This is a genomic window from Microcystis ichthyoblabe FBCC-A1114, from assembly GCF_050500245.1.
Taxonomy (GTDB): domain Bacteria; phylum Cyanobacteriota; class Cyanobacteriia; order Cyanobacteriales; family Microcystaceae; genus Microcystis; species Microcystis ichthyoblabe_A.
Genome location: NZ_CP191408.1, coordinates 744,654 through 973,321 on the forward strand (window position 1 = coordinate 744,654; position 228,668 = coordinate 973,321).

At 42.5% G+C, this 228,668-nt stretch carries 209 protein-coding genes, 4 tRNA genes, 27 pseudogenes and 1 riboswitch (2 of these 241 cut by a window edge); of the genes and pseudogenes, 132 read left to right on the forward strand and 108 right to left on the reverse strand.

Annotation, left to right across the window (positions count from 1 at the left end):
• Positions 1–411, forward strand: the 3' portion of a protein-coding gene (ispD, locus tag ACQY1Y_RS03460; RefSeq protein WP_002792529.1) for a 2-C-methyl-D-erythritol 4-phosphate cytidylyltransferase. It extends 270 nt beyond the left edge of the window; the window shows 411 of its 681 coding nt (coding positions 271–681); the start codon falls outside the window, past its left edge; it ends in the stop codon at positions 409–411.
• Here ispD and ACQY1Y_RS03465 read toward each other — a convergent pair.
• Positions 406–618: pseudogene (locus ACQY1Y_RS03465) on the reverse strand (serine O-acetyltransferase); the annotation flags it as partial. The gene ispD and the pseudogene ACQY1Y_RS03465 overlap by 6 nt on opposite strands.
• Positions 619–720: 102 nt before the next feature.
• Positions 721–1,764, reverse strand: coding sequence for an IS630 family transposase (locus ACQY1Y_RS03470; protein WP_430013985.1), 1,044 nt, complete (start codon positions 1,762–1,764; stop codon positions 721–723).
• Between the two features lie 148 nt (positions 1,765–1,912).
• On the opposite strand from ACQY1Y_RS03470, the gene ACQY1Y_RS03475 reads away from it, so the two are divergent.
• The 10 genes and pseudogenes from ACQY1Y_RS03475 to ACQY1Y_RS03520 all read left to right on the forward strand — a co-directional run bounded on the left by ACQY1Y_RS03475 (position 1,913) and on the right by ACQY1Y_RS03520 (position 10,417).
• Positions 1,913–2,899: an IS30 family transposase gene (locus ACQY1Y_RS03475; RefSeq protein WP_430013986.1), complete on the forward strand. Its 987-nt coding sequence runs from the start codon at positions 1,913–1,915 to the stop codon at positions 2,897–2,899.
• 138 nt (positions 2,900–3,037) lie between these two features.
• Positions 3,038–3,316, forward strand: coding sequence for a DUF4164 domain-containing protein (locus tag ACQY1Y_RS03480; RefSeq protein ID WP_430013987.1), 279 nt, complete (start codon positions 3,038–3,040; stop codon positions 3,314–3,316).
• 86 nt (positions 3,317–3,402) lie between these two features.
• The gene (locus tag ACQY1Y_RS03485) at positions 3,403–3,747 is read left to right on the forward strand and encodes a DUF4164 domain-containing protein (RefSeq protein ID WP_193977215.1); all 345 of its coding nucleotides are present in this window, start codon (positions 3,403–3,405) and stop codon (positions 3,745–3,747) included.
• An 86-nt stretch (positions 3,748–3,833) separates the two neighbouring features.
• Positions 3,834–4,220, forward strand: coding sequence for a DUF4164 domain-containing protein (locus ACQY1Y_RS03490; RefSeq protein WP_430013988.1), 387 nt, complete (start codon positions 3,834–3,836; stop codon positions 4,218–4,220).
• An 85-nt stretch (positions 4,221–4,305) separates the two neighbouring features.
• A complete protein-coding gene (locus ACQY1Y_RS03495) occupies positions 4,306–4,704 on the forward strand; it encodes a DUF4164 family protein (RefSeq protein ID WP_084989920.1) in 399 nt (132 codons plus the stop codon).
• Positions 4,705–4,790: 86 nt separating this feature from the next.
• Complete coding sequence (locus ACQY1Y_RS03500) at positions 4,791–5,198, forward strand: DUF4164 family protein (RefSeq protein WP_002737077.1); 408 nt, start codon at positions 4,791–4,793, stop codon at positions 5,196–5,198.
• Between the two features lie 135 nt (positions 5,199–5,333).
• Positions 5,334–5,846, forward strand: coding sequence for a type IV pilin protein (locus ACQY1Y_RS03505; RefSeq protein ID WP_430013989.1), 513 nt, complete (start codon positions 5,334–5,336; stop codon positions 5,844–5,846).
• A gap of 460 nt (positions 5,847–6,306) precedes the next feature.
• Positions 6,307–6,819 carry a type IV pilin protein gene (locus tag ACQY1Y_RS03510; protein ID WP_430013990.1) on the forward strand — a complete coding sequence of 171 codons (513 nt, stop codon included), beginning with the start codon at positions 6,307–6,309 and terminating at the stop codon, positions 6,817–6,819.
• A gap of 723 nt (positions 6,820–7,542) precedes the next feature.
• Positions 7,543–8,634: pseudogene (locus ACQY1Y_RS03515) on the forward strand (ISAs1 family transposase).
• Between the two features lie 343 nt (positions 8,635–8,977).
• The gene (locus ACQY1Y_RS03520) at positions 8,978–10,417 is read left to right on the forward strand and encodes a tetratricopeptide repeat protein (RefSeq protein WP_430013991.1); all 1,440 of its coding nucleotides are present in this window, start codon (positions 8,978–8,980) and stop codon (positions 10,415–10,417) included.
• Positions 10,418–10,573: 156 nt separating this feature from the next.
• Here the strand turns inward: ACQY1Y_RS03520 and ACQY1Y_RS03525 are convergent, their stop codons facing one another.
• From ACQY1Y_RS03525 to ACQY1Y_RS03535, 3 genes are all read right to left on the reverse strand, one after another.
• Complete coding sequence (locus tag ACQY1Y_RS03525) at positions 10,574–11,014, reverse strand: DUF4164 domain-containing protein (protein ID WP_430013992.1); 441 nt, start codon at positions 11,012–11,014, stop codon at positions 10,574–10,576.
• 215 nt (positions 11,015–11,229) lie between these two features.
• Complete coding sequence (locus ACQY1Y_RS03530) at positions 11,230–11,820, reverse strand: PAP/fibrillin family protein (protein ID WP_002736482.1); 591 nt, start codon at positions 11,818–11,820, stop codon at positions 11,230–11,232.
• A 179-nt stretch (positions 11,821–11,999) separates the two neighbouring features.
• Complete coding sequence (locus tag ACQY1Y_RS03535; protein WP_002737222.1) at positions 12,000–12,563, reverse strand: phycobilisome family protein; 564 nt, start codon at positions 12,561–12,563, stop codon at positions 12,000–12,002.
• A gap of 149 nt (positions 12,564–12,712) precedes the next feature.
• On the opposite strand from ACQY1Y_RS03535, the gene rseP reads away from it, so the two are divergent.
• The 3 genes from rseP to ACQY1Y_RS03550 all read left to right on the forward strand — a co-directional run bounded on the left by rseP (position 12,713) and on the right by ACQY1Y_RS03550 (position 15,144).
• Positions 12,713–13,804 (forward strand): RIP metalloprotease RseP, encoded by a 1,092-nt coding sequence (gene rseP, locus ACQY1Y_RS03540; RefSeq protein WP_002736295.1) that lies wholly within the window; start codon positions 12,713–12,715, stop codon positions 13,802–13,804.
• Positions 13,804–14,460, forward strand: a complete 657-nt coding sequence (gene nth, locus ACQY1Y_RS03545; RefSeq protein ID WP_430014640.1) for an endonuclease III — start codon at positions 13,804–13,806, stop codon at positions 14,458–14,460. The genes rseP and nth overlap by 1 nt, the downstream gene beginning before the upstream one ends.
• A gap of 75 nt (positions 14,461–14,535) precedes the next feature.
• Positions 14,536–15,144 (forward strand): rhomboid family intramembrane serine protease, encoded by a 609-nt coding sequence (locus tag ACQY1Y_RS03550; RefSeq protein ID WP_430013993.1) that lies wholly within the window; start codon positions 14,536–14,538, stop codon positions 15,142–15,144.
• Here the strand turns inward: ACQY1Y_RS03550 and ACQY1Y_RS03555 are convergent.
• Complete coding sequence (locus ACQY1Y_RS03555) at positions 15,141–15,467, reverse strand: hypothetical protein (RefSeq protein ID WP_002735315.1); 327 nt, start codon at positions 15,465–15,467, stop codon at positions 15,141–15,143. The genes ACQY1Y_RS03550 and ACQY1Y_RS03555 overlap by 4 nt on opposite strands.
• Before the next feature lie 160 nt (positions 15,468–15,627).
• Between ACQY1Y_RS03555 and ACQY1Y_RS03560 the strand changes: the two genes are divergently transcribed.
• Entirely contained in the window at positions 15,628–16,170 is a 543-nt protein-coding gene (locus tag ACQY1Y_RS03560; RefSeq protein ID WP_002792588.1) for an NADPH-dependent FMN reductase, read from the forward strand.
• Here ACQY1Y_RS03560 and folB read toward each other — a convergent pair.
• Positions 16,157–16,513, reverse strand: coding sequence for a dihydroneopterin aldolase (gene folB / locus ACQY1Y_RS03565; protein WP_002735328.1), 357 nt, complete (start codon positions 16,511–16,513; stop codon positions 16,157–16,159). The genes ACQY1Y_RS03560 and folB overlap by 14 nt on opposite strands.
• A gap of 159 nt (positions 16,514–16,672) precedes the next feature.
• On the opposite strand from folB, the gene ACQY1Y_RS03570 reads away from it, so the two are divergent.
• From ACQY1Y_RS03570 to ACQY1Y_RS03605, 8 genes are all read left to right on the forward strand, one after another.
• On the forward strand, positions 16,673–17,593 hold the full coding sequence (locus ACQY1Y_RS03570) for a glycosyltransferase family 2 protein (protein WP_002735442.1): 921 nt from the start codon (positions 16,673–16,675) through the stop codon (positions 17,591–17,593).
• Positions 17,594–17,607: 14 nt separating this feature from the next.
• The gene (locus tag ACQY1Y_RS03575) at positions 17,608–18,567 is read left to right on the forward strand and encodes a GDP-mannose 4,6-dehydratase (RefSeq protein ID WP_430013994.1); all 960 of its coding nucleotides are present in this window, start codon (positions 17,608–17,610) and stop codon (positions 18,565–18,567) included.
• Between the two features lie 2 nt (positions 18,568–18,569).
• On the forward strand, positions 18,570–19,379 hold the full coding sequence (locus ACQY1Y_RS03580; RefSeq protein WP_430013995.1) for a glycosyltransferase family 4 protein: 810 nt from the start codon (positions 18,570–18,572) through the stop codon (positions 19,377–19,379).
• 29 nt (positions 19,380–19,408) lie between these two features.
• Positions 19,409–20,386 (forward strand): glycosyltransferase family 2 protein, encoded by a 978-nt coding sequence (locus ACQY1Y_RS03585; protein WP_430013996.1) that lies wholly within the window; start codon positions 19,409–19,411, stop codon positions 20,384–20,386.
• 33 nt (positions 20,387–20,419) lie between these two features.
• Complete coding sequence (locus ACQY1Y_RS03590) at positions 20,420–20,974, forward strand: phycobiliprotein lyase (RefSeq protein WP_430013997.1); 555 nt, start codon at positions 20,420–20,422, stop codon at positions 20,972–20,974.
• 86 nt (positions 20,975–21,060) lie between these two features.
• On the forward strand, positions 21,061–21,453 hold the full coding sequence (locus tag ACQY1Y_RS03595; protein ID WP_430013998.1) for a heavy metal-responsive transcriptional regulator: 393 nt from the start codon (positions 21,061–21,063) through the stop codon (positions 21,451–21,453).
• 5 nt (positions 21,454–21,458) lie between these two features.
• The gene (locus ACQY1Y_RS03600) at positions 21,459–22,679 is read left to right on the forward strand and encodes a hypothetical protein (RefSeq protein ID WP_004160032.1); all 1,221 of its coding nucleotides are present in this window, start codon (positions 21,459–21,461) and stop codon (positions 22,677–22,679) included.
• Positions 22,676–23,458 (forward strand): hypothetical protein, encoded by a 783-nt coding sequence (locus ACQY1Y_RS03605; RefSeq protein ID WP_002738026.1) that lies wholly within the window; start codon positions 22,676–22,678, stop codon positions 23,456–23,458. Before ACQY1Y_RS03600 ends, ACQY1Y_RS03605 begins: the two co-directional genes overlap by 4 nt.
• 161 nt (positions 23,459–23,619) lie before the next feature.
• On the opposite strand, the gene metK is transcribed toward ACQY1Y_RS03605, so the two are convergent.
• Positions 23,620–24,870 (reverse strand): methionine adenosyltransferase, encoded by a 1,251-nt coding sequence (metK, locus tag ACQY1Y_RS03610; RefSeq protein WP_002736829.1) that lies wholly within the window; start codon positions 24,868–24,870, stop codon positions 23,620–23,622.
• Positions 24,871–25,195: 325 nt separating this feature from the next.
• Here metK and pcrA point away from each other — a divergent pair, with 325 nt between their 5' ends.
• The 6 genes from pcrA (at position 25,196) to ACQY1Y_RS03640 (ending at position 30,372) form a co-directional block, all read left to right on the forward strand.
• Positions 25,196–27,517: a DNA helicase PcrA gene (gene pcrA, locus ACQY1Y_RS03615; RefSeq protein ID WP_430013999.1), complete on the forward strand. Its 2,322-nt coding sequence runs from the start codon at positions 25,196–25,198 to the stop codon at positions 27,515–27,517.
• A 377-nt stretch (positions 27,518–27,894) separates the two neighbouring features.
• Positions 27,895–28,329, forward strand: a complete 435-nt coding sequence (locus tag ACQY1Y_RS03620) for a CAAD domain-containing protein (RefSeq protein ID WP_024969366.1) — start codon at positions 27,895–27,897, stop codon at positions 28,327–28,329.
• Positions 28,330–29,220: 891 nt separating this feature from the next.
• Complete coding sequence (locus tag ACQY1Y_RS03625; protein WP_002737131.1) at positions 29,221–29,454, forward strand: hypothetical protein; 234 nt, start codon at positions 29,221–29,223, stop codon at positions 29,452–29,454.
• 116 nt (positions 29,455–29,570) lie between these two features.
• On the forward strand, positions 29,571–29,774 hold the full coding sequence (locus tag ACQY1Y_RS03630) for a type II toxin-antitoxin system HicB family antitoxin (protein WP_002737783.1): 204 nt from the start codon (positions 29,571–29,573) through the stop codon (positions 29,772–29,774).
• The gene (locus ACQY1Y_RS03635) at positions 29,771–29,977 is read left to right on the forward strand and encodes a type II toxin-antitoxin system HicA family toxin (protein ID WP_002737289.1); all 207 of its coding nucleotides are present in this window, start codon (positions 29,771–29,773) and stop codon (positions 29,975–29,977) included. Before ACQY1Y_RS03630 ends, ACQY1Y_RS03635 begins: the two co-directional genes overlap by 4 nt.
• Before the next feature lie 107 nt (positions 29,978–30,084).
• Positions 30,085–30,372 carry a shikimate dehydrogenase gene (locus tag ACQY1Y_RS03640; protein ID WP_430014000.1) on the forward strand — a complete coding sequence of 96 codons (288 nt, stop codon included), beginning with the start codon at positions 30,085–30,087 and terminating at the stop codon, positions 30,370–30,372.
• 174 nt (positions 30,373–30,546) lie between these two features.
• Here ACQY1Y_RS03640 and ACQY1Y_RS03645 read toward each other — a convergent pair whose 3' ends face one another.
• From ACQY1Y_RS03645 to ACQY1Y_RS03665, 5 genes and pseudogenes are all read right to left on the reverse strand, one after another.
• Positions 30,547–30,639 (reverse strand): PEP-CTERM sorting domain-containing protein, encoded by a 93-nt coding sequence (locus ACQY1Y_RS03645; protein WP_157404800.1) that lies wholly within the window; start codon positions 30,637–30,639, stop codon positions 30,547–30,549.
• Between the two features lie 27 nt (positions 30,640–30,666).
• A pseudogene (locus ACQY1Y_RS03650) lies at positions 30,667–31,125 on the reverse strand (choice-of-anchor R domain-containing protein); the annotation flags it as partial.
• A 623-nt stretch (positions 31,126–31,748) separates the two neighbouring features.
• Positions 31,749–33,374: a chaperonin GroEL gene (groL, locus tag ACQY1Y_RS03655; protein ID WP_430014001.1), complete on the reverse strand. Its 1,626-nt coding sequence runs from the start codon at positions 33,372–33,374 to the stop codon at positions 31,749–31,751.
• A gap of 46 nt (positions 33,375–33,420) precedes the next feature.
• A complete protein-coding gene (gene groES, locus ACQY1Y_RS03660; protein ID WP_002737272.1) occupies positions 33,421–33,732 on the reverse strand; it encodes a co-chaperone GroES in 312 nt (103 codons plus the stop codon).
• A 684-nt stretch (positions 33,733–34,416) separates the two neighbouring features.
• A complete protein-coding gene (locus ACQY1Y_RS03665) occupies positions 34,417–35,685 on the reverse strand; it encodes a DNA methyltransferase (RefSeq protein ID WP_430014002.1) in 1,269 nt (422 codons plus the stop codon).
• 182 nt (positions 35,686–35,867) lie between these two features.
• Between ACQY1Y_RS03665 and ACQY1Y_RS03670 the strand changes: the two genes are divergently transcribed.
• The 4 genes from ACQY1Y_RS03670 (at position 35,868) to ACQY1Y_RS03685 (ending at position 40,054) form a co-directional block, all read left to right on the forward strand.
• On the forward strand, positions 35,868–37,139 hold the full coding sequence (locus ACQY1Y_RS03670; protein WP_430014003.1) for a dihydroorotase: 1,272 nt from the start codon (positions 35,868–35,870) through the stop codon (positions 37,137–37,139).
• Between the two features lie 84 nt (positions 37,140–37,223).
• Positions 37,224–38,444: a DNA-methyltransferase gene (locus ACQY1Y_RS03675; RefSeq protein WP_430014004.1), complete on the forward strand. Its 1,221-nt coding sequence runs from the start codon at positions 37,224–37,226 to the stop codon at positions 38,442–38,444.
• The gene (locus ACQY1Y_RS03680) at positions 38,428–39,603 is read left to right on the forward strand and encodes a CfrBI family restriction endonuclease (protein ID WP_069474026.1); all 1,176 of its coding nucleotides are present in this window, start codon (positions 38,428–38,430) and stop codon (positions 39,601–39,603) included. Before ACQY1Y_RS03675 ends, ACQY1Y_RS03680 begins: the two co-directional genes overlap by 17 nt.
• Positions 39,604–39,877: 274 nt before the next feature.
• Complete coding sequence (locus ACQY1Y_RS03685; protein ID WP_002735115.1) at positions 39,878–40,054, forward strand: hypothetical protein; 177 nt, start codon at positions 39,878–39,880, stop codon at positions 40,052–40,054.
• Positions 40,055–40,368: 314 nt separating this feature from the next.
• Here ACQY1Y_RS03685 and ACQY1Y_RS03690 read toward each other — a convergent pair whose 3' ends face one another.
• The gene (locus ACQY1Y_RS03690; protein ID WP_002737353.1) at positions 40,369–40,581 is read right to left on the reverse strand and encodes a DUF2839 domain-containing protein; all 213 of its coding nucleotides are present in this window, start codon (positions 40,579–40,581) and stop codon (positions 40,369–40,371) included.
• A gap of 156 nt (positions 40,582–40,737) precedes the next feature.
• Here ACQY1Y_RS03690 and ACQY1Y_RS03695 point away from each other — a divergent pair, with 156 nt between their 5' ends.
• From ACQY1Y_RS03695 to ACQY1Y_RS03715, 5 genes are all read left to right on the forward strand, one after another.
• The gene (locus ACQY1Y_RS03695; protein WP_430014005.1) at positions 40,738–41,973 is read left to right on the forward strand and encodes an LL-diaminopimelate aminotransferase; all 1,236 of its coding nucleotides are present in this window, start codon (positions 40,738–40,740) and stop codon (positions 41,971–41,973) included.
• Positions 41,974–42,068: 95 nt separating this feature from the next.
• A complete protein-coding gene (locus ACQY1Y_RS03700; RefSeq protein ID WP_016514901.1) occupies positions 42,069–42,905 on the forward strand; it encodes a metallophosphoesterase in 837 nt (278 codons plus the stop codon).
• 454 nt (positions 42,906–43,359) lie between these two features.
• A complete protein-coding gene (locus ACQY1Y_RS03705) occupies positions 43,360–45,189 on the forward strand; it encodes a tetratricopeptide repeat protein (protein ID WP_430014006.1) in 1,830 nt (609 codons plus the stop codon).
• Positions 45,189–46,286: a glycosyltransferase family 4 protein gene (locus ACQY1Y_RS03710; RefSeq protein WP_430014007.1), complete on the forward strand. Its 1,098-nt coding sequence runs from the start codon at positions 45,189–45,191 to the stop codon at positions 46,284–46,286. Before ACQY1Y_RS03705 ends, ACQY1Y_RS03710 begins: the two co-directional genes overlap by 1 nt.
• Positions 46,287–46,505: 219 nt before the next feature.
• Positions 46,506–46,592 (forward strand) — tRNA-Ser (locus ACQY1Y_RS03715).
• Positions 46,593–46,720: 128 nt separating this feature from the next.
• Here the strand turns inward: ACQY1Y_RS03715 and mfd are convergent.
• Positions 46,721–50,203 (reverse strand): transcription-repair coupling factor, encoded by a 3,483-nt coding sequence (gene mfd, locus ACQY1Y_RS03720; protein ID WP_430014008.1) that lies wholly within the window; start codon positions 50,201–50,203, stop codon positions 46,721–46,723.
• A 599-nt stretch (positions 50,204–50,802) separates the two neighbouring features.
• On the opposite strand from mfd, the gene ACQY1Y_RS03725 reads away from it, so the two are divergent.
• The 3 genes and pseudogenes from ACQY1Y_RS03725 to ACQY1Y_RS03735 form a co-directional block, all read left to right on the forward strand.
• A complete protein-coding gene (locus tag ACQY1Y_RS03725) occupies positions 50,803–51,726 on the forward strand; it encodes a metal ABC transporter solute-binding protein, Zn/Mn family (protein ID WP_430014009.1) in 924 nt (307 codons plus the stop codon).
• Between the two features lie 10 nt (positions 51,727–51,736).
• A complete protein-coding gene (locus ACQY1Y_RS03730) occupies positions 51,737–52,432 on the forward strand; it encodes a metal ABC transporter ATP-binding protein (RefSeq protein ID WP_409830683.1) in 696 nt (231 codons plus the stop codon).
• 145 nt (positions 52,433–52,577) lie between these two features.
• A pseudogene (locus ACQY1Y_RS03735) lies at positions 52,578–52,676 on the forward strand (DUF29 family protein); the annotation flags it as partial.
• Positions 52,677–53,574: 898 nt separating this feature from the next.
• On the opposite strand, the gene ACQY1Y_RS03740 reads toward ACQY1Y_RS03735, so the two are convergent.
• Positions 53,575–53,991 (reverse strand): type II toxin-antitoxin system VapC family toxin, encoded by a 417-nt coding sequence (locus tag ACQY1Y_RS03740; protein WP_430014010.1) that lies wholly within the window; start codon positions 53,989–53,991, stop codon positions 53,575–53,577.
• Complete coding sequence (locus ACQY1Y_RS03745) at positions 53,981–54,214, reverse strand: hypothetical protein (RefSeq protein WP_002755783.1); 234 nt, start codon at positions 54,212–54,214, stop codon at positions 53,981–53,983. Before ACQY1Y_RS03745 ends, ACQY1Y_RS03740 begins: the two co-directional genes overlap by 11 nt.
• Positions 54,215–54,432: 218 nt before the next feature.
• On the opposite strand from ACQY1Y_RS03745, the gene ACQY1Y_RS03750 reads away from it, so the two are divergent.
• Both ACQY1Y_RS03750 and ACQY1Y_RS03755 read left to right on the forward strand, forming a co-directional pair.
• Complete coding sequence (locus ACQY1Y_RS03750; RefSeq protein WP_002735173.1) at positions 54,433–54,633, forward strand: type II toxin-antitoxin system HicB family antitoxin; 201 nt, start codon at positions 54,433–54,435, stop codon at positions 54,631–54,633.
• A pseudogene (locus tag ACQY1Y_RS03755) lies at positions 54,630–54,839 on the forward strand (type II toxin-antitoxin system HicA family toxin). Before ACQY1Y_RS03750 ends, ACQY1Y_RS03755 begins: the two are co-directional and overlap by 4 nt.
• A gap of 62 nt (positions 54,840–54,901) precedes the next feature.
• Here the strand turns inward: ACQY1Y_RS03755 and ACQY1Y_RS03760 are convergent.
• The gene (locus tag ACQY1Y_RS03760; protein WP_002755782.1) at positions 54,902–55,201 is read right to left on the reverse strand and encodes a hemolysin XhlA family protein; all 300 of its coding nucleotides are present in this window, start codon (positions 55,199–55,201) and stop codon (positions 54,902–54,904) included.
• A 326-nt stretch (positions 55,202–55,527) separates the two neighbouring features.
• Here ACQY1Y_RS03760 and ACQY1Y_RS03765 point away from each other — a divergent pair, with 326 nt between their 5' ends.
• The 3 genes from ACQY1Y_RS03765 (at position 55,528) to ACQY1Y_RS03775 (ending at position 56,544) form a co-directional block, all read left to right on the forward strand.
• Positions 55,528–55,734, forward strand: a complete 207-nt coding sequence (locus tag ACQY1Y_RS03765; RefSeq protein WP_002736760.1) for a hypothetical protein — start codon at positions 55,528–55,530, stop codon at positions 55,732–55,734.
• 253 nt (positions 55,735–55,987) lie between these two features.
• A complete protein-coding gene (locus ACQY1Y_RS03770; protein ID WP_002736094.1) occupies positions 55,988–56,230 on the forward strand; it encodes an AbrB/MazE/SpoVT family DNA-binding domain-containing protein in 243 nt (80 codons plus the stop codon).
• Positions 56,224–56,544 carry a type II toxin-antitoxin system PemK/MazF family toxin gene (locus tag ACQY1Y_RS03775; protein ID WP_002735990.1) on the forward strand — a complete coding sequence of 107 codons (321 nt, stop codon included), beginning with the start codon at positions 56,224–56,226 and terminating at the stop codon, positions 56,542–56,544. The genes ACQY1Y_RS03770 and ACQY1Y_RS03775 overlap by 7 nt, the downstream gene beginning before the upstream one ends.
• Here ACQY1Y_RS03775 and ACQY1Y_RS03780 read toward each other — a convergent pair.
• Positions 56,538–56,726, reverse strand: a complete 189-nt coding sequence (locus ACQY1Y_RS03780; RefSeq protein WP_148045311.1) for a hypothetical protein — start codon at positions 56,724–56,726, stop codon at positions 56,538–56,540. The two genes, ACQY1Y_RS03775 and ACQY1Y_RS03780, sit on opposite strands and share 7 nt — an antisense overlap.
• 640 nt (positions 56,727–57,366) lie before the next feature.
• Between ACQY1Y_RS03780 and ACQY1Y_RS03785 the strand changes: the two genes are divergently transcribed.
• Both ACQY1Y_RS03785 and ACQY1Y_RS03790 read left to right on the forward strand, forming a co-directional pair.
• Positions 57,367–57,633 carry a DUF4258 domain-containing protein gene (locus ACQY1Y_RS03785; protein ID WP_002736548.1) on the forward strand — a complete coding sequence of 89 codons (267 nt, stop codon included), beginning with the start codon at positions 57,367–57,369 and terminating at the stop codon, positions 57,631–57,633.
• On the forward strand, positions 57,623–57,826 hold the full coding sequence (locus ACQY1Y_RS03790) for a DUF2283 domain-containing protein (RefSeq protein WP_002735323.1): 204 nt from the start codon (positions 57,623–57,625) through the stop codon (positions 57,824–57,826). The genes ACQY1Y_RS03785 and ACQY1Y_RS03790 overlap by 11 nt, the downstream gene beginning before the upstream one ends.
• Positions 57,827–58,292: 466 nt before the next feature.
• Here ACQY1Y_RS03790 and ACQY1Y_RS03795 read toward each other — a convergent pair whose 3' ends face one another.
• Positions 58,293–58,478: a hypothetical protein gene (locus tag ACQY1Y_RS03795; protein ID WP_002775709.1), complete on the reverse strand. Its 186-nt coding sequence runs from the start codon at positions 58,476–58,478 to the stop codon at positions 58,293–58,295.
• Positions 58,479–59,038: 560 nt separating this feature from the next.
• Between ACQY1Y_RS03795 and ACQY1Y_RS03800 the strand changes: the two genes are divergently transcribed.
• The 4 genes and pseudogenes from ACQY1Y_RS03800 to ACQY1Y_RS03815 all read left to right on the forward strand — a co-directional run bounded on the left by ACQY1Y_RS03800 (position 59,039) and on the right by ACQY1Y_RS03815 (position 64,376).
• Positions 59,039–59,479 carry a DUF29 domain-containing protein gene (locus ACQY1Y_RS03800; protein ID WP_430014011.1) on the forward strand — a complete coding sequence of 147 codons (441 nt, stop codon included), beginning with the start codon at positions 59,039–59,041 and terminating at the stop codon, positions 59,477–59,479.
• Positions 59,480–59,883: 404 nt separating this feature from the next.
• Positions 59,884–59,997 (forward strand): annotated as a pseudogene (locus ACQY1Y_RS03805) (DUF4277 domain-containing protein); the annotation flags it as partial.
• A gap of 395 nt (positions 59,998–60,392) precedes the next feature.
• Positions 60,393–62,129 (forward strand): IS1634 family transposase, encoded by a 1,737-nt coding sequence (locus ACQY1Y_RS03810; RefSeq protein WP_430014641.1) that lies wholly within the window; start codon positions 60,393–60,395, stop codon positions 62,127–62,129.
• Positions 62,130–62,204: 75 nt separating this feature from the next.
• Positions 62,205–64,376 carry an EF-hand domain-containing protein gene (locus ACQY1Y_RS03815; RefSeq protein ID WP_430014012.1) on the forward strand — a complete coding sequence of 724 codons (2,172 nt, stop codon included), beginning with the start codon at positions 62,205–62,207 and terminating at the stop codon, positions 64,374–64,376.
• 264 nt (positions 64,377–64,640) lie between these two features.
• Here ACQY1Y_RS03815 and ACQY1Y_RS03820 read toward each other — a convergent pair whose 3' ends face one another.
• Complete coding sequence (locus ACQY1Y_RS03820) at positions 64,641–65,576, reverse strand: NAD-dependent epimerase/dehydratase family protein (protein WP_016514465.1); 936 nt, start codon at positions 65,574–65,576, stop codon at positions 64,641–64,643.
• Positions 65,577–65,796: 220 nt separating this feature from the next.
• Here ACQY1Y_RS03820 and ACQY1Y_RS03825 point away from each other — a divergent pair, with 220 nt between their 5' ends.
• Positions 65,797–66,234: a DUF29 domain-containing protein gene (locus ACQY1Y_RS03825; protein ID WP_190537511.1), complete on the forward strand. Its 438-nt coding sequence runs from the start codon at positions 65,797–65,799 to the stop codon at positions 66,232–66,234.
• A gap of 112 nt (positions 66,235–66,346) precedes the next feature.
• Positions 66,347–66,814, forward strand: a complete 468-nt coding sequence (locus ACQY1Y_RS03830; RefSeq protein WP_002736517.1) for a DUF29 domain-containing protein — start codon at positions 66,347–66,349, stop codon at positions 66,812–66,814.
• Here the strand turns inward: ACQY1Y_RS03830 and ACQY1Y_RS03835 are convergent.
• Complete coding sequence (locus ACQY1Y_RS03835) at positions 66,811–67,599, reverse strand: hypothetical protein (protein WP_430014013.1); 789 nt, start codon at positions 67,597–67,599, stop codon at positions 66,811–66,813. The genes ACQY1Y_RS03830 and ACQY1Y_RS03835 overlap by 4 nt on opposite strands.
• 423 nt (positions 67,600–68,022) lie before the next feature.
• Positions 68,023–68,283: pseudogene (locus ACQY1Y_RS03840) on the reverse strand (IS4 family transposase); the annotation flags it as partial.
• A 173-nt stretch (positions 68,284–68,456) separates the two neighbouring features.
• On the opposite strand from ACQY1Y_RS03840, the pseudogene ACQY1Y_RS03845 reads away from it, so the two are divergent.
• The 3 genes and pseudogenes from ACQY1Y_RS03845 to ACQY1Y_RS03855 form a co-directional block, all read left to right on the forward strand.
• A pseudogene (locus tag ACQY1Y_RS03845) lies at positions 68,457–68,753 on the forward strand (transposase family protein); the annotation flags it as partial.
• A 156-nt stretch (positions 68,754–68,909) separates the two neighbouring features.
• The gene (locus ACQY1Y_RS03850) at positions 68,910–70,124 is read left to right on the forward strand and encodes an ISL3 family transposase (RefSeq protein WP_193979949.1); all 1,215 of its coding nucleotides are present in this window, start codon (positions 68,910–68,912) and stop codon (positions 70,122–70,124) included.
• 26 nt (positions 70,125–70,150) lie between these two features.
• Positions 70,151–71,101 (forward strand): annotated as a pseudogene (locus ACQY1Y_RS03855) (ISL3 family transposase); the annotation flags it as partial.
• 29 nt (positions 71,102–71,130) lie between these two features.
• Here ACQY1Y_RS03855 and ACQY1Y_RS03860 read toward each other — a convergent pair.
• The 6 genes and pseudogenes from ACQY1Y_RS03860 to ACQY1Y_RS03885 form a co-directional block, all read right to left on the reverse strand.
• Positions 71,131–72,291: pseudogene (locus ACQY1Y_RS03860) on the reverse strand (IS4-like element ISMae7 family transposase); the annotation flags it as partial.
• Positions 72,292–72,687: 396 nt separating this feature from the next.
• Positions 72,688–73,701: pseudogene (locus ACQY1Y_RS03865) on the reverse strand (ISAs1 family transposase).
• The gene (locus ACQY1Y_RS03870) at positions 73,679–74,440 is read right to left on the reverse strand and encodes an ISKra4 family transposase (protein WP_430014720.1); all 762 of its coding nucleotides are present in this window, start codon (positions 74,438–74,440) and stop codon (positions 73,679–73,681) included. Before ACQY1Y_RS03870 ends, ACQY1Y_RS03865 begins: the two are co-directional and overlap by 23 nt.
• A gap of 80 nt (positions 74,441–74,520) precedes the next feature.
• Positions 74,521–74,730, reverse strand: a complete 210-nt coding sequence (locus tag ACQY1Y_RS03875; protein ID WP_002734616.1) for a hypothetical protein — start codon at positions 74,728–74,730, stop codon at positions 74,521–74,523.
• A gap of 41 nt (positions 74,731–74,771) precedes the next feature.
• A pseudogene (locus ACQY1Y_RS03880) lies at positions 74,772–74,966 on the reverse strand (transposase family protein); the annotation flags it as partial.
• Between the two features lie 144 nt (positions 74,967–75,110).
• A pseudogene (locus tag ACQY1Y_RS03885) lies at positions 75,111–75,743 on the reverse strand (ATP-binding protein); the annotation flags it as partial.
• Here ACQY1Y_RS03885 and ACQY1Y_RS03890 point away from each other — a divergent pair.
• Positions 75,726–75,944, forward strand: coding sequence for a hypothetical protein (locus tag ACQY1Y_RS03890; RefSeq protein ID WP_430014014.1), 219 nt, complete (start codon positions 75,726–75,728; stop codon positions 75,942–75,944). The pseudogene ACQY1Y_RS03885 and the gene ACQY1Y_RS03890 sit on opposite strands and share 18 nt — an antisense overlap.
• Here the strand turns inward: ACQY1Y_RS03890 and ACQY1Y_RS03895 are convergent.
• A pseudogene (locus ACQY1Y_RS03895) lies at positions 75,884–76,177 on the reverse strand (ATP-binding protein); the annotation flags it as partial. The gene ACQY1Y_RS03890 and the pseudogene ACQY1Y_RS03895 overlap by 61 nt on opposite strands.
• Positions 76,178–76,302: 125 nt before the next feature.
• Between ACQY1Y_RS03895 and ACQY1Y_RS03900 the strand changes: the two are divergent.
• Both ACQY1Y_RS03900 and ACQY1Y_RS03905 read left to right on the forward strand, forming a co-directional pair.
• Complete coding sequence (locus tag ACQY1Y_RS03900; protein WP_002732125.1) at positions 76,303–77,160, forward strand: IS5-like element ISMae4 family transposase; 858 nt, start codon at positions 76,303–76,305, stop codon at positions 77,158–77,160.
• Positions 77,161–77,647: 487 nt separating this feature from the next.
• A pseudogene (locus tag ACQY1Y_RS03905) lies at positions 77,648–78,862 on the forward strand (ISL3 family transposase).
• Here ACQY1Y_RS03905 and ACQY1Y_RS03910 read toward each other — a convergent pair.
• The 3 genes from ACQY1Y_RS03910 to ACQY1Y_RS03920 form a co-directional block, all read right to left on the reverse strand.
• Positions 78,796–79,197, reverse strand: coding sequence for a hypothetical protein (locus tag ACQY1Y_RS03910; RefSeq protein ID WP_430014015.1), 402 nt, complete (start codon positions 79,195–79,197; stop codon positions 78,796–78,798). The pseudogene ACQY1Y_RS03905 and the gene ACQY1Y_RS03910 overlap by 67 nt on opposite strands.
• Positions 79,198–79,294: 97 nt before the next feature.
• Entirely contained in the window at positions 79,295–79,546 is a 252-nt protein-coding gene (locus ACQY1Y_RS03915) for a BolA family protein (RefSeq protein WP_002737239.1), read from the reverse strand.
• A gap of 71 nt (positions 79,547–79,617) precedes the next feature.
• Positions 79,618–80,265: a hypothetical protein gene (locus ACQY1Y_RS03920; RefSeq protein WP_042790659.1), complete on the reverse strand. Its 648-nt coding sequence runs from the start codon at positions 80,263–80,265 to the stop codon at positions 79,618–79,620.
• Between the two features lie 231 nt (positions 80,266–80,496).
• On the opposite strand from ACQY1Y_RS03920, the gene ACQY1Y_RS03925 reads away from it, so the two are divergent.
• The gene (locus tag ACQY1Y_RS03925; protein ID WP_069475487.1) at positions 80,497–81,078 is read left to right on the forward strand and encodes a Uma2 family endonuclease; all 582 of its coding nucleotides are present in this window, start codon (positions 80,497–80,499) and stop codon (positions 81,076–81,078) included.
• Positions 81,079–81,381: 303 nt separating this feature from the next.
• On the opposite strand, the pseudogene ACQY1Y_RS03930 reads toward ACQY1Y_RS03925, so the two are convergent.
• Positions 81,382–81,846: pseudogene (locus tag ACQY1Y_RS03930) on the reverse strand (IS4 family transposase); the annotation flags it as partial.
• A gap of 81 nt (positions 81,847–81,927) precedes the next feature.
• Between ACQY1Y_RS03930 and ACQY1Y_RS03935 the strand changes: the two are divergent.
• Complete coding sequence (locus ACQY1Y_RS03935) at positions 81,928–82,926, forward strand: IS630-like element ISMae24 family transposase (protein ID WP_052275630.1); 999 nt, start codon at positions 81,928–81,930, stop codon at positions 82,924–82,926.
• Here ACQY1Y_RS03935 and ACQY1Y_RS03940 read toward each other — a convergent pair.
• A pseudogene (locus tag ACQY1Y_RS03940) lies at positions 82,906–83,877 on the reverse strand (IS4 family transposase); the annotation flags it as partial. The gene ACQY1Y_RS03935 and the pseudogene ACQY1Y_RS03940 overlap by 21 nt on opposite strands.
• 472 nt (positions 83,878–84,349) lie before the next feature.
• Positions 84,350–85,618 (reverse strand): precorrin-6y C5,15-methyltransferase (decarboxylating) subunit CbiE, encoded by a 1,269-nt coding sequence (cbiE, locus tag ACQY1Y_RS03945; protein ID WP_430014016.1) that lies wholly within the window; start codon positions 85,616–85,618, stop codon positions 84,350–84,352.
• 63 nt (positions 85,619–85,681) lie between these two features.
• Between cbiE and ACQY1Y_RS03950 the strand changes: the two are divergent.
• Positions 85,682–85,951, forward strand: a pseudogene (locus ACQY1Y_RS03950) (DUF3782 domain-containing protein); the annotation flags it as partial.
• An 8-nt stretch (positions 85,952–85,959) separates the two neighbouring features.
• Here the strand turns inward: ACQY1Y_RS03950 and ACQY1Y_RS03955 are convergent.
• Positions 85,960–86,946: an IS30-like element ISMae39 family transposase gene (locus tag ACQY1Y_RS03955; RefSeq protein ID WP_430012831.1), complete on the reverse strand. Its 987-nt coding sequence runs from the start codon at positions 86,944–86,946 to the stop codon at positions 85,960–85,962.
• A gap of 90 nt (positions 86,947–87,036) precedes the next feature.
• On the opposite strand from ACQY1Y_RS03955, the pseudogene ACQY1Y_RS03960 reads away from it, so the two are divergent.
• The 6 genes and pseudogenes from ACQY1Y_RS03960 to ACQY1Y_RS03985 all read left to right on the forward strand — a co-directional run.
• A pseudogene (locus ACQY1Y_RS03960) lies at positions 87,037–87,369 on the forward strand (DUF3782 domain-containing protein); the annotation flags it as partial.
• A gap of 57 nt (positions 87,370–87,426) precedes the next feature.
• Positions 87,427–88,062: a DUF3782 domain-containing protein gene (locus ACQY1Y_RS03965; protein ID WP_430014017.1), complete on the forward strand. Its 636-nt coding sequence runs from the start codon at positions 87,427–87,429 to the stop codon at positions 88,060–88,062.
• Positions 88,033–88,191: riboswitch (cobalamin riboswitch) on the forward strand. (Overlaps the previous gene by 30 nt.)
• A 57-nt stretch (positions 88,192–88,248) precedes the next feature.
• Positions 88,249–89,688: a precorrin-3B synthase gene (gene cobG, locus ACQY1Y_RS03970; protein ID WP_430014018.1), complete on the forward strand. Its 1,440-nt coding sequence runs from the start codon at positions 88,249–88,251 to the stop codon at positions 89,686–89,688.
• Positions 89,675–90,301 (forward strand): precorrin-8X methylmutase, encoded by a 627-nt coding sequence (locus ACQY1Y_RS03975; protein ID WP_430014019.1) that lies wholly within the window; start codon positions 89,675–89,677, stop codon positions 90,299–90,301. Before cobG ends, ACQY1Y_RS03975 begins: the two co-directional genes overlap by 14 nt.
• Positions 90,298–91,002 (forward strand): precorrin-2 C(20)-methyltransferase, encoded by a 705-nt coding sequence (gene cobI / locus ACQY1Y_RS03980; RefSeq protein WP_002755704.1) that lies wholly within the window; start codon positions 90,298–90,300, stop codon positions 91,000–91,002. Before ACQY1Y_RS03975 ends, cobI begins: the two co-directional genes overlap by 4 nt.
• 64 nt (positions 91,003–91,066) lie before the next feature.
• A pseudogene (locus ACQY1Y_RS03985) lies at positions 91,067–91,231 on the forward strand (P-loop NTPase fold protein); the annotation flags it as partial.
• 230 nt (positions 91,232–91,461) lie between these two features.
• Here the strand turns inward: ACQY1Y_RS03985 and ACQY1Y_RS03990 are convergent.
• The gene (locus ACQY1Y_RS03990; protein ID WP_016515703.1) at positions 91,462–92,028 is read right to left on the reverse strand and encodes a Uma2 family endonuclease; all 567 of its coding nucleotides are present in this window, start codon (positions 92,026–92,028) and stop codon (positions 91,462–91,464) included.
• Positions 92,029–92,054: 26 nt separating this feature from the next.
• Complete coding sequence (locus ACQY1Y_RS03995; protein ID WP_430014020.1) at positions 92,055–92,645, reverse strand: Uma2 family endonuclease; 591 nt, start codon at positions 92,643–92,645, stop codon at positions 92,055–92,057.
• A gap of 292 nt (positions 92,646–92,937) precedes the next feature.
• Here ACQY1Y_RS03995 and ACQY1Y_RS04000 point away from each other — a divergent pair, with 292 nt between their 5' ends.
• The 5 genes from ACQY1Y_RS04000 (at position 92,938) to ACQY1Y_RS04020 (ending at position 99,523) form a co-directional block, all read left to right on the forward strand.
• Positions 92,938–94,857 (forward strand): long-chain fatty acid--CoA ligase, encoded by a 1,920-nt coding sequence (locus tag ACQY1Y_RS04000; protein ID WP_430014021.1) that lies wholly within the window; start codon positions 92,938–92,940, stop codon positions 94,855–94,857.
• A gap of 61 nt (positions 94,858–94,918) precedes the next feature.
• Positions 94,919–95,368: a YlqD family protein gene (locus ACQY1Y_RS04005; protein ID WP_430014022.1), complete on the forward strand. Its 450-nt coding sequence runs from the start codon at positions 94,919–94,921 to the stop codon at positions 95,366–95,368.
• A gap of 247 nt (positions 95,369–95,615) precedes the next feature.
• Positions 95,616–96,980, forward strand: coding sequence for a DUF3370 domain-containing protein (locus ACQY1Y_RS04010; protein WP_430014023.1), 1,365 nt, complete (start codon positions 95,616–95,618; stop codon positions 96,978–96,980).
• Between the two features lie 191 nt (positions 96,981–97,171).
• On the forward strand, positions 97,172–98,062 hold the full coding sequence (locus tag ACQY1Y_RS04015; protein WP_123230979.1) for a hypothetical protein: 891 nt from the start codon (positions 97,172–97,174) through the stop codon (positions 98,060–98,062).
• A gap of 18 nt (positions 98,063–98,080) precedes the next feature.
• On the forward strand, positions 98,081–99,523 hold the full coding sequence (locus ACQY1Y_RS04020; protein ID WP_430014024.1) for a family 10 glycosylhydrolase: 1,443 nt from the start codon (positions 98,081–98,083) through the stop codon (positions 99,521–99,523).
• Between the two features lie 12 nt (positions 99,524–99,535).
• Here the strand turns inward: ACQY1Y_RS04020 and ACQY1Y_RS04025 are convergent, their stop codons facing one another.
• Entirely contained in the window at positions 99,536–101,737 is a 2,202-nt protein-coding gene (locus tag ACQY1Y_RS04025; protein WP_430014025.1) for a GumC family protein, read from the reverse strand.
• Positions 101,738–101,850: 113 nt separating this feature from the next.
• Positions 101,851–103,068, reverse strand: a complete 1,218-nt coding sequence (locus ACQY1Y_RS04030) for a polysaccharide biosynthesis/export family protein (RefSeq protein ID WP_002773033.1) — start codon at positions 103,066–103,068, stop codon at positions 101,851–101,853.
• 102 nt (positions 103,069–103,170) lie between these two features.
• Between ACQY1Y_RS04030 and ACQY1Y_RS04035 the strand changes: the two genes are divergently transcribed.
• On the forward strand, positions 103,171–104,358 hold the full coding sequence (locus tag ACQY1Y_RS04035; protein WP_430014026.1) for an RNA-guided endonuclease InsQ/TnpB family protein: 1,188 nt from the start codon (positions 103,171–103,173) through the stop codon (positions 104,356–104,358).
• Between the two features lie 162 nt (positions 104,359–104,520).
• Here the strand turns inward: ACQY1Y_RS04035 and ACQY1Y_RS04040 are convergent, their stop codons facing one another.
• Genes ACQY1Y_RS04040 through ACQY1Y_RS04050 form a run of 3 tightly spaced genes read right to left on the reverse strand, consistent with a single transcriptional unit; the run spans position 104,521 to position 107,342 of the window.
• Positions 104,521–105,267, reverse strand: a complete 747-nt coding sequence (locus ACQY1Y_RS04040) for a cyanoexosortase B system-associated protein (RefSeq protein ID WP_002735329.1) — start codon at positions 105,265–105,267, stop codon at positions 104,521–104,523.
• Complete coding sequence (gene crtB, locus ACQY1Y_RS04045; RefSeq protein WP_430014642.1) at positions 105,260–106,165, reverse strand: cyanoexosortase B; 906 nt, start codon at positions 106,163–106,165, stop codon at positions 105,260–105,262. The genes ACQY1Y_RS04040 and crtB (ACQY1Y_RS04045) overlap by 8 nt, the downstream gene beginning before the upstream one ends.
• A 37-nt stretch (positions 106,166–106,202) precedes the next feature.
• Complete coding sequence (locus ACQY1Y_RS04050; RefSeq protein WP_430014027.1) at positions 106,203–107,342, reverse strand: DegT/DnrJ/EryC1/StrS family aminotransferase; 1,140 nt, start codon at positions 107,340–107,342, stop codon at positions 106,203–106,205.
• 149 nt (positions 107,343–107,491) lie between these two features.
• On the opposite strand from ACQY1Y_RS04050, the gene ACQY1Y_RS04055 reads away from it, so the two are divergent.
• Positions 107,492–108,106: a molybdenum cofactor guanylyltransferase gene (locus tag ACQY1Y_RS04055; protein WP_043997123.1), complete on the forward strand. Its 615-nt coding sequence runs from the start codon at positions 107,492–107,494 to the stop codon at positions 108,104–108,106.
• Here the strand turns inward: ACQY1Y_RS04055 and ACQY1Y_RS04060 are convergent.
• Positions 108,059–109,324, reverse strand: a complete 1,266-nt coding sequence (locus tag ACQY1Y_RS04060; protein ID WP_430014028.1) for a J domain-containing protein — start codon at positions 109,322–109,324, stop codon at positions 108,059–108,061. The two genes, ACQY1Y_RS04055 and ACQY1Y_RS04060, sit on opposite strands and share 48 nt — an antisense overlap.
• A gap of 105 nt (positions 109,325–109,429) precedes the next feature.
• Between ACQY1Y_RS04060 and ACQY1Y_RS04065 the strand changes: the two genes are divergently transcribed.
• Positions 109,430–109,981 (forward strand): transcriptional repressor, encoded by a 552-nt coding sequence (locus ACQY1Y_RS04065; RefSeq protein WP_002737956.1) that lies wholly within the window; start codon positions 109,430–109,432, stop codon positions 109,979–109,981.
• A gap of 4 nt (positions 109,982–109,985) precedes the next feature.
• Here the strand turns inward: ACQY1Y_RS04065 and ACQY1Y_RS04070 are convergent, their stop codons facing one another.
• The gene (locus tag ACQY1Y_RS04070; RefSeq protein WP_069475603.1) at positions 109,986–110,408 is read right to left on the reverse strand and encodes a SufE family protein; all 423 of its coding nucleotides are present in this window, start codon (positions 110,406–110,408) and stop codon (positions 109,986–109,988) included.
• Positions 110,409–110,737: 329 nt separating this feature from the next.
• Between ACQY1Y_RS04070 and ACQY1Y_RS04075 the strand changes: the two genes are divergently transcribed.
• Complete coding sequence (locus ACQY1Y_RS04075; RefSeq protein WP_430014029.1) at positions 110,738–111,502, forward strand: DUF3782 domain-containing protein; 765 nt, start codon at positions 110,738–110,740, stop codon at positions 111,500–111,502.
• A gap of 232 nt (positions 111,503–111,734) precedes the next feature.
• Here the strand turns inward: ACQY1Y_RS04075 and ACQY1Y_RS04080 are convergent, their stop codons facing one another.
• Complete coding sequence (locus tag ACQY1Y_RS04080; protein WP_002737694.1) at positions 111,735–111,962, reverse strand: DNA-directed RNA polymerase subunit omega; 228 nt, start codon at positions 111,960–111,962, stop codon at positions 111,735–111,737.
• Between the two features lie 1,058 nt (positions 111,963–113,020).
• Between ACQY1Y_RS04080 and ACQY1Y_RS04085 the strand changes: the two genes are divergently transcribed.
• A complete protein-coding gene (locus ACQY1Y_RS04085; protein WP_002735311.1) occupies positions 113,021–114,466 on the forward strand; it encodes an Ig-like domain-containing protein in 1,446 nt (481 codons plus the stop codon).
• A gap of 208 nt (positions 114,467–114,674) precedes the next feature.
• Positions 114,675–116,912, forward strand: a complete 2,238-nt coding sequence (locus ACQY1Y_RS04090; protein WP_430014030.1) for an FUSC family protein — start codon at positions 114,675–114,677, stop codon at positions 116,910–116,912.
• 29 nt (positions 116,913–116,941) lie between these two features.
• Here the strand turns inward: ACQY1Y_RS04090 and ACQY1Y_RS04095 are convergent, their stop codons facing one another.
• The 9 genes and pseudogenes from ACQY1Y_RS04095 to ACQY1Y_RS04135 form a co-directional block, all read right to left on the reverse strand.
• On the reverse strand, positions 116,942–119,014 hold the full coding sequence (locus ACQY1Y_RS04095; RefSeq protein ID WP_430014031.1) for an AAA family ATPase: 2,073 nt from the start codon (positions 119,012–119,014) through the stop codon (positions 116,942–116,944).
• A 72-nt stretch (positions 119,015–119,086) separates the two neighbouring features.
• Complete coding sequence (locus ACQY1Y_RS04100; protein WP_002740601.1) at positions 119,087–119,263, reverse strand: hypothetical protein; 177 nt, start codon at positions 119,261–119,263, stop codon at positions 119,087–119,089.
• A 101-nt stretch (positions 119,264–119,364) separates the two neighbouring features.
• Entirely contained in the window at positions 119,365–119,955 is a 591-nt protein-coding gene (gene leuD, locus ACQY1Y_RS04105; protein ID WP_002773071.1) for a 3-isopropylmalate dehydratase small subunit, read from the reverse strand.
• 104 nt (positions 119,956–120,059) lie between these two features.
• The gene (locus tag ACQY1Y_RS04110; RefSeq protein WP_002735100.1) at positions 120,060–120,497 is read right to left on the reverse strand and encodes a class I SAM-dependent methyltransferase; all 438 of its coding nucleotides are present in this window, start codon (positions 120,495–120,497) and stop codon (positions 120,060–120,062) included.
• Between the two features lie 5 nt (positions 120,498–120,502).
• Positions 120,503–121,054: a bifunctional adenosylcobinamide kinase/adenosylcobinamide-phosphate guanylyltransferase gene (gene cobU / locus ACQY1Y_RS04115; protein WP_430014032.1), complete on the reverse strand. Its 552-nt coding sequence runs from the start codon at positions 121,052–121,054 to the stop codon at positions 120,503–120,505.
• 48 nt (positions 121,055–121,102) lie between these two features.
• On the reverse strand, positions 121,103–121,480 hold the full coding sequence (locus tag ACQY1Y_RS04120; RefSeq protein ID WP_016514790.1) for a phosphomannose isomerase type II C-terminal cupin domain: 378 nt from the start codon (positions 121,478–121,480) through the stop codon (positions 121,103–121,105).
• 204 nt (positions 121,481–121,684) lie between these two features.
• Positions 121,685–121,930: pseudogene (locus ACQY1Y_RS04125) on the reverse strand (flotillin family protein); the annotation flags it as partial.
• A 71-nt stretch (positions 121,931–122,001) separates the two neighbouring features.
• The gene (locus ACQY1Y_RS04130) at positions 122,002–123,738 is read right to left on the reverse strand and encodes an IS1634 family transposase (protein ID WP_430014637.1); all 1,737 of its coding nucleotides are present in this window, start codon (positions 123,736–123,738) and stop codon (positions 122,002–122,004) included.
• 117 nt (positions 123,739–123,855) lie between these two features.
• Positions 123,856–124,929, reverse strand: a complete 1,074-nt coding sequence (locus tag ACQY1Y_RS04135; protein ID WP_430014033.1) for a flotillin family protein — start codon at positions 124,927–124,929, stop codon at positions 123,856–123,858.
• A 125-nt stretch (positions 124,930–125,054) separates the two neighbouring features.
• Here ACQY1Y_RS04135 and ACQY1Y_RS04140 point away from each other — a divergent pair, with 125 nt between their 5' ends.
• Positions 125,055–126,569 carry a SagB/ThcOx family dehydrogenase gene (locus ACQY1Y_RS04140; protein ID WP_430014034.1) on the forward strand — a complete coding sequence of 505 codons (1,515 nt, stop codon included), beginning with the start codon at positions 125,055–125,057 and terminating at the stop codon, positions 126,567–126,569.
• An 81-nt stretch (positions 126,570–126,650) separates the two neighbouring features.
• On the opposite strand, the gene dndE is transcribed toward ACQY1Y_RS04140, so the two are convergent.
• Both dndE and ACQY1Y_RS04150 read right to left on the reverse strand, forming a co-directional pair.
• On the reverse strand, positions 126,651–127,049 hold the full coding sequence (dndE, locus tag ACQY1Y_RS04145) for a DNA sulfur modification protein DndE (RefSeq protein ID WP_002735106.1): 399 nt from the start codon (positions 127,047–127,049) through the stop codon (positions 126,651–126,653).
• 214 nt (positions 127,050–127,263) lie between these two features.
• The gene (locus ACQY1Y_RS04150; protein WP_430014035.1) at positions 127,264–127,521 is read right to left on the reverse strand and encodes a chlororespiratory reduction protein 7; all 258 of its coding nucleotides are present in this window, start codon (positions 127,519–127,521) and stop codon (positions 127,264–127,266) included.
• A gap of 30 nt (positions 127,522–127,551) precedes the next feature.
• Here ACQY1Y_RS04150 and ACQY1Y_RS04155 point away from each other — a divergent pair, with 30 nt between their 5' ends.
• The 4 genes from ACQY1Y_RS04155 (at position 127,552) to ACQY1Y_RS04170 (ending at position 131,090) form a co-directional block, all read left to right on the forward strand.
• Positions 127,552–129,027: a protein adenylyltransferase SelO gene (locus ACQY1Y_RS04155; protein WP_430014036.1), complete on the forward strand. Its 1,476-nt coding sequence runs from the start codon at positions 127,552–127,554 to the stop codon at positions 129,025–129,027.
• Positions 129,028–129,615: 588 nt separating this feature from the next.
• Positions 129,616–130,239 (forward strand): sulfotransferase family 2 domain-containing protein, encoded by a 624-nt coding sequence (locus ACQY1Y_RS04160; RefSeq protein ID WP_430014037.1) that lies wholly within the window; start codon positions 129,616–129,618, stop codon positions 130,237–130,239.
• Positions 130,240–130,449: 210 nt separating this feature from the next.
• Positions 130,450–130,725, forward strand: coding sequence for a hypothetical protein (locus ACQY1Y_RS04165; RefSeq protein ID WP_002737737.1), 276 nt, complete (start codon positions 130,450–130,452; stop codon positions 130,723–130,725).
• Positions 130,722–131,090: a clan AA aspartic protease gene (locus ACQY1Y_RS04170; RefSeq protein ID WP_430014038.1), complete on the forward strand. Its 369-nt coding sequence runs from the start codon at positions 130,722–130,724 to the stop codon at positions 131,088–131,090. The genes ACQY1Y_RS04165 and ACQY1Y_RS04170 overlap by 4 nt, the downstream gene beginning before the upstream one ends.
• 91 nt (positions 131,091–131,181) lie before the next feature.
• On the opposite strand, the gene ACQY1Y_RS04175 is transcribed toward ACQY1Y_RS04170, so the two are convergent.
• The 4 genes from ACQY1Y_RS04175 to ACQY1Y_RS04190 all read right to left on the reverse strand — a co-directional run bounded on the left by ACQY1Y_RS04175 (position 131,182) and on the right by ACQY1Y_RS04190 (position 135,304).
• Positions 131,182–131,556, reverse strand: a complete 375-nt coding sequence (locus ACQY1Y_RS04175; RefSeq protein WP_430014039.1) for a hypothetical protein — start codon at positions 131,554–131,556, stop codon at positions 131,182–131,184.
• A gap of 47 nt (positions 131,557–131,603) precedes the next feature.
• Complete coding sequence (locus tag ACQY1Y_RS04180; RefSeq protein ID WP_430014040.1) at positions 131,604–133,265, reverse strand: metallophosphoesterase; 1,662 nt, start codon at positions 133,263–133,265, stop codon at positions 131,604–131,606.
• 76 nt (positions 133,266–133,341) lie between these two features.
• Positions 133,342–135,084 carry an ABC transporter ATP-binding protein gene (locus ACQY1Y_RS04185; RefSeq protein WP_430014041.1) on the reverse strand — a complete coding sequence of 581 codons (1,743 nt, stop codon included), beginning with the start codon at positions 135,082–135,084 and terminating at the stop codon, positions 133,342–133,344.
• Between the two features lie 85 nt (positions 135,085–135,169).
• A complete protein-coding gene (locus tag ACQY1Y_RS04190; RefSeq protein WP_259679076.1) occupies positions 135,170–135,304 on the reverse strand; it encodes a hypothetical protein in 135 nt (44 codons plus the stop codon).
• Positions 135,305–136,113: 809 nt separating this feature from the next.
• Here ACQY1Y_RS04190 and ACQY1Y_RS04195 point away from each other — a divergent pair.
• The 4 genes from ACQY1Y_RS04195 (at position 136,114) to ACQY1Y_RS04210 (ending at position 141,600) form a co-directional block, all read left to right on the forward strand.
• Positions 136,114–137,436 carry a CmpA/NrtA family ABC transporter substrate-binding protein gene (locus ACQY1Y_RS04195; protein ID WP_430014042.1) on the forward strand — a complete coding sequence of 441 codons (1,323 nt, stop codon included), beginning with the start codon at positions 136,114–136,116 and terminating at the stop codon, positions 137,434–137,436.
• Between the two features lie 144 nt (positions 137,437–137,580).
• The gene (ntrB, locus tag ACQY1Y_RS04200) at positions 137,581–138,408 is read left to right on the forward strand and encodes a nitrate ABC transporter permease (RefSeq protein WP_430014043.1); all 828 of its coding nucleotides are present in this window, start codon (positions 137,581–137,583) and stop codon (positions 138,406–138,408) included.
• 140 nt (positions 138,409–138,548) lie between these two features.
• Entirely contained in the window at positions 138,549–140,555 is a 2,007-nt protein-coding gene (locus ACQY1Y_RS04205) for a nitrate ABC transporter ATP-binding protein (RefSeq protein WP_430014044.1), read from the forward strand.
• A gap of 46 nt (positions 140,556–140,601) precedes the next feature.
• Complete coding sequence (locus ACQY1Y_RS04210; protein ID WP_430014045.1) at positions 140,602–141,600, forward strand: ABC transporter ATP-binding protein; 999 nt, start codon at positions 140,602–140,604, stop codon at positions 141,598–141,600.
• 284 nt (positions 141,601–141,884) lie between these two features.
• Here the strand turns inward: ACQY1Y_RS04210 and ACQY1Y_RS04215 are convergent, their stop codons facing one another.
• Positions 141,885–142,511: a DUF2301 domain-containing membrane protein gene (locus tag ACQY1Y_RS04215; protein ID WP_002737508.1), complete on the reverse strand. Its 627-nt coding sequence runs from the start codon at positions 142,509–142,511 to the stop codon at positions 141,885–141,887.
• Positions 142,512–142,659: 148 nt separating this feature from the next.
• Here ACQY1Y_RS04215 and thiO point away from each other — a divergent pair, with 148 nt between their 5' ends.
• Positions 142,660–144,636 (forward strand): glycine oxidase ThiO, encoded by a 1,977-nt coding sequence (gene thiO, locus ACQY1Y_RS04220; protein WP_430014046.1) that lies wholly within the window; start codon positions 142,660–142,662, stop codon positions 144,634–144,636.
• A gap of 80 nt (positions 144,637–144,716) precedes the next feature.
• On the opposite strand, the gene ACQY1Y_RS04225 is transcribed toward thiO, so the two are convergent.
• Positions 144,717–146,252 carry a TolC family protein gene (locus ACQY1Y_RS04225; protein ID WP_430014047.1) on the reverse strand — a complete coding sequence of 512 codons (1,536 nt, stop codon included), beginning with the start codon at positions 146,250–146,252 and terminating at the stop codon, positions 144,717–144,719.
• 202 nt (positions 146,253–146,454) lie between these two features.
• On the opposite strand from ACQY1Y_RS04225, the gene ACQY1Y_RS04230 reads away from it, so the two are divergent.
• On the forward strand, positions 146,455–146,679 hold the full coding sequence (locus tag ACQY1Y_RS04230) for an addiction module antidote protein (RefSeq protein WP_430014048.1): 225 nt from the start codon (positions 146,455–146,457) through the stop codon (positions 146,677–146,679).
• Between the two features lie 178 nt (positions 146,680–146,857).
• On the opposite strand, the gene lpxD is transcribed toward ACQY1Y_RS04230, so the two are convergent.
• Together lpxD and ACQY1Y_RS04240 are read right to left on the reverse strand one after the other, a co-directional pair.
• Positions 146,858–147,889 (reverse strand): UDP-3-O-(3-hydroxymyristoyl)glucosamine N-acyltransferase, encoded by a 1,032-nt coding sequence (gene lpxD / locus ACQY1Y_RS04235; protein WP_430014049.1) that lies wholly within the window; start codon positions 147,887–147,889, stop codon positions 146,858–146,860.
• A 191-nt stretch (positions 147,890–148,080) separates the two neighbouring features.
• Positions 148,081–148,965, reverse strand: coding sequence for an all3515 family Zur-repressed PEP-CTERM protein (locus ACQY1Y_RS04240; RefSeq protein ID WP_287232655.1), 885 nt, complete (start codon positions 148,963–148,965; stop codon positions 148,081–148,083).
• A gap of 310 nt (positions 148,966–149,275) precedes the next feature.
• Here ACQY1Y_RS04240 and ACQY1Y_RS04245 point away from each other — a divergent pair, with 310 nt between their 5' ends.
• The 3 genes from ACQY1Y_RS04245 (at position 149,276) to plsY (ending at position 151,831) form a co-directional block, all read left to right on the forward strand.
• Positions 149,276–150,301 (forward strand): ABC transporter ATP-binding protein, encoded by a 1,026-nt coding sequence (locus ACQY1Y_RS04245; protein ID WP_272104228.1) that lies wholly within the window; start codon positions 149,276–149,278, stop codon positions 150,299–150,301.
• A gap of 82 nt (positions 150,302–150,383) precedes the next feature.
• On the forward strand, positions 150,384–151,079 hold the full coding sequence (gene fabG / locus ACQY1Y_RS04250) for a 3-oxoacyl-ACP reductase FabG (protein WP_016516142.1): 696 nt from the start codon (positions 150,384–150,386) through the stop codon (positions 151,077–151,079).
• Between the two features lie 68 nt (positions 151,080–151,147).
• Entirely contained in the window at positions 151,148–151,831 is a 684-nt protein-coding gene (plsY, locus tag ACQY1Y_RS04255) for a glycerol-3-phosphate 1-O-acyltransferase PlsY (RefSeq protein WP_002736324.1), read from the forward strand.
• Between the two features lie 452 nt (positions 151,832–152,283).
• Here the strand turns inward: plsY and ACQY1Y_RS04260 are convergent, their stop codons facing one another.
• Positions 152,284–153,789, reverse strand: a complete 1,506-nt coding sequence (locus ACQY1Y_RS04260) for a hypothetical protein (protein ID WP_430014050.1) — start codon at positions 153,787–153,789, stop codon at positions 152,284–152,286.
• Positions 153,790–153,916: 127 nt separating this feature from the next.
• On the opposite strand from ACQY1Y_RS04260, the gene ACQY1Y_RS04265 reads away from it, so the two are divergent.
• Positions 153,917–153,989, forward strand: a tRNA-Glu gene (locus tag ACQY1Y_RS04265).
• Between the two features lie 18 nt (positions 153,990–154,007).
• Here ACQY1Y_RS04265 and ACQY1Y_RS04270 read toward each other — a convergent pair.
• Positions 154,008–155,357: a sensor histidine kinase gene (locus ACQY1Y_RS04270; RefSeq protein WP_430014051.1), complete on the reverse strand. Its 1,350-nt coding sequence runs from the start codon at positions 155,355–155,357 to the stop codon at positions 154,008–154,010.
• A 320-nt stretch (positions 155,358–155,677) separates the two neighbouring features.
• Between ACQY1Y_RS04270 and ACQY1Y_RS04275 the strand changes: the two genes are divergently transcribed.
• From ACQY1Y_RS04275 to ACQY1Y_RS04290, 4 genes are all read left to right on the forward strand, one after another.
• On the forward strand, positions 155,678–156,151 hold the full coding sequence (locus ACQY1Y_RS04275; RefSeq protein ID WP_430014052.1) for an EVE domain-containing protein: 474 nt from the start codon (positions 155,678–155,680) through the stop codon (positions 156,149–156,151).
• A gap of 3 nt (positions 156,152–156,154) precedes the next feature.
• Positions 156,155–157,009, forward strand: a complete 855-nt coding sequence (locus ACQY1Y_RS04280) for a prohibitin family protein (protein ID WP_002736027.1) — start codon at positions 156,155–156,157, stop codon at positions 157,007–157,009.
• A gap of 174 nt (positions 157,010–157,183) precedes the next feature.
• Positions 157,184–157,375: a transposase gene (locus ACQY1Y_RS04285; RefSeq protein WP_223210997.1), complete on the forward strand. Its 192-nt coding sequence runs from the start codon at positions 157,184–157,186 to the stop codon at positions 157,373–157,375.
• Between the two features lie 229 nt (positions 157,376–157,604).
• Positions 157,605–157,676: transfer RNA gene (locus ACQY1Y_RS04290), tRNA-Gly, on the forward strand.
• A gap of 206 nt (positions 157,677–157,882) precedes the next feature.
• Here ACQY1Y_RS04290 and ACQY1Y_RS04295 read toward each other — a convergent pair.
• Positions 157,883–158,470 (reverse strand): annotated as a pseudogene (locus ACQY1Y_RS04295) (IS200/IS605 family accessory protein TnpB-related protein); the annotation flags it as partial.
• Positions 158,471–158,700: 230 nt separating this feature from the next.
• A pseudogene (locus ACQY1Y_RS04300) lies at positions 158,701–158,868 on the reverse strand (enediyne biosynthesis protein UnbU); the annotation flags it as partial.
• On the opposite strand from ACQY1Y_RS04300, the gene ACQY1Y_RS04305 reads away from it, so the two are divergent.
• Positions 158,867–159,511 carry a Uma2 family endonuclease gene (locus ACQY1Y_RS04305; protein ID WP_430014053.1) on the forward strand — a complete coding sequence of 215 codons (645 nt, stop codon included), beginning with the start codon at positions 158,867–158,869 and terminating at the stop codon, positions 159,509–159,511. The pseudogene ACQY1Y_RS04300 and the gene ACQY1Y_RS04305 sit on opposite strands and share 2 nt — an antisense overlap.
• Before the next feature lie 505 nt (positions 159,512–160,016).
• The gene (locus tag ACQY1Y_RS04310) at positions 160,017–160,709 is read left to right on the forward strand and encodes a pirin family protein (protein ID WP_271937784.1); all 693 of its coding nucleotides are present in this window, start codon (positions 160,017–160,019) and stop codon (positions 160,707–160,709) included.
• 60 nt (positions 160,710–160,769) lie between these two features.
• Here the strand turns inward: ACQY1Y_RS04310 and ACQY1Y_RS04315 are convergent, their stop codons facing one another.
• From ACQY1Y_RS04315 to ACQY1Y_RS04335, 5 genes are all read right to left on the reverse strand, one after another.
• Positions 160,770–161,012 (reverse strand): hypothetical protein, encoded by a 243-nt coding sequence (locus tag ACQY1Y_RS04315; RefSeq protein ID WP_002737723.1) that lies wholly within the window; start codon positions 161,010–161,012, stop codon positions 160,770–160,772.
• 243 nt (positions 161,013–161,255) lie between these two features.
• Complete coding sequence (locus ACQY1Y_RS04320) at positions 161,256–161,816, reverse strand: hypothetical protein (RefSeq protein ID WP_016516133.1); 561 nt, start codon at positions 161,814–161,816, stop codon at positions 161,256–161,258.
• A 38-nt stretch (positions 161,817–161,854) separates the two neighbouring features.
• A complete protein-coding gene (locus ACQY1Y_RS04325; protein WP_430014054.1) occupies positions 161,855–162,646 on the reverse strand; it encodes a peptidoglycan recognition protein family protein in 792 nt (263 codons plus the stop codon).
• Between the two features lie 68 nt (positions 162,647–162,714).
• Positions 162,715–163,137 carry a hypothetical protein gene (locus ACQY1Y_RS04330; protein ID WP_002792669.1) on the reverse strand — a complete coding sequence of 141 codons (423 nt, stop codon included), beginning with the start codon at positions 163,135–163,137 and terminating at the stop codon, positions 162,715–162,717.
• Positions 163,138–163,305: 168 nt separating this feature from the next.
• Positions 163,306–164,010 (reverse strand): phage tail tip lysozyme, encoded by a 705-nt coding sequence (locus tag ACQY1Y_RS04335; RefSeq protein WP_430014055.1) that lies wholly within the window; start codon positions 164,008–164,010, stop codon positions 163,306–163,308.
• 571 nt (positions 164,011–164,581) lie between these two features.
• Between ACQY1Y_RS04335 and ACQY1Y_RS04340 the strand changes: the two genes are divergently transcribed.
• Positions 164,582–165,058, forward strand: coding sequence for a hypothetical protein (locus tag ACQY1Y_RS04340; protein ID WP_002755589.1), 477 nt, complete (start codon positions 164,582–164,584; stop codon positions 165,056–165,058).
• A gap of 63 nt (positions 165,059–165,121) precedes the next feature.
• Here the strand turns inward: ACQY1Y_RS04340 and crtB (ACQY1Y_RS04345) are convergent, their stop codons facing one another.
• Both crtB (ACQY1Y_RS04345) and pds read right to left on the reverse strand, forming a co-directional pair.
• A complete protein-coding gene (gene crtB / locus ACQY1Y_RS04345; RefSeq protein WP_002755588.1) occupies positions 165,122–166,054 on the reverse strand; it encodes a 15-cis-phytoene synthase CrtB in 933 nt (310 codons plus the stop codon).
• Between the two features lie 105 nt (positions 166,055–166,159).
• The gene (gene pds, locus ACQY1Y_RS04350; protein ID WP_430014056.1) at positions 166,160–167,590 is read right to left on the reverse strand and encodes a 15-cis-phytoene desaturase; all 1,431 of its coding nucleotides are present in this window, start codon (positions 167,588–167,590) and stop codon (positions 166,160–166,162) included.
• A gap of 274 nt (positions 167,591–167,864) precedes the next feature.
• Between pds and ACQY1Y_RS04355 the strand changes: the two genes are divergently transcribed.
• Positions 167,865–170,645, forward strand: a complete 2,781-nt coding sequence (locus tag ACQY1Y_RS04355) for a cation-translocating P-type ATPase (RefSeq protein ID WP_430014057.1) — start codon at positions 167,865–167,867, stop codon at positions 170,643–170,645.
• 4 nt (positions 170,646–170,649) lie between these two features.
• Positions 170,650–172,449, forward strand: a complete 1,800-nt coding sequence (locus ACQY1Y_RS04360; RefSeq protein WP_430014058.1) for an SLC13 family permease — start codon at positions 170,650–170,652, stop codon at positions 172,447–172,449.
• Positions 172,450–172,504: 55 nt separating this feature from the next.
• Here the strand turns inward: ACQY1Y_RS04360 and ACQY1Y_RS04365 are convergent, their stop codons facing one another.
• The 3 genes from ACQY1Y_RS04365 to ACQY1Y_RS04375 form a co-directional block, all read right to left on the reverse strand.
• Positions 172,505–173,041, reverse strand: coding sequence for a tetratricopeptide repeat protein (locus ACQY1Y_RS04365; RefSeq protein WP_002735092.1), 537 nt, complete (start codon positions 173,039–173,041; stop codon positions 172,505–172,507).
• 189 nt (positions 173,042–173,230) lie between these two features.
• Positions 173,231–174,013, reverse strand: a complete 783-nt coding sequence (locus ACQY1Y_RS04370) for a transporter substrate-binding domain-containing protein (protein WP_193979102.1) — start codon at positions 174,011–174,013, stop codon at positions 173,231–173,233.
• Positions 174,010–174,090 carry a hypothetical protein gene (locus ACQY1Y_RS04375; RefSeq protein ID WP_223210873.1) on the reverse strand — a complete coding sequence of 27 codons (81 nt, stop codon included), beginning with the start codon at positions 174,088–174,090 and terminating at the stop codon, positions 174,010–174,012. Before ACQY1Y_RS04375 ends, ACQY1Y_RS04370 begins: the two co-directional genes overlap by 4 nt.
• A 345-nt stretch (positions 174,091–174,435) precedes the next feature.
• On the opposite strand from ACQY1Y_RS04375, the gene ACQY1Y_RS04380 reads away from it, so the two are divergent.
• Positions 174,436–177,363: a DEAD/DEAH box helicase gene (locus tag ACQY1Y_RS04380; RefSeq protein WP_002736785.1), complete on the forward strand. Its 2,928-nt coding sequence runs from the start codon at positions 174,436–174,438 to the stop codon at positions 177,361–177,363.
• Between the two features lie 14 nt (positions 177,364–177,377).
• Here ACQY1Y_RS04380 and ACQY1Y_RS04385 read toward each other — a convergent pair whose 3' ends face one another.
• A complete protein-coding gene (locus ACQY1Y_RS04385; protein WP_430014059.1) occupies positions 177,378–178,331 on the reverse strand; it encodes a tetratricopeptide repeat protein in 954 nt (317 codons plus the stop codon).
• 297 nt (positions 178,332–178,628) lie between these two features.
• On the opposite strand from ACQY1Y_RS04385, the gene ACQY1Y_RS04390 reads away from it, so the two are divergent.
• Positions 178,629–179,138 (forward strand): YceD family protein, encoded by a 510-nt coding sequence (locus ACQY1Y_RS04390; protein ID WP_002737400.1) that lies wholly within the window; start codon positions 178,629–178,631, stop codon positions 179,136–179,138.
• A 62-nt stretch (positions 179,139–179,200) separates the two neighbouring features.
• On the opposite strand, the gene ACQY1Y_RS04395 is transcribed toward ACQY1Y_RS04390, so the two are convergent.
• Positions 179,201–180,163, reverse strand: coding sequence for a glycosyltransferase family 9 protein (locus tag ACQY1Y_RS04395; RefSeq protein WP_002755579.1), 963 nt, complete (start codon positions 180,161–180,163; stop codon positions 179,201–179,203).
• Positions 180,164–180,273: 110 nt separating this feature from the next.
• A complete protein-coding gene (locus ACQY1Y_RS04400) occupies positions 180,274–180,876 on the reverse strand; it encodes a M23 family metallopeptidase (protein ID WP_002738195.1) in 603 nt (200 codons plus the stop codon).
• Between the two features lie 180 nt (positions 180,877–181,056).
• Here ACQY1Y_RS04400 and serS point away from each other — a divergent pair, with 180 nt between their 5' ends.
• A complete protein-coding gene (gene serS, locus ACQY1Y_RS04405; protein ID WP_002792682.1) occupies positions 181,057–182,340 on the forward strand; it encodes a serine--tRNA ligase in 1,284 nt (427 codons plus the stop codon).
• A 55-nt stretch (positions 182,341–182,395) separates the two neighbouring features.
• Here serS and ACQY1Y_RS04410 read toward each other — a convergent pair whose 3' ends face one another.
• Complete coding sequence (locus ACQY1Y_RS04410; protein ID WP_430014060.1) at positions 182,396–183,556, reverse strand: 2,3-diketo-5-methylthiopentyl-1-phosphate enolase; 1,161 nt, start codon at positions 183,554–183,556, stop codon at positions 182,396–182,398.
• Positions 183,557–183,835: 279 nt separating this feature from the next.
• On the opposite strand from ACQY1Y_RS04410, the gene ACQY1Y_RS04415 reads away from it, so the two are divergent.
• The 4 genes and pseudogenes from ACQY1Y_RS04415 to ACQY1Y_RS04430 all read left to right on the forward strand — a co-directional run.
• Positions 183,836–184,954 (forward strand): peptidylprolyl isomerase, encoded by a 1,119-nt coding sequence (locus tag ACQY1Y_RS04415; RefSeq protein ID WP_002735469.1) that lies wholly within the window; start codon positions 183,836–183,838, stop codon positions 184,952–184,954.
• Positions 184,955–185,495: 541 nt separating this feature from the next.
• On the forward strand, positions 185,496–187,088 hold the full coding sequence (locus ACQY1Y_RS04420; RefSeq protein ID WP_002792685.1) for an ArnT family glycosyltransferase: 1,593 nt from the start codon (positions 185,496–185,498) through the stop codon (positions 187,086–187,088).
• Between the two features lie 109 nt (positions 187,089–187,197).
• Positions 187,198–187,662 (forward strand): DNA phosphorothioation-associated protein 4, encoded by a 465-nt coding sequence (locus ACQY1Y_RS04425; RefSeq protein WP_002738176.1) that lies wholly within the window; start codon positions 187,198–187,200, stop codon positions 187,660–187,662.
• A gap of 127 nt (positions 187,663–187,789) precedes the next feature.
• A pseudogene (locus tag ACQY1Y_RS04430) lies at positions 187,790–188,213 on the forward strand (transposase); the annotation flags it as partial.
• A gap of 146 nt (positions 188,214–188,359) precedes the next feature.
• Here ACQY1Y_RS04430 and ACQY1Y_RS04435 read toward each other — a convergent pair.
• Both ACQY1Y_RS04435 and ACQY1Y_RS04440 read right to left on the reverse strand, forming a co-directional pair.
• Positions 188,360–189,639 (reverse strand): annotated as a pseudogene (locus tag ACQY1Y_RS04435) (IS1634 family transposase); the annotation flags it as partial.
• A 138-nt stretch (positions 189,640–189,777) separates the two neighbouring features.
• Positions 189,778–190,172 (reverse strand): annotated as a pseudogene (locus tag ACQY1Y_RS04440) (DUF4277 domain-containing protein); the annotation flags it as partial.
• A 640-nt stretch (positions 190,173–190,812) separates the two neighbouring features.
• On the opposite strand from ACQY1Y_RS04440, the gene ACQY1Y_RS04445 reads away from it, so the two are divergent.
• Positions 190,813–191,433 carry a metalloprotease gene (locus tag ACQY1Y_RS04445; RefSeq protein ID WP_104396311.1) on the forward strand — a complete coding sequence of 207 codons (621 nt, stop codon included), beginning with the start codon at positions 190,813–190,815 and terminating at the stop codon, positions 191,431–191,433.
• 51 nt (positions 191,434–191,484) lie between these two features.
• On the opposite strand, the gene ACQY1Y_RS04450 is transcribed toward ACQY1Y_RS04445, so the two are convergent.
• The 9 genes from ACQY1Y_RS04450 to ACQY1Y_RS04490 all read right to left on the reverse strand — a co-directional run bounded on the left by ACQY1Y_RS04450 (position 191,485) and on the right by ACQY1Y_RS04490 (position 197,936).
• Positions 191,485–191,655: a hypothetical protein gene (locus tag ACQY1Y_RS04450; protein WP_002776166.1), complete on the reverse strand. Its 171-nt coding sequence runs from the start codon at positions 191,653–191,655 to the stop codon at positions 191,485–191,487.
• Between the two features lie 88 nt (positions 191,656–191,743).
• Positions 191,744–192,472: a Bax inhibitor-1/YccA family protein gene (locus tag ACQY1Y_RS04455; RefSeq protein ID WP_002776167.1), complete on the reverse strand. Its 729-nt coding sequence runs from the start codon at positions 192,470–192,472 to the stop codon at positions 191,744–191,746.
• 413 nt (positions 192,473–192,885) lie between these two features.
• Positions 192,886–193,866: a chlorophyll synthase ChlG gene (gene chlG / locus ACQY1Y_RS04460; protein WP_430014061.1), complete on the reverse strand. Its 981-nt coding sequence runs from the start codon at positions 193,864–193,866 to the stop codon at positions 192,886–192,888.
• A 6-nt stretch (positions 193,867–193,872) separates the two neighbouring features.
• Positions 193,873–194,949 (reverse strand): Get3/ArsA fold putative tail anchor-mediating ATPase NosAFP, encoded by a 1,077-nt coding sequence (locus ACQY1Y_RS04465; RefSeq protein WP_024970494.1) that lies wholly within the window; start codon positions 194,947–194,949, stop codon positions 193,873–193,875.
• A 22-nt stretch (positions 194,950–194,971) separates the two neighbouring features.
• Positions 194,972–195,163 carry a cytochrome b6f subunit PetP gene (gene petP, locus ACQY1Y_RS04470; RefSeq protein WP_002742483.1) on the reverse strand — a complete coding sequence of 64 codons (192 nt, stop codon included), beginning with the start codon at positions 195,161–195,163 and terminating at the stop codon, positions 194,972–194,974.
• Positions 195,164–195,363: 200 nt separating this feature from the next.
• Positions 195,364–195,696 (reverse strand): hypothetical protein, encoded by a 333-nt coding sequence (locus tag ACQY1Y_RS04475; protein ID WP_002776171.1) that lies wholly within the window; start codon positions 195,694–195,696, stop codon positions 195,364–195,366.
• 94 nt (positions 195,697–195,790) lie between these two features.
• A complete protein-coding gene (locus ACQY1Y_RS04480; RefSeq protein ID WP_002733759.1) occupies positions 195,791–196,687 on the reverse strand; it encodes an ABC transporter permease in 897 nt (298 codons plus the stop codon).
• Positions 196,688–196,913: 226 nt separating this feature from the next.
• Positions 196,914–197,546, reverse strand: a complete 633-nt coding sequence (locus ACQY1Y_RS04485) for a DUF305 domain-containing protein (RefSeq protein WP_149107200.1) — start codon at positions 197,544–197,546, stop codon at positions 196,914–196,916.
• A 222-nt stretch (positions 197,547–197,768) separates the two neighbouring features.
• Entirely contained in the window at positions 197,769–197,936 is a 168-nt protein-coding gene (locus ACQY1Y_RS04490) for a hypothetical protein (protein WP_154663928.1), read from the reverse strand.
• A gap of 102 nt (positions 197,937–198,038) precedes the next feature.
• Here ACQY1Y_RS04490 and ACQY1Y_RS04495 point away from each other — a divergent pair, with 102 nt between their 5' ends.
• The 3 genes from ACQY1Y_RS04495 (at position 198,039) to ACQY1Y_RS04505 (ending at position 200,387) form a co-directional block, all read left to right on the forward strand.
• A complete protein-coding gene (locus tag ACQY1Y_RS04495; protein WP_002802666.1) occupies positions 198,039–198,974 on the forward strand; it encodes a PEP-CTERM sorting domain-containing protein in 936 nt (311 codons plus the stop codon).
• Between the two features lie 147 nt (positions 198,975–199,121).
• Positions 199,122–199,331 (forward strand): hypothetical protein, encoded by a 210-nt coding sequence (locus tag ACQY1Y_RS04500; protein ID WP_430014062.1) that lies wholly within the window; start codon positions 199,122–199,124, stop codon positions 199,329–199,331.
• Positions 199,332–199,520: 189 nt separating this feature from the next.
• On the forward strand, positions 199,521–200,387 hold the full coding sequence (locus ACQY1Y_RS04505; RefSeq protein ID WP_430014063.1) for an Rpn family recombination-promoting nuclease/putative transposase: 867 nt from the start codon (positions 199,521–199,523) through the stop codon (positions 200,385–200,387).
• Positions 200,388–200,515: 128 nt separating this feature from the next.
• Here ACQY1Y_RS04505 and ACQY1Y_RS04510 read toward each other — a convergent pair.
• Together ACQY1Y_RS04510 and ACQY1Y_RS04515 are read right to left on the reverse strand one after the other, a co-directional pair.
• Positions 200,516–200,597: transfer RNA gene (locus ACQY1Y_RS04510), tRNA-Leu, on the reverse strand.
• Between the two features lie 54 nt (positions 200,598–200,651).
• Positions 200,652–201,332 (reverse strand): hypothetical protein, encoded by a 681-nt coding sequence (locus tag ACQY1Y_RS04515; RefSeq protein ID WP_430014064.1) that lies wholly within the window; start codon positions 201,330–201,332, stop codon positions 200,652–200,654.
• Between the two features lie 123 nt (positions 201,333–201,455).
• On the opposite strand from ACQY1Y_RS04515, the gene ACQY1Y_RS04520 reads away from it, so the two are divergent.
• Positions 201,456–202,511 (forward strand): ABC transporter ATP-binding protein, encoded by a 1,056-nt coding sequence (locus tag ACQY1Y_RS04520; RefSeq protein WP_430014065.1) that lies wholly within the window; start codon positions 201,456–201,458, stop codon positions 202,509–202,511.
• 198 nt (positions 202,512–202,709) lie between these two features.
• On the opposite strand, the gene rimK is transcribed toward ACQY1Y_RS04520, so the two are convergent.
• Positions 202,710–203,615 carry a 30S ribosomal protein S6--L-glutamate ligase gene (gene rimK / locus ACQY1Y_RS04525; protein ID WP_002734374.1) on the reverse strand — a complete coding sequence of 302 codons (906 nt, stop codon included), beginning with the start codon at positions 203,613–203,615 and terminating at the stop codon, positions 202,710–202,712.
• Between the two features lie 478 nt (positions 203,616–204,093).
• Between rimK and rlmN the strand changes: the two genes are divergently transcribed.
• The 8 genes and pseudogenes from rlmN (at position 204,094) to ACQY1Y_RS04565 (ending at position 212,184) form a co-directional block, all read left to right on the forward strand.
• On the forward strand, positions 204,094–205,107 hold the full coding sequence (gene rlmN, locus ACQY1Y_RS04530; RefSeq protein ID WP_002733388.1) for a 23S rRNA (adenine(2503)-C(2))-methyltransferase RlmN: 1,014 nt from the start codon (positions 204,094–204,096) through the stop codon (positions 205,105–205,107).
• Between the two features lie 283 nt (positions 205,108–205,390).
• Entirely contained in the window at positions 205,391–205,948 is a 558-nt protein-coding gene (locus tag ACQY1Y_RS04535; protein ID WP_002734482.1) for a hypothetical protein, read from the forward strand.
• Positions 205,949–206,040: 92 nt separating this feature from the next.
• Positions 206,041–206,205 (forward strand): annotated as a pseudogene (locus ACQY1Y_RS04540) (23S rRNA (adenine(2503)-C(2))-methyltransferase RlmN); the annotation flags it as partial.
• Positions 206,206–206,513: 308 nt separating this feature from the next.
• Entirely contained in the window at positions 206,514–206,738 is a 225-nt protein-coding gene (locus ACQY1Y_RS04545; RefSeq protein WP_002732223.1) for a phycobilisome linker polypeptide, read from the forward strand.
• Positions 206,739–207,025: 287 nt separating this feature from the next.
• Positions 207,026–208,225, forward strand: coding sequence for a ferredoxin--NADP reductase (gene petH / locus ACQY1Y_RS04550; RefSeq protein WP_002734368.1), 1,200 nt, complete (start codon positions 207,026–207,028; stop codon positions 208,223–208,225).
• A 216-nt stretch (positions 208,226–208,441) separates the two neighbouring features.
• Positions 208,442–209,284: a ChaN family lipoprotein gene (locus ACQY1Y_RS04555; protein WP_430014066.1), complete on the forward strand. Its 843-nt coding sequence runs from the start codon at positions 208,442–208,444 to the stop codon at positions 209,282–209,284.
• 92 nt (positions 209,285–209,376) lie between these two features.
• On the forward strand, positions 209,377–210,252 hold the full coding sequence (locus ACQY1Y_RS04560; protein ID WP_002733948.1) for a 3'(2'),5'-bisphosphate nucleotidase CysQ family protein: 876 nt from the start codon (positions 209,377–209,379) through the stop codon (positions 210,250–210,252).
• A 60-nt stretch (positions 210,253–210,312) separates the two neighbouring features.
• Positions 210,313–212,184 carry a GTPase family protein gene (locus tag ACQY1Y_RS04565; RefSeq protein ID WP_430014067.1) on the forward strand — a complete coding sequence of 624 codons (1,872 nt, stop codon included), beginning with the start codon at positions 210,313–210,315 and terminating at the stop codon, positions 212,182–212,184.
• A gap of 248 nt (positions 212,185–212,432) precedes the next feature.
• Here the strand turns inward: ACQY1Y_RS04565 and ACQY1Y_RS04570 are convergent, their stop codons facing one another.
• The 7 genes from ACQY1Y_RS04570 to ACQY1Y_RS04600 form a co-directional block, all read right to left on the reverse strand.
• Positions 212,433–213,215 carry a hypothetical protein gene (locus ACQY1Y_RS04570; RefSeq protein WP_002734542.1) on the reverse strand — a complete coding sequence of 261 codons (783 nt, stop codon included), beginning with the start codon at positions 213,213–213,215 and terminating at the stop codon, positions 212,433–212,435.
• Between the two features lie 176 nt (positions 213,216–213,391).
• On the reverse strand, positions 213,392–213,595 hold the full coding sequence (locus ACQY1Y_RS04575; protein ID WP_002732340.1) for a hypothetical protein: 204 nt from the start codon (positions 213,593–213,595) through the stop codon (positions 213,392–213,394).
• Positions 213,596–213,694: 99 nt separating this feature from the next.
• Positions 213,695–214,561 (reverse strand): alpha/beta fold hydrolase, encoded by an 867-nt coding sequence (locus tag ACQY1Y_RS04580; protein WP_430014068.1) that lies wholly within the window; start codon positions 214,559–214,561, stop codon positions 213,695–213,697.
• Between the two features lie 57 nt (positions 214,562–214,618).
• Positions 214,619–215,440: a phosphoadenosine phosphosulfate reductase gene (cysH, locus tag ACQY1Y_RS04585; RefSeq protein WP_430014069.1), complete on the reverse strand. Its 822-nt coding sequence runs from the start codon at positions 215,438–215,440 to the stop codon at positions 214,619–214,621.
• Between the two features lie 242 nt (positions 215,441–215,682).
• The gene (locus ACQY1Y_RS04590; RefSeq protein ID WP_430014070.1) at positions 215,683–216,483 is read right to left on the reverse strand and encodes a tetratricopeptide repeat protein; all 801 of its coding nucleotides are present in this window, start codon (positions 216,481–216,483) and stop codon (positions 215,683–215,685) included.
• A gap of 42 nt (positions 216,484–216,525) precedes the next feature.
• Positions 216,526–217,059: a 5-(carboxyamino)imidazole ribonucleotide mutase gene (gene purE / locus ACQY1Y_RS04595; protein WP_430014071.1), complete on the reverse strand. Its 534-nt coding sequence runs from the start codon at positions 217,057–217,059 to the stop codon at positions 216,526–216,528.
• Between the two features lie 24 nt (positions 217,060–217,083).
• Positions 217,084–217,806 carry a Uma2 family endonuclease gene (locus ACQY1Y_RS04600; protein ID WP_430014072.1) on the reverse strand — a complete coding sequence of 241 codons (723 nt, stop codon included), beginning with the start codon at positions 217,804–217,806 and terminating at the stop codon, positions 217,084–217,086.
• A gap of 332 nt (positions 217,807–218,138) precedes the next feature.
• On the opposite strand from ACQY1Y_RS04600, the gene ACQY1Y_RS04605 reads away from it, so the two are divergent.
• Together ACQY1Y_RS04605 and ACQY1Y_RS04610 are read left to right on the forward strand one after the other, a co-directional pair.
• Positions 218,139–219,932 (forward strand): fatty acyl-AMP ligase, encoded by a 1,794-nt coding sequence (locus tag ACQY1Y_RS04605; protein ID WP_430014073.1) that lies wholly within the window; start codon positions 218,139–218,141, stop codon positions 219,930–219,932.
• A gap of 175 nt (positions 219,933–220,107) precedes the next feature.
• Positions 220,108–220,320 carry a type II toxin-antitoxin system HicB family antitoxin gene (locus ACQY1Y_RS04610; protein WP_002776225.1) on the forward strand — a complete coding sequence of 71 codons (213 nt, stop codon included), beginning with the start codon at positions 220,108–220,110 and terminating at the stop codon, positions 220,318–220,320.
• A gap of 283 nt (positions 220,321–220,603) precedes the next feature.
• Here ACQY1Y_RS04610 and lspA read toward each other — a convergent pair whose 3' ends face one another.
• The 3 genes from lspA to bioB are packed head-to-tail and all read right to left on the reverse strand — an operon-like array spanning position 220,604 to position 222,799.
• On the reverse strand, positions 220,604–221,071 hold the full coding sequence (gene lspA / locus ACQY1Y_RS04615; protein ID WP_002776227.1) for a signal peptidase II: 468 nt from the start codon (positions 221,069–221,071) through the stop codon (positions 220,604–220,606).
• 11 nt (positions 221,072–221,082) lie between these two features.
• Positions 221,083–221,733: a biotin transporter BioY gene (locus ACQY1Y_RS04620; RefSeq protein WP_103111903.1), complete on the reverse strand. Its 651-nt coding sequence runs from the start codon at positions 221,731–221,733 to the stop codon at positions 221,083–221,085.
• A complete protein-coding gene (gene bioB / locus ACQY1Y_RS04625) occupies positions 221,705–222,799 on the reverse strand; it encodes a biotin synthase BioB (protein ID WP_430014074.1) in 1,095 nt (364 codons plus the stop codon). The genes ACQY1Y_RS04620 and bioB overlap by 29 nt, the downstream gene beginning before the upstream one ends.
• Before the next feature lie 133 nt (positions 222,800–222,932).
• Here bioB and rfbC point away from each other — a divergent pair, with 133 nt between their 5' ends.
• From rfbC to uvrC, 6 genes are all read left to right on the forward strand, one after another.
• The gene (rfbC, locus tag ACQY1Y_RS04630; protein ID WP_002732824.1) at positions 222,933–223,478 is read left to right on the forward strand and encodes a dTDP-4-dehydrorhamnose 3,5-epimerase; all 546 of its coding nucleotides are present in this window, start codon (positions 222,933–222,935) and stop codon (positions 223,476–223,478) included.
• A 5-nt stretch (positions 223,479–223,483) separates the two neighbouring features.
• Complete coding sequence (gene rfbD / locus ACQY1Y_RS04635) at positions 223,484–224,359, forward strand: dTDP-4-dehydrorhamnose reductase (protein WP_430014075.1); 876 nt, start codon at positions 223,484–223,486, stop codon at positions 224,357–224,359.
• A 4-nt stretch (positions 224,360–224,363) separates the two neighbouring features.
• Entirely contained in the window at positions 224,364–225,437 is a 1,074-nt protein-coding gene (locus ACQY1Y_RS04640; RefSeq protein WP_024968657.1) for a glucose-1-phosphate thymidylyltransferase, read from the forward strand.
• 247 nt (positions 225,438–225,684) lie between these two features.
• Complete coding sequence (gene leuB, locus ACQY1Y_RS04645) at positions 225,685–226,770, forward strand: 3-isopropylmalate dehydrogenase (RefSeq protein WP_430014076.1); 1,086 nt, start codon at positions 225,685–225,687, stop codon at positions 226,768–226,770.
• Positions 226,771–226,849: 79 nt separating this feature from the next.
• Positions 226,850–227,110, forward strand: a complete 261-nt coding sequence (locus tag ACQY1Y_RS04650) for a hypothetical protein (RefSeq protein ID WP_002734814.1) — start codon at positions 226,850–226,852, stop codon at positions 227,108–227,110.
• 82 nt (positions 227,111–227,192) lie between these two features.
• Positions 227,193–228,668, forward strand: partial view of an excinuclease ABC subunit UvrC gene (gene uvrC / locus ACQY1Y_RS04655; RefSeq protein ID WP_430014077.1) — the 5' portion only. It continues 402 nt past the right edge of the window; only the first 1,476 of its 1,878 coding nucleotides appear in the window; it begins with the start codon at positions 227,193–227,195; the stop codon falls past the right edge of the window.

Sequence of the window (228,668 nt, forward strand, 5' to 3'; positions counted from 1 at the left end):
GCCCTGCCAGAGGGGGCTGAGACGGTTTTAATTCACGATGGGGCGCGATGTTTAGCCACCCCCGAATTATTCGATCGCTGTGCTGTCGCTTTAGCCACTTGTCAGGGTTTCATAGCGGCGGTTCCGGTGAAAGATACGATTAAAATTGTCGATAGCAAGGGTTGGATTAAGGATACACCCGATCGATCTCGGTTGTGGGCGGCCCAAACGCCCCAGGGTTTTCAGGTAAAATTATTAAAAGAATGTCATGAACAGGGCCGAAAATTAGCTTGGGAAGTCACCGACGATGCCGCCTTATTAGAAAAATGTGGTTTTCCCGTCAAAATTGTCGTCGGTGAAGAAACTAACTTAAAAATTACTACCCCCGGAGATCTGGCAATTGCCGAATATATTTTAAGTCAACGTTTATAATTTTTCATCTACTTTAACGCCGTCCGGTTTAACAATACGAGCGGGAATACCCACCACCACGCAATTAGGTGGAATATCCTTGACTAGCACTGAATTTGCGCCCACGGTGACATTATCGCCGATGGTAATATTTCCCAAGACTTTAGCGCCGGCGGTAATCCTGACATTATTGCCAATTTTGGGGCGACCGCTTTTATCTTTATAGCCAAAGACCGATTTTGTCCACAATGTAGGGGCGAACTGCGTTCGCCCAAAAGGTACATTATCAAAGCGCAAGTCCCTTATTTATGACAATGAAGTAACTATACTTTAGACGTTCATAATCTGAGATTTATTAAACTTCTGAAATCGTAGAGTCAGCAAGGAATCCAGTTCTTTTTTATGTTTCAGATGGGCATCATTCAGACATTCATAAATGGCTGAAGAAAAGTCAGAAAAGTTTTCATAATATTTACCATGTAAACATTTCTTTTTGACAAATTTCCACAGCCTTTCAATTAAATTTAGATTAGGCGAATAAGACGGCAGATAGAGTAGCTCTATTGACAAAGAAAGAGCCAATTCTTCAACAATTTTACATTTCTGATAGCGGGCATTATCTAAGACTAGAGTGATGGGAATCATTAGTCCTAAAGCAGCTATTTTTTCAAGAAGTTCACAGACTTGAGTTGCCGTAATATAAGTGTCATTAGTAACTAGAATAACTTCATGAGTTATTGCATTTAATGCTCCTAAAACATTGAAGCGTTTACGCCCGCTCGGTGACTTAATAAAAAGTCTCTCAAAACACCAAACAAAACCGAGAAATGCTCCCATGACGAAGTGAGCGGCATCAACAAAAAAAACAGCCCTTTTTCCTTCTTTAGCCTCATTTAGTCTGGGTTCTAGCTTTTTTTCTTTGTAGTCTTCTTGTTCATCTGGGTCAGCTTTAGAAGGAAGAGAACCTATTTTTAAACATTTCATTCCCAAGGATTTTAAGAATTTCCTCACTTGGGTAGGACTTCGTTTTATCCCTGTCAATTCTTCTATTCTATATACAGCTTCATTTATTGTGGCTGGTGGATTTTTCTCGAAATATTTTTTGAGTGTTTCTCTTTGAGACTCTAATTCACTTTTAGGGCGATAGAAGTTGATTTCTTTTAATTTTTCTATTCCGCCCTCTTGATAATCTCGAAGATAGGTTAATAAGGTATTTGGCGAGATTCCTGCTAACTGACAAATTTTTTTGTGCGGTATCTTTTGGCTTTTTAACCAGAGAACTTCCATCTTCAGTTGAACCCGGGGATGAGGATGATGAAATCTTTCATAATACAGTGAGTTCTTTTCTTCTTCCGTGAATTCTAGGTTAATCATGTTTTTAATGAGTGCTTTGCTTCTAATTATGACTCTTGAACTATATTATTGCGCCAATTCAAAAATGAAACGCATCAACCTCAAGAGTTGACAAAGAAAGGCTCATCAGGTACTGTCTGATCATTAACAAAAACAAATCAGACCCAAAATGAGCCACCAACATCTTAACATAGAACAAAGAAACTTGCTCTACCAACTTAGTCAGGAGGGAAATTTATCTCAACGGCAAATGGCCGTCTGGCTCGGATGTCATCAAAGCACAATATCACGGGAATTAAAAAGGAATCAAAGTTCCCTTGGCTGCTATCTACCTGACACAGCACAAGCTCAAAGCGAGACAAGGCGAAAAAATGCCAAACAACCCTTTAAAAATGTCAGCGAGTCAGCCTTAGAGTTGGTCAAAGAAGGATTGAAAGATTATCATAGTCCCGAACAAATAGCAGGTCGTCTGAAAAAAGCTGGTCAAGAATCGCTCAGTCATGAAACCATCTATCAAATGATCTATCAGAACTATCACGGATGTGGAGAGTACCAGAAATATTTACGCCTGGGGCTTTGTCAAAGAAAGAGTCGAGGCGGAGCAAAAAGTAAGCGTGGAGGGATTCCAGGGCGTGTAGATATCAGCGAGCGACCAGTAATTGCTGACCAGAAAACTGAAATCGGTCATTGGGAAAGTGACACAATGATTGGAGGCAATCATCTAGGAGTTCTCGTTACTCATGTAGATAAAGCCTCGAAATTTTTAGTAGCAGGATTAGCCAAAAACAAAACCGCATCGGAAATCAATAGAGTCACAGAAAAACTTTTTCAAGAGATTCACCCTGACAAAAGAAAAACCTTTACTTGTGACAAGGTTAAAGAATTTTGTGGACATCAAGAGTTGAGTCAGAAACTAGGAGCAGATTTTTATTTTGCTACTCCTTATCATTCGTGGGAGAGGGGATTAAACGAGCATACCAATGGACTGTTAAGACAATTTTTCCCTAAGGGAACGAATTTTAAAATCGTTAAGCCAGAGGAGGTGGAAAGAGCCGTAAACTTGATTAACAATCGTCCTCGAAAATGTCTTGACTATCGTACCCCGAATGAGGTATTCTATAAAGGTAGATCAGACAGTGATGCAATTCAGACTTGAATTGGCCTTGTCTTTGAGTAAAAAATGCAAGTTATAACCGTGCAAAGTATAGAAGTGGCTACTAGGCAAGGCTACGAGCTTTATGATCATAATAAATAGCTGCTCAAAAAACCCGAAAACCCCATAGGAGTTTAGCAAATGCCTAACGAAACTGTAACTTATTCCCTAGAAGCTATCCTGACAAGGATTGAGAGTAAAATCGATAAAATCGATGAACGTCTCACAAAATTAGAAATCGGACAGGCCGAACTCAAAGCCGAGTTAAAGGGCGATATTAAAGTATTAGACGAGAAAATCGAGGGGTTAACGGCACGGGTTGGTTATCAGGAATTTACCAACCGGGGGATTCTCATCGCTTTGGTGGTGGCCGTCTTGGGAGGTGCTGCTAAACTTTTTGGTTTTTTCCCCAATCCCTAGAACTGGCTCCTAGGCAAGGCTACGAGCTTTATAATCATAATAAATGGCCGCTCAAAAAACCCGAAAACGCCATAGGAGTTTAGCAAATGTCTAACGAAACTGTAACTTATTCCCTAGAAGCTGTCCTAACTAGGATTGAGAGTAAAATCGACTCCCTGGAAAAACGGATGGATGAGAAAATCGACTCCCTAGAAAAACGGATGGATGAGAGATTTGACAAGGTAGAGGACCGGCTAACCAAAGTAGAAATCGGACAGGCCGAACTCAAAGCCGAGTTAAAAGGAGATATTAAAGTATTAGACGAGAAAATCGAGGGATTAACTACACGGGTTGGTTATCAGGAATTTACCAACCGGGGGATTCTGATAGCTTTGGTGGTGGCCGTCCTGGGAGGTGCTGCTAAACTTTTTGGTTTTTTCCCCAATCCCTAGAACTGGCTCCTAGGCAAGGCTACGAGCTTTATAATCATAATAAATGGCCGCTCAAAAAACCCGAAAACGCCATAGGAGTTTAGCAAATGTCTAACGAAACTGTAACTTATTCCCTAGAAGCTGTCCTAACTAGGATTGAGAGTAAAATCGACTCCCTGGAAAAACGGATGGATGAGAAAATCGACTCCCTGGAAAAACGGATGGATGGGAGATTTGACAAAGTAGATGAGAGATTTGACAAAGTAGATGAGAGATTTGACAAGGTAGAGGACCGGCTAACCAAAGTAGAAATCGGACAGGCCGAACTCAAAGCAGAGTTAAAAGGCGATATTAAAGTATTAGACGAGAAAATCGAGGGATTAACTACACGGGTTGGTTATCAGGAATTTACCAACCGGGGGATTCTCATCGCTTTGGTGGTGGCCGTCCTGGGAGGTGCTGCTAAACTTTTTGGTTTTTTCCCCAATCCCTAGAACTGGCTCCTAGGCAAGGCTAGAGGCCTTATGATCATAATAAATGGCCGCTCAAAAACCCGAAAACGCCATAGGAGTATAGCAAATGTCTAACGAAACTGTAACTTATTCCCTAGAAGCTGTCCTAACTAGGATTGAGAGTAAAATCGACTCCCTGGAAAAACGGATGGATGAGAAAATCGACTCCCTGGAAAAACGGATGGATGAGAAAATCGACTCCCTGGAAAAACGGATGGATGGGAGATTTGACAAAGTAGATGAGAGATTTGACAAGGTAGAGGACCGGCTAACCAAAGTAGAAATCGGACAGGCCGAACTCAAAGCAGAGTTAAAAGGCGATATTAAAGTATTAGACGAGAAAATCGAGGGATTAACTACACGGGTTGGTTATCAGGAATTTACCAACCGGGGGATTCTCATCGCTTTGGTGGTGGCCGTCCTGGGAGGTGCTGCTAAACTTTTTGGTTTTTTCCCCAATCCCTAGAACTGGCTCCTAGGCAAGGCTAGAGGCCTTATGATCATAATAAATGGCCACTCAAAAACCCGAAAACGCCATAGGAGTATAGCAAAATGTCTAACGAAACTGTAACTTATTCCCTAGAAGCTGTCCTAACTAGGATTGAGAGTAAAATCGACTCCCTGGAAAAACGGATGGATGGGAGATTTGACAAAGTAGATGAGAGATTTGACAAAGTAGATGAGAGATTTGACAAGGTAGAGGACCGGCTAACCAAAGTAGAAATCGGACAGGCCGAACTCAAAGCAGAGTTAAAAGGCGATATTAAGGTATTAGACGAGAAAATCGAGGGGTTAAAGGGAGAGTTAAAAGGCGATATTAAGGTATTAGACGAGAAAATCGAGGGATTAACTACACGGGTTGGTTATCAGGAATTTACCAACCGGGGGATTCTCATCGCTTTGGTGGTGGCCGTCCTGGGAGGTGCCGCTAAACTTTTTGGTTTTTTCCCCAATCCCTAGAACTGGCTCCCAGAAACGACAGCAACCCACTTCCCCAAATTCCCAAAAAAATTTTTTCCGACAGTGATAGGTTTTCTCAAACAAGTGGGTAAGTTGTTTATAGAGAACAAAAAACACCCACTCGAGGAGATAGCCATGAACTCTACCTTTAAATTCAAACTCATCGAAGCTCTCAACAAAAAGAACGCTAACAAAGGTTTCACCCTCATCGAACTCCTAGTTGTTGTTATCATGATCGGTGTACTCGCCGCCATCTCTTTCCCCATCCTCACCCGTCAGGTAGGCAGAGCCAGACAAGTTGAAGCTCGCAACAATCTCGGTATCGTTAACCGCGCTCAACAAGCCTTCCGCCTGGAAAGCCCCACCTTTGCCCCCGTAGCTAACCTGCCTATCAACAACGCCCCTGGTAGTTACTATGATGCCGTTGCAGATGGCACTACTGCCAGTGCTACATTCGCCGCTCACACTATTGCTGCCGGAGGTAACTATACCAACGATATTCCCGACTACTCTTCTGCGGTAGCTCAAACTACCGCAGGTGTGTTCAGTGCAATCATTTGTGAAATGAATACCCCCGCTGATTCAGTTACAGTCCCTAATAATACCGCCACTCTATGTGGGGCCAACAGCCGACGAGTCGGACTATAGATATTTTTTCCAGATTGCCTAAAAGCTGTCTGGCATAATAACCAAAATTTGATACTTAGCGCAAGGTGGCGGGGAAATGTTTTCTTGAAACCTTGCGCTTTTGGTTATTTTGGGGAGAGGATTTTTCAGTAATCAGTTTTTTTTAGCCATTTGGTTTTTTCCCCAATCCCTAGAACTGGCTCCCAGAAACGACAGCAACCCACTTCCCCAAATTCCCCAAAAAATTTGGCTCTCTTATTCTTTGTGTGATAAGTTTAGATTATCTAGAAGCGATCAATCTTTGTGTCCTTTGTGTCTTTGTGGTTCGTTCCAGTTGATTGCCAGCAGGAATGTATCCTATAATACATTTTACCCACCAAACCCAAGAGAGCCAAAATTTTTTCCGACAGTGATAGGTTTTCTCAAACAAGTGGGTAAGTTGTTTATAGAGAACAAAAAACACCCACTCGAGGAGATAGCCATGAACTCTACCTTTAAATTCAAACTCATCGAAGCTCTCAACAAAAAGAACGCTAACAAAGGTTTCACCCTCATCGAACTCCTAGTTGTTGTTATCATGATCGGTGTACTCGCCGCCATCTCTTTCCCCATCCTCACCCGTCAGGTAGGCAGAGCCAGACAAGTTGAAGCTCGCAACAATCTCGGTATCGTTAACCGCGCTCAACAAGCCTTCCGCCTGGAAAGCCCCACCTTTGCCCCCGTAGCTAACCTGCCTATCAACAACGCCCCTGGTAGTTACTATGATGCCGTTGCAGATGGCACTACTGCCAGTGCTACATTCGCCGCTCACACTATTGCTGCCGGAGGTAACTATACCAACGATATTCCCGACTACTCTTCTGCGGTAGCTCAAACTACCGCAGGTGTGTTCAGTGCAATCATTTGTGAAATGAATACCCCCGCTGATTCAGTTACAGTCCCTAATAATACCGCCACTCTATGTGGGACCAACAGCCGACAAGTCGGACAATAGATATTTTTTCCAGATTGCCTAAAAGCTGTCTGGCATAATAACCAAAATTTGATACTTAGCGCAAAGTGGCGGGGAAATCTTCTCTTGAAACCTTTCGCTTTTGATTATTTTGGGGAGAGGATTTTTGGGTCTTCTGGACATTGGGTGAAAAATGTTTCTGTCACCTTTGGACGAACCCAGTTTGTGCCTACATTGTGGAAAAAATCCGTTACTGTAGGGACGCAAGGAACCTGCGCCCTCCGATAGATAAAATTTGCTTATCATCGAAAGTACGGGATACCCTGATTATTGACCTTTATTTCAAGCTAAGTAGGTAGGCGTTAAAAATTATCAGATGCCCCCCTTATCAAGGCTGTCCTTTAGTCACATCTTTCTTAACATTTCAAACCTTTGTAGCACAAGGCTTTCAAGACTCGGTTAACAATTTGTAATATTCCTTGTTGACACCCTTACAAAACAAAGAAAAAACTGAAATCAAGTCAGGATAAGGGTTGGAGTGCTTACTGCAAAAATTGTTAAGAAAGATCCCTATAAGGGATAGCTTATCAAGGGGGGACTAAGGGGGGATCCGCACCCCCCTTATCAAGGGGGTATTAAGGGGGGACTAAGGGGGGATCAAGGGGGGACTAAGGGTAGGGCTGTTTCATTCTCCCATCAGAATATCAAAAGTAAAAGCGATCACTATCAGGTAAAATGAGGAGTGACCGCCAACCTTTCAAATATATGTTGAGCTTAATAGAAAAACTAAAACAAGTCAAGGACTTTCGGAAAGATAAAGGAAAAAGACACCCTTTATGGATAGTATTAGTAGTAATAATACTGGGAACAATGCTAGGATACTCAGGTTATAGAGAGCTAGGAGAGTTTGCTAAAAATAATCGGCACAGGCTGAGTAAAGAATTTAACATAATTCCAGAAAGAGTCCCATCCTATTCAACAATTATAAGGGTAATGATGGGAGTTGAGTGGCAGAGTTTGTTAAAAATATTTAATGAATAGGCATTACAAGAATATGGACAAAGAGATGATATAAATTGGCTAGATATAGATGGAAAAAGTCTCAAAAACACCCTAAAGAATCCTAACAATGAACAACAAAATTTTATTATGTTTGTCTCATTGTTTAGTCAAGAAAGTGGATTAGTATTACACTTAAAAAGAATTGAAAACAAAAAAGGGTCTGAAATCGACGAAGGTCAAGCTATAATTGAGAATTGCTCTCTCCAAAATAAAGTTTTTACTGGCGATGCTTTACACTGTCAGAAAAAAACAATCAGCTTAATAGCCAAGAGTAAAAATGATTATGTTATCACCGTTAAAGGAAATCAGAAAAATCTTTATCAGCGAATACAAGACCTGAGTAATTCCTCAAAGCCAGAAAGTTGCTTTCTTGAACAAGATAATAGTCATGGACGAAAAATATCAAGAAAAATAGAAGTTTTTAAAGTTAGAAAAAATGAAAGACAAGGGTTTGAAAATCTGCGAAGAGTTATTAAAGTAGAAAGAAAGGGTAGTCGCGGGGATAAAACCTATGAAGAAACAGCTTACTATATCAGTAGCCTAACCGAATCCGCTCAAGTATTTGCTAAAATTATTCGAGGACACTGGAAAATAGAAAATCAGTTACATTGGGTAAAAGATGTAATTTTTGAGGAAGATAAAAGCGAGATAAGTGATTTTCAAGCGGCAAGCAATTGGTCAATTCTCACAACCATAGGATTGAATCTTTTCAGAGGTTTGGGTTTTCTCTCAATAACAGAGGGACAGAGGTGGTTAGCTGAACGTTGGGAAAAACTGATAGTTTTATCGACGTAAGAAGCAGAAAAATTAGCTAAATTAACAGGATGTACTCTCAGACAATTTCAAGAGAGATAGGCTTTTAGTGGCTTGGGAACAGGCTTTATCAATCTATTCATAATAAATATTGGCAGAAGATTAAAGATTAGTTATTATGACTAACTCTTCTGATTAGAAAAAGATAAACTTGAGAATCCTCGATCAAATTTATTGACTCAAAATCAGCTATACTTAATTTAAATGAATCAACCCTACCCTTGATAAGGGGGGTGCGGATCACTCCTTGATCCGTAGGGTTGATTCATGAATCAACCCTACCTAATGGGGGTATCTGACAGTTTTTAACAGCTATCCACTTATTATGAATAATGAAACATCTTCAATTACCGACCAAAATGAAAGAGAATACGAAGGTTTAATCGTGTCTCTAGAGGCAAATCAAGAGAGATTAAATATATTAATTTGTGTGTGTGATCAGGAAAAATTGCGAGAAGAAATCATTGATCGCTATAGCAAAGAATTAGAACCAGTAATCCCTTGTTATCGGATTGATTTAGATCAAAAAGAACCGAATTTAAGAGCAGCAATTGCTAGTTTAGTCTCCAGAAAACCAGAGTTATTACAAAGCAAAAATGCCGTGATCACAACCACAGGAGTGGAAAAATTACACTCGATCGAATGGCAACGGGAAAAATCGGAACTAGATAAATTTTTTGGTTATCTGCAATGGACAAGGGAAGGACTGCGAGAATTTCCCTATTCTATCGTTCTTTGGGTAACAAGCACAGTGGAGGTAAATTTACGCAAAAAGTCCCCCGATTTTTGGAGTTGGAGAAAAGGAGTTTTTCGCTTTATTTCTCCTCCAAGTAACTTTTTACCTTGTCAGGAATTTTTACCAATTTTACAATCTTTTGACGAAATTACTATAGATAAAGATATTCCTTTAATCTCTAAGGAAGACTTGTTAGAACTAATCGAGCAAATCGAGGTAAATAAAGGCAAAAAAGAGCCAAGACTAGCGAGTTTATATGCCAGTTTAGCTAAGATTTATAACCTTCGTTTATTAAATCTGCCATTGTCAGATTATCGTCAGGAACAACAGCTTGCGATCGAGTATTATCAAAAGGCGATCGATTTACAAAAAGAGTTAAATCTAGAACTTGATTTAGTTGCGAGTCTCGACTCATTAGCAGGTATTTACTATTTTCTAGGAGAATACCAAAAAGCGATCGAGTTTTATCAACAGTCCTTAGCAATCTTTCAGAAAAGCGGAGATCGCTGGAGAGAAGCAGATTCTTACAATAATTTAGGCAATGCTTATCATTCCCTAGGAGAATACCAAAAAGCGATCGAGTTTTATCAACATTCCTTAGCAATCTTTCAGGAAATTGATGATATAAGGGGAGTAGCGTATTGTTACAATAATTTGGGCAATATTTACAATTACCTAGGAGAATACCAAAAAGCGATCGAGTTTCATCAACAGTCTTTAGCGATCAAACGGGAAATCTCTGATATAACAGGAGAAGCTTATTCCTATCTAGGTTTGGGGAATGTTTACGATTCCCTAGGAGAATACCAAAAAGCGATCGAGTTTTATCAAAAGTCCTTAGAAATCTTTCAGGAAATGGAGTATATCATAGGAGAACCAAAGACTCTGTTGAATCTGGGACTTACCTACTATAAACTCAAACGTATATCGGAAGCGAAAGAAGCAATTCTTCAAGCGCGGAAATTATTTCAAGCATTGGGGTTAGCAGGATATGTTCAATATTGTGATCAGGCAATTCGGCAATTATAAACCCGAAAATATCCCTTAATCGTTGCTTTCTTTCTGGGGGTGGTTAAGTTTCCTTTAGTTGTAAATGGGTTAGACATCCCTTATTTTTAACCTGAGTTTTACATCTGCTAATTTCCCCTCATAACTACCCTAAAGTGAGAAATTATAGTAATATTTCTAAGGATTACCAGAAAAGAAAGAGCGCCACGCTGCCGTTCCGATCGCTCCTCCTAAAAGAATAATTAACGTCCAAACTTGATTTTTTTGGGTTCCTTCCACCTTTTCTAGTCTTCTATCCATCCCATCGACTTTCTCAGTTAGTTTTACTTGTCCTAACTCTAGCTTAGTTAGCCGTTCGTCGATCTTATCAAATTTCTGGTTAAAATCCTTCTGTAGGCTGTCAAATTTCTGGTTAACATCTTGTTGCAAGGTGTCGATTTTTTGGTTAAAATCCTTCTGTAGGCTGTCAAATTTCTGGTTAACTTCCTGTTGCAAGGTGTCGATTTTTTGGGTGACATCTCTTTGTAGGGTATCGATTTTTTGGTTAACCTCCTTGATGCTGTCTTTGATTTCCTTGAGTACAGATTCAAGACTATAAGTAACGGTTTCGTTAGACATTTTGGTAACATACTTGGGAGTAATGATAGTACAATAATTTGATTTTAATCCTAAATCTGGTTATTAAAAACTGATTACCTATTGCCTAGTATTTAGTCTTATGGTAATAAGTAGCTGGTTATAATTAAATTAAAAATGGATTTTAGGTTCGATCCCCCCTTAATCCCCCCTTGATAAGGGGGGAGCTGACAACTTTTAACGCCTACCTACTTAAGTTAGGTTTTTTCCTTAGCCAGAATAAAGACGCTGCCCTCGCTGCCGCGGCCGATGCGGAGATCTTCATCGAGATAGGTGATATCGAGCCAACCTTTTTGTTCGCGATTATTGAAGGAAAAATCGAGGGGAGGAAATTTTTTGCCACTTTCGATCGCTTCGATAAATTCTTGGGGAGAATGATAATTGAGAAAACGTTGCAGACCGAGGATCGAGCGCTCAAATTTGACCATAACCCGACGCTCGGAGGTGGGTTCAAAGGTAGCGGCGACGATCACTGCTCCTTCTAACCAAGGTACGCCCGTAATTTCAGCAATATTGTAGAGTTTGGCCTTGTTCAGGTCAAGATATTGATAAATTTGACCCAATTGAAAAAAAGGTAGGCGATCTAGTCCCAGAATGTCGCGGCTGCTGGTGAATAGTAAACGCCAATTGCCCCCTAATAGTTGTTTAACTTCGAGGGGATGAGGATGGGGATTGTGGTCCTCCAATTGTTCGATCGCCGCTAAAATCCGCACGCGGTCGCTTTCCGTGGCCAGGAGTCCGCGATTTCTACCAGCTATCAATTCTAGTAATTTCGCTTTGGCATCCATAGAATCTCCCTCATTTTATAAAGTACCTCGACCCGCCAGGCACTCGATCGAGGTTTTTGGTGGCCCGAAGAGGCCTACCCGCGCCGATGATTTCATGGGTTCAACGGAGTTTTAACCTCGGTGAGCGGCATTTTTAACTGTTGGCCTCACTATTTTAACACGGATTAAATGCCTCGGTTTTAAAACTTTTTCATAACCGCAATTAAGTGATCAAAATAGGGAGTAATTGCGGTTTTTTCTGAGTCGCTAAAATAATCTAAACTGTATTGTTTTAAGGCTTCTAACCCCGAAATCATCGCCCCTAATGGTACTTGTAATTCTTGGTAAAGAAGACGCATATTTTCCAATCCCTCGGCGCTGGTGTAGGGAATCTGCTGTCCGGCGACACCGTAGGTAATACAACGTAAAAAGTTCCAGAAATCACGCCAACAAGCTTCGGCACGGTGGGGTGGATGAAGATCGCCTCCGGGTTGAAAAATGGTGGGAAATTGGTTTAATACAGTCTGACGAGCGTTATCGACGATGCTATTAGCATTATCCCGCAGTTTTCGAGCTTGCTGACTAGAAACCAGTAAATCAGGCTCTAAATTGACGATAGTATCTAAATCACTATCATCGAGATAGCGAGTTTGATCATCCGCTTGTTGCCAAACAGCGATCGCTGCTTGCTGATAGGGCCAATTAGCGAAACTGATGATTTTCGCTTTTGGGATTAATTGCTGGGCGCGCTCACTCAAAGGCATCGATCGCTCTCCGTTGGGTCAGATTAGGCGGTTAAGATCACTTTTAGCATAAATGATCGAAAAATTAGCGATAACTAAAGATTTTTTGCAATCTGCTTGGGAGGATCGCTTACAATAAACAAAAGCTAAGTCATTATATTTTGATCATCATGTCAGTTTTAATAGCGATCGGTGTACTTGCCCTATTAATTGTCGTTCACGAATTAGGTCATTTTGCCGCTGCTCGTTGGCAATCTATCCATGTTAGTCGCTTTTCCATCGGTTTTGGTCCAGCTTTAGCTAAATATCAAGGTAAAGAAACAGAATACGCCCTCCGCGCCATTCCTTTAGGGGGTTACGTTGGTTTTCCCGATGACGATCCCGATAGTCAAATTCCCAATAACGATCCTGATTTATTACGCAATCGTCCTGTTTTCGATCGAGCTATCGTCATTAGTGCCGGGGTAATTGCTAATTTAATTTTTGCCTATTTTTTGCTTGTTACCCAAGTCGCTACGGTGGGTTTTCCCCAAATTAACTATCAAGAAGGGGTAATTATTCCAGAGGTTTTCACCTCGGAAAATTCCGTCGCTAAACAAGCGGGAATACAAGCAGGGGATATCGTACTTGCTATCAATGATCAGCCCCTTGGTGCTTCTCAGAATGCCATTATTGACTTCCGTGACATTATTCAATCTTCCCCCGATCAACCCCTAAAATTAACCATCAAACGCCCCACAGAAACTCTCGATTTAATTGTTACTCCGGAATTGGGAAGTGATGGTCAGGGTAAAATTGGGGTGAGATTGGCTCCTAACGGTGAAGAAACTCGCCTGAAAGCCGATAGTTTTGGTCAAGCTTTTAGCTTGGGTGCGGGTGAATTTCAACGATTAACCCTATTAACCGTGCAAGGTTTTGGGCAGTTAGTTAGTAACTTTAAAGACAGTGTTCAACAGGTAGCAGGACCGGTTAAAATTGTCGAATATGGAGCAGCAATCGCTCGTAATGATGCGGGTAATCTTTTTCAATTTGCCGCCCTAATTAGTATTAACTTAGCGGTGATTAATATTCTGCCTTTACCTGCTCTTGATGGTGGTCAGTTGGTATTTTTATTAATCGAGGCTTTAGTAGGTAAACCTCTCCCAACTAAACTGCAAGATAACATCATGCAAACAGGTCTAGTTTTACTCTTAGGATTAGGAGTTTTCTTAATCGTGCGCGACACGGCTAACCTAGCAGTTTTTCAGGATTTATTCCAGTGATGGACTCTCGAAAAAAAACTGAACCTCAACTGCGCGCCCTAGAAATTTTAAGCAACTTAAAGCGATTATATCCAGAGGCAACCTGTAGCTTAAATTATCAAACTCCCGTGCAGTTATTGGTGGCAGTTATTCTCTCGGCACAATGCACTGATGAGCGTGTAAATAAGGTAACTCCTGCTTTATTCGCCCGTTTTCCCGATGCTAAATCCTTAGCTTTTGCCGAGCGAGAGGAGTTAGAAACCCTGATTCGTTCCACGGGATTCTATCGCAATAAAGCTAAAAATATTCAGGGTGCTTGTCAAAAAATCCTCAAGGATTTTCAGGGGGAAGTACCCAAGACAATGGCGGAATTATTAACTTTACCCGGGGTAGCTAGAAAAACCGCTAATGTGGTACTTGCTCACGCTTACGCGATTATTGAGGGGGTGACAGTAGATACCCACGTTAAGCGCTTAAGTAATCGTTTGGGTTTAACTACTAATAACGATCCGGTGAAAATTGAACGGGATTTAATGGCTTTACTACCTCAACCGGATTGGGAAACTTTTTCTATTAGTATTATTTACCACGGCCGGGCAGTTTGTAAAGCGAGAAATCCCGCTTGTTTTTCCTGTCAATTAGCCTCTCTTTGTCCCACAGCAAACAGTAAACAGTAAACAGTAAACTCACACCTGATAACTGGTAACTGAATCACTGATAACTGATAACTGATAACTGATCTGGGGGCTATAATGGGAAAAAATAGCTCATCCATCAATCTTATGAGTCAAGGATCACGGCAAGAAATAAAAACCCAAGCAATAATCCTCGCTACCTTTGTGGCGATTTTTTGGCTGTTAGAGATTTTAGATCAATTTGTTTTTCGGGGCAGTTTAGACAATTTCGGGATTATGCCCCATCAAGTCATCGGATTGCGGGGTATTCTCTTTGCACCTTTCCTACACGGTAACTTTCCCCATCTTATTGCTAATACGGTTCCTTTTCTGATTCTCGGTTGGTTGGTGATGTTACAGGAAACCAGTGACTTTTTTATTGTGACTGGGTTAACTATGCTGGTGGGGGGGTTAGGAGTCTGGTTATTTGCTGCTCCGGGATCCATCCATATCGGGGCAAGTATCTTGATTTTTGGCTATTTAGGTTTTTTATTACTGCGGGGCTATTTCCAGAGAAATATTCCTTCTATACTCTTGTCAATTCTAGTCTTTTTACTCTACGGTGGCACAATTTGGGGCGTTTTGCCTTCCCGTCCGGGGATTTCTTGGCAAGGACATTTATTTGGCTTTCTAGGCGGGGTTTTAGCCGCCAAATTAATCGCCACCGAAAAGAAACATTATTCCTAAATGGGGGAACCTTCTATCTCGCTACATACTTCGTAAAAATCGGTGACAGGCGGTTTTGCAAATAGAGGAGCCATGGATTTCAGCAATAATTCATGGTCTTCGCTTTTATTTGCCTCCATATCATCGATTTTATCCCAGATGATTACGGCAATTCCTTCATCGGTTCCGGGTTTTTGCAACAGAAAAGCCCCCTGGAATCCCGTAGAATAGGTGGAAACGGCTTTTTCGTAGAGTTTTTGGGCCTCGGAAAAACACCCCGGTTTAAATTCACCAATAGCCACATAGGCATATTTATGTTTGAGAAAATCGAGAAATTCTGGCATGGCAATGAGGGGAAATGGAATAAATCTTTCTTTCTATTCTCATTAAAACTTAGATCGATCGCTCTCCCCGCCCCATCGACATATTTTTTTAACTAAGCTTCCCCAATTGTCTCTTTTTTTGTTAGCTTATATGTAGTCGTTATGAGTTTGTATAAGTTCTATGATCAAAATCGTTGGTATTAATGGCAGTTTACGCAGCGGATCCTATAGTGCGATGGCGTTAGAAGTTGCTATCAGTCGAGTACAGGGGTTAGGGGTAGAAACGGAGATAATTGACCTGAGAAAACTCTCTTTACCCTTCTGTAACGGGGGAGATGACTATTCTGACTATCCCGATGTGGCCAAAATGCAGCAAACGGTTAAATCGGCAGCGGGATTAATTTTGGCGACACCGGAATATCATGGCAGTGTCAGTGGTGTGATGAAGAATGCCTTAGATTTAATGAGTTTTGAGGAGTTATCGGGAAAGGTTGCCGGGTTAATCAGTGTTTTAGGCGGCCAATCCAATAGTAACGCCCTCAATGATTTAAGAATCATTCTCCGTTGGGTTCATGCTTGGGTAATTCCCGAACAAATTAGCTTAGGACAAGCGTGGAAAGTCTTCAACGAAGAAGGAAAAATCCTTGACGAGAAGCTTTCCCAACGTTTTGACGCTTTTGCTGAAAGTTTAGTCGATAATACGCGTAAACTCAAAGGGATCTAGTAATATCGATGGTGATTTTACCGGTGAAATGGGGAATTGGGGCGGCGGGTTTCGATAATTGTACTCTTACCTGTCGCACTCGATCGAGTTGTAGAATATCCTCAGCGATGACTGTGGCCAATTTTTCCACTAGGGCAAATTTGCCGGTTTCAATCTGGTGTTTGACAATTTCGATCGCCTGTCGATAATCTAGGGTATCTTCAATTGCGTCACTTTTGCCAGCAATGCTGATATCAACTTCGAGGGATAAATCTACCTCAAACCATTGACCTAAAACCTGTTCTTCAGCCAGATATCCTGTGTAACCGTAGGCACGAATTCCTGTAACGTGAATAGTATCCATAGATAGTTAAATTAAAAAACTGGTAGCGTTGGTCACAAATTGACGAGAAACTCTATAAGTAAAAAGCAATCTCGGAGTCTCGGAGTCTCCTCAAGCATTTTTACATTTTTGCAAAGGAATGTTAAGTTTTAGGGTATTGAATGAGTAACCTTGATAGCCATGGCTCCTAAAATAGCAGGGATTATCTGTACCCACAACCGCGATCACTACCTAGAAGGAGCGATCGATAGTCTTTTGGCGCAAACCTGCCCAGATTGTGAGATTTTAGTGGTTGATAACGCATCTACCGATAAAACCCGTCAAGTGGCCGAGTCGCGTCTGGGAGATGGGCGGCTAAAATATGTTTACGAACCTATTTTAGGGCTATCTACCGCCAGAAATCGCGGAGCGAAGGAAACTAGAGCGCCGATTTTAGCTTATTTGGATGACGATGCGATCGCTAGTCCTCAATGGTTGCAAATTCTGTTAAATGCCTACGAAAATAACGAAAAACTGGCAGTAGCAGGGGGAAAAGTCACTCTTATTTGGCCGCAAGGCTACAGTCAACCCAATTGGTTATCCGATCAGTTAGCAGGGGGTTTAGGGGCTTTCGATTTGGGCGACAATGTGGTATATATCAGCCAAGCGAATTTAACTCCGCGAGGGGTTAATTACTCAATTCGGCGAGATTTCTTGGGTAAGATTGGCGGTTTTGACCCTAATTTGGGAAGAATTGGCAAAAAACTTCTCTCTAACGAAGAATTATACACTACAGAACTGGCACTGGCCCAGGGATGGCAAGTGGGCTATTTTCCCGCAGCATTGGTGGAACACAATGTGGCCCCAGAAAGAATCAATCGTCAATGGTTTATGAGTCGCAGTTGGTGGCAAGGCATCAGCGAACACTACCGGGAAGAAGTGGCAGGAAGGACGGGATTGGCTCAATTTGGGCGAGGAGGTGAGCGTTTGGTGAGAGGATTGGTTAAATCTGTCAAATTTATCAATGATCCTGCTAAAAGCTTTGATAATCTGCTCTATGCCTATGGACAAATCGGTTATTTAAGCGAAGCCACCAAGGCCATGTTAACCCCTCAAAAGTAAATTATTGTAAATAAATGGGTAAAAAAGCCTTAATTTGTGGTATATCAGGGCAGGATGGAGCCTACCTAGCCGAATTACTGTTAAAAGCAGGCTATACGGTTTCTGGCACCTCCCGGGATGCTCAGATGTCCTCTTTTAGTAACCTGAAACGTTTGGGAATCAAGGAACAGGTAAAACTAGAATCAATGTCACTGAATGACTTTCGCAGTGTCCTACAGGTGTTAATTAAAATTCAGCCGGATGAGGTCTATAATTTGGCTGGACAAAGTTCTGTGGGTTTATCTTTTGAGCAGCCAGTGGAAACCTTAGAAAGTATTGCCACTGGAACCTTAAATCTCTTAGAAGCAATTCGATTTACCAGAGCAAAAATTAAATTATATAATGCCGGATCGAGTGAATGTTTCGGGGATATCGGCGATAATTCTGCCGACGAAAATACCCCTTTTCGTCCTCGCAGTCCCTACGCTGTGGCCAAATCGGCGGCTTTTTGGGAAGTGGCTAATTATCGAGAAGCCTACGGAATTTTTGCCTGTTCAGGCATACTTTTTAATCATGAATCTCCCCTGCGTCCCGAGCGCTTTGTTACCCAAAAAATTATCGCTGCCGTGGCTAGAATTGCTTGGGGAAGTACCGAGACTTTACACTTAGGAAATATGGATATTCAAAGGGATTGGGGTTGGGCGCCAGAGTACGTTGAAGCGATGTATTTAATGCTGCAACAGGAGCAACCCGATGATTACGTCATTGCCACGGGAGAAAGTTCAAAACTGGAGGATTTTGTCGCCACAGCTTTTGCTACTGTTGGTTTAAATTGGCAAGATCATGTAATTTCCGATCGAAGTTTATTAAGACCAACAGATTTAGCCATTAGTCGCGGTAATCCCCGCAAAGCTAAGGAGAAATTAGGTTGGCAAGCACGATACAAAATGACCGATATTGTCCGCATGATGGTAGAAAATCGTTTAGAGAAATAGCTATGAATATCTTAATGATTAGTTCCACCTTTCTCTATCCACCTAGCAAAGGAGGAACTCAGGGCAGAACTTTTAATTTACTCAAGTATCTCAGCAAAAATCATGATATTACTGTCATCGTTCAGTCTAATGCTGATGTTAGGGATGAGGAGGTAGATAAGTTAGGTAAATTTGTTAGTGAATTGGTAGTTTTTACCCGTCCTCGATATGCCAAAACTGGAATAATTGCTAAACTCCAAAGATTAGCTCAATTGCTGCAACAAGAGATGCAAAACTGGATAGATAGGGCAGTTAAGAGTCAAAAATTCTCAGTAATTACCAGTGAACATAGTGTTAATGAAATTTATATTCGTCCCCAAGGACAAATTACTTACCCCGATACTACTTTAACTCTAGTCGGTGGTAATCCATCCCTAGAAGTGCAAGAATTAACTAAGTTAAAAGGAGTAATTGTAACGAGACAAGTACCATTAATGACCACCTATCTTTATCAGGCAACTGTGGTGGTTATTCCCCTAAGAACAGGTTTTGGAATGAATTTCAAAACCCTAGAGTTCATGGCTTCTGGGGTGCCAGTGGTAGCCAGCGATCGAGGTTTAGAAGGATTAACAGTGGCAGTAAATAATGTTCCTTTAGCAGCCTTAATGGCTAATAGTATTGAGCAATATTGTACGGCGATTAGCAGTCTTTTTAAATCGGCAGAGTTGCGAGAAAAATTATCTAGAAATGCTCGCAAATTAATCGAATATAACTATACTTGGCAGCAAGCAGCAGGTAAGTACGAACAAGTTTTGACTGCTGACATTTGTTAGGTAATTTCTCTAGTTTTTTGTCAATTAATATGCTATCAAATCAAATACCAGTGAGAATATCTGTTGTTGTCCCTCTGTATAACGAACAAGAAAATATCGACGCTCTCTTTCGGCGACTTTTAGCGGTTTTAGAGGCACTAAATACCAGTTATGAGGTCATTTGCGTTAATGATGGTAGTCGTGACAATACTCTCAAAAATCTCGTGGAATATCATCAACTTTACCCACAAATTAAAGTGGTTAATTTATCGCGTAATTTTGGTAAAGATACCGCCATGTCAGCAGGAATTGATTATAGTCAAGGAATGGCAGTTATTCCTATTGATGCTGATTTACAAGATCCGCCAGAATTAATTGCCGAAATGATCGAAAAATGGCACGAGGGTTATGATGTGGTTTATGCGTCCCGTCGGGTTAGAATTGGCGAAAGTTGGTTGAAACGTTTCACCGCAGAAGGTTTCTATCAAGTCATAAATAAATTAAGTCGGGTTTCTATTCCTCCTAATACTGGAGATTTCCGTTTAATTGATCGCCGAGTGGTAGAATCAATTAAAAAGATGCCCGAACGTCAAAGATTTATGAAAGGAATATTTGCTTGGGTGGGATATAAACAGACATCAATTTTATTTGATCGAGAACCCCGGTATCAAGGACAAACTAAATGGAATTACTGGAAATTATGGAATTTTGCCATTGATGGTATTACTTCTTTTAGTTTTTTACCTCTGAAAGTCTGGACTTATGTAGGATTGATCATTGCACTTGTTAGTCTTGTTTATGCTAGTTTTTTAATCCTCAGAACTATTATCTTCGGAATCGATGTACCCGGATACGCTTCTCTGATGGTTGCTGTCTTATTTTTAGGAGGAATTCAATTACTCACCCTTGGTATTATTGGCGAATATATTGGCAGGGTTTATGAGGAAGTAAAGGGTAGGCCACTTTATCTGGTTCGAGATTGTTATGGTTTTGAAAATAGGGAACAAATTAGTGATAAAATAACTTAAAATTAAGATACTGACAAGAGGAGAATTAAATCTATGAATACCGAAGTTTTTCAGCAATTTTTTGCCTATTGTGTCGGTAGTTGGCAAACTGAAAGAACCTATCATTATCTAGCTGCTCAAGAAGTGGAACGTTCCCGCACTGAATTTCTCATCCAACCCCTCACCAGGGAGATTAAACAGAAAGTTCTGACAGATAATCACTATGCTGATATTGCTGATTTAGAAACTATCCCCGGGTTTAATTTAGGTTTCTATACCATCTCGGAAAAAGGGGAAGAAGTACGACAAAATCTTAATCTTTTATTTGTGGTTAAAGCAGAAAATAATGGTTATTTAGAAGGGGATTATCTTCGTGATCGCGCCTACGAAGAAGCAAGACCAATTATCTCCGCTTTTCGCTTTGATTCCACCACCAGAGAGTTATTAATGACCACCAATTATACTCGCAGTGTTTCCGTGGATTCAATTACTTTAATCAATCCAGACCTGCGAATTCGCAAAATTATTAACTATCAATGTCCCCAGGAGGGGGAACCCTTGGAAAAAGTTCTCTTGGTCGGTTTTGGAGTTGAGTGTAAAGTCAGTTAAAAAAATATTTCTTCTCCCCCCCCTTGATTCTCCAGTCAAGGGGAGATTTTATCATGGAGAAACGATAGGATTAAGGAGCAAAAATAATGCTCAAAATCGGTCAACTTTCCCTAGAAAGTGGTGTTTCGGTTAAAACAATCCGTTATTACGAGGAATTAGGACTAATTCAGTCCCCTGAGAGGACAGAGGGACAATTTCGCCTATTTACTTCCGATACTGTCCATCGCTTGCTATTTGTCAAGAGATTGCAATCCTTGGGTTTAAGTCTGCAAGAGATCCGCGAATGTTTAGTAATTCATGACCAGGGCGAGTTACCCTGTGGAGATATTCAGGAAAAATTAATTAAACATATTGCTGAGATCGATAAACAAGTGGAACAATTGCTTTTATTGCGTCAACAATTAACCGAAACCCTGCAAGGATGGACGGATACACCAGCAAAAGACGATCAATTTATTTGCCCTAATCTCAAGGTTTAACTATCATGAAAAAGTTAATTTTATTGGTAACTGTAGCACTGATTTCTACTCCTGTCATTGCTCAACATTTACATCTTGATTCACCTCAAACTCAGAATTTACAAGCAATTTCTGACAATATACCAGCTTGGATGTATAACAAGCAACGTAATCATATTTATCCCCAAAGAGGGGTTTATAATAATGCAATTTATAATGTCAGAGATTTAGCTTTAGACTTAAATGCGATCGCTGTTGGTCATGCCTTTGCTTACGAAGATATCGTAACGGGAAAAGCGAAAGATTTAGAAACTAAGACATACCAAAAAATTAATTGGGTTTTAAAAAATCCGCCTAAATTTATGCCCGACGAGGGTAATATTTCCCCAACTTTTGGCAGAAAATACGGTGTTTTAGAACAGGTTTTCGAGTGGGCGCATATTTTCCATGCTCAAACCGTTGATGTTTTAGCCAGCAGCAAATTAACCAACGAGGAAAAAGAAGCAGAAATTGAAAAATTATATCAATTTTACTTGACAAAAGTTCCCTATGCTATTACTGGATTACCGATGAATATGGGTTATCTGGATTCCCAACCCTATTCTAAAGCTTTTCGCCAGAAATATCCGAAAGTTAATGGCTTATTTTGGGGCTACCATTGGCTACAAGGAACCATGTATGACTTGCTTTATGAGAAAACTTTAGAGGAACAAAAACAGGCTTATAAACAGGTGGGTAAACAATACCATAGTCAGGAATTGTATCGCACTGATCGAGCTTTTATGCCCATGTTTGCCGAACTTAGTCCCAAGTTTGCCCGACGTTTTCCCGCAATATCTAACACCTTCGATAACCTGCATATGTTACACGATATGGTTAATGATATTCTGGCATCAGATTGGCTAACTCCCCAACAAAAAGACGAACAAATTACCCGCGCTATTTGGTTAGTAATGGCTGCTAATCATCGGGAAATGGAAGCAGGAAAAAATTATGGTGGTGAAGGACTACATGATCATCGTTTTGAGTCAGGAATTCCGGGTATGGGATTAATGCCAGCAGATATTTCTCACGAAGGTCATAATCACGAAAATCCTGATAATTCTGAGAAAAAACCTGATGATTCTCAAGTAGATGAGGGAGGAGATCACCAACACCATAACCACGAAAATCACTCCCCAGAAAACCCTCCTAATACGGAGAAAAAACCTGACCACAGCAATGCTCAAGAGGAACCGACAAAATGAGAAGATTTTTATTGATTGCCGTGGGTTTAGTTGCCAGTTTTACTAATCCAGTTTTTGCCAACGATCATAATAATCTGGATTCTGGTCGTCCCCTTTCTTTTGATGATGCTGAAAGTATGGGTTTTGGGGAACAATCGATAGAATTTGGTACTGGGTTAGTCTTTCCTGAAAACAGCAATGTCGGTGGTGAATTTGATCTTGAATACCTCAATGGTATTATTCGTAATGGTCATATTATTATCGGTATTGATCCACAAGTGGGAGGACGAGTTAATAGTGATGACACGGATTTTGATGTGGGGAATTTATCCGTAGGTTTTTTCTATAATTTCAATCGCGAATACGATAATGTTCCTGCTTTTGCTATTCGTACCGATGTGGGATTACCGACGGGAAATAATGCTAGTGGATTAGATTTTCGTCTGCGGGGAATTGCCAGTAAAACTCTCGGTCAATTCGATCGCTTGCATCTTAATCTCGATTTAAACATAAAAACTGACCCCGATAATGGCGATCGATCTTTTTTACCCGCTGCAATTCTCGGTTATTCGCGACCGATTGGTTATCCGAAACGCTTCGATCAAACTTTTCTAGCAGAATTGGGCGTAATTACCAGCGATAATAGTAATGGTGGAGTTTTAATTCGCACTGGAATGGGAATTCGTCAGCAAATTAATCGTCAAGGTGTGATCGATTTCGGTATCGAGGGAGATATTGCCACTAATAGCCATGATCAAAGTCAATTAAAGCTAAAAATTGGTTATTCTTTCAGATTTTAGCCTAGCAAACTGAAGATTAATCTTCAGGTTAGAAAATCTGATTATTTATTCCCGCTTTTGCCTCTTCTCATAAGTAGCCTATACTCAACGAATTTAGTATAAAAAAGGAATAGAGCCTTAAACTCTACTCCTCAATCAAAAATTGCAGTTAATTTCTAACCCTATACTACCACAGAAGTCAAAGCTTCTTTGAGGATAGCGGCTTTATCGGTCTTTTCCCAGGGTAAATCGAGATCATTGCGACCAAAATGACCATAAGCGGCCACATCTTGGTAAAAACGCTCGCCTCTTTCACTGGGTAAACCGCGCAGGTTAAAGGTTTGGATAATACCGGCCGGACGGAGTTCAAAGTATTTATTGATTAAGTCCAGAATCACATCATCAGCGACTTTGCCAGTGCCAAAGGTTTCCACGAAGAGACTCACCGGACGAGCTACCCCAATCGCATAACCCACTTGAATCTCGCACTTATCGGCCAAACCAGCAGCGACGATATTTTTGGCCACATAACGGCAAGCATAGGCCGCAGAGCGATCGACTTTGGTAGGATCCTTACCGGAGAAAGCGCCGCCACCGTGACGAGAATAGCCACCGTAGGTATCGACGATAATTTTCCGTCCCGTTAATCCCGCGTCGCCTTGGGGTCCACCAATGACGAATTTTCCGGTGGGATTAACCAGATAACGGGTGTTGGCATCGGGTTTAATCTCTAAATCGCTGAAAACTGGCTCTACTACCGCTTTCCAGAGATCACTTTTAATCTTTTGTTGGACGAGATCATTATCAGTGATATCGCCGATAGTAGCATCGTGTTGGGTAGAAACAAGGATAGTATCGATACCCACGGGACGACCATTTTCATAAATGACCGATACTTGCGTTTTACCGTCGGGACGCAGATAGGACAGTTCACCGGTTTTTCTGACTGCCGCTAGACGGCGAGCGATGCGGTGGGCTAAACTAATCGGTAAGGGCATAAATTCGGGGGTTTCATTGCAAGCGAAACCGAAGACAATACCCTGGTCTCCCGCACCAATTTTATCGAGTTCATCATTGCTGAGAAGTTCGCGATTTTCCTGAGCAGCCGTGACCCCCTGGGAAATATCGGGAGATTGTTCGTCTAGAGCGACTAAAACGGTGCAACTATTCGAGGAAAATCCGTTATCGGCGTTGATATAGCCAATTTCAGCGATTTTCTTGCGAACTAAATCGACGAAATGAACCTGTGCTTTCGAGGTGATTTCACCAGTAATCAAGACTAACCCTGTATTGACAACCACTTCAGCCGCTACACGGCTGTGGTCATCTTGGGATAACAGAGCATCGAGAATGGTATCAGAAATCTGGTCACAAATTTTATCGGGATGTCCCTCTGTAACCGATTCGGAGGTGAACAAATAACGTTTAGACAAGTGATGTCCCTCACATGGTAGTACATTTGAACGCAAAAAGATTCCAAGAAATCTTTGATAATACAGTGTAACAGGGAATTTGTAGAGATCAAGTATTTTCAATAAGAAACCGCCCGAACATTGTCCGGACGGAGTGTGGTGTGAGGAGTGAACGGAAACTTTCGTCTCCGCTAATTCCATTGTAGAGGACAACTTAGAATCTTGAACGACTTGAAACAAACTGGCCCAAAAAATTTTTATCTCTCGAAGGGGTTGACTAATGAGCGATACCTGTCTCGATGATGTAGCCTGAGTAATAGAGGTCGCAGAGCTATATGCCAAGATTATGACAGTCACAGCCGATTATTTAGAACAACTCAATCCTTCTCAGCGCATTGCTGTGGAGCATTTTTGCGGCCCCTTGTTGGTGGTTGCTGGAGCAGGATCGGGAAAAACTAGCACTTTAACCTATCGTATCGCCCATTTGATCCGTCATCACGGGGTCGATCCGGAAAATATTCTCGCGGTCACTTTTACCAATAAGGCGGCCCGGGAAATGAAAACGAGAATTGAAAAAACTTTTGCTCAACAAAAAGCACAGGAAAAATACGGTCAAAGATTAGAACTTTTGGAAGAATACGAACAGAAAAAACTCTTTTCTCAAGTTTATCGGAATTATACTAAAAAACTCTGGATTGGAACTTTTCACAGTCTTTGCGGTCGAATTTTGCGCTATGACATTAATAAATATCAGGATGAATATGGTCATAGTTGGCAAAGGAATTTCTCAATTATGGACGAATCTGATGCCCAAAGTTTGGTAAAAAATATCGTCACTAAACAAATGAATTTAGACGATAAAAAATTTGACGCTCGCAATCTACGTTATGCGATTAGTAATGCCAAAAATTTAGGTTTAACACCCACAGATTACGCCAGAGAAAACCCTCATTTTCGGGGAAAGGTCATTTCTGAGGTTTATCAGGCTTATCAGATGCAATTGGCACAAAATAACGCCCTAGATTTTGATGATTTGATACTGGTTCCAGTTCGTCTTTTTCAGCAAAATGAATCTATTCTCGGTTATTGGCACACGCAATTTAAGCATATTTTAGTCGATGAATACCAGGATACTAACCGGATTCAGTACGAGTTAATTAGGCTTTTGTCCACCAATGGTGAAACGAAAAAAAGTGAGTGGAATTGGACGGATCGATCAATTTTTGTGGTGGGTGATGCCGACCAATCTATCTATAGTTTTCGGATGGCGGATTTTACTATTCTGCTCAATTTTCAAGCGGACTTTGGCGATGGTTTACCCGATGATGATACTCGCACGATGGTGAAATTACAGGAAAACTATCGTTCACGGGAGAATATTCTACAAGCGGCTAATAAATTAATTGAAAAGAATAGTCAAAGAATCGATAAAGTCCTTGTTCCCACTAGAGAAGGGGGCGAGATTATCTATGTTTTTAAAGCCAGGGATGAACAGGAAGAAGCGGCTTTTGTTATCGATAAAATTCGAGAATTTACCCAAGAAAATCCCGAATTAAATTGGGGTAGTTTTGCCATTCTCTACCGAATTAATGCCCAATCTCGTCCCTTTGAAGATGGGTTAATTCGCAATAATATTCCCTATAATATTGTCGGGGGATTTAAATTTTATGATCGACAGGAGATTAAAGATGCGATCGCTTATTTACGAGTGATTGCCAATCCTGCTGATACCGTTAGTTTACTGAGAATTATTAACACTCCCCGACGCGGTATCGGTAAAACCACAATCGATAATTTGCTCAAAGCTGCCCAAGAATTAGGAGTACCTTTATGGGAAATTATCAGCGATGAAACTTCCGTTAATACTCTCGCCGGTCGTGGGACTAAAAGCATCAATAAATTAGCTAAAATTATCCAAAACCTGCAAGAAAAAATCACCGATTTATCTGCTAGTGAAATCCTAGATAAAATCATGGAAGATTCGGGATATATTGATGAATTAAAACAGCAGGGAACCGAGGAAGCTGATACCCGGATCGAGAATATTCAAGAATTGTATAGCGCTGTGGTACAATTCCAAGAGGAAAACGAAGAAACCAATCTCCAGGAATTTCTCGCTAGTGCTAGTTTAGCCTCGGATTTAGATAATCTTCAGGAAGGTCAAGAAAAAGTCTCGTTAATGACCCTTCATTCGGCCAAAGGTTTAGAGTTTCCTGTCGTCTTTTTAGTCGGTTTAGAACAGGGCATTTTTCCCCATAATCGTAGTTTAAACGATCCCATTGCCCTTGAGGAAGAACGCCGTTTGTGTTATGTGGGGGTGACTCGGGCCAAGGAACAATTATTTTTAACCTACGCAAAAGAAAGATACGTCTGGGGGAATAAAGAGATGAAGGTAGCTTCCCAATTTTTGCAGGAATTGCCCCCAGAATTGCTCACAAGCAACCTGAAACCGAAAAAGACCCCAAAAGTGGTTCCTATGGAAAAAACTGTCTCTGATCAAAGAAAATGGCAGGTAGGCGATCGAGTGTTACACTCTACTTTTGGAGAAGGAGAAGTGACCCATATCCTCGGTACGGGCAAAAAAATGAGTCTAGCGGTCAAATTTTCGGGTTTAGGTCAGAAAATCATCGATCCTCGCACCGCACCCATGCAACTTATCCAGGAATAGGTAATCATCTGTAGGGTGGGTTAGGCGAAAAATAAGTTATAATCTCACTAAAAATTGAGTATTCGCCGTAACCCACCGGCTTTTTACTACCTATTTCCTCACTGATAACTGATTACTGTTCACTGATAACTGACATCCCCCCGATTCCTCAACTCCGATCGCTACCTGCTGTTAGAATAGAGAATTGCGGTCAGACTGACGATAAAATTGAGAAGCTAAATCCTTGATTCTTAATAGTTGTTGAGAAACTTTCCGCCTACTATCGCAATTATCCGATAATATGGGCAACAGCGAGTTAGTCTATTCAGTCTGTTAAAATTGACCCCCGTTGGTCGTATTCGCGCACTGTCTAACCTTTATGATGAGGATCAGTTAATATGGAATCAATGCAACCCACCGAAACACAAAATCCGATTAGAACAGATTTACCCGGGTCTCTGAGCAAACCCAGCAGCAGCAGCACCGAACAGATTTGGTCTGAATATGTAGAACCAGTGTGGGATTCGGTAATGTCCTATCTGGCTAATGTCCCCGATTATATCGGTAGTTTCTTCTCTGGATACAAAAAACCTTTAATCGTTCTGGGGGCAATTTTAGCGAGTTTTGTCACCGTGAAAGTTACCCTAGCGGTTTTAGATGCGATCGATGATATTCCCCTCCTTGCTCCTATCCTACAATTAGTTGGGATCGTTTACACTGGTTGGTTTGTCTGGCGCTATCTGCTCAAAGATGAAAATCGTCGCGAGTTATTAGCCGAAATTGATGCACTAAAAGCGCAGGTTTTTGGCAGTCACAATAACACTTTATCTTAAATGTCGGGGTGAAGACCCTCGGTTTTACCGACGGGATGAAACCCCGACCAGTATAGAAACAGCGAAGCACAACTAAAACTCTGCTGTTTTAAGATAATTTGTGCTAAAGTGAAAGCAAGCGGAAAGTCAGATGTGTAGTCGTGGCACGCGAACTGACCGTTGTAAAAAGGCTAGTGTCACCAACTCAAAAAGGTTGACCCAATACCTCACTGCCCTCTAACAAAAAATATGGCATAGGTGGGAGATAAAAATAATCAAATAGGGTAGGGCATACCCGAATTTAAGCTTGGGGAGTAGTCCACAAGAGTGCTTGCCTTATAGGTGTAGTCGGACTAGACATGAAAATGTAAGACCAAAATTAGCATTGCTAGTAGAGGCAAGATTCAGCCCAAGAATCCCTCGGTTTTACCGATGGGAGTGTCAAAGAATCAAGCATAGATAACCAAGGAGTTGAGCGGAAACACTCAACTCTTTTGTTTTTGCACAAGAGCTTATACTATAGCGTTTTTCAGTCTAGTGAGGTACAAAAGTTATGGGTTTTAGGCAAAAGGCAAGAGGCAAAAAGCAATAGGGAGAATAAATAATCAGTTTTTAATAGCCCGATTTAGTATTAGCCACTTTCTCAGGAAATTCAGTTACTTTTGCTTTGATCTATTGATTATTAGTCGAAATATCCACCAACGCTGGGGGCAGTGGGTTTTTCTTTGTTATAAGAGAGAGGAAACGGCAACGATTATCAGCCTACAATAGTACTAGGCGATCGAATGTTCCCCAAAATTCAGATGAGTCAATTAAAATCAATTTCTGGGAAAAGGTTTGCCAAAATTTGAGAACCTCATTGAAAATTCAAGGTAGCCATCACATTTACTGTATTACTCGTTAAGACTGTCTATGAACCATCGTCAACAATTAATTCAAGAACTCGAACAAGCACCTGATGATCTAATAGAAACCGTGTTAGATTTTTTACATCGAGTTCAGGCAACAGGCAACAATCATCCTCTGGCAAAGTTTTCAGGCATTTTAAGCGATTCAGAGGCACAAGAACTACAACAAGCCATTAAAACAGAATGTCGTCAGTTGGTAAGGATTGCATCACCTACAAAAACAGCCTACAATATTTAGACTAAATCCAGTTATTGAAGACTGATTATTTACACAACCCCGTAGAAATGTTAGATTTTAGGAGTGGTAATAATTATCTATCCATCCCTCCCATTGATCGATCTAGGAGATAAGCAATGAAAATGAAAGTTATCGTTCACGAGGCGGAGGAAGGTGGCTTCTGGGGGGAAGTCCCGGCGCTCCCCGGCTGTGCCACCCAAGCAGAAACTTTCGAGGAACTACTAGAGAATTTACACGAGGCGATCGAAGGTTGTCTATCCATAGATGTGGAATCCTTGCCGACCGATCCGAAAACTCGGATTCTAGAGATAGCGATATGAAATCGATTTCTGGGAAAAAGTTCGCCAAAATTTTAGAGCGTCACGGATGGGAATTATTGAGAATTCAAGGTAGCCATCACATTTACTGTCAGCCAGATAATCCCACCCGTATCTCTGTGCCGATTCACGGAAATCAGGATTTAAAAATCGGATTACTCAAGCATTTTTTGAAACAAGCGGGACTTTCTGAAGAAGATATTTGATCAATGCGATCGCTGTAATTCCGTCACTCCCGAAAGATCGCAGAATTACCAATAACGATTATCAGCCTACAATACCACTAGGCGATCGAATATTCCCCGAAATTCAGATGAGTCAATCCCCCGTCACCAATTCCCTAGAAATTATCCTGACAAATATCACGGAAAAATTAGACTCTTTACAGAAAGATTTCACCGATCTAAAAGTAGATATGGCCGAGGTGAAAACCGAACTCAAAAGTATTGATAGGCGATTGGAAAAAGTAGAGGGAACACAGGACGCTTTAATTCAGGATGTATCGGACCTTAAGGGAGCAAAATCGTTGATTATTCCCGTGGTAGTGGCAGTATTAACCAGTATTCTGACTTTACTGGTGCGATCGATCCCTAATCCTTAAAAGTTTCCCCGTTTGTATAGTAAATTCGTAGGTCGGGTTGAGGCAACGAAACCCGACATAAATCCTCGGTGGTTGGGTTTCACTCTGTTCAACCTAACCTACAGCTTAAAAGCTTCCCCCCTGCCCCCCCCGACATCGGGGGGGTTAGGGTAGGTTGATTCATGAATCAACCTACTATCCTTCGTTCCGACGACCTTTAACCCCCAGTAAACCCAATCCGAACAGGGACAACGCCGCGATCGCACTAGGTTCGGGCGTGCTGGCCACTGGGCCGGTTATCTCGGTTGCGTTGATCTGGAAACTGTTGAGAACGGAACTGTTACTGAAACTCCCTCCACTGTTCTCACTAAACCGGTTTCCCGATAGCGTCGCGATGCCCGTCGGGGTTATACCCGGATTAGAAGCGCGCCAGCTGAAACTTCCACTGGTGCTGGTAACGTATAACCAGTATTTAGTACCGGCGGTAAACGTGAGGGGGCCAGTGGGAGTGAAGGTGTAGTTAAAGGTTCCCAATCCTTGAGGGGTGGGATTGGTGAAAGTGGCGAGGACGGTACTGCCCGGATCGCTACCCCCGACATCATTGCGGATCTGGACGAGGGGAGCCTCTCCACTCTCGTAGTTCTGGAGTCGCAGGATGGCGTTGTCGAGGCTGTAATTGTTACCCGCAGGCAGGGTGAAGGCGAGCGCTTTTAAGATGCCGGTGTCAATCCGAGTCTGATTATTATCATTCGTTTGTGGGAGATTCCCGATCAGAACCGCCGCGCGGACAGGGTTTACCCCCCCCCCATTAGTACAAGTGAACTACTAATTCCCGCTAACACCAAAGACATAGGTAAGGTTTTCATGATCTCTAAAAAAGTTCAGAAAGATTGCCTTAATTATATGGCAGCCGTCTCTTCTGTACGACCATTGATTATTTATAGTTATCATTTATCGTCTGGTATGATATTTAATCCTATAGGGTGTTGACAAAATGGCTAGAAAGTGGTAAGCAACATCGGGCAGTTTCTGGTCGTGCCAAGTGCGATTCCTTTAGGGAAAGGGTAATAGATCCTCGGTGGTTGGGTTTCACTCCGTATTAACCCGAAGTGATGTTTTTTTATCAAAAAAAACTCGATCGCAATTAAGCGATCGAGTCGAGAAAAAACAGACTAATTAGGGCTTGCTGAATAAAGGTGAAATGTAGGCAAGGTAAGGGTTTTGTGGCTTTTCTCGCGAAACAGGTGCAAGATTTTGAGAGAATCGTGCTTCAAAACCTTGCGTCTTCATCGGCCCGCGTCCTGTAGGGGCGAAGCATTCGGATAAAAAATCTACGGTTTCACCGATAGGTTATTGCCCGAATGCTTCGCCCGTACTTTTTCAGCAAACCCTAATTATTAATAGTCGAAGTCACCACCGCCGGCGGGAGGAGCGGATTTTTCTTTTTCCGGTTTATCCACAACAATACACTCGGTAGTTAAAACCATACCGGCGATAGAAGCGGCATTTTGTAGGGCAGAACGAGTCACTTTCGCGGGGTCAACGATACCCGCCTCAAACATATCGGAGAACTCACCGGTAGCGGCATTATAACCGACATTAAAGGGCTTCTCTTTCACCCGTTCGGCAATAACTGCACCGTTTTGGCCGGCATTTTCAGCGATCCGTTTTAAGGGGGCAGCAATGGCGCGAGAAACGATTAAAGCACCGGTTAATTCTTCATGCTGGAGGGTTTCTTTGGCCCAGGTTTCCAATTGGGGAGCCAAGTGAGCTAAAGTAGTACCACCCCCGGGGACGATACCTTCTTCTACGGCTGCTTTAGTGGCGTTAATTGCGTCTTCTAGGCGCAATTTGCGGTCTTTCATTTCCGTTTCCGTAGCGGCACCGACTTTAATCACTGCCACACCCCCGGCTAATTTAGCCAGACGTTCTTGCAGTTTTTCTTTATCGTAGGAAGAATCAGTTTCCTCGATTTGACGGCGAATTTGCTCACAACGGGTTTTCACTGCCACGTCGTTGCCTTCGGCGACGATGGTGGTGGTATCTTTGTTCATGGTGATACGACGGGCCGTACCTAAGCTGTCAATTTTGGTGGTTTCCAGTTTTAAACCCGCATCTTCGCTGATTACTTGACCACCGGTTAAGACGGCGATATCTTCTAACATCGCTTTTCTGCGATCGCCAAATCCAGGAGCTTTCACCGCAGTGACGTTAAGAACACCGCGCAGACGGTTAACCACTAGGGTTGCCAAAGCTTCTTTTTCGATGTCTTCGGCGATAATTACTAGGGGTTTGCCTTGACGGGCCACTTGTTCGAGAATAGGAACCAAATCCTGTACTAAACCGATTTTTTTGTCGGTAATCAGAATAGCGGGATCCTCAAAAACGCATTCCATGCGCTCGGTGTCGGTGACAAAGTAGGGAGAGATATAACCTTTGTCAAAACGCATCCCTTCGGTGATTTCTAGTTCGGTGGTCATCGATTTCCCTTCTTCTAGGGAAATTACGCCTTCTTTGCCGACTTTATCCATGGCCGAGGCGATCATTTGACCGACTTCATCATCGTTACCGGCAGAGATAGCGCCCACTTGTGCGATCGCTTTGGAATCTTCTACGGGTTTCGCGTGTTTGGCGATTTGACTGACGAGGAAATCGGCAGCTTTATCGATCCCTTTTTTCAGAGAAATCGGGTTAGCACCGGCGGCGACGTTGCGTAAACCTTCTTTAACGATAGCGTGAGCGAGAACGGTGGCGGTAGTAGTACCATCACCCGCTACATCGTTGGTTTTTGAGGCGGCTTGGCGAATTAAAGCCACACCGGTGTTCTCGATATGGTCTTCCAGTTCGATTTCTTTAGCGATGGTGATGCCATCATTGACGATTTGGGGTGCGCCAAATTTCTTTTCGAGGACGACGTTACGACCTTTGGGACCAAGGGTGACGGCTACCGCTTCGGCCAGATGATCCATGCCTTTTTCTAAGGCGCGACGAGCATCTTCGTTGTAGATAATAGATTTAGCCATAATGTATCGTTATTCGTGCAAAATAGGGGTTTTCAAGGGTAAATGATTAGGAAACGGCGGCGAGAATGTCTTTTTCGGAGAGGAGAACGAATTCTTCGCCACCAAGTTTGATATCGGTTCCGGCATATTTGGAGTAGAGAACTTTGTCACCCACACCTACTTCTACAGGGGTACGGCTACCGTCATCGTTGCGTTTGCCGGGGCCGACGGCCACGACTTCCCCGATTTGGGGTTTTTCTTTAGCGGCGTCGGGAAGGAAAATACCACCGGCGGTTTTTTCTTCGCTGGGACTAACTTTGACGAAAACTCGATCGCCTAGGGGTTTAACAGTAGTTACGTTGATGCTGACTGCAGCCATGGAATATCCTCCGTTTCTTTTGTATTTGGGTAAGTGTCTTTTCCAGATTAGCACTCTTACCTTCCGAGTGCTAATTTACCGAAATACGAGGCCCCCTGACAACTGCTCGATCGGTACGGGTTTCCGAACTATGGTGTTAAGCTAGGGTTTGCGGCAAAAAGTTTGTTGGTGGGTTTAGGAGTCGGTGGTCGGGAGAATTAAGAATAAGCATTAATCGATTAAATGCTTCATTTAGGCATTTTATGCAGTTTTATGTCTATTTTTGTCATTTTTGAACTCTCAAGAATTAATTATGCAAGAACTCTATTATCAAAGCGCAAGTCCCTAAATGTTTACCCAAGCTGCAATCGCCGAACCTCAAGGGCGATCGCTATCTCAACGATCGAAGCCTGTTGTTTACATAAGTAGTCGTGCAAAATTAATTTCCTAGTCGAGACAGGAGACGGGAGACGGGATAAAGCTATTAGGGATCGGATTTGAGTTTTCAGTTCTCTGTTTGCTCACCACCACAGAAGTCTGACGGAGTAGTGGCTTAGATGTGTAATTAATTGTGCTTAGATACATAGTTTTTTACACATAATATAGGGGTTCTCGTACCTGTACGGCACACTTAAAGTTTTGCTGATTAAGCTTTTCAAGATCGAGAATGTACCTTTTGTGAATGGGAAACGCTATAAACTAGACCTACCTTTTCTCTAAGATTAGTAAATATTCGGATTTCATGCCATCAGGATTTTTATTCTTGCGAGATTTGAATAACTGTCTGGTTTTAATTCTATCCTCAAAGACGGTATTAAAAATAAAGCCATTTTCCTGAAAATATTCCCCTAATATTCGCCAAGTTTCTACTTCCACTCCATCCACTTTCGGATTACCCACAAAAATGCAAGCTTTCCCAGCTTGTTTTAATTTTCTGGTGGCATTTTCTAAAGCGTTGATGGTGTGACAAAAATAGGAATCGAGTATTTTATGTAAATTCTCTTTCTCTAAACTTGATCTCACTCGATTTAAGGTTTCAGTTTCGATTAATCTGGTAGCCTGTCGGTAGGGAATTTCTAGCTTAGAGATTTTTTGCACTTCTTTTTCTGTATATCCTAACCAATATAAATCTAGTTTTGCTGTTCTGATATATTCCTGTGCTTGCAGATAGGGGGGGGAACTAATTAAACAATCTAACTCTAGATTTTGCTCGATCTCAAAAGTGGCACTATCTACTCCTCCATAAAAAAGCACCTGATTATAATTGCGCCAAGTTACGGTAATATATTGATTGACGCTAGTTAAAGTTTCAAAACTCATCTCTTTAATCGTTCGTTTTAATTCCTCTTGCCAATCTCTTTGTAATAGTTCTTGTATATCTGATTTTTTGTATTTCGATTGAAATAATTTTGGTTTCGTATGTTCTGCATAGGAAAACTGTTTACTAACTTTCACTAAAACCGCTTGAATGATCTGGGAATACAAATCAGTTTCTAGATTTTTTTGACCTGCCCAAAGTTTCTGTAAAACTACTAAAATATCCTCTGGATACCAATAGTTTAAATTTGACCACTGAGGGATAAATTTATCCTTGCTGGCAAAAACTTCTAAGATTTTTTTATCTAACTCTGAGTAACTCAATGGTTCTTGGTGTTCTGTGATCTTAATCGGGATAATATGGTTTAAAAGATAATTCAGGTCAGTTAAAACTGCATTTCTTTGACAAAGTTTAGCCTCTAAACCCACCGTACCTGAACCCGCAAAAGGATCGATAATCCAATCATCCTTTTTACTGTAATTATCAAGGCAAAATCTCACCACTTGGGGAATAAATTTGGCAGGATAATAATAGATGCTGTGGGTTAGATAACTGGTGCTGGTGATTTCTGGCACTAAATCTCGAAAAGAAACTAATCGCGGGGTTCCCTGATTAATTTCTTCTAAATTATTAGAATCGAAAAGTTCTAGTTGCATGATTCGGCTATCAATTCTCCCTAGGGTAGGCCAGCCAATTAAAATAAAGATTAAAACCGTAGTCGATCAATATTCTAACTTATCGTCCCCCAACCTAACCGACAACTCAGCTTTTTTGCTTTTTACTTTTTACTTAACGTGATATACTGCCAAAGGAAAAAATGACGTTTTAATTAGTCTGCGTGAATAGCCAATCCTCGACAATTATAGAACAGGTTAGAGTCCTTGACCCCCTGACACAAACCGATCGCATTGCCGATGTCTGGATTGAGGAGGGGGTAATTAAAGCGATCGAATCCCAGCTTCCCCCAAGAGAAAATAGTAACTATATTTCTGGTCAAAACTGTATTTTTGCTCCCGGATTAGTCGATCTCTACAGTCATTCCGGGGAACCCGGCCACGAGGACAGAGAAACCCTCGCATCTTTGCTCAAAGCGGCCACGGCCGGAGGCTGCACCCGGGTGGCAATTCTCCCCAATACTCTCCCCCCTCTCGATCACCCCGCACTTATTAGCACATTACAGGAAAAAAGTCAAGGGTTTTTTGACTCAAAATCGACTCGTCTGCATTTTTGGGCAAGTCTCACCCTAGGAAGACAAGGGCAAAAAATGACCGAATTAGCCGATTTAATGCCTGTAGCGGTGGGTTTTACCGATAATCGCAGTCTAGAAGATTTGGGACTGTTGCGGCACTTATTGGAATACCTAAAACCCTTCGGTCAAAATATCGCCCTTTCCCCCGTAAATCAGCAATTAAAGGGTAATGGAGTCATGCGCGAGGGAGAAACCTCGATTCGCTTCGGTTTACCCGGAGATCCTGCTATTTCTGAAACCACTGCTTTAGCCACAATTTTAGAAATCGTCGGCGAAATTAATACACCTGTTCACATCATGCGAATTTCTACCCGTCGAGGAGTGGAATTAATTCGCGAGGCAAAAATGCGGGGATTGCCGATAACCGCTAGTGTGACGTGGTTGCATCTCCTCTTAAATACAGGATTGATCGCCAGCTACCATCCCAGTTTACACCTCGCTCCACCCTTGGGCAACGAAAGCGATCGCAAGGCGTTAATTGCGGCAATTAAAGAGGGAATTATCGACGCAATCGCGATCGATCATCGTCCCTATACCTACGAAGAAAAAACCGTCTCTTTTGCAGAAGCACCCCCCGGCGCGATCGGGTTAGAATTAGCTTTACCGCTACTCTGGGAAAAATTAGTAATAACCGGGCAATTATCAGCTTTACAATTATGGCAAGCGCTTAGTCTCAATCCCTGTCATTGTTTACAACAAAAACCGGCATCTCTCAACCCGGGTAATCCCGCGGAAGCAATTCTTTTTCATCCCCAAGCAAGCTGGAAAGTAACGGCAAATAATCTTCACTCCCTCAGTCATAATACTTTCTGGTTAAATCAAACAATTACGGGAAAAGTCTTAGAAATGTGGAATTTTTAAAGGGTGGCCAATTTCTATCTTGAGACTCTCCTAGTTTTTTGGATAATGATCAGCTAGAATTCTAGAGAGAACTAGAGTAATGACATGGAAAAAGAACTGGTATCGGACAAGCGCGGTTATCTGCTTCGCACGGTGGCAGAAGCTAAAGAAATTGTCCTTAATTGGTTGCGAGAAATAAATTTAGTTAATGCGATTAAATTAGGTTTACCAGAAGTGGATGACAGATATCATATTTGGCGAGTTCCTTTATGTAATGAACAGAAAAAAACCGTTGGGGAAGTGGTGATCGATGCCTACACCACCGAAATTTTAGCCGATAGGACAACCCGGACTGAAATTATTATCGCTCGTCTGTTAAAACAGGATGAATCTAAATTAGAAACCCGCAAGAAAACCAAAAAAGAATATAAGCTTTCCTCTCTGAGAAATACCATCGGATTTGGTGATTGTAGCGAACTTTTGGAGGAAATGCCCGCAGAAAGTGTTGATTTAATCTTTACCTCACCACCCTATTTTAATGCTCGTCCAGAATATTCGGAATTTGAAGAATACGAAAGCTATCTATTGAAGCTGCGACAGGTGATCAGAAAATGTCATCGAGTTTTGAGTGAAGGACGTTTTTTTGTCATTAATATTTCTCCCGTGCTATTGCGTCGTGCTTCGCGTAATCAAGCTTCTAAACGTATTGCTGTTCCCTTTGATTTGCATCGAATTTTTATTGAAGAAGGTTACGATTTTATTGATGATATTATTTGGCTAAAACCAGAGGGAGCAGGGTGGGCAACTGGTAGAGGGCGCAGATTTGCCGCCGATCGAAACCCTCTCCAATACAAAACCGTGCCGGTGACTGAATACGTTTTAGTCTATCGTAAACACACAGATTTACTAATCGATTGGCATATTCGCAATCATCCCGATCAAGAAGTAGTAAAAGCCTCAAAAATTGCCGATGGTTATGAACGCACTAATGTTTGGAAGATTAACCCAGTCACTAACTCAAAACATCCCGCCGCTTTTCCCGTAGAATTGGCAGAAAAAGTGATTAATTATTACTCTTTTAAAGGTGATGTGGTTTTAGATCCCTTTGCTGGTTCAGGAACCGTGGGACTAGCGGCCGCTTCTTTAGATAGACGTTTTGTTTTATTCGAGAGTAATTTTAATTATATTGAACTGATACAACAAACAATTCCTAGATGGAAAAATATTAAGTTTTCATCTATTCTATGGCTAAACTGCAAGCCGTCTAAACTACCACCAGAACAAATTGAGATTCAATGGGAGGCTATCGATGACAACAATAGATGATCTATTTCCTGAAAAGGGCAAATTAATCCTAAGTGGTAGCGGTAGGGATTTTATTGAAAAATTGGGTGTGGAAACTGTAAGACAGCTAACCCTAGATATTCTATGTGGGGAGAACATACGCACTCAAACTGAGCAGTTAACAAGTAGACGAGTGGCGATCGCCTCTGGTGCAATGGTTGCCTTATTCGTAAAAGGTTGGCAAGGGGTGGAGAATTTTACTGACCAACTGTCTGATATGGCATTATCTCAACTTAAATCTTCCCGTCGTTCTGATAAAGAATTGATCTGGCCTGCTAATTGGTTAATTGGTTTGACAGGCAAAGGTGTTCAAAATGTATTGCGAGATAATCCAGCGGCACAAGAAAAATATATTCAAGATTTTGAAGCTGCATTGGAAGAAGCATCGCAAAAATGTGAAGAGGATTTTGGATCAATTCCTATGTTTTTAGGACTGATTGAGGATGAAAGTGGGAAGGTTTACAGGAATCTAGAATGGCGAGATATAATAAGGCTAACAACTGCTATTGGCTGTGCAACTCTCACTATCAGAGGTTCTGATAAATCCACATATGGGAAGCTTTTTGAGAGACTCGTACTCGGCTCGGTTTTACATATTCTTGGTTTTCAGTATATTGAGAATCCATCAAGTCCAATTATTGAAAGAGTATTTTGGCTATCTGACAATTCCAATCTTCGTGAATGTGATGGAACTTTAAGATTACGGGCTGGTAAACTAGCTCGCTTCGATATAGGTTTCATTGGTAGAGGAAATTCAGAGATCACAAAAGATAAACTATCTCGCTTTGCTAATGTTGAGCTATATGGAGAAACTACATCTCGGACTTTTATTATTATTGATCGACTGCCTGCTAAGTCAAAAAAGACAGTGGAAGCTGCTAAGAGGGCTGGAAGTGAAATTATACAAATGAGTATGCAATTCTGGCCACAAGAACTGGCTAGAAGTTTAGAATCAAGATTGGATTACAGAGCAGAGATTCTTGATATTGATGAAGAATCTTTATATGATTATCTTTCTCAGAAAATTAGTTCTGCTCCTCTTTTGAGTTTTTTGAATTTTGGTGATACGTTAGAAGAAAATGTTGATGGTTTTCAAGAAACTGAACTAAGCGATAAAGATGAGGATACTTTAGATGGCTAGTATATTTATCTCTCTTTTATTAAACTGGGAAAAAACTTTGATTTCTTCTTGGCTAAAACGACATAATTTTGTAGAAATTTCCTCAACTGACAAGAGACAGATAACTTTATTTATGCACAAGTATATTTTACTATAACTTACACGAAATAATTAGGTTTTTTGACTGTAGTATAATTGAGTTTTTGGCTGATACTGAACTGATGCTAATATGTTTTTTTGACGTTATAATTACGCTTTATTTTTATTTGATCGGTCAACAAGCAAGATAAACCCCATGACAGCCAGTAAAAGTCACGCTTATTTTACTCCCAAAGACTATCTAGAAATAGAGAAAATTAGCCCCATTAAACCAGAATATATGCGAGGGCAAATCTTGGCAATGGCTGGGACAAGTAAAGCCCATGTTATCATCACAGGTAATCTTTCAGCCCAATTAATTAGGGCTTGCTGAAAAAGTTTTTCGTGGGGGTAGGGTGTGGGGTGTGGGGTGTGGGGTTTTACCTATTTTCAGGGCGTTCGGCGAAGCTCAGTCGAGCCGTGGTCAATTACCTAATTTTCAGGAAAAAAGTACCTGAATTTTCCCCCCAATCACTCCAAAGGTCGGCACTTTTTGAGGGAAAAAAAGTCTAAAAGCGTTATCCAACAAGGTTTTTAGATTTATTCAGCAAACCCTAATTAACCGTAACCTTTCAGGGGGGAACAGAAGCGCTGTATTGGCTAAAAAAAGAAAAAGCTACCACCATCAAAGCGCAAGTCCCTAACCAGTTATTGGACATTCCACCAACCGAAAGCTGGCCCGACAAAGCGAATAACCACCCAAACCCCGGCTAAAACTCCTATACCAATCCAGGCACCCCTAGTGGTTAACTTGTAAGCTTGGGCTGCTTGACTTTTGGTAATTGGTAGCCAAGGCAGGATATTTTCTTCCTGTCCATACTTATCACCCAGGGCCGATTGACGACGTTTTGATTCACCCATACTAATGTCAGTTATTAAGAGGTTTTTCTCTGATTGTATATCGAAAGACAACAGGCCACACCCAATCCTAGTCCATCAAGGAGGGCGATCGAAACTAACGGCCGATGACCGACTATTATAGAATTAAAGGTTGCGACTGAAACGAGAATAATAATTATGGCAACCATTAACAGTAATTACTTAAAACTAAAAGCGGGTTATCTTTTCCCGGAAATTGCCCGACGAGTCCAAGCTTTTGCGGCAGCCAATCCCGATGCTAATATTATCCGTCTGGGGATTGGGGATGTCACCGAACCTTTGCCCCTAGCTTGTCGCGAGGCCATGATCAAAGCAGTGGAGGAAATGGGCGATCGCTCTAGCTTTAAGGGTTACGGGCCCGAACAGGGTTATGCTTGGTTAAGGGAGAAAATCGCCGTCCATGATTTTCAGGCTCGCGGTTGTGAGATAAATGCCGATGAAATCTTTATTTCCGACGGTTCTAAGTGCGATACGGGCAATATTCTCGATATTTTTGGGGATAATAACTCGATCGCCGTGACCGACCCAGTATATCCCGTTTACGTCGATACTAACGTTATGGCCGGACACACGGGAGAGGTCAACGAACGCGGCGAATACGAGGGCTTGATTTATCTGCCAATTACCGCCGAAAATAACTTTACTGCCCAGATTCCGGCGGAAAAAGTCGATTTAATCTATCTCTGTTTTCCCAACAATCCCACCGGGGCCACGGCTACCAAAGAACACTTGACAGCTTGGGTTAATTATGCTAGGGCCAACGGATCGATTATCTTTTTTGATGCAGCCTACGAGGCCTTTATCACCGATGCCAGTTTACCCCATTCCATCTATGAAATCGAGGGAGCGCGGCAATGTGCGATCGAATTTCGCTCTTTTTCTAAAAATGCCGGTTTTACCGGGACCCGTTGCGCTTTAACCGTGGTTCCCCAAAGTCTTATGGCCAAAGCGGCCGACGGCAGCGATGTGCAACTCTGGAAACTGTGGAATCGTCGGCAATCGACCAAATTTAACGGCGTTTCCTACATTGTCCAACGGGGGGCCGAGGCGGTTTATTCCCCAAAAGGACAGGCACAAGTAGAAGAACTTGTCAAGTTTTATTTACAAAATGCAACAATTATCCGAGAAAAATTAACTGCTGCCGGTTTAGAAGTCCATGGTGGCGTAAATGCGCCCTACGTTTGGGTAAAAACGCCCCAGGGTCTATCAAGTTGGGATTTCTTCGATAAACTGCTACATACCTGTAATGTGGTGGGGACTCCTGGATCTGGCTTTGGGGCTGCCGGAGAGGGTTATTTCCGGCTATCGGCTTTTAATAGTCGTGCCAATGTCGAGGCCGCTATGGAGAGAATTATCAGTAAATTTCCAGGCTAATCCTCAAGAGAGGGATGTTTGCGGAAGCGTCCCCCAGCAACCCCATCGGCAAATAATTGATAGACTGGTAACTACTCACCGACAACGGCTCACCGATGCGACCCTTTTGGTTAGAATCCTTACAGGTAGAAAGATTAACGATCGCAATTGCTGGCCTACCGGCACATCTGCAAGGGATCAAGTTGGTGCAGTGGTCAGATCTGCACTGCGATGAAGAGCATTTGCCTGAAGCTGTCCTGCAAGAAGCGATCGCCATTACTAATCAGGAAAAACCCGATCTCATCTTCCTGACGGGGGACTTTATTACCGATAGTCCCCAGCCAATTTTTGCCCTAGCAGATAGCATAAAAGCTCTCAAAAGTCAAGGGGGTATTTATGCTTGTTTAGGAAATCATGACAGTTATCTTCCGCAAGCAAGGGAAACGGTCAGATCAGCCTTAACTAGCGTGGGAATTCGGGTACTCTGGAATGAAATCGTCACACCCTACGGCGAAAATTTTCCCATCGTCGGATTGGCCGATTATTGGTCTGGGGAATTTTTACCGCAAATCCTCGAGCAAATTTCCCCCGATATACCCAGACTCGTCCTTTCCCACAATCCCGATACAGCCATGATTTTAAAGGATTGGCGCGTGGATTTGCAGTTATCCGGTCATACCCACGGAGGTCAAGTGACTATACCGGGTATCGGTTCCCTACCGATAATTTTAGAGGAACTTAGGCGATCACTACCCGAACCCTATCGTCCATGGGTTCCCCTTTATCGGGAGTTTAGCAAAGTAGTCCGATACTGGCAATGGTCCGAGGGATTTCATCGAGTCGGGGACAATCAATTATATGTGAATCGAGGCTTAGGAACCTATTTCCCCGGTCGTCTTTTTTGTCCCCCCGAAGTGACAGTAATCACTTTGGTCAACAGGAGTCAGTCTTGAATCAGTTATCAGTTATCAGTTATCAGATTTAAGTTTTAAGTTTTAAGTTTTAAGTGTGCAGCATTAAATCAGCTGTTGACTATCTAAATTACTCGTTAAGACTATCGGTTAATTTTTTTTCCAAAAAGCTTGACAAAACCTCACGACTTGACAGATAATTTCTTATATAATGGGAATCCGTGCCAGCCTGCGACCCCCTCTTTTCAAGTCAAATAAAGCCCAAAAAAATTAACCCCAAAAAGTAGTCGGTGAACTGAAAACTCACATCTGATAACTGATAAGCTGCTGACTATATAAATTACTCGTTAAGACTGTACTGGAGTGCCGGAGTAGGGAGAGGAAGTTTGAGCATTTGTACTAAAATTTCCCCTACGCAGTTTAAATTCAGTACAGCTTAGAAGCTTACTACTGTCTTTTCACTGATTACTGTTTACTGATAACTGAAAAAACACTTATGACAGAAAATAGAGATAACTTCAACGAAACTTATAATGCACTAATTGAGCGCATTGTCAATCTAACTTTAGAAGGAAAAATTAGAGCTAAATCACAGGTTTATAACCTTTTGTCCGAGGGAGTAAAAAATGGCACAGGAGAAATTTTTGAGCGTTGTTTAACTGAAAAAATTATCATTACTCGCTCACAGTTAGAAACAAAAATTAAAGCGACTAGGGTTTTGCGGGCCCTGGAAACGATCGAAAGTGAATGGGAAAAATATCAAAAAACCAATCAGCAAAATTCTCTCACTGCAGCGGCGATCGATAATCTGGTAAAAATCGATCGAGAGGATCGTTTACTAACTTTAGTGAATTTAATTGATCCCAATCAAAGTAATGCTTTAACCCTAGAACAATTACAACAGTTAGCCAAGCATTTACAGGCAGTTTCTCACCAGCGGGGAGAAGCGGATTTATGGCAAATTGCCACGGGGATTAATCTGGGGTTAAATACTTGGTCAAATTTATCGAATGATCTCACCAGTTGGCTCTACGAACAAAATCGCCATCTTGGTTTTACTAATGATAATGAGCGAGTGACTCCCTGGCAAATTTGGGCAAGTAAAGTTAATCCCTCTTGGTTAAAACGAGTCTTAGAAAGTTTAGCTAATCAACAAGCTTTTGATTCTCTCACCCAGGATTTAACTTTAACCGATTGGGTAGAAACTGCCATTGTTTTTCAATATATCCAAAGGGGACTAATTAACTTTTTTGATCAGCGTATCTATAGCGAAAAACTGGGAGCAAAATTATCTATTTCTACCTTTCTCACCTTTGCTTTAATTTGGTCGCTGTTAACCAATAGTTTCGAGCAAGTTAGTAAAAATTCTCTCTATAGTCGCGGCTGTTTTCAGATGGCTTTACAAATTCTGAGAACCTTTGCTCAACGGGATTATTTTCCTTTATACGGAGGAATTTTCGCATCCTTTTCTGGCAGTTATCTCAAGGAGGCCTTAGATTATTTATCAATTCCTCTGCGTTATGTGGAAGGTACGGGAGAAAAGGCGAGAATTTTAACTTTAATTGCCTATTCTAATCGCATTCGCGGCGACTATCTACAGGCTAGAGAATGTCATCAACAAGCTTTAGAAATTGCTCGTAAACAACAGGATTATGCTTGTGAAATAGCTAATTTAAACCATTTATCCCGTCTCAATGCTATCCAAAAAAACTATACAGAAGCGATTAATTTAAGTCAGAGAGCCTTAATTTTAAGTCGTCAACAGGGTAATAGTTTAGGACAGGCTAACGCTTTAGCTAATTTGGGTTATAGTCAGGTACAGGAAGCGCAACAGTTAGAGAGATATGATCCCGAAATTTATCAAACTTCGATCGAGTATTTACAGCAGGGATTAAAGTTAGCGGAAAGTCTCCAAGATTGGCAGAGTAAATCCCTTTGTTGTAGCAGTTTAGGTTTAGCATATCTTGTCCTCGAAAGAACCCAAGATGCGATTAATATTCTCCTACAAGGATTAGAATCTGCCAAATACTACGGAGATGTATATCTGCAAGGTTTATTACTAACTTATTTAGGGGAAGCTTACTATCAAGACAAGAATTTTCAACAGGCAATTTATATGGGTTCTCTAGGAATGTATTGGCTACACGAAATCGGTGCAGTGGAATGGCGACAAGCTGCTAGTCTATTAACGGTTATTCGTGGCAAAAATATCGCAGCTTTTGAGCAGACTTTCAGTCAGGAACGTTCCTCCCTGATTAAATCTATTGGACTGGAAGGCTACCAATATATCTCAGAAATCCTCAGCAAATATCAACAGGGTAATTAGTGAATACAAAGCATAACCTATTAATTAATCTCTCGGTACTTTTTCCCCAACCCACGGGAATCAGTACCTACATTCTTAACCTCTTACCCTACCTGAAAAATTTAGAACCAACCCTACTAACAGCTAATAGTTATCCCGACTTTAACTGTTATTCTATCCCCAAAGGTCTCGGCCCTGATCGAGGAGCGAAAGGTCATTTAAAACGCTTACTCTGGACTCAGTGGCAGTTACCGTCAATTTACCGACAATTAAAGGCCAATTTACTCTTTTCTCCCCTCCCAGAAGCGCCGATAAATTCTCCCTGTCGCTTTGTCGTCATGGTCCACGATTTAATTCCCCTACGGTTTCCCAGTTTTACTTCCCCCTTAACCCAATATTTCCGTTATTATGTGCCGCAGGTATTACAACAGGCAAAACATATTATCTGTAACTCTCAGGCAACGGCCAAAGATATCACTGAATATTATCAAATTCCCGCCGATAAAATTACTTCAATTCCCCTAGCCTATGATCATCATCACTTTCGTCCTATGGAAGATAATAAGCCAGAACATCCCTATTTTCTCTATCTGGGTCGTCCCAATCCCTATAAAAATTTACCGCGTTTAATCGCCGCTTTTGCCCAACTGCCCCCAGATTTAAGCGATTATCATCTTTGGATTGCCGGCAGCTTCGATCGCCGTTATACCCCGAATTTACAACAACAAGCGCGGGAATTAGCAGTCAGCGATCGCATTAAATTTCTCGACTATATCCCCTACGATCACCTACCCAAAGTTATCAGTCAAGCCACTGCTTTAGTCTTCCCCAGTCTCTGGGAAGGCTTTGGATTGCCCGTTTTAGAGGCTATGGCCTGCGGTACACCCGTCATTACCTCAAATTTGTCATCTTTGCCCGAAGTCACGGCAACAGCGGCAATTTTAATCGATCCCTATCGAGTCGAGTCCATAGCCGATGCCCTAAAAATTATCGCTCAAGATCGACAATTACAGTCAAAATTAAGTCATCTAGGCAAAAAACGGGCCGATGAGTTTAGTTGGCAAAAAACTGGTCTAGCTACAGCCGCAATCTTAAATCAATATCTAGGGTATGCTTAGGGACTTGCGTGGGAATAATATCCCAATTGATCGGAGGGCGCAAGCTTTGCGCCCCTACAGTAACGGATTTTGTCCACAATGTAGGGGCGAACTGCGTTCGCCCAAAAGGTACATTATCAAAGCGCAAGTCCCTAACCTGATCGGTCATCGTCGGAAAAAGAAAAATAATTTGACAGATCGGCAGCATTTGCTGTAGGATGGATGATCGTGACCTAAATTGGAGAGATGGCCGAGCGGTTGAAGGCGCAGCACTGGAAATGCTGTTTAGGGGTAACTTTAACGAGGGTTCGAATCCCTCTCTCTCCGTCCCCAAAGCACCTCCTAGATATGAGGTGCTTTTTATAGCAGTTAGAGTATAGGAGTCAGGAGATTACTCTTATTGATTATCTTTTCCCCATCACCCACTCTCCTATACTTTTTAAACAGGATTTAGTCTAATTCCCCCTCGGTAAACCATCTTTACACTTAGCTAACCACTCCAATAAACTATCTAACTGCTGTGGTGGTTTTACCGCTCCTAAACCCCTGACTGTCACCTGTTTGGGACTATAAACAAAGCGTGATTGTATATGTTGGGGTAGGTGTTCTTGTAATAATTTCCACGCTGGTTCCTCCATGGGAGTTTCTAGGATAATATGCTGTTTTCCATCGGGTTTAATGCGCGAAAAACCGAGGGATTTAGCCAGATGTTTTAACTCGATTACCTTAAATAATTGTGCCACTGGGGAAGGAATTGCCCCGTATCTATCCACTAAATCCGCAGCAATTTGTCCTAAAGTTTTCTGAGAATTAGCAGTAGCGATCGCCCGATAGACATCCATTTTCTGTTCTGGATCGGATATATAATCATTAGGAATAAATGCCGTCAATTTCAGATCGATTTGGGTATCCTCCACTTGAGGAATTTCTTGACCTTGAATTTCCCGCAAAGCTTCCTGTAACATTTCCATATATAGATCAAAACCAATCGCTTCCATTTGTCCCGATTGTTCCGCACCCAATAAGTTACCAGCGCCGCGAATTTCCAGATCCCTAGTCGCTAATTGATACCCCGATCCTAACTGGGTAAATTCTTGAATTGCCTTTAATCTTTCCCGAGCGGTTTCTGTTAGTTCTCCCTTAGCTGGATAAAGTAACCAAGCGTGCGCTTGTACTCCCGATCGCCCCACCCGTCCCCGCAGTTGATAGAGTTGCGCTAAACCGAATTTTTGGGCATCTTCAATGATAATCGTGTTAACTCTGGGAATATCTAACCCCGACTCCACAATAGTCGTACAGACTAAGATATCCGCTTCCCCATTATTAAATGCTAACATGGTGGTCTCTAATTCGGACTCATCCATACGACCGTGACCAATGGAAATTCTAGCACCCGGAATCATCCCTTGAATTGCTGCCGCTTTTTCTTCAATTCCCTCGATTCTGGGTACTACATAAAAAATCTGTCCCCCCCGATCCAATTCATTGCGAATTGCCGTTCTAATCACATCAGAATTATAACTAGAAAGGTGGGTTTGGATGGGACGACGAGAGGGGGGAGGTGTGGTAATTAAACTCATTTCTCGCACCCCAGAAAGGGACATATAAAGAGTCCGGGGAATCGGTGTTGCCGTCAAGGTTAACACATCAATATTACTTTTAAAAGCCTTAATTTTTTCCTTTTGATTGACACCAAAACGCTGTTCTTCATCGATCACCAATAATCCTAAATCTTTAAACTCCACCGCTTTACTTAATAACAACTGCGTCCCCACCACTATATCCAATTCCCCCGTTTTCAAGCGCTGGACGATATCTTTTTTCTCGGAATTGGTGCGAAAACGATTTAATAAACCCACATTAATAGGATAGGGAGCAAAACGTTCTTTCAGGGTGTGATAATGTTGTTGGGTTAAAATCGTTGTTGGTGCTAATAAAGCCACCTGTTTATGACCCGTGGTGACAGCTTTAAAAATAGCACGAATCGCCACTTCTGTCTTACCAAAACCCACATCCCCACAGACTAAGCGATCCATCGGGCGATCGCTTTCTAAATCCCGTTTCACATCCTGTATCGCTTTCAGTTGATCAGCAGTGGGTTGGTAGGGAAAAGAATCCTCTAACTCCCGCTGCCAGGGATTATCCATCGGATAGGCAAAACCCGATTTTTGGGCGCGTTGGGCGTAAATATTGATTAAATCAACCGCTAACTTCTTAACCGACTTCCTGACGCGAGCTTTCGTCGCTTCCCACGCTTTGCCAGAGATTTTATGTAATTCAGGCTCTTGATTACCTGTATGACGATAACGGGAGAGATTATCAAGAGAATCGGCAGGAACCCGCAATAATCCATCAGCATACTTAATAACTAGATAATCTCGACCTTGCACTACTCCGCTAATTGTGCTTTCCTGCTTTTCTAGTTTGATAAACTGTCCGATGCCATGGTGTTTATGTACTACAAAATCGAGGGGACGGAGTTTATTCACATCCACCTGTACCGAGGCTGCTTGCCGACGTTTGCGGACGTAACCGGCAGTATTTAAAAGATGTTGCCCGAAGAACTCTCGATCAGTAACGACGACTATGCGATAGGTGGGGAGGATAAAACCTTCTAATTCAGCTAATCCTGAGTATTTTAGGGCTGTAGCGGTGTTTTGAATTATTAACCGCTCGATCGCCCCAAAATCAAGGGGATTGGGGATAAATTGGGCCGGACAGTCGTGTTCCTGTAATAACGAGACTGTACGGGAGGGTTGGGCAGATATTAACCATGTAGCGTACTTATTTACTTTAATACCGCTATAAATCTCTCTTTTTCCCCGTAAAATTTCCGCTAGTTTGGCGAATTGCCCCGGATTGGTGGGAATCGGACGACTGGAGAGATTAAGGCTATTTTCGGAGAGGTGATCGTCTATTTCTGAGAGGTAGAGATGGGGAAATTTAACCGATATTTGCAGAGATTCGCCAAAAGAACGGTGAATTTGCGGTAAAGCTGGTTCTATCTCTTGCCAGCGTTCCCCAATATATTCTATCCAGCGATCGCTTCTAGCTTGACAGCTTTCCAGTTCATCAAAGGCAATAAGAGTATTTTCGGGGAGATAATCCAATAAAGAGGCAGGTTGACGGAAGGACAAGCCTAAAAATCGCTCAATTCCCTCTGGATAAATGCCATTAGCCAATTTTTCTCGCTCTTCAGCCTCCAAATAATCGGCCACTGTGGGGGGAAGAGAAGGGGCAATGATCGCCGCGAAGCTAGTGGGAGTAAGAAGCAGATTGGGGATAGAATCGAGGGATCTTTGGGTGGCAGGGTCAAATTCTCGCAATTTTTCCAATTCATCGCCGAAAAATTCTAACCTGACCGGTAATTCGGCCGAAACCGGGAAAATATCAACGATATCGCCGCGACGACTCCATTGTCCTTCGGTTTCTACCAGTGAAACCCGTTCATATCCTAATCTAGCTAGGGTTAGATCGAGGTTTTTGGCTTCTATAACCCTTCCTACCGCAAAATTATCGCTATACTGCTCGAAAACCTCTCTAGGGGGTAAATGGGGCTGCAGGGCCTTTTCGGTGGTAACGATCGCAATTCCGGCCTCTTGATGACTGATTGCCGATAATACCTGCATCTGTCCCCAAATCATCTCGGATTCCCGATTAAATCTCTCGTAGGGGCAAGCTTCCGAGGTGGGATAAAAGAAAACACCTTTCCACGTCATCGCTTCTAATTGTGCCGCCCAACGTGCCGCTTCCTCCAGATTGGCACAAATAATTAAAAGATTTTTTCCTTGACAACGGGCGAAAGCTGTGCTGATTAATCCTTTCGGTAAGCGGGCAAGGCCGGTTAGGGTTAAATTGCCGTTTTTCTCCAGTTTTTGGATAAGTTCGGCAGTTAATGGCGATTTTTCAATGTTGCGAATAACGGAGGCAAAAGTCATTTTTTAGTGATCGGCGCTCGGTTTTTGGTTAGGGTTTGCGGCAAAAAGTTTTTTGTGGGGACAGGGTGTGGGGTGTAGGGTTTTACCGATTTTGAGGGGGTCAATTACCTAATTTTCAGGGAAAAAGTCCCTGAATTTTCCCCCCGATCACTCCCATGTCCGGTACTTTTTGATTTCCCAAAAAGTCTAAAAGTCTTACCCAACAAGGTTTTTAGATTTATTCAGCAAGCTCTAGTTAAGCTCTCCTGAATTTATACTGCCTATTGGGAGTTCTAGTACAAATGCTCAGGCTTCCTCTCCCAACTCCGGCACTCCGGTGCAGTCTTAACGAGTATCAGTTTCCAGTTTATCCACTACTTTTTGGGGTTAATTTTTTTGGGCTTTATTTGACTTGACCAGAGGGGGGTTGCAGGCGCACGGATTTTCCATTATCTATATAATATCATGTCAAGCGTTAGTTAGCAAGAGAAAATTTTTAATTGGGAGCGAAAGATCGAAGGACAAAAAACCAGTACATCTATACCGAAATATTTTCAGAATGATAACGATTCTCACCGACTGTGATAAGATCAGAATCATAATCAGACTCAGTTAATCCGATGGGTAAAAAATTCCAGTTAACAGCGATCGCTTTAACCCTGACTATAGCCAGCTTAACAGCTTGTAGTGGTCCCTCGGTCAAGGAAGAGGAAGCAAAGACACCCTTACAGGTGACAGTGAGTATCGTACCGCAGGAATATTTTGTCAAACGTATCGGCGGTGATAGAGTCAGTGTTAATGCCATGATTCAACCCGGGACAGATCCCCACACCTATGAACCAAAACCCGAACAATTAAAAACCACAGCCCGATCGCAAGCCTATTTTAAAATTGGTGTATCCTTAGAAGATGCCTGGAAAGATCGCTTAAAGAGTGTTAACCAACAGATGTTAATCGTCGATACCAGTCAAGGGGTAGATAAAATCCCTTTGACAGCAGAACATGATCACGATCACGATCACGCTAAGGAAAAAAAACATCAAGCTGGAAAAAACACCCTAGATCCCCATATTTGGTTATCACCAAAACGAGTCAAAGCACAAGCAAAGACTATTTATCAAACCCTAGCACAACTCGATCCGGGTCAGGAAGCTATCTATCGAGCTAACTTGGAAAAATTCAGTCAGGAATTAGACGCATTAGATCAAGAAATTCGGCAAAACTTGGCAGGGATTAAAAACAAAAAATTTATGGTATTTCATCCCGAATGGGGCTATTTTGCCCAAGATTACGGTTTAGAGATGATTGCGATCGAAATCGACGGTAATGAACCCAGTGCTGCCCAGTTAAGTCAACTAATCAAACAGGCCAAAAAAGAGAATATTAAAGTTATTTTTACTCAACCAGAATTTAGTCAGAAAAGTGCCGAAACTATTGCTAGGGAAATTGGGGGACAGGTAATCCCTATCAGTGCCTTTGCTCAAAATTGGAGTGAAAACCTGCGACAAGTTTCCCAAAAAATGGCCACAGTTTTAAATCAGTAATTGTTTGTATATGTCAACGATCATTACCATTAGTAATCTCTGGGCCGGCTACGAACAGGAACCCATCCTCGAAGATATTAATTTAACCATTGAAGAATTGGATTTCCTGGGAATTATCGGCCCGAATGGAGGAGGAAAAACTACCCTCCTTAAGGTTTTACTGGGATTAATTAAACCTTGGCGGGGAGAAGTCAGTATTTTGGGGCAAAATGTCGAAAAAGGTCGGGAATTAGTCGGTTATGTGCCGCAGTTTGTTGAATGCGATCGCTCATTTCCCATCACTGTGGGTGAGGTGGTGAAAATGGGGAGATTGAGCAGCAAAAAACTCTGGCAAGGCTATAGTAAAAAAGATGAGTTAAGGGTAGATAAAGCTTTAGATAGTGTGGGAATGTTAGCGTTGAAAAAAAGGTCGATTGCTGAACTTTCGGGGGGACAGCGCCAACGGGTTTATATCGCTCGCGCTTTAGCGGTAGAACCCCGTCTCTTGATTTTAGATGAACCCACTGCCAGTGTCGATCCCCAAATGCGTGCTAGTATTTTTTCCCTGTTGCAAGAATTGAATGAGTGGATGACTATTTTAATTATTTCCCATGATCTGGGAACCCTATCTACCTATGTTAAATCGATCGGTTGTCTCAATCGTCGTCTCTATTATCACGGCCAAAAATCTCTCACTACCGCTATGTTAGAACAAGTGTATTGTTAAAAGGTTTCTCCCTTTCTACTGTCAAAACCCTTGACAAATCCTCGCACTTGACATATGCTTATATATATATAATGGGAATCCGTGCCTGCCTGCGAACCCTCTTTTTTTAGGTTAGATAAGCGTCAAGAAAATAAAAACCTAATACCTGACTAGGGCTAAAGACTTATACGAACAGGACTATCTTGCTTGGTTAGAAGAAACGGCCAAACAACTGCGACAAAGACAGACAGATGTATTGGATTGGGGAACCAACAGAGACAAAAATTATTATTATTAGTTGTAAATTTCATTATGACTAGGCTCAATGTAATCGCTGTTATTTTGTTGATTAAACTTTAAAATTGTCATTGCTGGAACGCCAAGGGCGATCGCACTGCAAGGTCAGAGATCCGTCTATGTTGTAAAATTGATCTGTAAAAGGATGTAAAATCTGATGAACTTAAAACCCAAAATCAAATCAAAATTACTACTACAAACAAGTTATTTGTCTAAGTTATCCGTTCTGATGGTCATAGGTTTTTGTTACGCTATAATTGCCGTCAAAATCTTAGTGTATGATAAAGCTAGTGTCTACGCATTGCCAATCACGATAGATTTAAAGGAAAATAACAAGAAATAAAACACATCAGAAAGACCTCGGTTAGTCTTAACAAGGAATAATAGGGTTGCAGAATATGAAGGTGTCTTAATTGCACCAGGCAACGGACAACAAAATTATGATGTTGTTGATATAGATACTAGAGATTTCACAGAAGGAGGAACTTTAAGAATAGATGTTCAAGTTGGTTCTGGTAAAAGTAATGCGTCTTTTGACATTTTTCCCCAAGATGCGGTTGTCCCTATTGCTGGAAGGCCAACAGAAAGTATTGCCGGTTCTTATGATGTTTCGAGAAATTCAGGTACATCACTAACTTATCAATTTGATAGAGGTGAAATTTTCCAATTTGGGGCGACTGGTAATTGGTTTAGTGAAAAAGGCAGTCGTAATAGTTATAGGATGAAAGCTTATGTTATTCCTAAACAACGTTATTAAGATATTAACGTAGTGCGATCGCTGATCTTGTAGCGCGATCGCTTTTTGGGGAGGAGAAGGGGCGATCGTTTTTTTTGGGGAGGAGAAGGGGCGATCGCCTGCCCTGAGATTAATCTCTCAACAAAGCTCGAAAACCAGCTTGCTGAAAATGAATATCCGTTGTTAATGCTTCCGTTATTCTACCCTCTTCCATTACAATAAAAGAAATACAGTCAACAATTCCCCAATTTTTATCGTTTCTTTGACAATATAGTTGAAAAGCTTTTTGATAAAGAATTTCCGATAAGGGAATAACTGTCACTGTTCTGTCCTTTTCTAATGAGGACAATAATTTAATTGACTTAGAGCGATATTTTTGTTTAGATAAAGCATTGCCAATCTCTAAAATAATGGCTCTGGTTGTAACTAAAGGTGTTTTTGAAGTTTTTAATTGTTGGGCAATGGCAAGTGCTTTATGATGATAATCGTCCGTAGATGAAGATAAAGCGATCGCATAACTTGTATCGAGAAATTTCTCAGGGTTCATGCTCTTTTTCTTCGCCATATAAATATTTATCTAGATTTTCTGACCAATCAGAGGGGCCGTCTAGTTGTAATGATTCTGCTGTCTCTAAAAAAGAAGTGAGTTCATTATTTTCATCCGATAAGTTATCAACAATAATGCGGACACGAGTATTAGCCTTCAATGTAACGGGTTGCTCTGGATGAAAGACCTTTCCGTCAAATAATGCGTTAATAGAATTAAGCATGATCTGTTGGTGAAATGATTTTTACTTGAAATATCTATATTATAAATGTAACACACCAAATTGATTGTTATTCGCTGTCATCTTGTTGGTTAAACTTTAAAGCTGCCGCTTGGGATAGGAAGGCAAAGGGCGATCGCTTTTTGATGAGGAGGAGGGGCGATCACATATCGTATTTTTCTATTATCATAGTAAAATTAGGCAAATATTTTGAAAATAACATGAAAATTAAAGCTCTAATCTGGCAAGAAGATGGTATTTGGTGCGGTTCCGTACCGGCATTGCCAGGCTGTCATACCTGGGGAGAAAGCTACGAACAATTATTAGAAATGTTGCAAGATGCAGTTCAAGGATGGCTTGAAGTTGCAAGTCAAGAAACAGAAATTGAAGCAGAAAAAGAGCTAGTCGAATTATCATTATGAAATCTATTTCTGGCCAAGCCCTTTGTAAAATTATCGAACGTTATGGTTAGCAGTTAAAACGCATTAGTAGTAGTCATCATATTTATACAAAACAGGGAATGAAAGTTATTTTATCCGTTCCTGTTCATGGCAATAAAGATTTACCAATTGGTACTCTTAAGAGTATTTTGAAAGATGCTGATCTGACCGAAGATGACTTGAGATAACGGTGATCGCTGTTTTCTTGTTGATTAAATCTTAAAAACGCGATCAGGTTTTCTTTTGAAATCTAGGGTAAAGCTGTTAAAACAAAACGGATAGACGTTGCCACTACCGCCGTAAACAAAATCCCAATCAAAGCCCAAACCTGATTGCCCTGATTGCTTTCTACCTTTTCTATCTGTAATTCCATTTTATCGAATCGCTTATCCATTGAATCCAATCGTTTCTCTACATTATCAACTTTGGTTTCTACAGTAGCCAATCGAATCTGTACTTGATTCACATCTTTAGAAATTGTATCTAGCTTCTGATTCATTTCTGCTAGAACTTCGCGCAAATCTGTTTCGATGATAGTCGGTGTTGGCATAACTCATCTTGTTAATCAGGCTGACACACTCATTTTAATCTATTTTTTTGCTGAGAGAACGGCCTCTTCTCAAAATATAGCAATTCTCATTTTAAGGTTTCATGACATTAAAACCCTTGCACCTAGAGGGGTTAATAATTCTTAACGAATCTCTAGATCGCTGAAACAACGCAAAATCGTTTCAAAATGAGAATAGCTGGTACGAATTGCGGTGCAGACAATACCTTACTCAAAAAACCCTGCGCTACTATTAGAACTAGAGGCGATCATTTTAAGGGCAACTGAGCCACCGTATAATGTTCAAATTCATACTGGAGTCCTAACCCATGCAAGTGAAACTTTCGGAGCAAATCTCGTCTGCGGATGCGGAAAATATTTTAAAGTGCTTACCAGACTGGATTCAGGATGCCCTGATTGCTCGCGCTACTGAAATTGATTATCCCGTTGAAGCAATCCTTGAGATGGCGATCGCCAGTTTTCTAGACACAGAGGCATTAAGTTTTGCCGACTGTAAGCCAGGGCGAGGTCAATAAGTGCGATCGCTCTTGTAGTAACGCACTAAATTGATTGTTATTCACCGTAATTATCTGATTTTTTGGATTTTTATTAATGCGATCGCCGAGCTTGTAGCTGATCTTGTAGTGCGATCATTTTTTGATGATGGGGAGGGGCGATGGTTTTTGGGAGGAGCAATTTTTGGGGAATGGCGATTTTGAGGAGGAGGGGCGATCGCTCTCTAATCAGTATAAGTTGATATAATTATCGTATGTTTATCTGGTCGTCAAAATGTTGCTAAAAATCGTACAAATCGGTAATTCTCAAGCAATTACAATTCCTCAAGCAATCATGGAACAGTGTGAACTTCTGGACGAAGTTGAGGCGATAGTTGATGGAAAAAGAATTATTCTGAGTGCTAAAAAGAAGGTGAGGGAAGGCTGGGCTGAGTTATTTGATGATGCTCCTATTGAAGCCGAGTTACAGGATTGGTTAGGGGTGGAAAACGAGTTTGAGCGGCAAAATCAATGGTAGAAAGATTTAGCATCCTGTTGGTGGCACTCGATCCAACTAGGGGGTCTGAACTGCAAAAAACTCGACCTTGTGTTGTTGTTTCTCCTAGTGAAATTAATGCTCGATTAAGAACAGTCGTTATTGCACCAATCACCAGTACTGTCAAAAATTACCCAACAAGAATCCCCATTGATCAAGAAAATGTGCGCGGCAGTATTGCTTTAGACCAAATTAGGGCGATTGACAAAACCCGAATTGTTGCCACAATTGGCAGTCTTGACGAACGGGTAGCAATGGTAGTGGCTGATCGATTGGTTGAATTTTTTCACTACTGATTGTCACCGAATTTGTTCGGTTTTAGTATCGCTTTTTTATAAAACAGGGAGAGGTGATCGCTTTTTAGAGTAAGGGTGAAGGGGCGATCGCTTTTGGGAGGAGCAATTTTTTGGGAATGGCTATCGCTGTTGGATGATGAGGAGAGGCGATCGTTTTTGGGTGATGTGGGAATGGCGATCACTTTTGGGTGATGGGGGAATGGCGATCGCCTGCCCTGAGATTAATCTCTCAACAAAGCTCGAAAACCAGCTTGCTGAAAATGAATATCCGTTGTTAATGCTTCCGTTATGGCTCTTCTCGACTTTGTGTGATAATTTTTGCTTATGAAATTGTGAAATGTTTACTGGGAAAGACTTTTAGGACTATTTTGTTAAATAAACTATCAGTATAGACCTCGTTTCCACACAGAAACCAGAAGAGCCCCGTTATTCTACGCTCTTCCATTACAATAAAAGAAATACAGTCAACAATTCCCCAATTTTTATCGTTTCTTTGACAATATAGATGATAATCGTCCGTAGATGAAGATAAAGCGATCGCATAACTTGTATCGAGAAATTTCTCAGGGTTCATGCTCTTTTTCTTCGCCATATAAAATATGGCTCTTCGGGACTTGGTATCGTTCGATAGGGGGGCATAAATCGACTCAATCCTTATCTGGCAAGAGATTTAATTGATTAGTTCGCTCCAGATCGCCAACAATTGACAAAAATTGCGGCAATGTCTGTCTCTATAAAGGTTTCATTCCTTATAACCCCGTCCATTGCATAAGACAAACCGAAGAACCCTAATCCCTTACAAAAAAATACTCCGAAATCCTCGTGAACTTTATTTTAAGTCACCATGCCGAAGAAAAAATTATTCAACGCCAAATCTCTTTAAAAATATTGCAGGACATCCTCAATAATCCTGAGCAAATTTTAGAAGAAGATGGACTCAAAGTTTATCAAGGTACGTTTGTCACCATTAACAATAAAACTTATCTTCTGAGAATTTACATTAATGACTTAGTTGAGCCTCAAAAAATTGTTACACTATATGTAACCAGTAAACTTAGAAAATATAGGCAGCTATCAAATGAAAGCTAAATATGATGCTGAAGTTGACGTTTTAACAATTACCTGGCATGACACACCCGTAGAAGAAAGTGAGGCAATCAGTCCGGGGGTTATTCTTGACTATGATCAAGCAGGTAATGTAATCGGGATTGAAATTCTTAATGCTTCTCAAAAAATCGAGAATTTTTCTCCGAATGTGCAGGTAGCTATTTCTTCTCGATAAAGGTGATCGCTGATCCTGTAGTGTGATCGCTGATCTGTAGGTTGGGTTGAGGTGACGAAACCCAACATTGCCTTTATTTCTTACCTTAATTTTTTGGGTTTCACTTCGTTCAAACCAACCTACATTTTATTCCATATCGATATTAGTGACGAAACCCAACATTGCCTTTATTTCTTACCTTAATTTTTTGGGTTTCACTTCTACATTTTATTCCATACCAATATCACTATCAAAGATCAGCTTTTCTGAAGCTCCCCACATCTGATCATAAATTCCTTCTTCAACCTAACGGTGAAAACTGGAATATTGCCAATCTTTCGGAGCGTTTACTAATCCATGATGCACAGGATTATAATGGATGTATTCGAGATGATTAACAAAATCTCGATCGCCGTAGGCGCGCCCTTGGCGACCATCTCGAACTTGATGCTCCCAAAAGGGACGTTGCCAAATAGCCTTTTCTCCTTTATGTATGTTGTCGAGATGTTGAAATTTTACCGTGATATTGAAAATGACATTGACGGCTAAAATAACTTTTAATTAATCGCCAACCAGTTGAAAAATCTGCATCCGTTTCAGGCAATGTCCAAAGAGCATGAATGGGAGCTGGTAAAATGACAATAGCATCAATCTTAAAATGATGTTGTCGCATAACATATTTAAAAGCATTTCGTAGTCAATCCACATTTTCAGGTTCACACAAAATTCTGTGACGATTGTATGTCACAACTGTAAAAAAATAAGTGGCTCTAGGTGTTTTTGCTCTACGGTATTGCATCAAGTTAGGATAACATTTATTGGATTGGTGTTTACGCAACTGGCGTTGGGTTTCGTGCCTCAATCCAACCTACCAAACTACCGATAGGAAATATCTGGGAAAAAAGTCTTTCCCGAAACTAAGATCAATATTCTTTAACACTCGAAAGTCAGAAACTTGAACCCGTAGTAACCGCATTGTTAAAACTCCTGTAATCCTATCCTCTTGCTCATCTGCTTATTGTAGCCCACAGGCAAAGGTGAAACAATCTCTTATCCTACTGGCCAAATTCTGGCAGATTTTCTCAAAAAAACCCTTGACAAATCCCCGCACTTGACAGATACTTATATATAGAATGGGAATCCGTGCCTTCCTACAGACCCTCTTTTTTCAGGTTAGATAAGCGTCAAGAAAATAAAAATCTAATACCTGACCAGCGCTAAAGAGGATAGGTTATGACAACTAAAGACTTATACGAACAAGACTATCCTGCTTGGTTAGAAGAAACGGCCAAACAACTGCGACAAAGACAGACAGATGTATTAGATTGGGAACATCTCGGAGAAGAAATCGAAGCATTGGGGAACGAACAGAGAGATAAAGTAGATAGTTATCTCCTAAAATTACTCATTCATCTGCTTCTCTACCAATACTGGCCGGAGGAACGAGAAAGATGTGCGCGGGGATGGCAGGACGAAATCGGTAACTTTCGGGTGGAATTAGAACTTTTATTGGAGTCGAAAACCCTTTATAACTATTTTTTAACCAGAATCGCCGTTATTTACCCCAAAGCAGTGAAGCGAGTCCGACAAAAAAGCCAATTACTGGCCGCTATCTTTGCCGAAAGCTGTCCCTATAGTCCCGAACAAATCCTCGATTCCGATTTTTTCCCCTGAAATGCCGGCAGATTTCCTCAAAAAACCCTTGACAAATCCCCGCCCTTGACAGATACTTATATATAGAATGGGAATCCGTACCTGCCTGCGAACCCTCTTTTTTTAGGTCAAATAATGCGATTAAATTTATTTCTGCTCCCTGGGGTTGAACTCTAGCTTCAGCAGTTTTAGGAGATGGGAAATATGGCAGCTTGGATTATCACTATTGTGAGCATAAAATCTTCCTATTTGTAGCCCACATTCCGCACCCTCAACTGTCGCATAAGCTGTCCCCCTCCAGAGACTTGAGTAAAAATAGTTAGCTGGTGAAGGTTTTCTCTGTGGCCGCTAGGGGGAGTATGGAGACCCCTAATTATGAAAAAATAGGAATTATTGGAAAACTTGGGCGAGTGGACTGTTCGACCATGAATCAATCAACAGAAATTGAAGTCAAAAATCTAGACCATCTGGGATTAGTAGCCGGAATTATCGATGAAATAGGAATTGTGGAAGGAACCACAAAGGACACAAAGATTGATAGATCCTATGTAAGTTAAACTGATCACACAGAACCTAGAAGAGCCTGAAATTTTTGGCTGAGTTGGCGGCAGCTTGCCGCCAACTCACTCCTCTAGATAAGTATTTTGACTCACGCTCCTTCCTCTTTTAAGACGTTGTCACACTTAGGGTGCGGAATGTGGATTTATTTTTGCACAAATTCCCGAATGATCGATTGGAAACTTGGATATTAATTTAGCAAAACGACTTGACTCAGATGTATATATATCTGAACTTCCCCCATACATATATACTATAATAGCCGAAAACCCTTATCCATCAATGGATACGCCCCTTAACTTTTCTTAATGTACCCATGTAATTTGTAACATTTCTTAATGGACAAGAATTCTCTCTATTTGCTAGAATGATAGCCATGTATATAGAAAAAGTTCCTAACCGTAATTCCCCCCCCGCCGTTCTTCTTCGGGAGTCCTACCGAGAAGGAGATCAAGTCAAAAAAAGAACCCTGGCCAATCTCTCAAAATTACCCGATGATATTATCGACAATCTGAAACTGGCTCTTAAAGGCGCAACACTGTCCATGACTGAAGGCATTCCCAATCATTTTGAAGTGATTAGAAGTCTTCCTCATGGTCATGTAATGGCTATTTTAGAGACGATTAAAAAATTAGGTTTAGATAAAATAATCAGTGAAAAATCCTCACGAATCAGAAACTTAGTGGTGGCGATGATTGTGGCAAGAATCATCAATCCTAAATCGAAACTAGCCACAGCGAGAGGGTTTAATAGCGAGACTTGTAGTCAGAGTTTAGGACAATTGTTAGACTTAGAGAAAGCCGATGAAGACGAATTATATAACGCCTTAGATTGGTTATTAGAAAAACAAGAGAAAATTGAGAAGCACCTAGCAATTAAACACTTAGAATCAGGAACATTAGTCTTGTATGATGTCACTTCTACCTACCTAGAAGGAAATGGTTGTGAACTGGGAAAATATGGTTATAACCGAGATAAAAAGAAAGGGAAAACTCAGATAGTTTTTGGTCTGCTCTGTTCAGCCAAGGGTTGTCCGATAGCGGTAGAAGTATTTGAAGGAAACACTTCAGACGGTGCTACTTTAAGCGGACAAATTGAGAAAGTCAGAAAGGGTTGGGGGATTGAGAATGTTGTCTGGGTAAGCGATAGAGGAATTTTAACCAACTCGAAAATCAACGAATTAGTAAAACCCATAGAAGGATTAGACTATATTACTGGTTTAACTAAGCCTCAAATTCGGAAACTGGCTGAGGTAGAAGTGATTCAATTAGGATTATTTGATCAGGTAAACTTGGTGGAATTTGAGAGTGAAGATTATCCCGATGAAAGATTAATTGCTTGTCGGAATCCCTTAATCGCCCAGAAAAATCAACTACAAAGAGAGGCATTATTAGAAGCGGTAGAGAAGGAACTAGATTTGATTGTTCAGGCGACTCAAAGGGAGAAAAGAGCTTTAAAGGGTCAAGATAAGATAGCTTTGAGAGTGGGCAAGGTTCTTAATCAGTTTAAGGTCAATAAATACTATAACTTAGAGATAACAGAAGAAGGCTTTTCTTATCAGCGTAAGCTGGAATTAATCGCTCAAGAAACGGCTTTGGATGGTGTGTATGTGTTAAGAACTTCTCTGGAGTCAACTTTGATGGATGCAGCGACGACGGTTAAAGCTTATAAAAGTTTGTCTCAAGTGGAGGAGGCATTTCGCTGTTATAAGTCAATTGATTTAAAGGTACGTCCTATATATCATTATAAGGGTGATAGAGTCAAAGCTCATATCTTTTTATGTATGTTGGCTTATTATGTGGAATGGCATTTAAAACAGTGCTTGGCTCCTTTGTTATTTGAGGATGAAGAAATTGATGATGGTTCTCTGAATGTGATTAAAGCGAGTCGCAGTGAATCCGCTCAGTCTAAAGAGAGAAAAAAACGGAATCAAGAGAACCTCCCTGTGCATAGCTTTCGGACTTTGTTGGAAGACCTGGGGACAATTTGCTTGAATACAGTGGAATGTACGATTAGGGAGGGAAGTTATCGTTTTTCTAAGATAACTCGACCGACCCAACTGCAACAAAAAGCGTTAGATTTATTGGGAGTTTCCCTGATTTGTACCCAGTAACGGGGCGGCGGAAATTCTCTTAATCCCTCCTACAGCATAGGTTATGGCCTTTTGTCAACGGGGAAGTCCAGATATATGTTTGCACAAATTCCCGAACGCTCGATGCACTATTTGCGATGGGTTCTGACCATCGCTTGGTTAATTCTGATATTTTCTCTATTTTTTGACCCGATTTCGGCAAAATTAACCGATCCTAACAATCTTTCTAGTCCCCTGAGAGTGGATCCCGATCTGTGCATTAAAGTCCAGGGGGTTTGCCTACCCCAATCCTCCTATCAGTTAGGTGCGCCGATTTTTTGGGGAATAGTGGTTCCTAGTGGTGTTTTTATCTTATTAGTATTAGGTCACGAACTCTGGCGGCGTATCTGTCCTTTATCCTTTCTTTCTCAAATACCGCGTGCTTTGGGTAAACAGCGTCAGAAAAAACAGACCGATAAATCGGGAAAAGTCCGCTCTGAAATCTATAAAGTGCCGAAAAACTCTTGGTTAGCTCGGAATTATCTCTATCTACAATTAAGTCTGTTATTTTTGGGTTTATGCGGACGGATTCTTTTTTATAATTCCGATCGCTTAGTCTTGGGTAGCTTTTTAATCTTTACTATTCTAGCGGCGATCTTTGTGGGTTACTGGTATGGGGGCAAATCTTGGTGTAACTATTTCTGTCCCATGAGTCCAGTTGAAAGGATTTATGGTGAACCTAGGGGTTTGCTGAATAGTACCGCTCACGAAGACAGTCGCAGTGGGATTACTCAATCTATGTGTCGTATTGTCCGAGAAGATGGTAGCGAACAAAGTGCCTGTGTTGCCTGTCAAAGTCCCTGTATCGATATCGATGCGGAAAGATCCTATTGGGATGGGATTAATAACAGCGATCGCCAATGGCTTTATTACGGTTATTTTGGCTTAGTTTTTGGCTATTTTATCTATTATTATCTCTATGCTGGCAATTGGGACTATTATTTCTCTGGAGCTTGGGCGCACGACGAAAATCAGCTAGAATCCCTCTTTAAACCGGGTTTTTATCTTGCGGGTAATCAGATTCCGATTCCGAAGCTGGTAGCTGTTCCCTTAACTTTGGCAATCTGCACTTTTTTGGGTTATTTTCTCGGTAAAAAAGTTGAAAATGCCTATAAAGTCTATAGAATCCGTAAAAAGTCGCCCTTACCAACCGAAATTATCCGTCATCGAGTCTTTACTTTCGGAACTTTTCTGATTTTCAATTTCTTCTTTATTTTCGGTGGTCGTCCTTTTATTAATCTTTTGCCAAAATTTTGGCATTATTTCGCTAGTATTTTAGCGGCTGTTTTGAGTAGTTTATGGTTATATCGCACTTGGATAAGGGATCCGAGTCGTTACCAACGGGAAGGACTCGCAGGAAAATTGCGTAAACAGTTGCGTAAACTGAATCTCGATACGGCTAAATATCTCGATCGGCGATCGCTGGAAACTTTGGACGCAGATGAGGTGTATGTGTTGGCCAAGATACTGCCGGATTTCACGCACCAGAAGTGTTTAAAAGCCTATAAAGCCGTGTTAAAAGAGGCTTTGGAGGAGGGATATAGTGACTTCGGACACAGCCTCGAAATCCTGCAACAAATGCGCTTAGAGTTGACGATTACTGAGGCAGAACATCAGGCGATTTTAACAGAGTTGGGTGTGGAATCGGCCGAACTTCTCGATCCGGAAAAGCAGTATAGTCGCGAGGATTGGTTACGTTTGCAGAGTTATCGCGATGCTTTGTCAGAAAGTCTCTTGGTGACTTGGAAAAAAGACCCCGATCGCCAGGTGGGTTCGGAATTGCTGGAAGTGTTAACCGGTAAGAGTTCCAGGGAGGCGATCGAGCATTTATTAACGGAATTGCCGGCCGCAGAAACCGAAACTGTCGAGTCTTTGCGTCGCCAGTACAGAGTTACTGGTCAGGAGGAGGAAACGATTCTCCATCGTCCTCCGGCCGATCAATTATGGCAAAATATCGCCCGCGCTTTTCAGGTTTTCGATCGTCTATCTTTTAGTAGTGACAGCGATCGTGATCAACAGGAAAGAATTTTATTGGAAAGATTCCAGCTATTCGATAGTGATAGCTCTGGACAAATTAGCCTTGAGGAGTTAAAAGCTTGTCTTCAGGCGATCGAACCGGGGGTGACAGACAAGGAAATCGAAGCTATGTTACAGCAGGCCGATACTGGTCGCGATAATCAGATTAGTTTTCAGGAATTTCGCGATCTACTGCACCAATTCCACAAATAAACTGTCTGCAACTATTGCGTCGGTCATGAATTCCAAGACATTAGCGCAAGTCCCTAACATCTCGAACAGCAATTCTCATTTTGAAAGGATTTTGCGTTGTTTCAGCGATCTAGAGATTCGTTAAGAATTATTAACCCCTCTAGGTGCAAGGGTTTTAATGTCATGAAACCTTAAAATGAGAATTGCTGATAATATGCCATCTGGCTGGTCTGATTCTTCTACAGAGCGATTTTCTGGCTGGGATATTATTCCCACGCAAGTCCCTTATTGGTTGGCCAAGATCTGGTCATCGATCGCCAAGTCTATTTCTTGCCGATCGCGACCGGAAGCGAGATAATCATTCTGGAAGGAGTCTGTTAAACCACTGACGAGATCATATTCAGGCTGCCAGTTTAACTCCCGGGTAGCCTTATTAATATCAGCGTAAAAATGTTGAACCCGCAGGGGGAAAGGTTTCTTTTTGCCGAAGTCAAATTTTTTGGGGTTATAGTTAACAATCTCGATTTCCTCGGCATTTTTCCCCATGGCTGCCGCGCAAGCTTTTGCTAAACCGTTAAAAGTTACATAGCGATCGCCGGAAATATTATACACTTGACCGATAGCCTGAGAATTACCCAATACTGCGGCCATGGCTTGGGCCAGATCGGCAACGTGACCAAATTGGGTAAAATGTTCCCCATGACCAGGTATAGGAATAGGACGATTACGAACCAAACGGTCAAAAAACCAAGCTTCTAGGTCATTATAGTTGCGCGGTCCGTAGATATAGACTGGACGGATGGAAGTCCAGGGTAAACCCATCTCGCTTAAATAGTTTTCTGTCTCGTGTTTTCCCTTGTGGCGACTTTTGGGATCTAGTTTATCCCCTTCTTTGTGGGGCATTTGGTCGGATTTTAGATAAACCCCCGCCGAGCTAACATAGACAAAATGCCCAATTCTGTCTCTAAATATCTCGACGAGGGGCTGAGTATCACTTAATTCTCTGCCATTATTGTCGAAAATTGCCTCAAAACTCTCATTTTTAAGCTTTTCTTTCAGTTGCCCTGGGTCAGTGCGATCGCCATGAATCTGTCGTACTCCAGCAACCGGGGCGGGTTTATTGCCACGATTGAATAATACTACCTCATGACCCTGTTCTACTAACACTTTAGTCAGGGAAACGCCGATAAATCGGGTTCCACCCATAATTAAAATTTTCATAAGATGATGGCATAGATATCAAGGTTATATTATCCCTCGATCGGTGCAGTTTGTGGCTTGTTAGTTGTTGGGTTTTCGGGGCTATAATACTAAATCGGTTGAGGAGAGGCACTGTTGCGATAGGGACAATAGTTAATCAGTCTTTAATAACCGGATTTAGTCTGAATTGGCCAAGTTTCGCTAAAATGAAGGCAATTAGTCAACAGAGGAGGTCAAAATTATGACTTTAGCCAAGGTAAAAAATCTCTATGATCAAGATTTTGCTTTGTGGATAGAGAAAACGGTTAAGCAATTAAAATCTGGGGATTTATCTCAGGTTGATTTGGAGAATTTGATTGAGGAGGTGGAGTCTTTGGGAAGACGAGATAAAAGGGAACTTAAAAACCGTTTAATTACATTATTTGAACACGGTTTAAAACGGCGTTATCTTCCTTTGTCTGACTGTTATCGAGGTTGGGAAGTAACAATTAAACGCTGTCAATCGAAGTTAAAATATATCCTTAAAGATTCCCCTAGTTTATGCAGTTTTTTAACCGATATTTGTGATTATTGTTATCAGGAAGCGGTGGAGAATATGCGAATTAAATATGATGCTATTTTTCCCGATATTTCTCCTTTTTCTAAGGATATTGATAGTTTATTAAACCATAGATTTTGAGAAAGTTAAACTCTGATGCTAAATCCGTTAAGCGCAATAAATAATCAGTCTTTAATAACCAGATTTAGTGTGATTTTCAAGAAATGAATTTAAGTTTAACAGGGGAAAAATTATGACTTTAGCCAAGGTAAAAAATCTGTATGATCAAGATTTTGCTTTGTGGATAGAGAAGACGGTTAAGCAATTAAAATCTGGGGATTTATCTCAGGTTGATTTGGAGAATTTGATTGAGGAGGTGGAATCTTTGGGGAAAAGTCAACGCAAAGCGGTCGATAATTTTTTAACTCGTTTATTAGAACATTTATTAAAACGTTGTTATGTGGTTCTTCCCGATTGTTATCGAGGGTGGGAAATTGAAATTAGAAATTTTCGCAAGGAGTTGAAGAAGGAATTTAAGTATTCTCCTAGTTTGAAAAGGTTTATGATAGAGATTTTAGAAGAATGTTATCGAGAAGCTTTAGAAGCGATGAAAGAGGATTATCCAGACTCTAATTTTCCCGATGTTTGTCCCTTTGCTGAGGATATTGATGGCTTATTAAATAATAAGTTTTGGCAGGATGAAAAATATGCTAACTCCTAATCTTTCGGAGGAATTGCCATCACTTGATTATTATTAACCACAACCAATTTACCGCCCAATTTTTCGATATTTTCCTTAGCTAACCTGCGGGTTTCTTCGTCTTGGCTATTTATCCAGACTAACATCCAAGCACCGACTCTAGGGGCGCGACTATCGGGATTAGTTTCTAAAAATTTTACTGTTCCCCTAGCGGATTTTTCGATAAATTCATTACCAGCAATTTTCGCCCAATCGGCGGCCATTTGATTAGATTTTTTTGCCGCAGTAATATCACCTAAAAATAATAGTTCATCCACTCCTTTATATAACCAAAGAAAATAGGCATCGGTGACATCAGGAGTGATTTTTGATAAACCTTTATTCATAATCTCAACGGTTCTTTCCGGTTTGCCAGCATTGACAGAAGAAGCCACGGACATCATCAAATAGGCGCGGACAAATTTTGGGTCATTTTTGGTGACAATCTCCATAAAATCGGGACTTAAACCGTAGCCAGTTTCCCTACGAGCATCCCCATCGCCATAATATTGAATAAACTGTAACATTGCCCAATTGGCTAACATATTATCAAAGCCAAAAGCTGGCATATTTTTCAATAACTCAACCTGAGCATTTTCTAGGCGAGATTCTTGACTATAATTTCTCTCTAATAATTTTTCTTTGGTCAAGGTTTTCACCTTTTCCTGTTGCATTTCCACCATAGCCATGATTAGTCCACCGATAACGGCGACTAAACCCAGAGTTTTAAGTAAGGATAGATTGAGAGATGTTTTTGCGCCTAGCATAAGTAAGTAGTCGTGCAAAATAAATTTCCTAGTGAAGAAAGGCAAAAGGCAAAAGGCAAAAGGCAAAAGGCAAAAGGCAAAAGGCAAGAGGTGGTTAGATGTGTGTAATTAATTTTGCTTAGGTACTTAGCTGGTTATAATTAAATTAAAAATGGATTTTAGGGCTCTCCCAGCTTTGGTGGGTAAAATGTATTCTAAGATACATTTCTCCTAGCGAGGGGGTGGAACGAACCACAAAGACACAAAGGACACAAAGATCGATCGATCCTATGTCAATTAAACTTATCACACAGAACCTAGAAGAGCCATTTTAGGTTCGATCCCCCTTTGATCCCCCCTTAGTCCCCCCTTGATAAGGCTATCCATTAGTCACATCTTTCTTAACATAAAATTTGACAAAAAGAGAAAAGTGTGCAAGATGGCTCAAGGGGGTTCTATGGGGGGACTAATTTGATGAGATAGTTTCCAAGTCTGGCTGATATCATGTAACCTTCGCAGTCCCAACCAAATAGTTTTAACACCTGGTTCACCGTCACCTTTTCTACCTAAAAACCCCCCAAGAGAAGCAATCATTCTGACCGCTTCTCGAAAGGAGGGCGGCTTTTCAGGTGGCGGACTCTTTTTATGAATAGTGGCACACAAAGATTGCCATTCATGTTCTTCCAAAAAACTTTCAGGCTCTTCGGGAATTGTTATGCAAATAATTAACTTAAAATAAAATTCGATGAGAGTACCTAAGCTCAAAAGTAGCTGAAATCCATACAGGGAAGGACTTAAGGCACAAACAGGTTAATGCCAAAAGATAGACAATTGAGTTAAGATTTGATATAATTGCCAAAAACGAGATTATTTTACTTATGATACTTGACAAATTTTTGAACCTACAAGGAACCTGTATTCAAGGCTATCGACACCTAGAAAATATCGGTATAGTTTGACCAGTCGAATCGAAAAATCAAAAAGCAATCTGTCCTCGTTGTGGGTTAGAGAGCGATAAACTCCACCAAAATCATCGACATTTAGTCAAAGATTTACCAATCTCAGGTCAACCAGTGTACCTACAAGTTAATCGTCGTCAATTTAAGTGCGGTAATTGTCAGAAACCCTTTAGCGAAGAGTTAGATTTTGTGGCTCTTCGGGAATTGTTATGCAAATAATTAACTTAAAATAAAATTCGATGAGAGCAACTACGCTCAAAAGTAGCTGAAATTCATACAGGAAAGGACTTAAGGCACAAATAGGTTAATACCAAAAGATAGACAATCGAGTTAAGATTTGATATAATAGCCAAAAACGAGATTATTTTACTTATGATACTTGACAAATTTTTGAACCTACAAGGAACCTGTATTCAAGGCTATCGACACCTAGAAAATATAGGTATAGTTTTCCAAATCGAATCGAAAAATAAAAAAGCAGCCTGTCCTCGTTGTGGGTTAGAGAGCGATAAACTTCACCAAAATCATCGACATTTAGTCAAAGATTTACCGCTCTCAGGTCAACCAGTGTACCTACAAGTTAATCGTCGTCAATTTAAGTGCGGTAATTGTCAGAAACCCTTTAGCGAAGAGTTAGATTTTGTCGCCAAGAAACGAACCTATACGAAAAGACTAGCCGAGAATATACTCGAACAATTAAAAGAAGGAGATATTTTAAATGTTAGCCGAAGAAATGACGTAACGGAAGAAGAGATTCAAAGAATGATAGAGGACATAGCTGAAGAAATTACAGAGACAGACCTATCGAAATTAAAAAGACTAGGAATTGATGAAATCGCTCTAGTCAAAGGACAAAAAAATTACTGTGCGGTTTTAGTAAATTTAGATACGGGAAAACTAATAGCTATTCTAGAGAAGCGAACACAAGAAGAATTGAGGGAAACGCTTACGGGGTGGGGAAAAGAGGTGTTAGAGCAAATTGAAGAAGTCAGCATAGACCTTTGGTTGCCCTATAAAAATTTGGTGAAAGAATTGATGCCATCGGCCGAGGTAGTCGCCGATAGATTCCATGTAATGAAACAAATTAATCAAGAGTTAGACGAACAAAGAAAAGCAGAAAAAAGAGCCGTAGAAGCGCAGAGAAATAAAAAACAGAAAGCGGAAAAAGAAGCGAAGCTAGAAGTTTTAAAGCGAAGTAAATATAGCTTGTTAAAAAATGAAAAAGATTTAACGGAAACCCAAAAAATCAAACTAGAAGCTATCAAAGAAAATTTCCCAAATTTGAAAAAGATGCACGAGTTAAAGGAAGAATTTAGAAAGATTTATGAAACCTCAGAGAATCCGACAGAAGGACTGCTATCCATCTCGGACTGGTTGGCAAAATCCTCCAGTGTTTTTACCAAGAGTTGTCAAACAATCCGAAACTGGTTTGGAGAAATCATTAGTTATTTCGAGCGAAGGACAACTAATGGGGTGGTCGAGGGAATCAACAATAAACTTAAACTAATAAAACGGAGAGGCTATGGCTTTAGAAACTTTCGGAATTTTTGGGTTAGAAGTATGTTGTCTTGGCATCTTGTCTGTTGATTTAGCATAAAGGGTAACGAAGAGCCGATTTTGTCGCCAAGAAACGAACCTATACGAAAAGACTAGCCGAGAATATACTCGAACAATTAAAAGAAGGAGATATTTTAAATGTTAGCCGAAGAAATGACGTAACGGAAGAAGAGATTCAAAGAATGATAGAGGACATCGCCGAAGAAATTACAGAGCCAGACCTATCGGAATTAAAAAGACTAGGAATTGATGAAATCGCTCTAGTCAAAGGGCAAAAAAATTACTGTGCAGTTTTAGTAAATTTAGATACGGGAAAACTAATAGCTATTCTAGAGAAGCGAACACAAGAAGAATTGAGGAAAACGCTGACAGGCTGGGGAAAAGAGGTGTTAGAGCAAATTGAAGAAGTCAGCATAGATTTTTGGTTGCCCTATAAAAATTTGGTGAAAGAATTGATGCCATCGGCCGAGGTAGTCGCCGATAGATTTCATGTAATGAAACAAATTAATCAAGAGTTAGACGAACAGAGAAGAGCGGAAAAAAGAGCCGTAGAAGCGCAGAAAAATAAAAAACAGAAAACGGAAAAAGAAGCAAAGCTAGAAGTTTTAAAGCGAAGTAAATATAGTCTGTTAAAAAATGAAGAAGATTTAACGGAAACTCAAAAAATCAAACTAGAAGCTATCAAAGAAAAATTCCCAAATTTGAAAAAGATGCAGGAATTAAAGGAAGAATTTAGAAAGATTTATGAAACCTCAGAGAATCCGACAGAGGGAATGCTATCCATCTCGGAATGGTTGGCAAAATCCTCCAGTGTTTTTACTAAGAGTTGTCAAACAATCCGAAACTGGTTTGGAGAAATCATTAGTTATTTCGAGCGAAGGACAACGAATGGGATGGTCGAGGGAATCAACAATAAACTTAAACTAATAAAACGGAGAGCCTATGGCTTTAGAAACTTTCGGAATTTTTGGGTTAGAAGTATGTTGTCTTGGCATCTTGTATGTTGATTTAGCATAAAGAGTAACGAAGAGCCAACTTCACAACTCTCCTCTCCGTGTAAGCGTGCTTGATAGGTTAACCAGAGTAATCTCCAAGCTACAATTGAATAGGTAGCTAAGGCCATCTCAATTCTACGACCCGTTTCTAATTGCAGTTTTTCTAATCCACAACCACTTTTTAAAACAAAATGATAGCGTTCTATCAACCAGCGATAACTGTACCAGCGCACACAGGTTATCGCTGATTCAAAGCTACTAATGTCTAGGCTAGTTAAGAGGAGCCAACTGATAGGATTAACTCCAGGACGCGGATTTTCTTCTTCAGCTAAAATTACCTGTAATTTGACCGGTTGACGAGGGTTCGCTTTCGAGTGATGCTTAGGTACTTGTATTTCAAAACTGGCAAATCTAACTGTTAGTTTAGCTAGTCTAGCCTCGTGATTAGGATTGCGTTTTACTTGCACATCTAGGCTACCACAGGCTTTTATTTCTCTGATGGATTGATGTAAATATTTAGGCTCTGGATGCCCTGACTTTTGCTTGTCTTCGAGATAGTTAACTTTTCGGTTATGAGTTCCTCGGATTAATAAATGAGAGTTAGGACTTCTTGATTGGGCAAATAAATCAAATATGTCTGCCTCACAATCTCCGATTGTTACTACTTGAATTTCTTCGGGTATTTGTTGTTGTGTTTCTGACAAAGAATCTAACCATCTTTGACTTTCTTTTTCTTCGGTTTCTCTTTTTTTGCGTTGCTTGGCAATCCCTAAATTCTTTTCTTCTCTTGCCCAGACATATTGATTAATCAGTCCTAAAGGTATTCCTTGCGGTGACACTCCTAAGGTGGTATGAACTTTGAGACCAAAGGATTTTTTATAATCTAGATAACCCATTCCTTTTTTGGCTTTTTGCGTCGTAAAGTCTAAACTTGTTGTGTCTTGCACTGCCAAAACTATTGGATGTTCTTTGATTCTTTCTACTGTACTTTTGGCTTGGGCGGCAATTATATCTGAGGGGTGAAAATAGGGGGAATTCCAAAAGTCGTAGGTGGCACTCGCTGCGGCTAGATTTCCCGAAGCTTGTGGCACACTTGTACTAGATTGGCTGGCCAAGTTTTCTACGATACTGATTAACCTTTTCTTTCTTCTGGTGTCCCCTAGGTCTGCATACTGTAATTCTTGGGCTGCCCATTTCTCCATTTTTTTGCTTACCTCCACCTTAATTCCTTCTTTCAAAACTATACCTATCAATCGTTTCCCCTTTTTTTAAGATTCTTCTCTTTTTGTTAAGAAAGATCTGACTAATGGATAGCTTGATAAGGGGGGTGCGGCTCCCCCCTTAATACCCCCTTGATAAAGGTAGGGTTGATTCATTTAAATTAAGTATAGCTGATTTTGAGTCAATAAATTTGATCGAGGATTCTCAAGTTTATCTTTTTCTAATCAAAAGAGTTAGTCATAATAACTAATCTTTAATCTTCTGCCAATATTTATTATGAATAGATTGATAAAGCCTGTTCCCAAGCCACTAAAAGCCTATCTCTCTTGAAATTGTCTGAGAGTACATCCTGTTAATTTAGCTAATTTTTCTGCTTCTTACGTCGATAAAACTATCAGTTTTTCCCAACGTTCAGCTAACCATCTCTGTCCCTCTGTTATTGAGAGAAAACCCAAACCTCTGAAAAGATTCAATCCTATGGTTGTGAGAATTGACCAATTGCTTGCCGCTTGAAAATCACTTATCTCGCTTTTATCTTCCTCAAAAATTACATCTTTTACCCAATGTAACTGATTTTCTATTTTCCAGTGTCCTCGAATAATTTTAGCAAATACTTGAGCGGATTCGGTTAGGCTACTGATATAGTAAGCTGTTTCTTCATAGGTTTTATCCCCGCGACTACCCTTTCTTTCTACTTTAATAACTCTTCGCAGATTTTCAAACCCTTGTCTTTCATTTTTTCTAACTTTAAAAACTTCTATTTTTCTTGATATTTTTCGTCCATGACTATTATCTTGTTCAAGAAAGCAACTTTCTGGCTTTGAGGAATTACTCAGGTCTTGTATTCGCTGATAAAGATTTTTCTGATTTCCTTTAACGGTGATAACATAATCATTTTTACTCTTGGCTATTAAGCTGATTGTTTTTTTCTAACAGTGTAAAGCATCGCCAGTAAAAACCTTATTTTGGAGAGAGCAATGCTTGATTATAGCTTGCCCTTCGTCGATTTCAGACCCTTTTTTGTTTTCGATTCTTTTTAAGTGTAATACTAATCCACTTTCTTGACTAAACAATGAGACAAACATGATGAAATTTTGTTGTTCATTATTAGGATTCTTTAGGGTGTTTTTGAGACTTTTTCCATCCATCCCTAGCCAATTTATATCATCTCTTTGTCCATATTCTTGTAATGCCCATTCGTTAAATATTTTTAACAAACTCTGCCAGTCAACTCCCATCATTACCCTTCTAATTGTTGAATAGGATGGGACTCTTTCTGGAATTATGTTAAATTCTTTACTCAGCCTGTGCCGATTATTTTTAGCAAACTCTCCGGGAGCATCCCAGTTTTGCAATGAGTAAAAATACTCAGGCAATATCGCCGTTGAGATAAGCACAACGTAGCTTCAAATACTGAGGAACATTCTCTGCTTTCCATTGTGCTCCCACAATTTTCATTCTTGCACCTATTTGCTTAATCTTTGACTCTACACTTCCAGAACCGATGCAAATCCCTTGTGATTGATAGAGTTCGTAATTGGGTATTCTTTCTCGATGTTTATCGACATATTTGGTGAAATTTATAGCCTGTTTCTTTTTGCATCCCTCTAATTCCTCTAAAACTCTTTTCACCTCTCCTTTCCATAAATTCTCTTTGATTCTATTCAGACGCTGGTTTGACCCGCCTATTTTATTCATATTCTCTACTAAATGATACCAATCCAATATTTCTCTCCTTTTAACACCGATTTTCTCCATCAGATTCCACACCCCATCATGACCATCTCCTAAACAGGTGACTACCTCTGTTAAGGGCTGACGGTTCACCCATTCCAGTAATTCTTCATTTTGCTGAAAAAATCCCGCACATTCTTGACCATGCAGACTTACTGCTTTGTAATCTCGACCTTGACTCGGTTGTCCTTTGGGCGTTCTGATTCTGACTTTTCCGACCTCTACACTCAATGCTTCTACCGGACTCTTTGCTTCTGCTTCCTCAAATTTATATCTTTGTACAAGCCTCTGTTGACTACTGCCTGAAACTGCCATTCCTGTCGCCATTTTGATATCTTTTTCCGCATCTTCAAAAGAGACTTTAGCCACTGCTCCTAAGCAACATTTCTCCAGCATGGGACTTAATCGATTATTCTTGCTTAATCCTAGTTTATCGGCTTGTTTCTCGCTTATCTTGACTTTCCCTATGATACTGCTTACGCTTTTGGTTCGCCCTGCTTGGGTTCCTGTTGCTGATTCAAAAAAAAATTGCCTATGGCAGGACCCAATGTAGTCAGCCAATGGTCTCGCAGGGCGGTTTCAATGCCCTCAAAGCTACGTAGTTGTTCTTCTGGGGTATTATCGACTAGAATTTGAGCAATGGCTTTTAAATGTTGATCTAGTTGTTCTTTTTGGTCTGTATTCATGATTCTACCGTTTAATTGTTTCTCTTTATTTTGCCTTAGCTAACGTTTTTAGTCTCTAAGCATTTATACTTATTGCAAAATTGGGATGCTCCCAACTCTCCTAGCTCTCTATAACCTGAGTATCCTAGCATTGTTCCCAGTATTATTACTACTAATACTATCCATAAATGGTGTCTTTTTCCTTTATCTTTCCGAAAGTCCTTGACTTGTTTTAGTTTTTCTATTAAGCTCAACATATATTTGAAAGGTTGGCGGTCACTCCTCATTTTACCTGACTGTGATCGCTTTTACTTTTGATATTCTGATGGGAGAATGAAACAGTCCTAGGGATCAAGGGGGGATCCATCTTCAATTTAATTATAACTACTTACTTATCCCATTCAAATTGTTCCTCTTTTTTTCATTAACTCAACCACAATCGGATGCACGTTATACCAGAGATCGCCATTGCGGTATTCCAAAATATATAAACCATGCAGCAGATCTAGAAAATTTTGATCCTTGAGATCCTTCGGTTTTAACTTTTCATAAACAGTTTTAATAATTTCCTCATCTGCTGTACCGATACTTTCAGCAAAATCCAGACTAAGTTCTGTGATTGATTGTTCTAAAACAGCTTGATCAATTTTTAGGGTATTATCATCAGGATAACGACGAACTGATCGCAAACAAACCCGACAGCAATCATTAGTAATGCGAATTAATTCTCGTAACACTCCCCCACTATAAAGACAAATTTTTTCGAGGGTGTCAGGATCGATTAAAGCGGGATCGATGCGCTTAGTGATAATCTCGGTTAAAGTAGCAATAATTTGCGGATCGGGTATAGCATTAGGTGAATTAATGTCTCCCTGTTTAAAGAGTTTATATACAGGCATTTGTACAATCTGATCATTAGTTTCTGTTTGGAGAGTTGCCTTTAAAGCTACCTCTCTTAAAGCAGCGATCGGAATAGTCATAATAATCCGAAAACTGGGCAACATAATCGCTTTAATATGGGATTGAAAAATATCCGGCTCTTCTCGACTTTGTGTGATAATTTTTGCTTATGGAATCGTGAAATGTTGACTGAGAAGGACTTTTACGACTATTTTGCCGAAGAAACTATCAGTATAGGCTTCGTTTCCACACATAAACCAGAAGAGCCAATATCCCTTACCTGTGCTAAGTCAATTTTATCAATGTCATCAACAATTACTAAGATTTTTTTCTGACTTTGGGACTCGATCACACTAGCTATAATGTTAATTTGGGCAACTAAATCGTTAATTATCCGCTCATACTTTTGTTTGATTTCCTCGCGAATAGTCGAATTAATCTTGAGAATGCCTTTAATGTGAGCTAGTAAAGAAGAAAAGTTAAAACCTGTTTCGAGAGTGGCATCTGCTTGATTGGTTTCCGTGCGAATTTGTTCAGCAAACCATTGATAAAAGCTTTTTTTAATAGAATAGACCTCTTGCATAATTTTTTTATGGTATAATATAAGGTTTTGCTTTTTTCTCAATTCTTAGATTGAAGTGGAAAAAAGAATAAAATGTGATCTTAGGTCAGGAAATCATCTATAATTTTGCTATGTTTATTAGCAAAATTATGGATTATCAAAACTTATCAGATGAACAATTCAAACGCCGTTTCGGTGTGTACAAACAAACATATAGAAAGATGGTAGAATCAGTAAAAAGTGTTGAAGCCGACTCTAATTCACCATCTAAAAGGGGACCGAAACCTAAACTATCTATAGAAGAACAAGTTTTAGTAACGTTAGAATATTGGCGAGAATATAGAACATATTTTCACATTGGTACAAGCTGGGAACTATCAGAATCAACTATATGTCGGATTGTAAATAAGACGGAAAAAATGCTTTTACAATCGGGAAACTTCCGTTTAAAAGGAAAAAAAGCTTTACTCAATCAAGCAGAGATACCGGTCATAACGGTAATGGATGTAACGGAAACTCCCATTGAACGCCCCCAAAAGAAACAGAAAGATTTTTTTTCGGGTAAAAGAGGTTATCATACTTTAAAATCCCAATTAGTAGCTGATCAAAATACAGAGGAAATTATCTGTGTCTTCTGTGGGAAAGGTAGAGGTCATGATTTTAGTTTATTTAAAAAAAGTCGAGTTCGTTTTCATCCTTTAACTACCAGCATAGAAGACAGTGGTTATCAGGGAATAGCTGCATACCATAGTAATAGTTATACACCGAAAAAGAAATCGAAAAATAGAAAATTAACAGAGTTAGAAAAAGAGTATAACAAGGCTTTAGCCAAAGAAAGGATTATCATTGAACATATAAATAGGAAACTCAAAATCTTTAAAATCTTATCCTGTAAATATCGGAATCGTCGTCGAAGATATAGTTTAAGAGTTAACTTGTTGGCGGCTATTTATAACTGTGAGTTAGGGATAGGTATAGCAGCTTCTTAAAAGTTGCCTAAAGATTAATCAAGTCAAGGAGAATTTATTCTCAATTTTTATAATTGAGATAGTTTGTGCCGCTTAAATAAAGAGGTTTTGATAACCAAATTAAAGCAGCTCTAAAGAGTTTTGAGTTAAAAGTTAAACTTCAAGTTTTCATTCAGGACGAATGTACTGATTAACTAATTTTTTGGGGAAAATTAGTTAACCCATCATTATAACATATAATTAATTTGCAAGAGTTCTAATCTTTAATAGTTAAATTTTGGGCTTCCGCTTCTGACATCATCTGAACGGCGATCGAGAATAAAATATGGCTCTTCGGGAATTGTTATGCAAATAATTAACTTAAAATAAAATTCGATGAGAGTACCTAAGCTCAAAAGTAGCTGAAATCCATACAGGGAAGGACTTAAGGCACAAACAGGTTAATGCCAAAAGATAGACAATTGAGTTAAGATTTGATATAATTGCCAAAAACGAGATTATTTTACTTATGATACTTGACAAATTTTTGAACCTACAAGGAACCTGTATTCAAGGCTATCGACACCTAGAAAATATCGGTATAGTTTGACCAGTCGAATCGAAAAATCAAAAAGCAGCCTGTCCTCGTTGTGGGTTAGAGAGCGATAAACTTCACCAAAATCATCGACATTTAGTCAAAGATTTACCGCTCTCAGGTCAACCAGTGTACCTACAAGTTAATCGTCGTCAATTTAAGTGCGGTAATTGTCAGAAACCCTTTAGCGAAGAGTTAGATTTTGTCGCCAAGAAACGAACCTATACGAAAAGACTAGCCGAGAATATACTCGAACAATTAAAAGAAGGAGATATTTTAAATGTTAGCCGAAGAAATGACGTAACGGAAGAAGAGATTCAAAGAATGATAGAGGACATAGCTGAAGAAATTACAGAGACAGACCTATCGAAATTAAAAAGACTAGGAATTGATGAAATCGCTCTAGTCAAAGGACAAAAAAATTACTGTGCGGTTTTAGTAAATTTAGATACGGGAAAACTAATAGCTATTCTAGAGAAGCGAACACAAGAAGAATTGAGGGAAACGCTTACAGGGTGGGGAAAAGAGGTGTTAGAGCAAATTGAAGAAGTCAGCATAGACCTTTGGTTGCCCTATAAAAATTTGGTGAAAGAATTGATGCCATCGGCCGAGGTAGTCGCCGATAGATTCCATGTAATGAAACAAATTAATCAAGAGTTAGACGAACAAAGAAAAGCAGAAAAAAGAGCCGTAGAAGCGCAGAGAAATAAAAAACAGAAAGCGGAAAAAGAAGCGAAGCTAGAAGTTTTAAAGCGAAGTAAATATAGCTTGTTAAAAAATGAAAAAGATTTAACGGAAACCCAAAAAATCAAACTAGAAGCTATCAAAGAAAATTTCCCAAATTTGAAAAAGATGCACGAGTTAAAGGAAGAATTTAGAAAGATTTATGAAACCTCAGAGAATCCGACAGAAGGACTGCTATCCATCTCGGACTGGTTGGCAAAATCCTCCAGTGTTTTTACCAAGAGTTGTCAAACAATCCGAAACTGGTTTGGAGAAATCATTAGTTATTTCGAGCGAAGGACAACTAATGGGGTGGTCGAGGGAATCAACAATAAACTTAAACTAATAAAACGGAGAGCCTATGGCTTTAGAAACTTTCGGAATTTTTGGGTTAGAAGTATGTTGTCTTGGCATCTTGTATGTTGATTTAGCATAAAGAGTAACGAAGAGCCAAAAATATTAACATGATTTACGTCTGACATTTCGATCATGTCTGAGATCGAGAAGAAAACAACAAAACAGCGATCATCTAACTTTCTTTTAAATTCATAGAGTAGGGTTGACTTACCACAACCCCGATGTCCTGCTAGAATAATTTTTCCGTCTTCCGAAGGACTATCTTCTATCAATTGTTCTAATTCTTCGATAATTTCTGTGCCGTATTTAACAGCAAAACGCTGTAATTCTTTATCCGATCGCAGGGGTAAAAGTTCCAAATTGCGATAGGCTTCTCGAAAGGGTTCTAGTAAAGGACTAACCATGAGTAATTAAATTAGACTGTGTGTTGTGAAGATAATTAGCCACAAAGAAAACCAGAAAAAAACTAACTAATAACTGATAACTGATAACTGATAACTGTTATTTTTCTGCTGCCCAACTGTCGGGAGTGTAGGTTTTTAATGCCAAAGCATGGATGGCTTCGGTAGCCAGTGCCGATTGTAAAGCGCCATAAACCATTTGATGCTGTTTAACGCGGGTTTTGCCAGCAAATTCGCCAGAAATAACCACCGCTTCCAAATGATCGCCACCTCCCGTCAAATCCCGAATCATCACTTGTGCATCGGGGATTTGTTCTTGAATCATCGCTTCTACTTGGCGAAAGTCAACCATCTTAACTCCTCAAAACAATTAAAGATACTCTGATCCCATTGTTACCGAAAGCTCGTCAATGGGGATAAAATTTACTGCTGTGGGGGGGGATTGCTAGGAGTTGCGGAGGTGGGAGTCGGTGCAGAGATGGGTGTACTGACAAATCCCATCTCGTAGAGTTGTTGATAGCTTTTTTGTCCTAATTCACTGGTGGGGTTTTGGGATTGAATCACCTGAATTAACAAAGGAACCGCCAATTCTGGCTGATTTTGCGCCCTATGAACTAAAGCAAGCTGATAGGTGGCTTCATCCCGCAGTTGTCCGGTGTTTAAAGCACTTTGACGCTGAGAATCGAATACTTTCGGGTCAATTCCTGAGAAACTATTAGCTAATTGCAGATGATAGTTAGATAGTTGGTTAAAAATCCGACGCGCTTGATTGAGTTTATCCACAGCGACATCGTATTTAGCGGCATTAATAGCAGTGTTCGCTTCTTCCACTAAACGTTGTCCCCCCTGAAGACTCAGAACACTATCGGCTTGATTTAAGGGTTTTAATTCGTTAGGATCGCTGGCAGGAGTGTTAGAGTCGGGGGTTTGTGCTTGTCCGTCAGGTGCGATCGCAATCACTAAACCGATCGCCAGACTGAACAGATAAATTAAACTATAAGGCTGTTTTCGCTTAACCATAAAATTTCTCGACTTAATGTTCCAGATGGGAACGGCTATTTTTTTTAACATCGACAACTGACCTATAGTAGCTTTTTTGGGGCAGTTTCGATCCGACCCCAGCTTTCTAGACGTTAGCTCTAGCGGTTTTGTCGCCATGGCAAGTGCTGTTTTTTCCCGAAAAATCAGTACAAGTCCCCAAAAAGTTAGTTTATTCCTCCCGATTAATGGTTTAAATACCGATAATTCACCCGTTGGAAGGCTGTCCAGATAGAATAAAGAGAAAGTAGGAGTTTAGTTAAAATGTCTTTATCACTGATTACGCGTAAGTTTACGGTGGAAGAATACGAAAAAATGGCAACCGAGGGAATAATCAAACCCGATGAAAAAGTGGAATTAATTCGAGGAGAAATTATCAAAATGTCACCGATGGGAACCCGTCATGCTTCTAGTGTAGATAGATTAATACAATTATTCTATCAAAAATTAGGACAGAAAATTATTCTCAGGGTGCAAAATCCGATTAGATTAAATAATAATTCTCAACCAGAACCAGATTTAAGTTTACTAATACCTCGATCGGATTTTTATGTTGCTGCCTATCCTTGTCCTCAAGATATCTATTTAATTATTGAAGTTTCTGATTCTACCATCGATTATGATCGCTATACTAAAATCCCTCTTTATGCAGAGGCAAATATTCAAGAAGTTTGGATCGTTAATCTCAAGGAAGAATGTTTAGAAGTTTATCGCCATCCGCTGCAGGGTAGTTATCAAGCTATTCAGAAATATTATCGAGGTGAAAGTATTTTTATTGAATCCTTTCCAATAATAGAGTTAACTTTAATTGAAATACTTGGTAATAAAAGTGAGATCAAGGGGTAAACTTAGATATCGTCAGGATTAATGCCTAATTCCCGCAGTTTATTCGCTAATCGTTCCGCTCGTTGTTTTCCTGATTATAGCTAGTGAAAGCTTGTCCATCGGGATAAAAAAGCAACATTTCTGGTTCCCCTAACTGAAATTGAATTTATTAATTGATTTTTTTAAAATGGTAAGTAGCTGGTTTTAATTAAATTAAAAATGGATTTTGGGTTCGATCCCCCCAACCCCCCTTGATAAGCTATCCATTAGTCACATCTTTCTTAACATAAAATTTGACAAAAAGAGAAAAGTGTGCAAGATGGCTCAAGGGGGTTCTATGGGGGGACTAATTTGATGAGATAGTTTCCAAGTCTGGCTGATATCATGTAACCTTCGCAGTCCCAACCAAATAGTTTTAACACCTGGTTCACCGTCACCTTTTCTACCTAAAAACCCCCCAAGAGAAGCAATCATTCTGACCGCTTCTCGAAAGGAGGGCGGCTTTTCAGGTGGCGGACTCTTTTTATGAATAGTGGCACACAAAGATTGCCATTCATGTTCTTCCAAAAAACTTTCACAACTCTCCTCTCCGTGTAAGCGTGCTTGATAGGTTAACCAGAGTAATCTCCAAGCTACAATTGAATAGGTAGCTAAGGCCATCTCAATTCTACGACCCGTTTCTAATTGCAGTTTTTCTAATCCACAACCACTTTTTAAAACAAAATGATAGCGTTCTATTAACCAGCGATAACTATACCAGCGCACACAGGTTATCGCTGATTCAAAGCTAAGTAGTCATGCAAAATTAATTACCCAAATAAAAAATTAAGAAGTATAATACATAAAAAAACGAAGCAGCAGGAAAATACAATGAGATTGATTAGAGACCTAAACCCCGAGAGCCAGAAAATGCTAGAGAGAATTTATCGAGCTAGTAAACATCATCAAGTAAGAGAGCGAGCGAAATGTATACTCTTAAGTTTTCAGGGAACCACGATAGAAGAATTGAGCGGAATATTTGGAGTTACGAGAAAGACCATCTATAATTGGTTGACGGCCTGGGAAGATAGAAAACTAATTGGTTTCTATAATCGTCGAGGAAGAGGGAGAAAACCTAAATTGACAGAAGCACAAGGTCAACAAGTTATTGACTGGGTAAAAGAAGAACCGAAAAGCTTAAAAAAAATCCAGATAAAAATTGTAGAAGAATGGAAATTAACCGTAAGCAAAGACACGATAAAAAGACTCATAAAAAAAATCAACATGAGGTGGAAAAGGGTGAGAAGAGGGGTCGCCAAAACCCCTGATGAGTGGGAGCTTGAGGTCAAACTACCTATTTTAGAAGAACTAAAAAAACAGGAAAAAAGAGGAGAGATTGAGATAGGATATTTGGATGAAATGGGATGGGATTCAAAGCCTTGTATTCCTTACGCTTGGCAAGAAGAAAAAACCACGATAAAGTTACCACCAATTGAAGGTAAAAGACTAAATATTTTAGGAATAATGAAACGAGATAATCAATTATTTTATGAGACACAGGTCGGAACGGTTACTAGCGAGATAGTTATTAATTTTCTGGATAAATATTGCCAAAATATACAGAAAAAAACTGTCATAATAATTGACCAAGCTTCCATTCATACCAGCGAGGCATTTATGGAGAAACTTGAGGAATGGGAAAAGAAAAATTTGAAAATATTTTGGTTGCCCACTTATTCACCTCATTTAAATTTAATTGAAATATTATGGAGATTTTTAAAATATGAATGGATTGAATTTAGCGCCTATAAAGACCGAAAGAGCCTCCTCGCTTACGTTAAAAAAGTGCTGGACAATTTTGGAGGCGAGTATGTAATTAATTTTGCCTAGGTACTTACTAATGTCTAGGCTAGTTAAGAGGAGCCAACTGATAGGATTAACTCCAGGACGCGGATTTTCTTCTTCAGCTAAAATTACCTGTAATTTGACCGGTTGACGAGGGTTCGCTTTCGAGTGATGCTTAGGTACTTGTATTTCAAAACTGGCAAATCTAACTGTTAGTTTAGCTAGTCTAGCCTCGTGATTAGGATTGCGTTTTACTTGCACATCTAGGCTACCACAGGCTTTTATTTCTCTGATGGATTGATGTAAATATTTAGGCTCTGGATGCCCTGACTTTTGCTTGTCTTCGAGATAGTTAACTTTTCGGTTATGAGTTCCTCGGATTAATAAATGAGAGTTAGGACTTCTTGATTGGGCAAATAAATCAAATATGTCTGCCTCACAATCTCCGATTGTTACTACTTGAATTTCTTCGGGTATTTGTTGTTGTGTTTCTGACAAAGAATCTAACCATCTTTGACTTTCTTTTTCTTCGGTTTCTCTTTTTTTGCGTTGCTTGGCAATCCCTAAATTCTTTTCTTCTCTTGCCCAGACATATTGATTAATCAGTCCTAAAGCTATTCCTTGCGGTGACACTCCTAAGGTGGTATGAACTTTGAGACCAAAGGATTTTTTATAATCTAGATAACCCATTCCTTTTTTGGCTTTTTGCGTCGTAAAGTCTAAACTTGTTGTGTCTTGCACTGCCAAAACTATTGGATGTTCTTTGATTCTTTCTACTGTACTTTTGGCTTGGGCGGCAATTATATCTGAGGGGTGAAAATAGGGGGAATTCCAAAAGTCGTAGGTGGCACTCGCTGCGGCTAGATTTCCCGAAGCTTGTGGCACACTTGTACTAGGTTGGCTGGCCAAGTTTTCTACGATACTGATTAACCTTTTCTTTCTTCTGGTGTCCCCTAGGTCTGCATACTGTAATTCTTGGGCTGCCCATTTCTCCATTTTTTTGCTTACCTCCACCTTAATTCCTTCTTTCAAAACTATACCTATCAATCGTTTCCCCTTTTTTTAAGTTTCTTCTCTTTTTGTTAAGAAAGATCTGACTAATGGATAGCTTATTAAGGGGGGCTTTGATCCCTCCTTATTAAGGGGGATCTGACAATTTTTAACACCTAACTAGGGTCTGCTGAAAAAGTTTGTTGGTGGGGGCAGGGTGTGGGGTGTGGGGTGTGGGGTGTAGGGTTTTACCGATTTTGAGGTAGTCAGTTACCTAATTTTCAGGGAAAAAGTACCTGAATTTTACCCCCGATCCCTCCAATGGTCGGCACTTTTTGAGGGAAAAAAAGTCTAAAAGCCTTATCCAACAAGGTTTTTAGATTTATTCAGCAAGCCCTAACTAATTAGAAAGAAAAAGAATACCCAAAAAGTTCTATCTACAACTTTTGCAAGAGGGATCAAGGAGAAAATCAAGGATTTACAATCTCGGTTTCAGAACAGTCCACTGGGTTACGGGGGCCATGGCTTTCCAACCTAAAAACTTGCCGACCGGTTCGGCTTTTTCAATGCCAATTCGCAGCAGTTCCCCTCCTAATTTACTATGCCATTGCAAGAGAACTAATTCGCTTTCAATTGTAACAGTATTGGCAACAAGACGACCCCCGGGGCGCAGGGCTAACCAACAGGTTTCCAATAGGTGGGGTGTGGTGATACCGCCACCAATAAAAATAGCGTCCGGTTGCGGTAAATCTTCCAGGGCGCTCGGTGCGATTCCGGCGACGATTTGCAGGTGAGGCGTTCCCAGGGCGGCGGCATTATCGGCAATGTATTGTAATCTGGTGGGATGATGTTCGATCGCAATAGCCTGGCAACGGCGATCGCTACGCAGCCACTCAATGGCAATGGAACCACAACCCGCCCCCACATCCCAGAGCAATTGCCCAGGCAGGGGAACCAATCTACTCAGCGTGATAGCACGAACTTCTCTTTTTGTCAACTGTCCGTCGTGATGGTAAGCAGAATCCGGCAGTCCTGGAAGGCGCGGCGCCAGGGTGGGGAGATGGGAGGAAATGCAGCTAATGGCGATGACATTTAAATCTGCCAGATCTGTAAACTCCCAATCGTTGGCAATGCCTTGAATGTGGCGTTCTCGGGTTCCCCCTAGATGTTCTAAAACGGTGATGGAACTTTCGCCAAAACCTCCCTCCCTGAGCAGCCGAGCAGCGATTGCGGGAGTCTGAGCATCAGCGCTCAGTACCAGCAGTTTAGCGCCGGGATAAAGCACCCCATTCAACCAAGCCGGGGGCCGACCGCACAAACTCAAAGTTTCCACTTCACTCAGGGACCAACCCAAACGACTACAGGCAAGACTAAAGCTAGAAGGAGAGGGAATAATCGTCATTTCCTCCAGGGGAATCTGGCGGGTGAGGGTGACACCAATTCCGTAGCACATGGGATCACCACTGGCCAAAACACAGACAGATTGACCACGACGGCGGATAATCTCGTTAATGGAGTCTTGAATGGGAGAAGTCCAGAGCAGTTTTTGCCGTTGATCCTCTGGGGGTAACATTGCCAGATGACGTTCACCACCGACAATAACTGATGCTAAAGAAAGCAGACTTCGCCCCACTGAACTTAACCCTTCTAAGCCATCTTCACCAATTCCTATGATCGATAGCCATTTCGACTGACAATTGCGATCCGCCATATTAAAAAAAATCGCTACTATTTCATTATCTGCCATCAGGCTCCATCCTTCAAACAAGATATAATCGGGTTAGTGTCAAGTTAATTCAGAGGAAAAATTATGACCACCACCGCCGATGATGTTTGGAGATTATTAGCCGAATTAGTAGAAGCTCAAAAAGAGACAGAAAGATGCTTTCAAGAAACCGAGCGACGCTTTCAAGAAACCGAGCGGATTCTCAAAGAACAATCTTTAAAAACCGATCGCCAAATTACCAGAGTCAGTCAAGAAATTGGTAATCTTGGCGGTAAATGGGGACGTTTTGTCGAAAATATGGTAGCCCCCGCTTGTGAGACTTTATTTTTAAATCGTCAGATTCCCGTACATCAAGGGCCAATTCAAGTCTGAATTGCATCACTGTCTGATCTACCTTTATAGAATACCTCATTCGGGGTACGATAGTCAAGACATTTTCGAGGACGATTGTTAATCAAGTTTACGGCTCTTTCCACCTCCTCTGGCTTAACGATTTTAAAATTCGTTCCCTTAGGGAAAAATTGTCTTAACAGTCCATTGGTATGCTCGTTTAATCCCCTCTCCCACGAATGATAAGGAGTAGCAAAATAAAAATCTGCTCCTAGTTTCTGACTCAACTCTTGATGTCCACAAAATTCTTTAACCTTGTCACAAGTAAAGGTTTTTCTTTTGTCAGGGTGAATCTCTTGAAAAAGTTTTTCTGTGACTCTATTGATTTCCGATGCGGTTTTGTTTTTGGCTAATCCTGCTACTAAAAATTTCGAGGCTTTATCTACATGAGTAACGAGAACTCCTAGATGATTGCCTCCAATCATTGTGTCACTTTCCCAATGACCGATTTCAGTTTTCTGGTCAGCAATTACTGGTCGCTCGCTGATATCTACACGCCCTGGAATCCCTCCACGCTTACTTTTTGCTCCGCCTCGACTCTTTCTTTGACAAAGCCCCCGGCGTAAATATTTCTGGTACTCTCCACATCCGTGATAGTTCTGATAGATCATTTGATAGATGGTTTCGTGACTGAGAGATTCTTGACTGGCTCTTTTCAGACGACCTGCTATTTGTTCGGGACTATGATAATCTTTCAATCCTTCTTTGACCAACTCTAAGGCTGACTCGCTGACATTTTTAAAGGGTTGTTTGGCATTTTTTCGCCTTGTCTCGCTTTCAGCTTGTGCTGTGTCAGGTAGATAGCAGCCAAGAGAACTTTGATTCCTTTTTAATTCCCGTGATATTGTGCTTTGATGACATCCGAGCCAGACGGCCATTTGCCGTTGAGATAAATTTCCCTCCTGACTAAGTTGGTAGAGCAAGTTTCTTTGTTCTATGTTAAGATGTTGGTGGCTCATTTTGGGTCTGATTTGTTTTTGTTAATGATCAGACAGTACCTGATGAGCCTTTCTTTGTCAACTCTTGAGGTTGATGCGTTTCATTTTTGAATTGGCGAAGTTAGTCAAAGAGTCAGAAAACGTCTCGACGGTAAAACCCTAGAAATTGATGTGTTAGTAACTAATGAGAATCATGTACTGGTAGTGGAAGTCAAAAGTAGTTTAAGTGTAGATGATGTCAAAGAATTAATCAAGAATCTAACAGAATTTAGGCAATTTTTTCCCGAATATAACCACAAACAATTATATGGGGCAGTAGCAGGCATTGAAATCGAAGAGGGAGCGGATAAATATGCCTATCGTCAAGGTTTATTTGTCTTGGCACAAAGGGGTGAAAATGTAGCAATTCTTAACGATACTGAGTTTCAACCGAAAACGTGGTAGGGGCTTTAAAAACAAGATATAATCAGGTTATTGTCAAGTTAATTTAGAGGAAAAATTATGACCACCACCGCCGATGATGTTTGGAGATTATTAGCCGAATTAGTAGAAGCTCAAAAAGAGACAGAAAGATGCTTTCAAGAAACCGAGCGACGCTTTCAAGAAACCGAGCGTGTTCTCAAAGAACAATCTTTAGAAACGGAGCGGATTCTCAAAGAACAATCTTTAAAAACCGATCGCCAAATTACTAGACTCAGTCAAGAAATTGGTAATCTTGGAGGTAAATGGGGACGTTTTGTCGAAAATATGGTAGCCCCCGCTTGTGAGACTTTATTTTTAAATCGTCAGATTCCCGTACATCAAGTTAGTCAAAGAGTCAGAAAACGTCTCGATGGTAAAACCCTAGAAATTGATGTGTTAGTAACTAATGAAAATCATGTGCTAGTAGTGGAAGTTAAAAGTAGTTTAAGTGTAGATGATGTCAAAGAATTAATCAATAATCTAACAGAATTTAGGCAATTTTTTCCCGAATATAACCACAAACAATTATATGGGGCAGTAGCAGGCATTGAAATCGAAGAGGGAGCGGATAAATATGCTTATCGTCAAGGTTTATTTGTCTTAGCACAAAGGGGGGAAAATGTAGCGATTCTTAACGATACTGATTTTCAACCAAAAACGTGGTATGATCCTTAAACTTGTCTTTGGGAAAGTCCAGTGCAATTCTGGTACTGTGCCGCAGCTGTAATCAAGTAAAAAGTAAAAAGAGTACATCTTCCCTTTTTCCTTGCGAGTCAGAATACCAATTACAAGCTTTTGATTGGTAGTATAGACAACTAATTTTCTAACTACTTCTCTGCGTCGCATGGAGAACAAACAACGGTGAATTGGTTAGTTAAAGCAAATGCTTGTCCCGGTTTATTTTATGGCACTGCTGCCCAAGATGGGTTTTTAATTCGTCTCCGCACCCCCGGTGGATGGCTCAATTCTCCACAGGGAAAAGCGATCGCCACTTGGCTCGAACAATGGCAGAGTACAATACAAGTTACCAATCGGGCAAATCTGCAAATTCGCGGACTGCAAAAATCCCCCAGTTTAGAAGAATTTCAAACCCTGCAAAAATTAGGGTTAGCTGCCCATAATCCCAGTATCGATCATCTGCGTAATATCATGTCTAGTCCCACGGCTGGAATTGACTGCCAAGAATTGATCGATACTCGTCCATTAGTCCAAGAATTAGATAATTTTATCCAAAATTATCCATCAATTGCCCAACTAAGTCCTAAATTTAGTATCGGGATCGATGGCGGCGGTGCAGTGGGAATTGGCACCAGTTCAACTATGGCCTGGCAACACCGCTATAACGAGATTCATCTATCAGCAATTGCCCTCAATAATCCGACAAATTTAACTTCTATTGTTTGCTTTCGATTAGCACTTGGAGGAGATAAACAATTATATGACACGGACTTATTAATTGAGCCAGAAAACTGTTTAGCTGTGGTCAAAACTCTAGTAAAGGTTTATCTCGATTATGTTCAACAAACCCCTAAGATCAAGGGGAAAAAACCTCGGATGAAACACCTAATCAAAGATTGGGGATTGACAAAATATCTCGAACAAGTTAACTCCCAATTACATCGGAATTATACTGGAATAATAGACTGGCAAGAATGCCAGCAAACTGCCCATTCTACTCAACCCTATTTTCATCTGGGAATTCATCCTCAAAAGCAACCCGGATTATCTTATATTGGCCTATCATTAAGATTAGGACAATTGACGGCTAATCAACTATGGGGATTAGCGGCACTATCAGAAACTTTTGGCAGTGGTCAGTTACGATTAACCCCTTGGCAGACTGTTATATTACCCGATATTCCCGATGAAAAAGTGTCAGAATTGTTGCCAAAACTGGCATCACTAGGATTATCCGCTTCTCTTGGATGGGATGCGGGGATAGTTGCCTGTAGCGGTAAACCAGGTTGTGCGGCAGCGGCCACTGCAACTCAAATTCATGGTTCTCTCCTGGCAGATTATTTGCAGAAACACTTAACCTGCAATTCTCCTGTTAATATTCACTTGACAGGTTGTGCTAAATCCTGCGCTCAACCAGGTCCTGCCCAAATTACCCTTTTAGGAACTACCATCGAGGAAAATGGCCAAATACTAGAAGCTTATCAAGTCTATGTGGGTGATAGTCAAAAGTTCTTAGAAACACCCATATTTGAGGGAGAATTTACCAAGATTCCCCCGCTCATAGCCCAAATTTTAAGCTCCCAAAAATCGAAAAATTTAGATGAACAGAATGGAATACATTAAGAATGGTGAGGAAATTTACCGCAAATCTTTTGCTATTATTCGGGCTGAAACTAACTGGGAAAATCTCCCCGATGATTTAGCTCCTGTGGCGGTTCGTCTAATTCATTCCTGCGGGATGACAGACATAACAGAAGATTTAGAAGCATCACCGGACGCGGTTAAAATCGGACGAAATGCCCTCGCTGGGGGGGCAGCAATTCTCTGTGATTCTCAAATGGTCGCTAATGGCATTACCAAAGCCCGTTTACCTAAAAATAATCCGATTATTTGTACCCTCAATTATCCAGAAGTGACCGAGTTAGCACGGCAAATTAATAATACCCGCTCCGCTGCCGCTTTAGAACTTTGGCAACCTCATTTAGCTGGAGCGGTGGTAGCCATTGGTAATGCACCAACCGCACTTTTTCGCCTACTAGAATTGCTCGATCAAAATGTAGCTAAACCGGCTTTGATTTTAGGCTTTCCCGTGGGATTTGTAGGAGCGGCAGAGTCGAAAATAGAATTAGCAACTAATAGTCGTGGTGTGCCATTTATTACCCTGCACGGACGTAGAGGCGGCAGCGCAATCGCAGCAGCAGCAGTCAATGCTTTAGCAAAAGAGAACGAATTATGAATAAATTAGGCAAACTTTATGGATTAGGAATCGGTCCTGGTGACCCCGAATTGTTGACGCTAAAAGCACACCGGATTCTCACAACTGTTCCGGTAATTGCCTATCCTACCTTAGAAAGTGGCAAAGTTTTGGCACGGGCAATTGTTTCGGATTTTATCCGTCCCGAGCAGATAGAAATTCCCATGCCTTTACCTTTTAGTGTCGAGCGCAGTTCTCAACCTCATTATGATATTGCCGCCGAAAATATCGCCGAACAGTTAAACTTAGGCCGAGATGTGGCGGTGCTATGTGTGGGCGATCCGATGTTGTATGGCACATTTATGTATATCTTTAATCGCTTGTGCGATCGCTTTTCCATTGAAGTCGTGCCGGGTATTTCTTCAGTGATGGCAAGTGCAGCAATGCTGGGTGTACCTATCACTTATCGAAATGACGTATTTAGTATCATGCCCGCTACTTTAGAGGCGGAAATATTGCGGGATCGCCTAGCATTTATCGATGCAGCAGCGATTATTAAATTAGGCAGACATTTCGCTAAAGTTCGTGATATTCTCGAGGAATTAGGATTATTAGAACGCGCCCTCTACATCGAACGAGCAACCTTACCCAATCAGCAAATTATTCCGATTACCGAAATCGATCCAGAGGCTGTCACCTACTGGTCATTAATTCTGATTCCTAGTAAAACTAAACTCCAATAATTCTATAGACATAGTTAAATCTTCTATCCCCTACCTGACAAAACCTATCGGGTTTAGATGATAGGAAGAATTTCATGAAGATTTTGCTAAAATTGTCGATGCCTATATTGGGAATGATCGAGTATATGTATTTATTGACGATTTAGATCGCTGTAAACATCCAAAATCAGCAGAGTTGATGCAAGCGATTAACTTGATGATTGCTGATGATCCGTCAGTGGTGTTGATTTTCTGACAGGGGGACAAGCGAGCTAGAAAATTTGCCAACAAAGGCTTCTGGCTTCTCTCGCTAGAAATAGATCGAGCGATTCTAGGCAAAAAGCTAACGAAAGAATTAGGGATAGGAGCGAGCTTACTAGGAATCATTATTAATAAGTGGAGAGATGGTGCGGCGAACTTTTTCGAGCTAAAATCATGAAAAGTTTACGATATATGGATTTCAGCTTTCTTGTCCCCCTGTCAGGTTTCTAGGGTGATATCCTCGTATAAATCCCGAAAAGATGCCGTCAGATTAATACTCTGTAAACTAAAACTTTCTTGCTGATAGGTTTGCAGAATCCATAAACCCTGTTCACCCCGTCGAAAAGTTTCCACTCGTTGGTGTTTACTATTCACTAAGACATATTCCTCTAAACTTTCTAGAGTTTGATAATCATTAAATTTATCCCCCCTGTCAAAAGCTTCTGTAGAATCGGAGAGAACTTCGATAATCAATTTAGGAAAACTTTTGTAGGTAGCAGTTTCCCTATCTCTGTCATCGCAGGTGACAAGAATATCGGGATAATAAAAGTGATTGCGTTTCTCTAATCTGACTTTCACATCGGCAAAATAAACCCGACAATCGGAACCCCGCAAATGATTACGAATGATAAAAGTTAAATTGAGTCCGATAATATTATGAGTATCCGTCGTTCCTGCCATGGCGTAAATTTGCCCATCGATATATTCATGTTTAATGGGACTTTTTTCTTCAAACTGAAGATATTCTTCTGGAGTGAGATTATTATAGTTAGATAGAGCAATCATGGGTTTAATCGTTGAAGGAGATTTTCTTAAGGACTTTCGGGAGTATCATTAACCGTTTCTAGGGTGATATCCTCGTATAAATCCCGAAAAGATGCCGTCAGATTAATACTCTGTAAACTAAAACTTTCTTGCTGATAGGTTTGCAGAATCCATAAACCCTGTTCACCCCGTCGAAAAGTTTCCACTCGTTGGTGTTTATTATTCACTAAGACATATTCCTCTAAACTTTCTAGAGTTTGATAATCATTAAATTTATCCCCCCTGTCAAAAGCTTCTGTAGAATCGGAGAGAACTTCGATAATCAATTTAGGAAAACTTTTGTAGGTAGCAGTTTCCCTATCTCTGTCATCGCAGGTGACAAGAATATCAGGATAATAAAAGTGATTGCGTTTCTCTAATCTGACTTTCACATCGGCAAAATAAACCCGACAATCGGAACCCCGCAAATGATTACGAACAATTGTGTATATATTCCCCGCAACAATATTATGAGTATCCGTCGTCCCTGCCATGGCGTAAATTTGTCCATCGATATATTCGTGTTTAATGGGACTTTTTTCTTCAAACTGAAGATATTCTTCTGGAGTGAGATTATTATATTTAGATAGAGCAATCATCGTTTTTTCTGCTAATTACAACTATATTAAGTACCTAAGCAAAATTAATTATACATCTAAGCCGTTAGCCTTTTCCGTAATCAGTAAGCAGTATTAAGTAACAGTAACATTCCCTGATTACTGTTCACCGTTCACCGATAACTGAAAAGTCTCCTCTCTCCGAGTCTCAACTAGGAAATTAACTTTGCAGGATTAGATACCTGTTGAAATACTGTCTAGGGGAACCGGCAAAAAGAGCCTCGAATGGTTAATCTATATGTTATTACTCTTGTAACCCTCTATAACTACTGCTATGACAACCCTAATTGACTATTCAAATATTCAATCTTTACCCGAAGTTTGGTCAATAGTTGCCCAACGTTTCCCCAATATTATCGCTCTGCACGATCCCCACAGTAAACCGGAAGTAATTCTCACCTATCGGGAACTTTATCAACAAATTCAGCAATTTGCCGCCGCTTTGCAAGCATTAGGAGTCACAGAAACCGAAAATGTCGCTTTATTTGCCGATAATAGTCCCCGGTGGTTTATTGCCGACCAAGGTTCCATGGCAGCCGGGGCCGCCAACGCGGTACGATCTGCTCAAGCAGATGCAGAGGAATTAGCCTATATTCTCGCTGATAGTGACAGTCAGACGCTGATTGTCGAAAATAAGCAAACTTTAGGGAAATTGCTGGCGAAAATCCCTGAATTGCCCCTAAAATTAATCGTGCTGCTCACCGACGAAGACCCCGCTACTGGGGCGATTTCCGTGCAGACCTTAAATTTCAAGCAACTAATGGCGATCGGGGCTGAGAACACCCTTAAACCCATCACCAAGAGCGAAAATGATCTGGCTACCCTCATCTACACATCGGGAACGACGGGACAACCAAAAGGGGTGATGTTAAGTCACGGTAATCTGCTGCATCAGGTACGCAACTTAAACGCTATCTTTCAACCGGATCCTGGCGATCGAGTTTTAAGTATACTACCTTCATGGCACTCCTACGAGCGCAGTTGTGAGTATTTCAGTCTAGCTCAAGGTTGTACCCAGATTTATACCAGTATTCGCACTTTTAAGCAGGATTTAAAGCAATTTAGTCCGCAATTAATGGTGGGAGTTCCCCGTCTTTGGGAATCTCTTTACGAAGGTATCCAAAAACAATTTAGTCAACAACCGGCTAAAAAACAGAAATTGGTGCAATTTTTTCTAGAAAAGTCAGAAAAGTACGTTATTGCTAAACGCATCGCTGATAATCTCAGTCTTGATCACCTTCACGCTTCCGGGATCGAAAGACTAAAAGCAAGAATTCAATCCCTCTTACTCTATCCCCTCCATGCCATCGGTGATAAGCTAGTTTATGGCAAAATTCGCCAAGCAGTGGGAAATAAAGTTAAAATCTTGGTAAGTGGCGGTGGTTCCTTAGCCAGACATCTAGATACTTTCTATGAGATTGCGGGAATCCCGATTTTAGTTGGTTATGGACTGACAGAAACTTCTCCCGTCGCTACCGTCCGTCGTATCGATCATAACCTGCGCGGGTCTGCCGGTCGTCCCGTCTTTCAGACAGAAATCTGTATTGTCGATTTACACAGCAAAGAAGTCTTACCGACAGAAAAACACGGTTTAGTCTTGATTCGTGGTCCGCAGGTGATGCAGGGATACTATAAAAAACCGGAAGCAACCGAAAAAGCGATTTCTCCCGATGGTTGGTTTGATAGCGGTGATATTGGTTGGTTAACCGCTGCCGGGGATTTAGTCTTAACCGGACGGGCCAAAGATACAATTGTTTTGAGCAATGGTGAAAATATCGAACCGCAACCGATTGAAGATGCTTGTTTACGCAGTCCCTTTATCTCCCAAATCATGCTAGTGGGACAGGATCAAAAAGCTTTGGGGGCTTTGATCGTGCCTAATCTTGATATACTGGCTAATTGGGTCCAAGAACAGAAACTATCCTTAAATTTACCCGATCCTCACAGCGATCGCTCCACGATTCTTTCTAGCGATCTCTACAGCAAAAAAGTCTTAGATCTCTACCAACAAGAATTAAAGCGCGAGGTGAGAAATCGGCCCGGTTATCGTACCGATGACCAGATTAAAACCTTTGAGTTAATTTTAGAGCCTTTTTCCCTAGAAAACGGCATGATGACCCAAACTTTAAAGATTAAACGACCGGTAGTAACGCAACGCTATCGCGATATGATTAACGAGATGTTTGCCAAGTAAATATTTCTGGCAAATATTCCCTAAACCCTTGACAAAAAAACCTTTTTAGGATAGGCAAATCATGGATGACGCACAAACCAGTTTATTACTGAAGCGCCCGGTGACAATTAAAGTCATCGTGACTCCGCGCTGGAAAGAAGAAGCACAACAGCAATTACAAGCACAAATGGCTCAAATTGACGCACAAATTCAACAATTAGAAACCCAAGGCCAAAGAGCGATCGCAGAAATTCAGCGTCAGAGTCTGATCCCCTTACCCCCCACGGCTGCCCAACAGATTGACAATATTCAAATCCAAGTCAATCAACAGAAAAGTGAGTTTCTCGAACAAAAAAACCAGTATCTGCAACAACTGCAACAGATACAACTCTTGGAACTCAATCAAGAAGTCGCCCAAGCACAACTAGAAAGCTTTTTCCGCGTCGAAAAAGGCGATAACTTAGTGGCCAAAATGAATGTGGAACTCGTCCTTAGAGATGGCATCGTCGAAGAAATTCGCGGCGAAATTTAAAGCTAGGGTGAGCAGTTACGGGTCATTGTCAACTTAACCCTTAAAATCGGCAATAGCAAGGGGTATTCTCCCTTGCTCACCCAGAAAACCGTCCCTAGTTCACATCACCCCTGACAGGACTTGATCAGACCTTAAAAATATATTAAGATTCTTTATCGATCGCCCGGACACACTCGCTTATATTGTCGTATAACTTCAGCTCTCCATCGACTCACCCTGAATTAGATCCTATAAATATGGAATCTCTATGCTTTCTTTCTTACCCACTATTCTTTTAGCTCAGTCCGCCTCGGTTCTGCCCCAGATAGAGAGGAAATTAATCACCCAATATCAGGAAGTGCGTCAGTTGCCCGGTCAACTAAATGACGTTCTAGTTTTTAATAGCAATAGTCCCGAAGTGGTAGAAAAAGAGGGAATTCTCCTCTCCACTTTCCCCGGTAAAGGAAAACGTTTTCCCATAGCCCATCTCAATCATCCCCTACAAGGACGTTTTGACGTTTTCACCCACCACATCGCCCGTCAAACCGATCCCGATCGCGACTTACACCAGGGACTGATCGTTACTAATCCCACCTCCAAAAACCTCGTTATCCGCATCCTGCAAGGAGTCAGTTACGTCACCTCCGCCGATGCCCCTTTTGTCGATTTACCCTCTCTGGTGGAAGATCCCAACGGCCGGGTTTTTTCTGGTCCCGGTTCCCGTTTAGCCAGCGATATCATGCGTCGTCGCCATGATACCCAATTTCCCACCCAGATCGTCATTCCCCCAGGCCAAAGTCGGATGCTCTTGGATCTGGTTATCCCCAGAAGCAGCGCTCGCTCGACTCTGCTGCGTCTCTACAGCGATGGCCCTATCTATATGGCTAATTTAGCCCTCTACGAAGTTCCCCAAAAAGTCAAAATCGAAGATCGGGAAATAGAAACCTTTCGTCCCCCTATCCTAGAGGAATGGCGTACCCTATTAGTTAGAGGTGATTTAGCGGCTCCTCGTGATTTTCCCCCCACTCCCCCTGATCAGTGGTCTCCTGGAAGAAGAAATTTTTATGGTCGCGTGGCCGGAATTTCTGTCGGTTCGGAATGGGCAACCCGCATTGTCGATCCCAAAGGGGGAATTAATCTCACCATTCCTCAACCCGGTCAAGCTTTTGCCTATCCTTTAAGTACGGTGACAGCAGCTACTTTCGGAACCAGACAAATTCAAAGCGCCCCCATGTTAGTGCGTTATCCCGATACGGCTTTTAAAGCTCACGGTAACTACGGTGTTCACTACTATCTGACTTTACCTCTATATAACAACACTAGCAAAACCCAGGTGGTGGCTTTGACTATTCAAACCCCAATTAAAGAAGATAATTATCTCGATCGCTTGCTATTTGTTGAACCCGTCCAGGGACCGGTATTTTTCCGGGGTGCAGTGCGCGTTACCTATCGTAACGAACTGGGACGCACCGAGGAACGTTTTTTCCATCTCGTTCAACGGGAAGGACAACAGGGAGAAGCTTTAGTACAGATAGAACTTCCCCCCGGCGCCCGACGCGACGTTAATCTCGATTTTCTCTATCCCCCCGATGCCACCCCCCCCCAAGTTTTGAGCGTTAAAACGTTGAAATAGATAGTTTTTCTCGAAAAGTTAACGGCTGATTGTCGGTAAAAATAAGTAAGATAAGTAGGTGGGTATTAAAAACTTTCAGATGCCCCCCTTATTAAGGGGGGACTAAGGGGGGATCGAACCTAAAATCCGTTTTTAATTTAATTATAACCAGCTACTTACACTGATATTAATCTCTCTCTGGGAATTAGCCGATGGATATTAGCAAAACTTGCTTTATTTGCTGCTTATTATCTCAATTTTTGGGCAATGCAGCCGCGAGTTTAGCCGTGACTAAACTCGATTTTGATACCAGTCAACCCCTAAGAAATCAAGTGATTAAATCGGGGAAAATTAAGGTACAAGTTAGCTATCAACCCATCGACCTAAACGAGAAAATTGATGACAATTCTGATCTTAATAATGTTTCTTATCAAATCTTTTATAACGAGCAACTTTATCAGCAAAATAGCGGGTATAGTGCCTTTGGATCTGGCTATGTGGAATTAAGAGATTTAGATAATAATGGCATCGATGAGATTATCGTCTCCACCTATAGCGGCGGCGCTCACTGCTGCACATCTTTGGTAATTTATACTTGGCAAAAAGATAGATTTATTAGAGAAGAAACGGGATTTTTAGATGGTAGTGGTGGTTCTTTTGAAGATTTAGATGGAGATAATAATTATGAATTTATTACCGTTGATAATTCTTTTTTATATGCTTTTAGTTCCTACGCTGCCTCTTTTCCTCCCTCCAAAATTTATACTTTTCAACAGGGTAAATTAGCAGATGTCACTAGAAAATATCCCCAAGAATTAAGAAAAACTTTAGCAGCAATGCTGAAAGCTTTTCAGTTAGCTAAAAAAGAAAAAGGCGAAGTTAATGGCATTTTGGCTGGTTATGTGGCACAGAAAATTATACTAGGAGAATACGAAGAAGCTTGGCAATTTCTTCTCACTAATTATGATAAACACTCCGATTGGGGTCTCGATATCCATGGCGAAAATACAGTGATCGGAAAATATCCAGACTTTCCCACTGCTCTGAGCGCTTTTCTCCTGAAAAATGGCTATTTATCTGAAAATAAAAACAATAAAAAATAGCAAACGCTGTGAACAACTATGTTAAAGAAAGTTAATTATCTGCGATCGCTATCTTGTTTCCTTGCTACAATTCTCTGGATTAGTCCTCTAGGGATTAACTCTAGTCTCGCTGTCAATGATAATTGTCAACTGTCCGAATCAGAAATCCAACAACAAGAAAATCTCCGTCAAACCTCGCCCCAAGAATATAACATCTTAGTACAGAAATATGCTGAACAATTGCGCTTTTGCCGTTCCCGACACTGGTTACAGGAACAGGCGATCTGGTTACGTCTCTACTCCTGTGATAGCCGTCCTGGATCGATGGAAAGTATCCTCGATCGCATCGTGGCCAAAGGTTATAATACAGTTTATGTGGAAGTTTTTGCCGATGGTCAAGTCTTATTACCTCCTAACAATAATCCCACCGTTTGGGATAGCGTCATTAAAAATCCCAGTGCTGGAAATGTCGATTTATTAGCACAGGCAATCGAACAGGGACATAAACGCGGTTTAAAGGTTTATGCTTGGTTATTTAGCCTCAATTTTGGCTATGCTTATAGCTTAAAACCCTATCGACAGGAGGTATTAGCACGCAATGGTAAAGGACAAGATAGCACCTCTTTTGTCGATGATCAATCCCAAACTTTTGTCGATCCCTACAGCAATCAAGCGCGACAGGATTATTTAATTCTCCTAGAAGCCATTTTACAACGTCGTCCCGATGGAGTTTTATTTGATTATATTCGCTATCCCAGAGGAACGGGAGTCGATTCCGTTGCTGATGATGTCAAAGATTTATGGATTTTTAGTCCGGCATCCCGACAAGCTTTAATTAATCGAGGATTGAATAATAAGGGCAAATTTCTCATCGATCGCTATCTGACTCGTGGCAAAATTTCCCCTGATGATATCGTCGAAGCCGATCGCCTTTATCCCCAAGAAACTGCCCCTCTCTGGCAAGGAAGAATACCTTTAGAAGAGGAGATGAAACAATCAGTTAAAAGTCGTTTTGATCGCCTCAAATTAGAACTTTGGTTCCTAGCGGTTGCCCATGCTGCCCAGGGTGTCATTGATTATATTAGTTATTTTTCTGCCCTGGTGGAACGTCAGGGAATTCCCGCCGGAGCAGTGTTTTTTCCCGATGGGAATCGTCTTGTGGGTAATCAAGGTTTTGATTCCCGTTTACAAGCTTGGGATAGTTTTCCCGCTTCCCTAGAATGGCATCCCATGTCCTACGCTAATTGTAACGATACTACCTGTGTAGTTAATCAGATCAAAAGAGTAGTAGAAAGCAGGGGAAATCAAACTCCTGTTATCCCAGCTTTAGCCGGTTTATGGGGACAACCCTATAACAATCGTCCCTCCTTAGAAGTGCAAATGGCAGCGATTCGCCTAGCTTTTCCCACCATAGATAGTATCAGTCATTTTGCTTTTTCTTGGCAAGAACCACAATTCGATCGAGCCCGAAGATTTTGTTAAATGTAACCCGATTTATACCTCCACCTTCACTTCCTCTGTCTCTGTTTGTCCTCGTGTTGGGGGAACTATCAAAGGCGGCAGTCCTGGTTCGGCGGTGTTGAGAGTCGGTGTAATATCGACGTAGTTAATCACCGCCCCTAAAATTTTCACTTCCGCTTCTGTTAACTGGTCAGTTGCTTCACTCAAGAGACTAGAACGAGTTATGGGCGGGCGCGTTACCAGAATAATCCCGTCCGCTAGTTCTTCTAAGAGCAGCGCATCATTACAGCTAGACAGAGAAGGAGTATCGACAATCACCAGATCGAAACGGCCGCTAGAATCTTTGAGAATCAATTGTAATTCGCTCGATTCAATGATAGCTGCCGCTTGTTTTTGCGGACCGGGACTAGGCAAAATGGAAAGGTTTTCTATATTTGGGGCCAGCCGGATCGATTTACTTTTTGCCCCGTAGTAAAGTAGGGGTTCTCGGAAAGAATTGGGATCGGGAGTGACTCCGATTTCTTCGGACTTAGAAGGACTTCTCAGATCTCCTTCGACTAACAGAGTCCGTCGGCCCGCTAAAGCCGCGGCGATGGCCAGATTATAGGCAGTGGCGGTTTTCCCCTCTCCGCCAGTAATACTGGTGACAACAACCACTTTCACCTTTTCGCTGCCGCCAACAAGTCGCAGGGTACTGCGTAAACGTTCGTAGTAGGGGAGATAATTGGCATTAGCATCGGCGAGAATCGGATCGATTTCCTCGCCCTCTAAATTCCGGACAATGGGCAATTGTCCCAAGAGTAGTATATCCTGACTAACCAAAGCTTCCCGCAATTCTTGGGGACTGTGCAGGCGATCATCGATCACTGCTAACAGCAGGATCACACCCAATCCGGCTAAAGTTCCCAAACCAGCACCCGCCAAGAGAATCAAGAGACGATTCTTGCGGTTAAACACCTGTTCGATCGGTTCAGCGACCGGCGGTTGGGCGACGGTGAGACTACCCACGGTTTCCGCTTCTGCGGCCTGAGCATCCACCAGCGCATTGAGAATATTCTCGTAGATACCCCTTTGAAAGGCGACGGCTTGGGTTAAACGAGCTTGCTGTAGCTGTTTATCGGGGAATTTCTCGTATTGGGAGCGTAATTGCTGTTCCTGAGTCACTAAGGATTCTAATTGTTTCATCAAACCCTCGCGCTGAGTTTGCAGGGCGACTAATTGACCCGCTAGTTGTTGACGGGCGGCATCGAGATTACTTTGCTGACGGATGCGATTGCTGGGAAGAGAGGTCAGGACACCATCTTTTCCGATCACCTCGGCGGCTCTTTTTTGTAAGAGAGATTCGTTAACTTCCTGTTGCTTGCGTAATTTAACTACGGCGGGATGTTCGGGACGTAAATCCTTCTCTAGTCGCTCCAATTGGGCCTCTGTGTCCAAGATCTGCGCTCGGATACTGGCAATAATCGGGTCGGCACTAAGGGCTGAGGAGGTGTAGGCCTGATCGGGAGTTAAATCGAGTTGTTTACTCAGACTATCAATTTGTCCTTGAATGCCTTGCAGTCCTAGACGAATTTCTCGCTGTTGCTGTTGACTACTGGTGATAGCGGCGAATAAACTCCCATCTTGAATGGCCAGTAAATCTGAACCCTGGCTACTAATGTAGCGATAAAATTTTTCTTCGGCTCTGGTTAAATCTTTTTGGACTTCGTTAAGCCGGACACCGAGAGCTTCTATGCGGGCGCGTAACTGGGAAGTATTAATCCAGCGGCTGTATTCCACCATTTCCTTCATCAAGGTTTCGAGAATTAACTCCGCCTTGGCCTGGGAGTCGGCCGTTAACTCTAAAAGTATCTCTTGGGGTTGATCGCTATTATTTTTTCCCTCCGCTTCACCCGGGAAGGTGATTTTTAAATCTTGATCGCGAATTTTAACGAGCTGTTCTTGATTAAATTGCAATTTTTTGGCTGTATTGATCAATACCCGGGGAGATAACAGTAAATCGCGATCGATAGCCCGTCCTTGTTCTTGCAGTTGGGTTCCCGTACTGGTAAAAGCCGGCGGCGGTACCCGATAGGCTAGTTGTCCCACCGCCCGATAAAAGGTGGGGGGTTTCTCTGGATCGGGGAGGAGAGCAAAGATCGCAGAACCACCTAAACAGACGAGGAAAACGAATATTCCCACAAATTTGTTCTGATCTAGCGAGATGAGAAATCGTTTAACAATTGGTAGAGCCATAGCTTTTTAATATATTCCCAGATTTTTTACATTTTAGCGGTCAAGAGTTATTCTCGTCCTTGAAATCCTAGCTTATGAAGTTGTGTTAAGGAGTGAAGGGAGCAAGTTGCACCTCAATTATTGAAGTTATTGAATTGATTGCCAAAGTCGAGAATTGTATTGGTAAAACTGGAAATATCCCGAATGGGTTGGGTAATGATATTAAAAGCGGCGAAAATTTCCCCTAATAGGGTGCGGGTGACGATAATTACGTCTTGATCTTCTAAGGGAATATTTTGGGAGATATCTCCCCTAACTGCCGCTATCGGACTCAAAGTTTGACTAACAATTCCCCCTTTGGCACTGTCAAAACGTAGCAGGGACACTTCATTGACATTAATCCGCAGGCGATCAGAAACCGGTAAACTAGCCACCACATCGAGGAAGGTACTGCCATTAGGAATCGAAACATTTCTCAGGGAAATTCCCGAAGGAATTGAGGGAGCTAAAACCCTGACGGTGATATTCTGCTGGGCGAGGGTGGTTCTAGCCACCAATGTGCGATTATATCCCGTTTCTTGGCCCACTTCTAACTTGGAAACAACCACGGCATCACCTCCTTGCAGACGCAGATCTGGCAAGCGTTCCCCCTTAATCAAGGGAGTATAAAGGTCAAGTTTCTCCTCTAACACTGTACCATCGACTAAAACCCGACGGACAAGGATCGAACGCAGATCGGCTCTGGGAGTGCCACCACCCGCTGCCAAAATTACCTGTACTAGGGAAGTATTAGGAGCAATACTATAAAACCCCGGTCGCTGGACCTCTCCCAGAATGGTCAACTGGACGGGACGGGCAGTGGTTAGAACAGCAATGACTTCTGGTTCCTCCCGCAAGTATTTTCGCCCCAATTCGAGGCGGATTTTAGTTTGCACTTCGTCTAAAGTCAAGCCGAGTACCGGAATGCGGCCTAAAATCGGCACTAGAAAATTCCCATCGGGATCCACCGGACTTGCGGAATTAAATTCGGGAAAATCAGGAACCGAGACAGTAATTTGATCGCCTATATCGAGTCGATAGGTCTGAATTTGTCGGGATTGGGGATTATTGGGAGAGTAAACCGGTGGACTGTAGCCAGCGGGGGGAATCGTGTTTTCAGGAAAGGTGGGATTAGGCGGTTCGGGGGGCAAAAATTCTAACCCAGATCCGGGTTGAGTCTGGGGAATGGACAAAGGACCCTGGGCCTTGAGGCTCTCGGAGGGAATTACCCATAAGAACCCTGTCAGACTAAACCCTGATAAGGCTATGGCCCCGGTTCTGAATAAACCAACTGGCAAAAACTTGTTGAGCATTGGTGGAATCATCGAAAATTTGGGTCTGAAACCCCGCCGTTTTACGGCGGCTTTACCGTTAAATACTAGCGCATTTAGACGATATATTCTAGAATGTGAGGCATGGAAAAAGCCTATTCGTTTCGATTTTACCCCACACCAACACAAGAGTCGCTATTGCGGCGCACATTGGGCTGTGTAAGATTAGTTTACAATAAAGCTCTCCACGAACGAACACAAGCATGGTATGAAAGACAAGAAAGAGTAGGATATGCTGAAACTTCTTCAATGCTAACCGATTGGAAAAAACAAGAAGAATTAGAGTTTTTAAACGAAGTTAGCTGTGTACCTTTACAACAAGGGTTAAGACATTTACAAACAGCTTTTACTAACTTCTTTGCTGGTCGTACTAAGTATCCTAACTTTAAGAAAAAACATCAAGGAGGAAGTGCCGAATTTACCAAGTCTGCTTTTAAATTTAAAGACAGACAAATCTATTTAGCTAAATGCACAGAACCTTTACCTATTCGATGGTCAAGACAAATACCAGACGGATGTGAACCAAGCACAGTAACAGTCAGATTACATCCTTCTGGACGTTGGCATATTTCAATTAGATTTGATGACCCAACGATTAAGCCTTTACCAGTAACAGATAAAGCCATCGGAATTGACTTAGGAATTAGTAGCCTCGTGATTACCAGCGATGGTGACAAAGTATCTAATCCTAAGCATTTTAAAAAGTATTATCGGAGACTGCGAAGAGCATCTAAAAATCTTTCTAGAAAACAGAAAGACTCAAAAAATCGGGAAAAAGCGAGAATCAAAGTAGCAAGGATTCACGCTCAAATCACCGATAGCAGAAAAGACCATTTACACAAGCTAACCACTCAATTAGTTCGTGAAAACCAAACGATTGTGGTTGAGAATTTAGCCGTCAAGAATATGGTCAAAAACCCGAAATTATCTCAGGCAATATCTGACGTTAGCTGGGGTGAAATCACTCGACAATTAGCCTATAAATGCCGTTGGTATGGGAGAAATTACATCGAAATAGATAGATGGTTTCCTAGTTCTAAAAGGTGTAGTAATTGTGGGCATATTGCTGAGAAAATGCCGTTAAATGTTCGAGAGTGGGACTGTCCAGACTGTGGGACACACCATGACCGAGATATTAACGCCAGTAAAAATATTTTGGCCGCAGGGCTTGCGGTGTCAGTCTGTAGAGCGACCATAAGACCAGAACAGAGTAAATCTGTTAAGGCAGGTGCGGAACCCCGCAAGGGAAAGAAGCAGAAACCTAAATCGTGAGGTTTGGGAATCACCGTCCGTTTACGGCGGTGAGGATGTCAAACAGATATATCAATTTATTTTCTGAGAGTTATCTAGTGGGAGAGGAACAAAGAAGCTATTAAGGACTAGAAAAGTGCCTTGAGCTAGTTTTTTTTAAACAGATAGTTGGGAGCAGAAAAACTACTTTTCTTTTTTGGTCTCAGGCAGAGAAGTTAATTGACTTAAGACATTTTGTTCTAAGTAACTCTGCACTTCCGTGGCGAGATTGAGAGCAAAGGGAGTGAGAGTTTGCAGTTCTTTCATCGGTTCTAAGGGAATCAGCAAGGAAACGGCTATCCAGGGTACTCTTTGTCTTTTTAATTGCGCCCATTGGTCAAGCCAATACCACACCGAGGGATCGTAATGACCACCACCTAGCCAAGCATACCATTGCACCACGGCAAAAGTGCTTTGTGTCCAAGCCCGATAGAATCGAGCCGTGGCCTTTCCTCCTGACTGGGTGGGAATTGATAGCTCGGTTGTTTCCCCCTGATTCCAACGACTAATAGAACTTATATCTGACCATTCTACTCCCGGTTGACTTTTATAGTAAACCTGTGGCTTTAAAAGCACGGTGATCCTCTTGCCATCAGGACTTTCCACCACTTGTACCGACCATTTTCCCTCAGCGATTTCAGCTTGGCTCCGGTCGGTGGTTTTCAGGTCAGAGAAATTGATTCCCGATTCTTGTAGGGCCAGCATTTTCTGAATATTACCGATTCTCGGTTGATCCAGCCAAGACCACTGGCCAGAAATTAAATTGGGTAAGATACCCCCTAAAATCAAAATCAGCAGCAAGCACAACAGCAGTAAATAATTACCCGGTAGCTTTTTTTTGATTTTATCTAACACTAAACTTACCTCGTCCGGAATTTTTCGACTAATCATCCTGGTTAACTTCCTCTTGAGCCAGGGACTGTTTCCTGACTACCTCGCGATACTGCATGATTTGGAAGACCAAAAAGATCAGTAACAACATCAAGACGGAGTATAAATCGCCCCCCCAGCCATCGTGGAATAATGTAAAGTTTTCCTCCTGTCCTGTGCCGTGAAACCAAGCTAAAAGCGCGTTACGAATGATGTTAGCTCCGACACTAATTCCAAAGGCACTGAGGAGCATAAAGCAGGTTTTACGGCCGTTTTTGATGGTATCAGTCCAATGGAGCAGCAGCAGCGTGACGTAAAGACTGGTGAATAACATTTTCAGCCCCGCACAGTAGGGAGCGACTTCCACCATCCTACCTTCTACCGCTATATAGACACCGTCAACGGAGACATCTAGGCCCGCTTGCTGGAGAATAAAACCAGAGCAAGCAGCAATAAAAACCTGTAGGGGTAGAGTATAAGGAGCGATCAGGTATGGTATAGGATTAGGAGTCGCTAAAGCCGTTAAAAGTAGAGGAAATCCCTGTAATTTAAAACCTTCCCTTCCTTTTAACCAGAGACAGATTCCCGCTAAAATAATCGGAAAAGACATACTAACCCAAAGGGAGGAACCGAGGAGATACAAAATCGCTCCTAGGGTTAACAAAAACGCTCCGAGGGGGTGGGAGCGATCTTCGAGGCGTTGCCATTTTTTGCGATTCTGCCAGACAATATAGGCGGCGTAGGGAAGACCGATCAAGCCGTGGCTAAAGTATTCGTGTTCGATGCTGATCGATTTATTCAGCCAACCATCGTACCAGTGAAAGATCACCGGACCATAGATAACCGCCAAGAAACCGATCATCAGCCAAGATTGCCGATTTTTCTGGGAGACGGTGAATAAGGAAGGACTAATACCCATCTGACGGAGCGATTTAGTGACAAATTCTGAATTTATGTTACCCGATGATCGCAGTGATTTGTTCAACCACGGTTTCAATTTGCTCCTCGCTGATGCCGGGGTACATGGGGAGAGAGACAATTTCTTCACAGAGAATCTCTGAATTAGGAAAGTCTCCCTGTTGATAACCCAGGTAGCGATAGGCCGGTTGTAGATGACAAGGAATCGGATAATGAATGCCAGTTTGAATACCGACGGCAGTTAATTGTTCTTGTAGTTGTTGGCGATCAACGGGACAATGGGGGAGGAGGCGAATAACGTAGAGATGATAGACATGACCAGTCTCGGTTTCGTCTCTTATGGGTAAAATGCCCTTATCGGCTAAAGGAGCCAACAGCCGATCATATTGTCTTGCCGCTCGCTGACGGGTCTGATTCCAGCCTTCCAGATGGGGTAATTTAATGTTTAAAATGGCGGCTTGTATGCTATCCAAACGGCTATTAGTGCCGATATCGGTGTGGAAATACTTGCTTGGTGCGCCATAATTTCTTAAACTGCGGGCTTTTTGGCTAATTTCAGGATCATTGCTCACTAACATTCCGCCATTGCCAAAAGCGCCTAAATTTTTACTGGGATAAAAACTAAACCCCGCCGCCACACCGACGCTGCCGGCGCGATAACCTTCTCTACTGGCTAAATGGGCCTGGGCTGCATCTTCAAAGATAATCAGACTATGGCTGCGGGCAAAATCCTCTAATTGTTGGGGTGATACCATCTGTCCGTACAGGTGTACGGGTAGAATGGCGCGGGTGTTGGGGGTAATTTTTTGGGCGGCCGCCGCAAGGTCAATTAGGGCTGTATCGAGGTGACAATCAACTAAAATCGGTTTGGCCCCCGCTTGAATAACACCCATGAGGGTGGCGACAAAGGTATTAGCGGGGACTAGCACTTCATCCCCGGCACCGATGCCGTAAGCTTGTAAAGCCAGGGCAAGAGCAGCAGTGCCAGAAGCTACTCCCACAGCATACTCGACTCCGCAAGCTTGGGCAAAGGCGGTTTCAAATTCGGCTAAAGCTTGGCCTAAAACAAAATCTCCCCGGTCGATAACTGTTTGGATTGCCTTGGTAATTTTTGCTTGTAGGGGCTGATTTTGCCAAGTTAAATCAACAAAGGGAACTTTGATTAAATGGGAATTCATCTATTGCTTGTTTAGGGAGACATTATTAATTGTCAAGAGACTAGCATAGGTTTGAGCAAGTTGCCTAGATTTGTAGGCTCTCTTGTTCTTTCTGTCTTTTTCTTTGTGTTTTTTGTGCCTCTGTGGTTTATCCTTTAAAACTGGTTATTATGAGTGATTTTCCCGCTTTAACGGCGTTAATTCTGGCTGGTGGTCAAAGTTCCCGCATGGGACGAGATAAAGCTTTGTTATCTTTTCAGGGTGTCTCTTTTCTAGAGAATACTTGTTTAATTGCCCAAGATTGTGCAGTACAAGTGTCTGTGATTACGCCTTGGCCGGAACGTTATGAACTGATCATTCCCCAATACTGCCAAATAATCAAGGAACCTCTCCCCACTAGGGGGCCTTTATTGGCCTTTGCCTTGGGATTAACTTTTGTATCAACCGATTGGGTTTTATTACTCCCTTGCGATTTACCTTTACTCAGGTCTTCAATTATTCAAGAATGGTCAAGATTATTAGCCACTGTACCAGAAAATGCTATGGCTTCGGTTCCTCGGTGCGGCAATCGTTGGGAGCCTCTCTGTGCTTTTTATCATCGTCGTTGTTTAGCATCTTTGCAGACTTATATTAAGCAGGGAGACACTTCTTTTCAAAAATGGTTAAATGTCGCTGTGGTGGAGGAATTAATTATCGATAATTCCGAGATTTTATTTAACTGTAATACCCCAGAAGATTTAGAGATAATAATAAACTACCCAGATATTAACCGTAAGAAAACCTAGCACAAAAGGGAGTAAAAGTAAAGATATCGGCGAAGAAATATTGGATAAATGGCGATAACCATAGTAGAGAATTCCGGTTAGATAACCGCCAGTTACACCGATAATTGCGCCGATAATATCGCCATTTATGGATAAATAGGAAGTGAGCCAAATGACGAGGGAAAAGGGCAAAATTATTAAGCCACCTAAAAATATATCCCCGACGATACTACCATATTTATTACTTAATTTTCTGCCCAAACAACTAGATAAAGTCAGAATAATAAAAGGAAATACTGCCCAGCCTAATAACAGTAAAAACTCGGATTTAACTGTCCAGTTTTGCCAAGTCAAAGCGATAAAAAAACTGCTGATTATTGCCGCAAATACCCCTGTAGCCAAAGCCTGATTACGGTTAAGCTTTAAAAAAGACTGTGCTAGACCGGTCTTGGGTTTGAGCAAAGATAAAAAAGAGATTTTCAGCAAATTAAAAATAATAAAAAGAGTTTTTGACCACTTAATTGATTGCTGTTGTCGATAACTTTTATGAACATATTTTAACTTATTAATAATGGCATGATAGCGGCGAAAATTTCCCTGTTGCTTAAATTTCTTGGCTGCTATTTGGAAATCTTTTCGTGCTGCTGGCAGTTCCGAGAGTTCCTCTAGAGCCAATCCTCTTTGATAATAGAATTGGGGATTATTTTGGTCAATGGCGATTGCTTTGCCATAAGCTTCTAGGGAGGATTGGGTGTAACCGAGTCGTTGACGGGATAAACCGAGGTAATAGTAAGCTTGGGAACAATCGGGTTTTAACTGCAAAACTTGCCGACAATCGCTTAAAACTTGCCGATCCTGCTGATTATAGTAGTAAACTTCCGCCCGTTGCAGATAGGCCTGCCAAAATTGCGGATTAATTGCGATCGCTTGCTGGTAAAATGCGATCGCTAGTTGATAATTTTTCTCTTGAGCGTAGTGCCATCCCTGTTGATAAAAATCCTCGGCACTACGGTTAAAAGTGGGTATTTCTGGGGATAAACTGCGATCATACTCTTTTCTTTTGTCTTTATCGCTCAAAACCCGATAAGCTTGTTCAATTTCGCGAAATTTTGTCACTGCCTCTGGATCATTGGGATTATAATCGGGGTGATATTGCCGGGCCAGACGACGAAAAGCGGCTTTTATCTGATTATTACTGGCATTACGGGGAATTTGGAGGATTTCATAGTAATTTTTCATACTTGAATGGGGGTTGAATTTTCAACTACTGAAAACTGTTGCCAATGGCTCGCCGAAACGACTATCATTGTCAATTAAATAGCTTTTATTGAGAGTCGATCGCTTATGTCTGCCTACACTGCCTCCTCCCTGAAAGCGGAACTCAATGCACGGGGGTGGCGCTTAACTCCCCAGCGAGAGAAAATTCTGCACGTTTTCCAGAATTTACCGAAAGGCAATCATCTCAGTGCCGAAGAATTGCAGGAATTACTGGACAAACGGGGGGAAGGAATTAGTTTATCGACGATTTACCGCAGTGTTAAACTAATGTCGCGGATGGGAATTTTGCGGGAGTTGGAATTGGCCGAGGGTCATAAACACTACGAACTCAATCAACCCTATCCCCACCACCATCATCATTTGGTCTGTATTCAGTGTAATAAAACCATCGAATTTAACAATGATTCCATTCTCAAACACAGTCTCAAACAGTGTGAGAAAGAGGGTTTTCAGTTAATTGACTGTCAGCTAACGGTGATGGCCATCTGTCCGGAAGCTTTGCGGATGGGTTGGCCGTCGGGAATACCGAGTAATTGGGGTTGCACCCGTTCGCTGGTGGATACTCGTTTCCAAAACTGCGAGATTCCCGAATCAAAGGAACCGGAACCAGAAAACTAGACATCTAAGCGGACATTCCCAACTGAAAACCGAGAGCTTTTTTCTGCATTAATTGGAAAATATTATAAAATCCGTTGGCGCGGGAAGGGGTAAGACTGACTTTTAAACCGGTTTCTTCGATAAAATCCGGGGTGACTTGCAGGATTTCCGAGGGAGTCAGTCCATTTAACCCCTCGATTAACAAAGCAACTAAACCTTTGACTAATTGCGCGTCGGAATCGCCTTTGTACCAAACTTGGCCATTTTCGAGGTCGGCAGTGATATAAACTTGGGATACACAGCCCTGGACTTTATTAGTGGGTATTTTGGCAGATTCTGGTATTGGTTCTAGTTTTTTAGCAAAAGCTAGTAATTGTTCGTATTTTTGCTTAGGATCGGTACGACGTTTGAGGCGTTCGACGATGCGATCGAGATTAGACGGGAGCATATTGCGAGTTAAAATAGGAAAAAATTAGCCAATAGCTTTTTTATATTAGCATTCTTGCGGAAGTTGCGCGCTGTGGTTATCGCTGCCAGGACTACCTTGGTCAGAGCGCATTGATGCTATCTGCTAGAATTGGCATCAATCAAACGCCACGCTTGCAGGGGTATTCATCCGACATTTTAGGTAAATTCCAGAAAAAAAACCACCCTAAACCCCACATTTGTCAAGTGTTTTACATAATTTTAATATTTCTTGCCGTTTTGCTCTCTCGCTCTCGTCCGGCTTCTCGACGGAATCGCTAAAATGATCAGGGGTGTTTTAGAGGCAAGTCTATGAGTGAACCAGTAACTCTTGAGGATATTTACCAGCTATTCCGCGCTTCCGCTGAGGAATATGATCGCCGGGCTGCCCAATCCAAGGCGGAATATGATCGCCGGGCTGAGGAATATGATCGCCGGGCTGCCCAATCCAAGGCGGAATATGATCGCCGGGCTGAGGAATATGATCGCCTGGTTGCCCAATCCAAGGCGGAATATGATCGCCTGGTTGCCCAATCCAACGCGGAATATGATCGCCATAGAGTCGAAATAGAGAACCTCCTGGCCGAATCTAAACTAGAAAGCGATCGCTCGATGACAGAACTGAAACGCACCGTAGAACGAACCAGCAAAGCGGTAGATAGTCTGACCACTCGCTGGGGTCGATTTGTGGAAGAGTTGGTAGAACCGGCGGTTTTACGGCTTTTTCAGGAAAAAGGCATTGATATTAAGGAAGTTTATCCCCGTGCTAGAGTCAAACGTCAGGGCATCGCCATGGAAATTGATATCCTAGGGGTGGATGATACCGATCTCGTGGTGGTGGAATGTAAATCGAGATTATCTCAAGATGATGTAGATGAATTTATTGAAAAATTGACTCGTTTTAAAATCGCTTTTCCCCATTATCAAAACTATCGAGCCTACGGTGCAGTGGCAGGAATTGAAATCAACGAGGGAATCGATCGCTATGCTTATAAAAAAGGTCTATTTGTGATTAAACCCTCCGGGGATACGGTGGCTATTATTAATGATGCCGACTTTCAACCGAATACTTGGTAATTTCCCTAGTCAAAACAATCGCTATGGTTAACCTTTCCTACAATAAAAATCGCCTTCTTCCCAGTATCGAGAGGAAAGTGCGATCGCCGCTCAAGAACGTTTGATCGCCGCTCAAGCAGGTTTAGCCAAACAGGAAGCGGAACAAAAAGCCCAACGACTAGCGGAAAGACTAAGAGCGCTGGGTATCAACCCCGATGAAGTTTAGGGGTTGCTCCCCAGCAATTTTAGGGGATTAATCGCGTAATAATTCCGGTTCGGTTAATTCGTCGGTCATTTCCATCAGGGCCCGTTGGACGGGTTTAATCATCGGGTCGTCGATATTTTCTACGGTATCGTAGCGGACCCGCTTGGCCCGTCTAGCGACCTGCACGACGATCGAGTAACGATTGCTGGCCACATTCATCAGTTTATCGGTGAGATAAATCATCTCGGAGGAGTCGAATTTAAACCGTTTGGACATAGTTATATTTAGCCTTCTCTGGTGAATTTGGCAGTTGTCACTGATAATAGGTTAGTGATCAGTTTTATTACTCACTCCACCTTACCACATTTTGTCAACCTTAAGGATAGAGTCCTATTCCATCTAGATTGGATTTTGTCAACTACTTTTTACAAAACTTAAATCAATTTTATACAAGTTTAAAAATATACAAATAAAGAGATAATTTTTGAAATAAATAAACCCAAAAAAGGGACACCATTGCCGGGGCTGTAAATACACTTGAACACATAACTTCCCCCTCGATTTAGCTTCCGGTGATGCTATTCCCATGGCCTTGACAGTGCCGGCGATCGATGGTTAAAAATAAACAGATGCTGGATCCCCATCCAACATCCGCGTTCTAACTCTGCACACATTTTGCTAAGTCCTCATGATAAGTTAAAAAACGCTTCCTTTTTGGGGGCGTTTTTATTTATTCGATTGAAAAAACCGATGACAATCATTACTAAAGCTGATAAGAAAGTGGGGTGTGGGGTGTGGGGTGTGGGGTGTGGGGTGTAGGGTGTGGGGAGTTTTCTCAGTGAACTGATAACTGATAACTGATAACTGACTTCTAACCCAATTTTGGACAAAGATAAGTAAAAATTATTTATTGACCGTAAAAACTTGAGAATATTTAAATTAACATTCCGCAATATTTATAAATTCTTAAGAATTAATTGAGAAAGATTTTTATTTAACAACGATGTTATGCTGGTTACAGCGATTTGATAGAATTTCAGAATGGGTTGTTCTGTGCTTTTTTAGCCAGCAATGGTGGAAACCCTTGTCAAACCTAGAAGGTGATCCTAATTAAAACGGGTAAATCAGTCAATTTCACCCACAACGATGATCTTTTTTTTATGTAGTTTTATTGCAAAAAAAAAGTTTTTTTGACAAAAAGCACAAAGTATGATACAGGCGCAAGGTGTTTCTGGTGGCGAGTAATTATTGTAGAGGGGGGAGATGGGAGAATAAATAAAAGCAATCTCCTGACGACCGACGACCGACTACTGATAACTGATAACTGATAACTGATGAAAAGATTAGCTTGGTTTGATCGCTTAGTTTTAGCGAGTATTTTGGCTTTAATTGCCGCGATATCGTCGATTTTGATCCAGGGAAATCAAGTCCCGACCCGAGGGGAGAATTTTAGCTGGCAAGGGCGAAAAATCGGCGTTAGGGACAATTATTTTACTTTAAGTTTTAATCGACCGATTGACCGTTCCGATATAGAAACCAGCTTGGTGATCAATCCTCCCTTACCGGGTAAAATTAGCTGGGCCGGAGATCGCTTGACCTATACTTTGACGGAATTGCCCATCTACGGCAAGAAATATCAAGTAAAGTTACCCATTGCCCAAGGTGAGGACTTTATCGGCGAATTTTACAGCCACGATCGAGCTTTTGCCTATATTGGAGTCAACCAAGAGGAAAGAGGCCGTTTAATCGTCTGTAATATCATTCAGGGGGCAAATAAGGTCACAGAACTGAAAAAAACCATCCTTACCCCTGGGGATCTAGTGGTCACGGATTTTCAAATCTATCCGAGGGGGGATAGAATTTTATTCTCGGCCTTTGATCGCTCTGACTTAGGACGAGATACCCCAAAACAGCAACTTTACACAATTACCACGGGTTTAAATCATGACGAAAATAGTCAAAATTTGCCTAGTGGTCGTATAGAAAGGTTTTTAGATGCGAAAACCTATCAAAATCTGCGATTTAATCTCTCAGATAACGGCAAAACCCTAATCGTGCAGAGAATCAATCACGGGAATCCGGGGGATGCCAGTTTATGGGTAATCAGCGATGATGGACAATCGCGACCGTTAGGAATACAAGGGGATATTTTTTTACTATCTCCCGACGGTAAAAAAGCGGTTGTCAGTCAAACGGGAGGGGTAGCGGTGATTCCTTTGGATGTGCAAGGGGGAAAACCGCAATTTTTGCCCACCTACGAGAAAATACTCGCTTTTTCCCGGGATGGTCGCCAAAAACTCATGGTGAAATCGGAACCAGATAATCAGCGATCGCTATTTTTGCTCAATGATCAGGGAGAGTCAAGACTACTATTAAGAACAGCTAATCCGATTATTAGCTGTGAATTTGAACCGCGACAGGAAAAAACCCTTTACTGTCTGAAAAGCGATCTGGTTATGGGCAGCGATGGCAAGGTGAAAGAAGAACCATTTTTAGCGATTATTGAGCTAAAAACGGGTAAAATGATCCCCCTGCTGGCCTTACCTAATTATCGTGACGTGCAGATGAGTATGTCTCCCGATGGCGTGGCTTTATTATTTGATCAGTTAGCAACCATACCTTTTGGAGTCGGAAATGATTTAGTCACTGGGGAGGGGTCGAGTATTGCCGATGGTCGTCTCTGGTTATTACCGCTTCCTGATCAGTTCAGTCCCAATAGCATCCCGAAAATTTTACCTCAAGAACTCAACCCTGGTTTTAAACCCCGTTGGCTGCCCTAACACAGCAGAATTAAGGAGTTAGGAGTCAGTCCCGATGAAAAAATTTTCACCCCCACAGATGAAAGAGGTTTCCTTCCCTACACCCCACACCCTACACCCTCTTTCAAGTCAGGAGACAGGAGGGAAATCTTTCCCTAATCAGGTGACTCGGAGAATGCTGACTCCCGAAAACGAAAACCTCATACCTCACCATTAAGATAAGTGCTATATGCTACTTCAGCGATTTGCTTTTTTATTGCGTCCCAGTGGCGATATCGAGATCGAGCGGGGGATTCGGACTTTATTAGCCATCACAGTGCCGATTATTATCGGTGATATTTTAGATCGGTCAGAATTGGGGTTAATGGTCGGTTTAGCGGCTCAAATCTTGATTTTAGCGGATGTGGGGGGACTTTACTGCCTGAGAGCGAAAACCCTAGTCGCTACGACTATCGGGATGGCTCTAGCTTTGATTATCGGCACATTAGCCAGTGCTTGGCTAGGATTGACCGTAGTGATAGTTTTTTGCGGGTTGTTTCTAGCGGGTTATTTGACGGTTTACGGGGAAAATGGGGCGTTAGCTGGGGTAGTAATCAGTTTATTGCTGCTTTTGGCCGTTTCTTTGCCATCGGGAGATATGATCGTCGCTTTACAACGGGCCGGAATTGCTGTGTTGGGAGGGGGATGGACAATTTTTTTAGCCCTGTTTATCTGGCCTTTTCGTCCTAATCAGCCTTTACGTCAGGTAACAGCGGAAAATTTTCAGGGTATCGCCACCTATCTCCGTTCTTTGCCTTTACACTCTTGTTCTAATGCTAATGAGGAGCCATATTTTGACCAAATTCGCCAGCTGTTGCTCCGTTCGAGGAAAACTGTCACCTTGACGCGTCGGGGACGTTGGGGAAAGAATGAGCTGCGGGAATTGTTAATCGTCTTGATCGAAGATAGCGATCGCATTAATACCAGCTTAATTGCACTGCGAGAATTGCTTCATCTTCATCCCTTGCCACAACTGACCACGGTGGGTATTTTATTAGAAGATATTCTCGTGCAAGTGGCGGAAATTAGCGAAGATATTGCTGGGTTAATTTTGGGTAGAAATAAACAACCGGATTGTGAGCGCTTGCAGCTATTACTCAAGGCGATCGAGCAGCAAAAAAACCTGCAAGCTAAAGTTTTAGAAAATGCCCAGGATGATTATAGCAGTTATGTGGCAATTTCCCAATTAAATAATCGTTTAAAAAAATTATTTAAACAGCTAAAAATAGCCAGTGAAACAGCGCAACATTTGCGGCAAAGCGAGGAATTTCCAGATAAAAAAAATCCCTGGCAGCGGAACTTTGAAGGGATAGAAAAAGAGTACGGTCAAGAAAAAGCTTGGTGGGAACCATTAAAATCTAATTTTAATCTAGAATCGCCCCTATTTCGCCATGGTTTACGCTTAGGTTTGGGAAGTGCGCTAGGAGTTTTGATTTACCATAAGCTAGGAATTACCCATAGTTTTTGGATTGGTTTAACCTTAGTTATTGTGTTAAAACCAGATTTTAGCTTGACTTTTCAACGCTTTTTTAATCGGGTGTTTGGCACGATTTTAGGCTCGTTTTTTGTTTTGGCATTGTTGCCAATTATAGATAATTCGATCTGGTTAGAAATTATTGGGGTGATTTCTATAGCGATCGCTTTAGCTTTAGTGCGATTTCACTATAGTTTGGCAGTATTTTTTATCACAATTTTTGCTTTAATTATCAGTCGTCTCGATGCCAGCAATGACGGGATTAATTTAGAGTATATCAGAATAGTTTATACTTTAATCGGTAGTGCTTTAGCCTTTGTACTTTCCTTCGGTTTTTTACGGGTTAATGAAGATGAACGTTTTTCCCTCGCTGCCATTAAAGCATTAGAAGCTAATCAAATATTTTTTCAGTCAGTTATGGCAGTTTATTTAGGAGAATCATCCTATCAAACTGCAATTTTATCTTCCTATCGCAATAAAGCTCGACGAGCAAATACAACTATGCAAACGGCCTTACAACGATTAATTGACGATCCTAGCACACCCTTTCCACAAATGGAACCGGCAATCACTTTAAGTAATTATATTCCTCGTTTTGGTCGCGGGGTGACAGTTTTATTGACGGAATTGGAACAATATCGCGGTAGTCCTCCCCATCCTAATCTAAGTCTGTTCACGCAACAAATAACCCAAGCTTTGACGCAATTAACCCAAGCTTTGCAAGCAAATAATCCTCCTTTTCCCTTACCTCCCCTCGAAGATACTTTAGAAAATATCCTCGATCATTTGCAAGAATTGCGAGAGGAAAGGTTAGTGGAAATTGGCCATCAGAAAGAGGGAACTAATCTCCAGAAATATTTAGGGGATTATAATATTGTCACCACGGAACTTGTGGAATTATCCAGTCGCGTTGGAGTAATGAACACAGCAATTGATCGTTTTATTAGAAGTTAAAATTTAGTTATAACAACAGAATTTAGTAGTCAGGAGGAAAATCGATTAACTTCGATAATTTCCGTATATTCAAAATTATTAGGACTGCGTTTCACCAGAGAATAATTAACACCATGAAGATTAATTAAATCCTCTTGACAATCTGCTTTCGGAGAATTATAAACTAACACATATTCTTTACCAATATAGGGAGAAATCTCGGTTTCTACTTCTCCTCTCCATTGAGTTTTTGTCACTAAAACAACTAACTGATTGGCTAATTTAGGAATAGCGATCGCGACTTGCCGACGATAGATATGATCAAGACTACCAAAAGGGGAATCCATCACCAGAGGAAAAGTGCTGCTATCAATTCCCATCAAAGTATTTTTCTGACTCCATTCTCGCACTCGATCGATAATTCCCCCGATAAAAGATAAACTAAGAATCTGATTTTCTCCGGTAGAAGCTGCCACGGGAATTGCGAATCCTGTGGTATTTTCTAATAGTCTTACCTCGTAATCGGGACTAATACGGGGAATATAGGGAGTAAAAGAAATTGAGCTAAAGATTTCCTGTACCCGTTTTTCTAAGGACAAACGAAACTGATTTTCTAATCTCTGTCTTACCTCACTAATGCGATTAATTGCCTCTTGAGTCACTAAAATACGTCGTTGTCCTAAATTAGATTTTTCCTCTTTTTGTTGCTGTTTTTGTACCTGCTTTTGCAGGGATTCTAACTCTTTTTCATAGATATCTAGTTGATTTTTATTGCTGCCCTGTTCCAAGCGTAAATCTTTTAGGGAATCCTCAATCGCATCTAAGCGAGATTGCAGATTTTTAATATCTTCATCGGGATAATGGCGAAATTTATCCCGCACTTCATCTAATTCTGATTCTACTAAAGATAATTCTAAGCGCCACTGGTGAATATTAGCTTGATAATTATCCACTTCTTGCCAAAAATCTAAGACTTTTTTATCCATTTCTTTGACTGTGGAAGATAAGCGAATGGCTGCTTCTTCTACATCGGCCATTCCTGCTTTATTCATCCAATCTTGTACCTGTAAATAAGCTTGGCTATTTTCCTGTAATTCCTGACCACAAATACATTTTTTTCCCTCTAATAATTGTTGGACAAATTGCTGTTTGATACCACTGGGTAATTCCCCTTGTTGTCGTAGGCGATCGATTAATTGCTGAAAATTTTGATTAATTTCTTTTAAAAAGACTTGATAAGCTTGCTGAGAAATTAATTTCTTTAACTTATCCTTAGTTCTGACTAAATCTTGCCGCAGATTTCTTTCCTGTTGTTCTAATTTTTCTTTTAACTGTTTTAATTCCTCGGCACCACTTAACTCTAGTAAGCGATTAGTCACGGCTTTTTTTAATTCTTCTTGCTGGGATAACTGGCTAATAATATCTTGCTGACGCTGTTTTAATTTCTCGAAATCCTGCTCAATTTTACTTTCCTGTTTTAATAACTTTTTTAAATCCGATTCCCCTAAATCTTTAAGCTCATCTTGTAAAGATTTCTTAGCTTTTTTTAAATGCTCGATCGCTCGATCTAATACTTTAACTCCCAATAATTCTTTTGTATCTTCGGCGATTTTACCTTGGCTACTACTACGAAATTGATGATCGATATATTCCCCATCAAAAAAGAAATAACGGTGTAAACTTTCGGGTAAAATTTGATTAATAATATCCTCCGCTGGTTGATTGGGTGTGTACCAATTACCATCATCACCAGCGTAGAGCATATATAAACTATTTGAACCGTATTTAATCTTACTATTTACATCTTGGTAGGCGAAAAATTTTCGTTTTACCTGATAGCGTTTATTTTCATGTTCAAAGTTTACTTCCGCGGAACATTCTATGGAGGTTCCCGTTGTTACTTCGGTAATTGCCCGTTTATTAACTAATAACTCTGGTTCGGCAAAAGCTGCTGTAAATTTTTCATAAAGAACCCAGGTACAAGCATTTAAAATTGTTGTTTTTCCCGCTCCATTATTGCCATAAATTACCGTCGTATTGCGAGAACTCGCCGCTAAATGTATCTCAGGAGTCTTACCATAAAATTGTCGAAAATTACATAACTTTATTGATAGTAGTTTCATATTTATATGGAGGGGATGATGGGGAAGTTTTTTCAGTAAACCGATAACTGATAACTGATAACTGATAACTGATTATTGGATTACTTCTTTAATAATTGTTAAAACATCATCATTGATATTGCGAGGATTGCGCTGGTATAACTTATCTCTTTCCAATTTTAAAACGCGATCGATGATTTTTCGCACATCTTCGGGAGCGTTTAAAATCGGTTCTTGGATATTTTGGAGATTATTATCAGAATTAGTCATAGGGCAGATTTTTTAATATTTACAGCTGCTGCATTTCCAACAAAATCCCTGCCGGGGTACGTTAATCTATTGCTAACGCACCCTCAGCCTAGATTGTTTCCCTAGACGAAACTTAAATAGGGTAACTTTTGCGCGGTAGATTGAATCAGATCGAGATTTTGTAACAGCTGTCTGCAGGTATCCCAACCCCCTTCTATTAACATCTGTCGGGAACCTTCATTCATAGACACGGTAGCGACAAAATCCCCCCATTCCACTGTCATGGTTGTCAAGGAAAGATCGACGGGAATTTCGGGATTAGCGGCAATTAAATCCTGTAAATGGGTGATGGTTTTTGCCTCAGCAGTGACACAGGGAACCCCATTAGCGATACAATTGCCAAAAAATATTTCGGCGAAACTTTCCCCGATAATTGCTTGAATTCCCCAACGTAAAATCGCTTGCGGTGCGTGTTCCCGAGAAGAGCCACAACCAAAATTACCATTGACTACCAGAATTTTCGCCCCTTGGTACTGGGGTAGATCGAAAGGATGACTCCCCTGTAAAGCGGCTCGATCATCGGCGAACACTTGTTCGCCTAAACCTTCAAAGGTGATACAACGCAAAAAACGAGCCGGAATAATGCGATCGGTGTCAATATCGTTGCCTCGCAAGGGTAAAGCTCGTCCAGAGATGGTTTTAACTTGACTCATGATCTTTTTCTAACTTTTACTAGCAGTGATAAAAAAGGTGGTTGCATCTTGCCATACCCCCTGATCGGTGGCATTTTTCTCGATTTCTCGGCGATAATTGTTCACTAGAGTCGCAATTTCGGCAGCCGATAGGCGATCAAACCGCCTTTTTTTAACCATTGATACCATTTTGCCAGCACTTGCGGGATATCGGGGAAAAGTGCAATCGCCAGAGAACAGGTAATCAGATCGAAACTAGACTCGGCAAAGTCAATGGCAGCTATATCAGCGTTAATTAGGTCAATATTCTCGATATTTAATGCTTCTAGCTTTTTTTCGGCTCTGGCAATCATTTCCGGCGTGAAATCAACCCCGATGACACTTTTTACTTTTGGGGCAATTGCGACCGCTATAAATCCCGTTCCCACGTCTAGCACAGATTGGCTTTTTTGTAAATAGAGATAATTTACTAATTTAAGGGCGCGAGCTTGCGTAAAATCGTTATCGTAATCGTGACGAAGGGCATAAAAATCAATTACTTGACGCTGATAATCGTTGCTCAACTTCTCTATTGCCCAATTATCGACAAAGACTGACCCAATTGACTTAAATTAAGAGCATGGCCGCCGGTAACTAGATAAACCGCGTCTGCTATTGTGCCAATTCTACGACAGAGATCGCCTAAACGATCGCGAAACAGACGACCGAGGGGATAAGCGGGAACCACACCCCAACCGGTTTCTTCCGCTACCAGAATAACATCAACCGCCGCATTTTTGAGGGAATACAAGAATTGATCGCTAATTTCTAACCATTCAGCTGCCGACATTTCTAAACAATTGGCTACCCAAGTACCGAGGGAATCGATCAATAAACAGTGAGTAAATGGGCTATTATCAATAGTTTCGCTCAATTGTCGGGGAATTTCTTGGGTTTGCCATTGGGGGGAACGTCGCTGCCGGTGTCTTTCAATGCGATCGCACCATTCTTGATCTTTTTCATCCACCGAGGAGGTGGCGATATAAATAACGGGTTTTTGGCTGATTTTGGCTAAATATTCGGCCCATTCACTTTTCCCAGAACGGGCAGCCCCTGTAACTAGGATAATTTTTTCATCCACGATCGAGATTTTAGCAAATAACTAAAGTATATACGGAAGAAAACTGTCCTATTCTGCATCATCAAAACGGTGAATATCATCATCTCCTAAATATTCGCCATTTTGCACCTCAATCATCACCAGAGGAATAGAACCGGGGTTTTCCACCCGATGACGGGTATTCATGGGAACGTATGTAGATTCTTTTTGTTTGAGGAGAGTTTCTTTTTCATCACAGATTACCCGCGCTGTACCGGAGACGACAATCCAGTGTTCACTGCGATGGTAGTGCATTTGGGTACTCATGTGATGGCCGGGTTTAATGACAATGCGATTGATGCGATACCGGGAACCTTCCTCCAATACCGTCACTGTTCCCCAGGGGGGAGTCCGCGTCATTTCTAGGTCTTGGGGAGAAGGGGAGGGATCATTAATTAAGTCATCCATGGTGGTGGTCTCCAAACTTGATTAACATTCTAGTGGACAATCTCTGGTTTGCAGCTATTAGCTAAAGGTGTGTGGGGTGTGGGGTGTGGGGTGTGGGGTGTGGGGTGATGGGGTGATGGGGAGAATAAATAAAATAATCTATTGAATCCTGTCTCGGAGTCTCCTGTCTCGGAGTCTCCTGTCTCCTGATAACTGATAACTGATTCAAGAGGGCAATTGTTTAAAATCAAAATTTGTGTCTTTACCCTTGACAGATGGCTCGGTTTGTGCTAAGCGATTAGCCATTTGTACCAGATCCACCCCGGTAGCTTGACGCAATTGTTCGGCAAAGGCAGTCATTTTGGGGACAAGATTACTATCACCCCCGTCCACTACCGTCACCGTTTGCACCTGCACTTCTGGGACACTAGCGACCATTAATTTCAGCAATAACTCCAGTTTTTGGTATAACTGGACTTCCCCGTTGACAAAAGGCCATAACCTATGCTGTAGGAGGGATTAAGAGAATTTCCGCCGCCCCGTTACTGGGTACAAATCAGGGAAACTCCCAATAAATCTAACGCTTTTTGTTGCAGTTGGGTCGGTCGAGTTATCTTAGAAAAACGATAACTTCCCTCCCTAATCGTACATTCCACTGTATTCAAGCAAATTGTCCCCAGGTCTTCCAACAAAGTCCGAAAGCTATGCACAGGGAGGTTCTCTTGATTCCGTTTTTTTCTCTCTTTAGACTGAGCGGATTCACTGCGACTCGCTTTAATCACATTCAGAGAACCATCATCAATTTCTTCATCCTCAAATAACAAAGGAGCCAAGCACTGTTTTAAATGCCATTCCACATAATAAGCCAACATACATAAAAAGATATGAGCTTTGACTCTATCACCCTGATAATGATATATAGGACGTACCTTTAAATCAATTGACTTATAACAGCGAAATGCCTCCTCCACTTGAGACAAACTTTTATAAGCTTTAACCGTCGTCGCTGCATCCATCAAAGTTGACTCCAGAGAAGTTCTTAACACATACACACCATCCAAAGCCGTTTCTTGAGCGATTAATTCCCGCTGACGCTGATAAGAAAAGCCTTCCTCTGTTATCTCTAAGTTATAGTATTTATTGACCTTAAACTGATTAAGAACCTTGCCCACTCTCAAAGCTATCTTATCTTGACCCTTTAAAGCTCTTTTCTCCCTTTGAGTCGCCTGAACAATCAAATCTAGTTCCTTCTCTACCGCTTCTAATAATGCCTCTCTTTGTAGTTGATTTTTCTGGGCGATTAAGGGATTCCGACAAGCAATTAATCTTTCATCGGGATAATCTTCACTCTCAAATTCCACCAAGTTTACCTGATCAAATAATCCTAATTGAATCACTTCTACCTCAGCCAGTTTCCGAATTTGAGGCTTAGTTAAACCAGTAATATAGTCTAATCCTTCTATGGGTTTTACTAATTCGTTGATTTTCGAGTTGGTTAAAATTCCTCTATCGCTTACCCAGACAACATTCTCAATCCCCCAACCCTTTCTGACTTTCTCAATTTGTCCGCTTAAAGTAGCACCGTCTGAAGTGTTTCCTTCAAATACTTCTACCGCTATCGGACAACCCTTAGCTGAACAGAGCAGACCAAAAACTATCTGAGTTTTCCCTTTCTTTTTATCTCGGTTATAACCATATTTTCCCAGTTCACAACCATTTCCTTCTAGGTAGGTAGAAGTGACATCATACAAGACTAATGTTCCTGATTCTAAGTGTTTAATTGCTAGGTGCTTCTCAATTTTCTCTTGTTTTTCTAATAACCAATCTAAGGCGTTATATAATTCGTCTTCATCGGCTTTCTCTAAGTCTAACAATTGTCCTAAACTCTGACTACAAGTCTCGCTATTAAACCCTCTCGCTGTGGCTAGTTTCGATTTAGGATTGATGATTCTTGCCACAATCATCGCCACCACTAAGTTTCTGATTCGTGAGGATTTTTCACTGATTATTTTATCTAAACCTAATTTTTTAATCGTCTCTAAAATAGCCATTACATGACCATGAGGAAGACTTCTAATCACTTCAAAATGATTGGGAATGCCTTCAGTCATGGACAGTGTTGCGCCTTTAAGAGCCAGTTTCAGATTGTCGATAATATCATCGGGTAATTTTGAGAGATTCGCCAGGGTTCTTTTTTTGACTTGATCTCCTTCTCGGTAGGACTCCCGAAGAAGAACGGCGGGGGGGGAATTACGGTTAGGAACTTTTTCTATATACATGGCTATCATTCTAGCAAATAGAGAGAATTCTTGTCCATTAAGAAATGTTACAAATTACATGGGTACATTAAGAAAAGTTAAGGGGCGTATCCATTGATGGATAAGGGTTTTCGGCTATTATAGTATATATGTATGGGGGAAGTTCAGGTATAAAAAGATGTTTTTAGCGTTATTTCCCGCTCCTTGCCAAGAAGCCGCCAGTTTTTTGGTTCCTTCCGCTTGCGCTTTCCCCTGTTCGATAATTTTGGCTGCTTCCCCCCGGGCTTTTGCGATCGCTTGTTGACATTCCGCTGCAGCGGGGGCGATCACATCTGCTTGTAATTGCTGTTTCACCTGCTTAATTCGGGCAGTTTGTACCGCCACTTCTGCCTGTACTTTAGCTAAATCGGACATAACCACCGATTCTACCTCGGCAATCATGGCGCCGCGCTTAGTTTGAGTGTCGCGCACCCGTTTTTCTGCGTCAGCTTTGGCTATTTCTAAATCTTTTTGGATACGACGCAAAGCGGTTAGACGTAGATTCTCGGAATCCTTGATAATCGATGTTTTTCTGGCTTTTGCTTCTGCTATCCGGGCATCTCTCTGTAATTCGGCTTTTTGCTTCCGTCCGATCGAATCGAGATAACGCACCTCATCGGAAATATTCTGGATCTGCAAACTATCCAAAACTAAACCCAATTTTTCCAGATCCTGTTCCGCTTCTTCTAGGAGACTTTTAGCGAAAGCAATCTGATCGGAGTTTGCTTGTTCTGGGGTTAAATTCGCCAGGACACCGCGCAAATTGCCCTCTAGGGTTTCTTTAGCCAATTGTTCGATTTCCTTGCGTTTCTTGCCCAATAAACGCTCGATCGCATTGTGAATAATCGGTTCCTCCCCAGCAATTTTAATATTCGCCACCCCGGTGACGATCAACGGCACACCGCCCTTAGAATAGGCATTAACCACCCTGAGATCGATGATCATGTTGGTCAAGTCCATTCGATACACTTGTTCTAGCATCGGTAAACGAATACTGCTGCCCCCTTTTACCAAACGATAACCGATGGTTTTGCCCGTGGCCGTGGGACGACGACTACCGGCAAAAATTAAAACTTCACTCGGTTGACAGATGTGGTAATAGTTACGGATGACTAATAAACCCGCACCTGTCCCTAAACCGAAAACTCCCAGTAAAACAGCGATAATTTCCATAGATTTTATGTGGGTGAAATTGGTGATTATCTTTACTTTTAGCCAATCGACTCTCTGGCTGGTTGATTTTTTGGGGGTCATCGATATTAAACTAAAAAGTAAAGCTTAGACAGCCTATCTTTATCATGCCAGATCAGCCAATCTCGATCGCCCAATACTACCACGAGCGGACCAAATACGACCCCCAGACGATCGCTTCAAAAAGTAAAGGTCTTGATTGGAGTCAACAACCCTATCCTTTCAAAGAATACAAAATCGGTCAGACTTTCGATCTCAAACCCTACCTCTCCCGTCAAATAGTTCCCCAGAAAGGAGACTTTTGGCGACGTATATCGCGAATTTTGGGCTGTAGCTATGGATTAACTGCCAAAATCGCCACTATGGGTAGTCCCTTGTACCTGCGTTCTGCACCCTCTGCTGGTGGATTATACCCCGCCGAGGTCTATCTGATCTCCCGTGGCACGGAATTTTTACCCGCCGGTCTCTACAGTTATCAAGGTCAAAGTCACTCGCTGCTTTTATTCTGGGAAAGTGATGTCTGGACGAACCTACAATCTGCTTGTTTCTGGAATCCTGTTTTAGAAAATACCGATATCGCTTTAGTTACCAGTGCCATTTTTTATCGATCCGCTTGGCGCTACGAGGATCGAGCCTATCGGCGTATTTTCCTCGATACAGGGCATTTATTGGGCAATATTGAGCTATCAGCCTCGATTAATGACTATCGCGCTCATTTAATCGGTGGTTTTAACGATAGTCAGATGAATGAATTGCTTTATCTTGATTCCGAGAAAGAAAGTGTCATGACGGTGATTCCTTTGGCAGATCTGCTCAATATCCGGCAAAATCTCCCCCCTAGTACCACGGCACTCCCTTCGACAACCACGACTCTTTATCCCAAAATTGCCGAGGGGGAATTATTAAACTCTCTACACCAAGCCACTATCATAGCCACAGATGAGAAGATAGAAGCAAATATTACCCCGTCTAATTGGGAAGATAAATATAATTTTCCTTTTTGTCTAAAAGTTTCGGTGACATCTCGTCCCGTCAATTGGGGGGAAGATTTAATCGATCTGGAAAGTACGATGCTTAAACGCAGATCTACCCGCGCTTATAGTGGTGCTAGTCTCAGTTTAGACGAATTGCGAGCGCTGCTGCATTTTACCTATCAACCCCAAGATTATGCCGACCAAAATCTCGATCCCAATCCCGATTATTTTGCTCTGGATTTATTGGAAACTTTTATCGCTGTTTCGGCAGTAACTGGATTAGAGGAAGGCTGTTATTATTATGCTCCTAAAGCCCAAGAATTGCGGCAAATTCGCTTTAAAAATTTCCGGCAAGAGTTACATTATCTCTGTTTAGGTCAGGATTTGGGACGAGATGCGGCTGCTGCGGTTTTTCATACGGCGGATCTGTCAAAAGCAGTGGCTAAATATGGCGATCGAGTCTATCGTTATCTTCATGCAGATGCGGGTCATTTGGGACAGAGATTAAATTTAGCAGCTATTCATCTGGGGTTAGGGGTTAGTGGTATCGGTGGTTTTTTTGATGATCAAGTTAATGAAGTGTTAGGAATTCCCTCCGATGAAGCAGTTATCTATATCACTACTTTAGGCCGACCAAAAGTTTTTTAAGGTGAGTTTAAACCATTATAAGGATTAAGTATAAACCACAGAGGCACAAAGAACACAGAGAGGAAGATAGATGATTATTGTTTAGGATTCTCTCAGATTTTCCCTCTCTAATTCGATTAAATTATCGATTTTCTTTAGCTTGGCATCCCCAGCAAGATAACCGATCCCGCGATGTAAATGTAAGCGAAATTGTTGAGTTAGAGTTTCTTTATCGGTTCCTAATCCGTCTTGATGACAACGTTGTTTGAGGGCAATTAAGAAAATATCGGCCATTTCTCCCCCGAATACTTTCCAAGATAATTCTACATTGCTATCGGCAGGAATAGGAACGGGAGAGGGGAGACTCGGTTCAGCAAGGGAACGACAAAAAGCCCAACGACAGAGGATATTCCATTGGTCAATTTTGGTGTAGCGTTTTAATTTTATGAGGCTATCTTTGGCGGTTTGAGATAGTCGAAAACGTTCGATCGGTGATTCCATAATCTATAATTTTACCTCGCTCTGACTGATGATAGAATAGTTAGTCCTTCTCAATCCTGTTTAATAGGAGAGTGGAAAGTGCGGTCACTTCTCATTTTACAAAGACAGTGATCGCTTTTACTTTTGATATTCTGATGGGAGAATAAAACAGCCCTACTTGATAAAGGGAGTGTCTGACAGTTTTTAACACCTAACTACTTAATAATGGGTTTCCTTATTTTTCCAAACGGACCACATACCATTGTAGATAACCCCCCTCACCCAGGTCTAACTCGCAGTAATTATCGCGCAGATAGAGAGCTTTTTCCTCAAAACTAGAGAATTTTGCCAATTGTCGGGGACAAATCTCCGGTTTTGCGGCGATTAAATCTTTTAACTTATCGCGTAACTGGTCGGGAGTCTGGAATTGTTCAGGTTGATCGGCCTCAAGGACAAGAAAATAGTCCCCTTGATACATAATAGAATCGGGCATCGCTGTTTGATAGTCTCAGTAGAAAAATTTTTGGCTATCTTTATCACTTTATCGCCTCAACGCTCGATCGACACCACCACTATGACAGACCATCTCACCAATCCCTTTCTCAGTCTCCCTTCCGAAAGCGCCATGCAGGACTTGGGGGACCAATACTACGATCAAGTTGCGGCTGCGGATTTTCCCCGTCATATCCTTCGTTTTCGCAATGATGCTTTATTACCTTTGGTGGGAATTCAGCCAGAATTAACCTTAGATGAGCATTTTATCGAGGCTTTTGGTAAATTTCAAGCCCTGACCCCCTTTTTAGCCCTGCGTTACCATGGTTATCAATTTGGCGAGTATAATCCTTTTTTGGGAGATGGTCGCGGTTTTCTCTACGGTCAAGTTAGGGGTATTGATGGCAAATTATACGATTTTGGTACGAAAGGATCGGGACGGACCCCCTATTCCCGTCACGCGGACGGTAGGTTAACTCTCAAGGGTGGAGTTAGAGAAGTCTTAGCCGGGGAAGCTTTACGCGGTTTAGGGGTGAATACCTCTCGCTGTTTGAGTTTGGTGGAAACGGGGGAACCCCTCTGGCGTGGTGATGAACCTTCCCCGACGCGATCTTCGGTGATGATTCGAGTTAGTAATTCTCATATTCGTTTCGGGACTTTCGAGCGTTTATTTCATATTAAACGTGCCGATTTAATTAAAAGACTCCTCGATCATGTGATTATTTATTATTATCCTGAAATCGATCCCCAAGATAGCGATCGCTATTTAAAATTTTACGCCGCTTTAATCGAAAGAACCGCTAAATTAGCAGCCCAATGGATGGCCGCAGGTTTTTGTCATGGGGTTCTCAATACCGATAATATGTCAATTACGGGGGAAAGTTTTGATTATGGTCCCTACGCTTTTATTCCTTCCTATAACCCCCAATTTACGGCGGCCTATTTCGACTACGGTGGTCGTTATAGTTACGGTAATCAGCCTTTTATCTGTCGTTTAAATCTAGAGTTACTGCAATCTCCCCTGGCCATGGTTGTCTCCTTGTTAGAGTTAGATATGGCCTTGGCTAACTATGACCAGCGCTACAATTTTTATTATCAAAAAATGATGCTTAAAAAGTTAGGTTTTGAGGATATTTTTACTCCCGAATCCGCTTTACTGGTTAGCAAAACCGTGGAAATTCTCCAAGAAACAGGCCTCGGTTATCACGAATTTTTCTATCAATTAAGTGAACAATTTAATTACGGTTGGCGAGAAAATAGTTCTCTAATTCTTGAAAATATGGATTTACCAAAAGCTGATTGGCAACGTTGGCGAGAGTTATATAGTTTGGTCTTAAATCAATCACCCCCAGATTATTTGGCTCAAATTGACGACACTTTAAAGCATTATAATCCTAAAACTGCTTTACTTAGACCGCTAATCGAATCGGTTTGGGAAGCAATTACCTCTAAAGACGATTGGCAACCTTTCCAGGAATTAGTGATAAAATTACAAAATAAACAGTAATTAAGTAATAAGTAGTGGTGCAAAATTAATTTCTTGGTTAGGAGAGGCAAGAGGTAGTTAAATATGTGTAATTAATTATCTCTAGCTACTTATTTAGGTCATTTCCTGAAATGCGTTGGACAAAAATTGACCAGACTTGGCGATCAATGTTTCCCTTCTAACCATTAAGAGTGCCAAAATAATAGTAAAATTTTGTGACAAAGTGCAGTCAGCTCTAAGAATCTTTGCTAGAATTCTAGAAGGCTTCTGTGATAAGTCTCCTTAAAAGAGATTGTTTGCAGTAAACTAATCTGGCTAACACGCTTTTGGGTGTGATATGGGGAAATTTTCTTGCGATTGCGCCCAAATGGAGTGATATACAGAAAGTTGACTCATATCGTTACTCTGGAGAGTGGGCTCTTCTCGACTTTGTGTGATAATTTTTGCTTATGAAATTGTGAAATGTTTACTGGGAAAGACTTTTAGGACTATTTTGTTAAATAAACTATCAGTATAGACCTCGTTTCCACACAGAAACCAGAAGAGCCGAGAGTGTTATACAGAAAGTTGACCTATAATATGTAGTTAGGCACGAGGAGAATAATACGCATGCTGATATCGAGAGAGTACAAGTTTATATTCGTCCATATTTATAAGAATGCTGGCACAAGTATTACAACGGTGCTACGACCATTTGCAATAAGTCCATGGCAGTGGAAAGCTTATAGGTTGATAAAAAAGGCGGGCTTTCCTTCTCCTTTCTTTGATCCTCATCCATTTCCTGCGCATGTCAAGGCATCCGAAATAAAAGAGAGTCTTGGAGCAGAGAAATTCAATGAGTATTTTTCATTTGCTGTAGTCAGAAACCCATGGGATTGGCAAGTTTCACTCTACAAATATGCGTTGAAATCAGAAACACATCATCAGCATGAGTTAACAAAAAATTTAGGTAGCTTTGAAGAATATATAAAATGGCGATGTGAAAATGAAGTTAGATATCAAAAAGATTTTATATATGAGAACAATGAGTTGCTTGTTGACTTTGTTGGGAGATATGAAAGCCTAGATAATGACTTCAACGAAATATGCTCTCGCATTGGAATCTCCGTCTCGTTACCAAAACTAAATGTATCAAATACAAAACCATATCAGAGTTACTATTCTGAGAAGAGTAAAGAACTTGTAAAGGAAGCATTTGAACCTGATATTAGGACATTTAATTATGAATTCTAAAAAAGTGCGATCGCCGATCTTGTAGGGTGCGTTTCCTAATCTGGCTCCCACTGCCCCACCGATCGATTTTGGGGAACGTACTCTGCCCATGGATTGAAGCTGTGAGTTTAAGTACGATGCCGCTCTGGTGGGACCAGTTGAGGAATGTTAGGGAAGATTCCCCATGTTTGATTAAAATAGAGGGGCAAAAGTCGCCACAGGGTCGCTTCAATGACAGTTCGACAACCCCGCTACAGTAAAGAAGAATTTGCTCGACGTGGTAATGAGATTTATCAATCTCAGGTACGTCCCCAAGTCGAGGAGGGAAATCAGGGGAGAATTGTGGCGATCGACATTGAAACAGGGGCTTTTGAAGTAGCGGATGATTTGGTAAGCGCAGCGAAGCAACTTTCTGCACGAGTGCCTGATACTCAGACATGGTTTGTTCGCATTGGGCATTCAGCCGTCGATCACTTTGGCGCAAGGAGCCTGAGAACAAAGCCATGATGCAAGGTCGTGTAAATCAAGGGTGTGAGGCGACGTTGGCGATCGCAGTCAGAAACCATGAAACAACGCAGATAGTAGATGCTGTAATTGATACAGGATTTTCGGGTTTTCTCACCTTGCCGTCTGAGATAATTGCTAGTTTAGGGTTTATTTGGGAGGGTCGAGATCTTGCGACATTAGGCGATGGGACTTTCTGCACGTTTGAAGTTTACATCGGGCTTGTGATCTGGGACGGGCAATATCGTGAGATTTACATCAACGAATCAGAGACGGTTCCGTTGATTGGGATGCAGCTATTACGAGGATACGATTTGCGAATTCAGGCAATTGAGGGTGGTTTAGTTACGATCGAAGCGTTGAAGTAGAGTGCGATGCTGAAGGCACTGGGTAGCAGTACGCCATCGCTGCAGCAACGTGAAAGCTAGAATATATTAAGCCCTATACGCTAGATGTTGTCTATGACTGAACGACTTGAGCAGGCGATCGCCCAATTAAAAACCTTGTCAACCGCTCAACTAAATCGGGAATTTTTTGGGTTAATACTGCTTGGGATTGAATTGTTCCTTCAATTTTAGCTGTGATAATTTTGACTTCCGTGATTTCTTTGTGTAGGTTAATAAATTGCTTGTTATTTTCTTCTCTCAGGGTTTCTAGTTGTTGGCGATTATCTTCCTTTAGCGTATCAATTTGCTCGCGGGTGTCTTCTCGCAAGGAACTTATTTGCTCACGGGTTTCTTCTCGCCGGGAACTTATTTGCTCGCGGTTTTTCTGTCGCATTGCCGAGAGTAAGTCTTTCAATTCTTGAATATCATTGCTGGTAACAGTAGTCATAGAATTAACCCCAAGAGAATCTATTTAACCGGCACTCTTTGATTTTATTATATTTCACCTACGCTAAAAAGATCAAATTCATCAAATTTAATTACCTCGGAGTCAGGATAACGGGTATCAAAACGATAACTGCTCACGGTTCCTTTTTCTGTATCTAAAATGCTAAAAACCGTCAGATCATTACTGGCAATATAGGGTAAAGGTTGATTAACCAAATCCACTAGAGGAGCAATATTCGGGATAATTGCTGGTAATCCATTGGGATTACCGATGGCCGCATAATTTCTATCGAGAGGTACAGGACGTTTTTTATCACCTAAATGAGCGCCATAACTATTACCAACGTTAGAAGATTCAAGAAAATTCATACCCTTAGGACTAAGAAAACGATTCCATAAATGAGAATGACCATAAAAAACCAAATTAACCTTGGCTGATTCTAATAAGGGAATGAGATCATGAATAATATAATCATTTTCTTGGGGATAATCATAACGTACTGATCTAACTTTTCCCGTGGCATCCCGTTCAATTGTCGGCACGGGATCGGTGTAAGGTGGCACGATATTTCCTCCTAGGGTATGGGGAGGATGATGAAACATAACTACTTTATATTTAGCCTCTTGAAATTCTCGACTATTTAACTCTTTTTCTAACCATTGATATTGAGGACTATCCTGAGCAATTGTCTCAAAAATATGCTGACCGTAACCCCAGCGACTGGGACTATCTAAATCTCTTTGATTTTCGTAATATCTTCCCCTTGCACTGGGTTCTAAATTGGGATTTCTCCAGATATTAGTAACATATAAAACCACTAAACGAATATCGCCAAAAGTGAGAGAATAATATTTATTTTGAGGCAAAGAAAAAATTTCTTCGTAGGTTTCTGTGTTAAAAGCATTATTTTTTAGCCAGTTTTCACTAATTGCTGCTGTATCCTCCGCTAGTTTTTTAGCAATAAATTGAGGAATAGCATCTTTAAACTGTTCATTTAAACCTGTGGAATTAGAAAATCTGCCCATAACTTCATGATTACCAATAGCAGGAAATAAGGGAGCATTTTGAATAATTTCTCCCCCTTTATAAATAGTCTGAATACCATTCTTTGTCAGAGGATAATTAGCACGACCTTGTAAACAGGGAAAAAATGCCCCACCGCGACTATCATCAAACCATTCGGAAGCTCGATCGGGTATATTAACTAAATCTCCTGCTAAAAAAACTGCATCCACCTGTCCAATAGTTTCAATAACTTTTTGTAAATTAGCGGCAGTCATAGGCATTAATTGATGATCGGAAGTGAGCAGAATTTTGAGATTAGTTCCTTTTTTTGGTCTTGGGGTAAGAGTATAAATATCACTTCTAATCGCTTTATTTTCCTGAAAACTGGTGACTTGATAGGGAATCCTTTCCCCCGAATTTAAATCAGTAATTTCGGCCTGATGTCGCCAGATTTCTCGATCGGTTAAAGATTGATAAGCTTCAAGGGTTCTCGATTGAGCATCTTCTCTAACTCTAGTTAATTTGCTAGTACGAGCGGGGGCCATTTTCTCTAGTTTTTCCCCGTAGCGCACCTGATGACCAGTGCCAAAAAATTCCGTAAACCAAATCACTTGTATTGATGTTTCGGTGGGTAATTGTAAAAAAGGTTCGGTTAAAAGTTGCTCCTTGTTCATTGTCGCTAAAAGATAACTGCTGTGCTGCATTTAAACAGTCTTAAGGAATAATTGAGATAGTCCACAACTTCACCGGTAATAACTAGCAGATTCCCTATTTTATCGGCTAATCTAAAACCTTAGACTCTAACTGCTGCTGTTGCCAGAGATTTTGATAGACTCCGGGGACTGCGATTAACTCCTCGTGGGTTCCTATCTGGACAATTTCTCCGAGGTCCATGACAAAAATGCGATCAGCAGTGGCAGCGGCCAATAATTGATGGGAGATAAAAATCACGGTTTTTTGGCTTTCTTGGCTGAGATTTTCCAAAATAGCCGTGGCCGTTTGATTATCGACGCTAGATAGGGCATCATCAAGGATTAAAATCGGTGCTTGGATGGCTAAAGCACGCGCTAAAGAGGCCCGTTGACGTTGACCCCCGGAAAGAGTAATCCCACGTTCTCCCACTAAAGTTCCGTATTTTTGCGGGAAATTCTCGATTTCCTCCTCAATTCTCGCTTGTTTGGCCGCCGATTTCACTGCCGAAAAATTCAGCAGCGGATCGCCATAACGGATATTATCTTCGATGGTGGTACTAAATAAAAAACTTTCTTGGGGAACATAAGCGATCGCTTTTCGCAGATCTTCAAGAGCAATTTGAGTGACATCTTGATTATCAATAAATAACTGTCCTTCCGCAATATCCAAAAGACGGGGAATAGCGTTAGCAAGGGTAGATTTTCCCGACCTGATCGCACCGACTACCGCTACCATTTCCCCCGGATTAATGGTAAAAGAAAGAGATTTTAAGGCTGGTTCTTTAGCATCAGGATAGAAAAAAGTCAAGGCTTTGGCGGTAATTTTTCCTTGAATATTTTTTAGGTGAATACAATCGGCATTGTCTTTAATTTTAGCCTCAGCTAACAGGATAGTTTCTAGGCGATCAATACTCACTTCTCCCTGTTGGTAGGCCGTAATAGTGAAACCTAATAAAGCAGTGGGAAAAACTAATCTTTCCGCCAAAATTAACAGAGCAATAAAGTCCCCAATGGTGATATTATCCGATATAATTTGTCTAGTACCGAGGGCAAGCAACGCCAATAAACTCACATAGGATAAAGCTTCAATCAGGGGAAAAAGAAAATTACGAGTCTGGACTAAATCTAAATTAGCCTGTAATAATTTGCGATTTCTTTGTTTAAATGCTAGGCGCTCGTTACCTTCTTGGGCATAGATTTTAATCAGAGTAATACCACTCATATCCTCTTGAATTAAATCGCTCAGATGCGAGAGTTTTTCTTGTACTTTTTTCTGTTGCCGCTGCAGACGACCACTAAATAACTGCACAGCAATTAACATCAAAGGATAGACAGAAATGGCGGCGACTGAAAGGGGAATATGAATCGCTAACATTACGGGCAAAGTTAACCCATAGGCAAAAAAAGTATTAGCCAAACTGAGCAAAGCAAAACCCACCAGACGACGGATATTATCCACATCGCTAGTGGCACGGTTGATTAAATCTCCTGAAGTTTGCCGCGAAAAATAGGCAGGTTCAAGGGTTAATAAATGCTGAAAGATTTTTTGTTTAAGATCGAACTCTACCTGACGACCGATCCCGAATAATAACACTCTGGATATCATGCGGATAAACCACATAATCGAGGCTAAAGCGATAATAAAAATCACATAGTAAATGATTTTTTGGAAGTCAAAGGATTTACTTAAATCATCGATGCTATCCCGGATTAAAAGCGGTATATAAACACCCAAAAGATTAACAACAAGCAAAGCAACTACCCCCCAAGTTACTATTTGCCAATGGGGACGTAGATAATTTGCTAGTTTTTTAATGCGAGAATAAGCCATATTCAGTTATCAGTTATCAGTGAGCAGTGAGCAGTTATCAGTTAGAATAGGGAACAGGGAACAGGGGGAATAGCCCCCCAAGATTTTATTTTTTCTCCTTGTCCTGATTTGGCGGCGGTTTAACATTAGAACCACCCGTGGGCGGTTTACCAGGGGGTTTATCAATTTTAGCTTGATAGCCGTCGTTTTTCTGAACCCGTCGTTCTTGTTTTTCGGACATTTAAGTTACCTCTGTTTGATGCTGCCAAAATTCAATCAGCTAAGACGTATTTAAACCGCTTATTCTTAGATTAGCCGAATCTCCCTCAATCCCTTTACTGTTGCCAGAGTGCAAGAGTGCCTCATCTCAACAAGCAATTTAAATACGCGGGCAGCTTATTACATTTTGGGCGCACGCAGTTCGATAAACTCACTGACCACGATGGGCCTCTACCATTGGCGCAATAATATTATTGTAGGGGCGAATTGCCTTCACCCTCTTTTAATAACTTCTGCTGCTCACCATAACTGGGAGAGATTCACAAATGTGAGATACACCCAACCAGTAATCATTGAACTGCAAACTCAAATCCGATAACTGAGTCAAGATGGCTAAAAATCCCCATCGCCCTACCATGCGTTTCAGACAAATTTTTATGCTTTTATTACATGACTGGCAATATTTTGTAACAATCTATACGAATTTTCCTGTTGAAGACTGTAAATTTAAGTTAATTGCTTCGGTAATAACCCTGAAATAAACTGATCTTTCTAGCCCAGATGACCAAAAACCGCCCCTATCTATCTATCCACTCCTCAAAACTGTTATGCTTCTAGAAAAAATCTCTTAGACAAAAACTACTGCTAAATCTCCCCAGATGGAGAAGCAAAAGCGATCGAGAGATAAAAATAGTCAAAGCCTCCTTACTGAATCAACAGTTACTTGCAAGGAATTTTCTCGGTTATCACCGCAGTCAGTTAGGGGAAATAATGAGAATTTTTCACCGTTTCATCACCTTTGTTTAGTTTCTAATCACGATTTTTTAGTCCATGAGTAAACTTTCTAGACGTAGATTTATCTTCACTGCCGGGGCAACTGCCGTAGGAACAGCAATTCTCCACGGTTGCGCCACTCCCAATAATACCGCGACCAGTCCCTCCCCGGCCGGCAGTCCTGCCGCTTCCCCCGCTGCCAGTGGAGAAACTCCCGAAGTCACCACCGCTAAACTAGGTTTTATTGCCCTCACCGACGCTGCCCCCTTAATTATCGCCAAGGAAAAAGGTTTATTCGCTAAACACGGGATGCCCGATGTGCAAGTGATGAAACAAGCCTCTTGGGCTGCAACCCGGGATAACCTCGAATTAGGTTCGGTGGGTAACGGTATCGATGGGGCGCATATTTTATCCCCCATACCCTACCTAATGACCTTGGGCAAAATCACCAAACAGCCAGTACCGATGTATATTCTGGCGCGTTTGAATACCAATGGTCAAGCGATTTCTGTGGCTAACGAATACATGGATCTAAAGGTTGCCCTCGATAGCGGTGTACTGAAAGAATCCTTCGCTAAAGCTAAATCTGCGGGCAAAGAAGTTAAAGCCGCCGTCACTTTCCCCGGTGGTACTCACGATCTCTGGATGCGCTATTGGTTAGCCGCCGGCGGCATCGATCCGAATAAAGATCTATCCCTAATTGTTGTTCCTCCGGCACAAATGGTGGCTAACATGAAAGTCGGCACGATGCAAGCTTTCTGTGTGGGGGAACCTTGGAACGCGCAACTGGTTAAGCAAAAACTCGGTTATTCAGCCCTGATAACTGGGGAACTGTGGAAGGATCACCCCGAAAAAGCCTTCGCTTTACGCGCCGATTGGGTGGATAAAAATCCCAAAGCGGCAAAAGCTTTAACCATGGCTGTTCTGGAAGCGCAGCAATGGTGCAACGATCCCGCTAATGTTAAGGAAATGTGCGAGATTATTTCAGGACGGGAATGGCTGAAAATTGACCCCGCCGATATCTTGGGAAGAATGCAAGGTAATATCGATTTCGGTGATGGTCGCAAAATCGAAAATAGCCCCGTAGCCATGAAATTCTGGGCTGATAACGCTTCCTATCCCTACAAGAGTCATGATACTTGGTTTGTGACTGAAGACATCCGTTGGGGCTATATTCCCGCCGATACAGACATCAAAGCTTTAGTTGATAAAGTTAACCGGGAAGATATCTGGAGAGAAGCCGCCACAGCCCTCAATGTTCCGGCTGATCAAATTCCCACCTCTACCTCCCGCGGTGTGGAAACTTTCTTTGATGGTGTTACTTTTGACCCCGAAAATCCCCAAGCTTACCTGAAATCTCTCAAGATTAAAAAGGTTTAAATCAGTGAGCAGTGATCAGTAACCAGTCAACAGTTAAAGATGATTTGCTGATAACTGGTAATTAATAACTGATAACTGATCACTGATGCTGATCACTGATAACTGAACCACTGATAACTGATAACTGATAACTGATAACTGATTATGGCTGTTTCTATTTCTCGTCGTTCTCAAGGTCCGAAATGGGTAAAAGACCTCAAAAAAAAATTACCCAAACTAGCAACTTCGGCGATTGCTTTATTAATTTTCCTCGTCATCTGGCAAATAATCTGTTTTAGTCCCGATGCTCCCCTCCCTAGTCCCACTAAAGTGGTTAGCGATACCTGGGAATTAATTATTAATCCCTTTTTTAATAATGGTGGCACGGATGTGGGGTTATTCTGGCAAATTTTCGCCAGTTTACAACGGGTGGCCGTCGGTTTTACCCTAGCGGCTATTGTCGGCATTGCCGTAGGAATTTTAATCGGTAGCAGCGCCCTAATTTATGATGCGATCGATCCGATTTTCCAAATCCTGCGTACCGTTCCCCCCCTAGCTTGGCTACCCATCTCCCTCGCGGCTTTTCGTAATAACGAACCTAGTGCCATATTTGTAATTTTTATTACAGCAATTTGGCCAATTATTATTAACACAGCCGTGGGAGTACAGCAGGTTCCCCAAGACTATAAAAACGTCTCTAGAGTGCTAAAATTATCCAAAGTTGAATATTTTTTCAATATTCTTTTTCCCGCCACCGTTCCCTACGTTTTCACAGGATTAAGAATCGGTATCGGTTTATCTTGGTTGGCAATTGTAGCGGCGGAAATGCTGATCGGTGGCGTGGGAATTGGCTTCTTTATCTGGGATGCTTGGAATAGTTCCATGATCAGTGAAATTATCCTCGCTCTGATTTATGTGGGTATTGTTGGTTTCTTACTCGATCGCCTCATGGCCTACATCGCTAAATTAGTTGTACCAGAAGAAAATAAATAGGGTTTGCGGCAAAAAATTTTTCGGTGGGGGCAGGGTGTGGGGAGCTTTTTAAGTAAACAGTAAACAGTAAACTAAAAACTCACATCTGATAACTGATAACTGATAACTGATAACCGATAACTGATAACTGATAACTGAAAATGTCTGCATTTATTGAAGTCGATCACATTGATAAGGTTTTCCCTCTCCCCGATGGCCGTCAATATATCGCCCTAAAAAATATCGATCTCAGCGTTACTCAAGGGGAATTTATCTCTTTAATCGGTCACTCCGGTTGCGGGAAATCCACCCTCTTAAATATGGTCGCTGGACTCGATCGCCCGACGGTGGGAGGGGTGATTTTAGAGGGAAAAGAAATTAAAGGTCCCGGTCCCGATCGCATGGTAGTCTTCCAGAATTATTCTCTACTGCCCTGGTTAACCGTCCGGGAAAATATCGCCCTAGGAGTTAACCGCGTGCTGCGTCATCTACCGGCTGCTGAACGCAAAAGTGTCATCGAACATAGTATCGATATGGTACACCTGCGCCATGCGGCCAACAAACGACCGGGAGAATTATCGGGAGGCATGAAACAACGGGTAGCGATCGCCCGCGCTTTAGCCCTACGGCCAAAAGTCCTGTTACTTGATGAACCCTTTGGGGCGCTGGATGCGTTAACCAGAGGCAATTTACAGGAACGTTTGATGGAAATCGTCGAAGAAAGCCACGTTACCTGTATCATGGTCACGCACGATGTGGATGAAGCCCTATTACTATCCGATCGAGTGGTGATGTTAACCACCGGTCCAGAGGCCCATATCGGTCAGATTCTCGATGTTCCCATTCCCCGGCCCCGGCATCGTTTAGAAGTAGTTAACCATCCCAGTTACTACTCCCTGCGTAACGAGATCGTTTATTTCCTCAACCAACAGAAGCGATCGAAGAAAGTCGGCCAACCCACCGAACCAGTAACAGTGATCGGCCAAGCTACCAGATTGAAAACCAATCCCACCATCGGTTTTATCCCCCTCACCGATTGCGCTCCGATTATTATCGCCAAAGAGAAAGGTTTCTTCGCCGAGGAAGGATTAGAGGATGTTATCCTGCAACGGGAACCTAACTGGAAAGCGCTCGCCCAAGGAGTGGCCACCGGTCGTCTCGATGCGGCCCAGATGGTGGCGGGAATGCCCCTGAGCATGACCATTGGGGCTGGAAATAAGCCCTCTGTCCCCGTGATTAGTGCTTTGGTACTCAGTCGCAACGGTAACGCCATCACCCTCAGCAATAAATACAGGGAATTGGGGGTAGAAAAACTGGAGGACTTAAAGGAGTCCCTCCAGCAAAGTCCCGATCAAATCGCCACTTTCGGCATGGTTCACCCCGCTTCCATGCACAATCTACTGTTACGCTACTGGTTAGCTAGTGGCGGCATCGATCCCGATAGTGATGTCAATTTAGCCGTAATTCCGCCGCCTCAAATGGTTTCCCTACTAAAAGCGGGTAAGATCGACGGTTATTGTGTGGGGGAACCCTGGAACTCCTACGCCGTTCACGAAAAATTAGGCTACGTTATCGCCACCGATCTCGATATTTGGCCCGGACACCAGGAAAAAGTCCTCGGAGTCAAGGAAACTTGGGCAGCGAAACATCCCGAAACCCATATCGCCATGGTGAAAGCTTTAATTAAAGCCTGCGAATACTGCGATGATCAGCGTAATCGAGAACATATCGTTAATATTCTCAGTCAGCCCCAGTATGTGGGTGTGGATAGGGCAATTATCCGCCCCGGTTTCCTCGATGGTTACGATCGCGGTTTAGGAACTGCCCCCGAACCCCTATTCCGATTTAATCAGTTTTACGTCGATCAAGCTAACTGTCCAGGCCGCAGTGAGGCCCTATGGACCCTAACTCAGCTTGCTCGTTGGGGTTACGCACCGTTCCCCCGCAACTGGGTGGAAGTGATTGAACGCGTCCGTCGTCCCGATCTGTTTGGTGAAGCTTGCCGGTCCCTGGGCCTTCCCGATTTGGAACCCGATCGCCACAGTTTTGCCCTCTTTGATCGTCTTATTTTCAATCCTGACGATCCGATCGGCTATCTGGAACGTTTTTCGATCCGTCGCGATTATCGCGTCTCAGAAGTTCTCCTCGATGATCCCGTCGCTAATTAATGGTTGTGGTGGGCTTTGCCCACCTTAAAATAAATCTAGGACGAATATGCAAACTTTTACCGATAAGACCGTGAATTCCAGCACCACCACCCAGCCTTTTTTATTAGTTAGTAATGTTGCCAAAGAATACCCCTCTCCCGAAGGGGTTTACACCGTTTTAGACGGTGTGGAGCTGCAAGTCAATGAGGGGGAATTTGTCTGCATTATCGGTCACTCCGGCTGCGGTAAATCGACTCTTTTGAATATGGTGGCGGGGTTTTCTTCTCCTAGTCGTGGGCAAGTGCTGCTACAGGATAAAGAGGTTAAGGAACCAGGACCGGACCGGATGATGGTATTCCAAAATTATTCGCTTTTGCCTTGGAAAACTGCCTTTGAGAACGTTTATATCGGGGTTAGTTCGGTTTATCCCCAAAAATCTCACGCTGAGAAGGTGAGGATCGTGGAAGAAAATCTATCCCTAGTGGGATTGACAGAAGCAGCCCAGAAAAAACCCCCCCAATTATCGGGAGGCATGAAACAACGGGTTGCGATCGCCCGCGCCCTGGCCATTCGTCCCCAAGTCCTCATCCTCGATGAACCTTTTGGAGCCCTAGATGCGATTACTAAAGAAGAATTACAGGAAGAATTGCTGAAAATCTGGCAAGAACACCAGTTAACCGTGTTGATGATTACCCACGATATTGATGAGGCTTTGTTCTTGTGCGATCGCTTGGTGATGATGACCAACGGCCCAAGCGCTAAAATCGGGGAGGTGTTAAAGATGCCTTTTGCTCGTCCCCGGGTTCGTTCCCAAATTACCGAGGATCCCCGTTACTACGAACTCCGCAATGAAGCTCTCGATTTCCTCTACAATCGTTTTGCCCATTCGGAGGATCCCAACGAGGATGCCCCCGAACAACCCCGCACAGAAAATCTCGTGGGTAAAATTGTTACTGCTATTGGTGGCATAGCTTTACTCGCTTTTGTCGGTTTTAGTCTAATACAAATGTTCACCAGCAAGACTGCCAATACTACCAATCCGGCTACCATCGAGGCCCCCAGATAGGTAACATTTATCAGTTATCAGTTATCAGTTATCAGTTATCAGATTTGAGTTTTAAGTGACAGTATTAAATATAAGTTTCTTACTATCTTTTCACTGATTACTGTTTACTGATTACTGACCAAGAATAAACCAGAAAGAGACAAAGAACAAAAAGCTGAAACCCGATCAGTTTAACTTATATAGTAGTGATCGATCTTTGTGTCCTTTGTGTCTGGAGTGGTTCGTTCCACTCACTTGCCCGCAAGACTGTATCTTAGAATAGATTTTAATCTCTGGAGAGTTTATCAGTGATTAAGATGTTCAAAGACCGATTTATCACCGATATCGTTGGGGAGAGGTTGGCTTAATTTTCTCAGAGCAAAGATAACAAATAAAGTCGCCCAGAGAATTAATAGCCCCTTTTCCCAATTTAAGGGCAATATCCCCAAAAGATGACCGAGTAAAAGGGTGGGAACTAGAGGGGTTAAAAACTTGGTTTCTAGACGATTAAAACAAAAAGCTTCTTTGAAATAAATCCCCGTGAGACTAGCAAAAATAAAGCCGACACCCAATAAACTCACCGGATGGTTATAGACAAATTCTAGGGGAGAAAGGTGAGAATAGAGGCTGAAAATTAGGGAAGTAATCGCCCCGATTAGCCAAAAAAATTGCAGGAGACGATGGAGGGGAATTAAATATATATGGATAGTCAATAAACTGATGCCTAACCCCAGACAAAAACCCATGTATAAAAGGTTAGTCAGGGGCAGTAATTGCGGTCGGGTGAGAACTATAATTGTAGCGACAGCGAAACTAAAAGCCGCTAAATTTAAACCCAGACGGTAGAGACGCACCCCTAGGCGATCACTATCCGTAATCGTAAACTCTCCGAATTGACCTTGATAAACTCGATCGACAGCAGGGGAAGTCATAATGCTCTAAAGAAAAAGGGAAGCTTAGAAAAGATCGACTACAAATTATCTTAAGCTTAAATTATGCCAGTAGCCTCACTTCTCCCTCCTCTCGGCTGACTAATTGCGAGTTAGGATCAAGGTTACATTTCCTTTAGATTTTTAAGCCATGTCGTTGAACCAAGAATCCCTCGCTTTTAGCCATGGGAGGGTCAAGAACTCAACTAGCGAAATTTTGATCGTGGGCGGTGGTATCATCGGATTAGCGATCGCCGTCGATTTGCAATTGCGCGGGGCAAAAGTTACCCTCCTAGTTCGAGATATAGCTCAGGCCGCTAGTCGTGCGGCTGCGGGAATGTTGGCCCCCCATGCAGAAGGCATTCCCCCGGGCCCGTTTCTCGATCTTTGTCTGCGATCACGATGGCTATATCCAGAGTGGAGCCGCAAAATCGAGGATTTAACGGGAATAAACAGCGGTTACTATCCCTGTGGTATTCTTGCTCCCATTTACGAGCTAGAGCAGCCCGTTACTACCGAGGAAGTTAATAAAATTTGGTTAGACAGCAATGCAGTTCACCTCTACCAACCCGGACTAGGTAAAGATGTGATCGGTGGTTGGTGGTATCCCGACGATGGACAAGTGGACAACCGGCAGCTAGTGACTGGGCTGCAACAAGCGGCCGAAAATTTAGGGGTAGAAATTCGCCAAGGGGTAGAAGTCCACGCCATACAGCAAAAGCAGGGAAAAGTCAAGAGTATTTATACTTCAATTGGGGAATTAGAAGCAAAAATTTACATTTTAGCGGCGGGATCCTGGACGAGTCAACTTTTACCCCTCCCTATCCATCCCGTCAAAGGTCAAATGGCCGCAGTAAAAATGCCCCCTAACCAGACCTTAGCTAGGGTTTTATTCGGTCCGCAAACCTATCTAGTTCCCCGTCGCAATGGTCGTTTAATTATCGGGGCCACTTCCGAAAAAGTGGCCTGGCAAACGGGTAATACACCCCAAGGACTACAAACCCTTTTTGCACGCGCTACCCGTCTCTATCCCCCTTTAGCTGACTGGGAAATCGAGGAAATATGGTGGGGATTCCGTCCGGGTACAGCGGATGAATTACCCATTTTAGGCCGCAGTAGCTGTGATAACCTGATTTTAGCCACCGGTCACTATCGCAATGGCATTTTACTAGCTCCTGTCACTGCTTCCTTAATCGCTGACCTGGTGATTAATGACAAAGTTAATCCCATTTTGACCCATTTTAGATGCGATCGCTTTAATCAACCATCACCCGTTACTATTCCACCTATGTCCTTAACTATTATTGAGAATAAACCCCAAGCGCTTTTATCGCCCCAAAATGATCGCCTCATTATTGCTGGGAAAACCTTTCACTCCCGCTTGATGACTGGGACTGGCAAATATGCCAATCTGACAACTATGCAGGAAAGTATTAGTGCCAGTGAATGTCAGATCGTCACCGTTGCCGTTAGACGAGTACAAACGAACGCACCCGGTCATGAGGGATTAGCAGAGGCGATCGATTGGTCTAAAATTTGGATGTTACCCAACACTGCCGGTTGTCAAACGGCCGAAGAAGCGATTCGGGTGGCCCGTTTAGGGCGAGAAATGGCCAAATTATTGGGACAGGAAGACAATAACTTTATTAAACTCGAAGTTATTCCCGATCCTAAATATTTATTACCCGATCCGATCGGAACTTTGCAAGCGGCCGAACAATTAGTTAAAGAAGGTTTTGCCGTACTGCCCTATATTAACGCCGATCCTCTCTTGGCCAAACGTTTAGAGGAAGCCGGCTGCGCCACGGTTATGCCCCTAGGATCGCCGATTGGGTCGGGACAGGGGCTGAAAAATGAGGCAAATATCGCGATTATCATCGAATCGTCCCAAATTCCCGTGGTGGTCGATGCCGGGATCGGTACACCCTCAGAAGCAGCCCGGGCCATGGAAATGGGGGCCGATGCTTTATTAATTAACAGTGCGATCGCTATGGCGGCTAATCCAGCTATGATGGCCCAAGCCATGGCAATGGCGGCAAAAGCGGGACGTTTAGCCTATTTAGCGGGAAGAATGCCGATTAAGTCCTATGCTAGTCCTAGTTCCCCCCTGACGGGAACGATCGCCTAACCCAGAAATCTATTGAAACGCGTTAAAATAGGGGAGATTTGGCCATCTCTCCCCACACCACACCTCGATAGATCGTACAATTAACGCACTTCAAACAAACGATTGTCCGGTAAATTACTAATCGATCGCTGGAGACTATTCAAGGATTTATTGTAATCAACGATCGCCTGTAGATAACGACTTCTGGCATCGGTTAAATCCCGTTGGGAGTTGATAACGTCCGTTTGGGTTCCCACACCCGCCTGAAAGCGTAAACGGGCTAATCGCAGACTTTCCGTGGCGGATTCAATGCTTTTTTGCGAAGTTTTGATGTTTTCTTGGTTAGAAATCAAACTATAGTAGGATTCCTCCACCTGAAGGCGGATTTCATTGCGACGGAGGGAGAATTCCGTATCGGCGCGATCGATATTTCTTTCCGCTTGACGAGCGCGAGCAAAAGCACGACCACCATCAAAGAAAGTCCAACGAATCCGGCCACCGACGCTAAAACCATCGCCAAAACCAGCTTCATCACTGAGATCGTTAAGGACATTATACTCGCCCAGAAGGTCCACTTGGGGAATCACCGCCGAAATAGCGATCGAGCGGTCTTCTGCGCTAATTTCCCTCTGTAAGAGTTGTTGTTCTAATTCCGCGCGATTTTTATAGGCCAAAACGATACTATCATTAAGACTTAAGCCCCAAGTTCCCGCCTCGCGAATCTCATCGGCAGCGGTTAACTCGATCTGCTGACCGACACTCAATATCTGTGCCAGTCGTCGTCTAGCGATGCGTTGGGTAGAAATCGCCCGGGTTAAGTCTTGGTTAGCGTTAGCGAGGTCAACTTCCGCCTGTAGGACAGCAAATCGGGTTCCTAGTCCCGCTTGCTCCAATAATTGAGCATCGCGTAAACTTTGACTAGCATCTTCGATCGCAGCTTGGGCGATCGCAACTTGGGCATCACCCCTCTGTAATTCATAATAGGCATCGGTGGCATCAAAACGAGTTTGTTCCGAGACTCGTTCCACCTCTAATTCCTGTTGCCGGATGACTTTTTCAGCCCTTTTGATCTGGGCTGTCCGTTCACCCCCTGTATAAACCCCATAGACGATGCGAACACTACCCTGAAAGTTGGTACTATCTTCGGGTGTAGTGGCTGGGATGCCCTGTTGACGAGCCAACTCATTCTGTCTTTGGGCAACTGCCGATTGATCTTGAGTGAGACTGGTTTCCGCTTGGGCCGTGGGTAATAAGGCCGCCTGTTGTTCCTTTAATTGGGCGCGAGCGATTTCCAAATTAATCCGCGATGTCTGTAAGGTCTGATTATTTTTTAAAGCTAATTCGATCGCTTGATTTAAGGTGATCGGTTGTACTACCCTAATATTCACCTCATCCGGTTTGGTGGGAAAAATCAGGGGATTGCCACTAGGATTAAGATAATTAGGGGCTTTGGGATCCGCTTCCGTGGTTGCTGGTGCCGCCGAGGGACCAGGTAATTGAGACACTGGATTGGCAGTAGGTCGGGGTTTCTTCAATAAATCGGCAGCGGACTGAGTTTGTGCCTTAACCGAGGATTCAGCCAAGAAAATCAACCCAAGCACCGCACTCACGGTAATACCATAACGCAAGAGCAACATGAGTATCTCGAAAGTAAACAGTAAACGATAAGAAGTAAACAAGCTCACACCACTATGTTGGCCGATTACTAATTACCGATAGTAACACGGGAGCATGAAAGCCACCCTCTTTTAAGCGCCGGCTAAAATTTAGATTCGATTGATTTTGAACGGGACATCAAAACAGCATTAGATTTAGCCCAATACTTATAGGAGGTTCTCTATGGCTACAATTCAGACTTATACTTGGGATGCAGCAGATCATTTGAAAACAAAAGAAGATATCGCTGCTTATCTGGAAGCTGCCCTCGAAGATGGCGATCCTAGCTTAGTAGTGGCAGCATTAGGCGATATTGCTCGTTCTCAAGGGATGACTCATATTGCTCGTGAGACGGGTTTGGGACGGGAGAGTCTCTATAAATCTTTGTCGAATCGGGGTAATCGGTGAGTTTGCTACAGTTCTTAAGGTTTTGCAAGCACTTGGGTTACGCCTGCAAGTTGTACCCATTATCGAAAAATCCCTAATCAATAATCCTACTGACTTGAAAGAGGGTGTGGGGTGTCGGAAGAATAAATAGAAATAATCTCCTGTCTCCTGTCTCCTGTTTCCTGTCTCCTGAATAGGGCTATTTTTTCAATTGCTTAACTGCTTGATAGATTTCGGGTAAACGCTTGTAAGCGGCTGCTACCTTGAGGAATAGTTTATGAGGCATAGCAGGAGAGCCAGAAACCACTTCTCCTGCACCGATATCGTTGTGAATGCCAGCCTGAGCGGTTGCGATCGCACCGTCCCCGATCGCTGCTTGATTGGCAATGCCCACCTGTCCTGCTAAAATAACCCGATTGCCCAATTTTACGCCTCCTGCCATGCCCACCTGTCCTGCTAGGGCGCAAGCTTGGCCAATTTGGCAATTATGGGCAATATGGACGAGATTATCGATCTTAGTCTGGCTACCGATGCGGGTTTCTCCCACTGCCGGACGATCCACGGCGCTATTACAGCCAATTTCTACGCCATCTTCTAAGACCACGATACCCGATTGTTCCATCTTAAACCAGCCTTCGGGAACCGGCACAAAACCGAAGCCCTCCGCACCAATAACAGCGCCACTGTGGATAACGCAATCATTGCCGATTTGTACCCGTTCGTGAATGGTACAGTTAGCGTGGAGAGTTGTGCGATCGCCAATATGTACCCCAGGGTAAACAACGGCGTTAGGATGAATGCACACCCCATCACCGAGGATGACATTCGCTTCTACCACAGCATGGGCCCCGATGGCAACTTTATGGCCGATTTTAGCCGATGGATGCACCACGGCGGTGGCGTGAATGTAGGGTTGGGGCTGAAAGGGTTGATAGAATAATTTGATGGCGTGGGCGAATAAAAGTCGGGGATTGGCACTAGCTAACCAAGGGATGCCGCGTTCGTCGGCCTGTTGTTGTAAATTGGCATCCAGGGGCAGAATTAGGGCAGTAGCCTCAGTTTTGGCGACAAAGGCAGCAAATTTTCCCCCTTCGATATAGCTAATCGTATCGACTAGGGCGGTTTCGATGGGAGTTATGGCTTTAATTTGGGGATTTCTGTCGGGATAGGCAGTTAAACTGTGAGCAGAGACTAAAGGGCTTAATTTTTGGGCAATTTCACTAAATCTCATAAATATATACTGCGATCGAGATAGGGCTTATCCTAGGATAGTTTAAAACTATACTGATAATCTTGTCGTTATTATAGTCAAAAAAGTTGCTAGTTTTTTAGGGAATAATTCCTGTTTTCCATTTCAACAAAGCCGATGTCGATCTGGAGCGGTTTTGGGGATAATTTTGCTCTCTCCAAAACCGATTGGTTTTAGTTTTTACTCCTCGATCGAGTTAATACAATTGACCCGAACAGTATTAAGGCGATCAGAGTTGATGGTTCGGGAACTGTTTGAAAATCTAGGTTGAAAATTCCTGACTCTCCCCAAGAAAAGCTAAGATCTACCAGCTTAAAACTGGCTGAATATTTTCCAGGTCGAGAGGCAAGAAACTTCGGTAAAAAGGAGAAGTTATCACCAGTACCGATCGCATAGATATCGCCAGCATTAGCTAAAATTGTCTGTCCTAAAGAGTTAGCTACTGTTAATCCATCACTAATCTCTAACAGTTGTAAGGATAGGTTGGCATTACCTAAAGACCGATTCCACCGTCCCCCAGAACTGTTAAAAAGAGCTTGTTCTCCCAAGTCAGAGGAATTATTAATAGTTGCCACTGATTGCATCAGTAGATTGCTATATTCCTCCCCAGTGGCAGCACTAACAAAACTATTCTGAAAAATTCCTTTTCCCGCAATTAAGGAGAGAGGAGGCAATCCTGTAGAAGTCTCAGGAATGCGATTATTGCTGTTAGTAGGATTAACTACTGGATTACTAGACGGTCCGGAATAACTGTAAGTGCCGATACCGTGAAAATGAGGGGTTCCCTCTCGGTGAGCAACCAGAAGAGTTAACCGGTTATAGTTAGGATTGGCTAATCCCTCATAGATGCCCCGAGTTAAGGTGATTTGATTATCCACCCCGATATAAAATTCGGGCAAACTCTGACCAATGGCAGGCTCTTCAGCCTTAGCCACAGTTACCAGGGCGAAAGAAAGCGATAAAATGAAGCTAACGGCGATAAATGGAGATGTAGGGCTTTTTTTGCGGATTTTATTCGCATCACAAACTAATCCTACCCTAGAGACCTGTAGAACCATGATTTCTCTTATTAATTAGAATGATAATCATTATCAATTTAGCGAAAAACCCTTGTTCCGATTCACTTTTGCCAAAAAAGTTAATTTAAGTTAACGTGAACAATGCTGTCGGAATAAGTTGCCCGGGCCAACAGGCAACGGTGGAACAGCAGCAGGTTCTCTGGGAATGAGGCCAAATCCCGTCAAAGTTTATCTTGATCGGAAAAGATCAACAAGGCTGTGTTAGGTTTTGCAGTGGGGAATCTGGGTTAAAATAGACCGAGAAAGTTAACAAAAAAATTGTCTCGCTCAAGTGGGCGAAAATCAGCTTATGACCCTTGCGGTGGCGATCGAAAACTTAAAAAAATCCTACGGTCAGACAGCAGCGGTTAAAGATATCTCCTTTACCGTGGCAGCGGCAGAAATCTTCGGTTTACTCGGTCCCAATGGTGCGGGGAAAACCACCACGATTCGCTGTCTTTGTACCCTTGCTAAACCCGATGGCGGCAAAATCGAGGTGGGGGGTGTCGATGCCCTGAATAACCCCAAATCCGCCCGTAAACGCCTGGGTTACGTTGCCCAAGAAGTCGCCCTCGATAAAATGCTCACCGGCCGGGAACTGTTGCAACTACAAGCGGCTCTCTATCACATTCCCGCTCAAAAGTCAAGAGATCGAATTAAAGAATTAATAAATCTTTTAGGATTAGAGGAATACGCGGACAAAAAAACGGGGACCTATTCCGGCGGCATCAAAAAACGGCTGGATTTAGCGGCGGGATTACTGCATCAGCCGGAGGTTTTGGTGCTGGATGAACCGACTGTGGGACTCGATATCGAAAGTCGTTTGATTGTCTGGGATTTTCTGCGACAATTGCGGGCGGCCGGAACCAGTGTATTAATTACCAGCCATTATCTCGAAGAAATTGACGCCTTGGCCGATAACTTGGCAATTATCGACAATGGTATCGTCATCGCTCGCGGTACCCCCTCACAACTGAAGGAGCAACTGGGTGGCGATCGCATTACCCTGAAAGTGCGAGAATTTTCCCCAGAGGAAGAAGCTTTCCAAGCGAAAGAATTATTATCCCGTCTGCCTTTTGTCGAAGAAGTAATCGTTAATACCGCCCAGGGTAACTCCCTGAATCTCATCGTCACGGCCAATAGCAATCCTTTAAGCAAAATTGAACAAACCCTAGCCGAATCGGGATTACCCGTGTTTAGCATGGCCCAATCCCGTCCTAGTCTCGATGATGTCTATCTAGCGGCCACCGGACGCACCCTGATGGATGCGGAAATTGCCGCCGCCAGCAGTCGCGACCTGAAGGCGGAGAAAAAACAAGCGATGAAGGAATCCTAGACCGGCGAGAAAGGCAGTAATATTGCCCAATTACCGGGTTAAATCATCTATAATTGGAGCGATCGACTATCTATCAATCAATATGAAAGATAAACGGGTATTGCTGACCGGCGGTACGGGGGGACTGGGTTTAGGAGTCACTCCGGCGGTTTTACACCATGGCGGTCATCTAACCATGACCTATCGGGAGGAAAGGGAGGTAGGTCGTCTGAAATCTCGGCTGAGTGCGGCGGAATTTGAGCGTATTCGCTTTGTCAGGGTGGATTTAACCCAAGAAACTGCCGTGGCTAGATTAATTGATGATCTCGGTCGGGTCGATGTTTTAATTCATCTAGTCGGGGGTTTTACCATGGGGGCGACGGAGGAGTTTAGCTATGAAGATTGGCTAAAAATGTTTGATTTAAACCTCCATAGCACTTTTTTACTGTGTAAACACTGTTTGCGCTCGATGAAACTTCATAATTATGGTCGTATCGTCACTATCGGTTCTCGTGGTGCCGTACAACCGGGGGCAAATTTGGCCGCCTATTGTGCCTCGAAAGCGGCGGTAGTGGCTTTAACCCAAGCGATCGCAGAAGAAACCAAACAGACTAATATTACCGCTAACGTGGTTTTACCAAGTGTTATCGATACTCCGAGCAACCGGGAAGCGATGGGAGAGGCAAAGGCCAAGGACTGGGTAAGTCCCCAATCTCTAGCCGAGGTGATCTGTTTTCTAGCGGGGGAAGGGGCGAAAGACTTGCGCGGGGCGGCAATTCCCGTCTATGGTTCCCTGTGAGTGTTTTTTGTCTTCGGGCTGATACACTGATGACGGCGCTCGCTCTTGCTAAAAATTGGGTTTAATTTATGCTTATTCCGATTCTTATCAGTGTTACTATCTTACTTTTATCCTATCTGCTCGGTTCAATTCCCACGGGTTATTTAATCGGTAAATACAGCAAAGGTATCGATATTCGTGACTATGGTTCCGGTTCCACCGGGGCCACCAATGTGTTGAGAACTCTGGGAAAAACTGCCGGGGCGACGGTGTTATTAATTGATATGTTAAAAGGAATGGCGGCGGTAGCCCTGGCACGAGGACTATATTTTATTGATGTCAATCTTCTCCCAGAAAGTTGGTATTATTGGTTAATTATCGGGGCAGCATTGGGAGCAATCATCGGTCATAGTAAATCGATTTTCTTGAATTTTAGTGGTGGTAAATCCGTCGCCACCAGTTTAGGGGTTTTATTAGTGATGAATCCCCTAGTGGCTTGCGGAACTTTGGCGAGTTTTTTAGTTATTCTGGCACTTTTCCGGATTGTTTCTTTAGGTTCGATTATTGGGGCGCTGGTGGTCAATATTTTAATGATTGTTTTGGGTCAACCTCTCCCCTATATTTTATTTAGTTTGATGGGGGGAATCTATGTGATTGTTCGTCATCAGGGTAATATTAAAAGATTGTTGGCAGGCACAGAACCGAAAATAGGTCAGAAAGTACAGCCATCATCGGAATTAGGTTACAGCGTTTCTTCTACAGATGAAGTGTAACCTAATTTCCTATCGTCTCTAGACGACTGGCTCATGTTTCCCGTTCCCTAAAACCAGAGACTTCCTAACTCACCCTTAAGATAACTGGTACTAAATCCATTGAGTATAGGCTACATATCAGGACAGGCAATAGGCAATAGAAGCAATAAATAATTCTTTAAATAACCGGATTTAGCATCACCCTTAATTATTGTTTTCCTAAGCCTAGTTTTCTGGTTACTTTAAAGTTGGTTTCGGTGTTTGATAGGGTTTGGGACTAATCGAAGGGACTATCAAAAGCAATAAAACGGTGGTGCATTCCCATACGATAATATCGGTCAGTTGAGTGCCTTTTTTAACTAGCCATCTCTGCCGCTAGTTTAGAAAATTGGTATAAGTCCCTAAAGATAGTCTCAAGTTTCTCACAACAGAAAGACTACCCGATCAACTATACCCAAAATCGCTCGATCGATTTAGCGTTTGCGTTTGAGTAATTTAGAAATGCGTCGATCATACCGCAACCAACGCCAAATTTTAATAACCAATTCCTCTACCCATAAAATGATCGCATCTAATCCCTCTAAAATCCGTTCTAAGGGGTGTTTAACGTAGCCGACGGGGGTTGATTCGGTTTCTAACCATTCCTCGTTAATTGGTTGAATTATCTCCTTAGCATAGCGGGGATCTAATTGGGTGGCGGGGGGAGATTCTCTGGCAGTAATTTCAGCGGCGGCCGGGGGGATTTTTTGTAAAGATTTATTTTGTTTTTCTTGACTAAAAGCTTTTTTTGTGCTATCAGGCTCGGCTGGTGTGTCTGGGGACTGGCGAAGGGAATTAGCGGGGTTAAGGCGGGGTTTTTCGGAGTCTTGGGGGGAAATAGCCAATATATCGGCGGATTCTAGCCAAGGTTGCTCGCTGACGGCGGAAAATGTCAGGGATTGGCGAGAGGCAAAGAAGTGATCGATCGCCGCTTGGATGAGTTTGCCGATCGTGAAGGGATCCGCTTGGGTTTGTTTTTCTAGCCAATCCTGGAGACGTTGCTTGAAGGTGATCAGCAGAGAATTAGGAAGACTTAGGGGATATTTTGCCGATAAAGCGGGGGAATCAGCACTATATTCTAAATTATTCTTCTCTTTTGCCCAGAAATGCTCGATCGCCGCATAAATTAACCAATAAAGTCGCCAGAGATAGGAGGAATTTTTCTCCAGATTCGGGGACTGGTTAACGAGATCGGAAGGTAGGTTAGAGGTGTGGCTAACACTGCTGGGGATTGCGGGGGAGATAGCGAGAAATTTAGCCTCGAAAATTGCTAATTTTTCGTCAATAACCTGTAAAATCGCTTGGGAATTTAAATTAGGCAGTGGTAAGGAGGGTGGTGTCGGGGTTTTGACGAGATGGGATTCTTGGAAGAGATTTATCGCGATCGCTATTTTTCCCTGTTGTTCCCAGCGTAGTAGGTTCCAAAACCAACGGATCGGAGGCAAGACAGGATTTTTATCGGTAAAATTTGGTAATAAAGGCGGATATTGACGATTTAATCGCTTAATTTTCCGTTTTTCGAGGGCGTAGTTAGCCAGTGCCGTCCTAATTTGTTTTTCTATTTGTCTTTGGGTTTGATTATCGGTGATTTTAACAGTCTGGTGATCGTTAGTGACGAAAACTAAAGCTTGATCCTCTAGATCGGCTGCTATGCCAATAAATGGCGTTTCTTGGTCGGATAAGCTCTGGAGAAATTCCGCGATCGCATCCGTCCCATCCTTGCCGGGGGGTGATAATTGTTTCTGGAGACTGTTCCCCAATTGATTAGCCGTCATCCGCAGGGATTGTATCAGTAAATAGACGGGATAGAGGGCTATTTGCAGGGCAATAGCGATCGCACTTTGACCGCGACGGGAAACGCGGCCGAGGTTATCTTTCAGACGGATCAAGCGACGGTTGATCAGGTTGAACAGTCGGCTTTTATAGGGATCGGCAGCCATGGATTTTGGGCGATAACATCTTCATTTAGACTATCCTATTGTGCAAGGGCGGGATAAAAAAATTTTTTGCTAAAACCCTTGACTCTAGGAAAGATTATTGTTATATTTAAAAAGGTCTGAAATCCAAGCCCCCATCGTCTAGTGGCCTAGGACACCTCCCTTTCACGGAGGCGACAGGGATTCGAATTCCCTTGGGGGTATAAAAAAAGTCAGAGGTGTTAAGCTTCTGACTTCTCGGTTTTTTTCTCCCGTTGATGGCTTTTCGGTAGGGTGACGGTGAAAATTGTTCCTCGATCGATCTGACTTTCGACGCTAATTTGTCCATGATGACTGAGGGTAATCGCTAAAGCGATCGCTAATCCTAATCCTGTTCCCCCGGAAGTGGCGGAATTTTGCCGTGCGGGATCGAGACGATAAAAGCGATTGAAAATATGGGACAAAGCAGCCTCGGGAATCCCGATTCCGTTATCTTTGACGCGCACCAGTAACACCGATTGTCGATCGCGTTTACTTTTCTCCAATTCCACTGCCACATTTTTAGGCTCAGATTCGGGCAAAAAAGCGTGTTTTAGGGCATTAGAAATTAAATTTGTGAATAAACGGGCCAATTGATCCCAATCTCCCTCCATAGTAAACATTTCATCGCTGTAGGAAAAATCCTCTTGGTCCGGTTCCACAATCGACAAAGAGAGGCAAATTCCCTGCTTATCGGCGATTAAACGCTGTTCTTCCACCACTTCCATCAATAAAGCATCCAAAGGTACAGCTTGCTCGATCGGTTGGACGATGCCACTATCAGAACGGGCTAAAAAAAGCAGATCATTGACTAAATTGCCCAATCTTTCCGTTAAACGCTCGATCACCCGCAAGCGTTGATCGCCAGTTTGGGGATAAGCGATCGCCATTTGCACGTTAGTTTGGATAGTGGCGATCGGATTGCGTAATTCATGGGAAGCATCGGCGGTAAATTGTTTTAAACTCTGATAGGACTCTTTTACCGGTTGAATGGCTAAACCGGACAAAAACCAACCAATCCCGGCGACACTGGCAATCATCAGGCAAATTCCGACGATTAAATCCAATAATAGCTGTCTAATTGGTTTTGTCACCTCAAACCAAGGATGACTTACCCGCAGATATCCCAAAACATAATGATCGATTTCCACCCTTTCGGTTATTTGTCGCAGCAGACGATCATCGGATAAGCGAATAGTTTCCCCCTGACGGTGGGGATGGAGGGGAATATCTAAGGATTCGGGCAGAGTTGACCAAACTAGATTACCTTGGGGATCGAACCATTCCAAATCTATATGATCGTCCTCCACGGATTTACCCTGACTGGGAAAACTTGCGAGGGGATCGACGCGATAACGTCCTTGGTTCGGGGGAATCGATTCGATCACGAGGGAACGATTTACCACCTCAATGATGTGTTTAAGGGTATCATCAATGCGATCCACTAGGGTATGCCGCACATAAAAATACATTCCCGTAGCGAGAAAAAGCAGTAGTATGGCAGTGACAACAGTGTACCATAAGGCTAAACGGCGGCGAGTGGCTTGGAACACCGATAATCTATTTATTGGCTAGAGATTTTTAGGGCAATGTATCTTATTTTACAGCTTATTTGAGCGATTTAATAGTGGAGAATAAATTATTTTTAGCCATAGGGAAAAACTGACGGTTGCCAAGAATAGCTAGACTTGAACGCTCATAGTCCTTAAAAATTGCCGCTAACAAAAGTATTTTTAGATACATTCTTCTCAATAATTGTTTGAGTAGAACTACAAAAGCAGCCAAAGTGAATTATATTTAACCCTATGGCAACAAGGCTGATAGGAACGGCTAAAAATATTTTTGAGCTTATTTGAATTAATAACAACTATAAATGATGAATTTAAATTACTGGTTAATGAAATCGGAACCCCATGTCTATAGTATCGGGGATTTTAAAAAAGATGGTCAAACTATTTGGGAGGGAGTGCGAAATTATCAGGCCCGCAATTTTCTCCGTCAGATGAAGCGGGGAGATTTAGCCTTTTTTTATCATTCTAATACGACCCCGCCGGGGATTGTCGGCTTGATGCGCGTAGTGGAAACCGATATGATCGATCCCACACAATTCGATCGCGATAGTCCCTACTATGATCCCAAATCCTCTCCAGATTCCCCACGCTGGTGGACGGTTAAAGTTGAGTTTGATCGCCTTTTTCCCCAAATGCTGCCCCTGGGAATTTTAAAACAAAATTTTACCGCCGATGAATTATTATTAGTAAGGACAGGAAATCGTCTGTCAGTGATGCCTGTCAATCAAGTGATCGCCACAAAAATTCTCGCTTTAGTCCCTCGTCAAGGAGTATAAACTATGAACCAAAAAGATGCTATTAATTTACTTTCCCTGATCGGGGGATTATTAGCTGCTATTGTCATTTTAGCGGCCTTTAATGCCTATGTGATTATCACCCCCGGACAAGCGGGGGTTTTAAGTGTTTTAGGAAAGGCTAAGGACGGGGTTTTATTGGAGGGATTGCACTTTAAACCTCCCTTTGTCTCTAGTGTCGATATCTACGATCTTACGGTGCAAAAATTTGAAGTTCCCGCCCAAAGTTCCACTAAAGATTTACAGGATTTATCTGCTAGTTTTGCGATTAATTTTCGTCTCGATCCGACGCAGGTAGTGGCGATTAGAAGAACCCAAGGCACGCTGCAAAATATTGTCGCTAAAATTATCGCCCCTCAAACCCAAGAATCCTTTAAAATTGCCGCCGCTAAAAGAACCGTAGAGGAAGCAATTACTCGACGCAGTGAGTTAAAAGAAGACTTTGATAATGCCCTATCGACTCGGTTAGAAAAGTATGGTATTCTAGTTTTAGATACCAGTGTGGTAGATTTGAATTTTTCTCCGGAATTTGCCCGGGCTGTCGAAGATAAACAAATCGCAGAACAACGCGCCCAAAGAGCCGTTTATATCACCCAAGAAGCGGAACAACAGGCCCAAGCAGAAGTTAATCGCGCTAAAGGGAAAGCTGAGGCACAAAGACTATTAGCAGAAACTTTAAAAGAACAGGGAGGAGGATTGGTTTTACAGAAAGAAGCGATCGAAGCTTGGCGCGAAGGTGGAGCGCAAATGCCCCGGGTTTTAGTCATGGATGGATCGGGAAAAAATAGCGTACCATTTTTATTTAATTATAGTGATTCTTTGTCAGAAAATACCCCCTAAATTCCTGTCCAAGCTCAGAGGCATTTTAAAAGAAACCTTGCCAACTTCTCAAAATTACCCGGTGATATTATCGACAAATGGCATTGAAAACAATCTCTAGCTCCTTGACTATTTGAGGATGAATAAATTGATGATAGTTCCCTGAATGTGATTAAACCGAGGCGCAGTGAATCGGTGCAATCTAAACAGAGAAAAGAACAGAATCAAGGGAAGATCCCTAGAAATAGTTTTCGGACTTTATTGGGGGACTTAGAGACGATTTACCTGAATATGGTAGAATGTGCGATTAGAGAGGGAAGTTATCGTTTTTCTAAGATAACTCGACCGACTTCTCCGCAACAGAAGGCGTTGATTGGTACCCAGTAACGGAGCATCAGAAATTGTCTTAACCCCTCCTACAGCAGAGGTTATGGTCTTTTGTCAAAGGGGAAGTCGAGTCTTCTGGTGGGACGGTGAATATTCTTGATCATCCGGGGGCGAGTCTATCGGGAAGCTTTACAGTTTAGCGTTTCTGGACAAACCGGCGCGATGATGAAAAACAGCCTAGAGCAGTTGCTCTCGTCGGGGGGTCAATGCTATGATTAGGAATAGTTTTGCGGGTATAGTTCAGTGGTAGAACGTCACCTTCCCAAGGTGAATGTCGCGCGTTCGAGTCGCGTTACCCGCTTCTGACGACAATTGTTACGACAACTAATTAGGGTTTGCTGAAAAAGTTTAGATCTTCTCGACTTTTTGTGATAATTTTTGCCTATGGAATCGTGAAATGTTTACTGGGAAAGACTTTTAGGACTATTTTGTTAAAGTAACTATAGTTAGTAAAAGTATAGTCAAATATAGACAGACTGAATTCCATTTCAGAAATTCCCTTCACTTTTACTTCGAGAGATTAATTCTCCTTGGGTGAACTACGCACCTCTCTATCCCATAGCGGTTAAACGCATTTGGGAATGCTTTTCGCAAAATGTTGTAGGAACCCATGACATCAGATTGAACCAGAATCCCCTTATCTGTACGATATAACCCTCGCGAAATTCAGTTTCCTGAAAACACTGGCTTTTCAGTTGTTTGTCCATACACTGGTAGCAGCTCTAAATTCAAAAAATTAGCAACGGAGGTATAGGATTCTTCTTGAATAATCACAGAGATTCCTACTAATTGACATTTATAACTAATCATCTCAATTAATCGAGCATGAGGAATGGTCACAAATTTTTGATTGTTGACTTTTCCTAAGTTCAATTCTTGTTTCCAACCGTCATTTTTCCCAATTACTAAAGTTGTTATCTCTTGGTCAACTAAGAGATTGACTAAATAACGACTAGCCTGATGAAGATAATCATCTACTTTCTGATTACGACAGCGAGTTAAACGGCGAATCCTCTGGGAACTTTGAAGATTGCCTTTTAACAGAGATTGTAACTTAGCCCGACGTTGGTTATAAAATTGATTCAGGCTTTTTAACTGACAGGGGGACAAGCGAGCTAGAAAACTTGCTAACAAAGGCTTCTGGCTTCTCTCACTAGAAATAGATCTAGCGATTCTAGGCAAAAAGCTAACGAAAGAACTAGGGATAGGAGCGAGCTTACTAGGAATTATTATTAATAAGTGAGAGATGGTGCGGCAAACTTTTTCGAGCTAAAACCATGAAAAGCTTACGATATATGGATTTCAGCCTTCTTGTCCCCCTGTCAGGCCGAAGATTGTTCAAATCTAAGGCCGGTATGACCTAAAATATTGAGAAAGGTAATCGCTATGGCAAAGCGTCGTAATCCTGCTAAACGATTAGGTTGATAGGAAACAGTAGAACGTTCTACTGAAGAGCTAAAATAGGGAAGGTTAAATAATTGAGTGGTTGTCATGGTTATTGTTGAAGATGAGTTAAAGAAAATTATCTTTCCCAAAAGTGATTTACTGAGTGATGAACCCCCTATGGAAACAGAGTTACATCTGCGTCAATTGATGCTTTTGATCCAATCACTAGAGTTATTATGGAAAGACCGCCAAGATTTCTATGCTTTTGGTAATCTGACTATTTATTACAGTCCCAATCAAGGTAAATCAGAATATTTTAGGGGTCCTGATTTTTTTGTGGTTTTGGGAGTAGCAAGAAAACCGCGCAAAAGTTGGGTAGTGTGGGAAGAAGATGGCAAATATCCCCATGTCATCATCGATATTTTGTCTGATTCAACGGCAGAAACCTATCGAGGTCTCAAGAAAGAAATTTATCAGGAAACTTTCCGGACTCCTAACTATTTCTGGTTTGATCCCACCAGTTTAGAATTTAAGGGGTTTCAGTTGATGGCAGGAAAATACGAAGAAATTGCAGCGAATGAACAGGGTTGGTTATGGAGTCAACAGTTAGAATTATTTTTAGGGGTTCATGACAGCCAATTACGCTTTTTTACCCCTGAAGGTAAACTCGTTCCCACCCCGGAAGAAGTAGCGGAAAAGATGGCTCAAAAATTACAAGATTTAGGGATAGATTGGCGAGATTTGGTTTAAGTTTGACCTGAAATCTTGATCAAGCAAGCTGAACTGCAACTTATGAAGTAACCTGCCCAAATGCTATAGTTAGGGTTTTTTACCGCAATCATAAGCTGTTGACTATCTAAATAACTCTTTAAGACTGCCAGGGAGAGGGGGAAAGGAAGCAGGGAGAAGAAATTTGAGCATTTGTACTAAATCATTCAATACGCAATTTAATGCAGTACAGCTTAAACAAAAATCGAGCTATATTTGCCAATTCTCGAGATGATACTAAATCCGTTGCGTATAGCCTACTTATGAGAACAGGCAAAAGGGGTAATAAATAATCAGTCTTTAATAACCAGATTTAGTATGATTTGCTCTGCTCTAAGAAGTAACTACATTCTTCCTAAGCTCCCAATAGGAGGCTTTTGGTGCTAAAAAAGCAGCTAAAGTAACTATCTGAATTTTAAGTGCCTACTGCTCATTTTTGGCAAGATTTCATATACTAGGAATATAGAGATAAAAAAGAGGAAAACTGATGATTACTATACGCCAAGCGGAGGAAAGAGGCCACGCTAACTATGGTTGGTTGGATACCTATCATACTTTTTCTTTTGCCCAATATTATGATCCCCAACAGATTAATTTTAGGAGTCTCAGAGTTATTAATGAGGATAAAGTGATTGGGGGAAAAGGATTTCACACCCACGGACACCAGGATATGGAGATTTTAACCTATGTTTTGGCGGGAGAACTAGAACACCAAGACAGTCTCGGCACTGGTTCCGTGATTCGACACGGTGAAATTCAACGGATGAGCGCAGGAACGGGGATAAAACACAGTGAATTTAATCATTCTGCCACTAATTCCCTCCATCTTCTGCAAATTTGGATTATTCCCGACCAAAAAAATCTAGAACCCAGTTATGAACAAAAAGCGATCGAATTTTCTCCCCATACCCTACAATTAATCGCCTCTCCCACCGGTGCCGGTAACGCGGTTAAAGTCGATCAAGACGTTAATCTCTACGCAGGAATTCTGCCCCTAGGCCAGTCCCTGACTCATTCCTTAGCTTCCGGTCGTTATGGCTGGTTACAAGTGGCTAGAGGGCAAATAACCCTAAATGGCGTGCATTTACGAGCGGGGGATGGAGCGGCAATTAGCGAGGAAACTTCTTTGGCTATTCAATCTCTAGAAGACTCGGAAATTTTGCTTTTTGACCTAGGGTAGTGGGGTTGAGTGTTAGAAACCCTAGGGGCGAAGTTTTGCCGTCAATTCCCCGGCCGACTTTCAGCCATCAATACTGTCCACCACGCTGAGAAAATCGTTATGGATTAGCTCGGCGATAAAATTCTCTGGATCGGTGATAGGAACAGTAACGCCTTGGCTGGCCACCATCTGTGCAGCCATCCGAGTCATGAATTCCTGTCTTGTTTCCGTCATTCTCCCCTGACATTGTTGTAATTTTTCCACCAATTCCAGTGGGGAATCGGCCACCAGTTTATCTCCCTCGCGGGTGACATAAATTGTCATCTTTCCTACCTCCTAAATGATTGGGAACGAGAATTCGGCACTACTAAACCACTTCTGGAGTGGCTGATTTGAGATATGAATCTTCTTTTCTAGTATTTTTAAAACCTAGAGCCAAACTAACTTTTGCACGGGAACCTGCACAGTTGGCATTCATACCTTGATTCAGCAACGCCGATTTTTCATGGAGTAGTCTCCTTGTCGTCAGCTTGAAATTGAGGGGGGTTAGTACCCCCTTACAGAAATTCAATCAGATAGAAAACCCTGAAACTCCACCACCGCATTGCGTTTCAACCAAGGATTAATTTCCTTTCGTTTTACAGGTCCGTGATGGTTGACGGTAAACCGCAGAAGTCTGGCGCAATACTCGATAGCGAATTTGTGGTTGCTTTTCGAGACTTTGATAAACGTCTCGCAATCCGTCTTGCCAGAAGTATCTTTGAGCAACTTTTTCAAGCTAGGGTCAAAATCCATCGAATCGCCTGAGCATTGAAAAATTCCAGCTTCTTCCGAGCAAGGGGTGTTGGAGTCAGGATTCGTCGTGTCCCTTCCTTCGTTCCAGTTCCATGAACTCTCGAAGCCGCCAAGCACCCTCAGTACCTCCAGCATGACTGCCTTGCGGTGTAGGACACCTTGCCAAGGTCCGAGTTCTGGTTTGACGTTGGAGTAAATGTCGTGTTTATCATTCGGCGTGAAGATATCATCTGGAGCTTGCTTGGCCCAATCGATCAATTCATTCAGAAACGAATCAGGGGGTACTCCACGATTGAAGACTTGTTGTTTACAGGCGATAAATTTTCTAGTCATAAGTACCTCGATAGAATTAATTACACATCAAATTAAGCCTATAAACCTAAAGCTTTGCGAGTACGAGGTCCAACAATACCATCAGCAGTTAGTCCAACAGAACGTTGAAAAGCAATAACAGCTTGCTTGGTATTTTCTCCAAAATCTCCATCTATTGCCCCCGGAGAAAAGCTTTTATCTGTTAGTTTTTGTTGAAGTTCAATAACATCTTGACCAATTGAACCTAGTTTAAGTAAGGGTTCATCTTCTTCAACTGTGCTACCTAATTTATTAGCAACTTCCTGTCGTAAACGAGGTAATTGACTAAATAACCAATCCCCCGGACAATCAGTATTACTAAACTCTCGATGTCCTCGAATATTCTTGGGGCTAATGTTGCAAGAGCTAGATAAAGAAACGCATAATTCTACTAAACTATCCCACTGTTTTTGTCCCATGTGAAAAGTCATGAAGTTGCCTTCATTTTCAATTCCAGGACACTTATTACCGCCAGCAAGTCGGTTTCCGTCTTGGCGAGCATGGGCAGATTGAACGCACATTCCTTGTTTGACTGCATCAAGAGTTCCATGTCTTCCTTCTAGAAGAATTCCTCCAGTTGTATTCAGAAAATTATGTCCAGAATCACTCCAGCCTTTACTATCCATGTGAAATTTTTGAATATCACGAGCTAATTGTTTAGCTCCATCTATTGTTCCCTTTGAGGAATCGTTAGGGGGATTCTGATTATCGGTATGGTGAATCACGATAAATTTAGGCACTGTTTTATCAAAGGGACCGGCTGGTCTTGATCCCCATTCATTAGTTGTAATCACTTTGGCAGTAAAAGGCATTTTTTTGTTCTCCTTAGTTAGAGTAAGTTAAAATTAGAATAGTTTAGAGGATTGAAAAATAAACCTGTTTATGCTCCTCCACAACTATGCTGAGAATCTGGGAGCGTGAATGTTTTTTTGGTTCTGAGGTTAGTTACGGTATAAACTTTTCCTCGATTGTCACCAGGAGGGCAGTTTTTCGGAATTGAAATTAAACACAATTTTACTGGATCTCTGGGCTTGGAAGATTCGGCTTCAGGAACCGTGTCATAAGAAACCAGATAGATTCCGTTAGTAAATTCAATTGATGTTCCCGAACCCAAGATCGGTTTCTTGGTAACTGCATCTTGTAATCTAGTCATTACCTTAGAAACAAAAGTGTTGCTACACTGTCCTACTTTAGTAGGTGGAGGTGCAGCTTGTGATTTGAGGGAAAAGGTCGGAACACTCAAAAAAATGAGAATTGCCGTTAAAGGGAATGTTGATTTCACATCAGGGAACGTTAATTTCATATTATGGTAATAGTCTGACTTTTCGCTTATCAGGAGATGATTATAATAACTTTGTTAGAACTAGAGTTAATTTCTTAGTAAACTACACACTATTATTTCCCTCTCCTATAGTTTTGTCAGCAGAGCAAATCTAGAGAACTTCAAAAACCGAGCATCGCTTACTGATGACTATGTGAGTTCCTTTAAGATTTGTTTTGCGAACTTTTCGCGATTTCCCGCAATTCCGAATCGCTCATACTCTTTCATTCCTTGCATTGCTTGTGCTAGAGTTGTGGCAGAACGTAAAATCTGTCCAGCTTTTTTTTCTGTAGTATTTAATTCCTGAACGAAAAGATCGACTTGATTGTGAATGTCAGTAGCCACACTATTCGTGAATGCAGGTACAAGTTTCCGTCGGTCAAAACTCCATTGAGCTAATCCTAATCCCTTTGGTGGCAGGCCTTCCTCTGCGCGTGGATTAAACGAAGATTCTTGCTGCCAGCACCCTAAAATTGCTGCACATTGTACAGGAGAAAATCCATGACTTATCAGTTCATTGTGAATTATTCCTTTATTTCCTGAAAATGGTGAATTCCCCTGATCTGGGCCACCACTGGGGCGAGGGATAATATCTATTTCTGATAGTGGCACTTTCAAGAGTGCCGCCCAGGTATTTCGACCCACTATACCATCCTGTGTGAGAGAGTGTTTCCCTTGAAAACGCTTAACGGCTTCGTCAGTTTTCGGTCCAAACTTTCCATCTATTGATTCGTTTGCCGCTAAAGTTCCCCAATCTTTTAGGGTTTGTTGCAGCCGTTTGACTTCGTTAACGACTTCCGGTTTAGTATCGAAAATTCCATCATTGAGTTTGAGAATGATATGTTGATGTGTCATGAGAAATAAACTCCTTAAGAAAAGATTATTGAAAATTAGTATTGGGAGGAGGCGTTGCCGATTTTAACTATGAATTGTCCTCTAGGCAATTTTTAAAACCTCGGACTAAGCTAACTTGTGGATATGTGCCAAATTATAGCGTTTCCTGTTTGCAAGAGGTACATTATAGATGTTGAAAAGCTTACCCAGCAAAGGTTTAGCTGTGCCACACAGGTGTGAGAACCGCTATAGCATTCTTCTGGAACTTTCGGAAATCCCTGAGCGAATCTAGATTCTGAAACTCTTGCTTGACAAGTGATCGCTAACTTTTTTTCTAATAAAAACTCAAATTTCGGGTTTCTGTTAGTTAGCGATAGCTTGAAGGCTTACCCCATAAGAGAGCTAGAGTTTAGAGACTGTAAGACTTTTGCCAGACTCCCTCCAAGAGCGATAGTATTTATACCTCGGTTAAGCAACGCCATTATTATTATCGCCAAAATAAAAGGATAAATTTGTCAATCTTTGTAACGAAAAATCAAGAAAAACTGTTCTCACCGTATCGCCCTGAACCTTTGCGGAGAAATTTGTTACAATGAATACAAGGGGACTCCCTGCGCCAGATCCCATCCCTAGTAAAAAATTGACCAGGTGGGGAGCGGAAGCGAATAGTTCCGAGAGGATAGGCATTTGTCAGAGTTTCCCGCTTCCTTTAGTTTTAGGGGGAAAAGCAATGAAATCTGCCACATTATTATCGCCTGATCGACCGCTGCCAGAATTTCTCCGGTCAGCTATCCAAGACCGCTTTCCGGGGAAAGCGATCGATGATCTCAGCATCCGCTACTATGAAAGCGTCGAGGATGTGGGGTGCGAGTATTTTAACGATCGGGTATTGCCAGCCTGTAGCGATGAGCCTATTGTCCGCTATCTCGGCCCATTTATATCCTACGTCCGTCTAGGAGAAGCCCTGGTTTTGGATCGGCAAGATGGCCTTGTGGTTTACGAAACCGATCGAGATGTTCCCTGCACGGAAACCGGACCTTTCTGGTTGGTGACTCCTAAATCGCTCTGAAAAAGCAAACCCTAGTTAAGACTCGATGGGTGGAGTCGCCAAGCGACAAAACCCGTCGCATCTTTATAAGGCTTGCGATCGCAACCAAGCCACGGGTAAATAGAGCATTTTCTTGGCTAAAGGCACGAAGGCACGACGGGCGAAGACATCATAATTATTTGCTTCAATTACGTCTAAAATGCCTTGATAAAGCAGTAAAGCCGCCCAAACCGGCCAACGGGAATCGGGATTAAGGGCGCGAATCCCCCTTTCGGCGGAATCGTAGTAATAACGGGCTCGCTCAATTTGGAAGCGCATTAACCCCTTCCAACGGTCATCATTAACCCCTTTGAGTAAATCATCTTCGCTGTAGTTAAAACGCTCTAAATCCTCTAAAGGTAGATAAATCCGCCCACGATGGACATCTTCCCCCACATCCCGCAAAATATTGGTTAATTGATTGGCAATACCGAGATCGATCGCTTCTTCTTGGGGAATATAAACGCTTTGATTGCGTCGCCAAGGGGCTGAGCGATCGCCATCCTCCAATCCTAAGACCGCGCTGGACATTAACCCCACCGTTCCCGCCACCCGATAGCAGTACAGTTTTAGTTCATCAAAGGTTTGATAACGACTGCGATAGAGATCCATCTGTTGCCCGGCGATCATATCCCGAAAGGGTTGGATATCCATGGGGAACTTTTCTAGAGTATCCACGAGAGCGACATCGGCATCCTCAAGGGCAACCCCAGAAAAGACAGTTTCTAGCTGTTTTTCCCATAAATCGAGGGTTTCAGGGGTAGTTAACCGGGCTTGGGGACCATCGACCAGTTCATCGGTACGACGACACCAGACATAAATTGCCCAGATCGCTTGACGTTTTGCTTTCGGCATCAGGAGAGTACCGAGATAAAACGTTTTGGAATACTTCTCTGTAATCCGGCGACAGAGTTCGTAGGACTCCGCAAGGGAGACGAGGGGTTTGGTGGGGTGGGTCGGTTTTGGCAATTGGAGCATTCTGCTGGGGCGGAATGATTGACTTAGATTAACGGCGAACTGTGGCTAATGATATAGCATTGTCTCACTCAAGGCCATTTTCGTCATTAGTCCCTAGCCAGAGAATTAACGAGCGCTGGACACTGGTGTGGATTGGGTTTTATTCGGGTTTAGGGGTGCTGCGGGGTGATCTTTGCTGATCACTGCTGCCGCTAATTTCCCCGATAAAACCGCTCCTTCCATGCTTCCTAAATATTTTTGCATGGTATAGTCACCGGCGAGATAAAAATTCTCGATCGGAGTTTTCTGAGAAGGTCGATAAGCTTGTCGGCCAGGGGTGGCTTTATAAACTGATCGAGGAGTTTTCACCAGATGATATTTTAACAATTGACTGGGATTATCGCCAGTAAAATGTTGGGGAAAGAGTTTTTCTAGTTCTTTCATCGTGGCGGAGATAATTTCTTGATCGGATTTAGTAATCCAATCGTGAGCGGGAGCGAGAACTAATTCTAACATCGAGCGATCGGGGTTGGCGTATTCTTTACAGGTGTTGCTCATGTCAGCATAAACACTGAGTAAAGGTGAACGGGAGAATAATAAATGATCGATGTCGGTTAGTTTGCGATCAAACCAGAGGTGTAAATTAATGACGGGAACCCCTTCTAATCCTTCTAATTTTTGAAAGAATTTATCTTCTTGCCAAGGTTTAGGCAGTAAAACTTTTAAAGGATCTACAGGCATCGCCGAAACATAAAGATCGGCTTGAAAAAGATAATCTTCCCCACCATCTAAACCGCGCATTAAGAAGGCTTTAACTGTACCATCTTCATTTAAGAGAATCTCCTTTAAAGGAGCATTTAAGCGCACTTCGCCACCTCTAGCGGTGATGTAATCAACTAAAGGTTGGCAGAGTCTTTCCGTGGGTGAACCATCGAGAAAGGCCATTTTTGAGCCGTTTTTCTCCTGTAAAAATCGGTTTAATGCCGTTAGTAGAATCGTGGCGGAAATTTCGTTAGGATCGATAAAGTTTAGGGCTTTCGACATAGCGATAAACACTTCTTTTTCTACCCTAGGAGGGATGTTTTGTTTCTCTAGCCATTCTGACCAAGAATATTTATCCATCTCCTCAACGTAACTTTGTCCTTTAACAATGGCAGGGAGTAAACCGAGTCCAAATTTAATTTTTTCCTCCCAAGTTAACATATCATTATTGCGAAGAATGGCAACAATACCGTTAATTGGGGCGGGAATATCAGGGAAGTCAAACCGCGAATAGGTCCCTGGTTTTTCCGGCTGATTGAAGATCATCGAGTGTTCTTTCCACTGTAAACGATCTTCTATGCCTAATTCTTGGAATAATTGCAGCATATTGGGATAAGCGCCAAAGAAGATATGTAAACCGGTTTCGTACCAGTCACCATCGGCATCTTTCCAAGCGGCAATTTTTCCCCCTAATACATCGCGACGTTCCAGTACGATGGGCGTATGTCCCGCATCGACAAGGTATTTCGCACAAGATAATCCGGCTAGTCCCGCACCAGCGATCGCAACTCGCATCGTTTCCTATCTACTCTCTAATGTCTTGTCTTTATCACATTCGCCATTATACTTCACATTTCGTTACATTTTTTTTCAGATTATCGAGAAGGCAGGGGGCAGGAGGCGGCTTTGTTCTCCCCACACCCCACTTCCTTGATAACTGCTGACTGCTTACTGGTTACTGATAACTGATAACTGGTCACTGATAACTGATAACTGATATTGTGATATGTAATTAGCTTAATTCGCTTACCTTTTTAGTTCACGCGTACACCCTCTTCAATCGCTCGCTATGACTTTTCCCACTACGTCCCCCCAAGTCTCGGAGATAGAGAATAATCGTGCTTGGCACAATTTAACTGGCGAACAAACCCTAGAAATACTGAGAACCAATGGGGAAACCGGCTTAAACGAGGCGGAAATTGTTAAAAGAAAAGATATTTTCGGTTTAAATGAACTAAAAGAAACGGGAGGACGCAGCCCGTTAATGATTCTCTGGGAACAGTTTACTAACATTATGTTAGTGATGCTGATTGCCGTGGCGGTGGTTTCGGCGGTTTTGGACCTGAAAAAAGCGGAATTTCCCAAAGATGCGATCGCTATTTTTACGATTGTTATTTTAAACGGTATTTTAGGATATTTACAGGAAAGTCGGGCAGAAAAGGCTTTAGCCGCCCTTAAGCAGTTATCCTCGCCGAAAGTCCGGGTTATTCGTAATGGTAGCACCTTTGAAGTAACGGCTAAGGAACTTGTACCCGGGGATATCATGTTACTGGAAGCGGGGGTACAAATTGCCGCCGATGGCAGATTATTAGAAGCACAAAACCTGCAAATTCGCGAAGCTGCCCTCACGGGGGAAGCGGAATCGGTGAATAAACAAGCACAGAAGGTTTTACCGGAAGATGCCTCTTTAGGCGATCGCATTAACCTCGTCTATCAGGGTACAGAAGTAGTACAAGGACGGGGGAAAGTGGCGATTACCAAGACGGGAATGGATACGGAAATCGGGAAAATCGCCGCTTTGTTGCAAGGAGTAGAAAGTGAACCAACTCCCCTACAGCAGCGAATGTCGCAGTTAGGTAACGTTTTAGTGAGTAGTTCCCTAGCTTTAGTGGCTGTAGTCGTGCTTGGCGGTGTAATTCGCTTTGGTTGGCAGTTTTTTGAAACATTCCTCGAAACTTCCCTCAGTATGGCTGTGGCCGTTGTCCCCGAAGGTTTACCAGCAGTGGTGACGGTGACTTTGGCAATTGGAACCCAAAGAATGGTGAGAAGACAAGCTTTAATCCGTAAATTGCCGGCAGTGGAAACCTTAGGCTCGGTAACGACGATTTGCTCCGATAAAACCGGAACTTTAACTCAAAATAAAATGGTGGTGCAGAAAGTTAATACTTCCCACCATGTCATTACTGTCACAGGGGAAGGTTACGCGCCCATCGGTGAGTTTAATGGTGTTAGTGAAAGTGATCCCGAACTACAGGCAATTTTAACGGCTTGTGTGCTGTGTAATGATGCACTTTTGCAAAATAAAGCGCAAGAATGGTCAATTTTAGGCGATCCCACCGAAGGAGCTTTACTGACGTTAGCGGGGAAAGGAGGACTATATCGGGAAGCATTGGCACCAAAAAGCCCTCGTTTAGGCGAATTTCCCTTTTCTTCCGAACGAAAGAGAATGTCAGTAATCTGTGAGAATGCTCAGTTAGGTTTGGGGGATTCTGCCTATTTAATGTTTACCAAAGGCTCGCCGGAATTAATTCTCGAACGTTGTTCTCTAATCCAAGTTGGGGCGGAAAGTCAACCCTTAACAGATGAACAAAGAAGCCGTATTTTGGCACAAAATGACGAAATGGCGAGTAATGGCCTACGAGTCTTAGGTTTTTCCTATAAACCGATGACAGAAGTGCCAGAAGCGGAAAGAGAAGATAGTGAGGAACAATCCCTGGTTTGGTTGGGATTGGTGGGAATGCTCGATGCACCCCGCAAAGAAGTTAAAGAAGCGGTTGCTCTCTGTCGTCAAGCGGGAATTCGTCCGATTATGATTACCGGAGATCACCAATTAACGGCCAAGGCGATCGCATTTGAATTAGGCATTGCTGCCCCCGGAGAGCGAGTAATCACGGGTAAAGAATTAGAAAAAATGTCTCAGAATGATCTAGAGGCAGAGGTAGATGGTGTGAGCGTCTATGCTCGCGTTTCTCCCGAACACAAGCTTAGAATCGTCCAAGCTTTGCAAAAACGGGGCAAATTCGTCGCCATGACGGGGGATGGAGTCAATGATGCTCCGGCACTAAAACAAGCGGATATCGGCATCGCCATGGGGATTACGGGAACCGATGTCAGCAAAGAAGCCAGCGATATGATTTTGCTGGATGATAATTTTGCCACCATCGTCGCTGCCACCGAAGAGGGGCGCGTGGTTTACAGTAACATTCGGCGCTTTATTAAATACATTCTCGGCAGTAATATTGGCGAGGTTTTAACCATTGCAGCGGCTCCGCTGCTCGGTTTAGGCGGTGTACCCCTTTCTCCCTTGCAAATCCTCTGGATGAACCTTGTTACTGACGGTTTACCGGCGCTGGCTCTGGCAATGGAACCCGCCGAACCTAATGTGATGAAACGTCCACCTTTTAGCCCCCGGGAAAGCATTTTCGCTCGCGGGTTGGGTTGGTATATGATTCGCATCGGCATCGTCTTTGCCATTCTCACCATTATTATGATGTACTGGGCTTACCAATATACTCAGGCAACCCCCGAAATCGGAGATCCCGGACGCTGGAAAACCATGGTATTTACTACCCTCTGTTTAGCACAAATGGGTCACGCTTTAGCGGTGCGTTCCCATACCCAGTTAGCTCTACAAATGAATCCCTTCTCTAATCCTTACATTATTGCCGCCGTGGGCTTGACAACCATCTTACAATTGTTGTTAATTTATGCTCCTCCTCTACAAAGCTTCTTCGGTACTCAATGGATTAGTGGCACGGAATTATTAATCTGTTTTGGATTTAGTGCCTTAATGTTTGTTTGGATCGAGTTGGAGAAGTTATTTATTCGCTGGTTCATGACGAAAAAATAAATCAATGCCAACACCAATTATTCTGACTTTAACGGTTTTAGTCGTTGCTTTAGTCGCTTTTGTGGCGGAATGGCTACCGGTAGATTTAACCGCTTTATCCGTGGCGATTGTCCTGATTCTTTTGGGTTTAGTTACTCCCGAAGAAGGTATCGCCGGCTTTAGTAATTCTGCCACGGTGACAGTGATGGCGATGTTTGTGCTTAGTGCCGGAATTACCCGCACGGGAGTGATTCAAGTAATCCGCGATCGCTTGTTGGTTTGGGGGGGCAAAAGTCCCCACCAACAGGTATTTGTCCTAGGGGCATTGGTGGGGCCGATTAGTGCTTTTATTAATAACACGGCAGTGGTGGCGATCTTTTTACCTATCGTTGAAGATTGGTGTAAAAAACAAAAAATTTCCCCTTCTAAGTTATTAATTCCCCTTTCCTACGCCACGGTTTTAGCGGGGATGATTACCGTGGTGGGGACTTCTACTAACATTCTCGCTAGTGGTATTTCTGCCAAGCTGGGTTATGGGGAATTTAGCTTATTTCAATTCACTGCTTTAGGATTAGTAACTTTTTTAGCAGGGTTGATTTATTTAACAATTTTTGCCCCGAAATTATTACCTGATCGCAAATCTTCCACGGGGGAATTTTTAGACGATGATTACGGTTCTAAAGTATATCTGAGTGAGGTAATTATTAGCCCTCGTTCTAATCTTATCGGTCAAACTTTATCTCAAAGTGGACTACAAAGAAAGTTTGATTTTGATGTGTTGGAATTAATCAGAAATAAGGTACATTTACCCCAACCTTTAGCCGATAAAGTTCTCAATGCTGGCGATATTTTAATCGTTCACAGTAGTCGGGAAGAACTATTAAAAATTAAGGATGAACGGGGTTTAGAAATCTTTGCTGATATCAAATTTCAACAAGAAGATATTGAATCGGCAATTACTACAGGTGAGGAAAAATTAGCTGAGGTTTTGATTCTCTCTAATTCCCGTTTAATTGGGACAACTTTAAAAGATTTGAAATTCCGTCAGCGTTATAATGCAACAGTTCTAGCGATTCGGCGTGGTTCGGAATTACTACAAGGAAGATTAGGAAAAATTCCTTTAAAGTTTGGCGATTTGCTCTTAGTTCAGGGACCTAAACAGAGTTTTATTGGTTTACAAACCACGCGAGAATTATTAGTCTTAGAAGAGAAAGAGATCGAATCATTGCGAAAGGATAAAGGCATTATTGCTTTAATGATTACTTTGTTGGTGATTATTATTGCTGCTTTTGATATTCAACCGATTCTCGTCACCAGTTTAGTTGGAGTGGTTGTAATGGTAATTACTGGCTGTCTAAAACCAGGGGAAGTCTATGGTTCCATTCGTTGGGATATTATCTTTTTATTAGCGGGTTTAATTCCCCTGGGTACTGCCATGGATAACTCAGGAACGACTAAATGGTTAGCAGATAATTTAGTAGCTATCGGCGGACATCTTTCGGGGTTTTGGATCTTAGTTTTCTTCTATCTAATTACCTCATTTTTAACTGAAATTCTCTCTAATAATGCTGCCGTCGTGTTAATGATTCCCGTCGCCGTGGAAGTGGCGAAAACTTTGGGTTTAAATCCTTTGGCTTTTATGTATGCTGTCACCTTTGCTGCTTCTAATAGTTATCTAACACCGATTGGCTATCAAACTAATACCATGGTTTATGCACCAGGCGGCTATAAATTCCTCGATTTTACCCGTTTGGGTGCGCCCCTAAATTTAATTTTGACGATTTTAACCCCTAGTTTAATTGTCTTGTTTTATGGCTTGAAATAAAGAAAGAGATCGAAGAATATTCGATCTCTAAAAAGAATTTGATCAGTAGTCAAAACTATTTCGATTCAGCGAAGCGTTTACGCAGGGATTCGGTGCGCTTTTTCGCCACGGTATTATTAGGATCAAATTTGAGAGTTTCTTCGTAGGTTTCGAGAGCTTTTTTGGCCATTTGTTTCTTTTCGTAAACATTGCCAAGATTATTGAGAGCGATCGAGTATTGAGGATAAAGTTTAATTGCCTCTTTGTAGTTACGAATCGCTAATTCCAATTGTTCTTGGGCAAAATAGGAAAAACCGATCGCATTATAGATTAGGGCTTGATTTTCTGGTTCGATGCTTTCTTCCTCAGAGATTTTTAAAGCCTTTTGTAGTAAACTCAAAGCTTGAACATAGAGTTTTTTATCCAGATAAAGACTCCCTAATTCATAGTATTCTTTAGCTGTACCTTTTTCTTTTTGCAATTTCTTTTGTAGCTTGTTAAAGGTTCCTTCCACTCGACGGGTTTTAAAGATTTGCACGATGACAAAAATTCCTAAACCAATCACGAAAATTAGCAATCCAGAAACGTAAATAAGCGGCAGGGTATCTTCCATAATTAGCGATCGAGCAATTAATATTTTTATACTTATTCAATCAGATTATAGCAGGATTTAGTCAGTTATCAGTGATCAGTGATCAGTTATCAGTGATCAGATTTGAGTTTTCAGTTCACTGATTACTGTTCATTGCTCACAGCAAAAAACTCCCATCTCCCCACACCCCGCACCCCACACCCCATCACCCTATCTCCCCATTTCCCGAATTCTCAGGGGTAAACCCCAATAGTTCAGCCGTTCTGCTAACCAACCGGTGGATTCTAGCCGCTCGATCGCTTGGTTGACGCGTTCTCGGAGACTTTGGTACTGTAAACCTTTAGGGAGAACGACTCCTAGAGCGATCGCACCCAACTCGATCGGTAATTGACGATAATTGGGGAATTGCTGCACCCAACCAGTTAAAAGGCTATTATCAGCCGCAAAAGCGTCTATTTCCCCGGTTTCCAGTAAATTTAAAGCTTCTTGATAGGAAGCAACCCCGCGCAGGATAGCGTTAGGCAAATTGGAACGCACAAGGGCGATTGTCGTCGATCCGTTGAGTACGGCGATTCTAGAGTTAGCTAAGTCTTCTAAACGATGCAATTGCGGGTTTTTCGTCACAAAACCGCTGCTATCGAGGTAATAAAAGGGGCTAAAATCCACTAAGCGCTGACGTGCAGGAGTAATCGCCACACGAGCGATCGCCAAATCCACCCGATCATCAATAACCACCTGTAAACGTTCTTGATTACTAACGGGTTTGAGAATAATAGCACTGTCAGAACCGAGAATTTCTGACGCTAGACGTTTAGCGATGTCGATTTCCAATCCTTGCAGATTCCCCTGAGAATCAAGGAAAGCGAGGGGAGGGAGATTATTTTTGACAGCGACAATTAATTTTCCCCGGCGTATAATTGTATCGAGATCGGCACTAAAACTTGGGGCTACACCTAAGAGCAAAAAACCAAGAATAAATAACAAATTTTTCATACTGTTTTACCTAAACTAACTCGATTTCTACCTTGATTTTTAGCGGCGAACATGGCATGATCAGCCCGCTCGATCACCGCCTCTAGATTATTATCTTTAGGGCTAAATGTTGCGAAACCGAGATCAAAGCAAAACTACTGCCAAAAAGAAAATCTAGTCTCAAAAATAAATGCAGGTAAAAATAATTGCCCAAATAGCCTAAAATAATTGATATAACCAACAGGGGCAATGATTTGTTACCCAATCTGGGCAGGTGCTTTAATGCCATGGCGAGCTAGTGGTGATAGAAAAAAAGTCATTCATTATAACCATTGTAAAGGTCAATCCGCCTCTAGTTTCTAGAAGTCTGCTTTTTTCGACTAGAATAAAAAAAGCCAGCCAGAATAGCCGCAATTTAAAAAATTTCTCCTCTTAGACTTGACGTGAAAGAGTCCCTCAACCCTACTTCTTTGGATCTCAAAACCATTTTTCCCTTTAAACTCGACGACTTCCAGCAATCGGCGATCGCTGCTCTCGCTGCCGGTAAATCAGTGGTTGTCTGTGCTCCCACCGGTTCCGGCAAAACCTTAATCGGAGAATACGCCATCTATCGCGCCCTAGAAAGGGGCAAACGGGTTTTCTACACCACTCCCCTGAAAGCTCTTTCTAACCAAAAATTCCGGGATTTTCAAGAAAAATTCGGTCGTACCCCCACCGATGGCGATGAGGATTCCCCGCTGCTCTTTGCGGAAGTGGGATTGATTACCGGCGATGTGGTGATTAATCCCTCCGCGTTAATTGTAGTCATGACTACAGAAATTTTTCGCAATATGCTCTATCAAACCCCAATCGGTGAGGTAGGCACTTCCCTAGAAAACGTGGAAACCCTAGTTCTCGATGAATGTCACTATATCAGCGATCGAGGTCGCGGCACCGTTTGGGAAGAATCAATTATCTACTGTCCCCCTAGTATCCAATTAGTCGCCCTCTCCGCCACCATCGGCAACCCCGGGGAACTCACCGACTGGATTAACTGGGTGCGGCAACTGCGTCAACCCAGCGACAATAAACAGACCTCCAGCTGCGAGCTAATTAACTCCGATTTTCGCCCCGTCCCCCTGCGCTTTTATTTCGCCAATAAAGAGGGATTATTCCCGCTGCTCGACCCAAAACAGAGCAAAGTTAACCCGAAACTACACTCAAAAGTCGGCCACGGCAAACCCCGACGCTTAAAACGAGAAGATTGTCCCACCATCGCCTCGATTGTCACCACGCTGCGGGACAAGGATATGCTCCCAGCTATTTACGTCATTTTCAGCCGCAAAGGTTGCGATCAGGCGATTAGAGAGCTAAAAAACCTCAATCTCGTTAATCCAGAAGAAGCTAGAGCCATTTACTACCGTTTACTCATTTTCTTCCTGGAAGATAATCCTAATCTGCAAGAACTCGCCCTTTCCTTCTTTGCCGTCGAAAATCCGCCTTTACACCAGAAATTACTGGCTTTTTTCGCTAATAACCCCCAGTCTGAAGATCAACTCCTCAGCCTCTTAACCGCCGACCCCGAGACGAAAAACCAACTGTTTGAATTCCTGGCTAGTGCTTCCCAATTGGTGCGGGCCGACCAAGTGGAACCCCTCACCCGGGGCTGTGGTGTTCACCATGCCGGGATTTTACCCCTCTGGAAAGAATTAGTCGAACAACTCTTTGAAGCTGGTTTAATTAAAGTGGTTTTTGCCACCGCTACCCTCTCGGCCGGGATTAATATGCCCGCTCGTACCACCGTTATCTCGGCCCTCTCCAAACGCACCGATGATGGCCACAGTATGCTGACTCCCTCGGAATTTGTCCAGATTGCTGGCCGGGCCGGTCGCCGGGGAATGGACGCGGTGGGCCATGTGGTGACAGTACAAACGCCCTTTGAAGGAGCAAAAGAAGCGGCTTTTCTAGCCATCGCTCAACCAGAACCCCTGCAAAGCTGTTTTGCGCCCAGTTACGGCATGGTCTTAAATCTCCTGCAAAAACACAGTCTAGAGGAGACCAAAGACCTCTTAGAGCGCAGTTTCGCCGAATATCTCGCTCGTTTGAAGTTAAGCCCCGAACGACAACAGATTACCGCCTTAACCACCGAATTAGCTAAGTTGGATATGGAATTAGCTGGTATCGAGCGGGAGCAGGTCTTTAGTTACGAAAAGCTACGGGAAAGACTGCGGGAAGAAGAAAGACTGTATAAAATCCTCGCTAGTCAGGCAGAGGCACAGAAAAGACAGGAAATACATCTAAAATTGCCGAATATTCCCGTCGGAACTATCCTCCATCTCAAGGGCAAACATATTAAGGTCCCCGTCCCCGTCCCCGCTATCTTTGTCAATACCCTGCACGGCGCTGGTCAAGTGCGAACTCTTGTTTGTTTAGGCAGTGATAATCGCTGGTATTTAGCCGCCTATGCCGATATTAGCGAGATAGATCGAGGTTTTCTCACTCCTGCGGCATTAGGCGAACTGATACCCCCTTCCCTAGAAGCTGTTTCCCTAGGGGGTTGGCGCAAGGGTGAGGAAAATACTCAGGCGATCGCCGATTTAATCCCCCAACAAGTGCAGGGCATCCCACCAGTGGCGGAACTGGCAACACAATCACAAAAAATTGAAATTGTCAATAGTCAAATTGCCGCTCATCCCCTGCAAAAACGCAAAAATCCAGGGCGATTGATGAAATTATACTACGATCGAGAGATTGCTCGCGATAAGTTACACAAGACCCAGATTAAATACCAAAAACAACAATCGCGTAAATCCTACTACTGGGAAGAATTTCTGAATCTAATCGAGATTTTGCGAGAATTCCAAGCTTTAGAGGGTTATTTGCCCACTCCCCTCGGAGAAGCGGCGGCCACTATTCGCGGGGAAAATGAACTCTGGTTAGGATTAGCGATGATGTCCGGAGATTTGGACAGATTGACGCCTAGCCAACTAGCCGCCGCCATCAGCGCTATGATTACGGAACCCCCTCGCCCCGATACTTGGTGCAATTACCCGCCTGTGCCAGAAGTTATCGATATTTTGCGACAAGGAGAGGGAAATTCCCCCGGTTTGCGAGAAGTTCGCCGTTTACTCTATCAAGCTCAATCTCGCTACGATATCACTATTCCTGTCTGGTTAGAAACCCAACTGATGGGAATTGCCTCCCGTTGGGCCCAAGGGACATCCTGGCCAGAATTGTGCGAAAATACCAGTCTCGATGAGGGAGATCTAGTGCGATTATTACGGCGCACCGTCGATGTTCTCTGGCAAATTCCCCAAATTCCCCGGGTTTCCCAAGTCCTTAAAGATAATGCCCGTCTCGCCGTCACAGCCATGAAGCGCTTTCCTTTGTAATATTGATCGCTCTTTTAAACAATGGGAGATGGTAGGGAAAGTAACTGTTGGTGGATCTGCTCGATTAGGGCTAAAATTTGCTGATAATTGTGGTGCAATCCCTGATGATAGAGGTGATTTGCTCCTTGATTTAAATCCGCTAAAGCTGATTGATAATAACCCAATTGATGCCGCAGTAATCCCCTTCTAATATAAGCATCGGCATAAAAAGGATCAATGGCAATCGCTCGATTTAAATGGGCTATTGATCGGTCGTATTCACCTAATTGGTGAGCGGTACAAGCTAGATTATAGTAGGCTGAGGCGTTATTTTTATTTAACCGGAGAGCTTGATTAAAATCCGCTTTGGCTGAGGTAAAATTGTGGAGGGCTAAATGAGATAAACCTCGATCATTATAAATAGTGGCTAAAGTGTCGGGTTGCCAGTTAGTAATTTGACGCAAGGATTGATTAAAATCGGCTAGGGCAAGGGGATAATTTTTCATGGCCGACTGAACTAAACCCCGATTATAGTAGGCTTGATAATAGGTGGGTTTTAGCCGGATAGTCTGGTTATAATCGGTCAGCGCCTGTGGATAATCTCCCAAACGATAAAAAGCTAAACCCCGATGGAAATAGGCTAGATAATTATCGGATTGCTGTTGTAAAGAGCGGGTGCAGTCTTGCCAAGCGTGGAGATAATCCTGCAAATAAATCTGAGTTAAACAGCGATTACTGTAGGCTAGGGCCAAGTTATTTTCCCGTTCGATCGACTGATTGAAATCCTCCAAAGCTTGCTGATAATTACCCGCCTCTAGTTGTTCAATTCCCGATCGCAACCAGTAGGATAAATGTACTGATTGAGCTGCTTTTCCCTGCCGAGGCCATCCCCCCAGCACAAGCGAGCAGAGCAGTGCAACCATAACCAATCCACCGAGGCGAGGAAGAAAATTTTTCAAAACCGTTGACATAGGAGTATCTTTGTGCATATACTCCCAATTCTGAGGAAACTTTCTCGATCGATCAACAGACAGCCTGTCAAATACAGTTATCAGTGATCAGTGATCAGTTATCAGTTATCAGATGTGAGTTTTCAGTTCACTGATTACTGTTCACTGTTCACTGAAAATACACCCCACACCCCACAGTCTAGAACCGGTCTATGTCTCTAGAGGTCGGGGCTGCGATAAGCTAATAAAGGAAAGATTGTCACCGAGCAATTATGGTGGCGTTACTCGCTAACGCAGTTGACACCCGATAACCGATAAATGATACAGGAGTTATCTATGGAAACTATTTTTATCCCCCACCTCCTCAAATCTCCTGATCGACAAAGAGTGATCATCATCGATAATTTTATCCCCGGTCTAGAAACCTTGACACCGGTGCGGGGGACCTTGCTGGTTAGACATGGGGGGAATTTTTTGGAAGTATCGGTGAAAGCAGAAACCATCGTCACCTTAACCTGCGATCGCTGTTTACAACAATATAATCATCGTCTGCAATTAAACACTTCCGAATTAATCTGGCTAGACAAAAATAAAGACTACGATAGCTCCTATCCTCTAGAGCGAGAAATAGCCTACGAAGACCTCTCGGAAACCCTCGATCCTAACGGGGATTTTGACCCGCAAATGTGGTTATACGAGCAGTTATGTCTAACTTTACCTCCCCGTCAACTCTGCGGAGCTAATTGTCAACCCCCCGATTTTCTCCTTCCGGAAAAGACTGCCATCGATGGTCGTTGGGCCTCCCTAGAATCCTTGAAAAGTCAGTTATCTCAATCGCAAAATTGAGCTTTGATGCTGATTTTTTTTCGGGTTTCGATCCCAGAGAAAAGCGATCAAAACCCGATTTTTTACTGGCCCCAAATCTTTTTCAGGACAGTTTCGGGGGTAATATCGGCGACTTTTCCCGTATTAGCCTCAATATATCGATGTAGCTCTCCCCCACTCGGTAAAACTCTCTTAGACAACGAAGGAACCAGCAGAGAGAGGGTATAGGTTCCCACGGCCACGGCTAACTGTAAAGGGACACTTTCGGTAGCTAATAATAAATTAGCACCGGCGATCATAGCCGCCATTTTACCGATATCGCCCGTTCTCGACACTTTTAAGTTATTATCCATGGCTTTGAGGGCTAAAACCCAAGCTTCATCCAATTCTCCCTGGATCGCGACAATTGGTAAATCCGGTTGTTGATGGCGAATGCCTTGGATAATTTCTAGCCAACTCTTCAGGGGATAAAGCGTTTCCAGTCCTTGGCTGATGCTCAGATCGCTACCGCCGGCGTAGAGGAGAATATAGCCGCTATCCTTGATATTGAGGCGTTGCTGCTCCATTTCGGCCCAATCGATATCATCGCGATTCAAGGTTAGTTTTAAAGGTGGACAGGGTGCGGCAATCTTTAACCCTTTGACCAGTGCGTGATAATTATCCGCTAGATAGCCTTCCGTTGGCTGGGGTACTTGTTGCGATAAGAACCAGCTGCCATTATTTTCATAGCCTATACGGTTAGGAACACCATTTAACCAGAGTAAAAGATTGATAGCAGGACGATTGGTGAGACTAATGGCGATTTCGTACTCCCGGTCCCGAATTACTCCCAAAATATTTAAATAATCCGCTAATCCGTACTGATCTCGATAGTCAAATAAAAGCACTTCCCTAACCTGGGGACAGAGACGATAGGCAGCCTTTGCCCTAGGTTCGACCAAAACATCGATAGTACCTTGGGGGTAAGTTTGCCGGAGAGTTTCTAGAGTGGGAAAAAACAGCAGTTGATTGCTAATTCCTCCCGGTACAAGGGTTAATATTCGCATTTTATCTGGATATACCTGAATCGATCAGCTTAATTTTAGCAGTGTCCCTCGTTATTCACTAAATCTGGGCAGCGATGTTTTTTCTCAACAGAATGCGATCGCAGATTCTCTTAACTATTACCCGAAGGATTAGAACCGTACATAGCATTTAAAACCAAAGCGGGGTCAACGTATTGATTGCCGTACATCAGTCCCCAGTGCAGGTGTGGTCCGGTGGTGCGTCCTGTCATTCCCACTCTAGCCATGCGGGCCCCTGCCGGTATATCCTGACCGAGAGTAAGGACGATTCCCCCTGACCTATCAATCAAAAAAGTACCACGGCTATCGGATTGAACCGAACCCATGAGATGACAATAAATATGCGTCCATTGACCGGATTGCATCTTAATCATGGTGCCACAGCCTGTATGATCGGATAATTCGACGATTCTGCCGGTCCACCAATTGCGAATATAACTGCCCAAGGGTGCGGCCAGATCTAACCCGGCATGAAATTGTTGACTGCCATCCATGGGAGAGAAACGATAACCGAAACCGGAGGTGTAGGTTTGAAAGTTTTCCACGGGGAAGGAGGCCCCGGCCCAAGCATTTTGAGCTATGAGGGTGGGATTAGCTTTAACGGGGTGTAAACGGTCAAATCCTAGAGAAATTAACGTGACAAGACAGCTAATCGCTAAAAAACGCAGGAATTTAACAGGCAGATATTTGAGCATGAGACTTACTCCAGACACCACAATTAAATATACCGCTAATTTTACCGGCGGCTTTTAACCGATATTTTAGTTAAGTTTTGAGTTATTATTGAGCATTGGTTAGAGATTGACAACATTTCCCCTCGGGCTGCCGATTCTCCGACTCCCCCACTTAATTTTTACTTTTTACTGACTCGTACCATGTTAGACCTAAAGCAAATTAGAGAAAATCCAGAGGAAGTACAGAAACGCTTAGATAGTCGGGGAGGTAGTTATGATATTGCCCCTATTCTCCAGTTAAATCAACAACAGAAGGCTTTAGAGTTAGAACGCAGCAGTTTACAGGCCCGGGGTAACGAAATCGGTAAACTGGTAGGACAAAAAGTGAAAAGTGGCAGCGATGTCAACAGTCCCGAAATCTTGGCAATGAAAACAGAAGGAAACGAGATTAAAAGTAAACTAGCTCAATTAGAACCGCAGGAAAAAGAGATTAAAGCGGCCATTGACCAAAAAATCTTAGATTTACCCAATTTACCCAGTGAAACCACTCCCATCGGTAAGGATGAACGGGAAAATGTCGAAGTCAGACGCTGGGGAGAAGAATATAAACCCACCAACCCGAATATTTTGCCTCACTGGGAAATTGGGGAAAAATTGGGCATTTTAGACTTTGAACGGGCAGTAAAAATCGCCCAGAGTCGTTTTGTTAATCTTATCGCCCTCGGGGCAGCCCTAGAAAGAGCTTTAATTAATTTTATGCTCGATCGCCATATTGTCGCCGGTTATACAGAAGTTTTACCGCCAATTCTGATCAATAGTGACTCCCTGCGCGGGACGGGACAACTGCCAAAATTCGCGGAAGAAAGCTTTAAATGTCGAGATGATGAGCTTTGGTTAGCACCAACAGCAGAAGTACCCGTTACTAATCTCTATCGCGATGAAATCCTCTCATCGGAGCAATTACCGATCAAACACTGTGCCTATACTCCCTGTTTTCGTCGGGAAGCGGGCAGCTATGGCAAGGATACGAGGGGCTTGATCCGTTTGCATCAATTTAATAAGGTGGAAATGGTCAAAATCGTCCATCCTGACGCTTCTGCTCAGGAACATGAAAGTTTAGTCGCTAATGCAGAGGCAATCCTGCAAGCTTTACAGTTGCCCTATCGGGTGATTGAATTGTGTAGCGGTGACTTGGGTTTTTCGGCGGCCAAATGTTATGACTTAGAAGTGTGGCTACCTTCGGCTAATACCTATCGGGAAATTTCCAGTTGTTCTAATTTTAGAGACTTCCAGGCACGACGGGCAAATATTCGCTTTAAAGAAAAAGGGCAAAAAGGCACTAATTTTGTCCACACCCTCAACGGTTCGGGATTGGCGATCGGTCGTACTATGGCCGCTGTCCTAGAAAATTATCAACAGGCGGACGGGACAGTAAAAGTGCCGGAAGTGCTGCAACCCTATCTAAAACGGCAAGTTATTTGTTAAATTTTCTAAAAATGCTTGACAAAATACTTGTATAGTGCATTTGAAAAAGTTGCTCTTAACCCCACTCTAGAATTGCCTGTTTTAAGGCTCCTTCGGGCAAATTGGCGGGATCAAAAGACTCACCCGCTTCTATTCTGGCTAAAGCTTCAAAAAAAGCCCTGACACCACTGGCTGGTCCCGATGGGTGATCCATAATTCCGGTTCCCGCATTGAGGATAACATTACGTCCGTAATCCCCAAGGACCTGGGGAACAATACCGGGACGAATACCGGCCGAGGGAACCGGAAAAACGTTTCTATCGCGCAAAATATCGCGAATTTTGCCCTCCTCCTGGGGATCGAAGGGTAAACTACCGTAAGCGGCGGGATATAGCACCGCATCGGCTCCTGCGTGGGCCATCATCGTCCCCAAAACCACAGAATAGGCTAATCCCGTATCGCTACCGGCACACATCGCTCCAGCAAAGGCAGGATGGGCGAAAATGGGAACATCGATCGCCGGATCACTGGCTAAAGCTTCTAAAACGGAAAAACCGTAGGTAAGAACGTTTAATAACAGGGCATTAGCGCCATGTTTCACCAATAAACGGGCTTTTCTCTGCAATTCGTCCGCTTTTCCGGTGACATTAACCGCATAGAGAACATTTCTACCGGTTTGCTGCCGCACTTCCTCCAAAACCCGACGACAACAATCTAGGCGCTCGTGGGTGGGAGCTACGGGAAGATCCGCCATGATTTCATCATCTTTAATCACGTCTAAGCCAGCGAAAGCCACTTCTCGCAGGATATCGGCGTGATCTTGGGCCGATAGTCCTAAAGCGGGTTTAAAAATTGCCATAACTAGAGGTCGATCATAAACCCCCAAACGTTGCCTAATTCCTGTGATTCCTAACTTGGCTTTTGTGCCGTAGCTTTCGGGTAGGTACACCCCCACCACTTTTCCTGCTCCAGCCATGGAATATTTGCCGAAAATCATGGTTAAAAGACTGGCGATGTCATTTTCAACGTTTATCTGGGGAAAACGCACCCTAGCCACCTTATAACCGTCTGCTTCCTCCCTGATCTCCACCACTTCCGCTAGGTGTTGTTGCAGCTGCTTTTGACGATGACTGTGGCGCTCGCTCCAAGTGCCGGCGGTTTGACCGATAGCGATCGTTTTTGCCTGTTTTTCGGCATTAATAGCGGGAGGAAAGCGATAATCGACAATTATAGTCATAAAAGGTAAAAAAAGGGAGTGGGAATTATAAATTATAAATTATGAATTGGGGAAGAGGGGAGCTTTTTTTCAGTGTTGCCAAAGGCACGGCGTAGCCGTCCAGTAAACAGTGAACAGTAATCAGTGAAATGAAAACTCACATCTGATAACTGATAACCGATAACTGATAACTGATAACTGATAATGGCTTCGATCGGTTTTCTCAGCTATTGACAAGGGTTCCCCTAAAAGCCTACAAGTATTTTGGATAGGTATGGCCATTGAGGAACCGACCAAAATATGAAAATAAAGACAAGATTACGGGAATGGGGCAAATTTTTCTTAAAAAGCGGTGCTAGTATTGCCTTGGCACTACTTTTAATCTTAAGTCTGTTCACGGTTAAGGGGACTACTCCTGCTTTAGCTGTGCTTGCTCAGGGTGACGCGGTAACGGATCCCACTGCTATTTTACGCAATGCCTTACCCATAGATAATAAACCAATTCGTCAAGTGCAACAATCGATCGAAGATATTGCCAAACATCTGCGGGCCAAGCGTTGGAGTCCGATTAAAAAAGATGTCAAGGATGCCAATTATGCCCTTTCTACCAAAAGCAAGGCTATCTTAGATAGTGTTCCCGAAGCAAGTAAAAGCCAAGGGGAGGAATTAATCGAAAAACTGAAAACGGGAGTGGCAGCCCTCGATACGGCCGTAGAAGCAAAGGATAAAGAGGCAGTTTGGTCAACCAGACGAGAATTGCTCAATAATATCACCGCTTTAGAAGAATTAATGGTGGTGGGTTTTCCCTTTAACGTTCCCCCGGAATACGCTAACTTGCCGCAATTGCGAGGACGTGCCACCGTAGAGATGCAGACCACCAAAGGAGATTTAACCATCGTTGTGGATGGTTACAGCGCTCCGATTAATGGGGGTAACTTTCTGGATTTAGTCCAACGGGGTTTTTATGACGGTTTACCCTTCATTCGCAGCGAAGATAATTTCGTTGTCCAAACCGGGGATCCCGTCGGTGCAGAAGAGGGATTTATTGACCCGAAAACTAAGCAATATCGCTCTATTCCCTTAGAAATTTTGATTAAAGGGGAAGAAGAGCCAGTTTATGGCAATACTCTCGAAGAATTAGGGATTTACTTACCCAGTCTCGCCTTGCCTTTTAACGCTTTTGGTGCATTGGCCCTAGCGCGTCCGGATACCAATCCTAACGGAGGTTCCTCGCAATTCTTTTTCTTTAAATTCGATAATGAATTAACTCCTCCGGGGTTTAATCTCATGGATGGTCGTTATTCGGTTTTCGGCTATTTAGTCGAGGGAAAAGAGGTGTTAGAAGAACTTACCGATAAGGACAAGATTATCACCGCTAAAGTGGTTTATGGCTTAAATAATCTCGTCCAACCTAGCTAGGTTGGCGTTTTTAACTAGGTTTTGTCAAGGCAAAAAATTAGTCAACATAGGGGAAGCATCTCAGATTCTGGGCGCTTCCCCCGATACTCCTAGGATCGTTTCATTCTCTCATCGGAATAAATATCTGAAAGTTTTTCAAAACGTCGTGCTTTGTAGGTTGATTCATAAATCAACCTAACTATGAATCAACCCTTGATAAGGGGGGTACCTGACAACTTTTAACACCTACCTACTTAAGATTATTAATTCCGCAATCTATCGCCCTGATTATTATTGCTTTGATAGGGGCAAAAGTTATTTAATTAACATCAGTTTTATCTAAGTTCCCCTTTCCCTTAATCCTCGTTCATATCCCCAATCAGCAACGCCTAGGGAGAGTTTGCCGATAGCCAAGGGCTAAGAGATGACAGAGTTGGTGATATAGTAACTAAAGATCACATTTAAATCTAACCTTGCCATAGATGCACAAATCTCGAATCTGGCAACCCCAAAAATCTCCCGTCTCTAACATCAGTTTTAGCGATGAAATGAGGTAAGAATTTTGACCAAAATACTTAGCGATCGCATTGCCGTTTATCTGCTCATCGGTGGACTCCTGTTTAGAATCATCATCGCCCTGGGGCTTTATCCGGGGTACGATGAGGCCTATTATTACGTTTACAGCCATAATCTGGATTGGAGTTATTTCGATCATCCGCCAATAGTAGCGATTTCCACGGGTTTTGGGACTTGGATCACGGGATTAGTCAATCAATTTACCATTCGCTTCGGGACTCTCCTTTTCTATACTGGCAGCCTCTGCTTGCTATATCTGACAGCTTTAAAATTGTTCAGTCTGCCAGTCGCCAGAATGACTTTAGCGATCGCCACTCTCATCCCCATCTATGGGATTGTCTTCGGGATTCTTTCGCAGCCAGATAGTCCTTTAATCTTTTTTTGGTCATTAACAGTCTATTTAGCTGCCCAAGAATTCTGGCCAATTCGGGAAAAAAACTATCATCCTAGCTATCGTCTCGCTTATATTGGACTTGCCGTAGGATTGGCGGTTTTAAGTAAATATCACGGCTTTATTTTGGGCTTTGGTTTAGTTTTATTTTGTCTGACCACTCCCCGCTATTGGCCTGTATTTAGATCCCCTTGGTTGGGATTAGGATTTATTCTTTTTTTGATAACTTTATTGCCGATTATCTACTGGAATATTAACCATGATTGGATTTCCTTTCGCTTTCATTTAGAAGACCGTTTTTCTGGAGAACCCAAAACCTTTAATATTCTCGGTATTCTCTCGGTTATTGGCATTAGTATCGCCACGATGTTTCCTCCTTTTGGTCTGCCGATGTGGTGGGTGACATTTAAAAGCTTTGCTGAACAAATTCCTAACTTTCTCTCGAAAAAAAGATTTTTTCAGCGAGATGAAGAATCAATCAAAAAATGGTTAATTCTCTCGGTTTCTCTGCCTTTAATCCTGGGAATGCTTTATGTGGGTGCTTCCCACTATCTCGCCCCTAGTTGGATTTTACCCGGGTTCTGGTCCTGCACAATTTTATTAGGAGAAAAGGCCAATACTTGGCAGCAATCTTCTCGAATCTGGGTAAAAAGATGGTTATGGGGATCGGGAATTTTTATCGTTACTGTTTTATCTATAGCAATGCTTCACGTTACTTTTGGCACTTTCCAAAAACCTAGTCAATACGCAATTTTTGGGGGAATTATTGCCCCAGAACAGGACCCTTCTCGGGAAATTGTCGATATCGATCAACTGCGCCAAGGCTTTGCTAATTCGCCCGAATTATTAGCCCTCTTAAAAGATTCTAGCTTCGTTTTTACCCATAATTTTTATGTGACAGCATGGCTAGATATGGCTCTTTATCCCCTAGTTCCTATTCCCGTCACCTGTTTTAACAACGATCAAAGGGGTTATCAAATTTGGTTTAATCCTCAAGAATGGATCGGTAAAAATGGTTTATTAATTACTACAAATAGTTCTCTAGAAAGACCAGAAATAATCGATCGCTACCGTCCCTATTTCCAAGATATAACTAAAGTAGCTGTCATTCCGATCAAGCGAGGTGGTGTCGCCATCGAACAATTTCATGTTTACCAAGCTAAAGGACTAATTAAAACTTATCCTTAAAGCAGTTATCAGTTATTGGCGGATAGGGGATAGATAAAATAGTTCATAGATACTGATAATTTCTATCTCCTGAATTTTGTAAACTTTTTTACTTTTTACTTGGTAAATAATGTCCATTCATCGAGTGCGTATTGCTAGAGATAAAGGGGAATTTGTCCAGTCCTTAGTTAATTTTAATCAGGGAATTGGTCCTTTTCAGACCTATGCTGATGTCATCGCTTTTGCGGCGGCTTTAGGGGTAAGATATCAAGAGAGGGTGGCCATAGAAAATGTAGCGAAGGAACCCTCACCTATTAACCTAGAAATTTTTATTTCTCGTGGCTACGATACCCTAATCAAATTATTGGCAGTCAATGAATTGCAAGACACAAAAATTCTTTCTCCCCACGGGGTAGATTCGGAAGCTTTGCGAGTGACAATTTTCGAGGAATATGCCAACGCCGGTTTAGCAAGATTAGAACGAGAATTGCGCGGTGCGGTGGATTATACTGAAAGATTATTGTTAATTATCAGTCAAGAACGTTTTCGAGAAATTACTGCCACAACGGAATTCGATTTAGGCAGATTTTTGTAGTAGAAATCGCCAATTCAAAAATGAAACGCATCAACCTCAAGAGTTGTCAAAGAAAGGCTCATCAGGTACTGTCTGATCATTAACAAAAACAAATCAGACCCAAAAACGAAGCCCTCAACATCTTAACATAGAACAAAGAAACTTGCTCTACCAACTTAGTCAGGAGGGGAATTTATCTCAACGGCAAATGGCCGTCTGGCTCGGATGTCATCAAAGCACGACCAGAGCGAGAATTAAGAAGGAATCAAAGTTCCCTAGGCTGCTATCTACCTGACACAGCAGAAGCTGAAAGCGAGACGCGCACCAAAAATGCCAAACAACCCTTTAAAAATGTCAGCGAGTTAGCCTTAGAGTTGGTCAAAGAAGGATTGAAAGATTATCATAGTCCCGAACAAATAGCAGGTCGTCTGAAAAAAGCTGGTCAAGAATCGCTCAGTCATGAAACCATCTATCCCACATTCCGCACCCTAAGTGTCACAACGTCTCAAAAGAGGAAGGGGCGTGAGTCAAAATACTTATCTAGAGGAGTGAGTTGGCGGCAAGCTGCCGGCAACTAAGCCGAAAATTTCAGGGTTCCCCCAGTAATTCTCAATAAACAGTGCTTATTGAGAATTACTGGGCAATCAGACTTAACATCTAGGGGGAGATGTTCGAGTAGTGCTTAAGTTTTATTACCCCTTGAAGTCAATACCTCTCGTCAAGATAAGAGATAATATTCTTGGCAAGGTTTGGGAAAAAATCTCAAAATGTTGCGCCTCTCATCCGTTAAGTTGCTAATCTTTTGATTGTCTTGAATAGGTCGGAGATGAATCCCTTGAAAGTTCTGAAATATCCAGCGTAATGTTGGTCTGTCAGTTAACTTACCCAACTGATTTTTCAGTCCCGTCTCCTGCTGTTTTAAGTTCAGACGAAGTTGTCTTTGACCAATAGTATAAACCAGCAGGTACAAGCCCATGAGCATGGCCATGACCTCGATTCTATGGGGAGATTTGAGAAAGACACTGTGGGCAAAAAAGCAGGAGTCTTTGAGAAAAGAAAATCCTCTTTCTGGAGCTTGTTGCCCTTTATATTTTTTGAGTATATCCTCACTGCTCAATCGTTTTTTCTCCAATTCGTTAGTTGCTAAAACAAATTGTCCTGCTCGTTTCTTTAGCCTCTCAATGGCTGGCAAATTTAACTCTAATTCGGCTTGAACTTGATAGCTTTGAGAGGATAAATCGTCTTTTGATTTAAGTTTTGACTGCTGGGACTCAGGCGGAATGAGATTGACTTTAATCTCCGTTAACTGATGATATTTTAAGAAGTCAGATAATCCCTTGAATATCGCCAACGCCACCGCTCTATTCTCAAATTCTCTTCGGGATAGTTGGCGGATTTTTTCTTGGACAGAATTCTTTTCTTGCTCGATTTTTTTCTCTAATTTTTTCAAGTCTGATTCTTGTCTAGCTTGACTTTCAACTAGCAAACATCTTTGTTCTATCCCCCCATAGTTAGAGCTTGTTTCCCGCCAGGAATAACCCGGTATTTCTGAATCGGTTAACTCTTTTTCTGAGATGCTATCGACTAACTTTTGAGCCTCTTTAATGCTGAAGGGGACTCGAGACAACCAACGCATTTCTCTCATTAGTTTTAAATTCTCTTTGCTATAGAGGGCGCTATCGCCGACTATTAAACTGTCAAAGTCAACTTGTTTTTAAATTCTCGGGCGATTTGACCAAAAACCGCTTTGTCCGCTTCATTTCCGTCCCCTACTTTCAGGAATAAAGGTACATCTCCATCCCCACTTACGATTAAGTCAATCATAAATTATTTTAAGTCAGGTCTTCGGTCGCGGGAGTATCCGTAGGTAATTTTTATTGGCTTTTGTCTGGTTTCAATTTCTTCTCCCACTGCTCCTGATTTCAGGATTTCTACTGTTGGGTATTCCTTTTTATATTCTCCTTCTACTGATAGAGAAGTCGAATCTAAATGGGAATTCTGGCTCTTCTGGTTTCTGTGTGGAAACGAGGTCTATACTGATAGTTTCTTCGACAAAATAGTCCTAAAAGTGTTACCCGATAAGCATTTCACGATTCCATAAGCAAAAATTATCACACAAAGTCGAGAAGAGCCGAATTCTCGGTTGCTACACCAAATTTTTTCACGGCGGCTAAACTAATGAGTAGGAAAATGACCGAAACATTAAGTTGATAAAGTTTGTCCATTACTCGACCAATTTTATCATCATTTAATTGTTTGGGTTCGATGCCCTCTCCCAGCAGATGTTCGGTTGCTTTATCTTCAAAAAATTGAGGAAATAAATACAAGTCCCAGGAGACAAATCCCAATCCATTCAGGATAATTGCTTTGACGACTTGCCCCGCTGTGACAATTTCTCCTCGCTCAATTGAGACTTGTTCGTTGATAATTTCAACGATTCCTATTTCATCGATAATTCCGGCTACTAATCCCAGATGGTCTAGATTTTTGACTTCAATTTCTGTTGATTGATTCCTGGTCGAACAGTCCACTCGCCTCAGTTTTCCAACAATTCCTATTTTTTCATAATTAGGGCTTGCTGAATAAATCTAAAAACCTTGTTGGATAAGGCTTTTAGACTTTTTTTCCCTCAAAAAGTGCCGACCATTGGAGGGATCGGGGGTAAAATTCAGGTACTTTTTCCCTGAAAATTAGGTAACTGACTACCTCAAAATCGGTAAAACCCTACACCCCACACCCCACACCCTGCCCCCACCAACAAACTTTTTCAGCAGACCCTAATTAGGGGTTTCAAGACCCCCCTAGCTGGTGCCGAGAAAACCTTCACCAGCTAAGTATTTTTACTCAAGTCTCTGGAGGGGGATAGCTTATGTGACAGTTGAGGGTGCGGAATGTGGGATAAATATTTTACACAATTCATACCAGGTAAGCAACAGAGCTACGCCACTACTACCGAATCATTACCGAAAAACTTTTTCAGCAGACCCTAAGTGGTCGTGCCAAATTAATTTCCTAAACCTTGACCAGAAATTCTGTAAACTTCGATCAAAAGCTGCGTAAATTCTGTATTTTCTCTGGAAGTCTTAGATATAGCCTTTAGAATTGTAATCGTAGCGCTAGGCTAATTCAGATCAATTAAACTTTTTCCTCACTCCCGACTTTGTTAGTATCATGAAACCTAACTCTGGCCGTAAACGTTTATTATCCCTGATATCTGCTGTTTCCTGTAGTTCCCTCTTGATTTTATCCCCTCTAGCCCAGAGAGCGCAAGCAGACGATATTACGGATGCCCTAGAAGCGGTAATTGAATATACGGCTCAATTACACCAGATCAATTTTAAGTATTTGTTAAGTGATGGCCCGATAACCACTCCCTGCGGTGTAATTTCCCTAGCGGCTTTCTGCACTGTAGATAATACAGTTTACGTCAATCTCCAGCAAGTCACTCGCATTAGTGATAATCCCCTATTTCCCCTTTACGCCGTCGCTCACGAGGCTGCTCACGCTGTTCAGTGGAATCGGGGTATCGGTGGCATCGATGAAGGTGGAATGAGCATCGGCATTGAATTACAGGCCGATTGTCTAGCGGGAGATACCCTTTCCTGGTTATTTACCGAAGCAAGAAGTTTATCCAAACAGGATTATATAATAGCAGGAAAACTTCTAGCGGAAGCGGCCTCGGAAGTGGGCGATTTTGAAGCTCCCAATAACTCCCACGGCACACCACAACAGCGAGGTGATTCGGTCTTACAAGGATTCTACGGGGAAAATCATCAAGCCTGTATGCGTTAACTAACACTCAAGGCTCTATTTCCCCTAGAATGCTTAAAAAAGTTTAAAAAACTACTGTAACCCTAACCAAGATAGCAGACCTTGGCCAGTTAGATACTCGATCAACAAGGTGATCACAAAACCAATCATAGCGGCTCTACCGTTGAGGCGCTCGGCATAGTCATTAAAACCAAATTTGGGGTCTTCTAATTTGGGAGTTTGAGTCGGTTGTGGTTCAGGCATAATCTTTACAGTCCGTTTACATTTCTTTACTATTCTAGCGGAGTTAGAAGTTAGGTTGTAACTAATTTCTAACTCCTCCCTATTTGCCCTAATCCCGACCGTTAAGAGCGATTAAAAGGCGCAGAATAAAGATAAATAGGTTGATATAGGTCAAATACATCGATAAAGCAGCACTGAGATACTGTTCATCTCTGTAGGTACGGGGCAAGATGTAAAAGTCCACCACTGCCGAGCCAGCAAACAAGAAAACCCCGATGCCAGAAATAGCGATTTCTAACCAGGTGGGAGTACCGCCACCAAAGATAGAGAAAATTAGCTGACCAATGAGAACAATAAAAAGAGCGAGAATACCGATGCTAACGGTTTGAGTCAGCGCCAAACCATCTTTTTCCGACAGATTCGAGCCGATATTGCGTCCCAACACAAAAGCGAGGCCGCAACCGAGGGCAGCAATTGCCACTCCTCGCAAACCAACACCGGAAGTACCTAGGGCCACATAGACGATTCCACTGAGAGTATAGCCAGAAAGAAGACTATAGAGAGTCAGCAGGGGCAGAGCAGTGCTTTTATTGCCGCTTTCCGCACTACTACGCGCGACAAAAAATAAAATAATCTCGGCAACCAGGGCGACAAAGAAAGTCGGGAAGAAAATCTGGGGATAGGATTGGATCACACCTAAACCGCCATAGGTTCCCACCGCAGTTAAAATTAGACCACCACCGAGATAGGGCAGGGCCTTGGGGATAACATTGGGGCCGATAAGTGCTTGGCTTTTAGCCTCGCGTAAAGCTTGGCGAAAATTACTGGTATTACTCATGGTGATAGGGTGCGAGATACTTGTCTCAATCAATCTTGTTAAACAGGAACTATTCTTGATTAGTTCGTCAAGAATGGCGAATCGGAGGGAAGAAAAAAAGGTAAATTTTTCCCCCGGCATCGATTCCCTCTTAATTGTAACGAAAAGACTAGGGATCGAGCTAAGTAGGTAGGTATTAAAAATTGTCAGATACCCCCCTTATCAAGGGGGCGGGGGGGATCGACACCCCCCTTATCAAGGGGGGATCCCCCCGCCTATCGGCACCCCCCTTATCAAGGGGGGATTAAGGGGGGATCGAACCGAAAATCTATTTTCACCCCTCTTGACGGATCAAGTTACCGTAAACAGAAACCCAATTCAAGGCGATTATGTCCCATAAACTGGATATTTCCAGTTTTTATTAATTACAATCTTCAGAGTATCCCCTGACCTAAAGCCAAACCTGTCACCAACATTCCTAACACTAGGAAAGGCTGGGCGCTGGCTTGATATTTGACATCATTTTTGAGCGGATCCCGCAGAAAATACATATCTTGGAAAGTGATCTGAGGGATAATTAATAACAGTAAAATAGCGGCATAAAGATTCTGATGAATACTAATCAGATAGCCCGCAATTCCCGCTTGAAAAACATCGATCATAATCACACAAATCCAAGCTGCAGTGGTAATTCCAAACATAACTGGCAAGGATTTTAAGCCTAATTTTTCGTCACCTTCCACACTTTTAAAGTCGTTGACCACAGCAATGCCTAACCCCGCTAGACTATAAATAAGGGTTAAGATCATAATTGTCCAATTTAACTGACCAAAAAGGGCGTGACCTGCCCACCAAGGTAATGCTATATAACTAGCACCGAGGGCATAATTTCCCAGCCAACCATTTTGTTTTAATTTTAAGGGTGGCGCTGAATAAATATAGGCAATAAAAGAACCAAATAGGGTTAAACAGAGCATGATTGGGAAATCATGACCAGCCCAGCGATCGAGAAGATAAGATATTCCTAACCCAGCTGCTAATAAAACCAAAATCTGGCCGACCACTTGCGGAATAGAAATCACCCCCGAAGGAATCGGACGGTAGGGTTCATTAATTGCATCGATTTCTCGATCGTAAAAATCATTTAAAGTTTGGGTATAACCAGTCATCAATCGACCGGAAAGTAACATACAGGTGGCCGCTTTTAAGACATCTTCTAAAGACCAAGTATAATTACCCGATGAAGCAGCCCCACAGACAACCCCCCAAATTAGGGGAATCCAAGTGATCGGCTTCATCAATTGTAAGCGGATTTTCCAGAGGGAGGTTTCTGCCGATGAGGCCCCTTTCATGCCCAATAATTGGCGAGTTTTTGCGCCTCGATTATCCTTGTTTTCTATCTCGCTGTTCGACATAATCCCTTAAAAAGAAATAATTAAGTAACCTTCTTGGAATTTTGCCCCTTTTACCGATCTTCCGGTCAGAGGCGGTGGTACATCAATATTACGCCGTTGATCCCCGGCTTCGATGGTTAATTCTGGGCCCGATTGCGTCAGTTTTACCTGTTTTTTCTCGAATCCGGGTAAATAAACCTTGACCTGACCGGCTGCCGTATCGATTATTAACGGTTTGGGCGGCTGCACCGTGAGAAAATTGGGTAACTCGGCGATTAACTCCTGCCAATCTTCTCCTTGACGGTCGGGTAAAATCGCCGCCGGCAGCGGGGCAAAATCCTCGGTGGCACTCTGACAGCGATTAAAAATCACTCCCCCCACATTTAAACCGATTTGCTGCGCCCCACCCCAAAGATATTTGGCCTCTGCGATCGCAATTGGATCATCATTGGTGACTAGATAGGCTAAAACTCGCCGAGGATCGGCTAAAGCGGAACGTCCCTCGTCTAGAATGTTATTATCGACCTTCTTCCCTAAACCGTCGGGATTAAAGGAGAAATTCAGCACGGCGGCGGCGATTGGTTGGAAAAAGGGAGAAAGGGTGCGACCAATCTCAGAATCGCTGAAAACCTGGCGAAAACGCCGTGAATACCAGCTGCCCACCTCTGGAATCGCCAACATTCGCAGACTGTTGATATCTCCGCTGCCGTCGTAGATGATGACATCGTAATTTCCGCTTTTATCCTGTTCCCGCAGGAAATTTAAGGCTAGAGCTTGGTCCATTCCGGGTAAAACGCCCAACTCTTGACCATAAACATTTTTCAAGGTGGGAGAACGCAAATACTGCTTTTCCAATTCCTTGACTTCTTCCCAACTTTTTTCTAGTAAATGTGTACTACTAAGCTGCACAACCGAGAGATTGGGGGCAATTTCTGTAATGGAGGAGCTAGGGGAGGCCTTGAGGAGTAATCCCCAAGCAGGGCTAGGATCCTGACCGATCAAGAGAACTTTTGACCCCAGACCAGCCATTTTCTTTGCCGAAGCGATCGCTATTGTACTGCAACCGCTGCCCCCCTTGCCCAAAAAGGTCAAAATTAAGGACATAATTAGTTCCTAAGCGTTATATTTAGATGAGTTTGAGTTCATCTTCAAAAAACCAAGTAGCGGTCTTATCATCGAACTGGACAACAGCACCAACACCGCTGCCATCGGTCATCTTAAAATTTTTGATGACACCCACTTTACCCAATTTACCCGCTACATCCGAGTTAACGCGGTCTCTTAAGCGACAGACCTTGACTTTTTGCCCGATTTCCATTACTTCCACAGTTTTAATAAGACGATAATTCAATAAACCAATCCTAAGTTTAATATAAATTCGTGTAAGATAAACCCCCCAATGCTCTTCAGTTATCGGTCTTTCTCAGATCATCTGCACTTAGCGATCATATATACTAAGCAATAGGACAAAATCAACCTCCTGGTTAGGATGGGCAAAAGGCAAATCAAAAAGGGGTTTTATTTGGTTTCTGGGGCAGAATTTTGCAGATTTTCCAGTTGTTCTCTTTGCTTGCGTTTAAACTCCTCAGCCGCTTGGTTGATATTATTGCGAGTATCTTCCTGAAACTCCGATCCGTCCCGGCTACGGCGAAAATTACTATTATGAATCAAGTCTAAAGGATCAAAACCACCGAGAGCATCCCTGCCATCGGAACTACGTTCATTTTTTTGATAATCCGGCTGACTGGGGTTCAAGCTTTGAGCTAACACTTGCGGATTAAAATCAGCCCCGACTAATAGAATAGTAGCTAGAAATAAAGACGATTTGATTAACATTTTTTGAGTATTCATAATCTAACTAACTCCTCAGAAAATTATCTTGTTTTTGGTGGTGAGAAAGTTACAAGCTTTTCAGTGAACTGATAACTGATAACTGATAACTGATTTAAGCAAAACGACGACGAAGTAAGGGCTGAATTGCTAAAAGGATTAGCAGATCAAAAGCTGAGAGCAGGGCTAAAACTGTCAAGAAATTGAGGTCAAGCCAAGGGGTTTGTAAGACTATGCTATCAAAAGACCAGTGCTGATTGAAATAAATATAACGGATCGGTTCGATCGCATAGGTAAGAGGGTTGAGACTAGCGATTACTTTTAACCAATCTGCCATAAAGTTTAAGGGAGCGAGGGCGGTACTGGCAAATAAAAGCGGTAAATTGGTGACGAAAATGACGGCGATTAATTCGATATGTCCGGGGAGAGCAAAGGTTAAACTGAGACTTAAGGCAGTCATCCCCAAAACGATCAGAAACACAATCAAAGCGATCGCACCTAATCCGGCTAAACTGGGCAATCCTGCCCCTAAAAAGGCACTAGCGGCCACGATCGAGGCGGTTTGGATGAAACTGAGGGCGATAATATAGATGGTAGAAGCGGCCACGATCGAGTACCGAGTGGTTAAAGGTGCTACCAAGAGACGGTTAAGAAAGCCAAATTCTCGATCGAACATTACCGGCAAACCGGCATTTAAGGCCCCGGAAAAAGCGGTAAAGACAATCACTCCGGGGGCGAGAAATTTAGCATAACTGAGATCGTTGCCGAATAGTCCCTGGGGGGCATTATAAAATAAAGCTCCAAATAAAATCAGCCACATAAAGGGCTGAATTACCCCCGCGATTAGGGTTGAAGGACGACGTTTTAATTGGATGAACAGACGTTTAGTCATGGCCAGAGTTTCTTGCAGAAATTCCCCTAGCACATTTCCCCCATCGTCCACCGTTGCTGCTCTAGTCGTATTGGGGGCTAAACTAGCTTTTAAGGAAGAAGGTGTGATCGTTTGGCTCATGAAATATTTACCTCGAAAGGGAAGGGTTTAGGTAGAGATTTTGGGATTGTCACTCTCAATCCCCAGCAAGCTAACGGTTTTATTTTAAAGTGAACAGAAGGATATAGCAGTTATCTTTATTTTGAGGCGATAAGTCTCTGGTTTTAGGGGACACCAGAACTTCTGTATCAGTTAAGCGTACTTGCATTAGGGAACGCACCCGACAAAATCGCGATCGCAATACCAGCTAATGATGCATCCCACCCATTGGATTGCGATCACCAAACCAAGCCATCAACCAAGTTTGCATCTGCTGAATTTCCCGGCGCTGGCTAGTGGCAATGTTCTCAGCAAAAGGCCGGACAGCCTGATGCTTCACCAGATTATGATTCAGGAGCATTTGCGACATCATCACGGCTCCCATATGATGTTTAATCATATCTTGTAAAAAAGTTTGATCTAGGGCATCGCCCTGAAGTTGACTCAGATCGCGCATCATGGGAACGTAGGAGACGCTAATATTCCTTCCGGGATACCACTCGTTGAGCCAGTTTTTCATCTGAGCAATTTCAGCAGTTTGCACTTGAATGATCTTTTGAGCAAACTGCCTCATCTCAGGACGACTAGTGCGTGTCAGAATAACCTGGACGGTATCGATTGCCTCCTGATGGTGAGGAATCATTTGGGCAAGATAGTTAAACTCGCTACTGACCTGCATATGATCCATCATACCCATGCCGTTGGGAGAAAATTGAGCAGAGGCGGAATCTGGAGAATTTCCAGATGGACGTGTCATAAGTAAAGTTGAGGTTGCAGCCAACCCAAGAGCGGCAACCGCCCCCAGTACAATAATGGCTTTATTTTTCATGGGAGAAACCATTTACAAACCTCACTACAGTATAGCACCTGCCCAAAAGTAACCGGAACTATCTTGACCAAGAAATTGGCAGTCTAAAGGCTGAACTCACCCGCCGTCGTTAACTTCCGATAAGGCTCAGACAGTACCTGATGAGCCTTTCTTTGTCAACTCTTGAGGTCTTGAGGTAACATACACTTGAGGTTGATGCGTTTCATTTTTGAATTGGCGTTCTATAAAGGTAGATCAGACAGTGATGCAATTCAGACTTGAATTAGCCTTGCTTTTTTGTAATTCGGCAATCTGATAATCAATAATGCTTTGGGCAAATTTTTCTTGATCTTTGATGGAGTTTAAAATCTTTTTAAGGCGTTTTTCTGTTTCAGGCTGAACAGATAGATGAAAATCTAACATAAACTGTCTCATTACCACAAATCAAGCGGGATTTCATTCTAGCAAGCGTCAGCCCTGGGGGAGAAGAATGTAAATATTTATTAAATTGTAGCTTTTAATACAATGTGGGGGGGAAATGTGTATGTTGTATGTTACCTCAAGTGTATGTTGCCCTTTAAGCCCTATTCGTGTTTAATTCTAAAAATGAAAAATCCAATTTTAGCGGCGCTGAGTCAAAAATCTCTCTCAGTTGGTATTGTGGCATCAACCGTTTTCTTCGGCACTACTAGCCAAGCCTTGGCCAGCGTTCTGATTGCCGGAGCTCCCTATGATGCTAGTTTTCTCAACGACGTTCAAGCAAAAATTGCTGGAACTGGCCTGATTTCTGGGAGCGTAGATATACTGAATGTCAGTTCTTCTACCCCGACTCTCGCGCAATTACAGGCTTATGATGCCGTACTATTCTTTTCTGATTTCGGTTTTGCCGATCCAACCACTTTCGGTAACGTATTAGCAGATTACGTCGATGCGGGTGGTGGAGTAGTCCAAGCGACTTTTTCATTCTGGAGCGCTGGCGTAGACATTGGTGGTCGGTGGAGGGCGCAAAACTACGATGTTTGGCAACCAGGAGGACAGAACCAACGCAGAAATCTAACATTAGGAACAATTTACGATCCATCCAACCCGATCCTCGCAGGCGTTACCAGCTTCAATGGCGGATCAAGGAGTTTCTACAATACAGTGGGACCTCTCAACCCCGGTGCGGTAGCAGTGGCTGACTGGAGTAATGGTGCACCGCTAATCGCCGTCAATACCTCCACATTTGCGGGCAAAATAGCTGGGTTGAATTTTTATCCCCCATCAAGCGATGCTCTCTCCGGTCTCTGGGTCAGTAGTACCGATGGCGCACTGTTAATGGCCAATTCCCTGAACTTCGTCACCAAACAAGTTTCTGTTCCCGAACCCAATTCTCTTCTTGGACTGTTTGCTATCGGCACTCTTGGCGCAGCTTCAACCCTCAAACGCAAACTAAAATCATCCAAATCAGCCGAGAAGTAAACCACAAAAGTCGGCTAAATTGGCCACAAAATATCACAAACACCCCTTCATTCAGTCAGTGGAGGGGGTTTTGTTTTTTTGGTTTTTCGATGGGTAGCATCTCAGTCGTGAATTATGCTAGGATTAGCCCTAGAATGAGCAAAAATCATGACTACACAAGCAACAGTAATCCAAGGCACAGCCAGGGAAATTAGAGAAGCACTGGCGCTTATATCAGATGATGAAATTGTCCCCCTTATGGTGGGTCGTCCCAGCTTATCTATTATTGCCAGAAAATTACAGCACGAGGCCGCAACTCTTGGCATGACAGCTGCGGAACACGACGCACTCATGGCATCGTTAAAAGATGATTTGTGATACGGGTTGTTGTTGATACCAATATTCTTGTCAGTTTCGCCATCCGTCCGAACGAAAATTTTGAGCAAATGTTCGATTTTTTGGCGAGACAGGGCATTACCTTGATTTCCGATGATACAGTTTCCTCTCTCTTTTTTTGGGGGTTTTATGGGAAGATCGGGAAAGAGCTATGGTGCAATCCCGATCATAATGAAACGAGACTCGATATTTTACCGGCTTTTTCAACAATCCCCCTCCCTTCTCTTCGATTTACTGGAAAACCCGCCAGATAATGCCACCGAATACCGCTTTGACTCCGTAGCCGTCAAAGAACCCAAATTTGAGATCGATGGCGTATTCCTGCCACCCGATAATGATAGTAGCGGGGTGATCTATTTTTGCGAAGTGCAATTTCAAAAAGACGAACGACTGTATGAAAGGGTATTTGGTGAATCATTTTTGTATTTTTATCGTCAGCGAGAACGATTTACCGATTGGCAAATTGTTGTCATCTATCCCACCCGCAGCCTAGAACAAAGTAATGCCCATCCCTACCGGGCGCTGCTCAATTGTCCTCAGGTGCATCGAATTTATCTGAACGAATTAGGGGAAATTCAGCAGTTACCGTTAGGGGTTGCCTTGATGGTACTCACTACTGTGGAAGAAACCCAAGCACCAGAAAAAGCCCGCTATTTACTGGCACGAACCCAAGAGCAAATTGCAGATACAGAAGCCAGTCGCGCCATAATGGAAATGATTGCCACAATTATGGTCTATAAATTTACTAACTTGAGTCGGCAGGAGGTGGAAGCGATGCTAGGACTACAATTGGCAGATACAAGGGTATATCGTGAAGCCAAGGAAGAAGGACGACTGGAAGGACGACTGGAAGGACGACTGGAAGGGGAATCTGCCCTGATTTTGCGTCTGTTGCAACGTCGCTTTGGTGCGGTGGATGAGGTATTGGCTGCCCAGATTCAGGCTCTAGAAATCGAGCAATTAGAGTCCTTGGCTGAGGCTTTGTTGGATTTTACAACCTTAAACGACCTAGTGCTTTGGCTAAATCGCTACTCGTAACCGCTTAACTAAACTTAGTCAAACCTAAGCCACCTGAAAGGATGAGTTAGGAAATTTTGATGGCCAAATATCCATCCCTGACGATAGGTGACAAGGGCAATTCTTGTCAGAGGGCAGATAAAAGTTTATGCGGATGGCGAGACTCGAACTCGCAAGGCGTAAGCCACACGCCCCTCAAACGTGCGTGTCTACCAGTTCCACCACATCCGCTTGATTTTAGCTTAACCATTATAGCACAGAAAAAAAATAATCTGCAAGCAAATTTTAAAAATTACTGCCGCACAACTTTCGCGCCACCTGAGTTAGTACGGATAAACCTTTTAGGGAACCTTGAATCAAATGGAAGGCCGGGACAGGACGGATTAACATTTGTCGAGCTAGGGGCAATGGTAGCAGCTGACCTTGATTATCAATTGCCGGGGCTAAATCGGGTAAATCCTGTGTCACCTCGTCGCTAATCACGCGCACAATTGCCACTTTTTGCCCCCGTAAAGCCGCTAAAATCCTTGCTCCTTCCATATCTACCACCTCATAGCCCCCCTGTCCTAAACGTCGTTTTTCCTCGGATCGGCTAATCAGGCGATCGCTGGTTAAACCTTTAACGAGACTATATCCGGTTAATTGGGCGATTTCTGCGGTTATTTCTGGTTCGCACTGCCAATAACTCCCCGTTTCCGCGCCACAACCTTGATAGATTACCCCATCTCCGACCCGATAGCGATCGCTGAGACTGCCCGCTAATCCCAGTGTCACAATTTTTCCTGTAAACTTATTAAGAAATTCTAGAGATTGCCTAGAGACTGGGGAACTGTCGAGAAATTCTGGAGCGCCAAGGTTAATCGGGATAATTTGCGGGGCTAAATCGCCGATGTTCCTTAATCCTCGACGGATTGAGCTATGCTCGGCCCCCCGGGGAACGAGAATAATATCTTCAGGTGTGAGCATGAAATTTTTGAGAAAGTTTCCTAATTAGTCCATTGAGATGTTATAAATAATAGTAGTGAACTAATTAGGAATAATTCTTAAGTAAATAGCCCTGCCACTGACTGGGCGATTGTCTTTCTCACCATGAAAAAGTCTGTCATTCTGCGTTTATCCGAGGTTAACAAGCGTTTTCCCGCTTCTCCTACTCTAGCTGTCGATAATATCAGTTTTAGTTTAACAGAGGGCGAAATTCTCGGATTATTGGGTCCGTCGGGTTGCGGTAAAACCACTCTACTGCGGATGATTGCGGGATTTGAAAAACCATCTCAAGGAGTGATTGAATTGGGAGGGCGAATAGTTGCCGACGAAAAAACCTTTATTCCCCCAGAAAAACGCAATACGGGCATGGTTTTTCAGGATTACGCTCTTTTTCCCCATTTAACCATTGCTGACAATATCGCCTTCGGTTTAAAAAACTCTGGGGAGAAATTATCGAGCAGAGCCATTAACGCTAGGGTGGCGGAAACTTTGGATTTAGTCGGACTGCAAGGACTAGAAAAACGTTATCCCCATCAGCTATCAGGAGGACAACAGCAAAGAGTCGCCCTCGCCCGCGCTTTAGCCCCAAAACCCTCTTTAATCCTCTTAGATGAACCTTTAAGTAATCTCGATGTGCAGGTCCGGCAACGCTTACGACACGAGATCCGTCATATCCTGAAAGCGACTGGTATCTCAGCCATTTTTGTCACCCACGACCGGGAGGAAGCAATGGTGATCAGTGACACAATTGCGGTCATTTGTCAAGGAAAATTAGAACAAATTAACAATCCCGAAGAAATTTATAGTCATCCGGCCTCGCGATTCGTGGCTGAGTTTGTCACCCAAGCTAACTTTCTCCCCGCTAGACGGGAGGGGGAACAATGGCAAACCGAGATAGGAGTCTGGGAAATCCCTGATGGTCAAGATTTGGACAAAGGGGAATTGATGCTGAGAGAGGAAGATGTCAAAATTAAGCCGGATGAGACGGGAGAGCTAGTTATTTGCGATCGCCAATTTTTGGGGCGGGAATACCGTTATTGTCTGCTAACGGCTACCGGCAGCCAAATCCACGCTAGAACAACGATTAACACCCAATTAGACATCGGTACAAAGGTAAAACTATCGATTATTCCCGATAGCGTCCGTGTATTTGCCGACTGATAACTGATACTAAATCCTGTTTAAGGGGTGTGGGGTGTAGGGTGTGGGGTGTGGGGAGCTTTTTCAGTAAAAAGGCAGCTCCGAGCTTATCGCTTAATACTATTGACTGATAACTTACCCACTGATAACTTACCCACTGATAACTTACCCACTGATAACTTACCCACTGATAACTGATAACTGATGCAAGGCTGACGGCTAATATTGATATCGATCGCGATTTAGGACTAGGGTGGCATTTTTAGCGACAAAATCAATAATTTTTTTGGCCACATCCACACCAGTGGCCGCTTCTATTCCTTCCAAACCGGGAGAGGAATTGACCTCGATAACCACAGGCCCGTGATTAGACCGTAATAAGTCCACACCCGCAACCCGTAAACCCATGGCTTTAGTGGCCCGTATAGCCGTACTGCGTTCCTCTGGGGTTAATTTTATCTTTTCTGCTTTGCCACCGCGGTGAAGATTAGAACGAAAATCCCCTTCGGCCCCCTGTCGCTTCATCGAGGCTACCACTTTTCCATCGATGACAAAACAGCGCAGATCTGCCCCACTGGCCTCTTTAATATACTCTTGTACTAGAATATTAGCCTCTAGTTGCCGAAAAGCTTCAATAACTGACTTGGCTGCTTGGTCGGTTTCCGCTAAGACTACGCCAATACCTTGGGTTCCTTCTAATAATTTAATCACTAGAGGGGTGCCGCCGACGGTTTCGATTAAACCATCGATATCTTGAGTTGCGTGAGCAATTCCCGTCACCGGTAAACCTATCCCTTCCCTGGCCAGGATTTGCAGACAACGCAATTTATCCCGCGACCGGGAAATTGCTTGCGAGTCGTTGGCAGTAAAAACATTCATCACCTCGAATTGTCGGACTACTGCGGTTCCATAGAAGGTTTTTGAGGCGGCAATACGGGGGATAATCGCATCGAAACTCTCTAAGGGTTTACCGTTATAAACAACCGTGGGTTTATGGGAGGTGATGTTCATGTAACAGCGCAAATAATTGATCACTCGTACCTCATGGCCTTGAGCTTCTCCCGCTTCTTTCAGTCGCTTGGTGGAATAAAGAGAAGTATCTTGCGATAAAATAGCGATTTTCATAAATTTTCGCTTAAATATTGCTTTTACAACTGAATAGCTCCTTATTTCCCCATATTGACTTTTTTTGCTGGCAACTCATAAAATTTCTGTTCTCGATCGAAGTCCATCGATTATTATGGCGCTGACAGTTCCCTTTGAACAGTTAGATTAAATGAAAAGTAAAAAAGTCAAGCTTAAGACTAGATTTATTTTTGTCGTCAGGCTCAGTTTAAGTAGCTGGTTATAATTAAATTAAAAATGGATTTGAGGTTCGATCCCCCCTGCCCCCCTTGATAAGGGGGGTGCCGATAGGCGGGGGTATCTGAAAACTTTTAACACCTACCTACTTAAGTTATAGTTTTAAGTATTTAATTGACTAACAAAGACTAGAGAAGGAGCAAAGGGAAAAAATGTCAATTAATCAATACAATTTTGTTACGATTTTGCTACTAGGCATGAGCGATCGGTTAGAATGATAAGGTGATCAACGATAATAATTATGACTTTACTGGCGAAATCTTTAGAGGAACTGACCGACTGGGTAAAAGACCAGGGACAACCCGCTTATCGGGGGAAACAATTACACCAATGGCTATACGAAAAAGGGGTGCATTCTTTGGCGGATATTTCCGTATTCCCCCAAGAATGGCGCAGCAAGCTGGCGGATTATCCTATCGGTCGTTCCCTTATACATTATCGCAGTGTAGCACCCGATCGCACTCGTAAATATCTGCTAAAACTGGCGGATGGTTTAATTATCGAAGCGGTGGGAATTCCTAGTGAAAAAAGATTAACAGTCTGTGTTTCTTCCCAAGTGGGTTGTCCGATGGCCTGTGATTTTTGTGCCACGGGAAAAGGGGGTTTTACTCGTAATTTAAAAGCCTATGAAATCGTTGACCAAGTATTAACAGTACAGGAGGATTTTCAACAGCGAGTTAGTCATGTGGTATTTATGGGGATGGGGGAACCTTTATTAAATATCCCCGAAGTGGTGACAGCGATTCATTCCCTGAATCAAGATGTGGGGATCGGTCAGCGTTGTTTAACGATTTCTACCGTGGGATTACCCCATAAAATCAAGCAACTAGCCGAACATAATTTACAAGTAACTTTTGCTGTTAGTCTTCATGCTTCTAATCAACAAGTTCGAGCTAAATTAATCCCCAGTGCCGACCATTATCCCCTAACTAATCTGATCCAAGACTGTCAGGAATACGTTCAAATCACGGGACGAAGGGTGACATTTGAATACATTCTTTTAGCGGGAGTGAATGATTTACCCGAACACGCAAGGGAATTAGTTAAACTGGTGAAAGGTTTTCAATCTCACGTCAATTTAATCCCCTATAATCCTATTCAGGAGGTGGATTATCAACGGCCTGATGAAAAGAGAATTAAGGCTTTTAAAACTATTTTAGAACAGGAAAAAGTCGCCGTTACTGTCCGTTATTCGAGAGGTTTAGCGGCCAATGCAGCCTGTGGACAATTGCGATCGAGCATCATGGTCAAATAAACTTGATTTGTTCACTACTCTATCATCAGTTTTCTCTGTTATAATTAGAGTAACAGAGGAGTGTTGGTTGTGTTGTTTGTTAATAATTGTAAAATTTAATCAAGATCGGGATGGTTATCGGGCAACACCTCAACGGTGGGGGCAAGTAACTGTTAAGTGTGCTTCTTGAACTAGCGGTTTTGGTTATCCCGTTGCGGAATTTTTTCAGAGAAGTAGATTTTAGTACTTGTCAACCGCAGTAACTCGACTGTTGGTGATTTTTTCGAGTTCGGGGGTAAGGATCATGAAAAGTCAAATATTAGCAATTGCAGCTTTAGGAACTTTAGCGGTTTTTAATTGTTTTTCTGGGGTAGCTTATAGTCGACCGCTACTTGTCGGCCAAGAACCAACCACACCCACCTTGATCGTAATTGATGATGAGGAGATGGCACAACTTCCCGTGCCTGTTCGTCAAGGATTGGAACTGTATCTAGCGGGCAATACTGGTGGTGCAGTTGATGTGTGGGTAGATAGCATGATTAAATTCGCCAAGGATCATGAGGATTTTTTTGAATCGGCCGAACAAGCTAGAAGGGATGTCCAGATCTGGGAGGAATCCCGTTTACAAATGAAAAAAATTCTCAAACAATACACTCAAGCTAGTGGACCTTGTAAACAATCTATTTTCCTGCAAGAACTTATCTATCCCCAGAATAAGTTTTTAAGACGTTTTTTCTTGAAACTTCGCCACGAACAAGATTCTTTGTTTATAGAGTTTATCACTTTACAGACCCCTAAAGGAGTGTATATTACCCACTTTCACTTCAATCAAGACCTGCGAGAAATCATCGGGGATGATTAAGTAGTACGACATCAATCGACTACACTAGATCAAGGAGGTAGCGTTGCGACTTATCGGCAGGCTTATCTTTAAACAATTAACAGCGATCACTTAATCCCATTCAAGAGGTGGATTATCAGCGGCCTGATGAAAAAAGAATTAAGGCTTTTAAAACTATTTTAGAACAGGAAAAAGTCGCCGTTACTGTCCGTTATTCGAGAGGTTTAGCGACCGATGCGGCCTGTGGACAATTGCGATCGAGCGTTATGGTAGAATAAACAGGCGTAAATCGGCCATTAACTAGGGTTGGCTGAATACATCTAAAAACCTTGTTGGGTAAGACGTTTAGACTTTTGGAAAATCAAAAAGTGCCAGCCATTGGAGGGATCGGGGGGAAAATTCAGGGACTTTTTCCCTGAAAATTAGGTAATTTACCAGATGAAAATGGGTACAACCCTACACCCTACACCCTGCACCCCACACCCTGGCCCCACGAGAAACTTTTTGCCGCAAACCCTAACTAGATTGCTAGTCTCCCTGCTAGGCTAAACTAGAGAACTATAACATCAATGTCGGAGCCATTTCGATGCAAAGTCTCTCTAGTGCCAAAGAAAATCGCCTTTTTGTCTATGAAGTCGTCGGTTTGAGTCAAAATGACAATACTGATAACCTAGATTATTCTATCCGTAAGAGTGGCAGTGTCTTTTTAACCGTTCCCTATAGCCGCATGAATCAAGAAATGCGTCGGATTACCCGTTTAGGCGCTCGCATCGTCAGCATTAAACCCTTAAACGCTGCTGCGGCCGAGTAGTTCATAAAATAATTATTGCTAATATCTGTCCCCCGCTCTTGTCCTCATCAGGCCAACCAGGGGGATTTTTAGCATAAACGGGAAAAAGTAACATAAATCTTAATAAAAAGTAAAATGCTGCAAATGTGACAGATTTTAACCAGAGACTTAACCTATCCTATCCAAAAGGATAAAAGCGATGTCTGTGGTTTTTTTAAGATAACTCTCAATTAGGCCTAGGTGTAGTGTACCGATGGTAGGCTAAACTATGGAACGATTATCGTGACTTGAGTTGGGAGTTATATTTAATGTACAGTCCGAGTACACTAGCGGGAAACCGTTTATTTGTTTACGAAGTGGCGGGTCTCAATCAAAACGACAATACTGACAGCTTGGATTATTCAATCCGTCAGAGTGGAAGCGTGTTTTTCACGGTTCCCTACAGTCGCATGAATCAAGAAATGCGTCGGATTACCCGTTTAGGTGGTCGTATCGTCAGCATCAAACCCTTCAATGGGATTGCCCCCGTAGCAACTGTTTCTAGTGCCTCCACACCACAGCCAATCGCTCAATCATCGCCCGTCCCCGAACAGACCAAGAAAAAGGCCATGACTCAAGCGAAAGAAAAAACAGATATCCCCGTCAACATCTACCGTCCGAATCAACCCTTTATCGGCAAATGTATCGAGAATTATCCTCTCGTTGATGAGGGGGGTATCGGCATCGTACAACACGTCACCTTTGACCTTTCTGGGAGCAATTTACGCTATTTAGAAGGCCAAAGTATCGGTATTATCCCCCCGGGTACCGATGCTAATGGCAAACCTCATAAATTGAGACTCTATTCGATCGCCTCCACCCGTCATGGTGATAAATTAGACGATAAAACCGTATCCCTCTGCGTGCGTCAGTTGGAATACCAACACCCAGAAACCAAGGAAACCGTTTATGGGGTTTGTTCCACCCATCTCTGTAATGTAGGGGTGGGGGACGATGTGGCTATTACTGGTCCCGTGGGTAAGGAAATGCTGCTACCGGGTGATGAAGATGCCACTATCATTATGATGGCCACCGGGACGGGAATCGCTCCCTTCCGAGCTTTCCTCTGGCGGATGTTCAAGGAACAACACGAAGATTATAAATTCAAAGGTCTAGCTTGGTTGATTTTCGGAGTTCCCAAAACGGCCAATATTCTCTACCAAGAAGAATTAGAGAAAATCGCGGCGGAATTCCCCGATAACTTCCGTCTCACCTATGCCATCAGCCGGGAACAGCAAAATCCCCAGGGCGGCAGAATGTATATTCAACACCGGGTAGCCGAACACGCTGACGAAATCTGGAATCTACTCCAAAGTCCCAAAACCCACGCTTATATGTGCGGACTGAAAGGGATGGAAGATGGTATCGACGATGCTATCAGTGGTGCTGCTGCTAAAAATGGCGCTGATTGGTCTGTCTATCAGAAACAACTGAAAAAAGAACATCGCTGGCACGTAGAAACCTACTAAACCAGAAAGGTTCTCTGAAAATTTTTGGGGGTGGGCATTGCCCACCTTTTTTGTCTTGGCTTCGGTTAAGATAAGTAGCTGGTTATAATTAAATTAAAAATGGATTTTAGGTTCGATCCCCCCTACCCCCCTTAATAAGGGGGGTGCCGATAGCCGGGGGGATCTGAAAGTTTTTAATACCTATCTACTTAGGTTTTTTAAAAGACCTTTAAAAAGATGAAATTCTCTCGACGCTTTTTTCCCGTTTTCCTTGCCCTCTGCTTACTGTTTATTTTGCTGCCCCGGGCCTGGAGTTTTACTAATAGCCAAAAACAAATTCTGGCCGATTTAAAAACAGCCGAGATTATTTATCTGGGAGAAAGGCACGATAGTCAAGCCGACCATCAAGCCCAATTAGCTATTATCAAGTATTTACAGGCTAATAATCCCCAAATAGCGATCGCTTTCGAGATGTTTCAACGTCCTTACCAAATCTATTTGGATCAGTATTTAGCCGGCAAAATTAGCGAAAATCAGTTGAGAGAAAAAAGTGAATACGACCAACGTTGGGGATTTGATTGGGAATTTTACGCCCCGATCCTGCGCTTGGCCAAGGCGAAAAAACTACCATTGATCGCCCTAAATACACCCACGGAAATCACTAGAAAAGTGGCACGAGAGGGCTTAGAAAGCCTCTCCACCTCAGAAATGACCTACATTCCCCCTAAAAGCGAAATAAACCAGGATAACGAGGAGTACCGTCAACAGATCTTAGCCGTTTATCAGCAACACACGGGGGGCAAAAGTCAGGGATTCGATCGCTTTTTTCTGGCACAGCTCCTCTGGGATGAAACCATGGCCGATGCGATCGCTAAATTCTGGCAAGCTCATCCCGAATATCAGATCATCGTCCTAGCAGGAAAAGGTCATATTGCCTACGGTTACGGCATTCCCAGTCGAGTCCAAAGAAGATTAGGCGATCGCGTCATCCAGCGTTCGGTTTTCTTGGGAGACGCTCCCCAATCATCACCGGAAGAAACCAAAAAACCCGCCGATTATTTTTGGCAGGGGCAAAATTAAGTCAGTCAGGAGCTAGGAAGCAAGGGATGATAAGCTAAGAAGCCAGTCTTTTAATTTAGTAGATAATAAGTCTGAAAAACTGAGGCTATTTTATGATTAATTTAACCTGTCAAGATACCGAAACACTCGATCGCATTTTAGCTGTGACTCGTGCCGTCGGTTGGGGTGGTGCTAAAATCCTCCAATCCTACCACCGGGGTGAACAGGATTTAGCCGTCAACGAGAAGAAAAAAGGCGGACCAGTGACGGCGGCGGATTTAGCGGCAAATCATTATATTTTAGGGGAATTACAAACAAATTTCTCGGATATCGACTTTGGTTATCTAAGCGAGGAAACCCATCAGGGTAATGAAGCTATCCCGAAAGATTGGGTATGGATTATCGATCCTTTGGACGGAACCCGCGATTTTATCGACAAAACGGGAGAATATGCCCTACATATCGCCTTATGTTATCAAGGAAGACCGATCATCGCCGTGGTTGCCCTGCCGGATCAAGAAAAACTCTATTTTGCCCAAAAAGGAAAAGGTACTTTTCTAGAAACTAGCGACGGAAATATTACACAGGTAAAAGTTGCCAATAAAGATAAAATTACCGATCTCTATCTGGTAGTTAGTCGTACCCATCGCGACCAACGTTTTGATAATCTATTAAGTCAAATACCCTTCTTCGGTAAAAATTATGTGGGTAGTGTGGGCTGTAAAATTGCCACGATCCTCGAACAAAAATCCGATGTTTATATCTCCCTATCGGGGAAATCGGCGGCTAAAGACTGGGATTTTGCCGCCCCAGAGTTGATTTTAACGGAAGCCGGCGGCAAATTCTCCTATTTTGACGGTCAACCCGTGCGCTATAATCGCGGCGATGTGCGCCAATGGGGGGGGATCATGGCCAGTAATGGTCCTTGTCATCAACAACTTTGTCAGTTGTCCACAGCAATCCTCGCCCAAATTGATGCCACTGTCTAATTTCTGCCCCCCTAACCGAGAATCAGAGATCGGTAGAATGGAAAAAAACCAGATCGAGAAATGTTACGGTTAAAAACTTGGCAAGGGTTGATTTTAGCAGTTCCGATCGCCGCCGTGGTGATTTTTCTGATCGTGGCCGCCAGTGTCCAGATCAATCAATGGGGTTTGAATTGGATTTGGGCAGTTTTTACCCTGATTTTTGTCGCTTGGCGCTTCCTGTTGGTCAAATGGACGCGCCCAGCAGTCGGGGAAATTGAAGCCGCCATCGGGGAAATTAAGGCAGAATTAACCCCTCCTGAAGGTGATTCCGGGGGCAATGTTGAGGAAATTATCGAGAGGATTATCGTCGCGGCCCGCAATGATCGCCCGGTTTGGGAAGATTGGGCGACTTTTTGGCAACGCTGTCAGGATTTGGTCAGTGCCATCGCTCATATATATTACCCCGATGTCAAGTACCCCTTATTAAATATTTACATTCCCCAGGCCTACGGTTTAATTCGGGGAACCGTGGATGATAGCGATCGCTGGATGCAGAATCTTTCCCCAGCCCTGAATCAAATCACCATCGGCCAAGCCTATCAGGCCTACGAAGTTTATCAAAAATTGCAACCCTCGGCCCAGAAACTTTGGCAGGTCTGGAATTGGGCGCAATGGGTAATCAATCCCGCTGCGGCTGTGGCTAAAGTGGCCAGTCAAAAGTACAGCGATCGAGCGGATCAGCAATTATTAGTCAATTTAGGGCAAGTTTTGCGGGAAAATGCCCTAAGAAACCTCTCTCGCCAAGCGGTGTTACTCTACAGTGGCGGCAATCTCGCCCCAACTCTCCCCACGAAGACCAAAATCGCCACCACTACTCTCAAGGAAATTCTCGCCCAAGCTGAACCGATCACGGAAATCGATCGCCAACCGGTTAATATTCTGCTGGTTGGACGCACCGGGGCCGGCAAAAGCAGTTTAATTAATACTCTCTTTCGGGCCGATTTAGCCCAAGTGGATCTATTGCCCAGTACCGACGCGATCCAATCCTACCATTGGCAAACCCCAGAAGGGGACGAGTTAATCCTCTGGGATACCCCGGGCTATGAACAGGCAAATCGGGCTGATGATCGGCAAAAGGTTCTTAATTATGCCAAAAACGCCGATTTATTAATTCTTGTCACTCCCGCCCTCGATCCCGCCCTGGCCATGGATGAGGCTTTTCTTAAAGATTTGCAACAAACTATTGACAATTTACCAGTTATAGTGTGTGTTTCTCAAGTCGATCGCCTGCGTCCGCTGCGAGAGTGGCAACCCCCCTATAATTGGCTGACCGGAGAAAGTCCCAAAGAAGTCAATATCCGCGAATGCTTGCAGTATCGGGCGGAATTATTCGAGGATCTCTGCGATCGCATTTTGCCGATGGTCAGTCAACAGCCAGATAGAGAAGCTTGGGGGGATGAGGAGTTATCAATCGCTTTACTGGGGGCAATTTCACCCGCAAAACAGTTGCGTTTAGCCCGTTTTTTAGCGGATTTAGAAACTCGAACCCTGGCAGCGGCGAAAATAATCGATCGCTATACTTTACAGATGGCCACGGGGCAAGGTTTAACGGCCCTATTAAAAAGTCCTATTCTAGGTTTTATCTCCACTTTAGCCACGGGAAGACCGACTTTAGCCTATCTTTTAGCTGAACAAATTCCTGTGGAACAATTACCAGTAGCGATCGGTAAATTACAGATGGCCTACGAGCTTTCTTCTCTCTTGAATCCAGAGAATAAAAGTTTTGATTTATTGGCACTTTGGCCAATACTATTAGAAAATTCTAGCACTGCCGACAAGGAAGCTTGGGCCTGGGGTCATGCTCTGGTAGAATATTGGACAAAGAACCTATCGATCGAACAGTTCCGGTCAAGTTATCAGGGGTATTTAGAAACGACAAAAACAGGCCTGTAGCCAGATTAATTAAGCTAAAACTTTCTTCCACTTCAAAAGTATAGGAGAGTGGGGAGGAGAGGTTTCTGGGGTTGAGATTTCTGGCCTTTGTACTAAAATTCCTCAGTATGCGGTTTAAATGCAGTGCAGCTTAGATGGGTACGGGAATAAAATAATTACTCAAATCTTTGTTTTTAGGTGTGTTATTGCAGAATAATATACCTTGTTTGATCAATATTTTTTTGGGTTTCTATGTCGCTATAACAATGCTAGATATCATCTAAAAGATGGTTTAATTGACCTTTCAACAAATCTAGGTTCTGATTAGCCTTTTCAAGTTGAAGACTCAGTTTTTTTATTTCCGACTCTTGAAGGCTTATCTTTTCAGAAAGATCGTCTATCTGTTGTTTGCAAGAGTCTAGATATCCACTTTTTATGATATCAATAACATCAAAGTAAGAAATTTTTTGGTCATTCATAAAGCAATATATCTGACATATTTGCTCTAAATTCGATAGTAGAAAATCATTTTTAAATATATCTGAAAATGATATTATACTGGACACGTCAAAACTTTTGTGTCTCAGGGAAAGGATAAGTTTTTCGATATTTTGATGATTATTGGAAAAAGTGTCACTTGAAAATATTTCTATAAATTTACTGATTTCTATTTTCTTGCTTTCTAAGAACAATAACAATTTTAGAGTTTTTGTCTTTATTCGTATTTTTAGATATTCTGCAATCTCAAGGTTATATTTTTGTTCAAAAACAAATTCCAATAGATCTTTAAATGTAACTATTTTTTTAGATACTTCATCGTATGGAATTTCTATGTCAAATTCCTGCTCTATTTGATACAAGAAATTTAGAGCATCATCTTCATCTCCACCATTTGATAATTCAAGAATATAATTATACTCAGTTTTAAAGATGACAAAATCTAAAACTGGCTGAGGTATTTCAGAAACTTCAAATACTTCTATCACAATATTATAAATTCTTGAATAAGTTCTTGAATAAATATCTTCATAAGTTTTATTGTTCATATCCATAATTATAACTATTTTGTTTGTGTTAAAGGTCATCCAATGACAGACTGGCTTGAGTGTAGCATTTTTATTAAACTAATGCAAGCACAAGTAATACTCAACCCTGTTTAAAAAGTATAGAAAAGTAGGCAGGGTGGAACGGTAGGCGAGTGGACAGATTTGGTATAATGCTTCAGCAATTATTGAGATGTTAATTTATTGTAAGCAGAAATAATCGCCGCGTTTTCCCAATCATCATCAAAAGGGAGCGCATCGGGATCTGACAAAGCATTAGCCTCGATTTCTGCATCGCTCATCGATTTAACTCGCTCCCAATCGGTTAAATTATTAATATCTGGGGGATTATTTGTTATATTTATCCTTCCTAAAGCTGGTATTTCCATAGGCTGTGGCCAGTGCAGAACTACAGTGATATACTAAGGATAACTTGCTCAATACTTTCTAGGGAGATTTTGCTATCAATTCCCAGAAAGTATCGGGTTTTAGGTTTTGCGTCCGAGAAAATTAATAATCTGGGGACTAATTTCTTTTGACCAATGTTCTTGGGGATAGTGTTTTGCTTCCGCGAGGGGGATTAATTCCACTCCTGATTTAGTAGCTAATTTTTCAACGGTGACAGAAGATAACCAAGGATCGGCCATTCCCCAGACAAAAAGGATAGGTTTTTCAAAGTTCTCTAAACCTGTCTCAATTTCTGCCATAGTTTTCGATAGGTTTAAATTGCGAATCGTGGCCAGTAAAGCGCGACCCACTGCCGAAGTTTTTAGATAAGGTTGACGGAAAATAGCCAGATCTGCATCACTAATCACAAAACCGCTACCAGTTTCTAAAGTACGATCGACTAATAAGGGGTCTTGAGTCGCCATATCTCCGAGGAAAGGTAGCCCCCATTGTTTCATTATCCAGGGTAATTTAACATCACTGGAGAGGGGAGTATTTAAAACGATCAAGCGCTCAATTTTATCGGGATTTTCTAGGGCGTATTGTAACCCGACGGAGGCTAAAAAACCCTGGACAATGAGGGAGATTTTCGGCAATTGGAGAGCTTGAATAAAATCGGCCAAGGCTTGACAAAAAGCGCTAGGTGTGTAGGCGAAATCTCTGGCATCGGGTTTAGCGGATAAACCGGAACCGATCCAATCGGGGGCAATGGCATTAATGTTATATTCTTCTAAACTGGTCAATAATTCTCGCCAAATATAGCCATGGGCGGGTAAACCATGGAGTAGGATCACGGGGGTTGTGTCCGGTTGTTGAGCGGGGTTAACCTGTCGATAGAACCACTTGAGAGGGCCGACTTCGAGAAAATTTTCTAAAATAGCCATGGTTAATGGGGGATTAATAATCATTAACCATTGTCTAACGTCTAGGAACCGATCGCACCGGCAAATTTCCCACCCCGGCAGTTATAGGGAGCTTGCGTCGAGACTTTGTGCTTCTCCGGGGGTTAAGGGTAAATGAAGACCGCATTCTTGTTTTAAACCCTTGAAACGGGTGTCTCGTTCGTTGCTATCATCGGCGGTTAAAGGCCGACTGGAGTGCCAATCGCCGACGGAGACATAACCCAGATCAAAATAGGGATGGTAGGGAAGATCGTATTTAGTCAGATAGTCGTAGATGGTTTTGGCATTCCAGTCAAGTATCGGTAATATTTTGTAACGTTCGCCCTGTTGATTGACCCATTGGAGAGTTTTGCGGTGGTCGGTTTGGTCGCGACGTAAACCTGCTAACCAAGCGGTGGCCTTTAATTCCTTCAGGGCCCGTTGCATCGGCTCCACCTTGCGGATTTTGTCGTAGAGATTGAGGGAGTCGAGATCGTTATTTGACCACAGTTTACCGTGGATTGCTTCCATGCGGGCGGGACTGAGGGAAGATTGATAAACTTTCAGGTTTAAATGGAGGCGTTGGCTTAAGTCTTCGGCAAATTGATAGGTTTCCGGAGGAAGATAGCCGGTATCGATCCAAATGATGGGAATATCGGGGATAATTGCGGTGACGAGGTGCAACATCACCGCCGCTTGAATGCCGAAACTGGTACTCATCACCAAACCTTCCCCAAAGGTGGCCGCAGCCCAAGCGACGATTTCTGCGGCGTTAGCGGAGTCAAAACGTTGATTAATTCTGGCGAGGTCGAGGGATAGAGGGGAGGAAAAAGACCGGTCGGCAGTGGCGATGAAGGCGGTTTCTAGGGCCTGTGGATGAGAATTAAGCAAGTGTAAATCTGGCATTCTGGCTAAGATTTAAGGTGTACAGTAGCGGCGGATACTGATAGAGTCCAATCTATCCCTGTGATTGGATTATAGCATTGGGCCATCGGCCCGTTCTAGCTATTCCTTTTCCTTTCCAGAGCCTGGTTATTCGATCGAGGATAATGGAACTATCAGACCTCAATTGTATCTTAGTCGCTGATTTCAGGATAATTGGACTCTCAGCCCCGCTACTGCTAGAAAAGTTACTATTTAGTAATTTTTTACTTTAAGTTAAGAAACTTATCTAAGGCTAGAACCATATTCGGCGGCCAACGGCGCACGCTTTTTACCCAATCGAGGTCTTGATAGCGGGTATCCATACCGACGGCGGCTACCCAATTGCTTTCCGCTTCTCCCTGTTGTCCTTGGGTCCATAAAACGGCGCTTAAGGCGGCTCTGACATCGGGGAACATGGGGTATTTGCGGGCAATATTCCGCATTTTTTGGACTGCTTCGGGATATCTGCCCAATTCGTACAGGGCCAGGGCCAGATTAGCTTGCGCCCAGGCAAAATTCGGGGCCAGTTGAGTGGCTTGGCGATAGTCTTTGACGGCGGCTTCCCAGTCCCCTAAACCGCCTTCGGCGTTGCCGCGATTGTTATAGGCAAAGGCATCATTGGGGGCCAATTCTAAAACTTTATTATAATCGGCGATCGCTTCTTGATATTTGCCTTCTCCCTCTAAAGCGGTGCCGCGATTGAGGTAGGGATCGGGGGCATCGGGGGCAATGGCGATCGCTTGGTTAAAATCAGCGATCGCATCCTCTAATTTATTGAGACTAACTCTGGCATTGCCGCGATTACTCCAGACGGCGGGGTTAGTGGGGAATTTGGCGACTAATTGGGTCCAATAGTTTTCGGCCTGGGCGTAATCACCTTTTTCTGTGGCTTCTAGGGCTTTTTCGGCGATAACTTCCCCTTCTCTAATCTGTTCTTCGCTAATAGTCGGGCTATCGGCATAGGCCGCTATGGGTAGGGCAAAAAAGAGCAATAGACTCAATACACAAGCGGTGATCCAACGCATAATTACTTCATAATTTGTTACTTAATCTTTTCTCAATCTACCCTACTTAGGTGAACTCTGCCCTAGATAGTCTTGATAGCCTAGTCGTTGAAGATTGCTTTGTTTTTCGAGGACGGAATCGGTGAGGGATTGACGATAGGCGATAACTTGCTCTAAAAGATCAGCATTACCGATGGCGAGAATTTGAACCGCTAAAAGTCCAGCATTTTTGGCATTACCGATCGCCACCGTGGCCACGGGAATGCCTGCGGGCATCTGTACAATTGAATAGAGAGAGTCTAACCCTTGTAAAGTGCGCGTGACTACGGGAACTCCAATCACGGGTAAGGGGGTTAAAGATGCTACCATCCCGGGTAAATGGGCAGCACCACCCGCTCCAGCGATAATCACTTTTATTCCCCTCTTATGAGCGTTTTTGCCGTATTCAAACATTTTTTCGGGGGTACGATGGGCTGAGACGATGGCGACTTCGTGGCTAATCTGAAAAATCTCTAAAACTGCGATCGATTCTTTCATGGTGGGTAAGTCGGAATCACTGCCCATAATTACACCCACTAGGGGCGCTGCTGTCACCATAGTTACTAGAAAATAATATTTCCCCTAAATTGTATCGGGATCAATGCCTAATTCTCGCAATTTTTGGGCCAATTTTTCCTTAGCTTGTCGTTCCCTTTCTTTCTCTAAAAGAGCCTGTTCTTTCTCTAAAAGAGCCTGTTCTTTTGCCTGTCTTTGCTGTAACTCAGCTTCTTGAGGAGTGGGGACTAATTGACTATTGGCGGTAAAATAACGCAGTTTACGGTCAAATATCCCTAAATATAATCCTAACTGTTCACTCCAGAGATAACCCTGTTCATTGGGAGAAATGGCTTGATATTGTCCCTCAATTAGTCTAAATCCTTGCAATTCTAAACTATTGGGATCGAACCAAAAATAATTAGGAGTGCGAAAGGTATTTTGGTAGAGAATTTTCTTGTTATTGCGGTCAATATTGGCCGTAGAATCGGAAAGAATCTCGACAATTACATCGGGATATTTACCCTGTTCTCTCCAAACCACCCAACTTTTGCGGGGACGCTTTTCGGTATCTAAAACCACAAAAAAATCGGGACCCCAGAAATCACGTTTTTTTAGTTGTTCTTCGTTGTAGTAGATGGTTAGATTTCCCGAAGCGTAGTAATCACTCCTCTCGCGCCATAATAATTCTAGACAACTAAGGAGAATGATGATCTGTTGCAGGTGTAGATCACTTTCCAAGGGTGGTTCATCACTCCATAAATCTGTGTGGGGACAGGCAACTTCTGGGATTATGTCTAGGGCTGTCATGACTTTTTCCCGGTATTTTAGGATTGATTAATTATAGCTTTTTTCTCACAATTGCAGAGATAAGGCGGGGGGATTTTAACCAATAACTTAAGTAAGTAGGCGTTAAAAATCATCAGACACCCCCCTTATCAAGGGGGATCCCCCCGCCTTCGGCTTCCCCCCTTATCAAGGGGGGCTAGGGGGGATCGAACCTAAAATCCATTTTTAATTTAATTATAACCAGCTACTTAATCCTAGACCTTGACCGATCGCCTTTCGCACTTTATCCTAGCGCCATCGCCAAATATGTTAAAACTTCTATACAATGGCCCCCAATAAGTCCGATAACAACGATGACTGAAACCTTAATTCAACCTGCCACCCTAGTAGAACTCTTACATTACCGCGCCACGGCACAACCAGAGGGCCATGCCTACACTTTTCTTATTGATGGCAAAAAAGAAACCCCACTTTTAACCTACAGTGAACTCGATCGCCAAGCAAGAGCAATCGCCGCCTATTTGCAAAAATACCAGGCGCTGGGAGAACGGGCCCTGTTACTCTATCCTCAAAGTTTAGAAGTAGTGGCCGCTTTTTGTGGTTGTCTCTACGCGGGAGTGATTGCCATTCCCGTCCCCCCACCGGAATCAGGACGACTTAAGCGCACTTTGCCCCGTTTACGGGCAATTGTCAAGGATGCTAATGCCACCTTTGCCCTAGTTACCGAAAGTATTCTGACTCTTATTGAAGGTGTGAAGGAAGAATTCCCAGAATTCGACCAAATGAAGTGGATTACTACCGAAAGCATTGATATTTCCCTGGCAGACCAATGGCAAGATCCCCAGGTGGATAAATCGGCGCTTGCCTATCTGCAATATACCTCCGGTTCGACTAATATCCCCAAAGGGGTGATGCTAAGTCATTTTAACCTGATGCACCATTGCGGTTACTTGCAAAAAGCTTGTGGTTACGAACCGGATAGCGTTACCCTCACTTGGATGCCCTATTTTCACGATTACGGGTTAGTCGAGGGTATCACCGTCCCCCTCTACAACGGTACACCCTGCTATCTCATGTCTCCCTTTGCTTTTATTAAGCGTCCGATGCAGTGGTTAAAAAATATTACTAAGTACAAAGTTACTCATAGTCAGGCCCCCAACTTCGCCTATGATCTTTGTACTCGCAGGATTAAAGCTGCCGATTTAGCGGAATTAGACCTGAGCAGTTGGCAGGCCGCGGGAAATGCCGCCGAACCGATTAATCCGAAGGTCATGGCCAAATTTGTCGATACTTTTGCCGATTATGGCTTTTCTTGGCAAACTTTCGCCCCTGCCTACGGATTAGCTGAATATACCCTCTTGATTTCCAATAAACCCAAGGGAACCACCCCAATTATCACCGCTTTGGATGCAACCGCCTACGAACGCGGTAAAATTGTCCCTGTAGGCTCCGATCGAACCACGGGAGTTAGATCAGTCCCCAGTTGTGGTCGTCGCGTCTGTGATACCCGTATAGCTATGGTTAATCCCGATACTTTCACCCTTTGTGCAGCCGATGAAGTGGGCGAAATTTGGGCCAGTGACCCCAGTATGGCCGCTGGATATTGGCAACGGGAAGACGCAACCAAAGAAACTTTTCAAGCTTATCTTGCTGATACAGGAGAAGGACCGTTTTTACGCACGGGAGATTTAGGTTTTCTTCTCGATGGGGAATTACATATCACGGGACGGATTAAGGATTTAATTATTGTCCGTGGTAGTAATCATTATCCCCAAGATTTAGAATGGTCAGTACAGCATCTTAATGAGGTTTTTCGTCCCGATTATGGTGCCGCTTTTTCTATTGAAGATAACGGGGAAGAACAGTTAGTTATTGTCCAGGAATTAGAGCGTCGCAGCGGGGAATTAGATACGGCCAAATTAATCGCCGATATCCGTCAAGAAATCGCCGAAGAACACGAAATTATGACCCATGCCATTGTTTTAGCTAAATCGGGAACAATTCTCAAAACTGCCAGTGGCAAAATTCAACGCCGCGCTATTAAACAGAATTTTCTCAATGGGAATATGAGTATTATCGATGCTTGGTCAGAAAATCCTCAGTTAGTTAGTAAATTTGATCGCTCTATTTCTGAAACAGAAGCATAGTTTTTCGGGTGGGCAATTCTCACCCGATCGAGGTTAACTAATCGTGTTAGGATTAGGTTAAGGATTAAAGTTAGGGTAAACGCCCAAAATGTCACATTTACAAACACTTTATACCATGATGTTGAGAGAGCCGACTATTTTGCTTGTATATGTATTGGATGTATGAGTAAACAGGATGAAAATTCGTTATGAACTGATTATTTACTGGAGTAATGAGGATCAACTATTTATCGTTGAAGTTCCAGAACTGGCAGGATGTATGGCTGATGGAGAAACTTATCAAGAAGCTGTACAAAATGCTGAAATCATTATTCAACAATGGATTGAAACAGCACAGGAATTAGGCCGAGAAATTCCTGAACCTAAAGGACGTTTATTATTTGCTTGAACAAGCACAGGAATATGTAATACTAAATCCAGTTATTAAAAACTGATTATTTATTCCCCCTTTTGCATGAGTGCCTCTGCTGATATGTAGCTTATACTCAACGGATTTATTATGATTGGTACTCAACAGGAATTATCTGGATTTACAAAATATTTAAATGATCAGTATTCCAGGAATATAATACTAAATCACCAATTTTTTTTGAACAGAAAAAGTAAGGGCGAAGCATTCGGATAGGAAATCTACGGTTTCAGCGATAGGTTATCGCTCGAATGCTTCGCCCCTACGGGACCCTTGACTTGTGGGGAAAAGTCGAAATTAATAGGCAAATAATCCCGATGTTAATAAAGACATCAGCCAGATTAAAAACAGGAAAATTAATCAATCTAAAATCGAGAAAATCCACCACATAACCAAACAAAAAGCGATCGATGCCATTGCCGAAAGCCCCTGCTAAAATAAAACCGTAGGCTAATTGTTCCCAACGGCTTAAATGCGGTCCAAAGTAAGCAAAAGCCATTAATCCCAAACTAACTAATAAGGATAGCCATTTGAGCCAACCAACACCGCCCCGAAAAGCACTAAAAGCCGCCCCGGTATTAATCACAAATGTAAAATGAAAAACCCCCGGAATAACCGGAAAAGTATCACCGATTTGCTCAAAACTCTGCACGGTTATATACTTAGTTACTTGGTCTAAACTTAGACCAAGCACCGCCACTATCCAAAACCAGCGATTTTTTTTTAACATTGGCTCTGGCATCAATAAAATAATAATTTACGGAAGAAAAAGGCAATAATTACCACCACACAAATTACTACTAATTGCCCTAAAAATGGCCAGACTGAATAATTCATAAATAGGGTGGGCAAACTATCGGGAAAGGTGATTTGACTGGCTTGGGGCTGAAAAATCGACAATCCCAGCATATATAATAAACCGCACAGATGAATCACTAACAAACCGGCAAAGGCACTTAAAGCCAGAGTTTCTATCTTGGCACGCCAGCGAAAAGCCAGCCAACCACACAGCCATGCCCCCGGCATAAAGCCTAAAATATAGCCAAAACTGGCTTCTTTCAGATAACCCATTCCCCCACCCTGAGCAAACACCGGCAACCAAGTTAAACCGAGAAAAATATAGGCCACCTGGGCAAGAAGCCCGGCATTTTTGCCCCCCAGACAGCCCGTTAATAATACTGCCCCAATTTGGTAAGTTATGCCTAGTTTTTGCGAAGATAGACCCGCAGCTGACCAACTAGCTAGGCTTACTGGAACAAATGTACTAAAAATTGTCAGCAACAAACCAATCAAAGCCCAGATTAACTCATTGGGAACCGACGCGGAAGTGCGCCGCGGCGGAGATTCTCGTCCTCGACGTGATTTAGGTTGTCTGTTGGGGTTGGTATTCACCGGGGATGGGGGCTTCTCCTCCTATTAAACTAAGATCAGCCAACATCGCCTGATCCTGTTGGGGCGGTTGTCCTAGGGTGGTCAAATAATGCCCAATCAGCATAGCATTAATTCCCGATTTTAGCCCCAGATTTTGCAATTCTCCCATCACTGCCTCTCGTCCCCCGGCATAACGGAGAATTTGTTGGGGTAAGATAAACCGGAAAATGGCGATCGCTTTTAGGGCAGTCAAGGGATCCAGTTTGGGTAAATGACCTAAAGGGGTGCCACTTCTGGGGTTTAATAGGTTAATCGGCACTGATTCCACTTCTAATTCCGCCAGAGAAAAAGCTAAATCAATGCGATCAGTCCAACTTTCCCCCATACCGATAATTCCCCCCGTACAAGCCTGAATTCCCGCCGCTTTCAGGTTTTTTACCGTTTCTACCCGATCCTGCCAACTGTGGGTGGAGACCACGTTAGGATAAAAATTCTCGGAAGCTTCCAGATTGTGATTATAACGGGTAACTCCAGCTTCTTTTAAGGCCTGGGCTTGGGGGAGGGTTAACTCTCCCAAGGCGCAACAGGGTTTAATCTTGGCGGTTTCGATGATTTCTTGAACTGTGGCCAGTATTTCCTCGAATTCCTTGGATTTGGGGCTATTATACTTTAATCCCCGACCTTGACTAACTAAACAGAAGCGTTTGGCCCCCGCGTCGGCTGCCGCTTTCGCATGGCTGACGATTTCCTCGCGACTTTTTAAACCGTAGATAGGCGAATCTTGACCGGGATGGTGGACGGATTGGGAACAAAAACTGCAATTTTCCGAACAACTTCCCGATTTTATGTTGATAATGCTACATAAATCTACCGTATTACCACAACAGGCCTGACGAATGCGATCGGCAGCCTCACATAAGCTGAAAATATTTTCCTGACCTTCGATCGCAGTTAAAGCTAGGGCCTCTTGCTTACTGAGTCGATCGCCGGCGATAATCTGATTAGCCCTAGTCTGTAACCAGTTTTTTAAGGCTTCTCCCTCCATGGGGATAGATTGAGTAGCGGTGTGTGTAGAGACTTGTACCACGTCGTTTATGCTCTGACTAAGTTAGGCTCATCTTATCATTATTCAGTTACCGGGGAAAGATTAATAAAAAACTTTAGAAAAAAATGCCCTTTTGTGCTAGACTACCCGCAAAAGTTATCTTGTCTCCGATTTTATGAAAGTTATTCCGACGGAAATTCCTGATGTTTTAATCATTGAACCGCAAGTTTACGGAGACGATCGAGGTTTTTTCTTGGAGAGTTTTAATCAGAAAGATTTTCGAGAAAAAACTGGGGTTAATACCACTTTTGTCCAGGATAATCACTCTATGTCCCTAAAAAATGTCCTGCGAGGATTGCACTATCAAATCCCCAATCCCCAGGGTAAACTGGTGCGAGTGGTGAATGGTAGTGTTTTTGATGTGGCAGTGGATGCGCGTCAAAGTTCCCCCACTTTTGGGCAATGGGTAGGCTGTGTTTTAAGTGCGGAAAATAAACGGATTTTCTGGGTTCCCGAAGGTTTTGCCCATGGCTTTCTAGTTCTCTCCGATCGAGCAGAATTTCTCTACAAAACCACTAATTATTATTATCCAAAGTACGAAAAAACTATTTTATGGAATGATGCCGATTTAGGGATTGATTGGCCCCTAGAGACTCCGCCGATTCTCTCCCCTAAAGACCAAGCTGGACAACCCTTTAAATCCGTGGAAGTTTTCCCCTAAAGACGATGAAAAAAGTTTTACTAATTGGTGCTAAAGGTCAGGTAGGACAAGAGTTACAAGTAACTTTACCATCCTTGTGCGAAGTTATTAGTATCGGTCGAGAAGAACTAGATTTAACTAACTCGGAAAAAATCAGCCAGTTAATTAGGGAAATTCACCCCGATTATCTGGTTAATGCCGCCGCTTATACGGCAGTGGATAAAGCCGAAACCGAACCAGATTTAGCCTATTCTATCAATGCTATAGCTCCAAAAATCATGGCGGAATCTGCCGAGAAAATTAAAGCTAAATTTCTCCATATTTCCACCGATTATGTCTTTGATGGTCGGAAAAATACCCCCTATCTAGAAACCGATCTAACTAATCCTTTAGGGGTTTATGGACAATCAAAGTTAAGGGGAGAAGAGGAAATTAAAACTGTTAATTCTCAGGCAATTATCCTCCGGACTGCTTGGGTTTACGGCAGTTATGGCAAAAGTAATTTTGTCAAAACTATGCTGAGATTAGGCAAGGAAAGAGAGGAGTTAAAAGTAGTTGTTGATCAGGTGGGAAGTCCCACTTGGGCAAAAGATATCGCCACGGCCATTACTCACCTTCTAATTAATGTCGATAATCCCCCAGGAATCTATAATTTTACTAATAGCGGTGTCGCCAGTTGGTTTGATTTAACTAAAGCGATTTTTGAGGAGGCAAAAATAAGCGGTATTCCCTTAAAAATTCAGAGAGTAATTCCCATTACTACTGCTGAATATCCTACCCCAGCAGTGCGTCCGGCCTATTCGGTTCTTTCCAGTCAAAAAATCTCGCAACAATTGGATTATATTCCTCCCTATTGGCGAGATTCTCTCAAAGCTATGCTCAACCAACTATTTAATCTTTAAAACTATGAAAGCACTAATTTTATCCGGTGGTAAAGGTACGAGGTTACGTCCCCTAACTTATACTGGGGCAAAACAGTTAGTTCCCGTGGCCAATAAACCGATTTTATGGTATGGAATCGAATCAATTGTGGCCGCAGGAATTACCGATATTGGCATTATTATCAGTCCCGAAACTGGGGAAGAAATTCGTCAGACCACGGGCAATGGTGAACAGTTTGGCGCTAAGATAACTTATATTCGCCAAGATCAACCGGCAGGATTAGCTCACGCGGTCAAAACTGCCCAATCTTTCCTAGGAGATTCCCCCTTTATTATGTACTTGGGTGATAACCTAATTGAGGATGATTTATCGCCCTTTTTAGACTCTTTCCAAAAACAGTCCCTTGATGCTTTAATTCTGCTGCGAAAAGTCTCTAATCCTAGTGCTTTTGGGGTGGCAAAAGTAGATGAAACCGGCAAAGTTTTATACTTAGTCGAAAAACCCAAAGAACCCCCCTCAAATTTAGCTTTGGTGGGGATTTATTTTTTTGCCCCCACCATTCACCAAGCGATCGCATCTATTCAACCTTCGGGCCGGGGTGAGTTAGAAATTACCGACGCTATCCAAGAATTAATCAATCAAAATAAAGCAGTAGAAGCCAATAAACTACTGGGTTGGTGGTTAGATACGGGTAAAAAAGATGATTTATTAGAAGCAAATCGGATTATCCTCGATACCTGTCTAGAAATCGCTTTACAGGGAGAAATTGATGCTAATAGTCAGGTGATCGGACGGGTACAAATTGGTCAGGGTAGTAAAATTATTAATAGTACCATTCGCGGTCCTGTCATTATCGGAGAAAATTGTCACATTGAGAATTGTTTTATCGGTCCCTACAGCAGTATAGCTAATGGAGTAAAATTAATTGATGCCGACATAGAACACAGTGTTATTCTCAAAGATGCCACGATTATTGGCATTCATCAGCGCATAGTTGATAGTGTGATTGGACGACGGGCAAAATTAGAAATCGCACCCCAACGTCCAAAAGCTTTACGCTTTATGATTGGGGACGATTCCCATGTGGAATTAGTGTAGTTATTGGGGATTAACTGCCCCTTTAATTAGGGTTTGCGGCAAAAAGTTTTTCCTGGGTGTAGGGTGTAGGATTTTACCGATTTTCAGGGAAAAAGTCCCGGAATTTTCACCCCAATCACTGCAATCGCTGGCACTTTTTGATGGGAAAAAAGTCTAAAAACCTTATCCAACAAGGTTTTTAGATTTATTCAGCCAACCCTAACTATGTTATAATCAAGAGTCTGACCTATTTTACCGTTCTAGAACTATGACGCAACAGTATCGCATTACCCTACTACCCGGCGATGGCATCGGGCCGGAAATCCTCGCTGTCACCGTAGAGATACTGAAAGTCATCGCTAAAAAATTTGACCTCCAGTTTGACTTCCAAACCGCTTTAATTGGAGGGGCAGCCATTGATGAAACCGGCAGTCCCCTCCCCGAAGCAACCCTGAGCGCCTGTAAAAATAGTGATGCTGTTCTCTTGGCCGCTATCGGGGGTTATAAATGGGATAATTTGCCCCGGCAGCAAAGGCCGGAAACCGGATTATTAGGCTTAAGATCCGGTTTAGGTCTTTTTGCTAATTTACGTCCTGCCACCATTTTTCCGCAATTAATCGACGCTTCTAGTCTCAAACGGGAGATTATCGAGGGAGTGGATATCATGGTCGTCCGGGAATTAACCGGGGGTGTCTATTTCGGTCAACCGAAGGGGATTTTTGAGACGGAAACGGGAGAAAAATGCGGTGTAAATACCATGGTTTACTTAGAATCGGAGGTGGACCGCATCGCTAAGGTGGCCTTTGAAATTGCCCAAAAACGCGGCAAGAAACTCTGTTCCGTCGATAAAGCTAATGTTCTTGATGTTTCCCAACTCTGGCGCGACCGGATGACGAAAATCGCCGCTAATTACCCCGATGTGGAACTTTCCCATCTCTACGTCGATAACGCAGCCATGCAGTTAGTCCGGGCCCCCAAACAATTTGATACTATCGTCACGGGCAATTTATTCGGTGATATTCTCTCCGATGAAGCGGCCATGTTAACCGGTAGTATCGGAATGTTACCCTCCGCTAGTTTAGGGACTGCTGGGGTGGGAGTTTTTGAACCCGTCCACGGTTCGGCCCCGGATATCGCCGGCCAAGATAAGGCCAATCCGATCGCCCAGATTCTCAGTGCTGCTATGATGTTAAAATATGGGCTAAATCAGCCTTTAGCGGCAGCAGCGCTGGAAAAAGCCGTAGAAAAAGTCTTAGAGTTCGGTTATCGTACTGGAGATATTTTCTCAGAAGGTATGACCTTGGTGGGATGCCAAGCTATGGGCCAGGCCATCCTGAAAGTTTTAGAATCATAACAAAAGTGCCAAATTCCGAAATCGTCATATACCATTGATTTAATAAATACGTCAATTTAATCGTGGGGAGACGAGTGCTATGGTAGCCCTATCCGAGAAAACAGAACAACAGCGTGTCGATATGGAAATCCCAATTTTGTTAGATCCTACTGTCTTACGGGCAGCCAGACGCATTTATCGCATCTACTGTACCCTCAATAGCAGAGTTAGTAAACGTCCTTTTGGTGTCGCTATTAACCGCGACAATCATCGCGGCCAATTGATTTTTAACAATAAACCGATTCTTCTCCCCGGAGAGTGTTTCGTCCCGATTAAGCAAATCGAATCGGAAGCATATTAATTTTTGTGAAGATTTGCCCTAAATATCTTGCCAAACGTCAGCTAATACCCACTGGCGTGATTTTTTTGTCTAATATAAAAAGATGTTCGGGAATAATCTTAACTCTACCCTAATCCAAGACCTCGATCGCCTAGAAAATCGTCTTCGGGAAATCCCCCTCGAACCGGGGGTTTACTTCCTGCGCGACCAAAATGGCGAAATTCTTTACATCGGTAAATCCAAAAAACTCCGGTCTAGAGTCCGTTCCTATTTTCGTCCCAGTCAACCCCTCAGTCCCCGCATTGCTTTGATGGTGCGACAGGTGACAGAAATTGAATTTATCGTCACCGACACGGAAGCAGAATCTTTGGCCCTGGAAGCTAATCTAATTAAACAACATCAGCCCCATTTTAATACTCTCCTCAAGGACGATAAAAAATATCCATACATTTGTATTACTTGGTCGGAAACCTACCCGCGCATTTTTATTACCCGCAAACGTAGCATAAATAACCAAAAATACCGTTATTATGGTCCCTACGTCGATACTAGGCTGCTGCGCTACACTTTACACCTAATTAAACGCACTTTTCCCCTGCGTCAACGTCCCCAACCTCTGTTTAAAGACCGTCCCTGTTTAAATTATGATATCGGTCGTTGTCCGGGGGTTTGTCAAAAATTAATTAGTCCCCAAGATTATCGGGAAACCTTGCAGAAAGTGGCGATGATTTTTCAGGGAAGGACGGGGGAATTATTAGAGAAATTAGCAGCAAAGATGCTAGAAGCGTCGGAAAACCTAGATTTTGAAAAAGCGGCCACGATTAGGGATCAAATTCGCGGATTACAGGCTCTTAATACCGATCAAAAAGTCTCTTTACCTGATGATACCGTATCCCGGGACGCGATCGCTTTAGCTAAGGACGAGCAGCATTGTTGCATACAATTATTCCAAGTGCGTTCCGGTCGTTTGGTGGGACGTTTGGGATTTTTTGCCGATAGTCAGTCAGCAAACGAGGGAGAAATCCTGCAAAAAGTCCTGGAAGAACATTATTTATCGGTGGAAGGGGTGGAAATTCCCAGCGAAATCCTGTTACCCTGCGAATTACCGGAAGGTGAGGTGTTAGCGGGGTGGTTAAGGGAAAAAAAAGGTCGCAAAGTCGAGTTAACTGTCCCCCAACGGCAAAGTAAAGCGGATTTATTAGCTATGGTCGAGAAAAACGCTCTTTATGAGTTAGAAAAGACGAAAAGAAGCGCCGACCGGGATTTACAGTCTTTGCAGGATTTAGCGGTAATTCTCGATTTACCAGCACTACCCCACCGCATCGAGGGTTATGATATTTCTCATATTCAGGGTTCTAATGCAGTCGCGTCGGGAGTGGTGTTTATCGATGGGGTGGCCGCTAATCAACATTATCGTCACTATAAAATCAAAAATCCCGAAGTTAAAATCGGCCATTCCGATGATTTTGCCAGTTTAGCAGAAGTAATTCGCCGGCGTTTTCGTCGTTATACCGAAAATCCCGATAATATTGCCGAAAATGATGATTTTCCCGATTTGGTCATGATTGATGGGGGAAAA

What these genes read in the sequence shown, in the direction of transcription:
- ACQY1Y_RS03470 (WP_430013985.1), bottom strand. Translation starts at nt 1,764, where the DNA reads ATGATTAACCTAGAATTCACGGAAGAAGAAAAGAACTCACTGTATTAT.
- ACQY1Y_RS03475 (WP_430013986.1), top strand. Translation starts at nt 1,913, where the DNA reads ATGAGCCACCAACATCTTAACATAGAACAAAGAAACTTGCTCTACCAA.
- ACQY1Y_RS03480 (WP_430013987.1), top strand. Translation starts at nt 3,038, where the DNA reads ATGCCTAACGAAACTGTAACTTATTCCCTAGAAGCTATCCTGACAAGG.
- ACQY1Y_RS03485 (WP_193977215.1), top strand. Translation starts at nt 3,403, where the DNA reads ATGTCTAACGAAACTGTAACTTATTCCCTAGAAGCTGTCCTAACTAGG.
- ACQY1Y_RS03490 (WP_430013988.1), top strand. Translation starts at nt 3,834, where the DNA reads ATGTCTAACGAAACTGTAACTTATTCCCTAGAAGCTGTCCTAACTAGG.
- ACQY1Y_RS03495 (WP_084989920.1), top strand. Translation starts at nt 4,306, where the DNA reads ATGTCTAACGAAACTGTAACTTATTCCCTAGAAGCTGTCCTAACTAGG.
- ACQY1Y_RS03500 (WP_002737077.1), top strand. Translation starts at nt 4,791, where the DNA reads ATGTCTAACGAAACTGTAACTTATTCCCTAGAAGCTGTCCTAACTAGG.
- ACQY1Y_RS03505 (WP_430013989.1), top strand. Translation starts at nt 5,334, where the DNA reads ATGAACTCTACCTTTAAATTCAAACTCATCGAAGCTCTCAACAAAAAG.
- ACQY1Y_RS03510 (WP_430013990.1), top strand. Translation starts at nt 6,307, where the DNA reads ATGAACTCTACCTTTAAATTCAAACTCATCGAAGCTCTCAACAAAAAG.
- ACQY1Y_RS03520 (WP_430013991.1), top strand. Translation starts at nt 8,978, where the DNA reads ATGAATAATGAAACATCTTCAATTACCGACCAAAATGAAAGAGAATAC.
- ACQY1Y_RS03525 (WP_430013992.1), bottom strand. Translation starts at nt 11,014, where the DNA reads ATGTCTAACGAAACCGTTACTTATAGTCTTGAATCTGTACTCAAGGAA.
- ACQY1Y_RS03530 (WP_002736482.1), bottom strand. Translation starts at nt 11,820, where the DNA reads ATGGATGCCAAAGCGAAATTACTAGAATTGATAGCTGGTAGAAATCGC.
- ACQY1Y_RS03535 (WP_002737222.1), bottom strand. Translation starts at nt 12,563, where the DNA reads ATGCCTTTGAGTGAGCGCGCCCAGCAATTAATCCCAAAAGCGAAAATC.
- rseP (WP_002736295.1), top strand. Translation starts at nt 12,713, where the DNA reads ATGTCAGTTTTAATAGCGATCGGTGTACTTGCCCTATTAATTGTCGTT.
- nth (WP_430014640.1), top strand. Translation starts at nt 13,804, where the DNA reads ATGGACTCTCGAAAAAAAACTGAACCTCAACTGCGCGCCCTAGAAATT.
- ACQY1Y_RS03550 (WP_430013993.1), top strand. Translation starts at nt 14,536, where the DNA reads ATGGGAAAAAATAGCTCATCCATCAATCTTATGAGTCAAGGATCACGG.
- ACQY1Y_RS03555 (WP_002735315.1), bottom strand. Translation starts at nt 15,467, where the DNA reads ATGCCAGAATTTCTCGATTTTCTCAAACATAAATATGCCTATGTGGCT.
- ACQY1Y_RS03560 (WP_002792588.1), top strand. Translation starts at nt 15,628, where the DNA reads ATGATCAAAATCGTTGGTATTAATGGCAGTTTACGCAGCGGATCCTAT.
- folB (WP_002735328.1), bottom strand. Translation starts at nt 16,513, where the DNA reads ATGGATACTATTCACGTTACAGGAATTCGTGCCTACGGTTACACAGGA.
- ACQY1Y_RS03570 (WP_002735442.1), top strand. Translation starts at nt 16,673, where the DNA reads ATGGCTCCTAAAATAGCAGGGATTATCTGTACCCACAACCGCGATCAC.
- ACQY1Y_RS03575 (WP_430013994.1), top strand. Translation starts at nt 17,608, where the DNA reads ATGGGTAAAAAAGCCTTAATTTGTGGTATATCAGGGCAGGATGGAGCC.
- ACQY1Y_RS03580 (WP_430013995.1), top strand. Translation starts at nt 18,570, where the DNA reads ATGAATATCTTAATGATTAGTTCCACCTTTCTCTATCCACCTAGCAAA.
- ACQY1Y_RS03585 (WP_430013996.1), top strand. Translation starts at nt 19,409, where the DNA reads ATGCTATCAAATCAAATACCAGTGAGAATATCTGTTGTTGTCCCTCTG.
- ACQY1Y_RS03590 (WP_430013997.1), top strand. Translation starts at nt 20,420, where the DNA reads ATGAATACCGAAGTTTTTCAGCAATTTTTTGCCTATTGTGTCGGTAGT.
- ACQY1Y_RS03595 (WP_430013998.1), top strand. Translation starts at nt 21,061, where the DNA reads ATGCTCAAAATCGGTCAACTTTCCCTAGAAAGTGGTGTTTCGGTTAAA.
- ACQY1Y_RS03600 (WP_004160032.1), top strand. Translation starts at nt 21,459, where the DNA reads ATGAAAAAGTTAATTTTATTGGTAACTGTAGCACTGATTTCTACTCCT.
- ACQY1Y_RS03605 (WP_002738026.1), top strand. Translation starts at nt 22,676, where the DNA reads ATGAGAAGATTTTTATTGATTGCCGTGGGTTTAGTTGCCAGTTTTACT.
- pcrA (WP_430013999.1), top strand. Translation starts at nt 25,196, where the DNA reads ATGACAGTCACAGCCGATTATTTAGAACAACTCAATCCTTCTCAGCGC.
- ACQY1Y_RS03620 (WP_024969366.1), top strand. Translation starts at nt 27,895, where the DNA reads ATGGAATCAATGCAACCCACCGAAACACAAAATCCGATTAGAACAGAT.
- ACQY1Y_RS03625 (WP_002737131.1), top strand. Translation starts at nt 29,221, where the DNA reads ATGAACCATCGTCAACAATTAATTCAAGAACTCGAACAAGCACCTGAT.
- ACQY1Y_RS03630 (WP_002737783.1), top strand. Translation starts at nt 29,571, where the DNA reads ATGAAAATGAAAGTTATCGTTCACGAGGCGGAGGAAGGTGGCTTCTGG.
- ACQY1Y_RS03635 (WP_002737289.1), top strand. Translation starts at nt 29,771, where the DNA reads ATGAAATCGATTTCTGGGAAAAAGTTCGCCAAAATTTTAGAGCGTCAC.
- ACQY1Y_RS03640 (WP_430014000.1), top strand. Translation starts at nt 30,085, where the DNA reads ATGAGTCAATCCCCCGTCACCAATTCCCTAGAAATTATCCTGACAAAT.
- groL (WP_430014001.1), bottom strand. Translation starts at nt 33,374, where the DNA reads ATGGCTAAATCTATTATCTACAACGAAGATGCTCGTCGCGCCTTAGAA.
- groES (WP_002737272.1), bottom strand. Translation starts at nt 33,732, where the DNA reads ATGGCTGCAGTCAGCATCAACGTAACTACTGTTAAACCCCTAGGCGAT.
- ACQY1Y_RS03665 (WP_430014002.1), bottom strand. Translation starts at nt 35,685, where the DNA reads ATGCAACTAGAACTTTTCGATTCTAATAATTTAGAAGAAATTAATCAG.
- ACQY1Y_RS03675 (WP_430014004.1), top strand. Translation starts at nt 37,224, where the DNA reads ATGGAAAAAGAACTGGTATCGGACAAGCGCGGTTATCTGCTTCGCACG.
- ACQY1Y_RS03680 (WP_069474026.1), top strand. Translation starts at nt 38,428, where the DNA reads ATGACAACAATAGATGATCTATTTCCTGAAAAGGGCAAATTAATCCTA.
- ACQY1Y_RS03685 (WP_002735115.1), top strand. Translation starts at nt 39,878, where the DNA reads ATGACAGCCAGTAAAAGTCACGCTTATTTTACTCCCAAAGACTATCTA.
- ACQY1Y_RS03690 (WP_002737353.1), bottom strand. Translation starts at nt 40,581, where the DNA reads ATGGGTGAATCAAAACGTCGTCAATCGGCCCTGGGTGATAAGTATGGA.
- ACQY1Y_RS03695 (WP_430014005.1), top strand. Translation starts at nt 40,738, where the DNA reads ATGGCAACCATTAACAGTAATTACTTAAAACTAAAAGCGGGTTATCTT.
- ACQY1Y_RS03700 (WP_016514901.1), top strand. Translation starts at nt 42,069, where the DNA reads ATGCGACCCTTTTGGTTAGAATCCTTACAGGTAGAAAGATTAACGATC.
- ACQY1Y_RS03705 (WP_430014006.1), top strand. Translation starts at nt 43,360, where the DNA reads ATGACAGAAAATAGAGATAACTTCAACGAAACTTATAATGCACTAATT.
- mfd (WP_430014008.1), bottom strand. Translation starts at nt 50,203, where the DNA reads ATGACTTTTGCCTCCGTTATTCGCAACATTGAAAAATCGCCATTAACT.
- ACQY1Y_RS03725 (WP_430014009.1), top strand. Translation starts at nt 50,803, where the DNA reads ATGGGTAAAAAATTCCAGTTAACAGCGATCGCTTTAACCCTGACTATA.
- ACQY1Y_RS03730 (WP_409830683.1), top strand. Translation starts at nt 51,737, where the DNA reads ATGTCAACGATCATTACCATTAGTAATCTCTGGGCCGGCTACGAACAG.
- ACQY1Y_RS03740 (WP_430014010.1), bottom strand. Translation starts at nt 53,991, where the DNA reads ATGAACCCTGAGAAATTTCTCGATACAAGTTATGCGATCGCTTTATCT.
- ACQY1Y_RS03745 (WP_002755783.1), bottom strand. Translation starts at nt 54,214, where the DNA reads ATGCTTAATTCTATTAACGCATTATTTGACGGAAAGGTCTTTCATCCA.
- ACQY1Y_RS03750 (WP_002735173.1), top strand. Translation starts at nt 54,433, where the DNA reads ATGAAAATTAAAGCTCTAATCTGGCAAGAAGATGGTATTTGGTGCGGT.
- ACQY1Y_RS03760 (WP_002755782.1), bottom strand. Translation starts at nt 55,201, where the DNA reads ATGCCAACACCGACTATCATCGAAACAGATTTGCGCGAAGTTCTAGCA.
- ACQY1Y_RS03765 (WP_002736760.1), top strand. Translation starts at nt 55,528, where the DNA reads ATGCAAGTGAAACTTTCGGAGCAAATCTCGTCTGCGGATGCGGAAAAT.
- ACQY1Y_RS03770 (WP_002736094.1), top strand. Translation starts at nt 55,988, where the DNA reads ATGTTGCTAAAAATCGTACAAATCGGTAATTCTCAAGCAATTACAATT.
- ACQY1Y_RS03775 (WP_002735990.1), top strand. Translation starts at nt 56,224, where the DNA reads ATGGTAGAAAGATTTAGCATCCTGTTGGTGGCACTCGATCCAACTAGG.
- ACQY1Y_RS03790 (WP_002735323.1), top strand. Translation starts at nt 57,623, where the DNA reads ATGAAAGCTAAATATGATGCTGAAGTTGACGTTTTAACAATTACCTGG.
- ACQY1Y_RS03795 (WP_002775709.1), bottom strand. Translation starts at nt 58,478, where the DNA reads ATGCGACAACATCATTTTAAGATTGATGCTATTGTCATTTTACCAGCT.
- ACQY1Y_RS03800 (WP_430014011.1), top strand. Translation starts at nt 59,039, where the DNA reads ATGACAACTAAAGACTTATACGAACAAGACTATCCTGCTTGGTTAGAA.
- ACQY1Y_RS03810 (WP_430014641.1), top strand. Translation starts at nt 60,393, where the DNA reads ATGTATATAGAAAAAGTTCCTAACCGTAATTCCCCCCCCGCCGTTCTT.
- ACQY1Y_RS03815 (WP_430014012.1), top strand. Translation starts at nt 62,205, where the DNA reads ATGTTTGCACAAATTCCCGAACGCTCGATGCACTATTTGCGATGGGTT.
- ACQY1Y_RS03820 (WP_016514465.1), bottom strand. Translation starts at nt 65,576, where the DNA reads ATGAAAATTTTAATTATGGGTGGAACCCGATTTATCGGCGTTTCCCTG.
- ACQY1Y_RS03825 (WP_190537511.1), top strand. Translation starts at nt 65,797, where the DNA reads ATGACTTTAGCCAAGGTAAAAAATCTCTATGATCAAGATTTTGCTTTG.
- ACQY1Y_RS03830 (WP_002736517.1), top strand. Translation starts at nt 66,347, where the DNA reads ATGACTTTAGCCAAGGTAAAAAATCTGTATGATCAAGATTTTGCTTTG.
- ACQY1Y_RS03835 (WP_430014013.1), bottom strand. Translation starts at nt 67,599, where the DNA reads ATGCTAGGCGCAAAAACATCTCTCAATCTATCCTTACTTAAAACTCTG.
- ACQY1Y_RS03850 (WP_193979949.1), top strand. Translation starts at nt 68,910, where the DNA reads ATGATACTTGACAAATTTTTGAACCTACAAGGAACCTGTATTCAAGGC.
- ACQY1Y_RS03870 (WP_430014720.1), bottom strand. Translation starts at nt 74,440, where the DNA reads ATGCTGGAGAAATGTTGCTTAGGAGCAGTGGCTAAAGTCTCTTTTGAA.
- ACQY1Y_RS03875 (WP_002734616.1), bottom strand. Translation starts at nt 74,730, where the DNA reads ATGAATACAGACCAAAAAGAACAACTAGATCAACATTTAAAAGCCATT.
- ACQY1Y_RS03890 (WP_430014014.1), top strand. Translation starts at nt 75,726, where the DNA reads ATGGGATTGAAAAATATCCGGCTCTTCTCGACTTTGTGTGATAATTTT.
- ACQY1Y_RS03900 (WP_002732125.1), top strand. Translation starts at nt 76,303, where the DNA reads ATGTTTATTAGCAAAATTATGGATTATCAAAACTTATCAGATGAACAA.
- ACQY1Y_RS03910 (WP_430014015.1), bottom strand. Translation starts at nt 79,197, where the DNA reads ATGGTTAGTCCTTTACTAGAACCCTTTCGAGAAGCCTATCGCAATTTG.
- ACQY1Y_RS03915 (WP_002737239.1), bottom strand. Translation starts at nt 79,546, where the DNA reads ATGGTTGACTTTCGCCAAGTAGAAGCGATGATTCAAGAACAAATCCCC.
- ACQY1Y_RS03920 (WP_042790659.1), bottom strand. Translation starts at nt 80,265, where the DNA reads ATGTTAAAAAAAATAGCCGTTCCCATCTGGAACATTAAGTCGAGAAAT.
- ACQY1Y_RS03925 (WP_069475487.1), top strand. Translation starts at nt 80,497, where the DNA reads ATGTCTTTATCACTGATTACGCGTAAGTTTACGGTGGAAGAATACGAA.
- ACQY1Y_RS03935 (WP_052275630.1), top strand. Translation starts at nt 81,928, where the DNA reads ATGAGATTGATTAGAGACCTAAACCCCGAGAGCCAGAAAATGCTAGAG.
- cbiE (WP_430014016.1), bottom strand. Translation starts at nt 85,618, where the DNA reads ATGGCAGATAATGAAATAGTAGCGATTTTTTTTAATATGGCGGATCGC.
- ACQY1Y_RS03955 (WP_430012831.1), bottom strand. Translation starts at nt 86,946, where the DNA reads ATGAGCCACCAACATCTTAACATAGAACAAAGAAACTTGCTCTACCAA.
- ACQY1Y_RS03965 (WP_430014017.1), top strand. Translation starts at nt 87,427, where the DNA reads ATGACCACCACCGCCGATGATGTTTGGAGATTATTAGCCGAATTAGTA.
- ACQY1Y_RS03975 (WP_430014019.1), top strand. Translation starts at nt 89,675, where the DNA reads ATGGAATACATTAAGAATGGTGAGGAAATTTACCGCAAATCTTTTGCT.
- cobI (WP_002755704.1), top strand. Translation starts at nt 90,298, where the DNA reads ATGAATAAATTAGGCAAACTTTATGGATTAGGAATCGGTCCTGGTGAC.
- ACQY1Y_RS03990 (WP_016515703.1), bottom strand. Translation starts at nt 92,028, where the DNA reads ATGATTGCTCTATCTAACTATAATAATCTCACTCCAGAAGAATATCTT.
- ACQY1Y_RS03995 (WP_430014020.1), bottom strand. Translation starts at nt 92,645, where the DNA reads ATGATTGCTCTATCTAAATATAATAATCTCACTCCAGAAGAATATCTT.
- ACQY1Y_RS04000 (WP_430014021.1), top strand. Translation starts at nt 92,938, where the DNA reads ATGACAACCCTAATTGACTATTCAAATATTCAATCTTTACCCGAAGTT.
- ACQY1Y_RS04005 (WP_430014022.1), top strand. Translation starts at nt 94,919, where the DNA reads ATGGATGACGCACAAACCAGTTTATTACTGAAGCGCCCGGTGACAATT.
- ACQY1Y_RS04010 (WP_430014023.1), top strand. Translation starts at nt 95,616, where the DNA reads ATGCTTTCTTTCTTACCCACTATTCTTTTAGCTCAGTCCGCCTCGGTT.
- ACQY1Y_RS04015 (WP_123230979.1), top strand. Translation starts at nt 97,172, where the DNA reads ATGGATATTAGCAAAACTTGCTTTATTTGCTGCTTATTATCTCAATTT.
- ACQY1Y_RS04020 (WP_430014024.1), top strand. Translation starts at nt 98,081, where the DNA reads ATGTTAAAGAAAGTTAATTATCTGCGATCGCTATCTTGTTTCCTTGCT.
- ACQY1Y_RS04025 (WP_430014025.1), bottom strand. Translation starts at nt 101,737, where the DNA reads ATGGCTCTACCAATTGTTAAACGATTTCTCATCTCGCTAGATCAGAAC.
- ACQY1Y_RS04030 (WP_002773033.1), bottom strand. Translation starts at nt 103,068, where the DNA reads ATGCTCAACAAGTTTTTGCCAGTTGGTTTATTCAGAACCGGGGCCATA.
- ACQY1Y_RS04035 (WP_430014026.1), top strand. Translation starts at nt 103,171, where the DNA reads ATGGAAAAAGCCTATTCGTTTCGATTTTACCCCACACCAACACAAGAG.
- ACQY1Y_RS04040 (WP_002735329.1), bottom strand. Translation starts at nt 105,267, where the DNA reads ATGATTAGTCGAAAAATTCCGGACGAGGTAAGTTTAGTGTTAGATAAA.
- crtB (WP_430014642.1), bottom strand. Translation starts at nt 106,165, where the DNA reads ATGGGTATTAGTCCTTCCTTATTCACCGTCTCCCAGAAAAATCGGCAA.
- ACQY1Y_RS04050 (WP_430014027.1), bottom strand. Translation starts at nt 107,342, where the DNA reads ATGAATTCCCATTTAATCAAAGTTCCCTTTGTTGATTTAACTTGGCAA.
- ACQY1Y_RS04055 (WP_043997123.1), top strand. Translation starts at nt 107,492, where the DNA reads ATGAGTGATTTTCCCGCTTTAACGGCGTTAATTCTGGCTGGTGGTCAA.
- ACQY1Y_RS04060 (WP_430014028.1), bottom strand. Translation starts at nt 109,324, where the DNA reads ATGAAAAATTACTATGAAATCCTCCAAATTCCCCGTAATGCCAGTAAT.
- ACQY1Y_RS04065 (WP_002737956.1), top strand. Translation starts at nt 109,430, where the DNA reads ATGTCTGCCTACACTGCCTCCTCCCTGAAAGCGGAACTCAATGCACGG.
- ACQY1Y_RS04070 (WP_069475603.1), bottom strand. Translation starts at nt 110,408, where the DNA reads ATGCTCCCGTCTAATCTCGATCGCATCGTCGAACGCCTCAAACGTCGT.
- ACQY1Y_RS04075 (WP_430014029.1), top strand. Translation starts at nt 110,738, where the DNA reads ATGAGTGAACCAGTAACTCTTGAGGATATTTACCAGCTATTCCGCGCT.
- ACQY1Y_RS04080 (WP_002737694.1), bottom strand. Translation starts at nt 111,962, where the DNA reads ATGTCCAAACGGTTTAAATTCGACTCCTCCGAGATGATTTATCTCACC.
- ACQY1Y_RS04085 (WP_002735311.1), top strand. Translation starts at nt 113,021, where the DNA reads ATGAAAAGATTAGCTTGGTTTGATCGCTTAGTTTTAGCGAGTATTTTG.
- ACQY1Y_RS04090 (WP_430014030.1), top strand. Translation starts at nt 114,675, where the DNA reads ATGCTACTTCAGCGATTTGCTTTTTTATTGCGTCCCAGTGGCGATATC.
- ACQY1Y_RS04095 (WP_430014031.1), bottom strand. Translation starts at nt 119,014, where the DNA reads ATGAAACTACTATCAATAAAGTTATGTAATTTTCGACAATTTTATGGT.
- ACQY1Y_RS04100 (WP_002740601.1), bottom strand. Translation starts at nt 119,263, where the DNA reads ATGACTAATTCTGATAATAATCTCCAAAATATCCAAGAACCGATTTTA.
- leuD (WP_002773071.1), bottom strand. Translation starts at nt 119,955, where the DNA reads ATGAGTCAAGTTAAAACCATCTCTGGACGAGCTTTACCCTTGCGAGGC.
- ACQY1Y_RS04120 (WP_016514790.1), bottom strand. Translation starts at nt 121,480, where the DNA reads ATGGATGACTTAATTAATGATCCCTCCCCTTCTCCCCAAGACCTAGAA.
- ACQY1Y_RS04130 (WP_430014637.1), bottom strand. Translation starts at nt 123,738, where the DNA reads ATGTATATAGAAAAAGTTCCTAACCGTAATTCCCCCCCCGCCGTTCTT.
- ACQY1Y_RS04135 (WP_430014033.1), bottom strand. Translation starts at nt 124,929, where the DNA reads ATGGAAATTATCGCTGTTTTACTGGGAGTTTTCGGTTTAGGGACAGGT.
- ACQY1Y_RS04140 (WP_430014034.1), top strand. Translation starts at nt 125,055, where the DNA reads ATGCCAGATCAGCCAATCTCGATCGCCCAATACTACCACGAGCGGACC.
- dndE (WP_002735106.1), bottom strand. Translation starts at nt 127,049, where the DNA reads ATGGAATCACCGATCGAACGTTTTCGACTATCTCAAACCGCCAAAGAT.
- ACQY1Y_RS04150 (WP_430014035.1), bottom strand. Translation starts at nt 127,521, where the DNA reads ATGCCCGATTCTATTATGTATCAAGGGGACTATTTTCTTGTCCTTGAG.
- ACQY1Y_RS04160 (WP_430014037.1), top strand. Translation starts at nt 129,616, where the DNA reads ATGCTGATATCGAGAGAGTACAAGTTTATATTCGTCCATATTTATAAG.
- ACQY1Y_RS04165 (WP_002737737.1), top strand. Translation starts at nt 130,450, where the DNA reads ATGACAGTTCGACAACCCCGCTACAGTAAAGAAGAATTTGCTCGACGT.
- ACQY1Y_RS04170 (WP_430014038.1), top strand. Translation starts at nt 130,722, where the DNA reads ATGATGCAAGGTCGTGTAAATCAAGGGTGTGAGGCGACGTTGGCGATC.
- ACQY1Y_RS04175 (WP_430014039.1), bottom strand. Translation starts at nt 131,556, where the DNA reads ATGACTACTGTTACCAGCAATGATATTCAAGAATTGAAAGACTTACTC.
- ACQY1Y_RS04180 (WP_430014040.1), bottom strand. Translation starts at nt 133,265, where the DNA reads ATGCAGCACAGCAGTTATCTTTTAGCGACAATGAACAAGGAGCAACTT.
- ACQY1Y_RS04185 (WP_430014041.1), bottom strand. Translation starts at nt 135,084, where the DNA reads ATGGCTTATTCTCGCATTAAAAAACTAGCAAATTATCTACGTCCCCAT.
- ACQY1Y_RS04190 (WP_259679076.1), bottom strand. Translation starts at nt 135,304, where the DNA reads ATGTCCGAAAAACAAGAACGACGGGTTCAGAAAAACGACGGCTATCAA.
- ACQY1Y_RS04195 (WP_430014042.1), top strand. Translation starts at nt 136,114, where the DNA reads ATGAGTAAACTTTCTAGACGTAGATTTATCTTCACTGCCGGGGCAACT.
- ntrB (WP_430014043.1), top strand. Translation starts at nt 137,581, where the DNA reads ATGGCTGTTTCTATTTCTCGTCGTTCTCAAGGTCCGAAATGGGTAAAA.
- ACQY1Y_RS04205 (WP_430014044.1), top strand. Translation starts at nt 138,549, where the DNA reads ATGTCTGCATTTATTGAAGTCGATCACATTGATAAGGTTTTCCCTCTC.
- ACQY1Y_RS04210 (WP_430014045.1), top strand. Translation starts at nt 140,602, where the DNA reads ATGCAAACTTTTACCGATAAGACCGTGAATTCCAGCACCACCACCCAG.
- ACQY1Y_RS04215 (WP_002737508.1), bottom strand. Translation starts at nt 142,511, where the DNA reads ATGACTTCCCCTGCTGTCGATCGAGTTTATCAAGGTCAATTCGGAGAG.
- thiO (WP_430014046.1), top strand. Translation starts at nt 142,660, where the DNA reads ATGTCGTTGAACCAAGAATCCCTCGCTTTTAGCCATGGGAGGGTCAAG.
- ACQY1Y_RS04225 (WP_430014047.1), bottom strand. Translation starts at nt 146,252, where the DNA reads ATGTTGCTCTTGCGTTATGGTATTACCGTGAGTGCGGTGCTTGGGTTG.
- ACQY1Y_RS04230 (WP_430014048.1), top strand. Translation starts at nt 146,455, where the DNA reads ATGGCTACAATTCAGACTTATACTTGGGATGCAGCAGATCATTTGAAA.
- lpxD (WP_430014049.1), bottom strand. Translation starts at nt 147,889, where the DNA reads ATGAGATTTAGTGAAATTGCCCAAAAATTAAGCCCTTTAGTCTCTGCT.
- ACQY1Y_RS04240 (WP_287232655.1), bottom strand. Translation starts at nt 148,965, where the DNA reads ATGGTTCTACAGGTCTCTAGGGTAGGATTAGTTTGTGATGCGAATAAA.
- ACQY1Y_RS04245 (WP_272104228.1), top strand. Translation starts at nt 149,276, where the DNA reads ATGACCCTTGCGGTGGCGATCGAAAACTTAAAAAAATCCTACGGTCAG.
- fabG (WP_016516142.1), top strand. Translation starts at nt 150,384, where the DNA reads ATGAAAGATAAACGGGTATTGCTGACCGGCGGTACGGGGGGACTGGGT.
- plsY (WP_002736324.1), top strand. Translation starts at nt 151,148, where the DNA reads ATGCTTATTCCGATTCTTATCAGTGTTACTATCTTACTTTTATCCTAT.
- ACQY1Y_RS04260 (WP_430014050.1), bottom strand. Translation starts at nt 153,789, where the DNA reads ATGGCTGCCGATCCCTATAAAAGCCGACTGTTCAACCTGATCAACCGT.
- ACQY1Y_RS04275 (WP_430014052.1), top strand. Translation starts at nt 155,678, where the DNA reads ATGATGAATTTAAATTACTGGTTAATGAAATCGGAACCCCATGTCTAT.
- ACQY1Y_RS04280 (WP_002736027.1), top strand. Translation starts at nt 156,155, where the DNA reads ATGAACCAAAAAGATGCTATTAATTTACTTTCCCTGATCGGGGGATTA.
- ACQY1Y_RS04305 (WP_430014053.1), top strand. Translation starts at nt 158,867, where the DNA reads ATGGTTATTGTTGAAGATGAGTTAAAGAAAATTATCTTTCCCAAAAGT.
- ACQY1Y_RS04310 (WP_271937784.1), top strand. Translation starts at nt 160,017, where the DNA reads ATGATTACTATACGCCAAGCGGAGGAAAGAGGCCACGCTAACTATGGT.
- ACQY1Y_RS04315 (WP_002737723.1), bottom strand. Translation starts at nt 161,012, where the DNA reads ATGACAATTTATGTCACCCGCGAGGGAGATAAACTGGTGGCCGATTCC.
- ACQY1Y_RS04320 (WP_016516133.1), bottom strand. Translation starts at nt 161,816, where the DNA reads ATGACTAGAAAATTTATCGCCTGTAAACAACAAGTCTTCAATCGTGGA.
- ACQY1Y_RS04325 (WP_430014054.1), bottom strand. Translation starts at nt 162,646, where the DNA reads ATGCCTTTTACTGCCAAAGTGATTACAACTAATGAATGGGGATCAAGA.
- ACQY1Y_RS04330 (WP_002792669.1), bottom strand. Translation starts at nt 163,137, where the DNA reads ATGAAATTAACGTTCCCTGATGTGAAATCAACATTCCCTTTAACGGCA.
- ACQY1Y_RS04335 (WP_430014055.1), bottom strand. Translation starts at nt 164,010, where the DNA reads ATGACACATCAACATATCATTCTCAAACTCAATGATGGAATTTTCGAT.
- ACQY1Y_RS04340 (WP_002755589.1), top strand. Translation starts at nt 164,582, where the DNA reads ATGAATACAAGGGGACTCCCTGCGCCAGATCCCATCCCTAGTAAAAAA.
- crtB (WP_002755588.1), bottom strand. Translation starts at nt 166,054, where the DNA reads ATGCTCCAATTGCCAAAACCGACCCACCCCACCAAACCCCTCGTCTCC.
- pds (WP_430014056.1), bottom strand. Translation starts at nt 167,590, where the DNA reads ATGCGAGTTGCGATCGCTGGTGCGGGACTAGCCGGATTATCTTGTGCG.
- ACQY1Y_RS04355 (WP_430014057.1), top strand. Translation starts at nt 167,865, where the DNA reads ATGACTTTTCCCACTACGTCCCCCCAAGTCTCGGAGATAGAGAATAAT.
- ACQY1Y_RS04360 (WP_430014058.1), top strand. Translation starts at nt 170,650, where the DNA reads ATGCCAACACCAATTATTCTGACTTTAACGGTTTTAGTCGTTGCTTTA.
- ACQY1Y_RS04365 (WP_002735092.1), bottom strand. Translation starts at nt 173,041, where the DNA reads ATGGAAGATACCCTGCCGCTTATTTACGTTTCTGGATTGCTAATTTTC.
- ACQY1Y_RS04370 (WP_193979102.1), bottom strand. Translation starts at nt 174,013, where the DNA reads ATGAAAAATTTGTTATTTATTCTTGGTTTTTTGCTCTTAGGTGTAGCC.
- ACQY1Y_RS04385 (WP_430014059.1), bottom strand. Translation starts at nt 178,331, where the DNA reads ATGCACAAAGATACTCCTATGTCAACGGTTTTGAAAAATTTTCTTCCT.
- ACQY1Y_RS04390 (WP_002737400.1), top strand. Translation starts at nt 178,629, where the DNA reads ATGGAAACTATTTTTATCCCCCACCTCCTCAAATCTCCTGATCGACAA.
- ACQY1Y_RS04395 (WP_002755579.1), bottom strand. Translation starts at nt 180,163, where the DNA reads ATGCGAATATTAACCCTTGTACCGGGAGGAATTAGCAATCAACTGCTG.
- ACQY1Y_RS04400 (WP_002738195.1), bottom strand. Translation starts at nt 180,876, where the DNA reads ATGCTCAAATATCTGCCTGTTAAATTCCTGCGTTTTTTAGCGATTAGC.
- serS (WP_002792682.1), top strand. Translation starts at nt 181,057, where the DNA reads ATGTTAGACCTAAAGCAAATTAGAGAAAATCCAGAGGAAGTACAGAAA.
- ACQY1Y_RS04410 (WP_430014060.1), bottom strand. Translation starts at nt 183,556, where the DNA reads ATGACTATAATTGTCGATTATCGCTTTCCTCCCGCTATTAATGCCGAA.
- ACQY1Y_RS04415 (WP_002735469.1), top strand. Translation starts at nt 183,836, where the DNA reads ATGAAAATAAAGACAAGATTACGGGAATGGGGCAAATTTTTCTTAAAA.
- ACQY1Y_RS04425 (WP_002738176.1), top strand. Translation starts at nt 187,198, where the DNA reads ATGTCCATTCATCGAGTGCGTATTGCTAGAGATAAAGGGGAATTTGTC.
- ACQY1Y_RS04445 (WP_104396311.1), top strand. Translation starts at nt 190,813, where the DNA reads ATGAAACCTAACTCTGGCCGTAAACGTTTATTATCCCTGATATCTGCT.
- ACQY1Y_RS04450 (WP_002776166.1), bottom strand. Translation starts at nt 191,655, where the DNA reads ATGCCTGAACCACAACCGACTCAAACTCCCAAATTAGAAGACCCCAAA.
- ACQY1Y_RS04455 (WP_002776167.1), bottom strand. Translation starts at nt 192,472, where the DNA reads ATGAGTAATACCAGTAATTTTCGCCAAGCTTTACGCGAGGCTAAAAGC.
- chlG (WP_430014061.1), bottom strand. Translation starts at nt 193,866, where the DNA reads ATGTCGAACAGCGAGATAGAAAACAAGGATAATCGAGGCGCAAAAACT.
- ACQY1Y_RS04465 (WP_024970494.1), bottom strand. Translation starts at nt 194,949, where the DNA reads ATGTCCTTAATTTTGACCTTTTTGGGCAAGGGGGGCAGCGGTTGCAGT.
- petP (WP_002742483.1), bottom strand. Translation starts at nt 195,163, where the DNA reads ATGGAAATCGGGCAAAAAGTCAAGGTCTGTCGCTTAAGAGACCGCGTT.
- ACQY1Y_RS04475 (WP_002776171.1), bottom strand. Translation starts at nt 195,696, where the DNA reads ATGAATACTCAAAAAATGTTAATCAAATCGTCTTTATTTCTAGCTACT.
- ACQY1Y_RS04480 (WP_002733759.1), bottom strand. Translation starts at nt 196,687, where the DNA reads ATGAGCCAAACGATCACACCTTCTTCCTTAAAAGCTAGTTTAGCCCCC.
- ACQY1Y_RS04485 (WP_149107200.1), bottom strand. Translation starts at nt 197,546, where the DNA reads ATGGTTTCTCCCATGAAAAATAAAGCCATTATTGTACTGGGGGCGGTT.
- ACQY1Y_RS04490 (WP_154663928.1), bottom strand. Translation starts at nt 197,936, where the DNA reads ATGTTAGATTTTCATCTATCTGTTCAGCCTGAAACAGAAAAACGCCTT.
- ACQY1Y_RS04495 (WP_002802666.1), top strand. Translation starts at nt 198,039, where the DNA reads ATGTGGGGGGGAAATGTGTATGTTGTATGTTACCTCAAGTGTATGTTG.
- ACQY1Y_RS04500 (WP_430014062.1), top strand. Translation starts at nt 199,122, where the DNA reads ATGACTACACAAGCAACAGTAATCCAAGGCACAGCCAGGGAAATTAGA.
- ACQY1Y_RS04505 (WP_430014063.1), top strand. Translation starts at nt 199,521, where the DNA reads ATGAAACGAGACTCGATATTTTACCGGCTTTTTCAACAATCCCCCTCC.
- ACQY1Y_RS04515 (WP_430014064.1), bottom strand. Translation starts at nt 201,332, where the DNA reads ATGCTCACACCTGAAGATATTATTCTCGTTCCCCGGGGGGCCGAGCAT.
- ACQY1Y_RS04520 (WP_430014065.1), top strand. Translation starts at nt 201,456, where the DNA reads ATGAAAAAGTCTGTCATTCTGCGTTTATCCGAGGTTAACAAGCGTTTT.
- rimK (WP_002734374.1), bottom strand. Translation starts at nt 203,615, where the DNA reads ATGAAAATCGCTATTTTATCGCAAGATACTTCTCTTTATTCCACCAAG.
- rlmN (WP_002733388.1), top strand. Translation starts at nt 204,094, where the DNA reads ATGACTTTACTGGCGAAATCTTTAGAGGAACTGACCGACTGGGTAAAA.
- ACQY1Y_RS04535 (WP_002734482.1), top strand. Translation starts at nt 205,391, where the DNA reads ATGAAAAGTCAAATATTAGCAATTGCAGCTTTAGGAACTTTAGCGGTT.
- ACQY1Y_RS04545 (WP_002732223.1), top strand. Translation starts at nt 206,514, where the DNA reads ATGCAAAGTCTCTCTAGTGCCAAAGAAAATCGCCTTTTTGTCTATGAA.
- petH (WP_002734368.1), top strand. Translation starts at nt 207,026, where the DNA reads ATGTACAGTCCGAGTACACTAGCGGGAAACCGTTTATTTGTTTACGAA.
- ACQY1Y_RS04555 (WP_430014066.1), top strand. Translation starts at nt 208,442, where the DNA reads ATGAAATTCTCTCGACGCTTTTTTCCCGTTTTCCTTGCCCTCTGCTTA.
- ACQY1Y_RS04560 (WP_002733948.1), top strand. Translation starts at nt 209,377, where the DNA reads ATGATTAATTTAACCTGTCAAGATACCGAAACACTCGATCGCATTTTA.
- ACQY1Y_RS04565 (WP_430014067.1), top strand. Translation starts at nt 210,313, where the DNA reads ATGTTACGGTTAAAAACTTGGCAAGGGTTGATTTTAGCAGTTCCGATC.
- ACQY1Y_RS04570 (WP_002734542.1), bottom strand. Translation starts at nt 213,215, where the DNA reads ATGGATATGAACAATAAAACTTATGAAGATATTTATTCAAGAACTTAT.
- ACQY1Y_RS04575 (WP_002732340.1), bottom strand. Translation starts at nt 213,595, where the DNA reads ATGGAAATACCAGCTTTAGGAAGGATAAATATAACAAATAATCCCCCA.
- ACQY1Y_RS04580 (WP_430014068.1), bottom strand. Translation starts at nt 214,561, where the DNA reads ATGATTATTAATCCCCCATTAACCATGGCTATTTTAGAAAATTTTCTC.
- cysH (WP_430014069.1), bottom strand. Translation starts at nt 215,440, where the DNA reads ATGCCAGATTTACACTTGCTTAATTCTCATCCACAGGCCCTAGAAACC.
- ACQY1Y_RS04590 (WP_430014070.1), bottom strand. Translation starts at nt 216,483, where the DNA reads ATGCGTTGGATCACCGCTTGTGTATTGAGTCTATTGCTCTTTTTTGCC.
- purE (WP_430014071.1), bottom strand. Translation starts at nt 217,059, where the DNA reads ATGGTGACAGCAGCGCCCCTAGTGGGTGTAATTATGGGCAGTGATTCC.
- ACQY1Y_RS04600 (WP_430014072.1), bottom strand. Translation starts at nt 217,806, where the DNA reads ATGACAGCCCTAGACATAATCCCAGAAGTTGCCTGTCCCCACACAGAT.
- ACQY1Y_RS04605 (WP_430014073.1), top strand. Translation starts at nt 218,139, where the DNA reads ATGACTGAAACCTTAATTCAACCTGCCACCCTAGTAGAACTCTTACAT.
- ACQY1Y_RS04610 (WP_002776225.1), top strand. Translation starts at nt 220,108, where the DNA reads ATGAAAATTCGTTATGAACTGATTATTTACTGGAGTAATGAGGATCAA.
- lspA (WP_002776227.1), bottom strand. Translation starts at nt 221,071, where the DNA reads ATGTTAAAAAAAAATCGCTGGTTTTGGATAGTGGCGGTGCTTGGTCTA.
- rfbC (WP_002732824.1), top strand. Translation starts at nt 222,933, where the DNA reads ATGAAAGTTATTCCGACGGAAATTCCTGATGTTTTAATCATTGAACCG.
- rfbD (WP_430014075.1), top strand. Translation starts at nt 223,484, where the DNA reads ATGAAAAAAGTTTTACTAATTGGTGCTAAAGGTCAGGTAGGACAAGAG.
- ACQY1Y_RS04640 (WP_024968657.1), top strand. Translation starts at nt 224,364, where the DNA reads ATGAAAGCACTAATTTTATCCGGTGGTAAAGGTACGAGGTTACGTCCC.
- leuB (WP_430014076.1), top strand. Translation starts at nt 225,685, where the DNA reads ATGACGCAACAGTATCGCATTACCCTACTACCCGGCGATGGCATCGGG.
- ACQY1Y_RS04650 (WP_002734814.1), top strand. Translation starts at nt 226,850, where the DNA reads ATGGTAGCCCTATCCGAGAAAACAGAACAACAGCGTGTCGATATGGAA.